The following is a 230,686-nucleotide window of genomic DNA, read 5'->3' on the forward strand; positions in this document are numbered from 1 at the left end:
AAGAGCGCGGGCTTCGTCGCTGACCATGGTTGAAGCATCGGAAACGGCTGATACATTCCGGGACACATCCTGCGTTCCCGAAGCGGCGCGTTGCACACTATCCGCAATTTCCTGCGTTGCAGCTCCCTGTTGCTCGACAGCGGCTGCTATCGCATTGCAGAACTCGTTAATCCGTTCGATTGTTGTGGTGATATCGCTGATTTCCGTTACGGAGCGGGTAGACGAAGATTGAATGCCATCAACCTGTGTCTGAATGTCGCCGGTTGCCTTGTCTGTCTGATTGGCAAGGGATTTCACTTCGCCTGCTACCACGGCAAATCCTTTGCCGGCATCTCCGGCACGCGCAGCTTCGATGGTGGCGTTCAGAGCCAAGAGGTTTGTCTGCCCAGCAATATCCTGAATTAAGCCGACAACCTTTCCAATCCGTTCTGCTGCATCGGCAAGCTCCGTGACGGTCTGGCTGGTGTTATTCACGCCTTCAACCGCCATGCTTGCAACCTGGATGGACTGCGTAACTTGCGCACCTATTTCTCTGATCGCGGCTGATAGCTCTTCGGTCGCGGCTGCAACTGTTTGAACGCTTTCGGTCGTCTGGGCTGCGGCCTCGGAAACAGCGGATGCCCGCGCATTGGATTCTTCTGCGCTCGCCGTCAGCTGTTTGGCAACGTGCTGGGTTTGCTCAGACGCATGTGCGACAGTTTCAACAATAGAAAGGACATTTTTTTCAAAGCTGTCCGCCATTTGACTGAGTGCCCGCCTGCGTTCCTCGGCCAACCTCTTTGTCAATTCCTCATTCTCTTTGGCGAGGCGCTCCATCTCGATTGCATTATCCTTGAACACAACGACGGCAGCAGCCATTGAACCGATTTCATCCTTAAGTTCAGTTCCGGGGACTTCAACACTTCGATCCCCATTTGCAAGACGCGTCATGGCATCTGTCATGCTCAGAACTGGCCTGGATACCCATTGGCGTACCAGAACGCCCATAAGTCCCATTATCGCAAGAACCGCAACAATAGCGGTGATAATCGCTGTCTGTCGGAAATTTGTAAGTGATGCATAAGCAAGGTCGCGATCGATGGCAAAACCAAGATACCAGCTTACAGCGGGCAGGCCTTCGACCTTGAAGAAAGTGAAAATTTGATCACCAGTGCCATTCAGGACGTCATCCATACCTTCTCGAACAGTCGGGGTGCTCTGCGGAAAGGCTTCCGCCATCGGCTTAAGCGTGAAATTGGCATCCGGATGGATCAGGATGGTTCCCTGATCATTGACCAGAAACCCATATCCAATCCCGCCCAGATCAACGCTGCGCACCAGCTCTCCCAGGGTGGTGATGTCAAGATCACCACCTACGACACCAAGAATTTTCCCATCAGAAGAAACCGGTGTGGTTACTGTAACAATCAGTTTTCCGGTTGATGCATCGGTGTATGGCTCTGTTAGCGTGCTGCCACCAGCGGCAACCGCGTCCGCATACCATGGTCGTTTGCGCGGATCGTAATCGGCAGGCAATTCATCCGGGGGAAACATCAGCATCTCGCCCGATGCGCTACCAAAATACGAGAACATGAATGTATCAGCGAGGGCAGGGCGACTGACCAGATCCTTCACACTGTCACTGTCATTTTTCTGCGCAATATTTTGACCTAGGCTTTCTACAAGCAACTTCCGGCCATCAATCCAATTTGCGATCCCGGTTGTTGCCAGAGAACCCGTTTCAACCAGTTTGGACTGAAGTGACGCCTGAATCGCAGATTTTTGTTGAAGGTCGAAATACAGAATGAATGCCACAAATGTGGTCACAACAATCAATGCCGCAGCCAAAAGAATACGGCTGCCAATGTTCAGTGACATCAGGTTTTCTCCGGTGATACGCTCGCCCTGTTTGTATCAGGTTGGCATCATGTAATCCGGTTACAAGAGCACTCAAGTGCCCGAAATATTGATAAAAGGCGTGTAAATTTATCTGGCTGAATTGTGTGATTGAGTTGAACCGGTTTAGACGTGCAAGTAAGCGCCATGACAAACACTTGTCTTGGCGTGGTTCAACATTCGACAACTGATCAGGGAGGTGGCGGAGAGACAGGGATTCGAACCCTGGGTACCCGTAAAGGCACGCCGGTTTTCAAGACCGGTGCATTCAACCACTCTGCCATCTCTCCGCATTGTGGTGGCGTTTATCGCCCTGCGCGCCCTCAATAAATTGCCGGGCTGCACCTGTCAATATGTCAGTTTCTGCTTTGCAAAGTTTCTTGCGTACCCAAATTACGCGAAGGTTCGTGCCAGACATTTAACAAGTCTTAACGTGTGGGGCGGTATCAGCAATATGCAGAACTCAAAACAAGTATATCAGCCTGGTAAAGCATTAACCGGGAACGTCAAACCAAACCGGCACGAGGCGAGCAAAATGAATTATCGGACCATCTGTACTGTGGCTTCAATTATCGGCATGCTCGTGACGGTTTCACCAGCTTTCGCCCAGACCAATACGGACGAGTTGCCAGCCTTTACGACCGAAGGCTTTGATGCCTGGCTGGCTGATTTCAAAAAAGATGCGGCATCAAAGGGCATTTCCCAGTCGACACTGGATGTTGCCTTTGCCAATACGCAACCAATTCCGAAAGTGATTGAGTATGATCGCAGCCAGCCAGAGTTCAAACTGACATTCGAGCAGTATCTGCAACGGGTTGTGCCGCAGTCACGTATAAATGAAGGTCGGCGTAAATATGCCGAAAACCGTGCAATTATTGATGCCGCTGCCAAAAAATACGGTGTTCCGGGACATTACTTGACCGCATTTTGGGGCATTGAAACCGGTTTTGGGCGTCATACTGGCGGATATTCTGTCGTTGATTCGCTTGCAACCCTTGCCTTTGAAGGCCGTCGGGCAGAGTATTTCCGCACGGAATTGATCAATGCGCTCAAGATTATTGACGCAGGCCATATCGCGCCTGAAAAAATGGAAGGCTCTTGGGCCGGAGCCATGGGACAGGCGCAATTTATGCCTTCCACTTTCCTGAACTATGCCCGTGACGGAAACGAAGACGGAAAGATTGACCTTTGGGGGGCCAAAGAAGATGTTTTCGCATCTGCAGCGAACTATCTATCAACGGTTGGCTGGAAAGCCGACGAACGGTGGGGCCGCAAAGTCAGTATTCCTTCTGACCTTGATAAATCAGTTACTGGACGCGAAATTCGCAAACCGATCAGTGAATGGCAGAAACTTGGTGTTCGTATGCCGGATGGGTCCAGTCTTCCTGCTGCTGACATGGAGGCGTCAATTGTCATCGTAAATGACGGTGCCGGACCTGCTTATATGGTTTATAACAATTTCCACACCATAATGCATTGGAACCGGTCGACCTATTTTGCAATTGCAGTTGGTACACTTGCTGATGCGATCGCCGGTCGTTAATTGCTTTAGCCGATCATACGCGGTTCACTATCTGGACGGGAACAACTGAATGCCGAAAAACGTGCGCAAGGCGTTTATGCAGGGCTGGAATAAAGGGCGTTGGGCTGCTGGTGCACTTGCCATTACCGTTTTATTGGCCGGTTGCGCCGAAACGCAGCTTGCTGTCCATGGAGTTAAACGTATTGGCGGTGCACAACAGCAGCAGCCGGTACAGGTTGGTACCTATAAGGTTGGTAATCCTTACGAGATTGCCGGGCAGTGGTATTATCCCGCTGCTGACTATGAATACAAGGAAACCGGTATTGCTTCCTGGTACGGCCCGAAATTCCATGGCAAGAAGACCGCGAATGGCGAAATCTTTGATCAGTACGAGGTATCTGCAGCCCACCGTACACTTCCAATGCCAAGTGTGGTACGTGTGACCAACCTTGAAAACGGACGTTCGCTTAAGGTGCGCATCAATGATCGCGGTCCGTTTGCGCACAGTCGAATCATTGATATGTCCCGTCGTGCCGCTCAGTTGCTTGGTTTCGAGCAGAAAGGCACAGCCAAAGTCCTGGTTGAAGTCATCGAAGATGAAAGCCGCCAGATCGCGGCCATAGCCCAAGGAAAGGCTGCCCCGGCTGTGACTGTTGCCGAGCAGCAAACGGTTTCCGCGGCACCGCGTGATACGGTCGAAACCGTTAGTCTGGATAATGACGGGCCGATTACCGACAGCGGAGAACCGACGAAATCGACCATCAAACTAACCCCGCCGACAGACGGTGGGGCATCACAGGCTGTTTCGCAAACGCCTCTTGATGGCACGGTGGAAGAAAGTGCGGTTGTTCGTGTGGAGCCGGTTTCGCCGTCTTCGATCTATGTGCAGGCAGGCGCATTTTCGGTTTACGATAATGCACTTAACCTTCGGAACCGGTTATATGACATGGCCCCGAGCAAGATAGAGCCGGTCGATGTCAAGGGGACAACCTTTTATCGCGTTCGACTTGGACCATTAAACACCGTTCCCGAAGCGGACATTCTGCTCGAACGGGTAATCGCGACAGGACAGAATGGCGCGAAAGTCGTTGTGGAATGTGCTGACGGCGCTTTGCAAAACAGTGTTTCCGGTTGCTAGGGTTTATCTGGTCACGATAGTTCGGATTTTGCAGAAAAGTTGAAGCGGTTGCACAATTTTGCCGGATTTGCGACATAGAGACCGATCTTATCCCGCCGAAAAACAGGGCGGTATGACAGTTAATTTAAAGAACAAGGTTAGGACGTTATGAGTTTGATGCCGCCAATTCCGTTCAAAACGAAACTGAACAGGGTAGTGGCCGGGGCCGCGATATTTGGTTCTGCCATGGCGATGTCCCTGACCAGCGTGCACGCGCTTGAGACGACCGCGCGCGAAGCTTATTTGATGGATTATGACACCGGCACTGTTCTGCTCGACAAGAACGGGGATGTTTTAACTGAACCTGCGTCGATGACCAAAATGATGACGGTTCACTTGTTGTTCGAGCGGATCAAAAGCGGCAGCGTATCGCTTGACGATACATTCCACGTCAGTGAAAAAGCATGGCGCAAAGGTGGATCGAAAATGTTCGTCGAAGTGAATTCCGACGTTTCGGTCAATGACCTGCTGCATGGTATTATTGTTCAGTCTGGGAATGATTCTGCTATCGTTGTTGCAGAAGGGCTTGCTGGTACCGAAGAGGCATTTGCCGAGGAAATGACCGCCGAAGCGCGCAAGATCGGTATGACGAAGTCTGTTTTCAAAAATGCGACTGGCTGGCCGGACGAAGGGCATCTTGTTACGGTGCATGATCTGGCAATCTTGGCCCGTGATACCATTAAGAACTTCCCCGAACTTTATAAACTCTATGCGGTGAAGGAATTCACCTATAACGGAATCCGCCAACCGAACAGAAACCCTTTGCTGGGTACCAGTGCCGGCGTTGACGGTATGAAAACCGGTCATACGGAAACAGCAGGCTATGGATTGACGGCAACCGCGGAACGCGATGGGCGTCGTCTTATTCTTGTCGTTAACGGTCTTGGTTCTGTGCGCGAACGCAGAACAGAGTCACAAAAACTGCTGGATTGGGGATTCCGCGAGTTTGACAATTATGACCTGTTTGATGCAGGCGAAGTCGTCAGCAGCGCGAATGTCTGGTTGGGGGCAGAAACCAAAGTCGATCTGGTCACCGATCAGGATATCCTTTTGACGCTGCCCCGCACGAACCGTGACGATATGAAAGTTTCGGTCGTTTATGAAGGCCCGATCCCGGCGCCGATTACCGCAGGGCAGCAAGTCGCAACGCTGAAGGTTGAACTTCCCGGTAACGAACCACATGAATTCCCGCTTTACGCCGCAACCGAGGTTGATCGTCTTGGTTTCATCGGACGCATCGGTGCGGCAATCAAATATCTGCTGTGGGGAGCGAACGGTTGAGTTCGGTACCGGGTTTGTTCATCAGCTTTGAAGGTGGTGAAGGTAGCGGCAAGACAACCCAGATACGCCGACTTGAAAGCTGGTTTCGCCAGCGCGGACGCGAGGTTGTCGTTACGCGCGAACCTGGCGGCTCCCCCGGTGCGGAAGAAATCAGAAACCTGTTATTGACCGGTGACCCCGGACGCTGGGACGCCGTGACCGAAGCCCTGTTGATGTTTGCGTCGCGCCGAGATCACGTGGAACGGACCATCCGCCCGGCTCTAGCAGAGGGTAAGGTTGTTTTGTGTGACCGCTTTGCTGATTCTTCGGTTGCATATCAGGGATTTGGGCATGGTCTTGGCGCCGAGTTCATCAGCAATCTTTGGCAAATCGCGATTGATGGTTTCAAACCTGATCTGACCCTGATTTTCGATCTCTCGGTAGAGGTTGGTTTGGAACGGGCAGGGGCGCGGTTTGCCAATATCAGTGCAGCAGAAGACCGTTTCGAGCGTATGGGAACGGAATTCCATCAACGGCTTCGAAACGGTTTCATTGAAATTGCCCGGAAAAACCCGGAACGGTGCGAAATTATCGATGCAAACGGTGACATTGATCTGGTTTGCGAACGGATGATTTCGGTTGTTTCAACCAGATTATCCGGACGGGGGATTTGATCGATGGCCGTTGAAGAACAAGAAGAAGAGGGTGCGTTTCCGGTACCTCGGCGCAATGCCCATTTTGTTGGCCATATCGACGCGGAACAAACGGTCCTGGATGCCTGGAATAGCAAACGCATGCACCATGCGTGGCTGCTGTGCGGGCCGCGCGGTGTCGGGAAGGCAACTTTGGCCTACCGCATGGCGCGTTTCGTTCTTTCCGGTGGTGGCGATCAGGGGGGCGGGCTGTTTGGCGACGTCCCGAAAGGTCTGCATACCGATCCGGAAAATCCGGTTTTTCGTCGTGTTGCAGGCGGCGGGCACGGTGATCTCAAAGTTATTGAGCGCCAATATGACGAAAAGAAAAAACGCCTTCAGGGTGAAATTACAGTCGATAGCGTCCGGACGGTCGGGAGTTTCATGTCAAAAACCGCCGCAGAAGGTGGTTGGCGTATCGTGATCGTTGATGCAGCCGACGAGCTGAACCGTAATGCTGCCAACGCAATTCTGAAGGTTCTGGAAGAACCGCCACCCAATGCAATGATGATCCTGATCGCCCATCAACCCGGCAGGCTATTGCCGACCATCCGGTCGCGGTGCCGCCGTATGAACCTTGGTGCGCTTGAGGATCATCAGGTCGTTGAATTGCTGGGCCGTTATTGTCCGGATATTGATCTGGGGGATCGTGATGCCTTGGCCGGTTTGGCCGAGGGCAGCATTGGCCGGGCTCTGCAACTGCATGATGTTGGCGGGCTTGAACTTTATAACGAAATGGTTCGTCTTTTGGCTGCACTGCCAGATGCAGACGTGCTGGCACAACATAAATTCGCCGAGCGGTTTTCCCCGGCTGATCGTGATGCTGCCTTTGCCACGGTAACCGATCTTCTGCACTGGTGGTTGGGACGTCTGATCCGATTTGCCGCAACGGGGCAGGCACCACGCGAAGTCATTGAAGGTGAATTGCCCGCCATGCAACGCATGGCTGCTGCGCAACCGCTTGATCAATGGATTGAGGTGTGGGAAAAGATCAGCGAATTGATGAGTGCCGCGCGTGGATTGCATCTTGATCGCAAACAGGCTTTGCTGAATGCATTCTTCATGCTTGAAGAAACCATGCGGAACTGAAACGAGCACCAATCAACCGAAATTATGACCATAACGGCCCATTTCGGGCCGTTTTGTTTCACGACTTGCGCGAAGGATTTGCGATCATGACCGGGCACAAACAGCCCTATTACATCACAACACCGATCTATTACGTCAATGACAAGCCGCATATAGGTCATGCCTATACCACGCTTGCATGCGACGTGCTGGCCCGCTTCAAGCGCCTGGACGGTTATGACGTGATGTTCCTGACCGGAACTGATGAACATGGTCAGAAGGTTGATAAATCGGCCGCGGCCAAGGGCATTGATCCGCAAACCTTTACCGATCAGGTTTCGCAGAATTTCCGCGATCTTGCCGTGCATATGAATTACTCGAATGATGATTTCATCCGCACGACCGAAGAACGCCACAAAAAAGCCTGTCAGGCGCTTTGGAATACATTACTTGAAAAGGGCGAGATTTATCTTGGCTCTTACGACGGCTGGTATTCCGTTCGCGATGAGGCGTTTTACGGTGAAAAAGAGCTGATTGAAAAGGACGGTGAGAAAGTTGCGCCGACCGGCGCCCCCGTCGAGTGGGTTTCCGAGCCGAGCTATTTCTTCAAGCTGTCTGCCTGGGGTGATCGTCTGCTGAAATTCTATGACGACAATCCCGATTTTATCGCCCCGCAGTCACGTCGCAATGAAGTGATCAGCTTCGTGAAAGGCGGTATGCATGATCTGTCAGTATCGCGGACCAGCTTCAAATGGGGGGTGCAGGTACCAGGTGATGTAGACCATGTCATGTATGTCTGGCTTGATGCACTGACCAACTATCTGACCGCTATCGGTTATCCGGATGCGGACCCGGCCAAGCTTGAAAAGTTCTGGCCTGCCGATCTGCACATGGTTGGCAAGGATATCCTGCGTTTCCATGCCGTTTACTGGCCTGCATTCCTTTTGGCGGCCGACATTGCACCGCCCAAACGTGTTTTTGCGCACGGCTGGTGGACCAATGAGGGGCAGAAAATCTCGAAATCACTGGGGAACGTCATTGATCCCTATGATCTGACGGATCGCTACGGGCTGGATCAGACACGTTATTTCCTGCTGCGCGAAGTCCCGTTTGGCAACGATGGTGACTTCTCTCATCGGTCGATGGTAAACCGCATGAACAGCGAACTGGCCAATGATCTCGGTAATATGTGTCAGCGCGTTCTTTCGATGATCCATAAAAACTGCGATGCTTCGGTACCGACCGCTGGTACGTTCACCGATGCCGATCAGGCCATTCTGGGCAAGGCATATGGGATGCTTGATACCGTGCGCCCGCTATTTGACGCACAGGCATTCCACAAAGGCATCGAAGCGATCTGGGAACTGGTCGGCGATGCAAACCGGTATGTTGATGAAATGGCCCCCTGGGGCCTGAAAAAAACAGATCCGGCACGAATGGAAACGGTTCTGTATGTCCTGGCCGAAGTCATTCGCCATGTCGGTATCCTGGTACAGCCGCTGATGCCGGCATCTGCTGCAAAAATCCTTGATCAGCTTGTTCTGCCGATCGATCAGCGCGGATTTGAACAGCTTGGCGCAGACCACGCCTTGGTCGCAGGGACCGATTTGCCAAAGCCGGAAGGCGTATTCCCGCGCTATGTCGAAACCGAGGACGAAGGAGAGAAGGCATGAATGTCGCGCTCGTCGACAGCCACTGCCATCTGGACTATCCCCAGTTTTCCGAAGACCTTTCGGGCACGATCGCGCGTGCCCAAAAGGCTGGCGTTGGCATGATGGTCAGTATCGGCGTAAAGCTGTCGACATTTGAAAATGTTCGCGCGGTTGCCTCCAAAGCAGACCATATTTATTGCACGATCGGCGTTCATCCGCATGAAGCCGGCGAGGAGGGGCTCTCATCGCCTGATCGCCTGATCGAAATGGCATCTGACCCGAAAATCATCGGTATCGGTGAAAGCGGTCTGGATTATTACTACGACAACGCCCCGCGGGACGCGCAGCGTGAAAGCTTTCGTGCACATATTGCAGCCTGCCGCGAAACCGGTCTGCCACTGATCGTTCATACGCGTGATGCAGATGACGACACCATGGATATCCTCGATGACGAATATGAAAAAGGGCCGTTTACCGGCGTCATTCACTGTTTCTCGAGCTCGGCAGCACTGGCGCAACGAGCGCTTAAGATCGGTTTCTATATTTCCTGCTCGGGCATTATAACCTTCAATTCGGCCCGGGAAATTCAGGCAGCGGTCGCCGACGTGCCGCTTGATCGTTTACTGGTGGAAACCGATGCACCGTATCTCGCTCCGGTTCCCAAACGCGGCAAACCAAACGAACCAAGTTATGTTGCCCATACAGCCGCAAAACTGGCCCAAATCAAGGGTGTCAGCCCGGATGAAATAGCCCGTGCGACCACGGATAATTTCTTTGCTCTGTTTACCAAGGCGGACCGGAAGCATCTTCTGTCGCCTGAGGCAGGCGTATAGTGACGAAAATCACCATTCTGGGCTGCGGATCATCAAACGGTGTCCCATCCGTTGGCTTGGGTTGGGGAAAGTGCAATCCGGAAAATCCGAGGAACCGGCGTCTGAGAAGCTCGATCCTGATTGAGCAGGCGGGCAAAAAGATACTTGTCGACGTTACGCCGGATTTTCGCGAACAGGCATTGCGCCATGATATCAACCATATCGATGCAGTGTTGTTCACCCATGCACATGCCGACCACGTGCATGGCATAGACGAACTTCGCTGGATCAATGTCGCTATGCATGGTCCACTGGATATCTATGCGGCAGCCGAAACCATTTCGGACATTGACCATCGCTTTGCCTATGTGTTTGAACCTTTGGCCGATGGCATTGACTTCTACTATAAGCCAGTCTTGGTCCCGCATGTCATATCCGGGGCATTGGAAGCCGCAGGGGTCCCAATAACCGTTTTTCGTCAGGATCACGGTTATGGCGAGACGCTGGGTTTCAAGGTTGGCAATTTTGCCTATTCAACGGATGTGGTCGATTTCCCGGAAGAATCACTAGAACATCTTTACGGGTTAGATGTCTGGGTCGTTGATTGCCTGCGTCATAAACCACATGCCACGCATGCTCATCTGGAGAAGGTGTTGGAATGGGTTGCGGAATTCAAACCCAAACAGACTTACTTCACCCACATGAGCATTCTGTTTGATTATGACGAGGCAATGCGCGATACGCCCGATCATGTCGAGCCTGCATATGATGGTCTCATTATAAATGTGGACTGAAGGCTAGAAAATCTGAAGAGGACAATAACGGGCAATCTGATATCACAGAGGGCGGTATTTCGCATACCATTAAGTTCTATAATATATATTATGACAAATTATTTGTTATTTAATTCCAGCATGTTATTCGAATTTCAGCTTCGGTCATAGTGACGCGTATCGAAACTTATATTGATCAGCGCACAACAGTATGCCCGGATTCACGGGAGCACGAAACAAGCCTTGGCTTCTCGGTTGCACTGGCGGCGACCCGCCATGATAAATCTCCGGAGGAAATGGCAGCAAGCATACCGCACGCCATTAATACACTGTTGGCATCTGGGCCCTTTGGAAACACTTTTATAATGCAGGAATTTTTCGTTATTTCATGGTCTTGTGGCATAATCATCAAGTTTTTGATCATAATTTTTAGGTTCTTGGAGGCTCGGCCACCTTCTCTACAATGACCTCGTGATCCAGCAAAGGTGCGGCATCATAATCGCTGGCATCCATCATCCCGGAAACACGCTGGAGTGCTGCGATTAAAAAGCTTTGCTCCCATTCCTCCAGCGCCTTGAATTTATCAGAAAACCGGTCATGCAGTGCCATAGGCGCGCGATCAAGGACATTGCGACCATGGTCAGTCAGTTGAACAAATACCTTGCGCTTGTCCGTGTCCCCTCGCGCGCGCCTCACCAAATTCATGGCCTGAAGCTTGTCAACCAATGCCGTAGCCGATGCTTGGGCAAGATTGACCTTGCCGGCGATTTCCCCAACGGTCATCTCTCCGAATTCTTCCAGGGATTGCAGGACAATCAGTTGCGATGTCTTGAGCCCTGTGACCTTGCCCAGCTTTTTGGCGTGAATGTCGCTGGCACGCAGAATCCGACGAATTGAAATGAGCGCTTCGTGCAACTTATCCATGCTGCAGTTCCGATATTTGTTGTTTTGATTTCACTGAAGTAATAGCCGTCAAACCGGTGGCCTGCAACGTTTTCCGCTCAATTTCCATAGATTTTCTAAGTATAATTCAATCGGATTTCGCTAAATTAAAGGCTGACCATATTTTGGTTTATGGATTAAATGCTGCACGTGAAAATAAATTTTTTACACAATAAAATCAATCTATTATAATGTTTCACGTTTTCGTCACCGTTGATATGTTGACGTTTTTCCATCGATATTCTATATATTTCTCGCGACATGTAAGATCGCATATCGAAATAATGAGGCAGATAGACCGATGAAAATTGCCACCACAAGCGGCAATCGCGGCCACAAAGCCAATCTTACGATCCGGAAACCCAAGGCCGTAGACGGTGCCGCAGTCAATGAACTGATCGCGGAATGCAAGCCACTGGATGAAAATTCAGTTTATTGCAACCTCCTGCAGTGTTCGCACTTTGCCGACACCTGCGTGATCGCCGAACTTGACGGTCAACCTGCGGGCTTCGTTTCCGGCTACATTGTACCGGAAAGTCCTGAACGTCTGTTTATTTGGCAGGTTGCCGTATCGCCCAAGGCGCGCGGTTTAAAACTGGCGAAATCCATGATCCTCGAAATTCTGGACCGCCCGATCTGTCATAATGTGACCGAGCTGCAGACGACAATCACATCGTCCAATGCGCCGTCACAGGGTGTTTTCCGTTCTGTTGCACGTGAACTCGAAACCGAGGTCAAGCGCAAGGTCCTGTTCGAGCGTGAAACGCATTTCGATGGTGCTGCTGCCAGTGAAATATTGTGGCAGATCGGCCCGTTCGAGCGTGCCGATGTGGCGCGTGTCGCGGCCTGATTATCCGCTCGTACTTTTCTGAATTCTGATGCCATTTAATTGGAACAACCGGCTTGACCGGACGTTTGGCATGACAGAACCATTTTTTATTTTCCCAATCAAAAAGAGGGAATTATGACTGTATTTGATCGTCTTGAATCGGAAGTTCAGAGCTATGCGCGCTCCTTCCCCGTAACCTTTGAAAAGGCTGAAGGTGCTTGGCTGACCGATACTGACGGCAAGCGTTATCTCGATTTTCTGGCTGGTGCCGGTAGTCTGAATTATGGTCACAACCATCCTGTACTGCAGGAAAAACTGATCGACTATATCAAGTCGAACGGCATTACCCACGGATTGGATATGCACACCAAGGCCAAGGCAGCTTTCCTCGAAGCAATGGAAAGCAAAGTGCTGAAGCCGAGAAACATGGATTACAAAATCCAATTTACGGGGCCCACTGGTACGAATGCAGTTGAAGCTGCTCTTAAACTTGCCCGCCGCGTGAAAGGACGCGAAACCGTCATTTCGTTCACCAATGGTTTCCACGGCGTGACACTTGGTGCATTAGCCATTACCGGTAATGAACACCACCGTGGTGCCGCCGGCGTATCACTTGATAATGCGGTTGCCGTACCGTTCGACGGTTACATGGGCGACGGTGCCGACACGACCGAGTATCTGGACCGCGTACTTGGTGACAATTCGAGTGGCATCACCCTGCCCGCTGCCATCATCGTTGAAACTGTTCAGGGTGAAGGAGGTTTGAATGCGGCAGATTTCGGTTGGCTGCAGAAACTGGAACAGGTTTGTCGCAAACACGACATTCTGTTGATCGTTGATGACATCCAAGCTGGTTGCGGTCGCACCGGAACTTTCTTTAGCTTTGAGCCAGCTGGGATCAAGCCGGACATGGTAACGTTGTCGAAATCTCTCTCGGCTTATGGCTTGCCGCTGGCTGTCGTTCTGATCAAGCCTGAATACGATGTCTGGCATCCGGGTGAACATAACGGCACGTTCCGCGGCAATAACCATGCCTTCGTAACGGCGGCCGCGGCACTTGATCATTTTTGGTCGGACGATAAGTTCGCTAAAGATGTTCGCGACAAGGCTGATTTCCTTGGCAAGCGTCTTGAACAGATTGCCGACCGTTATGGTGATGGCAAAATCTATCGCAAAGGTCGTGGATTGATGCAGGGCATCTGCTTTGAAAGCGGTGAACTCGCATCCAAAGTTACTAAAGAATGTTTCGCGCACAATCTGGTCATTGAAACCAGTGGCCCGGAAGACGAGGTTGTCAAATGCCTTGTGCCGCTGATTATTTCGAAGGACGATCTGGCCCATGGTCTGGACATTCTTGAAATGGCGACAGCCAAAGCAATGGGCAAGGAAATTTCTTCGGCAAAAGCTGCTGCCGAATGATTTTGGCTAGGGCAACGCATTGGCGTTGCCCTGCCCCGTAACTGAAATTAAATCAAAGAGTTAAATATGATTGTTCGTACACTGAAAGAATGTGAAGCATCAGGGCGCCGGGTTGTTGCCGAAAACTGGGAGAGTACCCGCCTGTCACTTGCCGATGATGGGATGGGTTTCTCGTTCCATATCACCACGATTTATGCCGGCACAGAAACCGAGATTTGCTATGCGAATCATTTCGAGACGGTCTATTGCATTTCGGGCAATGGTGAAGTTGAAACCATAGCAGATGGCAAGAAATACAAGATTGTACCGGGCACTGTTTACATTCTTGATAAACACGACCGTCATTACTTGCGCGGCGGTACTGAGGATATGGTTGTAGCCTGCGCATTCAATCCGCCACTTAACGGGCGTGAGACGCATGATGAGAACGGCGTCTATCCACTTGATGGTGATGCACTTGCCAGCTAGGGCTTTGAACTTGGGGCGGCCATCACGGTTCGCCCCAAGCTCTGACGACGTAGATTTTCAAGGAAACGCCCCCAAAGGAGGCACCATGCTTTCAGCCCAGAAAAAGACTGCCGCAAAAACGGACGCTGGGCATAGCGTTCATAAGATCGGCGGAACGTCGATGTCGCAGGTCAGTGCCGTGATGGACAATATCCTTGTCGGCAATCGCAGCGACAGCGAACTTTATAACCGCGTTTTTGTGGTTTCGGCTTATGGCGGTTTTACCGACATGCTGCTGGAAAACAAGAAAACCGGCGAAGCTGGCGTTTATCAACTTTATGCGGGCTCGGAAACCGATTGGGCATGGGGTGATGCCCTGACCAAGGTTTCTGAGAAGATGTGTGCTATTAACGAAGAAATCTTTGGTGATGCGCCTGAACTTAAATTGGCCAACGCCTTTGTTCAGGAACGTATCGAGGGCACACGCAGTTGCCTGATGGATTTGCACCGCCTTTGCAGTTTTGGGCATTTCAAGCTTGAAAAGCACTTGCTGACGGTACGTGAGATGCTGAGCGCGATCGGTGAATCACATAGCGCGCACAATACAATGCTGCTGCTCCGTGCCAAGGGGGTGAACGCGGTCTTTGCCGACCTTTCGGGCTGGCGCGAGCCGGAAGCATCGACGCTTGATGGTCGTATCGAAAAGGTATTTTCCGATATCGATATTTCCAAGCAGCTTCCGATTGCCACAGGATATGCCCAGTGCAGCGAAGGTCTGATGAGCATTTATGGCCGCGGCTATAGTGAAGTGACATTTTCTCGTATCGCCTGCCTGACGCAGGCGCGCGAAGCAATCATTCACAAGGAGTTCCACCTGTCGAGTGCGGATCCACGTATCGTTGGCGAGGATGCCGTGCGTCCGATTGGTCGCACCAGTTATGACGTCGCCGATCAGCTGTCGAATATGGGGATGGAAGCCATTCATCCGCGTGCAGCCAAGGGGCTGCGTCAGAATGACATTCCGCTGCGGATCGCCAATACGTTTGAACCGGAACATCCGGGAACTGTAATTGACGATCATTGGGATCCGGATGACAGCCGTGTGGAAATCGTGACCGGTGTGCCGACGGCATTCGAGATCGAGGTTTTCAATCAGGACATGGTTGGTGTTGCTGGTGGTGAAGAGACCATTCTAAGCGTTCTGAAGCGTTTCAGGGTTCCCACTGTCACCAAAAACCTTAATGCAAATACGATTACGCATTATGTGTCAGCCCCGCTCAAACAAATCCGTCGCTGTGTCGACGAGATTGAGGCGAAACAACCCGAAGCCAGTGTAAAGACACGTAAGGTGGCGATTGTTTCCGTAATTGGTGCGAACATTGATCAACCCGGCCTGTTTGCCCGTGCGGTTAGCATTCTGGATGCAGACGGCATCGAACTTGTGGCAAGCCATTATCCTAGCCGCAGGGTCGATCTGCAGTTCGTGGTTGCCGAAGGCGACTTCAACAAGGCAATCAAGGCACTGCATCGCGGCCTTATCGAAGGCAAGAAAAGCAAATCTGACGATAAAAGCTCCGACAGAGCCGAAGAGCTTGCTGCTGCCTGATTACGTTTATTCTCTATCAAATAGCAAAACCCGCCAGCGTATCTGCTGGCGGGTTTTGTTTTGCTATATCGGGCGGCTTGCCAGACAGGATCAGGCACGTTAGGACAGAACACCAATCACATGCCAATGACACCGGGGCAAAAGAAATATGACCGATCATAATAGCAAGGCAATCAATGCATTACTGGATGTCATGGCAAGGTTGCGTGACCCGGATGGAGGTTGTCCCTGGGATCTGGAGCAAAACTTTGCGACCATTGCCCCCTACACTATTGAGGAAGCCTATGAAGTCGCTGATGCGATAGCCCAGAATGATATGAACGAATTACGCGAAGAACTCGGCGACCTGCTGCTGCAAGTCGTCTTTCATTCGCAAATGGCATCTGAAGAAGGCCATTTCACTTTCGAAGATGTTGCAAACAGCATTGTATCAAAGATGATTGTCCGTCATCCGCATGTGTTTGGTGATGGTGACGCCAAAACCACCGATGGCGTCAATCAGACCTGGGAAAAGATCAAGGCCGCAGAGCGCGCAGAAAAGGCCGAGACGAAAGGGCATGAACGCCATAGTGCTCTTGATGGTGTAGCAAGCGCCCTGCCCGCACTGATGCGAGCCGAGAAGCTTACAAAACGGGCCGCGCGCGTCGGATTTGACTGGCCCTCTCCAGACGAGGTTTTTGACAAGCTGCACGAAGAAATCGGCGAGCTGCAGGCGGAACTGACCGAAAACCCCAATCACGACCGGATTGAAGACGAACTTGGCGATATGCTGTTTGTCATGGCAAATCTGGCACGCAAGCTGGGCGTTGACCCGGAAGTCGCGTTGCGTCGCGCTAACCACAAATTCACACGCCGTTTTCATTTCATCGAAAACGAATTGGCCCGTGATGGGCGAAGTGCAAGCCAATCCGATCTGGAAGAAATGGATGCGCTATGGAATGAGGCCAAAAAGGCAGAGCGCAATAACGGCTGAAGGATAAAAAGGCGATGCTATCCGAACAAAGGTAGCAGAATCTCGTTCATTTCTGCCCAAAGTTCCGGCGATGATGCACATAGTAACCCAGGTGCATTGCCATTGGCGTGATATTCATCTGATCCTGCTGCGGTGATATATTTGGCAACACCACCCGCCTCACGCACCAGCAAGGTTCCGGGGGCATGATCCCATGGTTTCAGGTTGCGATAGGCACAGAAGTCAAAAAGCCCTTGGGCAATTTCCTGATATTCGGCCCCACAGCAAGAATAGTGGGCAACCTCGTCAAAGAAATCGAGATGTCCGTAATGCCTGCGGATACGGTCACGGGCAAACGAGATCAGGAAACCCTTGGCATCTTTTGCCACTTGAATGTTTGAGCGAACATGCACAGGGGTGCCGTTATGGAGCGTCCCTGCCCCTTTCTCCGCGACTGTTGCCGAACCTTCAATTGGATCAATGATCCAGGCCGCGACGGTTTCATCGCCATGATAAAGGGCAACCATGCACCGAAACGGCTGACGATGATGTGCAAAATTCTTGGTCCCGTCGACAGGGTCGATGATCCAGACCGGTGCATTATTGGAAAATACACGTTCTGGTAATTTTGGATCGGCGTGGGCCGCCTCTTCACCCAGCGCAACACTGCCAGGCAAAAGGTCGCAAAAACGTCTTGTCAGAACCCGTTCTGCCTCCGTATCGGCGATTGTCACCAGGTCCATGGCATGGCTCTTGGTATCGATATCGCTTTCTTCCAACTGGCCAAAGCGTGGTGCTATTTCCTCGGCCGATACTTCGCGGATAATTTCGGTAATCTTATCCATATCGACGCTGCGCACGCTTTGTTCCTTTCCAGTTTTAATTAGGGGTTCGATCCTGCCTATACGAGGTGAGGATCGAACCCGGATTTTGCACACCAGTCTTCAAAACGACCGACGCGACTATCATCAATGCGAACCTGCACCGAAATACCATTCTCACCATCCAGACGCTTCAGGACTTCTCCTTGCTCATACAGCCGTGCCAGTGCCTTTCCGTCCGAATAAGGAACAAGCACTTCGAAAATCGGCATATCCTCGGTTAGACGATCTTCGATCAATGCCAGCAAGGCATCGCAGTTCGTGCCTTTGATCGCGGAAATCGCGATTGTGTTGGCGTTTCGCGATGAATATTCCTGTACCGCTGTCAGGTCTTCGCCTTCAAGCTGATCGCATTTATTCAGCGCTTCTACCAGTTCTTCGCCATCAATCGCTTTTTGCAGTCCCAATGCTTTAAGAACTTCAAGAACATCAAGCTTTTGGGCCTCCGCTTCGTGCGAAGACGCGTCGCGAACATGCACGATCAGATCGGCTTCAAGAACTTCTTCAAGCGTGGCCCGGAATGCGGCCACAAGATCATGAGGCAGGTCCGAAACGAATCCCACGGTATCAGACAGGATGACCTTTCGACCGCTTGGCAGCTCCAATCCACGCATGGTCGGATCAAGCGTTGCAAACAACATGTCTTCGGCAAAAACATCAGACACCGTTAATTGATTGAACAGTGTTGATTTTCCTGCGTTGGTGTACCCGACAAGCGCCACAATCGGATAAGGGACCCGACGGCGCGCTTCGCGGTGAAGTTCACGCGTCCGTTTGACTTCTTCCAGTTCGCGGCGGAGCTTTGCGAGCTTGTCTCCAATCAATCGACGGTCGATTTCGATCTGACGTTCACCCGGACCGGCAAGGAAGCCACGACCGCCGCGCTGACGTTCAAGGTGTGTCCATGTCCGAACCAGACGAGACTTCTGATAGCTTAGCAACGCCAGTTGAACCTGCAATCGCCCCTCGCGGGTGCGCGCACGGTCGGCAAAGATTTCGAGGATAAGGCCCGTCCGGTCGATGACCTTGCATTTCCATTCACGCTCCAGATTACGCTGCTGGATCGGGGAAAGCTGACCATTGATCATAACAATGTCGGCTTCTTCGGCTTTGATCTGATTGCCCAGACGCTCGACCACACCAGTCCCGAACAGGGTTGCCGGTCGTGTTTTCGCAATGGGCACAACATCTGCGCCCACTACATCAAAATCCAGTGCGCCGGTCAGGCTGACGGCTTCTTCCAGTCGCGACGACGCGTCGCGCCAGGATCCAGCCTGATCCGCACGTTTAAGTTCCGGATGGAAAACGAGGACCCGGGGGCTGTCATCTTCGCCGTTAGCCCCCGCAGTCAGAGATTCGTCAGCTATTTTCTTCGTCCGCAGGCTGGCTCGGATCAAACAGTTTAATCGGCGTCGTCGGCATTACTGTCGAAATCGCATGTTTGTAAACGAGCTGGGTGTGAGCATCGCGCCGCAGCAAAACTGAGAAATTGTCAAACCAGGTAATGATGCCCTGCAATTTGACTCCGTTGACCAGAAACACGGTAACCGGCGTTTTGTTTTTACGGCAATAATTCAGGAATACGTCCTGAACATTTTGTGATTTTTCCGCCATTGGTTAGACCTAGCCTTCTTTTATGAGCGTTTTTATCGTTTCGGGTGGTCAAGGAAAATGCAGAACCGATGACTTTTCTGTCTGTTACGGCTCCGGCCCCATTTTTATGACCTGACTGAACTATAAGACTTTCGCAAAGCTTTTTACAAGCCTTACAAGCGCTTCGCAATCGGGGAAATGCCAATCTGGGCTAAGAGTTCGCGGAATTCGTGGCATCCCCGTGACCGGTAATTTCGTCTCCGATCAATATCGCCGTCGCACCAACATTCCGCGCACACTGAATATCGACAACACTATCACCAACAAACCACAGATTCTCATATTGCGCCGCAGCAGAGTCGCCCATGGCCAGATGTACTGGATCAGCCGCCGGTTTGTCATTTTGGGCATCTGTCGCTCCGACAACGCCACCAAAAAAATGGCCCCAGTCAAGATGGGCAACTTCGGAACGCAGGAAATTTCCGTTCTTGTTGCTAACCACCCCGAGATAAGTCCCCTGTTCACGAAGTGCCATTAACAGATCATAGGCCCCCGTCAGCGGGGTCAGGGTTTCAAGATGAATTGCCTTGAAATGGGCATAGAACCTGTCTTTGGCTTCCTCCCAGAGATCATCGCCAAACAAGGTTGGAAAGCTGTCACGCAACGAGCGTGCTACACGCGTTTTGGTCTCGGCCAAATTCCAACGTTCTTTGCCAAAATCATCAAATGTCAGATTAAGCGCTGCCTGAATGGTTTCCCAGCTATCAACAAGCGTGTTGTCCCAATCAAAAATAACCGCCTTAGGAGGAAGAAGCATTTTATCTGACATAGAAATATCCGCGCATCAAAGTCGGTTTCATTCGTGCAAGGAATGTTTTCCTCACCGCTGTTTTTTTAGAAATATTCAAGTCGAACAGCGAACATCTTCTCGACTTTCTTGATCTGTTCCGAACCAGCAAAGACGACAATCCGGTCATTGGCCTCGATTACAGTGTTTGCACGTGGCATAACCACTTCATCATCTCGGAGGATGGCCCCAAAAACCACGCCTGCGGGCATGGCGATATCCTTGATAGCCTTGCCTACAATCGGCGCTGTCTCAAGTGCTTCGGCTTCCAGAACCTCTCCAAATCCCTCGGAAAGACTGTGCACAGCACGAATTCGACCACGTCGTACATGATGCAAAATGGTCGAAACTGTTGTCATACGCGGGCTGATAACAACGTCAACGCCAAGTTCCGACACCAGCGACGTATAAGTGCTCTTGTTGATCAGGGTCAGTGCTCGCGGGCAGCCGTACCGCTTCGCCAGAAGTGACGACAGTATATTGGTTTCATCATCGTTGGTCAGTGCCACAACGGCTTCTGCGTTTCCGACATTTGCTTCTTCCAGCAGTTCTGGATCAAGCACGTCACCGCGCAGAACCACGCTTTTCTTCGGTAATTTCTGTGCAACGAAACGGGCACGTTCCGGATCAGCCTCGATCAGACGCGTGGTTACACCGGGGAAATTCTGATTGATTTCCTCGGCAAGAAACAGCGCAATGTTGCCGCCACCGAATATCACAATCCGTCGCGCTTCAGGATCTTCGTGACCAAAGGCCGACATTGCACGATCCACCTGATCGCTGGATACGGCCAGATAGACCAGATCGCCTGCCAGCATCTGATCATCACCCTTGGGATAAACCGGCTTGTCATTGCGGATCATCCCAAGGATCGAAATATTCAAATCAGGGAAAAGCTGGTGTAATTGCCGAAGTGGCGTATTGATTACCGGGCAATCTTCATTGCACCTCAGCCCAAGAATTTTGACCTTGTCATCCGCAAACGGGATCATGTCAAAGGCGCCCGGCGCGCGCAAACGACGTGCGACAGCACGGGCCACTTCCATTTCCGGCGAAATGACCACATCAATCGGCAGCTTTTCACGGCCGAACAAGCTGGCCCATTCCGGTTGCAGATAGGTCTGACTGCGAATTCGGGCAATTTTTGTCGGTACATTGAACAGGGAATGAGCAACCTGACAAGCCGTCATGTTGACTTCATCGGCAAAGGTCACGGCGATCAGCATGTCAGCTTCATCGGCACCAGCTTGCTGTAAAACGTCAGGATGCGATCCAAAGCCAATGATGCCTTTGACTTCCAACGTATCGGAAATCTTGCGAACAAGTTCTTCCGACTGGTCGATAACTGTCACATCATTGTTTTCTGCAGCAAGATATTTGGCAATGTGGAAGCCCACCTGCCCGGCGCCGCAAATGATGACCTTCATTGTTTCGTCTCCCGTTCAAAAGCTCCGGATCGCGATGGCGGATTATTCCGCACGCTCCCCATTCACGCCCAGACTTTTGAGTTTTCGATGCAAGGCAGAACGTTCCATACCGACAAAGCTTGCAGTTTTGGAAATATTCCCGCCAAAACGTTCCACCTGCGTTTGAAGATATTCCTTTTCGAACATCTCGCGGGCTTCGCGTAGAGGCAATGCCATGATTTCACTGGTTTTATCAAAATTCAAAGATACCGGAACATCTTCAAACAACTCAGATGGCAGCATTTTGCCACTGATGACATCCGTACTGTCATCTGGTGCCATCATGATCATCAGACGTTCGATTACGTTGCGCAATTGCCGAACATTCCCGGGCCAGTCGTATGAATGCAATGCGGCGAGTGCTTCTGCGGAAAGCTTGCGTTTTGGGAGCCCGGTTGCCTCTGCATAGCGTACAAGAAACCATTCTGCGAGGTCAGGGATATCGTCACGACGCTGCTGCAGGGACGGAACCTGCAACGGCACGACATTCAGGCGATAGTACAAGTCCTGACGAAACCGCTGCTCCGCAATCCTTTCTTCCAGATCTCGCGCGGTTGTTGCAATAACGCGTACATCCACGCTAACGGGCACAGAGCCACCGACGCGCTCGAATGTCTGCTCCTGCAGAACGCGAACGATTTTACCCTGCGTTTCCAATGGCATATCTGCCACTTCATCAAGCAGCAAGGTTCCACCATGTGCGAGTTCCAGCACACCTGTACGTGCTTCCCGATTGGCCGCAGCGACGGCACCAAACAGTGATTCTTCCATTGTACCGGGCGAAATATTCGCGCAATTCAAAACAACAAAAGGTGCTTCGGCACGGGCAGAATTTTTGTGGATCAGACGCGCAACGACTTCCTTTCCCGAACCCGCCGGGCCCGAAATCAAAATTCGGCTTCCAGTGCGGGCCACACGGTCAATCGCCTGGCGCAATCCATTAATGACAGAAGAACAACCAACCAGTTCGGTGTCTCCCCCTGCCCGCATGGTCAGTTCGCGGTTCTCCCGGCGCAGGCGGGCATCGTCGATTGCGCGTTCGACGACCAGCAACAGCCGATCCGTATTGAATGGCTTCTCAATGAAATCATATGCACCGTTACGTGACGCTTCCAGTGCCGTTTCGATGTTGCCATGTCCCGAAATCATGACGACAGGCACTTCACTATGTTCACGCTTGATCAGTTTCAGAGTCTCGATACCATCGTGATCGCTTTCGTCCATCCAGATATCAAGAATCACCAGACTCGGCCGCCGTGCGGCAACCTCTGACAACGCTTCCTGGCTTGAACCTGCCTGTCGGGTTTTGTGCCCTTCGTCTTCGAGGATTCCGGCGATCAGTGCCCGGATATCTTCTTCATCATCGACGATCAGAATATCGTGCGCCATGTCGTGACCAATATGCCCGTATCTAAAATTATTGCTGATGAAACAACAGGATCAGTTGTTCAAAGAGGTGCTATCTGCAGTTTCTTCTGCAGTTATATGCTTACCTGCGACTGGAAAGGCCAGTGTAACCGTTGCTCCGCTCTCAACACCGTCAGCAAGTATAAGCTCTCCGCCATGGTCTTCCATGATTTTCTTGACGATTGCAAGCCCCAGACCAGTACCTTTTGACCGCGTTGTTACGTAGGGTTCGGTTAGTCTCTCACGATTTTCAACGGGCAAACCTTTGCCATTATCGGAGACCGTAACGTAGATGCGTTGATGTTCATCAGAGCGTGTCACAGAAATTTCAATACGGCCCGGCGGCAATTCGCTTTCGTCCCCTTCACGTCCGTCAATCGCCTCAGCGGCATTTTTAAGGGTATTGGTTAGGCACTGATTGACCTGTCGAGCATCGCATGAAACTTCAATATCACGGCCTGCTTTCGGATCGAAATCATACGTTATTTTATTGTAGGCCTGCTTTTGAAGGAATACCGCACTTTTGACCAGATCAACAATCTTTTCAGATTTCATCTTCGGTGATGGCATTCTCGCAAAACTTGAGAATTCGTCGACCATACGTCCGATGTCTCCGACTTGACGAATAATCGTGTCGGTACAGGTTTTAAACACTTCGGTATCGCTTTGAATTTCCTTGAGATATCGACGCTTTAAACGCTCTGCCGATAATTGTATCGGTGTCAGTGGGTTTTTGATTTCGTGCGCGATGCGGCGCGCAACGTCGGCCCAGGCAGCCATACGCTGCGCGGTCTGAAGTTCCGTTACATCGTCAAAAGTCACAACATAACCGAAAATAGACCGGTCCTCCGCGCGCTCGACCGTTACCCTCGCCAAAAGCATCAGGGCCAAACCATCCCGTCGGATTTCAATCTGCCGCGATCTGCTTCGATCGCCTTCCTTGTGCAAGTCTTCGAAAAGTTCGGAGAATTCCGGGATTACCTCGCAAATTGACTGCCCGATAGCCCCGTCAAGATCAATCCCCATAAGGTCGGAAGCACTGCGGTTTGGCAGATTGATGTGGCATTCTGCATCAAGCCCGATCACACCGGCAGTCACACCACCCAGAATTGCCTCGGTAAACCGGCGGCGCTCGTCATTCAGTCGATTGGCCGCGACCAGCTCGGTACGCTGCGTATCAAGCTGGGATGTCATGCGGTTGAAAGCACGGGTTAGTGCTTCAAGTTCGTCTTCCTGACCTGCAAGCGGAACACGGAAGGTCAAATCGCCGTCACGGACCTTTTCTGCCCCCACAATCAATTGGGAAATCGGTTCGACCAAGCGTGTTGCAACCATAAGCCCCAAAGTCACTGCTGCCAGAAGCAAGACAACGGCAATCAGCACGAAAATCATCACGAAGGTGATGACAATCCCGGACCGTTCACCTTCAAGGTTTTCGTACGCAGTTACCGCCTTTCTGGCCTTGTCGATACGTTCAAGAACATTGGGATCAACAAACCGGCCGACCAGAAGATACCCGTCAATGAAACTGTCGAGATGCGCCATGGCGCGAATACGGTTGTCCGTATTCCCCAAAAGCAGAACAACATCGTTGTTTCGCGCCCGATCATAGACTTCCTGTGGAATTGGTGACAGGACCGGATCGTAGGAAAAACTGTAGTCGGATTGCGCAAGTACGGCGCCGCTTCCGTCAATTATCACGGCTTCCGGCAATCCGCGGGCATCGGCCTGAGCCGTCAGTATTCGGTTGATGCGCTCTCTGTCTGTCGCAAAATTGACGCCAAGACGTTGAAGATCATTGGCCGTTGCCAGAACATCGGCCCGGATAAGCTCCTGATGTTCTTTCAGATATGCCTCTGCAATGACCATGCTTTCTTCGACGGCAGTTCTGATTCGATCACTGAACCATCCCTGAATACCGAAATGCAGAAACAATGCGGAAAAAATAGCAACGATAATGGCTGGGGTCACCGCCACCAGCGAGAACAGTAGAACCATTCTTGTGTGAAGCTTGGCACCGGCCGTGCCACGCCGTCGTTCCGCCCAAATCTGAACCAGCTTGCGCGCAACCAGTGTGGCAAGCGCCAAAACAAGAATAAGATCAATGTTTAACAGCAGGATGATCAGACGTGGTTCCGGCCGCAGTGGAGCAGTACCAGTCATGGCAAGATAGGTCGCCAGAACCGATATAAGCCCGGCACAGACCAGACCAATCGCAAACTTGCGCGACTGGCTTAATCGACCCAGAAATCTGACAAATCCTGAACGCATCAGACGACTGGTGACGGGTCGTCCGGCTTCGGTCATTTTGCGCCCCTGACGACTTCCAGTCCGAGATCGCGGATTTTCTTGCGCAATGTATTCCGGTTAAGTCCCAGAACCTCGGCCGCTTTCACCTGATTACCACGGGTAGCTTCCAGTGTAACAGTCAGCAACGGACGTTCCATTTCGCGCAATATACGATCATACAGGCCGCTTGAAGGAAGGTCTTCGTCATGGGCATCGTAGTATTCGCGAACATGACGTTCGATCGATTCCGCTAGAGACTGCGGTTCCCCAACCGGTGCGGCTTCACTGATGCTGTTTTCCGAAAACTCCGTTTCGATAACATCGACGCCAATCACGTCATGCGAATAGAGCGCAGTCAAACGGCGAACCATATTTTCCAGTTCGCGTATATTTCCAGGCCATCGATGGGATTTTAAGCGCGCCATGGCCTCGGCTGAAAGTGTCTTGCGAGGCAACCCCTCTTCACTGGCCTGCATGAGGAAGTGATTGACCAACTCGGGAATGTCTTCCAGCCTTTCACGCAATGACGGTAGCCGGATTGGAACGACATTAAGACGATAGAACAAATCTTCGCGGAAGGTGCCTTCGCGGATCAGCTTGCGCAGATCCCTGTGGGTTGCAGCAACGATGCGGACATTCACACGGATCGGTGTGCGCCCGCCAACACGGGTATATTCACCTTCCTGCAAGACACGCAGTAATCGGGTCTGTGCCTCAAGCGGCATGTCACCTATTTCATCAAGAAATAGCGTTCCGCCCTCAGCCTGTTCAAACCGGCCTACCTTGCGCTCGTTAGCTCCGGTAAAGGCCCCTTTTTCATGGCCAAAAAGCTCACTTTCGATAAGCTCGCGCGGAATGGCCGCCATGTTGATGGCAACGAACGGGCCGTGGCGACGTCCGCCATATTCGTGCAGCGCACGAGCCACCAACTCTTTACCGGTGCCACTTTCTCCTGTCACCATGACGGTAAGGTCGGTGTTCATCAGACGGGCGAGAGCACGGTAAATTTCCTGCATCGCCGATGATCGACCGATCAGAGGCAGACGATCATCCCCTTCATCATCAGAGGATTTGGCATTCTCATCAGCCTGTGGCGTTTCGAGTGCCCGATCAACGATGCTTATCAACTCATTCAAATCAAACGGTTTTGGAAGATACTCAAAAGCCCCTCTCTGGGCTGCTTTTACCGCTGTCATCAGAGTGTTTTGCGCGCTCATGACGATCACACGCAAGTCCGGACGCAGTTTGCGGATACGCGGAACCATGTCGAGCCCGTTTTCGTCCGGCATCATCACGTCTGTGATTACCAGATCGCCATCCCCGTCAGCGATCCAGTCCCACAAGGTCCGTCCGTGACCGGTGCTTCGCACCTCATGACCCTGACGCGACAAAGCCTGTGTCAGAACGGTACGGATTGCACGGTCGTCATCAGCAACAAGAATTCTGGCCGGGCTCGGGCTCATACGGTTTCTTCCTTGTTCTTAATTATATTGCCCGCACCGACATCTTCAGCCAGCGTGCGGTTATAGATTGGCAGCATGATCTGGAATTCGGCACCGCCCCCCGGTGCATCTTTAACCTCAATCACACCACCGTGGTCATTGATAATCTTGGCCACCAAGGCCAACCCCAATCCTGAGCCGGTTGGTTTTGTTGTTACGAACGGGTCAAACAGGCTTTCGCGCATGTCGGGTGCAATTCCTGGTCCGTTGTCACGTACAGACACGACCAACGGCAAATGCACACGTGCATCACCGCCTGCAACAGCAAGGCGAACACCGTGCTGATAGCGGGTCGATATCACAATATGACCTCTATCATGATCAACGGCTTCGCCCGCATTCTTCAAAAGGTTCAAAAACACCTGAATAAGCTGATCCCTATTCCCGAAAACCGGTGGCAGCGATGGGTCATAGATTTCTTCGAATGCCAGATGTTTGCCAAAGCCGTTTTCGGCTAGCCTGCGGACATGTTCAAGCACGGTATGGATATTGACTGCACCGCGTTCCATCGGTTTATCAGAAAAGATTTCCATACGATCAACAAGGTCGACAATACGATCTGCCTCGTCACAGATCAGACGCGTCAGGACCCTGTCGTCCTCGTTTGAGGTCTGCTCAAGCAATTGAGCCGCACCACGGATACCCGAAAGCGGGTTTTTGATCTCGTGTGCAAGGATTGCCGCCATTGCACTTACCGAGCGGGCTGAGTTCCGGCTCAACAGCTGATTATCAATCTTTTGCGCGATAGAGCGCGGCTCGAATGTCAAAACGGCACAGTCGGGTTCATCTGGCATCGAACCCACGGTCAGGTTTACTGTATGTTTGCCAATTTTCGGGCTTTCGATCAGAAGATTATGATCAGCCACGAGGGTCGCTTCGTCAATTGCCTGAGTGATAAGAGAAAAAACCGGGCTGTCACCTGGAATGAAATCCTTGAGATTGCTGCGGCAGAGGACGGCGGCGCTGGTATTGAACAGCTGTTCCGTCGCCTGATTGACGAAGCGGATTTTGCCATCCCGATCAGAAACGATAACCGCACTGGCAATTGCATTAAGCACGCCAGTCGGATCTACCCCGTTCCCTTTGCCAAATCCAAGTCTCATTCAAAGTTTCCCCGATAAAATAGCTATTTGGTTCTTGTTATTCTCAGGCAGCAGCCTGGTTTTCGGTATTCTCAATCAGTGGCTCATAGAAAGCCCTGATTTGACTCCTGACTTCAGATGGATCACTTAACTGGTTAATAACACGGCGAAATTCCGTCGCATTGCGCAAGCTGTTGCAGTACCAAGCCAGATGCTTTCTGGCGATCCGCACGCCTTGCTGCCCGTGATGATCAATCATCGCATCATAGTGACGCAGAATGGTTTCCATCTGCACATCAAGCGACGGTGCAGCCAGTTTGGTGCCTGTTTTCAGGTAATGTGAAACCTGCGCCAAAAACCACGGTCGACCTTGTGCGCCGCGTCCTACCATGACACCGTCAGCACCAGAACGTTTCAGAAGTTCTGCTGCGTCTTCTTCTCTGTTGACATCGCCATTGCCAATGACCGGGATCGATACGGCCTGTTTGACCAGCCCAATTGCACCCCAATCAGCATCACCCTTGTAAAACTGACAACGCGTGCGCCCATGAATGGTCAACATCGCAATGCCAAGTTCCTCGGCAATTTTCGCCAGCCGCGGCGCATTACGATTATCGTCATCCCACCCCAAACGCATCTTGAGCGTCACAGGCACGGAAACAGCGTCAACGGTTGCCTTTATGATATCCGCAGCAAGCTTTTCATCGCGCATCAGGGCCGAACCGGCATAACCCTTTGTGACTTTTTTTGCCGGACAGCCCATATTAATATCGATGATCATCGCACCGCGATCTTCATTCATCTTTGCGGCCAAAGCCATTTCATCGGGTTCGGTCCCGGCAAGCTGAACGGAAAGCGGGCTCTCGGCTGCACAATCACCGTGCATCTTGCGCACTTCTTTCTGATGGCGCTGAATGCGTGTCATGGCATCAGACGCAATCATTTCCGACACAACAAGGTGGCCGCCAAACTGGCGCACCTGTTGCCGGAAAGGAAGGTCAGTCACACCTGACATCGGTGCCAGAATGACATTCTCTGGCACGGTTACAGAACCGATCTGCAAAGACATGAAGAAAATCCGATTGCCTAAAACTTGGGCAGATTAATGAAACTGGCGCCGCGTTGCAACAACTCTAAGCGAATTGTCGAATATATAGGCCCGGATCAACCGATCAGATATCCACTGACAAATCGCACCCCAGGGAATGCCAGCGTAAGCAGAAGCCACGCCCCAAGAACAAATCGCACTGCCATTCGGCCCCGCAAGGTGGATTTTTCATGAATGAAGATCAGAGCACAAATCACAGCGAAGCCAAGCAGGGTCAAAAGCATTTTGTGATCAAGATAGAAAAGCGACTGATCTTCGACCTGACGTAGTGCAAAACCGGTGAAAATGCCAACAACAAGAACCCAAGCAGACCATTTAAGAAAACCAACCAGCATATATTCACTGTCACGCAAAGGCGGCAGGCGGCGGCTCCAGCGATTGGGCCGCCTGTTCTTTAGGGCATTTTCCTGAACGATATATGCCATTGCCGCTATTGCCGCCAAAGTAACGAGTGCATAGGTCACTAGAGACGTTCCGATATGCACCCATAGCCAACCGGAATAAAGAACCGGCTCTGATACTGATGGGTCGAAAACCGGCTCGAACACATTGAAAAACCCGGCAATTCCACCAAACAGTAAAAGATATCCCCCGATATAACCGGCAAGGCGCCATATCTGTTTCGGCCCTTTGCAAATAACAAGCCCGCCAAAAATCAGGATTACCGAGAGCTCGGACCAATGCAAAGCCGCTGTAAAGCCGCGCGATTGCACTTCTTCGCCGGTTAATCCAAGAACCACAACGGTGCCCAAAGCCGCTATGCAAATCGAGGTAAACAGCCAGACATCACGTTGAGGATCACGCCGCATGATTTGCGTGGTCAACGGCAACAGGCACAAAATGTGAAGAACGGCAGCGAGCATGTTCGGATCCGGACTGAAGCTGTTTACGTCATAAGATCGGGCAAATGGCGACTTGGCAAAGTCTTCGCAGAAAGATAGCCTGCGGCGCAATTCAGACAAGTCACGGCATGAACGTTTATGACCAAAAAAATCGCAGTTGTCATCGTTGCTGCAGGCAGCGGTAGCAGATTTGGCGACCCGATACCAAAACAATATCATCTGCTTGGCGGAAAGCCATTGTTGCGGCACTGTATCGAGAGTTTCGCAAAGCTTGTGCCGCTTGAAATGATCCGGGTGATTTATAATCCGGACCATCGGGATCGCTACGATGACGCCATGAACGGGTTATCGCTGCCGGAACCGATCGCCGGAGGCCTGACAAGACAACAGTCGGTTCTGAACGGATTGCGATCACTGGCAGATGAAAACCCGGACTATGTGCTCATACATGATGCGGCAAGACCCGGGATTTCCGACGATGTTATTTTGCGCGTCGTTAATGCGTTGTCAGAACATTCTGGTGCAATTCCGACCTTGCCCGTTATGGATACCATAAAACAAGCAGGTCTTTCGGGCTTTATTGAAAAGACAATTCCGCGCGCACAACTTCATCGCGCCCAGACACCACAGGGCTTCCATTTCGCAACAATTCTTGAAGCGCACAAGCAATTTGAAGGATTGGAGTTCACCGACGATGCGGCCCTTCTCGAGCAGCTTGGCCTTGATGTAATCTGTGTCGAGGGTAATGTTGCAAACGATAAAATTACGCGCCCTGACGATATGGATCGTGCGCATGACCGGTTGTACACTGGTTCTAATTTAAAGAAAGAAAATAAGAAAATGATCCGCGAAGAGTTTCGGGTTGGCACAGGTTTTGATGTTCATCGCTTTGCGCCGGGAGATCATTGTATTTTGTGTGGGGTATCTGTGCCTCACACCGCACGTCTTGATGGTCATTCCGATGCAGATGTCGGATTGCACACCCTTACAGATGCATTGCTTGGGGCGATTGGTGCCGGTGATATCGGTCAGCATTTCCCGCCATCCGACATGAAATGGAAAGGTGCGGCATCCGACCAGTTTGTTTATCATGCGGTCAAACTTATCCGCGAACGAGGTGGCCGCATCATCAACGCGGATATCACGCTGATTTGCGAACGCCCAAAGATCGGACCTCATACCAGGGGCATGCGGGAAAAGGTTTCGGAAATACTGGGGATTGATGTTGATCGGGTCAATGTCAAAGCGACCACGACCGAGCGTCTTGGCTTCACTGGTCGCGAGGAAGGTATAGCGGCACAGGCAGTCGTAAGTATCGCCCTGCCAGTCGAATAATCACATACAAATGAAGTGAAAGGCCGGGACTTGTTTCACGGCCTTATATTTATTCGTTAAGCTTGAACTGATTATGCTGCGGGTGAGCCACCCTCTTCTTCCGGCAACTGATGTTTCATCAATATCGGCACTTGTGCCATGCCGAATACCATCGTCAAAGGCATGATTCCCCAAACTTTGAAGGCGACCCAGGTATCGGTCGAGAAATTACGCCAGACGATTTCATTGATCACGGCGAGGACAATAAAGAATATGCTCCAACGCCAGGTCAGGATGCGCCAACCTTCGTCAGTCGCCTTGAACGCGCTTTCCAGAACCAGCTTCAAAAACAATTTTCCTGCCATCAAACCGCCAAACAGAATTGCCGCAAAAAGCAAATTGACGATGGTCGGTTTGATTTTAATGAACAGATCGTTGTCCAGATAAAGAGTCAATCCGCCAAACACGATCACAAAAACCCCGCCAATCAACGGCATTACGGGAATCGTTCTGGCAGCCAGAAACGAAGTGATCAGCGACACAACAGTGGCAGCCACAAAAACTGCGGTAGCAGTCATTAGATTGGTTGTTGCATTTACAGCGAAAAAGAGAATGAGCGGCCCCATTTCAAGGGCCAATTTTGCAAGCTGGTTCATTGGTCACTTCGTAATATGTAAAATTTCGGCCATCCTAGGGGCCCAGTGTCCCCTATGCAATCACTTCGGGGCTTTTGCTTTATTAACCTGATTTCGCAACCAATTCACGTACGGGGCGTTTCCTCTGCCAAGGGGAATCTCAAGGATACAAGGAACCTCGTATGGATGGTGATCGGCGATCCAGCCGGCAAGGTCCTTCGCCACCGAAGACCTTGTTTTCAAAATGACGATCATTTCATTTTCTTCCTCAATGTCGTCGTCCCATTCATAGACCGCGACCATTCGTGGTAAAATGTTTGCACAGGCCGCAAATCGCTCTCGGACGGCACCACCTGCGATCACGCGTGCGACTTCCATATCTGGCACCGTCACGTAAAGAAACACCATATCGCTCTGCTCGAAGGGATCGTTCGTCATCATGATTGCTCCCCTGTTGATTATCCGTCACACTTAACTGCAATATATAGCTTGGTCATTACATTACGCCAACCGGGCGCGACATCCTGCCCGAAGGCGCTATGACGGGGAAAAGCAGGTGAAACCGACACAGGTACAACTCGATTGGTTGCGCCGCGGCCTAAGCCAGCCTGGCGGAAAGCTGCCGCTTTTTGATACCAACGGCAAACAGATTAGTGAAAAAACGGTCAAAAGCTGCATCGATCACGGATGGGCTGCACCATGGTTCGATAACCCGATAAAACCGGATTGGCTGATCTGCAAACTGACAGATGAAGGCCGTCGGGTCGCTACCTCCGTTACAGATAACAAGGCATAATAGATCCAAGCCCCCAGCTGCCGCTCAACTGATCTGATCAGCACGTTCTCGGGTATCAAGTTCAATAACTTTTTGCCAATGGGGGTGCCGCACCATGCGTTCATGTATCAGAAATACGATTGTCGCCCTAACTTTCGTTTGCTCGTTTGTTCTCCACAGCGTCAAGGCAGCAGATGTGCCCCATTCGTTGGATATATGGCGCCAGCCCGGAGTGCATGCGCTGATGCGACATGCCATCGCGCCGGGCACTGGCGATCCCAAAAACTTTGTGATTGGCGATTGTAATACCCAGCGAAACCTGGACGAGGCTGGTCGCAATCAAGCACGTGCAATAGGGGCGCGCGTGCGTGAAGCGGGCATAATGTTCGACGTAATTCTCAGCAGTCAGTGGTGTCGCTGTTTGGAAACAGCCAAATTACTCGGACTTGGCAACGTGACTGAGACACCTGCTCTGAATTCGTTTTTCCGCGATGGTAGCAACAAGAAAATACAGACAGATCAAATCATTTACCGACTTCGCGCACTTCCCGAAGACAGCAATACCCTGTTGATCACCCATCAGGTGAACATTACCGCATTGACCGGTGTTTATCCAAGCTCAGGCGAAATAATTCTGTTCCGATTTGGTGATAATGACGTCTTGGAAATGCTTGCGCGATTGACGCTGTAGCCTCGACAGGACAACAGGGTTCAGATCAAATTTTGAGAGAGACTAAATTGGTCGGAGCGAGAGGATTCGAACCTCCGACCCCCTGCACCCCATGCAGGTGCGCTACCAGGCTGCGCCACGCTCCGACCGTAAATGCGCCGTTTGGCGCGGCTCGATAAATAGCCGCGCAAGCCCAAAGACGCAAATGGTTTTTACGTATTTTTTCCCGCCTGCCCCAAGGCCGACTTAAGGATGCCCTGCAGGTCTTCCAATTCACCCAAAAGGTTCGTCAGAGCAATTTTATCGAGTGCGGTTACGTTGCCAGACACTGCGACAGGAGGTTGTATTTGATCCGAAGCGAGATCCGCTGTTTCCGTCAAAGAAGCAACTGCAATTTCGGAAGGCAACTTTCCTTTGTGCTGATCCAGCAGCTTTTGCACGCCCTTGATCGTATATCCCTGATTATGGAGCAAAGAACGGATATCTGCCAGTAACACCAAGTCTTCCGGGCGGTAGTAACGACGCCCGCCAGCACGTTTCATCGGCTTGATCTGGGGAAACTTGGATTCCCAAAAACGCAGGACATGCTGCTGCAGGCCCAGTTCTTTTGCTGCTTCGCTAATTGTACGAAACGCAGAGTCAGACTTCGCTGTGCGGCGGTTATCCGCCACAGCCCCCAAGTGATTTTTCATGAGTTCGGTTCTTAAGCGTTAATGCGTGCTTTCAGCACCTGCGACGGCCGGAACACAAGTACCTTGCGTGGCAGGATCGGTACTTCTTCGCCCGTTTTGGGGTTACGACCGATGCGCTGCCCTTTCTGACGGACAGAGAAACTGCCAAAGGAGGAAATCTTGACGACTTCGTCTTTGATCAGTGCAGAAGAAATTTCATCGAGTACCGTTTCCAGCAACTGGGCGGACTCGTTACGCGACAAACCGACTTCCTGATAAACGGCTTCGGCGAGATCCGCGCGGGTAATCGTAGCTTCCGACATAACTGGCCGCCTCCTTAAAACGGGACTTTATACACAAGGCTATATCTGGTAGCGAAATCAGTCAATATCAACAGGATACATTGCTTTAAGGCAGAATGTTGTGCTTTTTAAGCAAATGCTTTGTTTTTCACGGATATTGCAGGGAAATTTCTGCTTTACCATCGCACGAGTGCCGCACCCCAGGTAAAGCCGCCGCCCATTGCTTCCAGAATAACAATGTCACCGCGCTGAATACGTCCATCATGAACCGCTTCTGCCAGTGCCAGGGGAATCGACGCTGCTGATGTGTTTGCGTGACGATCAACTGTGATCACCACCTTATCTTCGGAAATACCAAACTTTTTAGCGGTGCTATCCAGAATGCGGCGGTTTGCCTGATGCGGGACCAGCCAGTCAATATCCGATGCTTCCAGCCCGGTATCAGCAAGAACTTCACGAATAACACCGGCAAGATTGGTCACAGCATGACGGAAGACTTCTTTGCCTTCCATCTGAAGATACCCCACGGTCTGCGTTGAAGATGGGCCGCCATTAACATAAAGAAGTTCGTATTTGCTGCCATCTGAATGCAGCCGACTTGCAAGAATACCCTGATCCTTGATCGTTCCCTGCCCTTCGACAGCCTGAAGAACAACTGCGCCAGCCCCATCACCGAACAAAACGCATGTACGGCGGTCTTCCCAATCAAGAATGCGAGAAAATGTCTCGGCCCCGATCACAAGAACAGTTTTTGCCTGACCGTTGCGAATATACATATCGGCGGTGGTCAGTGCATAGACAAAGCCCGAGCAGACCGCCTGAACATCAAACGCAAAACCGACAACACCAAGACGATGCTGAACCTTTGTGGCCGTGGCCGGGAAAGTATTATCGGGTGTTGCCGTCGCAACAATGATCATGTCGATATCGGCTGCAGTTACACCCGCATGCTCCATAGCGCGCGTGGCAGCCGCAACCGCCAGATCACTGGTGGTTTCACCCTCCGCAGCTACGTGGCGCTGGCGTATTCCAGTCCTGGCAACGATCCACTCATCAGACGTATCGACGCGCTTTGCCAGCTCATCATTGGTTACAACATTCGAAGGAAGATATGATCCGCAACCAATAATGCGAGAACGAACAGTCATGATTTAAGAACCGCCAGTTTTAGTGGGAATAGTTGGGACAGTATCAGTCGGCCTGGCCAGCTGCGAGGGCGATGGTTTCCTCATCGATAGGCGCTTTGGATATTGCTTCTTCGAAGGCTGCAAGTTCGCCCTTGATTGTTTCATTTAGCCGGTTGGCGATGAGGTCATGGCAAACGCCAATGGCATTCGAGAATCCCAGCGCATCGGTGCCACCGTGGCTCTTCACCGCAATCCCGTTCAGGCCAAGCAGCATCGCACCATTGTAACGGCGCGGATCCATCCGTTCACGGAAACGCTGCAATGAGCGACGAGCCAACAGATAGCCAACCTTCGCCCAGAATGAGCTTTTGAAAGTTTCGCGCAGAAAATGCACCAGCAAACGTGCAGTTCCTTCGGCGGTTTTAAGTGCAACGTTACCGGTGAAACCATCAGTAACGATCACATCCACCGTACCTTTGGCCAGATCATCACCTTCGACAAACCCTTCGAAACGGATCGGAAGATCGATTTCGCGAAGTATGGCCGCAGCTTTTTTGACAGACTCATTACCTTTGAGTTCTTCAATCCCGACATTGAGCAGACCGACAGACGGCTTTTCAATGCCAAACAGGATGCGTGCGAAAACCTCACCCATCAGCGCGAACTGCACCAGGTTGTTTTCATCGCATTCGATGTTGGCACCAAGATCGAGCATGACGGTTTCGCCACGTTGGGTTGGCATATAGGTCGCGATGGCCGGGCGATCGATGCCACGAACCGTTTTAAGGACAAATTTTGCCATTGCCATCAGTGCGCCGGTATTGCCAGCAGATACGACACCCTGTGCATCGCCCTCTTTGACGGCATTGATGGCCAGCCGCATACTGGAATCCCGCCGCTGCCGCAAGGCAACTGACGGCTTGTCATCCATTGTCACCTCTTGCGAGGCATGACGAACTTCAGTGACGGCCTCAAGACCCGGATATTTGGCGAGCAGCGGTTTGATCCGCGCTTCATCCCCAAACATCAAAAATTTAAGATGAGGCAACCGCTTCAGGGCAATTTCTGCACCCGCCACGACCATCTCGGGCGCGTGGTCTCCTCCCATCGCGTCAAGTGATATGCAGACCTGTTCAGGCAATGTATTCTCTTATGGTTGTTCTAAAACATCTGAACCGGAATCTACCGGCAGGCTTGCCAATCGGCGAAACTTGTCTTCGGCATGCCGGAACGCCCGTAATTACCGGAATTCTCAGCCAGATACAAGGTAAAGCCGATATGCAGCCCAAAGCCAGTCCCGTTCTGCTTTCGGTCCGTATTTTCGCTCAAAAGCGTGAAATGCCGGTAACGACCGGCATTTCAGCGATATCTTACATGACGAAACACGCAACCAGAATGGTAATTTAGTTTTTCTTCTCGAGCTGTTCCTTAAGGCCCGCAAGTTTGGCAAACGGGTTCGGACGCTCTTCTTCGTCATCCTCGGATTTGACCACGTCGGCGACTTTTGCACCATCCTTGCGGGGGTAAGGGTCCATAGCCACGGCAAGAAACTGCGAAACGACTTCGCCAACATCAATTTTGCCATCAACCAATGGCTCTGGCTGATCAAGAAGAGCCATAAGTTCCTCTTCGGAAAGATCATCCAGATCATCGGGATTCGACGGAAGATCATCTTCGGAAATATGCGGCGAAAACAGAACTTCCACCTCGTCTTCGACAATCTCGGGAACCGGTTCCAGGGTTGCGACACAACGCTGAATAATATCGGCATGCATTGGACCACGCAGGGTGACTTCGCCGTTGCCTGCCGTCGTGATTGTCAGGGTCGCCTTCAAACTGTTGATCGCAATCAGTTCGAAGCGTTCAGCAAGTGCAGCACACTCTTTTTCGTTCGCTTCAATCTCGATTTTGTTCTTTTTCCCGACCTGTTCGTCAGTGTTGACGATACGGGAAAACTCAGGTGCGATTTGCTCAGGCATTTGGGCCTCTTTCTATTCGGTTTGTGCAACAGCGATTTCCGGCACGGCCGGAAAATGAATGACGCCGTTGTGTAATTCTTCGGTTTTCTGACGATCAAGATTTGCAAGGGCATCATTGATATAGCCAACCATGGCCATCAATTGTGCGTCGCTTGCGTCATTATCTGCGTACAGATTGCGGTTAAGGGCGGCTGCAAGTTCTATGGCGCCAGTTTGCACGCCTTCCTCGTAGGCGACGATGCGACCGTGATAGGACTCCGACATTTTCCGGATGCGTTTAAGGATTCCGACGTCACCAATTCCCATCTCACGCATATTCTGATCAAGGTCGGAAAACATCACGTCAAAGATTTCCTGTGCCAGCTCCCGGCTTTCATTGTCTTTTTTCAGACGTCGAAACAGAACGAACGCATGCACCAGAATCAGGTCAAACCGACCTTCCATCGTGTCGGCAACGCCAAGACGTGTATAGAATGCAGGGTCTCGCGCCTGCTCGACCATTCTGATGTAAAGCGCAAAGGCTGCACTTTGTTTGCGGTCTTTTTTCTTCAACCAGCCGAACAACAGCAACACTCCTTCGTTGACATTCCAGCCATGGCACGCAGAATGCCGTAAATTTCCCGGGGCGATGCTGCCCCACCATTGCCCGGCAATATCATGCGCCCAGCGCTGAAACTCAAGGCAATTCCTTATTGATTTCAACTAGCGGATCGCTCTGGTGAGTTCCATGCATAAAAGAACAACACGCATTTCCCTTCTGATGCTGGCCGGACTGGCAATGGCAGTCGTTTCTGCCTGCAGCCCGCGTATTGCGACGCGCGGCAATGCCCCCGAACCGGAAGCACTCGAACAGATCGTGATCGGGGAATCGACCAAAGGTGATGTCACCGACCTTTTGGGATCACCATCCAGCGTTGCGGCATTCGATGAAAATGTCTGGCTTTATATTTCGCGCAGGACAGAAACAATTGCCTTTCTCGAACCGGATGTTGTCGAACAGAAAGTCGTTCTGATCAGCTTTGATGCCGCAAACCGGGTTGATATTCTTAGCGAATATGACCTTGAAGACGGAAAGCCGGTCATTCCTACCGACCGGATCACGCCAACTGCAGGCAAGGAAATCACAATCCTGCAGCAGTTGTTTGGCAACCTTGGTCGCTTCAGCGAAACGAAATAAGTCCGCTTAGTATCCAAAATGGTCGAACCCGCCCTTTGCGAGTTCGGCCATTTTTTTATCCATACCAATCAGATCAACCTGCCCGCTTCGATTTGTGACTTCACCAATAATTGCAACATCATCACCCAGTCCTTTGATTTCATTGGGATCTGCACAAATCAGAAGTTCGTAATCATCACCGCCACAAAATACCGCATTCCAAAGTGCGGGATCATTCTGCACAGCATTTCGGGCGGCCTTTGAAAGTGGAATCCGTTCTTGATCAAAGGTCATACCGACATTGGATGCGGCGCAAATTTTTCGGCAGTCCCCCGCCAGTCCGTCTGAAATATCCATAGCGGCATACCGTCGGTTGGCAGCTACGCATTTTCGACCGATTTCCAAACGTGGTTGAGGCACCCAGTATCGCGATGTCAAAAACGCGGCATCTTCGTGATCAAGGCTGTTTAAATCGCCCTGCAGAACCTTCAAGCCAAGTGCGCCATCCCCCAAGGTACCCGTGACCGCAATCAGATCACCAGGCTTGGCCGCATCACGGCGAAGCGCCCTACCTATCGGTACCGCGCCAAATGCTGTCAGGCTAAAGAATGTAGGACCAGGTGTGCCAACGGTATCACCGCCCAAGAGTGGTGCGTTGAAGGCATCGCAATCTTGTCCCAAACCGTTCGCAAATTCCGCGATCCAATCTTCGGACAAATCCCGATTATATCCTGCTGTCAATACGACGCCCAACGGGTATGCACCCATTGCGGCAATATCCGACAGGTTAACACGCATTACCTTGCGTGCAATATCGGCCGGAGCATCCTGACTTCTGAAATGTACATCGGCAACAAGGGCATCGACCGTTATCACCAGTTCCTGCCCATCGGGCACGGACAAAACAGCCGCATCGTCCATAAGAGACAATGCGGCTTTTGACTTTTGCGCGATTGGCGCAAAATGACGCGCGATCAGATCAAACTCTCCTGACCGCCCTGCCATATTATTGCTGTCCGGTTTCACCTGCACGAAGCGTTTTGCCGATCCGGTCAAGAACAGCATTCACCAGCTTCGGCTCGGTTTCGTCAAAGAACGAATGGGCCGCATCCACGTATTCGGTGATGACGACACGCATCGGAACGTCTTCACGCATCATCAACTCGTAGGTCCCCGCCCTTAGGATACTGCGCAAAACGGTTTCAAGACGCTTTGTCGTCCAACCTTTTTCCAAAGCTGAATCGATCAATCCGTCAATGTCGACGGTACGTGCGGTGACACCTTGAACCAGATCGGCAAAAAAACCGCGATCCGGGTCAATAAGGTTGTCATTCGGCTCGTCAAGGTCGCGAATACCTTCACCATCAAGGCGGAAGTCGGAGTATTCACGCACGACGTCACCGGCCGAAAGCTGTGAAAGCTCGGCCTGATAAAGCGCCTGAATGGCAGCAAAACGCGCGGCACTGCGTCGTTGGGCGGCTGATGCCTTGGGTTTATCGGTCATTACTTGTGATGTATTCCAAAGTGGTTTTGAACTTCGATCATACGAAGAACGGCGCGGGCGGCCTCGCCCCCTTTATTCTTCTGATCGGCCTTGGCACGTGCAAGTGCCTGGGCTTCATTTTCAACAGTCAGGATGCCATTGCCGATCGCCAGACGATAATCAAGGCAAAGCTGCATCAAGGCGCGGTTGGCTTCTTCGCAGATGTGATCGTAATGCGTGGTTTCACCGCGGATAACACACCCGAGAGCAAGATAGCCATCATACCGAGGGCCCGTTGCAAGGTCAGCCATCGACTGTACGGCATAGCGAATTGCTATCGGAACTTCGAAGGCACCGGAAACAGAAAGCCGGTCCCAAGTCGCACCACCAGCTTCCAGAGTCGACGCAGCCCCTTTGACCAGATCTTCGACGATATGGGTGTAATAAGGCGCATCAACGATCAGGATGTGCGGACCGTTACTCATGTTTTTATTCCTCCGAGACGACAAGCGGACGCTGATCAACCAGATTTAGACCGAACCCGTCAAGTCCTACGATGTGTCTTTTGGTGTTTGAAAGCAAAATCATGTCGTGAATGCCCAAATCCAGCAAGATTTGCGCCCCGACACCATAATCGCGCAAATCAGAGTCGCCAGCGGTTTTCGTGATTTCCTGACGAAGTGCCTCGCCATCGCCACCGTGCCGTTCGATCAGTTTTGCAATCGATGAAGAAAGCGTATTGGGTCGCGGTTCACGGATCAGAACGATCACACCACGTCCCTCCTCACCGATCTGGCGCATTGCTGCCTGCAACTCACCACCGTGGCTTCCCTGACGGTCGCCAAGTACATCTTCAAGAACATTCAGGGCATGGACGCGTGTAAGGACCGGTGCACCATCAGAAATATCGCCTTTAACAAGCGCGATATGTTCCGCATAGGTGATATTGTTTACATAAAGATTAAGCTCAAACTCACCACCATGCAGCGAATTGATTTTGGTTGTCGCCTTGCGCTGAACGACCTTTTCGTGTTTCCGGCGATAGCGGATCAAATCGGCAATCTGCGCAATTTTCAAATTATGCTTTTGGGCAAATTCAACGAGTTCTGGCAAACGCGCCATTTCGCCGCTTTCGCTCATGATCTCGCAGATGACACCAGACGGATTAAGCCCCGCCAGCCGGGAAATATCAACCGATGCCTCGGTATGTCCGGCACGGACCAGAACCCCGCCCGGACGCGCACGAAGCGGAAAGATGTGCCCCGGGGTTACGATATCATCCGCCGTTGATTTTGGATCGATCGCTACAGAAATTGTTCTGGCTCTGTCCGGGGCGGATATCCCGGTTGTGACTCCGGTTGCCGCCTCTATCGAAACGGTGAATGCCGTTTCATGTCGTGTACCGTTTCGCGCGCTCATCAAAGGCAGGCCAAGATGATCGCACCGTTCGGATTCAAGCGTCAGACAAATAAGCCCACGGCCATGAGTTGCCATGAAATTCACGGCATCGGGTGTCGCCATTTGCGCGGGAATAACCAGATCGCCCTCGTTCTCACGATCCTCGTCGTCGACAAGGATGAACATCCGGCCGTTACGGGCTTCTTCAATAACATCTTCAATCGGCGAAAGGTGGCGATGTGGCATGGCTATTCAATCCTTCCCCAGCATGCGCGCCACATAACGCGCCAGCATGTCTATCTCGAAATTGATCCGGTCACCCGGCTGCTTCGATCCCAGCGTCGTATGTGTCTGGGTATGGGGTATCAGATTGATACCAAAAGTGTTTCCGTCAACCTCATTGACCGTCAAAGAAACACCTTCAAGCGTTACAGAGCCCTTGGATGCTATGTATTTTGCAAAAACCTCGGGAACCTCGAATGTCAGACGCAGGGAATCACCTTCCGAAAGGCGTTTCGTAAGGATTGCAACGCCGTCGACATGCCCCGAAACAATGTGGCCACCCAGCTCGTCCCCAACCCGGGTTGCCTGTTCGAGATTGACCCGTGATCCGACGCCAAGGTCGCCCATCGTCGTTTTGCTCAGACTTTCGGCAGATGCTTCGATGGCAAACCAGTCCGCCCCGGTTTCAATCACGGTCATACAGGCGCCATTGCAGGAAATTGATGCACCCAGAACGATTTTGGAAGTATCGAAACCTGTCGTGAACTCAAAACGTGTATCGCCGCGCTTTTCAATTTTGCGAACGGTACCTATATCTGTGATGATGCCTGTGAACATTCAATTAATCCGTTATTTTCTCATAGTTTGTCACGATATCCTTGCCTGCTGCGCGAATAGAAACGCGCCGGAACATCGATATATCTGACAGGCGATCAAAACCAAGATTCGCGATCATTGCCTTCCCATCCGCCCCTATAATGGAGGGGGCGCTGAAGTGGATAATGCGATCAACGAGATTATCCCGCACCAGACTGGCTGCAAGAATACCGCCACTTTCGACCAGCACACGGGTCACCCCCAGTTCGCCCAAACATTTCATCACGTCATTTAGGTCGAAATGACCATTTTCGCATCTGGCAGAAAGTACTTTCACACCGGTTTCTGTAAATTTTTCAGAAACTTCGCGCAAAAGTGCATCCGTTGTCACGACCCAGGTAGGAACATTATGGGCACTTGTCACCATGTCAGCCGAAAGTGGCACCTCGCCCTTGCGATCCAGGATGATGCGAACAGGTGATTGTTCGTAGCGCCCGGCGATACGGCATGTCAGGGTCGGGTTATCCGTCAAGACGGTATTTGCACCGACAAGGATCGCGTCATGATTGGCACGCAAAAGATGCCCCTGCTCGCGCGCCGCACTACCGGTTATCCATTTGCTTTCGCCTGATTTTGTTGCCGATCGACCATCCATGGTCGATGCAAGTTTTAGCGTCACCGTCGGACGCCCGGACAGAATGCGCGACAGAAAACCAGAATTAATACGACGGGCTTCGTCACCATAAAGCCCGACATCAACAATAATGCCAGCATCACGCAACATACCGTGGCCTCGCCCGGATACACGATCATCCGGGTCTTCAAGCGCACTGACAACGCGTTTAACACCGGCCTCAATCAGGCCTGCGGCACAGGGGGGCGATACGCCGAAATGGCTGCAGGGTTCAAGGGTGACATAGGCCGTCGCATTGCGGGCCTTTTCTGCAGCCTCATCCAGAGCAACACGTTCCGCATGGGGCCTTCCACCCGGCTTGGTGAAGCCGCGCCCGACAATCGTTCCCTGGAGTGAAACCAGGACACACCCGACGGACGGGTTGGGCCAGACATTTCCCAGACCGCGTTTTGACAGGCTTAGAGCGACCCGCATGAAATGCCGGTCATCATCCGAAAACGCGGGAGTTGTCATTACTCTGCGTCCGCCCCTTCTTCCCCATCATGCATGTTTTCCACGAACTGTTCGAAGTCTCGGGCTTCACGGAAGTTTTTATACACCGAAGCATACCGGACATAAGCAACCTGATCGAGTGCGATCAACGCCCCCATCACCATTTCACCGATCGTGTCGGTTGAAATGTCGCTTTCACCACTGCTTTCTAGACGACGCTGAATACCGTTAAGCGCCTTTTCGACACGCTCGTCCTCAATCGGACGTTTACGGCAGGCAAGAAAGATTGATCGCGCAAGCTTATCACGATCAAACAATTCGCGTTGCCCGTCCTTTTTCACCACCATCAATTCACGGAGCTGAACACGTTCAAACGTCGTGAAACGCGATCCACAGGCTGGGCAAAACCGGCGCCGGCGAATGGCGTGATGTTCCTCGGTCGGACGGGAGTCCTTGACCTGGGTGTCTGTATGGCCACAGAACGGGCAACGCATTGTTTTTACTCGCTCCTGAAAGGATCAGGCATAGATCGGGAAGCGTTTGCAAAGGTCTTCGACCTTGGTGCGAACAGCATTCTCGACCTGGGCATTGCCATCAGGATTATCGACAAGGGCGTCAAGCACATCACCGATCAATTCGCCGATCTGCTTGAATTCCTCAACACCAAAACCGCGCGTGGTGCCTGCCGGCGTACCCAAACGAACGCCCGAGGTAATGGTAGGCTTTTCGGTGTCAAACGGGATGCCGTTCTTGTTGCAGGTGATCCCTGCACGCTCAAGTGCGACTTCCGCGTTATTGCCCTTAAGCCCCTTGGGACGCAGGTCGACCAGCATCAGGTGCGTATCGGTGCCGCCGGTTACGATATCGAAACCGCGCTTTACCAGAACTTCGGCCAAGGCCTTGGCATTGTCGACAACCTGCTGGGCGTATTCCTTGAATTCCGGACGCAATGCTTCGCCAAAAGCAACTGCCTTGGCCGCGATGACATGCATCAACGGGCCACCCTGCAGGCCGGGGAAGACCGCCGAATTGATCTTTTTGCCGATTTCAACATTGTTCGACAGGATCATGCCGCCGCGCGGACCGCGAAGGGTTTTATGCGTGGTGGTGGTGACAACGTCTGCATAAGGAAGCGGGCTCGGATGAACGCCACCGGCAACCAGACCAGCAAAGTGCGCCATATCAACCATCAGCAGCGCACCAACCTTGTCCGCAATTTCGCGGAAACGCTTGAAATCAATCTGGCGCGGAATAGCCGAGCCACCAGCGATGATCAGGGTCGGCTTATGTTCGACTGCAAGGGCTTCAACCTGATCATAATCAAGGGTCAGGTCGTCTTCACGTACGCCATACTGAATGGCATTGAACCATTTCCCCGAAAGCGCAGGACGTGCGCCATGGGTCAGATGGCCACCTGCATCAAGTGACATGCCGAGAATGGTATCACCGGGTTTGCAAAGCGCCAGCATGACAGCACCGTTTGCCTGTGCGCCCGAATGCGGCTGAACGTTGACGAATTCGCAACCGAACAGTTCTTTGGCACGATTGATTGCAAGTTCCTCGGCAACGTCAACAAACTCGCAGCCACCATAGTAACGGCGTGAAGGGTAACCTTCGGCATATTTGTTGGTCAGAACCGTTCCCTGTGCCTCGATCACGGCCTTGGAAACAATATTCTCGGAGGCGATCATTTCGATCTGGTTCTGCTGACGATCCAGTTCGTCAGTTACTGATTTGAACAGGGCCGGATCTGCTTCTGACAAGCTGGTAGAGAAAAAGCCTTTGAACGACATTATGGGGCCTCTCGATACAATGTGGCGGGACCGAACGCAGCAAAGTTCGAAACCCGTACCGGGTTATTGCCAGGTGGCGAAAGAAATCAATCAGGAAGTGACGACAGTTTTTCGACACGACGTCCGTGTCGACCGCCTTCAAATTCAGTCGTTACGAATGCGTTGACGCAATCGAGTGCCGTCGCATCGCCAAGCAGGCGCGCGCCAAGGCACAGAACATTGGCGTTGTTGTGTTGACGGCACAGTTCGGCTGACAGTCGGTCATGCACCAAAGCGGCACGGATTTGCGGATAACGGTTGGCAGCAATGCTCATGCCAATCCCGGAGCCGCAGACAAGGATGCCGCTCGCCGCATCGCCATTGATAATCGATTTTGCAACTGCCTGCGCATAATCCGGATAATCGACCGATGCCGATCCGTCAGCACCGAGATCAATCACTTCCCAGCCATTATCGGCAAGCGATTTGATAATTTGGGATTTGAGTTCAACACCACCGTGATCGGCAGCGATGGCAATGGTCTTGGCTGTCATATGTGAGCCCTTGGTAAATACGTCAAACAGTAATTTGGAGCGCCTTTTAGCACATAGCTTCGTAACTGCCAACGGACAGCGGCCTTTGTGCTTAAAGTTTTAGATAGACAACTTTTGAGTGTTAACCCAACAAGGCTACTACACTTAAGGAAAGACGTTCACACCAGTTACGTTAGAAACAGGTCAATTAAAGAAAAATAATGATATATATACCTTGATATATAGAGCCCTACACACTCCAGATCAAAATCGATGTAACAAAACATGCATCCTTCGTTCAAATCAAACCGAATTGTCTATTTTTTGGTCTCAGATGCGACTTCTTTGCCATCCATCCTAGTTTTATCCTGTTTAAAAAATTTAAGTAGAATTGACATATTGAATAACAGTCTTGTTTGACTATATCTTCGAAATAATGCAGAAAGCATTGTCTATTCGTAATGACGAAGGAATTATTTCAAGATGACCGATGCTGAAAACAGCGTTCTGGACCGCGACGAACTGCTACAGATGACTGTTGATATCGTTTCTGCTTATGTCAGCAACAATGCAATTGCATCTGCACAGATTCCCGAATTGATTTCGACGATTTTCAATTCGCTTGACGATTTGCGTGAAGTCGAAACCATTGAAGAAGAAGAGCCGTTGAAACCGGCGGTTCCAATCCGCAAATCGATTGGCGATGATTACATCATTTGCCTTGAAGACGGCAAAAAGCTCAAAATGCTCAAGCGCCATCTTCGGACAACCTATAACTTGACCCCGGAAGAATACCGGGCGAAATGGGGCCTGCCGTCAGATTATCCGATGGTTGCACCGAACTATGCCAAACAGCGTTCGCAGTTTGCCAAGAAAATCGGTCTGGGTCGCAAGGCGAAGTAAACGCCTGCCCTTTTGATCTTAAAGAAAAAGCGTCTTCGGGATTATCTGAAGACGCTTTTCTTCTATCCGGCAAGCAACAAAAAAGCCCGGCATAATGCCGGGCTTTCTGCCGATCAGAATATCTGATTAGTTGGCGTAATCGTAGCCACCGTCTTTCCATTCATAGAAGACGTAACCCGGTGCAGCAACATCGCCTTTGGCATCGAAGGAAATCGAACCAAGAACGGTGTCGAATGCATCGCCGCTGTGCAGAGCTTCGATAACAGCTTCAGAGTCGGTGGTACCGGCTTTTTCAACTGCCTGTGCCCAAGCCTGAACCGCACCATAGGTGTAAAGGGTGTAACCTTCCGGCTTGTAACCCTGACCTTCGAAGTATTTTACGAGTTCAGCGTTGCGCGGGTCTTTTTCAAGCGCCGGACCGGCGGTGAAAAGCGTGCCCGCACCGGCATCGCCAGTGATCGACCAATATTCGAGCGAGTTAAGAGCATCACCCGAAATCGCAACAGTTTCCAGACCCTGGCTGCGCATCTGACGAACGATCAGACCAAGTTCGGTGTGATAACCGCCGTAATAAAGGACATCAACGCCTTCGGATTTCAGCTTGGTCACCAGAGCCGAGTAATCTTTCTCGCCCGGGGTGATGGCTTCGTACATGACTTCTTCAACGCCAGCAGCGTTCAGGTTTTTCTTGGTCTCGTCAGCAAGACCTTTGGAATAAGCCTGTTTGTCATGAACGATGGCGATTTTCTTGTCGCCATAGTTTTCAGCAAGATATTTGCCTGCAACTTCGCCCTGTTGATCGTCGCGACCGCAAACACGGAAAACGTTATCCATGTCACGTTCGGTCAGCTGCGGGTTGGTCGAAGCCGGGGAAATCTGCACGATGCCTTCTTCGAAGTAAACTTCAGAAGCCGGGATCGATGAGCCCGAGCAGAAGTGACCAGCGACAAGGGCAACACCCTTGCTGACGAGCTGGTTTGCAACAGCAACAGCCTGTTTCGGATCGCAAGCATCATCACCGATTTCGAGAACGACTTTTTCGCCGTTAACGCCACCGGCAGCATTGAGGTCTGCAACCGCTTTCTGGGCACCCTGGGTCATCTGTTCGCCAAAGGCGGCGTACGGGCCGGTCATCGGACCAACGGTCGCGATAACAATGTCTGCTTTTGCTGCACCCATCGAGAGGACAAGCGCGGAAGCAGTTGCCAGAAGGCCGAGCTTGGTTTTCGACATAAGAGAAGTCTCCCTGTTCCAAAGGTTGGTCCCGTCACCATGACAGAACCATCTTTTTCGGACCCTAAACCGGCTCGTTTTTTTGTCGATTACCGGTTTCGGCTCCCTGTACTTTAACACCCCAGAATTGGTGTGCAATAGTACTAAACACTGCATTGCCAATAATTTAGCAATGCGACGGTGACGGCGAACCGTCACCGTCGAAAAGTTCAGACGTCCGCTCCTTCGCGTGCACGGAAACCGAACGGTCCCATACGCTCGTAAAGCCACGGATACTGTGACAGCATCTTGTTGACCCGTGTAACACGGAAGGCAGCTGCCATGATCACAAACAGGATAACCGTATCGAAGATATATCCTGAAAACGAAAGCAACTCGCCTTCAAATAGAGCAAAGGTCATGAAGCGGTCAGTTGCCCCCAGCAATAACGCGTAGGGGTAAAGCTGGTAAAACGGTCGCCACGTGTTGGCAATCGCCTGCCCTGTCATGAACGCGCAGAACCCCATCAGGATGACGGTCATTCCGATCGTGACACCAATGCTGGTACCTGTAATCGCTTCCATATCCGTCCTCCTAGTGACCACCCTCGAGATAAGCTGCCCGAACTTCCGGATTTGCCAGAAGTTCTGCACCAGTACCCGAGAGAGTGATGTTGCCATTGACCATCACGTAACCGCGATGGGCAAGTTTGAGTGCGTGAAACGCATTCTGCTCGACCAGGAAAACCGTTACTTTCTTCTCGCGATTGATCTTCTTGATCGTCTCGAAAATCTGTTTCACGACAAGCGGCGCAATCCCGAGAGACGGTTCGTCCAGTAAAAGCAGGCGCGGACGTCCCATAAGGGCACGACCGATTGCCAGCATCTGCTGTTCGCCGCCGGACATCGTGCCGGCACGCTGGTTGATGCGTTCCTTTAGACGCGGGAACAGATCAAACACCATTTCCAGATCCTCTTCGAAATATTTCGGATCTTGGGTGCTTGCCCCCATCTGCAGGTTTTCATAAACCGACATGCGCGGGAAAATCCGGCGCCCTTCGGGGGATTGCTGAATACCAAGACGACAAATCTCATGCGTTGGCATGCGACTGATATCCTGGCCTTCGAACAGAATACGCCCCTTGGACGCCTGCGGTGATCCGCAGCATGTCATAAGCAAGGTTGTCTTGCCGGCACCATTGGCACCGATCAATGTGACGATCTCGCCTTCGTTGACTTCCATATCAATGCCCTTGAGGGCTTCGATATTGCCATAGAAGGTGTGAACACCTTCAATCTTCAGCATGGACATATCGATCTGCTCCCTCGCTACGCATTCGGATCAAGATGAAGGTCGGCAGCGACTTCCGGCGGCAGTTCATCGTCTTCTTCCTCGCCGAGGTAAGCACGAATAACAGCCGGATCGTTTTTGACTTCGTCAGGATTGCCGTCAGCAATCTTTTTACCGTAATCAAGCACGATCACATGATCGGAAATCTTCATGACGACGCTCATGTCATGTTCGATCAGCAAAAGGCCGATCCCCTGATCGTCACGGATGCTTTGCAACAGAACGTTGAGCTCCGCAAACTCACGAGGGTTAAGACCCGCTGCCGGCTCGTCGAGACACAGCAAGGAAGGATTGACGCACATCGCACGCGCAATCTCGAGACGACGCTGGGAACCATAAGGCAGGTTACCGGCATTCCAGTCAGCCTGCTCATACAGACCAACTTTGTTCAGCCAGAACTTGGCTGTCTCAAGTGCTTCTTTCTCGGCACTGGTATAGCGACCGAAATTGAAAAGCCCCGCCAGCGAAAAGGCGGATGCCTCCATAAGCTGGTTATGCTGCGCGACAATCAGGTTTTCCAGAACGGTCATGCCCGTAAACAGACGAATATTCTGGAAAGTACGTGCAACGCCGTTGTTGCGCGGAATACGGAAACCTTCCATACGCTCCAACAAGCGCGGTCCGTCATTAGCATAAAGCGTCAGACGTCCCTCGGTCGGAACATAGAACCCGGTAAGACAGTTGAAAACCGTGGTTTTCCCTGCCCCGTTCGGGCCGATAATTGCCGTAATCTCGCGCTTTCTTGCGGTGAACGAAAGATCGTCAATGGCGACCAGACCGCCAAAGCGCATGGTGAGATGTTCGACTTCAAGCTGTACGTTGTCGGTCATTTGACTTCTCCGGCAACTTTTTCTTTCTTGCTCATATTCAGCAGAATGGTCGGGTCACGGAAAGACAGAAGACCGCGCGGACGCCACAACATGATGGCAACCATACCAGCCCCGAAAATCAGCATGCGATATTCGGCCAGTTCACGGAACATTTCCGGGAAACCAATCATCACAATCGCGGCAAGAACCACCCCGATCTGACTGCCCATACCACCCAGAACAACGATGGCAAGGATCACGGCAGATTCGAGGAAGGTAAAGCTTTCCGGGCTGATGAAGCCCTGACGGGTGGCAAAGAATGCGCCGGCAAAACCGCCAAACATTGCGCCGATGGCAAATGCTGACAGCTTGGTGTTTGTCGGGTTGATACCCAGCGAACGGCAGGCAATTTCATCCTCACGCAACGCTTCCCATGCACGACCGATCGGAAGTTTGCGCAGTCGTACGGTGACAAACGCAGTCACCAGTGCCAGCACAAGGATCAGATAATACAGGAAAATCAGGCGATGCATCGTCGAATAGTCCAGACCGAACAATTCGTTGAAGCCCATCACCCCTTCCGGCAAGCGTCGATCAAACTCGGCGAACCCAAAGAAACTCGGCCGTTCGATCGAAGAAATGCCGTCTGGCCCCCCGGTCAGATCATACCAGTTGATCAGAACAACACGGATGATCTCGCCAAATCCAAGGGTAACAATCGCAAGATAGTCCCCGCGCAGTCGTAGCACAGGGAAGCCCAGGATGATCCCGAAGCTTGCGGCGAAAATGCCAGCCAATGGCAGACAAAGCCAGAAGCTGAGATCAAAATGCTGCGACAGAAGTGCGTAGGAATAGGCACCGACCGCGTAGAACGCAACGTAGCCAAGGTCAAGCAGCCCCGCCAGACCAACCACGATGTTCAAGCCCCAACCCAGCATGATGTAGATCATGACAAGGGTTGCAAGATCGATCGCCGAACGGTTTTCACCAAACAGGAACGGGAAGATGATGAAGAATACAATCCCCAGCGCCCCGATCTTTTTGGTGTTGGTCCGGTAAGCCAACTGGATTTTGGCGGACAGCTTTGATCCGCTTTCTTCCTCTTCGGCAGTTGCCTTTTTCATGCTGAAATAGGCGATTGCAAAGACGATGGCGATAAACGCAATGGCCAGAACGATACTGGTTACACTGCTAAACGCCATATCAATGAAAACAGGGGAAGCCCAGCGGTCATCCATATCGCGGAAGCGGACAAACATTTCGAAGACTGCGACAGCTGCCACAGTAATCAGGATAGCCTGTCCGACACGCGAAATATTTTCGCGGCGAATGATCAACGCCAGTCGGCCGATGATGGTCGATATGATCGCGGTGATAACAAGATCCCAGCGAACGGCCAGTTCAAGTCCGGTTGGACGGTCAACTGTCTCAACACCCAGGATCATGACTGACATCAGCAGTGCAATGACGGCAAAGAACGCAAGTTCCTTAACAATCTCTGCACCGGAAATCCGTGAAGAAGTAATAAGAGCGGACATCAGACTTTCTCGACCTCCGGCTTACCAAGCAGACCCCACGGACGGAAAATCAGCACAAGAACCAGAATACCGAACGTTGCAACGTCCTTGTATTCGATTGTGAGATAGCCCGACCAGAACGCTTCGATCAAACCAATCAGCAAACCGCCAAGCATCGCGCCCGGAAGTGAGCCGATCCCGCCCAGAACGGCTGCAGTGAAGGCCTTAACACCGGCAAGGAAGCCGATATAGAAGTCGATCACGCCGTAATACAGGGTCACCATCATGCCAGCGACCGCTGCAAGGGCTGCACCCATGACGAAGGTCGTGGAGATCGTACGATCAACGTTGACACCAAGAAGGCCTGCCATCGTGCGATCCTGCTCACAGGCGCGCTGGGCGCGACCGAGCGAGGTTTTCGCAATCAGCGTCGAGAACACAACCATTAGCACGAAGGTCAGAACAATAATGACGATCTGCATATAGCTGAGCTGAACGTTGAAATTCGGGCTTTCCATCAGAGTGATGCCGCCCTCGATCAGTGGCTGCATCGGCTTCACGCGGGCCCCCTGAGAAATCTGAACGAAGTTCTGCAGGAAGATCGACATGCCGATGGCCGAAATCAGCGCTGCAAGACGGAATGATCCGCGCAGCGGCCTGTATGCAATCCGTTCAACGCCCCACCCGTAGATAGAGGTGAGTACCATTGACACAAACAGCATCAAAAGAAGTGTAAGCGGAAGTATACCGCTAATCCCTGCTGCCTGACAGATCAGGAACGTGATCAGGGAATGAAACGCGCCCAGCATATAGATTTCGCCGTGCGCGAAGTTGATCATACCGATGATGCCGTAAACCATCGTATAGCCGATGGCGATCAAACCGTAGATGGCTCCCAGCGTCAGACCGTTGATCAATTGTTGTAAGAAATAAGCCCAATCCATTGCACAACCTTAGATTTGGCACAGACAAACGAGGTCTTCGACCGACTGGCTGAAGGTGCAAAACAAGATACAGCTGTATTGATTGGATGAGACCAAGTCTCCCCATTGCCCCCTAGCAAACCTCCGAAGCCTCCGTCTTTTTGTTATCGGGTTTTCCCCGGTTCTAGCTTTTGGGCACGACCATTCTTATTGTGGTTCATTATCCAAAAGCGCGATTAGAGTGCAAACCTTAGACACATGAGGTCGAAGGCTGCAAGCGGCTTTGATAAATTGGTCAAAAACACCAAATCGTATTTCATTCTTAGAATAAAACACCAACGCCACCGAATGCATCGCTCTTTATATTGTATACTTTATCCCTTATTGAGGACGTATTCAAGTTTTTGTACTGCGACGCGCTTGAGTTGCTCCGGATTCCTCGAAACCGGACCGGCAACTGTCACCTCGATTCCCGTTTTTCCGTCAATTGCCGTACACCGCAGATAGTTTCCAACCTGTCTCAATTCGAAATAGATTTCACGCGGGGCATTGTTTCTTGTTGTCATTCGTCAATCCGGGAATTTCTGTATCGGTGCCTTGACCGCTAGCCAGCACAAATCTACCACTAATGCGGGCCACGGTATTCATAAAAAAACAGGCCCGGCAAATACCGGGCCTGCATACCATACCTCATAATGCCGTAACGTTACTTGTCGCCGTCCAGCATTTTAACAATCGCCGAGAAATCCATCCCGCCATTCCCGCTATTTGAATAAAGCGCATACAGGCTTTCGGCCAACGCCCCCATTGGTGTTGTCGCACCAGACGATGCCGCGGCCTGCTGTGCAAGCTTCAGGTCTTTGAGCATCATGTCCACAGCAAATCCCGGCTGATAATCGCGATTTGCCGGCGACGTCGGAACCGGCCCCGGTACGGGACAATAACTCGTCAGGGACCAGCACTGACCAGATGCTTTTGACGAAATATCAAACAGCTTCTGCGCGTCCAGCCCCAGACGCTTGGCAAGCATAAAGGCTTCGGATACCGCAATCATGCTGACGCCAAGCACCATGTTGTTGCAAATCTTTGCCGCCTGCCCGGCCCCGCTGGTGCCAGCATGAATGATATTACTGCCCATTCCTTCAAGAACCGGTTTCGCGCGATCAAAATCACCATCATCGCCGCCGACCATGAATGTCAGTGTTCCGGCGGTCGCCCCTGCAACCCCACCAGAGATCGGCGCGTCAACGGCACCAAGACCTTTGGCCTTCGCCAGCTCGGCCGCTTTGCGCGCAGCATCAACTTCGATGGTGGAGCTATCAATCAAAAGAGTGCCCGCCTTGGCATTGGCAATCACGCCATCTGGCCCGTCATAAACCGATAGCACGTGTTTGCCAGCAGGAAGAACCGTGACAACGAACTCGACATCCTTTGCCGCGTCGGCAACCGTTGATGCCTTGGTTGCACCTTCTGTAACCGCCTTGCTCACCGCGGCCTCGGACAAATCAAAAACCTTCACCGCGTGTCCGGCCTTGATCAGGTTGGCCGCCATCGGCCCACCCATATTTCCCAGACCGATGAAACCGATTTTCGCCATTTGGAGTCTCCTCTGATTTCTCGATGATCGAGATTCTATTTTGATTTCTGTCAGTTACAGAACCAGTCAGAACTGCAACTTCAACTCTTTATCTTCAGGTAAAAGGTCAAAATATGCCGCCACATCGCGTGGATCGACCTGCCCAATATCGGCGTGTTGCCATTTCGGACTGTGATCCTTGTCAACAATCACCGCACGGACACCTTCGAACAGATCGGGCATACGAACGGTGCGCTGTGACAAACGGAATTCCATCGCCAGATCCTGCTCCAGCGTCATGTCGCGTCCCTGGCGGATCTGTTCGAACGTCACGCAAACGGCAATTGGCGATTTGCTTCGCAGTATTTTGGCCGTTTCTTTGGCAAAATCAGTCGAAGACGCATCAAGTGCGGCAAAAATATCTGCCACCGTATCGGCACCAAACAGCTTGTCGATCTCGGTGCGTAGGGTATTCAGAAGCCCCTCTTCACCTTTTACATGATGATCATCCAGAACTTTCTTCACCGCTGCAAACGGATCATTCCCGCCTTCTATGGCCGACAGATCCGACTTCAGCGCGGCAATATTTTCGCTATTCACATTATGGGTTGCCAAGTCGGCATAAAGGCAATCTGCCGCCTTGATCCGGGCTCCTGTCAGACCAAGATACAGGCCGATCTGCCCCGGGCAGCGGGACAGAAAATATCCGCCCCCGACATCGGGGAAAAACCCGATCCCGGTTTCCGGCATGGCAAACAATGTGCGTTCCGTCACCACCCGGAAATGCCCATGCACCGAAACCCCGACTCCCCCGCCCATCGTAATGCCATTCATCAAGGCAATATAAGGCTTGGGATATGTGGCAATGTAATTATTCAGGTAGTATTCCCGCCGATAGAAAGCATCAAGCAGCGCATCGTCATCACGTTTTCGCGCGTCATAAAGTCCGCGAATGTCGCCACCGGCACAAAAGGCCTTTTCACCTGCCCCTTCGATCACGATTGCAACAACCGTCGCATCGTTTTCCCATTCACGAAGTTTGGCTGTGATCGCATCAACCATCGGCAGATCAAGCGCATTCAATGCCTTGGGCCGGTTTAACAGGATATGACCGATGGCCCCGTCTTTCGAGAAAACAACGGATGCCTCATTGCCATGCGATGGACTTGTCGCGTTTTCGCTACTCATAAATCAATCCTTTAACGCGGCACGTGAGATGATCAGGCGCATGATTTCGTTGGTGCCTTCCAAAATCTGGTGAACCCGAAGATCGCGCAGAAGTCTCTCAATCGGATATTCGCGGATATAGCCATATCCACCGTGAAGCTGCAGCGCTTCATTACAGACCCTGAACCCGATATCCGTTCCGAAACGTTTCGCCATTGCGCAAAACTGTGTTGCATCCGGTGCCTTGTTGTCCAGTTTCCAGGCTGCTTTGTGCAACATCAACCGTGCCGCCTCAAGCTCGGTCACCATGTCAGCATATTTGAACTGCAATGCCTGAAACTGATCGAGTGTCTTGCCAAACTGCTTGCGGACCCTCATGTGATCGCGCGCATGATCCATCGCGGCACGTGCGCCGCCAATAGAACAGGCCGAGATATTAAGCCGTCCGCCATCAAGCCCCATCATGGCGAATTTGAAGCCCTCGCCTTCGTCGCCCAACCGGTTTTCGACCGGAACTTTGCAGTTGCTGAAAATGACGGCGGATGTCGGCTGGCTGTTCCAGCCCATTTTTTCTTCCAGCTTGCCAAATGACAGGCCTTCGGCATCCTTCGGGATGATAAAGGTCGAAATGCCCTTCGGACTGTCATCACCGGTGCGCGCCATGACGATATAAACGTCACTGCGCGACCCGCCGGAAATGAATGCCTTTTCGCCATTCAGGATATAGTGATCTCCTTCGCGAACAGCACGGGTGCGAAGTGCCCCTGCATCCGATCCTGCCCCCGGCTCTGTCAGGCAATAACTGGCGAAATGTTCCATGGTGACAAGTTTCGGAAGATATTTCTGGCGCTGATCTTCATTCCCGAAACGGTCAATCATCCAGCACGCCATGTTGTGGATCGAGATATAGGCTGCCGTTGACGGACATGCGCTTGCCAGTTCTTCGAAAATCACCGCGGCATCCAGGCGGCCAAGGCCCGATCCCCCGACATCTTCGCGCGTATATATGGCGGCAAAGCCAAGTTCGGCCGCCTTGCGAAGGGTTTCTTCGGGGAAAATGTGGTTTGCATCCCACTCGCCCGCATAGGGTGCCATTTCGTTTTGCGCGAAATCGCGGGCTGCCTGTGCAAATGCCTGTTGGTCTTCAGACAGGTTGAATTCCATTGGATCGCCGCCTCTGAATGTTTTGGTATTTTCCCTTTACGTAAACGTGAATTCGGACCTTTGTCAATTCATTCGGTATAATAGTACCGAATTATGTGAATGTATTCTGATCGGGTTTTCTCATTCCATCATTTGCGGATTTTTCATCCATCTTCTTGTCGCCATGGCGCGAATATGCGTTACTTCCGCAAAATCAATACAACCTATAATCAGGGGAAACGACATGACAGGATCATCCAAACCGGAAACCATCGTTTTACATGCTGGATATCGTGCTGACCCGGCCACCGGCTCGGTTGCGGTACCGTTATATCAAACGACCAGTTATCAGTTCCGCGATACACAGCATGCGGCTGATCTCTTTGCCCTCAAGGAGCTCGGCAATATATACACCCGCCTGATGAACCCGACCAATGATGTGCTGGAACAGCGCATTACAGCCCTTGAGGGCGGTGCCGCGGCGGTTGCCGTCGGCTCCGGTCAGGCGGCATCAACTTTTTCCGTGCTTAACATCGCCCAGGCTGGCGACAATATCGTCAGTTCGACGGATTTATATGGCGGCACATGGAACCTGTTTGCCAATACGTTCAAACAGATGGGAATCGAGGTACGCTTTGCCGATCCTTCCGACCCGGAAAACTTCCGACGCCTGACGGATGATAAAACGCGCGCCTATTACGCCGAAACCCTGCCTAATCCCAAGCTTCATGTTTTCCCCATCCGCGAGGTGGCCGATATTGGCGACGAGCTGGGTGTTCCGTTGATTATGGACAATACCGCCGCGCCGGTGTTGTGCCGCCCCATCGATCATGGCGCGACCATTGTCATGTATTCGACCACCAAATTTATCGCCGGGCACGGTACATCTGTTGGCGGGATTGTTGTCGATTCCGGCAGATTTGACTGGGAAAAACATGCAAAACGCTTCCCGTTGCTGAACGAACCGGACCCCAGCTATCACGGTGCGGTCTGGACGCAGGCCGTCAAACCGATTGGTCCGGTCGCCTATGCGATCAAGCTGCGCTGCACATTGCTGCGTGATGTTGGTGCGGCCGCCTCGCCATTTAACTCGTTCCAGACCATCCAGGGTATGGAAACACTGCCGCTGCGTATGGAACGCCATTGCGAAAACAGCGCCAAGGTCGCCGATTTCCTGTCCACACATCCAAAGGTCACCAAGGTGATCTATCCCGGCAAACAGGATGGTGAAAGCCGCCGCCGTGCCGATACTTACCTTAAGGGCGGATATGGATCGCTTATGGGGTTTGAGCTTGCGGGCGGCAAGGAAGCCGGCGAGAAATTCATCAACAGTCTTGGCCTGTTTTATCATGTTGCCAATATCGGCGACACCAGATCGCTTGCCATTCATCCGGCCACGACCACGCACAGCCAGCTTTCCGAACAGGATCGTATTTCATCTGGCGTGACGGACGGTTATGTCCGCCTGTCGATTGGTATCGAACATATCGATGACATTCTTGCCGATCTGAAACAGGCACTCGATAAAGCCTGAGCCATCACATCGTTGAATCTGAAACCGGTCCTGTTTGCACGGGGCCGGTTTTTTATTGACCATTTTTCCGATCAAAGGTAAACGCGCATTATCGGCAAAACATGCAAAACAGGGAAATCGATGTCGAGTGTCAATTCGCGCCAGCGTGAAATCGAAAAACTCCTTCACAGCCAGGGCACAGTTCATATTCATGACCTGTCTGCTCTTTTTCATGCATCCTTGGACACCATTCGACGCGACCTGCGCCAGATGGAAGATGCCGGAAGTCTCAGGCGTATTCACGGGGGCGCTACGTTACCAAGTACTGCCCGCGAAGGGTTTCATGACCGGGCACAGGATTTAAAACCGGAACGCTCCGAAATCGCGCGCAAGGTCGCCCATGACCTTGTCCCGGATCATGGTGTGGTCTTTTTTGATAGTGGAACGACGATTTATGAAGTCGCCCGGCATTTGAAACCGTCATTTTCCGGCACCGTGATCACGGTCAATCCCCTGATTGCGGTTGAACTGGCCAATCATCCGAATGCGAACATCATCATGATTGGCGGGATGGTTCTGAAACGTGATCTGGCGATCTGTGGACCGACGGCCATTGATGAAATACGCAACTATAATGCCGATCTTGTGCTGCTGGGCACCTGCGCCCTTCACCCCGAACTGGGTTTGACCACCAGCACAGCCGAAGAGCGCGCCACCAAGGCGGCCATGCTGGCACAATCTGCCGAAGCGATTGCTGTCACGACTGCAGACAAACTCGAAACCAGCATGCCATTCAGGGTCTGTGACCTTGATGCGATTTCGCATCTGGTGACAGGCAGGAAGCTGTCGAGCGGATATCTGAACAACTATACCGAACGCGGGATCAATGTGATCCTCGCCTGACGGAGGCCGAGCCCCAAATGCCTATCTCCAACCAGATTGCCCACAACCGGATCCGTGTCATTTTCTTTTTGCATGGTGCCGCCTTTTCAAGCTGGGTCCCGCATATTCCGCTGGTGCAGGAACGCCTTGGCTTTGGTCATGATGACCTTGGCGCCATCTTGCTGGCTGCCGCGGTTGGTGTGCTTGCCGTCATGCCAGTTGCCGGTCGGCTTTCGGACAAATTTGGCAGCGAACGCGTCGCACGCTATTCCGGGGTGGCTTATTTCATTGCCGTGGGCATTCCCGTCTTCATGCCAAGCTTCATGTCGATTGCGATTGCCATGTTCGCACTTGGCTTTTTTGGCGCGTTCCTTGACATATCGATGAATGCCAATGGCCTGAATGTTGAACGGGCCAAGAAACGCAGCGTCATGTCCGGCCTGCACGGTTTCTGGAGCCTTGGAGGCTTTGCCGGTGCCGGAACGACTGCGGCATGGTTTGCCCTGCCCTTGCCGGTTGAATGGCACCTTCCCGTCATGCTGACCCTATTTCTGATTTTGCATCTGATCCTTCAGCGTCAATTGCTGCCTGATGCAGCCGTTCCCCATCCCGCCCCAACGCATGAAGGATCATCTGCCAAACAGCGCGCGATGTTTCTGACCCTGCTGCCATTTGGGGCCTGTGCCTTCATCGGCCAGTTTGGCGAAGGCGTGATTACCGACTGGGCGACGGTTCTGATGAATACGGAACTCAATTCCGGTCCGACGATGGCCGCCGTGGGTTTTGCCTGCTATTCGGCGACCATGGCCATCACGCGCCTTTCGGGGGACTGGCTGGTTACGAAATTTGGCCGCCCGCAAATCCTGCTGTCCAGTTCGGCATGTGCGTCTTTTGGCCTGTTTGTTCTGGCACTTGCGCCACATTACGTCGTTGCCTGGATCGGGTGTGCCATCGCCGGAATTGGGTTGGCCGTCATCCTGCCGCTTCTGATTTCTGCGGCGGCGGAGGCAAGTGGCAGAAGCGGCGGTGCCGTCGTTTCAACCATTGCGGCAACCGGTTACACCGCCCTGATGGCCGGGCCACCGGTTATTGGGGCGATTGGTCAACAGCTTGGACTGGTTACGGCTTTTGTCCTGACAGCAAGTTTTCTGGCCTTGATCATACCGGTTTATATGCTGACCATGCGTAAACGCCTTTATCGCGCCAGCAATAGTTGATCCGCCGTCAATTCTGTCCCATAAATTGTCACCTCATTTCTGAATTCAGAATGCCGCCCCACTGACAAGAGAACAGATCATGGCCAAAACAGTCACCTATGGCACTTTCCCGCGCACCCGCCTTCGCCGTACCCGCATGAGCGACTGGTCGCGTCGCATGGTGGCGGAAACCCGATTGACCGCACATGATCTGATCCTGCCGGTATTTGTGATTGACGGCAAAAATGAACGGACACCGATCCCGTCGATGCCCGGTGTCGAACGACAAAGCGTTGACGTGCTTGTTGAAACGGCAAAACATGCCGAAAAGCTTGGCATCCCTGCCCTTGCGCTTTTCCCGAATATTGATGCCAGCCTCAAAACCAAGGACGCGCGCGAAGCATATAATCCCGACAACGTGGTTTGCCGCGCGACAAAGGCGATCAAAGACGCCTGCCCCAATCTTGGTGTCATCACCGACGTTGCCCTTGATCCGTTCAATGCGGATGGTCAGGACGGGATCGTGATTAACGGTGAAATCCTTAATGACGAAACGACCGAGGCCCTTGTGCGCCAGGCACTGGTTCAGGCACAGGCCGGATGCGATGTCGTCGCCCCGTCCGACATGATGGATGGCCGTATCGGTGCCATTCGTGATGTTCTGGAATCCGAAGGGCTTAAAAAGGTCCAGATCATGGCCTATGCGGCAAAGTACGCATCGTCCTTCTACGGCCCGTTCCGCGATGCAATTGGATCGGCTTCGGCCCTAGGCAAGGCGGACAAGAAAACATACCAGCTTGACCCCGCCAATAGCAGCGAAGCGATGCGCGAAGTCGCCTATGATCTCGAAGAAGGTGCTGACTCCGTCATCGTCAAACCCGGCCTGCCATATCTTGATGTTCTGTATCGGGTGCGTGAAGAATTTGGCGTCCCTGTTTTCGCCTATCAGGTGTCAGGTGAATACGCCATGCTGCGTGCTGCGGCCCAGAACGGTTGGCTTGATTACCTTGGCTGCGCCATTGAAACGCTGTCCTGTTTCAAACGTGCCGGCGCGTCAGGAATTCTGACATACAGTGCAATTGACGTTGCCGAGGCCATTTAACAAGGGAACTTTTTTCCGCTTTTCTGCAAAAAGTTCTTGATTTGTTCTTTTTGTTGTGACATAAAGATAAAGTCAACAGGACAAATGGGCCCGGAGACAAAACCCGCAAAGCGTAATTCGCTTTTGCGGGTTTTTGCGTTTCGGGCGGCAAAACTGGAATGGGATGATGATGGAGCAGCGATGTGATCGTCTGAAAGGACGACGGCGGTATCGCCAAAGGGGCATCACTGGCGCATGGAAAAGTCATTACGGCGGTGATGCGTGCGGGCCGTAAGGCCGCCGGAAATTACGAAAACTGTGGTTTATCATGACGGGAGAGACGTGTCCTTGGGGCAAGGGTGTTTGTTCGGGGCAGCGAGAGCCGGGCTGAGGTCAGCCCATCCCGCCGCTACCCAACCGGTCGGTGAAGTCTGGCAATGCCGAGGATCAGCAGGCCCGAATTGCGTCTGCACTGGATCGGCTGGCTGAATTGATAGGCTTGGCGATGGGGCCGACGGTGCATTCGGCGATGCCGAAAGGCTAGTCATCGATGGCGGGAGGTGTGCCTGCCGTGCGACAAAGCTGTTGCCCGTGGGGTGAGGTGCGTTTTGGCGCAACCGAGAGCGACGGGCGTTTGTCCGGGGTGCGGTTCTTCCGGTCGGTGGCGTTTGCCGATGCAACGGGCAGCGGGATTGGCTGGATTGGTTTGTCGGTTGATCAAAATCGTCATTCCGGGCGCAGCGCCGACCCGGAATCCATGCCCTGTTGAAAGAGGCTGGATTCCCGCCGTTGCGGGAATGACGATCAGGTCGGGAGTATCTTGTCAGCGGCCCGAGGCCCGTTTGGCAGGCCGTTCTTACCGGGGCGTTTTATCCGTTATCAGGCACAGCAGGCTTCGCTTTTGGCACCTGACACGTCAATGCCATGACCAATCGCACGCGCGCAAAAATGCGGACGCAAACCCGACTTTTCAAACAGGCTTTCGATATCGTCCTGGCCGTCAAGGAATCCCCCCTGATGCACAAGAAGTGTCTTGATGCCTGCCGCCAGCCCACCCAGCACATCGGTATGGATCGTATCACCCACCATCAGAACACGGTCCCGACTGATATCGGGATGACGACGCAGGACTTCATCAAACACATGGCCATAGGGCTTGCCAACGCAATCCGGTATTACATTGCAACGATCCGCTGCCTTATGGGCGAAATATCCGGACTCAACGGACAGGAATGCCCCCATCGGCGCGCAGATATCGGGATTACCGACCAGAATGGGGCGCGGATTGGCCGCAAGGCTTTCTTCCAGATGATTCTGCTGGATATCGGACCAGTTTTCAGAATCAATAAGAACAAAACCGTCAACCGCATCATAAAGTGCGCGATCCGCACCAAGCGGTTCCACCCTGCCCGGCAGGATATCAAATGGCCAATGGACCGGTGCCATTGCCCCCCAATGGGACAGATCCCTGTAGGTTTCCATCATCGGGGCGACGAATTGCTGGCTGCTGATCAGGTTTGTCGTATTGAAATCAAACCCGCGCCCACGATGCCGTGCGAGGATTGCCTCGGCTGAACTCGATGCATCATTGGTGACAACGGCAAGTTTCTTTCCCGATTTCTGAAGGGCGGCCACCGTTTCGACCGCGCCGGGAATGGCTTGCGGCCCGCTATTGAGCACACCGAAAGCATCAAACACGATCAGATCAAATTGATCCGCGATTTCCAGAAGGTTTCCAACATACTGTGTTTTCGCAGGAACAGATGCCGGATCAACCTGCGGCAAACGCGGGGCATATTGCAGATAAGCTGCAATTGCCTGCTCAAAGCTGAGCTTCGGGCGGTTGATACTCATCTGTCCGTGTCTCCTGTCCGATAGAAAGCCATCCGTGAATTCGCCTGAAGGCATTAATCCGGATATGTTCATATGAAAATCGCGATTGCTGTTGTAGCGGTTCCGCCCTCAATTGGAAAGCTATTGGTAATTTAATTAGCTATGCACTGAAAACATAGCAATAAACAACGAAGCAAATCTGTATTATGACGTTATTTAAGCGTTTTCGTTGCAAAAACATGACTTTCTGCGCTTTCCAGTCGCCAGCCATGCAAAAAATGCATTGGATTTCACAATCAACCGGGCGTAGTTTGCATTCACGAAATAAAAACGATGTATCGACTGGTTGATGCGAAAAAATGCAGATGATCATTCGGTACATATTAAGCAGACCGACACGTCAAACCAGTTAACTATTCCTTGATGGAATATCTTCGGTGAGCACATGCCGGTTATCTGAATGACAGCGCCAATTTGAAATTGGCCGGTTTGAAATAGGTGATGAAATGATCGTAACCAAGATTTTTGCTTTCCTGCGCGCCCTTCGTGTTCAGTACCAGACCCAGACTGCGCTCCGTAAACTTGATGCACGTGAGCTGGCAGATATCGGCCTGAACCGTGACATGATTGATGATGTCGCACATCGCGTTGCTTTCGGTCGCTAAGCCAGACCGTAGCCGTCCAAAAGAAAAGCCCCGGCATTGATTGCCGGGGCTTTTCTTGTTTTCGGGATAATGCGCTGACAGGGCAAGCTGTCCCCTCTCCCCGTTCTAGTTGGCAAATAGCGCGCTATAATCCTCGCGCAGGATATTCTTCTGTACTTTTCCCATCGCATTGCGTGGAAGCTCGGACACGAAGAAAACGCGCTTGGGCACTTTGAAATTGGCAAGCTGTCCCTTGATCGCATTCACCACATCGTCTTCGGACAATTTATCGCTACTGCGGACGATGACGGCGACAACCGCTTCGCCGAAATCCGGATGCGCGACACCGGTCACGGCACTTTCGACAACACCATCCATCTTGTCGATGACCGTTTCGATTTCTTTGGGGTAAACGTTAAACCCGCCGGAAATCACAAGATCCTTGGCGCGACCAACGATATGGACATATCCCTTGGCATCGATTTTCGCGATGTCACCGGTAATGAAGAACCCGTCTTCGCGGAATTCCTCGGCCGTCTTTTCCGGCATTTGCCAGTATCCGGCAAAAACGTTTGGGCCTCGTGCCTCCAGCACACCGATCTCGTCGGTTCCAAGCACGTTACCCTTTTCGTCACAGACCCGGACTTCCACATCTGGTAGGGCCGGGCCGACCGTATGCACGATCCGCTCGCCATTGAGCGGATTGGACGTTGCCATTCCCATTTCAGTCATGCCGTAACGTTCCAGCAGCGCCTTGCCGGTCCGTTCCCTGAAGGCGACAAATGTTTCTGGCAACAAGGGTGCCGATCCTGAAATGAACAGCCGCATACCCGATGTCACATCGGCATTGAAATCATCACCAGATAACAGCCGGACATAGAATGTCGGTACCCCCATCATGACGGTACTGCGCGGAAGCAGCGCCATGACCTGATCGCGGTCGAACTTCGGCAGGAAGAACATTTTCGATCCCGACAGCATCACGCAATGACACGCAATGAAAAGCCCGTGCGTATGGAAAATCGGAAGCGCGTGCAAAAGAACGTCGTCCGGACCAAAGCCCCAAAGCTTTTCCAGGGTCGCGGCATTTGACCACAAATTGGTCTGGGTCATCATGGCTCCCTTTGGCTTGCCCGTCGTGCCAGAGGTATAGAGAATGGCGGCAAGTTCATCATCAGCACAGGCAACCGGGGCAAATTCGGCAGGGAAATCCGCCGCCTGACTGATCAGCGTCCCCTCGCCCGACGTGCCAAGTGTTAAAACCTTTTCAACGCGCTGTGCGTCGGCAATTGCCGTTACCTCGTCTTCGCGATGCGGCTGGCAGACAAAAATGACCGGTGCCGCGTTCCCCATGAAATAGGCAAGTTCGCCTGCCTGATATGCGGTATTCAGCGGCAGATAGACCAGACCTGCGCGGATACAGCCCAGATAAAGGAACAAAGCTTCGGGTGATTTATCGACCTGAACCGCGACGCGATCACCTTTTTTGGCGCCAAGGACCGTCAAAAGCCCGGCAATACGTGCGGATGCCGCATCGGCATCGCCGTAGCTGTATGTTGTGCCCCCTGCCGTTTCGATCAGGACCTTGGACAGGTCGGATGGAAATCGGCTTTGTATGCGCATGAAAAGGCTGTTGGTCACGGCGTATCTTCCCTGTTTTCGGATCTTGTACCGGGCATTCATGCTGCCCGTGTCATAACGGGCAGCATAGTGCACACAAGAATATCCGCAAACAAGTACTGTTTTACCGCTATGGCCGGTTGTGATCAGCCGACCTGCGGAAATTCGCCATCAATGAACGGGAATGTTTCGCCAACCGTCACCAGCAATTCCGGGTAAAAACCGTTGAAATGGGTGGCCAGTGCGTTGCTGTAAGCACCGATATGACCAAATTCGATCCAGTCCCCTTCGCGGATGTCCGCAGGCAGGGTCACCGTTGCCGGAAGCACATCCATATTATCGCAGGTCGGGCCATAGATCGTGAAATCAAGGGTATCATCTTCGTTGAAATCGCCACCAATTCGCATCGGCCGGACCGGGAAACGCAACTGCCCGGTAACAGCTTCGGAAAGGCTGCCATATACACCGTCATTGATGAAGAGCTGATCTTCCTTGCGCAGATGTACCTGCGTGATAAGTGACACGCCACTCGACACCAGCGCCCGGCCCGGTTCGCACATAAAGGTGGTATCGGGCAGGCCAAGCCAGCGGATGCAATCCTTGATTTCCTCCATGAAGACCTCAAGCCCCGGTGCGCGCTGGTTCATATATTGGCCGGGGAACCCGCCACCAACATCGATATAACGAACTTTGACCCCGGAAAAATCGACAACCTGCCGGATCAGTTCGACGGCAATGCGATACCCGTTGGGCGTCGTGCATTGCGAACCGACATGGAAACAAAGCCCGGCGGCATAGCCGTATCCATCAACTTTCTTCAAAAGTTCCGATGCCGTCATCGGACGTGCGCCGAATTTTGCCGAAAGGTTATAGGCCGCCCCGGCCGGCGGGGTTGCCAGGCGGACATGAATGACCAGATCGGTCTCGCCGTCGGTTTCGGCGCGGACTTTTTCCAGTTCATCCTCGGTATCGATCACGTAATGCTTCACGCCGAAAACGCGGTGCGCACTGCGAATGGCGTCCCGGCTTTTGACCGGATGCATGAAATAGACATTCATGCCCGGAAACTGGCGGCGGACAAGGGCAATTTCCTCGGGCGATGCGGTATCGAAATGGCGAACACCGCCTTCGTGCAGGTAGCGCATGATTTCCGGATGCGGATTACATTTGACCGCATAAAGGACATTGCCCGGGAACATCTCGACAAACCGTTTGGCCGATTCACGCAGGATGTCGGGGCGCAGGCAGTAAACCGGATAAGAAGGCTTAAGTTCACGGACAACATCAAACGTCGTGTCGAAATGGCGCGGCATGGGTATCCCCTTGTCCTTACGGAATTGTATCTGTGGCGCATTCTCAATCGGGAATGCCGCCCGCGTTTAATTAGGGTCATGACTCTAACCCTATCAATCCTGCTCCTGACTGTCATGCCTAACATGGTGAAAGGACCTTGCCTTTCCGGTATCGGATCGATAAATTGGTAAAACAATACCAAATAACCACTTATTTCGCTGCTCAGTCAGAAAACGGGCGCGCAGCTATATGACAGGGAGCCTGAAATGTCTATCGAACCCGTGCTTGATCCCCATAAACTGGTTAAGGAACTCGATCGCCGTCACCTGATCGACGGGGAACTTGTGCCTGCCAAAAATGGCAAGAATTTCGACGTCCTGAACCCGGCAACCGGCAAGGTTATTGCGCAGGCTGCCGAAGGTGATGCCGATGACGTCGATTTCGCGGTTTCGGTTGCAAAGAAGGCCCAGAAGGATTGGGCCAACCGCCCTGCCCGCGAACGCGGCAAGCTGGTGGCGGAATGCGGACGTATCCTGACCCAGCATGTTGAGGAACTCGGCCGTCTGGTCGCGCTTGAATCAGGCAAGGCCCTGCGTACCGAAAGCCGGGTCGAGGCATCGGTTCTTGCCGACATGTTCACCTTCTTTGGCGGCCTTGCCTCGGAACTGAAGGGTGAAACCATTCCGTTCAATCCGAACATGATGACCCTGACGACACGTGAACCGGTTGGCGTTGTCGGTGCGATCATTCCCTGGAACGTGCCGCTGCTTCTGATGGCGATCAAGGTTGCCCCGGCATTGGTCGCAGGCAACACCGTCGTCGTTAAATCGGCAGAAGACACCCCCTTTACCGTCCTTCGCGTCTGCCAGATCATGCAGCAGGTCCTGCCAAAGGGTGTTCTGAATATCCTTTCCGGCTTTGGTCCGGGATGCGGCGGTCCGCTGGTTGCGCACAAGGATGTCAAAAAGGTATCCTTTACCGGATCGGTCGAAACCGGTCGCACGGTTTACCGCGCGGCGGCCGAAAAACTGATCCCGGTCACGCTGGAACTGGGGGGTAAATCCCCGATGATCGTGATGGGTGATGCCGATCTGGATAAGGCCATCGCAGGGGCCATTGGCGGCATGCGCTTTACCCGTCAGGGCCAGAGCTGCACGGCGTCGTCGCGCATTCTGGTTCATGAAAGCCTGCATGACGAGTTTGTCAGCCGCCTTCTGGCCAAGGTCAACACCCTTAAAATGGGTGATCCGCTGGACGAGGAAACCGATATCGGCACCATCATCAACCGCAAACAGCGTGACAAGGTGTGCGGTTATATCGAGATCGGCGAACAGGAAGGTGCGACCAAAAATGAACTCAGCGCCCTTCCGACCGATCCGGCACTTACAGACGGCATGTTTGTCCGTCCGGTCGTCTTTACCAACGTCAAGCCCGATGCCCGGATTGCCCGCGAAGAAATCTTTGGCCCCGTCGCCTGCGTGTTCAGGTTCAAAACCTTTGACGAGGCAATCGAGCTTGCCAATGACAGCGACTTTGGCCTTGCCGCAACCGTCTGGACCAAGGACCTCAAAACCGCACTGACAGCAACCAAACGGCTTGAAGCGGGCTTTGTTCAGGTCAACCAGAACCTTGTCGTTCAGCCCAACCTGTCATATGGCGGCGTCAAGCTTTCGGGTCTTGGCAAGGAAGCATCGCTTGAAAGCATGCTTGAACATTTCACGCACAAGAAAACCATCATCATGAATATGGAATAACCCTGCCCGCGTTCCCAAACCGGCCGGGTTGCAACATTTGCAACCCGGCTTTTTTGTTTGCAAACTTGACCTTGCGCGCCTAATCCGCAAAGCTGCATCACGATTAACGATCCATAACCCGAAAGAACATGGCTATGTCTGCTTGCCTTGACATCCTCGCATCGCATCCCCGTCCGACGCTTCGTGCCGGTGCGATGGCCATGATTATCGGGATTTCCGCCCTGCGAATGTGATCCCTGTCATCCGCGGATGACAGGCTTGGTTAAACATCCGAATTTTGCCCACACATGATAAAATGCCAGCACGCCATATATAAAAAGGCGACTGGCCGCAGGAGTATGGAAATGACCGTTTCCTATCACGACATCGTACGCGCATCCGGCTTGCTCGAAGGTATCGTCAGCAAAACGCCATTGGTGAAATCGCAAACACTTTCAAGAATTTGCGAGGCGGAAGTTCATCTGAAACTTGAAAATCTGCAATATACGGCCTCCTTCAAGGAACGCGGCGCCTATGTCAAACTTGCCAGCCTGACGCCCGAGGAACGCGCGAAAGGCGTCATTGCCGTATCGGCAGGCAACCATGCCCAGGGTGTTGCCTATAACGCCAAACGCCTTGGCATTCCGGCAACCATTGTCATGCCGAAAAACACGCCCTTTACCAAGGTTCATCACACCCGTTCACATGGGGCGGAAGTTGTCCTTAAAGGCAGTGTTTTCGCCGAAAGCCTTGAAGCTGCATCGAAAATTCAGGAAGAACGCGGCCTGACCTTTGTTCATCCGTTTGATGATCCGCACATTATTGCCGGTCAGGGTACTGTCGGGCTTGAAATCCTTAATGATGGGGCGGATATCGACACCATTATCGTGCCAATCGGCGGCGGCGGTCTTGCGGCCGGTATTGTCACGGCAATCAAGGCCCGACGTCCGGATATCGAGGTGATCGGGGTCGAGACCAAGCTTTATCCTTCGATGTATGAAGGCATCAAGGGCTTGCCGCTTTCGGGTGGTGGTGTGACGATTGCCGAAGGCATTGCCGTCAAGCAGCCCGGCGGCCTGACCCTCGAAATCTGCAAGGAAAAGCTTGATGATGTTCTGCTGGTCGAGGAAAGCTCGATCGAGCGTGCCATTCAGATGCTGATCGAGATCGAGAAAACCGTTGTCGAGGGTGCTGGTGCGGCCCCTCTTGCGGCCCTGCTTGACCATCATGACCGTTTCAAAGGCAAGAAAGTCTGCATGATTGTCAGTGGTGGCAACATCGACACACGCCTTCTCGCACAGGTCCTGATGCGCGGTATGGCGCGTGAAGGCCGCCTTGTGCGCGTGCGCATCGAAATCCCGGATGTGCCGGGCGCACTTGCAACCATCAGCGCGCTGATCGGTGACGCCGAAGCCAACATCATTGAAGTGTATCATCAGCGTCACTTCTATGATGTTCCGGCAAAGCAGACGGATGTTGATATGGTTCTCGAAGTCAGAGACACCGCCCACGCGGAACAGGTGATCGAAAAACTGACGGGTGCCGGATTTGGCAGTCGCCTTCTGGGCAACACATCGCTCGACTAAGAATATCAGGGCCAGCGACTATGTCGTTGGCCCTTGGCCCTTTGATCATTCCCCGAGGGAGTGGTAGCGGCCACCATAATAAAGAAGCGGATCGCCGGTATTCCCCATCGATATATCCTGCACATGCCCGACAATGATGCTGTGGTCCCCGCCATCGTGAATTGCATGTCGCTTGCAGGAAAATGTCGCAAGATTACCGGTCAGCTTTGGCACACCATGACAATCATCTTCAAAAACAAGGTCTTCCCAACGGTCCTGAACCGGTGATGAAAACAGGTCAGACAGATCGCGCTGTTCCCGATTGAGGATATTGATGCAGAAACGGTCACATTCACCTGCAAACAATGAATGTGTGGCTGCGCGCTGATCTACCGAAAACAGGACCAGCGCCGGATCAAGCGACACCGACGCAAACGAATTGATCGTAATGCCTGCTTTTGCGCCATTGTTAGCCCGTGCCGTAACAACTGCAACACCGGTTGCAAATTGCCCCAGACAGTCCCGAAAATCGCGCGATGAAAATGACATATTGAAGAATGCTCTTGCTGATAAAACCTATTAGACATGTCCTGCGTACAGGATCAGGGAAAATGGCGGGAAAAACTTGTGCTGTCAAACCCCACGCGACAGCGTTTTAAACGCTATATTAATAAGATTAAAAGTTAATATGGATCATATAGTTGCAGGTATCGTATCCCAAAATCAGCCAATGCGAATTTCGCCGAGCCGTTTCAGGATGAGTTACTTGTGAAAATTTATGGGGTAGCGGGGAATACATAATGTTTCTGATTATTGGTTACGTTATCGTAATCGGTGCCGTTCTGGGTGGTTATCTTCCGCATGGCGAGTTTGGCGTACTTGTTCAGCCGCTTGAGGTTCTGATCATTTTCGGCGCGGCTTTCGGTACGTTTCTGATTGCCAACCCGCTAAGCATCCTTAAAAAATCCATCGCTTATACGATCCGGGCGCTAAAAGGGCCGAAGAAAAAAGCGGCTTATCTTGAATTGCTGATTTGCCTTTATGCCGTGTTCCGGCTTGCCAAGTCGAAGGGCGACCTTGCCCTTGAGAGCCATGTCGAGAATCCTGAAAGTTCAAGCCTGTTTGGCAACTTTCCGGGCGTCATGCATGACCACCATGCCGTGGAATTCCTATGCGATTATTTGCGCCTGTTAACGCTGGGTACAACCAATGCCTACGAGCTGGAAGCCGTTATTGATCAGGAACTCGAAGTTCATCATGAAGAAGAGCACATGGTTCCTGATGCCATCCAGACGGTAGGTGATGCCCTTCCCGGCCTCGGGATTGTTGCAGCCGTTCTTGGTGTGATCGTGACCATGGGCTCGGTCACCGAGCCCCCGGAAGTTCTGGGCGGCCTGATCGGTGCGGCACTTGTCGGGACCTTCCTTGGGATTCTGGCATCCTATGGTTTCGTTGGCCCGACATCTGCCATCATCAAAAAGACACTTGATCAGGATGCAAAATTCTACAGCTGCATGAAGGCTGCCCTGATTGGTCACATGCAGGGATATGCCCCGCAGGTTTCGGTCGAGTTTGCCCGAAAAACGCTTCCTCATGACATTCGTCCCAGCTTCAAAGAGCTGGACGATGCCTTGCAGAATGCGCCAACGGCCTAATAAGAAAAACAATCTTCAAGCGTTATTGATAACCGGGATCCGTGCAAAGAATGCCTGATATCGTCATAAAGAAAGTCAAAAAAGGCGGACACGGCGGCCATCATGGCGGCTCGTGGAAAGTTGCCTATGCCGATTTTGTGACGGCAATGATGGCGTTCTTTTTGTTGCTTTGGCTGCTTAGCAGCGCGACAGAGGAACAGCTTCAGGGTATTTCGAACTACTTCACCCCGGAAACCATTTCACAAAGCGAGTCCGGTTCTGGCGGGATTCTTGGCGGACAAAGCCTTGCCGAACAGGGGTCTTTGCGCTCTGAAACGGGTGCACCAACGGTAAGCATGGATATCCCGCCGGTAAAAACCCCGGAAGAAATAGCCGAACAACGTCTTGCCGAGCAGGAAGACAAGGAATTCAAGGAAGCCGAAGAACAATTGCGCAAGGCAATTGAAAGCTCGCCCGATTTGCAGGAACTGGCAAAAAATATCCGGATCGAAGAAACCGACGAAGGTCTTCGTATCCAGATTTTGGACGAAGACGGTACTGCAATGTTCCCAAGCGGCAGTGCGGTCATGGCCGAACATACCAAGCTTCTGCTTTCAAAGGTTGTCGAAGCAATCAAAGGCATGCCGCAGGATATTTCGATCGAAGGCCACACGGATGCGGTGCCCTTTACGACAATCACCGGCTATAGCAACTGGGAACTGTCTTCGGATCGTGCATTGGCCACCCGTCGGGAACTTGAAACACAGGGCCTTGCAACGGGGCGCTTCGCCAAGGTCGCGGGCCTTGCGGATACAGACCCGCTGATCCCGGAAACACCGGAAAACGAGCGCAACCGCCGTATCAGCATTACGCTTCTTCGCGGAACCGGTGAACGCCCGGCGCTTGACGATCAGACGTCTGATCCGGGCACATCAGGCGCCCCGTCCCCGGAAAGCGGATCGGATACGGAAAGCCCGACACCTCCGTCAGGGAATGGGTTGCCGACAAATCGCCGTCCGAGCTTCTCGGTGCCGACAAACCGTTAGAAACTTTCTGGCGAATTCGAACAATCGTCGGGTTCGCCCTTTAAACCGTCATGATTTATACCTAATCTCATATTATCAGAAGACCCTCTTGAACCCGGGCAAACGCGATAAATGACCGTCAATCAAAGACGACTGACCCAACATTATTTCATGACGGCTCCGATGCCCTGTCCGTATCTGGCAGGCCGGTTCGAGCGCAAGCTGGTCACAGAATTACGGGGACCGGAAGCGAACAACATTCATGATCTGCTTTCACGGTCGGGGTTCCGTCGCAGTCATTCCATCGCCTATTTGCCGGCCTGCAGCGAATGTGATGCGTGCGTTCCGGTGCGCGTACGTTCGGCCGACTTTTGCAAGACAAAGTCGTTTCGCCGGATTGTCGCAAAAAATAGCGACCTGACCCGCACGATTTTGCCGCCAGCCGCAACACAGGAACAGTTTCAGCTGTTCAGTGAATATCAGGATGCCCGCCACGGCAATGGCGACATGGCAAGAATGGATGCCCGCGACTACCGGGCAATGATCGAAGACAGCACCGTTGATACGTCAATCTTCGAATACAGACGCCCTGACCACAGCCTGATTGCCGTTGCCCTGGTCGACAATCTTTCTGATGGATTATCGGCTGTTTACAGCTTTTTTGATCCGCGCGAACAGCGCCGCGGGCTTGGAACCTTTATCATCCTTGATCTCATAAACGAGTGCCAGATTCTTGAACTGCCACATGTTTATCTGGGATACTGGATCGGCGAATGCCGCAAAATGTCCTACAAGATGCGCTTCCAGCCTCTTGAAGGTTTTCGCGGCGGGAAATGGGTGAAAATCCCTTCGTCGAACGTTTCAGATGACTGACATCTGCCGGTAAAATACCCGGCACGAAACACTTAGACTAAAGTAGTGCCTACCTACTCGATCCCCGGTTGCCACATTCTCCAGACGCATATAAGCTTTGCCCAAAGTCGCATGACGGCTTTGAGTAAAATAAATCATGAGCTTGCATCTTTGGGAGGCTGTAATCTATGAAACGTCGCCAATTTCTCTCCGGCGCCGCGGTAGCTGGTGCGACCGCAGCGGTCGCGTCTACCTTTGCCAAACCGGCTATCGCACAGGAAGTCCGTGAATGGCGTATGGTCACCACCTGGCCAAAAAACTTCCCGGGTCTGGGGACCGGGGCTAACCTTCTGGCTGAATACATCAACAAGGCATCAAACGGCCGCATGAATGTGACCGTTTTTGGCGCGGGCGAAATTGTTCCCGCTTTTGAGGCCATTGATGCCGTTGGCAACGGCACTGTCGAAATGGGCCATGGCGCGCCTTACTACTGGAAAGGTAAAGTTGACGCCACCCAGTATATCGCAGCCATGCCGTTCGGTCTGAACGCTCAGGAACAGAATGCCTGGTTCCAGTGGGGTGGCGGTCAGGAACTTGCTGATAAAGTCTATTCCGAACTGAACTGCAAATTCTTCCCGTCCGGCAATACCGGCACCCAGATGGGCGGCTGGTTCAACAAGGAAATGAATACGATTGACGACTATAAAGGTCTGAAAATGCGTATTCCGGGCCTTGGTGGCGAAGTTGTCAAAGCTGCTGGTGGCAACGTTGTGAACCTTCCGGGTGGCGAAATTCCGCCTGCCCTTCAGTCCGGTGCGATTGACGCGACCGAATGGGTCGGCCCGTATAACGACCTGGCATTTGGTCTCTATAAATCAGCCAAGTTCTACTACTATCCGGGCTGGCATGAACCGGCAACCGTGCTTGACAACTTCATCAACCTGGACGCTTGGAACAGCCTTCCGGATGACCTGAAGGCAATTGTCGAGCAGGCCAACCGTGCCGTGAACCAGATGGTTCTGTCGGAATTCACCGCACGCAACAATCAGGCGCTCCAGACCCTGCGCGACAAGCACAATGTCGATGTTCGCCCGTTCTCGGACGACATTCTGACAAACCTTGGCGCATTGTCGGGCACGGTTCTGCGTGACCTCGTTGCTTCAAACCCGCTGTCGCAGGAAGTCTTTGAAAGCCTGATCGCGTTCCGTACCCAATCGATTGGCTGGTCGAAATTCTCGGAATCGGCTTTCGCCCAAGCACGTATTCTGCCGTTCAAATACTAGGTTTTCAGCGATTGAAAGCATAAAGGGGTCGGCAAATGCCGACCCCTTTTTTCTTTTCCACTTAAAATCAGAACAAAACACCGGGTAGCCAGGTCGCAAGAAACGGAAATGCACCAACAAGGCAAAGCCCGAGAAGCTGAATCAGGACGAACGGGACAATCCCGCGATAGATGTCCCAGGTCTTGATAGCAGCCGGAGCCACCCCACGCAGATAGAACAGGGCAAAACCGAATGGCGGTGTCAGGAAGCTGGTCTGCAGGTTGATGGCAATCATCACGCCAAGCCAGACCGGATCAATATCCATCTTGAGCAGGATCGGCCCAACAATCGGAATCACAACAAACACGATTTCAATGAAATCGAGGAAGAAGCCCATGATAAACATCAGCAGCATGACAACCAGCATGGCGCTGAAAACACCACCCGGAAGGTTATGCAGCAGTTCTTCGACAAGGTGATCCCCGCCAAGGCCACGGAAGACCAGCGAGAATACTGACGCGCCCAGCAGGATTACGAACACCATCGCACTAACCTGCACAGTCTGACGAACGACATAGCGAAGAACATCCCACGACAAGCGCCGATACAAGGCAGCAAGCACCATCGCGCCAATACTGCCGAATGCAGCTGACTCGGTCGGTGTCGCGATTCCTGTCAGAATTGACCCCAGAACAGCCACAATAAGCAGCGCAGGAGGCAACAAGGCGCGCAGAACCTCTCCCCACAAGCCTTCTGGTCGCTTGTCCGTTACCAACGCCGGGGCCGCCTTCGGATCAATGAAGGCCTGAATGATAATCCAGCAGATGTAAAGCCCCACCAGAAGCAGACCCGGAATAAATGCACCGGCAAACAGATCCATCACGGAAATCGGTTCCGGCGCCCAGTTACCCAGAGCACGCTGCGCTTCCGCATAGGCCCCCTGAAGGATATCGCCGAGAAGAACGAGAACAATAGACGGTGGAATGATCTGGCCCAAGGTGCCGGATGCACAGATTATGCCTGTCGACAGCCTGGGATTATATCCGGCCTTTTGCATCGCCGGCAAACTAAGCAAACCCATCGTCACAACAGTCGCACCGACGATCCCGGTCGAGGCCGCCAGCAGCATACCGACGATTACAACCGAAATACCAAGGCCAGCACGCATCGTACCGAACAACATTCCCATGGTTGTCAGAAGCTTTTCCGCAATCCGGGCGCGTTCGAGCATAACCCCCATGAAAATAAACAGCGGGATCGCAACATAAAGTTCGTTGGTCATTACGCCGAAATAACGCGACGGCAACGATCCCAGCAAAGGCATATCAAAAACACCGAGTGCATCGCCCAGCAACGCAAAGGCAAGCCCCGTCCCCGCCAGGGAAAACGCGACCGGAAAACCGAGAAGAAGAACGCCGCAGGCTACTGCGAACATTACAAGGCTAAGAATTTCCCCCGACATCAAACGCCCTCGTGCTCTTCTTCTTTGATTTCAAATTCGCGGTGGCCGGCCAGAACCAGAATGCTTCGCGCTGCCAACGACATCCCCTGAATGAACATCAGGGTGCAGAAAATCAAAATGACTGTTTTGTACAGAAATAACCCAGGTAACCCGCCGGTTTCATGTGATCCTTCCAGTCTGTGCCAGCTGGTCATCACATAAGGATAACTGTAAATCACAACCATTGTGATCACCGGTAGCAGCAGGAAGACAGACCCGAACAAATCAACCCATGCCTTGTAGCGTGGCGACGCCGGGCGATAAAAAACATCTACCCTTACATGCCCTTCGTGAAGAAGCGTATAGCCCGCCCCAATCATGAAAATGATACCGTAAAGCCACATGTAGCTTTCCTGCATTGACACCCAGCCGACGGCAAATCCGTATCGCAACGTCGCCACCAGAAATGTGATGACAACCATCGGAATTACCAACCAGGCAACACCGCGTCCGATCCAGTCATTCAGACCATCGACAAGGCGGACAAATCTCGAAAGAAACCCCACTCTTTCTGCCTCCTGTACATTTTTTGGTATTTTTGTCTGGCAGAAGAATTCTGCCTTTGGACGCCAAGCTTGCAAGCGACCATTGACCGTTGCGACTGTATACAGACAATTCAGGCAGCGTTTCACACCATATTGTTATGCTCACAAATAATTTTATGCTGCTCAAACAGCATAGGATTCATATTTGATGTACATATTTGGTGCTTAAAAGTATGCAATCCCTTATAAAATCATACCAATCAAATCGACTGGCTTTTTCTGAAAATAAATACCTTGTCTGTATAACATTTATGGAACAAAATTTTATCCTATTGATAAATTTTAAAACAAAACGTAGCCAAGTGCCCGGACGGAAATCGATATCGACGAAAGGCATCTATAATGACACGTCTGTTGTTTATCGGCGCTGGCAGGATGGGCAGCGCAATAATCAGTCGCCTGATAACTTCGGGTGACATGAAGCTCGATATTTCAATCTGCGACCCATATTTTTCACGCGGAACGAACCCCGCTCTCGACAAGGTTTCCGCAATTTATCCAACACTGGAAGCAGCCGAAATTGACGGACCATTTGATGTTATCGTTCTGGCGATCAAGCCCCAGCTGTTCGGCAAACTGGCCCATTTGCTGAAGTTGGTAACGACACAACATAGCCTTGTCATATCGGTGATGGCGGGGATTGCCGTTGATGCCATCCGGCACACGCACGATTACAGCGTTGTCCGGACGATGCCGAACATTGGTGCCGCACACGGTCACTCCGCAACAGCATGCTTCGCCGGACCATATGTCACAGAAGCTGGAAGAACACTGGCAACCCGGATCATGGAAAAAATCGGGTCGGTATACTGGGTCAAGGATGAAGAGTTGCTTCATGCGGTCACCGCTGTTTCAGGCAGTGGTCCGGCTTATTTCTTTGCGTTCGTGGAAGCGTTGGCCAACGCCGGGAAAGACCTTGGACTATCACCTGAACTCGCAAAAAACCTTGCAATTGATACGCTTCAGAGCGCATCCGCCTCTCTGCAGCAAATGCGCGATCCATCATTGCTCCGCGATGCCGTTACCAGCCCATCAGGTACAACCGCAGCAGCATTGGCGGCCTTTTCTTCGAATAACGATCTTTCAAATCTCGTCAGTCGCGCGACACGGGCTGCCAACGCCAGATCGATCGAACTGAAATAACCCTGCTTCGCAAAAAGCCTGCCAACTCGGGGGAAACCGTTCATCAATGACGGTTTCCCTTTTTTATTCTTCATTTCATTCTTTCAAAATTCCCAGTGAATTTAACTTTCTGATACTGAAAGGCAGTTTTTTTGACTGAAACAAAGGTAGAATTTCTCAGATATTCATATCTGAAACGTCCATGAATGGATATTCATGCTGACGTCTTACTTTAATTTTGTAGTAGCAATATAATTATCTATTTCAAACACCCCAAACATCATTTTTATCTGACTGAAAAATAGTTATTTGTACTTTATTTCGCATTTGCAGCATGTCGACCTTCTCCGTAGTTTTAGTCCACTGTGTGAAAATCGGAAAAACACAGAATTTTTGGGTACTTACCTAAACAGGGAGACTGCATTTCATGAAAAGACGTCAATTTCTAAGTGGTGCCGCAGTTGCCGGTGCAACGGCGGCCCTTGCATCCGGTTTTGCGAAGCCGGCCATTGCCCAAGGCGCTCGTGAATGGCGCATGGTAACCACGTGGCCGAAAAATTACCCAGGCCTTGGTACCGGTGCTGAATTGCTTGCCGAATACATTACAAAAGCATCCGAAGGTCGCCTTACCGTCAAGGTGTTTGGCGCGGGCGAGATTGTTCCCGCATTTGAGGCCATTGAAGCCGTCGGAACCGGTGCCGTGGAAATGGGCCATGGTGCCCCTTATTACTGGAAGGGCAAACTGCCCGCGACGGAATTTATCGCCTCAATGCCTTTTGGCCTGACCGCTCAGGAACAAAATGCATGGTTTTACTACGCTGGCGGTCAGGAACTTGCCGACAAGGCTTATGCCGAGCTCAACTGCAAATTCTTTGCTTCAGGCAACACCGCAGCGACCATGGGTGGATGGTATAATAAGGAAATCAATAGCATTGAGGATTTCAACGGTCTGAAGATCCGTATTCCGGGCCTGGGTGGTGAAGTTCTCAAAGCAGCCGGAGCGAACGTTGTAAACCTTCCGGGTGGTGAACTCGCCCCTGCCCTGCAGACCGGCTCCATCGATGCCGTTGACTGGGTGGGACCATACAATGATCTCGCTTTTGGTCTTTACAAATCGGCCAAATATTACGTCAATCCCGGCTGGTACGAACCAGCAACCGTGCTTGATAACTTCATCAACCTTGATGCGTGGAATGAACTTCCAGATGATTTGAAGGCGATCGTCGAAGCCGCTAACAAGGCCGTAAACGTAATGGTCATGTCGGAATTCACCGCCCGTAACAATGACGCGCTCAAGACACTTGTCGACAAGCACAATGTGGAACTTCGTCGACTGTCTGACGACACCATTCTGGCACTTGGTAAATTGACAGGCGAAGTTCTGTCTGACGTTGCAAGTCGAGATCCGCTTGCCAAAGAGGTATTTGACAGCCTTGTCAAATTCCGCACCCAGTCCGTTGCCTGGTCGAAAATTGCCGAAGGCGGTTTCATGCAGGCACGTGCGATGGATTACCCGTTCCCGGGTTAATCCAGTCTCGTGGTTTGCCCAAACCTCTGCCGAGAATCAGAAAAGGTCGACAATCCCGTCGACCTTTTTTCTGACTATCAGCACCAGCTTCAATAAAAAAGACGCCTAAAACAGGCGTCTTTTTTCAATTACATGCGCAATTGGCTACTTGAACAACACGTCCGGTAACCAGGTTGCCAGGGCCGGGAATGCGGCCACAAGGCCAAGTCCAAGAACCTGGATCAGGACAAACGGAACAATCCCGCGATAGATGTCCCAGGTCTTGATTGCCGCCGGAGCCACCCCACGCAGATAGAACAGGGCAAACCCGAACGGTGGTGTCAGGAAGCTGGTCTGCAGGTTGATGGCAATCATCACGCCAAGCCAGACGGGATCGATATCCATCTTGAGCAGGATGGGGCCAACGATTGGCACAACCACAAACACGATTTCAATGAAATCGAGGAAGAAGCCCATGACAAACATCAGCAGCATGACAACCAGCATGGCGCTGAAAACACCGCCCGGAAGGTTATGCAGCAGTTCTTCGACAAGGTGATCCCCGCCAAGGCCACGGAAGACCAGCGAGAATACCGAAGCACCCAGCAGGATTACGAACACCATCGCGCTGATCTGGACGGTCTGGCGCGTCACGTGACGCAGAACATCCCATGACAGGCGTTTGTAGAAAGCCGCAAGAATGACGGCACCAACGCCACCAAAGGCCGCAGATTCCGTCGGGGTTGCAATACCGGTCAGGATCGAGCCAAGCACGGCGACAATCAGCAATCCCGGGGGTATCAGCGCACGAAGAACTTCGCCCCAAAGACCTTCCGGACGCTTGTCGGTGACCAGCGGAGGCGCCGATTTCGGATCAATAAACGCCTGAATGATGATCCAGCAGATATAAAGCCCAACCAGAAGCATGCCGGGAATGAATGCACCGGCAAACAGGTCGATAACCGAAACCGGCTCCGGCGCCCAATTGCCCAGCGAACGTTGTGCTTCGGCGTAAGCGCCTTGCAGGATATCACCGAGCAAAACCAGTACGATCGACGGCGGTATGATCTGCCCCAATGTACCGGATGCACAGATTACCCCGGTCGAAAGACGCGGGCTGTAACCGGCCTTTTGCATCGCCGGAAGGCTGAGAAGCCCCATCGTCACAACAGTCGCACCGACAATCCCGGTTGACGCCGCCAGCAGCATCCCCACCAGCACGACCGAAATGCCAAGCCCCGCCCGCATGGTGCCAAACAGAAGCCCCATGGTCGTCAGCAGCTTTTCGGCAATCCGGGCACGTTCAAGCATGACGCCCATGAAAACGAAAAGCGGGATCGCAACATAAAGCTCGTTGGTCATCACCCCGAAATAGCGCGACGGCAAAGAGCCCAGAAGCGGCATGTCAAACACGCCCATCGAGTTGCCGATCAGCGCAAAGGCAAGCCCCGTCCCCGCCAGGGAAAATGCGACCGGAAAACCGAGAAGAAGAACGCCGCAGGCTACTGCGAACATTACAAGGCTAAGAATTTCCCCCGACATCAAACGCCCTCGTGCTCTTCTTCTTTGATTTCAAATTCTTTATGTCCGGCCAGCACGAGAATGCTGCGCGCAGCAAGGGACAATCCCTGCAAAGCAATCAGGACGCAGAAAACGAGAATAACCGATTTATAAAGGAACAGCCCCGGCAGGCCGCCGGTTTCGTGCGATCCTTCAAGGCGATGCCAGCTGGTCATCACATAGGGGTAACTATAGATATACACCATGATGATCACCGGCAGCAGCAGCAGCAGGGAACCGAAAAGGTCAACCCAGGCCTTATAGCGTGCCGAAGCCGGCCGATAGAACACATCAACCCGGACATGGCCACCATGCAGCAATGTATAACCGGCTCCCACCATGAAGACGATGCCGTGCAGCCACATATAGCTTTCCTGCATCGAAACCCAGCCAATGGAAAACCCGTAACGCAATGTCGCGACCAGAAATGTGATCACCACCATCGGGATTATCAGCCAGGCCACGCCACGTCCGATCCAGTCATTCAGACCGTCGATAAAACGGACGAAACTCCCTAGAAAATTCACGTTTTCACTCCCACGCCCTTTTGGAAATCACAGGGATTTTGCAGGCTCCCTGCCAATCAGGTTGCGAAGTTACATATTTACGCCCCAAAACGCTATATATTTTGCCTGTTTGAGCGCCATTCCGGAATATGGAATAAAAACAAGCCACTTTTTCTGAGAACATGGCCAAACATGTGCCCGAAAACGAAAAAGGGATAAGGCCATCCCTGCCCTTATCCCTTTATTCTCTCGCTATCAGATCAAGCGAATGTGTTACTCGAACTTGTTTGATCGCGGGAAACCGGTCGGCGGCATACGACCGGCACCGGCACGCTTGCCAATCCATTCGTCAAGCTCGGTAACCGTACGTGTGCGGCCTTCACTGCCACCCATTGTCCAGCTCAGACCTTCTTCAAGATTGAACAGAATAAGGTCTGCCAAGCCACCCTGACGATATTTCTGCAGGATGACCCCGCGCCCGCGGGTCATTTCTGGCACCTCGGCCACCGGATAGATCAGAAGCTTACGGTTTTCGCCCAATACAGCGACATGATCCTGATCGACTGGCAGGCAGATTTTGGCCTCTTCATCCTTGCCAAGGTTCAAAATCTGCTTACCGTTCTTGGTCTGGGCGACAACATCAGCCTCTGCCACCTGGAAGCCGCGGCCGGCCGAGCTTGCAACAAGCAGGTTCCGGCCCGGCTTATGGATAACCATTGCAACAATGTCATGTTCCTGTGGCAGATCAATTGTCAGCCGGATCGGTTCACCATGGCCACGGCCGCCCGGAAGCTTGTCACATGACATCGTGTAACAACGGCCTTCGGTGCTCATAATCAGAAGCTTGTCAGTGGTGAAGGCTTTAAGGGCAAAGCGGCCCTCGTCACCATCCTTGAACTTCAGATCACTGGTATCGGCGGTATGCCCTTTAAGGGCTCTGATCCATCCCATTTTCGAACAGATCACCATGATCGGCTCACGTTCGATCAAGGCTTCAAGGGGGACTTCGATTTCTTCCGGCGCATCACCGATTTCGGTACGGCGCTTGCCAAGGGTCGTCTTCTTGCCGAATTTCTCGCGCATTTCCTCGACTTCGTCGCGGATTTTTTCCCAACGCAGCGTTTCGCTGGCAAGAAGCGCTTCGAGGCCTTCTTTCTCTTCGGTCAGTTTGGCATGCTCGTTTTTGATTTCCATCTCTTCGAGCTTGCGCAACGACCGCAGACGCATATTAAGAATTGCATCCGCCTGAACTTCGGTGAGATTGAAGGTCGTCATCAAGGAAACCTTCGGCTCATCCTCGAACCGAATGATCCGGATCACCTCGTCCAGGTTCAGATAGGCAACAAGATAACCATCAAGAACTTCAAGACGATGATTGATCTTGGCCAGTCGATGGTTGGAACGACGGATAAGAACATCCTGCCGATGCGCCAGAAACGCACGCAGCACTTCGCGCAGGTTCATCACGCGCGGCGTATTGTCCCCGTCCAGCACGTTCATGTTCAGACCAAACCGGATTTCCAGTTCGGTATTCTTGAACAGCATTTCCATCAGATGTTCCGGCTCGACAGCACGGGTGCGCGGTTCGAACACCAGACGGATCAGGTCGGTCAATTCATCGCGGACATCGGCCAGAAGCGGAAGCTTTTTCAGAACCATAAGGTCTGCAATACGCTCGACCAGTTTGGCTTTCTGAACCTGATAGGGAATTTCGGTCACAACGACCTGGAACAGCCCGTGACTGAGTTTCTCGACTTCCCATTTGGCGCGCAGACGGAATGAACCGCGCCCGGTAGCATAGGCCTCAAGAATATTTTCGCGCGGCTCGACCAGAACACCACCCGTCGGGAAATCCGGCCCCGGCACACATCGCACCAGTTCCGCAATCGACGTATCGGGATTATCGATCAGCTTGATCAGGCCGGCACACAGTTCGCCAACATTGTGCGGCGGAATGTTGGTTGCCATACCAACCGCGATACCAGCGGCGCCATTGGCAAGCAGGTTTGGAAACGCTGCCGGCATGACAATCGGCTCGTGATCTTCGCCGTCATATGTCGGCCGGAAGTCAACCGCATCTTCATCAAGGCCGTTCATCAAGGCCGCGGCAACCGCGGTCATGCGGGCCTCGGTATAACGCATTGCCGCTGCATTATCGCCGTCGATGTTGCCAAAGTTCCCCTGCCCGTCGACCAGCGGATAGCGAACGGCAAAATCCTGCGCCAAACGGACAAGCGCGTCATAGACCGACTGATCACCATGCGGGTGATATTTACCGATCACGTCACCGACAACACGGGCGCATTTCTTGAAGCCCTGCGCCGGATCAAGCTTTAGCTGGCGCATGGCATACAGCAGACGCCGATGCACAGGTTTCAGACCATCGCGCACATCGGGAAGAGAGCGCGACATGATCGTCGACATGGCATAAGCGAGATAACGTTCGCTCAACGCGTCCGCAAGGCGCGTTTCCCTGATTTGGCCGGCATTGGCCGGATCGGAAGTCTTGGTGCTCATGAACGATTTTTCTTGTTGTTTGGCAGGTTGCAATCAATTCGGCAATTCAGTCCGTTATCCGGCGCTCAATCACCATTTTGGCAACATACTACGGTGGGTATGGTTCTGGTCAACACAAGTCCGCATCAAAGTACGGTATTTATTTTTAATCCGTGTCTGCTGATCGCCAGATATGGCTTACCAATCTGTCGCGGGCTGCAACGGGCTTTACACCTTTTGCCTCGAAAATATCGCGATGAATGAAAAATCCGGTCAGTTTGATCCCCTGTCGGAATTGTTCGTTCAACCCTTGTTCCCGACTGCTTTGAGACGCCCGCCCACCAGCCAGAAACGCCGGCAACGGCAACAGACGGTCACGATAGGCCGTGCCTGCGGCCTCGGAAACGGCGCGGCCACTTTTGGGGGAAACAAAACACAGATCATCCGTGACATCGGTTGCCGCACAACGATCAAGGCTTAACCCATATCCAAGTTCGTCAAGCAAACCGACTTCCCATCGGATATAGGATGCCAGCCATTGTTCTGTCTTAAGGGCCGCAAGCAATGCGACGGTACCGTGATATAATGCGGCATGTGCTTCGCGTTCCGGCAAAGTGACTTCAAGCATGGCACAGGCCGAACTCAACGCCATCAACGGCCCGGGAGACAGCAAAAGATCGGCAACATGCGCGCCCGTCAATTCACAGCGAAACTGCCCCAGATGTTCAGCCAGTCTGGCCGACCATCCCACCCGAACCTCGTTTCCGGGCTCAAGCGTGCCGCGCATGGATTTGCTGGTCGCCCCGCGTACCATACCGGCATATCGGCCGTAGTCGCGTGTCAGAACCGAGAGACGTACCGAATTTTCGCCGAGCTTGCGTGTGGACAGGACGATTGCATCATCACGCCAATCCATCCTGCACCTCTAGAAAAAGCCGCGTGGCAGGATCAGACGGGTAACAAGAAAGAAAAGACCGGCAAGACTGGATGCAAGGCAGATCAACGCAACAATAAAAACAATACGTTTCAATGTGTTGCTGTTTTCAACTTCATCAATTGCATCATCAATCGGATCATTGTGGTGCCTGGTCATTACGACGGTCCATTTCCATTCAAACGCCAAAGCAATCCAAGAACGAATGTCGCAACAGCCGCCAGCAAAGCCAGAAGATTAACCGGGCGCGAAAGGAATGATTTCTCGCGCTCGATATGTTTGCCGTCGTGCCGATAACGGAATGGCCGGCGGGCAACACGCGCAACGATCATCGCGGCAACGGCGCCAACGACAATCAACACTATTCCCCAGATAGATCCGTTTTCCATATCCAAACCCGTTGGCTGGCTACAATCGCGTCTCGCTTGCCGGACATGCCTCAAGCGTTGGGATCAAGTCCCCACATTGCAAAGCGGTTGGGGTCATCGCCCCAGTTTTCCCGGACCTTGACGAACAGGAACAGATGAACGCGACGTTCAAAAATGGCTTCCAGCTCCTTGCGGGCATCACTGCCAAGTGCCTTGATGCGCTTGCCACCTTTGCCGAGGATGATGGCTTTCTGGCCCTCGCGTTCCACGAAAATCGTCTGCTCCAGCTTGACCGATCCGTCCTTGCGCTCTTCCCACAGCTCGGTTTCGACAGTTGCCGAATACGGCAATTCCTGCTGTAGCTGATAATAAAGCTTTTCGCGCGTGATCTCGGCCGCCAGCAAACGCAACGGCATATCCGAAACGTCGTCTTCCGGGAACATCCAGGGCCCATCAGGCATTTTCGCAGCCAGGAAATTCACCAGATCCTGTGTGCCGGAACCTTTCTTTGCCGAAATCATGAAGACATCGGTGAAAACTTCCTCGGCGAAGAATTCCTGCGACAGGCGCAGAAGCTTTTCCTTGTCGGCAACCTTGTCGACCTTGTTCATCGCAAGAATGGCCTTGCGGTTCTGTGTCTTTAGCTGGTCGATGATCGCACGGACTTCTTCGGTGATCCCTGCCCCGGCATCAATCACAAGCACAACCAGATCGGCATCGTCCGCGCCGTTCCACGCGGCTTTGACCATCGCACGGTCAAGACGGCGTTTCGGTGCGAAGATACCCGGCGTATCGATGAACACAAGCTGTGCGTCCTCGGTCATGACGATTCCGCGCACGCGCGTCCGTGTCGTCTGCACCTTGGGAGAGACAATCGATACCTTCGTACCGACAAGCTGGTTCAGAAGGGTTGATTTACCGGCATTTGGCGCACCGACCAGTGCGACAAACCCGCACCGCTGCTGATAAGGTAATCTGTCTTCGTTCACAGGCGTGGGAACCTCATTCATGGTTCAGTGTATCCAACATCAATTGAGCGGCCAGTTGTTCCGCCTCGCGTTTCGATTTGCCTTCGGCCTTTACGCTTTCACCGTCTCCGGTGCTTAGTTCGATGGTAAAGACAGGTGCATGTGCTGGGCCCTGACGACCGACCATTTCATATTTCGGCAATGGTTTGCCGCGTCCCTGCAACAGTTCCTGCAAACGGGTTTTCGCATCCTGCGGCGGCTTGGGCGCTTCATCGAGAAGCGGCAGCCAAAGCCGTTCAATAAACACTCTCGCGGGCTCCAGCCCACCGTCAAGATAGAGTGCGGCAATCACTGCTTCCATGCAATCAGATAAAATGGCGGGATTGGTGTCTGCACCAGCGGCACGTTCGCCTTTTGCCATTTGAATGTGATTGCCAAGACCAATCTGCTGCGCCAGCCTCGCAAGCGTTTCACGGCGGACAAGGGCGACAAAACGTTTGGCCATCGCGCCTTCGCGCTCCCGACCAAACCGCGTGTAAAGCATTTCGGCAACAACAAGCCCAAGGACACGGTCGCCAAGAAATTCCAGCCGTTCATTGCCACCACTTAACGCATCCTTGCCTTTGGCGGCACTGCGATGCGTCAACGCAACCCGAAGCAGATCGGGTTGCGCAAATTCGTGATCAATTTCAGCAATCAATGGCGCAGTTTCGGCCATTAGTTAACTCCCTGGAACAACCGGTCAAACCGGATGCTGCCCAAGTCATAAATCGGCTGCGAGCTGTCTTTGGAATAGAACAGGAATTCCGCACGTCCCACGAGGTTTTCGATCGGAACGAACCGGAACCGCGACGGGAAGGCACGGCTGTCTGCCGAATTGTCGCGGTTGTCACCCATCATGAAGAAATGCCCTTCGGGAACGGTAAAGGGTTCGGTGTTATCACTCGGCCCCTGATCGCCAAAGATTTCAAGGATACGATGAACCTTACCGTTCGGAAGTGTTTCGATATATTGTGGAACGGCAATTGCCTGCCCGCTGCCATCGGTCAGGATGTAATCCTCGATCCGGTCACGTTCGACGGTTTTGCCGTTAATCAGCAAACGACCATTGGTGACCTGAACCGTATCGCCCGGCAGGCCGATAACACGTTTGATGTAATCCTGCGACGGATCGGCAGGCAGTTTGAAAACCACCACATCGCCGCGTTCCGGTTCGGACGACATAATACGCCCGGGAATCAGCGGCACGCTGAATGGGAGGCTGTGCTTTGAATATCCATAGGAAAATTTCGACACGAACAAATAGTCGCCAACCAGCAAGGTCGGGATCATCGAACCAGATGGAATATTAAACGGTTCGAAGGCGAATGTCCGAACCAGAAGCGCGATCACAATGGCCCAGAAAACGGTTTTCAAGGTGTCCAGAAGTCCACCCGTTTTCTTCTTTTGCACTAGCTTTTCCATTCAGTATCTAAACCAATCATTTTTTACCAATCAATCGGCCGAAATTACCACGACCGCATTCGCCAACGGGTATTCGTCTGTCAGTGTTACATAAACTGATGCAACTTTTCCTGTTGGCGTCAATTCTTCAAGTCTTTTCAGCGCGCCGTCAATCAACACCATGTCAGGCTTGCCACTGGGCTGATGCACAACCCCCATGGTGCTGTGATACACACCACGACGAAAACCTGTTCCCAATGCCTTGGAACATGCTTCCTTTGCCGCAAATGCCATCGCCAGTGATGATGCCGTCCTGTGCGGGCGGCGCACGGCACGTGCGATCTCGATCTCGGTGAAAACGCGCTTCATGAAACGCTCGCCATGACGATCCAGCGCTGTTTCAATCCGCCGGATATCACACAGATCGGTGCCAATGCCAATAATCATTGTGCGTTGTCACTTTCCTGGCGTGCCAGATCCATCAATCGACGCATTTCTGCAATGCTGTGTTCAAGGCCGGTAAACACCGCCTCGCCAATCAGGAAATGGCCGATATTAAGCTCGGCAATTTCCGGCATCGCCGCGACAGGTGAAACCGTATCAAAGCTAAGACCATGTCCGGCATGAACTTCAAGCCCGATACTGGCACCATAACGAACGGCATCCCGAATACGTTCCAGCTCGTGCGCCCGTGCCTCGCCCGTTTTATCGCAATAGGCACCGGTGTGGATTTCAACAACGGGCGCGCCAAGATGTTTGGCCGCATCAAGCTGCGCCTTTGATGCCTCGATAAACAGCGAAACACGAATCCCCGCTGCCCCAAGTTCCGAAACATATTTATGCAGGTGATTATGCCCGCCTGCGGCATCCAGACCGCCTTCGGTCGTGCGTTCTTCGCGCTTTTCCGGAACGATGCAGGCGGCATGCGGCTTTGCAGCGACCGCAATCGCCAACATTTCATCCGTCGCGGCCATTTCGAAATTCAGTGGAAGATCAATTTCGGCGCGCAAGCGTTTGATATCATTATCTGAAATATGGCGACGATCTTCACGCAGATGGGCGGTAATACCATCAGCACCGGCTTTTGCGGCCAGGATTGCCGCCCTTACCGGGTCGGGATGCACACCGCCACGCGCATTGCGGATCGTGGCAACATGGTCGATATTCACACCCAGCCTTAATTTCGCGCTCATTGCTTTTCGTCCTGCTTTTTGGTGGCGTGGGCCGCAGCCGTCCCGATCTTCTTTTTCGCACCTTCAAGCATCGGGCCAAGCCCATGACGTTCGGATGTTTTCATCCGGCGCAGGATGCGGTTGTGACGATAGATGACGACGGCCCGGCGTACAGGGAAGTAAAACAGCATCCAGACGACAAGTGAAGTGGGAACGCAACCGACCATCATCGGCCAGATGATGTCGACGATACTTTCCCAAAGCCGCGCCAAGGCAGCCTGATCGGCCGTATCCCAGTGACCGAAAATCAGTCCCCCGCCAATATAGTTCAGCCCCATGACCACAAAGTCCCAGAGCACCGCCATATTGAAATGCACAGTATCGGTCGCAAGGTTCGTTCCAAGAATCCAGTTGCCGCACGTATAAAGCCACAACCAGATGAACGGAAATGTCCAGGGATTGCCAACGATCGTTCCGAGTAAAGACGCAACCAGATTGCTTCGTGTCAGTATGCTGAACAGCGCCGACAGAACAAAATGAAAGCCGATGAACGGGGTAAAGGATACCGCGGCCCCGATGGCAAACCCCGAAGCGATGCTGTAGGGCGTTCCCGGCAGTCGAGCCACCCGATGGGCGAAATATCGCGACGATCTGCGCCAGCCTCCGCGCGGCCAGAGCACATTTCTTATGCGTTCAAAGGATGTCGGTTTGATGCGGCGCCGGAACATGCAGGATCAATTCATAGGCCGAACGGGACAGGCGTAAAACAGGTGTGGCATATGCGTAAGTGTTAGGCGCCCGCTTGGCAAGGATTTTGCGCCCGATTTGCCCAAAAGGCGAACTCCTTCACAATCCTGTTTCATCCGCGTGCGCGCTCAACGGTGTTGACCACAGGTGTCGCGCGTAATGCCGCGATGATGTTGGTCAGATGTTTGACGTCAACCACATCAATATCGATCAGCATTTCAAAGAAATCCTGCGTGCGGTTGGTAAAGCGAAGGTTGGTGATGTTGCCGTGGTTCTTGGCAATCACGCTGGTAATTGAACTCAGCGCCCCCTGCTCATGCCCGACAGTCAGGCCAAGGCGCCCGATGAAATGTTCCGGCTCGCCATCATTGTCCCAGCCAACGTCAAGCCAGCGTTCCGGCTGCTCGGTAAAGGTTTCAAGCGTATCGCAATCAATTGTATGGATCGTGACACCCTTGCCGGTCGTAACGATGCCGACAATCCGGTCCCCCGGAAGCGGATGGCAGCACCCGGCATAGTGAACAGCCATGCCCGGGATCAGCCCCTTAAGCGGTATGGCGTGGTCATGTTTGCGATTGCGCGCACGTTCCAGCGGCACGACCTTGCGCGCGGTTTCGACATCTTTCGTGCCCGGGAATACCGCATGAACAATCTCGCGGCCGGTATGGTGCCCTGCCCCGACCGACGCCAGAAGCGTATCGACACTTGGCAGTTTGAAGATCTTCAGGACACCATCGATTGCCTTGTCGGAATAATCGTAGCCTTCCTGCCGGAATGCCTTTTGCAGAATGGCCTTGCCCAGATCCTTGTACTGGTCTTCCTGCTGCTGGCGGATGAAACGGCGGATACGCGCACGCGCCTTGCCGGTCGCGACAAACCGTTCCCATGTGGGATTCGGTGTCTGCGCCTTCGAGGTTACGATTTCGACCTGATCACCATTATTCAGGGTCGTGCGCAACGGTACCATCGCGCCGTTCACTTTCGCCCCGACACAGGTGTCGCCGATATGGGTATGGATCATATAGGCAAAGTCGACAGGCGTGGCACCAGCCGGCAATGCAATCACATCGCCTTTCGGGCTGAAACAGAACACCTGATCCTGGAACATCGCAAGCTTGGTATGCTCAAGGAATTCTTCGGGTTCTGAGGCATGTTCAAGGATATCAAGCAGATCGCGCAGCCAGCGATACTGAACGCCTTCCTTGTTTTCATCCCCGTTGCCCTGTTTATAGGCCCAGTGTGCAGCCACACCGTTTTCGTTGACCTCGTGCATCTGCCGGGTGCGTATCTGCACCTCGATACGATGATTTTCCGGGCCAAGTACGGTGGTATGAATGGATCGGTAGCCGTTCGGCTTGGGGGTCGATATGTAATCCTTGAACCGGCCCGGCACGACCTTGTAGTTGGCATGCAGATAACCAAGAACCTCGTAGCATTGCGGCATGTCCTCGACCAGAACACGGAACGCCATGATATCGGACAGTTCACCAAAGGTGATGTTCTTGCGCTGCATCTTCTGCCAGATCGAATAAGGACGCTTTTCACGCCCGTAAATATCGACCGACAGCCCCTGACGGCTGATGACTTCTTTCAGCTCGCTGACAATCCGGTTGACGACATTGTCGTCCTTCTCGCGCAGGAACTCCAGACGCGCACGGATCGAATCACGTGCTTCCTGATTGATATGCTGGAAGGCAAGGTCTTCAAGTTCTTCCTTGATGTCGTGCATACCGATGCGTTCAGCAAGCGGCGCATAAATCTCGAGCGTTTCGGCGGCAATCCGCACCCGTTTTTCCGGCTTCGGGATGTAATGCAGGGTGCGCATGTTGTGCAAACGGTCGGCAAGCTTCACCAGCAGAACCCGGATGTCCTCGGACATTGCCAGCAACAGTTTGCGGAAATTCTCTGCCTGTTTTGAGTCGGCAGATTTAAGCTCGATCTGGGTCAGCTTGGTCACACCATCGACCAGCTTCATGATGTTGCTGCCAAACAGCTTGGTAATTTCCTGCGGTGTTGCGTCGGTGTCTTCGATGGTGTCGTGCAACAGTGCCGTGATGATCGTGTCGCAATCAAGTTTGTAGTTCGTCAGAATACCGGCGACTTCGATCGGATGGGAAAAATACGGGTCCCCATTGGCGCGCTTCTGCGAACCGTGTTTTTGGGTAGCATAGACATATGCCCGGTTCAGCGACGTTTCGCATGCATCCGGATCATAGGCCTTAACCCGTTCCACAAGTTCGTATTGGCGCATCATTCAGTGGCTTCTCCGTATTCGTCTGACGGGGCTAAATCCATACCCCTTCATAAGATAGTACGATTTGGATAAAAAAAAGCCACGGAAGATAATCACCGTGGCTTTTCTTTTGAAAGCTGTCTCAGAACAAGGTTACTTGACCTTATTCGTCTTCGTCAGCGGACGGGATGGTCACGCCAACCGAAGCATCTTCAATTGCTTCTGCCATCAGCTTCGGACCAAAATCGTCTTCGGCTTCTTCAGGCTCATCGGATTCCACATGCCGCTGCAAGCCGGAAACCATACCATTGCGCAGATCGTCATAATCAACGGTCTGTTCTGCAATTTCGCGCAGGGCAACAACCGGGTTCTTGTCGTTGTCACGATCAATGGTCAGTTCGGCACCGGCCGAGATGTTGCGTGCACGCTGAGCTGCCAGCATCACGAGCTCGAAGCGGTTCGGAATCTTTTCAACGCAATCTTCGACGGTAACGCGCGCCATAAATGTCTCCAGAAATACTTTTGGGGTGTCCAGACCGGACTTTATAGCGTCGCATTTGGATTGTTGCAACAGCGAAGCCGTCCGGATGGGAAGGTTTTTAGCGGTTCTTTACGCATATCAGGATTGTTTGCGGATTTCCTGATCCGCCGGAAGCGCCCCGATCAAATCATCAATCGACTGACAAAGCTGCGGATGCTGCCAGTTTGGAACGATATCGCGAAGCGGCAGCAGAACGAACGCCCGTTGGTGCATGCGTGGATGGGGCACCTGAATACCACCCTGCTCGATCACCAGATCATCCCCATAGGCAATCAGATCAAGATCGATGGCACGCGCCTCGTTTCTTTCGCGCCGAACGCGGCCAAACTCGGCCTCAACCTTGTGTAAACGCGCCAGAAGATCATGCGCGCTCAAACCGGTTTCAAGCCGGGCGACACCATTGACATACCAGGGCTGATCCGACACGGGAACCGGGGCGGTCTCGTAGAACGGGGATACATTTGCCACAGAAATGTCGCCATCCTCCGCCAATCGTTTAAGGGCCGCTTTCAATGTATCGGCAGGCGCCCCATATTCCTCGGTAGGAAGATTGGCGCCAAAGGCGATCAGGATCACCCTGTCATTACGGGCAGTGTCGTTGTTCATGGTCGGCTTGCTCACGAAACGGGCTGTTGCACATCATTTGCGGGGATGCTGGCGCATAACTACGGAAGCGATCCCGTTGTGTCCACGATATTTTCGCCCTTTCTTTGTGTGCAGTTGCACGGTAAAAAAGTCGGCGTTTCCCGAATTTTGGAAACGGCATTATTAAAAAGCTATGTTTGAGGAATTTTCAGATGATTTTTTACCCGCAGGAACGCATCGGGCTGTTCATTGACGGCTCGAACCTCTATGCCGCGGCCAGAGCACTTGGTTTCGACATAGATTACAAACGCTTGCTGGATCTTTTTGCACAAAAGGGTCAACTGATCCGTGCCTTCTACTACACCGCGCTGATCGAAGATCAGGAATACTCCCCCATCCGTCCGCTGGTCGACTGGCTTGACTATAATGGCTACACCATGGTCACCAAACCGACCAAGGAATTCACCGATGCCGCCGGTCGCCGGAAAATCAAGGGCAACATGGATATCGAGCTTGCGATCGATGTCATGGAAATGGCCCAGCATCTTGATCATGTTGTCATTTTCTCGGGCGATGGCGATTTCCGACGTCTTGTCGACGCGGTTCAGCGCAAAGGTGTTCGTGTTACCGTTGTATCGACCGTCAAATCGAATCCCCCGATGGTTGCCGACGAACTGCGTCGTCAGGCCGACAACTTTATCGAGTTGACGGAACTGGAAGGCACAATCGCCCGCAAGGTTCAGCAACGTCGCGAAGATGACCATCCGGATTTTGACGATCACCCGCAACATCCCGATCTTGAAGAAATTGATTTCGATTAATCTCCTCTTTTGTTGATCAAATGACCGGGCGCAGAACAAATTGCGCCCGGCAAACTGTCGGACACGCCATGACCACCTACCTTCAACCCGACAGGGACTGCCAACTTTGCCCGCGCCTTGTTGATTTTCGTCGTGCCAATCAGGCAAAATTTCCCGATTTCTATAACGGTCCGGTCCGCCCTTTTGGGCCCATTGATGCCCGCCTGCTTGTCGTTGGACTTGCACCGGGCTTAAAGGGGGCGAATGCAACCGGTCGCCCGTTTACCGGCGATTACGCCGGTGATCTTCTTTATGACACGCTCAGGAAATTCGGTTTTGCCAAGGGCACCTATGCAAAACGTCCGGATGACGGACTTGAACTGATTGATTGCCGGATCACCAATGCCGTCAAATGCGTGCCGCCGGAAAACAAGCCGACAGGCCCCGAAGCCAATACCTGCCGTCCCTTCCTGATCAGCGAATTTGGCGCGATGAAAAACCTTTCGGCCATTCTGTGCCTTGGACAGGTTGCCCATCAGGCCATGCTGCGCACCTTTGGCCTGAAGCTTTCATCCCTGAAATTCGGTCATGGTGCATCCCATCAAATGGAAAATGGCATCACACTGTTTGATAGCTATCACTGTTCGCGCTACAACACCCAGACCTATCGCCTGACGCCGGAGATGTTTGAAAACGTCTTTGCCGATATCCGCGCACATCTGGACCGTTAAATTGCCTGATACAGCACCACTACCCGACCTGCTCGACCGACCCATGCAACGTCTGCCGATTGACGTTCTGCGCGAAGTATTCGGCTATGACAGTTTCCGTGGCCAGCAGGCCGAAATCATCGACCATGTGATTGCCGGCAACGATGCACTGGTTCTGATGCCAACGGGTGGCGGCAAATCCCTGTGTTATCAGATTCCCGCCTTGTGTCGCCCCGGAACCGCCGTTGTTGTGTCACCACTGATTGCGCTGATGAAGGATCAGGTCGACGCACTAAGCCAGCTTGGCGTCAAGGCGGCCTTTATAAATTCAACACTTACGCCCGAAGCTGCACGCGAAATAGAAACCCGTGCGGTTGATGGCGATATTGATCTGCTTTACGTGGCGCCTGAACGGTTTGCGACGGATCGTTTTCTCAACCTGCTTGACCGGATCAGCATATCGTTGTTCGCGATTGACGAAGCCCATTGCGTTTCGCAGTGGGGGCATGATTTCCGGCCGGAATATCGCAGGCTTGATCTGCTGCCAACGCGCTTCCCGCATGTGCCGCGTGTTGCCCTGACCGCAACGGCAGATACCCCGACCCGCAAGGACATTGCCGAAAACCTGCATCTGACGAATGCGCAATGTTTTCTGACCGGTTTTGACCGACCCAATATCACCTACCGGATCGAAACAAAGGGCAATTCAAAACAGCGCCTTCTGTCGTTCCTGAACCGGGAACATCCCGAAGATGCCGGCATCGTCTATTGCCTGTCTCGCCGCAAGACAGAAGACGTTGCCCAATGGCTGACCGATAACGGGCGCCCCGCCTTGCCCTATCACGCCGGACTGACACAGGAAACAAGGCAGCTTCATCAGGACAGGTTCCTGCGCGAAGACGGTCTGATCATTTGCGCAACGGTTGCCTTTGGCATGGGGATCGACAAGCCGAATGTCCGCTTTGTCGCCCATCTGAACCTGCCCAAAAGCATGGAAGCCTATTATCAGGAAACCGGCCGTGCGGGCCGCGACGGCCTTCCGGCCAATGCATGGATGAATTACGATCTGTCCGATATCGTTTCCATCCGCTCCATGCTGGCATCATCTGACGCACCTGACAGTCAGAAGCGCATTGAAAGCCGCAAGCTTGATGCCTTGGTCGGCCTTGCCGAAACCACAAAATGCCGTCGCCAGGTCATTTTGTCCTATTTCGGTGAAGAAGACGCAAAACCCTGCGGCAATTGCGATACCTGTCTTGAGCCGGTTGATACCTGGGACGCAACAGATGCATCCCGCAAGGCACTCTCAGCGGTCTACCGCACCGGACAGCGGTTCGGTCCGGCCCACATCATCGAAGTCCTGATGGGACGTAAAACCGAAAAAATCCGCCAAAACAATCATGACGATCTTTCCGTCTATGGTATCGGCAAGGATGTTTCCCAACCGCAATGGCGATCTGTTTTCCGCCAGTTGCTTGCCATGGGCTATCTTCAGGTTGATGTCGAAGGCCATGGTGGTGTTTACCTGACCGAGGAATCCCGTCCTGTGCTGCGCGGCGAGAAAGTCGTTGAAATGCGCAAGGATCCGGGCGAAAGCAAACGTGCCATGACCAAGCGGCTGCGTGATTTCGATACCGAGTTCGAGAGCGAGGAAGACCGCGATCTGTGGGAACGCCTGCGCAACCTGCGCCGCGAGCTTGCCAGCAGCCAGAATGTCCCGCCCTATGTCATTTTCAGTGACAGAACGCTTTGGGAAATGGTCCGGTTCAAACCGCGGACATTGCAGGATATGGCATCGATCAATGGTGTCGGCGTCAAGAAACTGGACCAGTATGGTCTTGTTTTCCTTGATGTCATGGATGGACGGCGCTGATCCGGACCGGCATCAAGCCCCGGCCAGAGCTTCCTTGATTGCGCTCACAACCGCATCATCTTCCGGCTTGATCCGGGTGGCAAAACTGGCAACCAGATTGCCGTTCGGATCGACCAGATATTTGTGGAAGTTCCATTTCGGGGCCTGATCGCTGCCAAGTTCCGCCTCCGCCCATTTAAAGAACGGATGCGCATCGTCTCCACGAACAGACTGTTTGGTGGTCACCGGGAAATCGACATCAAAATTGACGGTGCAGAAATCCTTGATTTCACTGTCATCGGCATATTCCTGCCCACCAAAATCACCCGATGGAACTCCCAGAACAACCAATCCATCCGCCTGGTATTCCGACCAGAGTGCCTGAAGCCCGGTATATTGCGGTGTATAGCCACACATCGACGCGGTATTGACGACCAGAACCGCCTTGCCGCGATAATCCGCAAGATTGATTTCTCCCCCGTCAATTGATGGGAATGAAAAATCGTGAGCATTCATCGCTTTATCGCCAGCCATGGCAGAATTTCCAATCATCAGGCAAATCAGTCCACATAAACCGGACTTCAACAGATTCCGCATTCCGTTTTCGAAAGTTCTGATTTTCCTAGCCATATCGCTCTTCCGTCCATGGATCGGCATTATTGTGATAGCCACGTACTTCCCAAAATCCGGGTTTGTCGGTTTTGGAAAATGTTATCTGCTTCACCCATTTGGCACTTTTCCAGAAATACAGCTTGGGGATGATCACGCGAACCGGGCCGCCATGTTCCTCGGTCAGTGGCGCATCTTCCCAATGATGGGCAAGTAAAACATCATCATCGAGAAACTGATCAATCCGCACATTGGTCGTATAACCGTCGTGGGCGGTGAAAAGTACATGACGGGCATCTGATGTCGGCTTTACCAGATCGGCAAGCGACAAGGCAGACACACCCTGCCAGTGATTGTCGTAACGCGACCAACTGGTAACACAATGAATATCGTTCTTTGCCATAAAGGGCGGTAGATCAAGCAACTGGCTGAAATCAAGCGTGACCGGGTTTTCAACCTCGCCGTCAATCGTCAGGCGAAACTCATCCGTTCCGACATGTGGCGTGATGCCAAGATCAAGCACCGGCCAGTCCTTGACCTCGCGCTGGCCGGGTGGCAGGCGGTTTTCATGGGCATGATCGGCCTGCCCCGTCAAAAGACGGCCGTTTTCCGCCCATTTCTGTTTCGCTTCGATCAGCTTTTGTTTGATCTTGCCACTGAAACCATCAGCCATTCATCATCCTCCCTGACCACATCATACGAAAAATGGCGCAGTCATGTTCACCATGTCTGCGCCATTTATGCATTCTATCGCCATTGGCAAGCAATACACATGCTTGCGAGGCAGGAAAGTTATCCGAAATCCCGCATGATCCGGGCCTTGTCACGCTGCCAGTCACGTTCCTTGACCGCTTCACGCTTGTCAGCCTTTTTCTTGCCTTCCGCGATCGCCAGTTCAAGTTTGGCGATGCCGCGGTCATTGAAATAAAGCTTTACCGGAACAAGGGTGAACCCCTTTTTGTTCAGGGCGTCGCTCATTTTCGTGATTTCACGTTTATGCAAAAGCAGTTTGCGCGGACGGCGTTCTTCATGGCCGAACGGCATCTTGCTTTGATATTCCGGGATATAGGCATTAATCAGCCAGATCTCGCCGTTCTTTTCTTCGGCATAGGATTCCTGAATGTTCCCCTTGCCGTCACGAAGCGATTTGACCTCGGTCCCGCGCAGGGCGACCCCGGCTTCAAAAGTTTCCGTCAGGAAAAAATCGAAACGGGCCCGCCTGTTTTGCGCGACGACCTTGTTATTGCTGTCTTCTTTTTTCGGTGCCATTACAACAACTTGTAGGCCGAAATTAATCCTTTAGGACAAAATTCCGGCAGTGCGCAGCGCGGTTTCGACACGCTGCTTGGATTCTTCGGTAATCTCGACCATCGGCAAACGCATGTGGCTGCCGCAAAGGCCAAGAAGCTCGGCTGCGTATTTGACCGGCCCCGGGCTGGTTTCGCAGAACATCGCCTTGTGAACCGGCAGAAGCCGATAATTCAACTCCTGAACCTTGGCGATGTTCCCGGCTGCCCATGCGGTATGCAATTCCGCGCAAAGCTTCGGTGCGATGTTGGACGTGACCGAAATGCAGCCATGACCACCCTGTGCCAGGAACGGAACGATGGTGCCATCTTCGCCCGATAGCTGGCAGAAATCCGCCCCTGCTGCCAAACGCGTCAATGCCGGACGTTCCAGATCGCTGGTCGCGTCTTTTACCCCGACGATGCGCGGCAGCTTCGAAAGCTGCGCCATCGTATCAACAGACATGTCCACGACCGAGCGGCCCGGAATGTTGTAGATCACGATCGGAATGTCGGTCGCGTCATGGATCGCCTTGTAATGCGCATAAAGACCGCGCTGACCGGGCTTGTTATAATAAGGCGTTACCACAAGTGCCGCATCCGCCCCGGCATTCTGGGCATGACGGGTCAACGAAATCGCCTCTGCGGTCGAATTTGAACCGGTTCCGGCAATAACCGGGCCACGGCCCTTGGCAACTTCAAGTGCCAGTTCAACAACGCGGTGGTGTTCCGCATGGCTCAAAGTCGGCGATTCACCTGTGGTTCCGACCGGCACAACACCGGTCGTGCCCTGTTTAAGCTGCCAATCCACAAACGACTGGAACGCTTTCTCATCGATTGCACCATCCTGTGTGAACGGTGTAATCAAAGCGGTAATCGAACCCTTAAACATCGATATCTCCAAATCTTATCGTGGATTGAAAGCGACGCGAAAATAGCGGCTGTTAAGGCATCCCGCAAGCGTCTGTATACATTAAAGCGCGCCTGGTTTGATCAAGGTTACTCTTTCCTCTCACGACCGATTGGCAATTGGCTGTTTCACTGCCATAATAAGGGTGTCTGGAGCGCATTACCTGCCGCAAGGCAAAAGGGGAAATTTAAATGGCGCATGCGTCTTTCCGTGGTGTTTCGATCTGCGCATTGGCACTCGGTGTAATCACTTTTCTGGCGCCGATTGGCGATAAGGCATATGCAGCAGGTCAGGATGAAAACATTCTGACAGAACTGCCGCCGTCACCGGCATTCTCATCTGTCAGCCGTGCGCGGCTTAATGTGTTTCTTGATGCGCTGGAAGACGGCCGCACAAAAACATTCGAAAAACTTCTTCCGAACTTTGATGACCCGCTGCTGCAAAAAGCCAGTGAATGGATGTGGCTGATCAGCCCGAATTCCGGTCGCAGCTTCGAAGAAATCACAAATTTCATTGATGCCAATCCGAAATGGCCCAGTCAGTCCCTGCTGCGACAGCGCGCCGAAGAAGCCATGACAGATGCCGTACCCAACGATGTGGTGCTGGCATGGTTCAAGCGGTCTGCGCCGGTTACCGCAGACGGTGCCACCCGGCAGATAAAGGCCCTCCTCGCGTCAGGCGAAACCGACGCTGCGACCACTTTGATCCGCAACAGTTGGGTACACGAGAATTTCGGAACCGGTCAGGAGAAACGTTTTCTGGATCGTTACGGCAAATATATCGATCAGGAAACCCATCAGCAGCGTCTTGACCGCCTTCTATGGGAAGGTCGCCTTGGCCCGGCGAGCCGCACTGAAAAATATGTCAGCAAAGATTATCTTTTGCTGGCCAAGGCACGTGCAGCCCTGCGGTCGCTCGACCCCGGTGTTGACGGCGCAATCAACCGTGTCCCAAAGAAATACCAGAACGATCCGGGCCTTATCTATGAACGCGTTCGCTGGCGCCGGATCAAGGACCGCGATCAGGAAGCACGTGATTTGCTGCTCTCGCAGGCCAATGACCTCGCCTATATATCGATCCGCCCGCAATACTGGTGGATCGAAAAGGCCATTCTGGCCCGTCGTGCCCTTCAGAAAGGCCACATTACCGATGCCTATCGTCTGGTTGCCAACCATGGCCAAAGCGATGCCGGTGATATTGCCGAAGCCGAATGGTTTGCCGGCTGGATCGCGCTGGAATTCCTGGGCGATGCGCGCATTGCCCTGACCCATTTCCAGAACCTGTATGACGTGGTGCAATACCCGATCAGCCAGGCGCGCGGCGCCTATTGGGCGGGTCGCGCCAATGATGCGATTGGTGACAAGGACAAGGCGCGTGAATGGTACAAACTTGCCGCCGACCATGCCCATACTTTCTATGGTCAGCTGGCAATTGACGCATTGGGCGTCAAACCAAGCTACTCTGTCGAACAACCGATCCCGACAGAACAGCAACGTGCCGATTTCGAATCACAGGAACTGACACAGGTAACCCGCAAGCTCGGCGAGATGGGCCTTGGCAATATCATTCGCCCGTTTGTCATGGCACTTGTCTATGCGCATGACGAACCCGAATATCTTGCAATGGCAACCGATCTTGCGCGCGAATACGGGCGTGCCGACCTTGCGATTATTGCCGCCAAGCGCAGCATCCGTACCGGCAGCGGCTATCTTGACGCAGCCTACCCCGTTCATGAACAGGTGCCCCTTGGTCATAATCCCGACCCGGCACTGGTTCATGCAATCATGCGTCAGGAAAGCCTGTTTAATCCCGAAGCCGTATCGTCTGCCGGGGCACGTGGTCTGATGCAGTTGATGCCAGCAACCGCAGAACGCATGGCCAAGGATCTTAAACTGGATTACGAAACATCACGCCTGACAAGTGACCCGGGATTTAACATCTCGCTCGGGCGGGAATATCTGACGCGCCTGCTGGACCGTTGGGATGGCGAGGAAATCCTGACCATCGCCAGCTATAACGCTGGTCCAAGCCGCGTTCGTCAGTGGATTGCCGAATATGGTGATCCGCGGGATGCAGATGTTGATCCCGTCGACTGGATTGAAATGATTCCCTATAGCGAAACACGCAATTACGTTCAGCGGGTTATGGAAGGCACCTATGTCTATCGCCGCCGCTTCGCACGTGATGAAATCGCCATGGGTCAACAGGAAGAAGCACCATCAGATTCCCAATGATCTTGTGGAACCGACCGCATAGAACGGCGTTAACTTGACGTTTGCGGTTTGGTAAAGATAACACCATATTTGATCGAACCCTGTCCGACAGATGAGGCCAGAGAAAATGTCAGAAAATGCACTTACGTCCTGCCGCGCATTCGTTTTCGATGCCTATGGTACCCTTTTCGATGTTGGATCGGCAGTGAACCGGTTCAAGGGAACGATTGGCGATGAAGCAGACCGGCTATCAAGCATCTGGCGCCAAAAGCAGCTTGAATATACGTGGTTGCGCAGTCTGATGGGTGACTTCACCGATTTCTGGAGCGTCACGGGCGACGCCCTTGATTACGCCATGGCAGCAATCGGCAAAAAAGACCCTGCCCTTCGGGCAAAGCTGATGGAAACCTATCTGTCGCTTGATACATTCCCCGAAGTCGTCGAAACACTGAAGACGCTTAAATCGCAGGGACATAAACTTGCGATCCTGTCAAATGGTGCCAAACATATGCTGATATCGGCGGCCAAATCGTCCGGTATTCTGGCACTGTTTGATCAGATCATCTGTGTCGACGACCTTAAAACCTACAAACCGCACCCCGATGTTTATCAGCTTGCCGTCGATCAGCTGGAACTTTCCCCGGCTGAAATATCGTTCCAGTCATCGAACGGCTGGGATATTGCCGGTGCCGGGCATTTCGGCTTCCGCACGGCATGGATCAACCGCACACAGCAACCGATGGAACGCCTGTCGCATAGCGCAGACGTGGTTCTAAAAGGGTTGGACGAATTGTTGCCCCTGGTCGCACAACCGGAAAAAGCATAAGCACCCGGACATAATCAGGTCGGATAAAGAAAACCCGGAAAAGCGATATACTGCTTTTCCGGTTTTTTCTTTTTGCTGGCATCGGTGAAAGATCACCAGCAGCGATGTTTATTGTTTGTGTTCTTTTTTCACGTTCGCCGCAACGATCTGGCCTGCCTGAATGACGGTAAGACCGCCCTCTTCAACGGCACCTTCGATACGACGGCAATGGCCTTCGATATGGGCGCCCGGCTCAATCGACAGACTTTCATGAAGAATATCACCCAGCATACGGGCTGTTTCTGCCAGTGAAACATCACGGGCGCGAACCTGGCCGGTGACGGAACCGCAGATACGGACTTTTTCGGCAACGATCTCGCCGCGCACTTCGCCATGCTGGCCTATAGTTAGATTGCGCGTGCGAATGTCGCCATTCACAAACCCGTCGACCTGAACGTCAGATTCAGAAATCAGGTCGCCAGTAACCCGAAGGTCGGAATTGATAATCGACAGGCCGCCTTTTTTCTCGGAAGCCGAATTATGGGAACTATTCGTTCCCTGCTGTGTCTTGCTCGTTTTTGAAAACATAATGTCCCGCCTCAATGAACTTGATGGGGTCTACCGGCTTGTCGTGAACCAGAACTTCATAGTGCACGTGGCTTCCGGTACTGCGGCCAGTACTTCCCATCAATGCGATTTTGCCCTTTAAATTCACTTCGTCGCCCTTCTTGACGAGGACCTTGTATAGATGTCCGAAACGGGTTCGAAGGCCGTCACCATGGTCAATTTCAACCATCTTCCCGTATTTTCCGCTCCATCCGGCGAACACCACCTTTCCGGGGGCCGTCGCGTGGATTGGTGTCTTCATGGGCCCGGCAAGATCAACACCGGAATGAAAAGCCCATTTGCCGTTGATCGGGTCCTTGCGCTTCCCAAAAGGACTGGAAAGGTAATAGGAATCCGCAGGTTCCCCCAACGGGGTTCTTTTAATTCGGTCATGCAGACTTACCAGCTGATCCATACGATCCCCGACGGCAAGTGCGGCATTCACAAACTGTTCGTCCTCGGGATGCTCGGGCTCGAACGCCACGAACGGTCCGCCAACACCACCGGCAACCTCGGCACTTCCCGGCGCCTGCGGCTTCATCGGCGGTGTTATGATCTCGTCAACCGTAAGACCGGTCATCTCAAGAACCGATTCCAGTTCCAGAATGGTGCTGTCTGCGGTTTCCGCCACGCGCTGCATCGCCTGCTTCTGGATGGTGTGCAGATCGGCAATACGCTGACGTGCTTCACCAAGTTCCGATTGCAGTTTTTTCGACCGCTGCATGGCCTGGTCACGTTCACGCATCACACGTGACATAACCGTTTCAACCGTTTCCAGTTCATCGCGCAGGGCAAGATTGCGGTTGGTAATACCGTCAATCTGGGTCTGCAGCGCGTTCATCTGGTTGTCCATTGATGTCCGCAACGCGGAAATCCGGACTTTTTCCTTTTCACTGACAGCCAGCTTCGAGGTGTAATCCTGAACCCGCGCCTGTAGCATCAAATTCTTTTCAGCCATCGACAGAAGATTGCGATGGGTATCTTCCATCTGTGACGTGATCTCGCCAAAGCGGCGCTGACTCTCCGTCACCCGGGCGATCAGTTGGTTGTAGGAAAGCTCACTACGAAACAGCTGTTCTTCGCGCGCGGCAAGCCGCTGGTCTAGATACCAGGAATAACCCGATACCCCGACCGACCATGTGATCGCAACCACCCCGATTGATGCCAGCATTAGCTGAGCGTATTTACCGAGACGTAGCTGGGAAACGGAATCATTGGATCGGATAAGTATCTGCCGATCCGGAAACCATTTTTCCAACAGGCGACGCGCGCGTTCCAACGCCGACATATTCAGTGTCTAACCCCTATTTGCCCAAAATTGCCCGTTCGATATGAAATCGACGCACAACCAGTTTTTTTTCAGACCCCGGCTGAATATCTATTTTCTTTACGCTACCTGTTAGCGCGAAGACAGGCAAGCACGTTAACACATCCTTAAAGGCAAAAAATTCATCTGCTTTGCACATCAATATGTTACTCAATGGTCTTCCGATACAATCACCAGCGTTCAAAACATGCGTTTATCCCAATTCATGCTGACCTGTGCCGCGACATGGTTTTACAGCGGACGAACCACCAAGGCCCCCGGCACGATGGGATCACTCGCCGCTGTTCCCGTTGGCTGGGCCATTGCCGTCTTTTTGGGATATCCGGCCCTTTTGGCCGGGATTGTCATTGTCTTTGTCGCCGGGATTCCGATTGCGCATAAATACAGCGAAATGATCGGTGTTCACGATCCGGGTGAAATTGTTATCGACGAGGTTGCGGGGCAATGGCTTTGCATTCTTGTTGTACCCCTGGGTAACGGGTTTGCCGATCTTGCCTGGCTTGCCACGGCTTTTGTCATGTTCAGGATTTTCGACATTCTGAAACCCTGGCCGATCCGCTGGATTGACCGCCGGATCAGTGGCGGTTTTGGCATCATGCTTGATGACATCCTTGCCGGTGTTTTTGGCATGATCATACTGATCGGCATTCGCTACTTCGCGGGAGTTTGACCCTCATGCAAATCGAACCGGACATACTTTCTGAGGCGGCAAAGCTGATTACCCTTTGCAAGGCAAAAGGCGAAATGATCGCAACCGCAGAATCCTGCACCGGTGGTTTGATTGCCGGTGGTTTAACCGCGGTTGATGGAAGTTCGTCGGTGGTTGATTGCGGCTTTGTGACCTATTCGAACGAAGCCAAGCACGGTCTGATTGGCGTTGCGCAGGAACTTCTGGACAAGCATGGCGCGGTATCGGAACCGGTCGCCATCGCAATGGCCAAAGGTGCTCTGGCCCGCGCACCATTGGCGACCATGGCGATTGCTGTTACCGGTATTGCCGGGCCGGGCGGTGGATCGGAAGAAAAACCGGTCGGACTTGTCCATCTTGCCTGTGCGGGGAACGATCGCCCTGCCCTGCATCGTCGCCGGGTTTATGATGGTGACCGGCATGCGGTGCGCAAGGCAACGATCCTCGAAGCCTATGACATGCTTTCCGAAATGGCCGGCAAATCGAAATAGGTCCGTACCGGAAAGTCAATTCCCGACACGAGCGCCATGAAATTACGAACCGGACGGTGTCGAGCTGTTCGGCTCGCCATAAACCTGATGGGCGCGGGTTTCAAATGCACCGACCATCAGTTTGACGGCCTCGTTGAACACAACCCCGATCATCTTCTGCAACAGGGCAGAACGGAATTCGAAATCGACAAAGAAGTCGAGCCACGTGCCACCATCCTCTGCCGGTTCAAACACCCAGTGATTGTTAAGGTACTTGAACGGTCCCTGGAGATACTCGACGTCGACCCGATCCGGGCGCTGCAGGGTGACTTTTGATGTGTATTTCTCGCGAAACATTTTGAAACCGATCACCAGATCGGCATGCAAGACATCCCCGTTACGCTTGCGCACACGCGATGCCACACACCATGGCAGGAATTCCGAATAGGAATCGATATCCGCGACGAGGTCAAACAGCTGTTCCGGCGTATAGGGCAGTTTCCTGCGCTCCGCATGCGTCGGCACCCTGATCTCCTTTGTCGTCGCGTGTATCGTCTGAAATGTGGCGGACTTATTGTGCCGCAGCGTTTGCCTGCATTCTGGCTTTGGCTTCATCCGCCGCAGCAAGCTTTCTTTCGCGTGCCTTACGCAGCTCTTCAAAGTCGCGGTCCGCGTGATAGCTGGAACGTGTCAACGGGGTTGCCGAAACCATCAGGAAGCCCTTGCCGCGTGCCATAGATGCATAATCCTTGAACTCGTCCGGGGTCACAAAGCGGTTGACCGGCTCGTGCTTAAGGGTTGGCTGCAAATACTGGCCAATCGTTAGAAAATCGACATCGGCAACGCGCAGATCATCCATGACCTGTGCCAGTTCATGGCGTTCCTCACCAAAACCAACCATCAGGCCGGATTTCGTAAAGATCGTCGGATCAATCTGTTTGACGCGATCGAGAATGCGCAGCGACTGGTAATAACGCGCGCCCGGACGGATCGAGGTATAAAGCCTGGGAACGGTTTCAAGGTTATGGTTGAAAACGTCCGGCCGTGCACGGGCCACAATTTCAACCGCACCGGGTTTATCGCGGAAGTCCGGCGTCAGAATTTCAATGGTCGTTTCCGGCGATTTATGACGGATCGCTTCGATCACGCGGGCAAAATGCGCTGCCCCGCCATCGGCAAGATCGTCACGGTCAACCGAGGTGATCACGACATGCTTAAGCGCCATGTCGGCAACCGCCATCGCAAGGTTTTCCGGCTCGAACGGGTCAAGAGCACCGGGCATCCCGGTCTTGACGTTGCAGAACGAACAGGCACGCGTGCAGGTATCCCCCATGATCATGAAGGATGCATGTTTCTTCTGCCAGCATTCGCCGATATTCGGGCAGGCTGCTTCTTCGCAGACGGTATGCAGATTAAGGCCACGCGCAAGTTCGCGCGTTTCCTGATACCCCTTCGAGGTTGGCGCCTTGACGCGAATCCATTCCGGCTTGCGTCCGGATGGACGATCCGGGCGTTTCTGCTTTTCCGGGTGACGAAGTGCTTGGGCTTCGTTGCGCGCCGTCGACATAGAGTTACCTCCGAAGGATTGGACGGGCGGCAATGTGCCGCCACGTCACGCATTTGTCAAACCGACAATCGTCCAAAACGGTCATACCGGGCATGTTCACCCGGTACGACGCAATATTCTAGAAGTGGATCGCACGCCCATAGGCGTCAAGGACCAACTCATGCATCATTTCCGACAGGGTCGGATGCGGGAACACCGTATGCATCAGATCTTCTTCCGTCGTTTCAAGACCCATGGCCACGACAAAGCCCTGAATAAGCTCGGTCACTTCCGCACCAACCATGTGCGCGCCAAGCAATTCACCGGTCTTGGCATCAAAAACGGTTTTGACCAGACCTTCGGCCTCGCCCAGTGCAACCGCCTTGCCATTTCCGATGAACGGGAATTTACCGACCTTGACGTCGTAACCGGCTTCCTTGGCCTTGGCTTCGGTCAGGCCGACACTTGCCACCTGCGGATGGCAATAGGTGCAACCCGGGATCTTGCGCGGATCAAGCGGATGAACGCCTTTGACACCGGCAATCTTTTCAACGCAGATCACACCTTCATGTTCTGCCTTGTGTGCCAGCATCGGCGGGCCAGCAACGTCACCAATGGCATAGATGCCCGGCTCTGCGGTTGCGGAATATTCATCCGTACCGATCACATTGCGATCAACCTTCACCTTGGTGGTTTCAAGGCCAAGATTTTCGGTATTACCGATCACACCAACCGCGGAAATCACCCGATCAACGGTCAATTCCTGTTTCTTGCCGTCTTTGGTTTCAATCGTAACGACAACATTGTCCGCATTGCGTTTAAGGTTTGCGACCTTGGCTTCGGTCAGGATTTTCATCCCGTCCTTGGTCATCATCTTCTGCGCAAGGGCGGCAACTTCCTTATCTTCTACAGGCATGATCTGCGACATGATCTCGACCACCGTCACATCCGCACCCATGGTGTGATAGAAGCTGGCAAATTCGATACCGATCGCGCCTGAACCAACAACCACAAGGCTTTTGGGCATCTTGTCAGGCGTCATCGCCTTTTTATAGTCCCATACCACCTTGCCATCGGCCTCAAGGCCCGGCAGGGACCGCGCCCGCGCACCGGTCGCAATGATATAATTCTTTGCGGTATAGGTACCGGCATCCTTGCCTTCGACATTGATCTTTTTCGGACCGTCGAATTTGGCTTCGCCATTGATCACGGTGACCTTGTTCTTCTTCAGAAGATGGCCGACACCGCCCGAAAGCTGCTTTGAAACACCACGCGAACGCTGAATGACCGCATCAATATCAAAAGACGGCTTTTCGCATGACAGACCGAATGACTTGGCATGCTGCATGTTGCGATAGACTTCTGCCGAACGCAGCAGGGCCTTGGTCGGGATGCAACCCCAGTTCAGACAGATACCGCCGAGATGTTCGCGTTCGACAACTGCGGTTTTCAGGCCGAGCTGTGCGGCACGAATGGCCGTGACATAGCCACCGGGACCCGCGCCAATAACGATTACGTCGAAATTGTTATCCGCCATCGTAAGATCTCCTTCGCCTGCCCGTTACCGGTTACAGGTCTTGAAATTCAAATGCTTGCGGGGACTGTTTAAAGTCCCCGCGCAATTTCCGAACCTCAGAGCAACATGCTCAGCGGATCTTCGATCAGCTTTTTGAATTCAGCCATGAATTCAGCACCGACCGCTCCATCGACCACACGATGGTCGACCGAAAGCGTGCAGCTCATGACGGTGGCGATTGCCAGTGCGCCGTCCTTGACGACCGCGCGCTGTTCACCGGCACCAACGGCCAGAATGCAGCCCTGCGGCGGGTTGATGATGGCGGAGAATTCCTTGATACCGAACATGCCAAGGTTGGAGACAGAGAATGTCCCGCCCTGGAATTCTTCCGGTTTCAGCTTGCCTTCGCGTGCCTTGCCAGCCAGCGCCTTCATCTCGGTCGAGATTTCGGCAAGCCCCTTGCCACCCGCATTGCGGATAACCGGGGTGATCAGGCCGCCATCAATGGCAACAGCAACCGAAATGTCCTGCTGCTTGCACTGCAGGATGGCTGCGTCGGTCCAGACCGCATTGGCTGCCGGTACGCGTTTCAGCGCAATGGATGCGGCACGAATGACGAAATCATTGACCGATACCTTAACGCCCTCGCCGGCTTTCTCGTTAAGCTGCTTGCGGGTCGCAAGCAGATTGTCGAGTTCGCAATCGACCGTCAGGTAGAAATGCGGAACCTGCTGTTTGGACTGCGTCAGGCGACGGGCAATAACCTTGCGCATCGAGCTGTTCGGGATTTCTTCGTATTCCGGAAGGCCGGTCAGATCCGGGTTCCAGCCAGACGCCGCCGGTGCCTGCGGGGTTGCCGCCGGTTTGTCGGCAGCGGGCGCCGAAGCAGCAGCTTTATCTGCCGGTTTGGACGACATCGCAGCCTCGACATCGCGTTTGACAACACGACCACGCGGCCCAGAGCCTTCTACCTTGCCAAGATCAACGCCTTCGTTCGCCGCAATACGCCGTGCAAGTGGGCTTGCCTTGACACGATCACCACCGGAAACCGGTGCGGCAGGTGCCTGACCTTTGGCCGGGGCGGCATCAGATTTCGACTCTTCTTCCTGTTTCGGCGCTTCCGCGGCCGGTGCAGCACCGCCAGTAGAGGCCGCAGACGTATCCGCACCGTCAAGCGCACTTGCATCTTCGCCTTCTTCAAGAAGAAGGGCGATAACCTCGTTCACGGCAACGCCTTCGCTGCCTTCGGAAACAAGGATTTTGCCGATTTTGCCTTCATCGACGGCTTCAACTTCCATCGTGGCTTTATCGGTTTCGATTTCGGCAATGACGTCACCCGATTCAACGGTGTCGCCTTCCTTGACAAGCCATTTCGCCAAGGTGCCTTCGGTCATGGTCGGCGACAGCGCCGGCATCAATATTTTAACAGGCATGAACGCAATCTCCCGGTAACGGGGCGGCGCGGGTTTGCCGCGCCCTGCCCCTGTCCGTTTTACTTAGCGATAGCAAACGGCCTTGGCCGCATCGACGATGTGTTGCTCCTGCGGAAGTGCAAGCACTTCGAGGTTGGCAGCATATGGCATCGGAACATCTTCACCGGTAACGCGCGCAACCGGCGCATCCAGATAATCGAACGCATGTTCCATGATGACCGATGCGATCTCGGCACCGATACCGGCAAAGTGCCAGCCTTCTTCACAGGTGACGATACGATTGGTTTTCATGACCGAACGAACGATGGTGTTCACATCCAGCGGACGAATGGTTCGCAGGTTGATCACCTCGGCCGAAATGCCCTGTTCTGCCAGTTGCTCGGCCGCTTTCAGTGCCTTGCCGACCATGATCGAGAAGGCAACGATGGTCACATCGGTACCTTCGCGTTCGATCTTTGCCTGGCCAATCGGCAGAACGAAATCATCATCATCAGGCACTTCGAAGCTCTGCCCGTAAAGAATTTCGTTTTCAAGGAAGACAACCGGGTTCGGGTCGCGGATGGCGGCCTTAAGCAGGCCTTTCGCATCGGCAGCCGACCACGGAGCGATCACCTTAAGACCCGGGCAATGTGCATACCAGGATGCATAGCACTGCGAGTGCTGTGCACCAACGCGTGCTGCCGCACCATTCGGACCACGGAAGACGATCGGGCAACCAAGCTGGCCGCCAGACATGTAAAGCGTCTTGGCCGCCGAGTTGATGATGTGGTCAATCGCCTGCATGGCGAAGTTGAAAGTCATGAATTCGACAACCGGCTTCAGCCCCATGAAGGCCGCACCCGTTGCCATCCCCGTGAAACCGTATTCGGTGATCGGGGTATCGACGACGCGTCTGTCACCGAATTCGTCAAGCAGTCCCTGGGTGACTTTATAAGCCCCCTGATACTGCGCGACTTCTTCGCCCATGACATAGACGTTTTCATCCGTGCGCATTTCTTCGGCCATCGCATCACGCAGGGCTTCACGAACGGTCTGCGTCTTGAACGAGGTATAAGTTTTCTCGTCCTGCGTGGCGTTCATAACGCTCATGGCGCGCGGGTCCTGTTCGGCCCGCTCAATTGCGCCGCTTGCAGCAACCGGTGCCGCATTTGCGCTGCTGGCCGGTGCCTTTTCTTCTTCCTTGGCTTCGGCCGGTGCGGCTTCGGCTTTCGGCGCAGAAGATGCCGAAACATTATCAAGGGCAGAAGCATCCTCGTCTTCTTCGAGGATATAGGCGATGACAGCATTCACCGCGACGTTCTCGGTTCCTTCGGCGATCACGATCTTGCCAATGGTTCCCTCGTCAACGGCCTCGACTTCCATCGTAGCCTTGTCGGTTTCAATTTCTGCAATCACGTCACCGGACGCGACAGTATCGCCTTCCTTGACGGTCCATTTGGCAAGAGTGCCTTCTGTCATGGTCGGCGACAGGGCCGGCATCAAAACTTCAATCGGCATTGTTCCCTCTCTCCCGGGAAATATCGGTCAAAAGCGGTTCGCGGATTTCGCGATCACGCGTCGATCAGAATATCTGTGAACAGTTCGGAAACATCCGGTTCCGGGCTGTTTTGCGCGAACTCCGCCGCTTTGGCGACTTCCGCTTTCACGTCTTTATCGATGTCCTTAAGACCTGCCTCGTCGATGATATTGCCATCGATCAGCAGCTTTTTGACCATATCGATCGGATCGTGCTCTTTGCGCATTTTGTCGAGCTCGTCCTTGGTACGATATTTCGCCGGGTCAGACATGGAATGACCGCGATAGCGATATGTCTTGAGCTCAAGGATGTACGGACCCTTGCCTTCGCGGCAATGCGCCACGGCGCGTTCCCCGGCTTCCTTGACCGCAAGAACATCCATACCGTCAACCTGTTCACCCGGAATGCCATAAGCCGCACCGCGCTGGTACAGATCGGGGCTGGCCGAGTGACGCTGTGCCGAGGTGCCCATGGCGTACTGGTTGTTCTCGATGCAATAGACCACCGGAAGCTTCCAGAGTGCCGCCATGTTGAATGACTCATAGACCTGCCCCTGGTTGACGGCACCGTCACCAAGATAGGTCAGGCAAACGCGATCCTGGCCGCGATATTTGTAGTTAAAGGCAATACCGGTACCAAGCGGCACCTGACCACCAACGATGCCGTGGCCGCCATAGAAATTCTTTTCCTTGGAGAACATGTGCATCGAGCCGCCCTTGCCGCGGGAATAACCGCCTTCACGGCCGGTCAGCTCTGCCATAACACCCGCCGGGTCCATGCCACATGCCAGCATGTGGCCGTGGTCACGGTAACTGGTGATAACACCATCATCACCCGTTACAGCAGCCTGCATGCCGACAACGACAGCTTCCTGCCCGATATAAAGATGGCAGAAGCCACCGATAAGACCCATGCCATAAAGCTGACCGGCTTTTTCTTCAAAGCGACGGATCAGCAGCATTTCACGGTAATATTTGAGGAGATCGTCACTGCTCGCCTGATTGTCGGCGCGCGTCGTGCCGCGTTTGCGTTTTGGTGTGGTCGCCATGTTTCCTCCCGGTGGATGGCTATCGCTTAAGCATCATGTATGAGTGCTTAATTCGGTACTGGACCACCGAAATGACTACCTAAAACCACGTGCAGAGGCAAGCAATCTAACCACCATTAAACTGTTGTTTTGCAACGCACAATCACAAATAAACCTGATATTGGTTAATTGATGATTTTTGGCAGATATACATAATTTCAGCATTTCCAGTGACTTGAGGAACCGGCTTCATCCCCGTTCATTCCAGCAGGTCACAAATGCTATGCTTTCCTGAAAAGAATATCACAGATCCGACACGTTTATTTCGCAACCGCCAGAAGACACAGGGGGTTGCATCTGTTTTATCTCAAGCTACCAAAAGGCAATACTGAACCAAAAGGCAGTTGAAACAACGTCATAACGGGAACAGAAAATTTTGCCAGAAACAATTTCGACGCGAATACGGGCAATGACAAAGCCAAAAGCCGACGCCATGACATTTAGCGCCGACTGCTTTGTCTGCAAAAATGAAACCGGATTCTAAACCGCCTGCCCTGTTGCCGCTTACTGGCTGGCAGCGATGGTATCGTCCACAGGATAACCATTGTGATGGAAGATAATCAGGTCATCCGGATGGGCCGCATTCAGCATCGCACGTGCCCGTTCATCCAGAAGATCCGGATCAAGATGCTTGGGGCGCATCGCGATAACGCGCTGTTCCAGATGCTTTCGTTTTTCCGTGATTTCATCGCGTACTTTGGCAATCTCGGCAACGCGGTCCTGCATCGACCAGTAAGCCAGCAATCCACGGTTCCCTTCCACACTATGGAAGATGAAATAGACCATGATGGTAAATGCAATAACCGGTGCAATTGCCTGACCAAGTCGGCGAATAACCGGCGATGTTGACGACATTTACCCCTGCCCCGTGCGTGCGAGAAAAGAATCAACAGGAAACCTACCATTCCGAACCCGGAATGGAAAAACTGCGTGCGTTATTTTCCTTTGATCACAAAGGCATAAATATCGCCGCAATAAAAATCCCCGCAAAATTACGCTTAAAGCTAATCACAACAGAGTAAAAATAAGCTTAAAACAGCGGCGCTATTATGCTGCCACTACGTTCAATTAGCTGATCCTGAACAACAAAAAGCCGCCCTGCAATGGCAGGACGGCTTTCAGTATCAACCCGGTTTTCAACCCTTATTTCAGGATCGAACGGCCCGGATAATAGGCGCCGGTTCCCAGCATCTCTTCGATGCGGATCAACTGGTTGTATTTCGCCAGACGATCAGAACGCGACAGCGAACCGGTTTTGATCTGGCCGCAATTGGTTGCAACCGCCAGATCGGCAATGGTCGAATCTTCGGTTTCGCCCGAACGGTGCGACATGACGGCAGTATAACCGGCACGGTGCGCCATTTCGACGGCTTCAAGCGTTTCGGTCAGCGAACCGATCTGGTTGACCTTCACAAGGATGGAGTTGCCAACGCCCTTCTTGATGCCATCGGCAAGACGTTTCGGATTGGTCACGAACAGATCGTCGCCAACCAGCTGGACCTTGTTGCCGATTTCCGACGTCAAGGCTGCCCAGCCATCCCAGTCATCTTCAGACATGCCGTCTTCGATCGAGAAGATCGGATACTTGCTGACCAGATCGGCCCAGTATTTAACCATGCCGTCGGCATCAAGGGTCTTGTTTTCGCCAGCCAGAACGTATTTGCCGCCTTTGTAGAATTCGGTCGATGCCGCATCAAGGGCAAGAACAACGTCTTCTTCCGGGCGATAACCGGCAGCTTCGATCGATTTCATGATGTAGCTGATGGCTTCTTCGCTCGACCCGATATTCGGGGCAAAACCACCTTCATCACCAACAGACGTACTCAGACCATCGGCCGAAAGCGCCTTTTTCAGGTTATGGAAGATTTCCGCCCCCATGCGGATCGCATCCGAACCAGTTTCTGCCGAAACCGGCATCACCATGAATTCCTGAACATCAATTGCGTTGTCGGCATGCTCGCCGCCATTGATGATGTTCATCATCGGCACCGGCAGGGTGCGGGCAAAAGCACCGCCAACATAACGATAAAGCGGAAGGCCCGCTTCTTCTGCAGCCGCCTTTGCAACCGCCAGCGACACACCAAGAATAGCGTTCGCGCCAAGGCGGCCCTTGTTCGGCGTACCATCAAGATCAATCATGACACTGTCGACTTCGACCTGGTCTTCGGCATCCATACCGGCCAGGGCTTCGAAAATCTCGCCATTGACGGCGGCAACCGCTTTGGTCACGCCCTTGCCAAGATAACGGTCTTCCTTGTCACGCAGCTCGACGGCTTCATGCGCACCGGTAGATGCACCCGACGGAACGGCTGCACGACCAAAGGCGCCACTTTCCAGGGTTACATCAACTTCGACAGTCGGGTTGCCACGGCTATCGAGGATTTCGCGGCCGCGGATATCGATAATAGCGGTCATGACGGAAACATTCTCCTCACTGAGATTATCTGCACCCCTGCGGGGTACTTTGGTTACAGCATAAAAGAAATGCCGCCATCATCTCTGATGGCGGCATTTGCATATCAATCGTTAAACATGTCCAGACGAACCGGATTGGCTTTTGCCACTTTGTCCAGTTCCATCAAAACCGACAGAACTTCGGGAAGCTTGTTTAACGGAATCTGGTTCGGGCCATCGCTGATGGCCGCATCCGGGTTATCGTGGGTTTCGATAAACAGGGCTGCAACACCGACAGATACAGCCGCACGCGCCAATACCGGCGCAAATTCGCGCTGACCGCCCGATGTTGTCCCCTGCCCACCCGGTTGCTGAACAGAATGGGTCGCATCAAATACGACCGGATAGCCCTGACGGGCCATGGTGGGAAGTCCACGGAAATCGGTTACCAGCGTGTTATAGCCAAAGCTGGTTCCACGATCACAAAGCATGATGTTTTCATTGCCGGTCGATGCAATGTTGTTGGCAACATTGGCCATGTCCCAGGGTGCCAGGAACTGGCCCTTTTTGACATTGACGGCACGTCCGGTTTTACCCGCTGCCTGCAAAAGATCGGCCTGACGGCACAGGAATGCCGGAATCTGAAGGATGTCGGCAACTTCCGCAACCGCGGCACACTGATCAGGCAGGTGAACGTCGGTAACAATCGGAAGGCCGGTCTTTTCCTTGACCTCGGCCAGAATGTCGAGCCCTTCGACCAGACCAACCCCACGCCTGGATGTGCTGCTGGTGCGGTTCGCCTTGTCAAACGAGCTTTTGTAAACAAGCCCGATCCCCATCCCTTCGGACAATTCCTTCAGGGCTGCGGACATTTCCAGTGCATGCTGACGGCTTTCGATCGCGCATGGCCCTGCCAGCAAGGCAAAAGGCTTGTCATTGGCGAATTCGATCTTGCCGACTTTGACAGTTTTGATTTCCGTCATTTTGCAGTCTTTCATTCAGGCTGTTTGATCAAACCAGACGGCTGCGCTCTTTGGCGGCCTTGATATAGGACACAAACAGCGGATGCGGATCAAGCGGACGCGAACGCAGTTCCGGGTGGAACTGAACCCCGATGAACCACGGGTGATTCGGGTATTCGACGATTTCCGGCAAACGTCCATCCGGCGACAGGCCCGAGAATTTAAGACCTTTTTCCTCAAGCTGCCCCATGAAGTTTACGTTAACTTCATAACGATGGCGATGGCGCTCAAGAACGGTCTCACTGCCATAGATGTCGCGTGCACGCGAACCGTCAACCAGTTTGCACTCGTAATTGCCAAGGCGCATGGTGCCGCCAAGATCATCCTCATCCGAACGACGCTCGACAGAACCGCCGTCTTTAGCCCATTCGGTCATCAGACCGACAAGCGGGGTTTTCGTCGGACCGAATTCCGATGACGATGCATCCTTGAGACCCGCAAGATTGCGTGCAGCCTCAAGAACCGCCATCTGCATGCCAAAGCAGATGCCGAAATACGGTACCTTGTTTTCCCGTGCATAGCGCGCAGCGGCAATCTTGCCTTCCGTGCCACGCTCGCCAAATCCGCCCGGCACCAGGATCGCATCCAGTTTGGACAGGATTTCGCTAACATCGCCTTCTTTTTCAAGCGCGTCAGACGCAATCCATTCCAGTTTGACACGGACCTTGTTGGCGATACCGCCATGGGTCAGTGCTTCGGTAAGCGACTTATAGGCATCGGGCAGCTGAATGTATTTGCCAACGATCCCGATGGTGACCTCACCTTCCGGGTTACGGATGATGTTGCAGATTTCTTCCCACGGACGCAGATCCGGGTCCTGTGCCTGCAGGCCAAAGTGATGAAGCACTTCGTTATCAAGACCATACTGGTGGTAGCTGATCGGCACCTGATAAATGTTATCAACGTCATAGGCCGGAATAACGGCCGCTTCGCGGACGTTACAGAAACGCGCAATCTTGCGGCGCTCATTGACCGGGATTTCACGGTCACAACGGCACAACAGGATATCAGGCTGGATACCGACACTTTGCAGTTCCTTGACGGAATGCTGGGTCGGTTTGGTCTTGAGCTCGCCCGCCGATGAAATATACGGCACGAGTGTCAGATGCATGAACAGCGTGCGGCCATCGCCAAGCTCGTTACCCATCTGGCGGATTGCTTCAAGGAACGGCAGGCTTTCGATATCGCCAACCGTACCGCCGATCTCGACAAGGACAAAATCCTCGGTAGCATCGGACTGGACGAATTCCTTGATAGCATCCGTGATGTGCGGGATCACCTGAACGGTCCCGCCCAAATAATCCCCGCGACGTTCACGCGCAATCACGCTGGAATAGATACGACCGGTGGTCACGTTGTCGGAACGACGCGATGAAACGCCGGTAAAACGTTCATAGTGACCAAGATCAAGGTCGGTCTCGGCCCCGTCTTCGGTCACATAGCATTCGCCGTGCTGATACGGGCTCATGGTGCCCGGATCGACGTTGATATACGGATCAAGCTTGCGCAGGCGAACAGTGAAACCACGTGCCTGAAGCGAGGCACCCAAAGCAGCAGACGCCAGGCCCTTGCCCAGCGAGGAAACAACGCCACCGGTGATAAAGATATAACGGGTCATGTCTTTGCCTCATCTCAAAGCAAAACGCCGCAGTTCGATGCCGCTCAGTGCATCACGAACCGGGGAATACAACAATCAAAAATTGAGGCGGCAAGTTTGCCGCCTCTGGTCGTCGGTTAATTTTTTAGCGGGTCGGAGCCGCCGGTCCGGTGTCCTCGGCTGGCTGTTGTTCAGCTGCCGGGGCCGGTGCCTGGTCCAGTATGGATGTCGGCCGGGTATGAGTGTTGGACAACAATGCCAGGGCGAGGCTTGTGATCATGAATGCCCCGGCAAGAATCGCGGTGGTACGTGTAAGAAGGTTTGCTGCGCTGCGCGAGCTCATGACGCCGAAGTTACCGCCGCCGCCACCGCCGCTTCCGCCGATACCAAGCCCACCGCCCTCGCTGCGCTGTACGAGAATGACGGCAATCATGCCAAGCGCAAGAAGAAGGTGAATTACCAGAATGACAGTTTGCATGGTCTCGAAACTCTTGTCCTAACTTCCGATCCGAACATGATTATGGCCGGATCGGGCAAAAATTTGATGCGTATTTAACGTGTTTTATGACGGTTGGCTAGGCGCAACTTTCAATAATTTGCCAAAAATCGTCAACCTTGAGGCTCGCCCCGCCAACCAGTGCACCATCAACATCAGGTACAGCCAACAATTCAGCCGCATTGGACGGCTTTACCGACCCACCATACAGAATTCTGAACTTGTCGCCATCGTCAAATCGTGCCGTCAGCTCTGCACGAATTGCAGCATGGACTTCGGCAACTTCATCAACGCTTGCCGTGCGACCAGTGCCAATCGCCCAGACAGGCTCATAGGCAATCACGGTATTTTCCGGCGTCGCATCATCGGGAACCGAAACCGCAATCTGACCATTGACCACCGCAAGCGTCGCGCCAAGGTCGCGCTCCTGCTCGGTTTCGCCGACACAGACAACCGCAATCAGGCCGGCATCATGGGCCGCCATTGTTTTCTGACGGATCACGGTCGAACTTTCGCCGTGATCCGCACGACGTTCCGAATGCCCGACAAGAACATAACTTGCGCCGATATCGGCCAGCATAGGCGCGGCGATATCGCCGGTATGCGCGCCCGAAACGGCAACATGGCAATCCTGTCCACCAACCTTGACCGCGCTGCCATTCGTCACACCGGCAACATCAGAAATCAGGGTTGCCGGCGGACAGACCAGAATATCACATGCCAGATCACCCTTGGCTTTCGCGCGATCAGACAGCCCCCGCGCAAGTGCAAGCCCGTCGGTACGCAGGCAGTTCATTTTCCAGTTTCCGGCGATCAGGGGACGGCGTTGTGACATATGGTTATCTACCTCTTGCTGCGACGGGTTGTGGATCGGTATGGCTTTGCCATGTGGGAACCGATCCGACACGTATTGTTACAAACACGGCTCGACGCGGGTTTTAACACGCGACTTTGCCCCGGCCAAGCCCCGGAAAACACTGTCAACCGAACTTCGGGCACGGTCAATGCAATCGGATGTTGCCGCCCTTACCTCTCGCCATTAAGATGCGCGGCAATTGCGACGGGATTTTATAATATTCCGGCACACAAAAGAAACGCTGCCGATGCAATGTCACCTGCATTGCCATTGGCACCAAACCACGAATTGTTAGGCTTATCATATGCTTGCTGGCATTCGCTCTTTTTCGAAATCAATCTTCGCCAAGATCATTCTTGGTGTGATCGCAATCAGCTTCGTCGGATGGGGCCTGAATGCGTCGATGCTCAACCTTGGCACCTCACGCCAGGTTGCTGAAATCGGCAGCCAAAACATCAGTCCCGCCGAACTGGATCGAGCCTTCCAGCGCAGCATCCAGAATATGCGCAGCGTTTTCGGTCCCAATTTCGACCGTCAGCAAGCCATCCAGATGGGCCTTTTGAACAATACGGTTCAAAATCTGGTCTCCCAGAAAATCCTGCGTGAAAACGCCAAGGAAATGGGAATTGGCATCAGCAACGAAAAAGTCCGCGATACGATTTTTGCGTCTCCCGGCTTCCAGAACGAAACCACCGGCCAGTTTGACCGCGAACGTTTCCTTCAGGCGCTGTATTCCAGCGGATATACCGAACCGGAATTCATCGAAGGCGTGCGTGGTGACATGATGGGCCAGCAGGTTGTCGGAAGCCTTGCCGGTGCCGTCAATGCACCAGACATCATGGCGCAGCAGATTGCCGCCTACCGCAACGAACAGCGTAGCGGCAGCTTCTTTGCCCTGAACGCATCGCAGTTCGACAATATCGAAACGCCCGATGACGCGGCCCTTCGTAAATATCACGAAGAAAATGCCCCGCAATTCACCGCACCCGAAAGCCGCAATGTGACTCTGGTCACCCTTTCGGCTGCCGATCTCGCGGCGAACATGGATGTCACCGACGACGAAATAAACGAGGCATACAACCATCGCCTGCCGGAATTCCAGACACCGGAAAAACGCGTGGTCGAACAGATCCTGTTTGCTCCCAATGAAAAGGAAAGCGCACAGGAGGCCTACAAGGCCCTTCAGAACGGTGCCGATTTCATGACGGTCGCGACCGAGGATGCCGGCATGGACCCGTCGATTGTGAAGCTTGGTGAATTCACCGCCGACAACATCCTGCCCGATCTGCGCGATGCGACCTTTGGTCTTGAAGAAGGCGCGTTTTCCGAACCGGTCGAAACCGCCCTTGGCTGGCACATCATTCGCGTAACCGCCATTACGCCGGAACGGACCGAAACCCTTGATCAGGTTCGCGACGATGTCGAAGAAGGCGTCAAGCAGTTCAAGGCAGAAGACGCAATCTATGACCTTGCCGCCAGACTTGACGATGAACTGGGGGCTGGTACCCCGCTTGAAGAAGCCGCAAACGCAGTTGGCGCAAAGACCTATAAGCTGAACGATGTTGTTCGTGGCGAAGGCCTTGATGCCGATATCGCCGACAGCGCTGAAATCAACGCCATGATTTTCGAACTCGACAAGGGCGAGGACAGCTTCCTTGAAGAAACCTCGACCGGCGTTCGTTACGTCGCGCGCGTTGATGAAGTAACCCCTGCCGCGCTGCGTCCGTTCGAAGAAGTTCGTGACGACGTTGTCACCGCATGGAAAACCGATGAACGCAATCGCCTGATGCTTGAAAAAGCTGATCAGCTTGCCGCATCGATCAATGACCAGAATGCCGATATCGCATCACTCGCAACCAGCGAGAATGCCGAAATCACAGAAAGCGGTCTGACCAAACGTACCGGTCAGGGCCTTGCAGACGGTGTCAGCCCGGCTGTTGCCGCCGCCCTCTTCACCCTTGACGAAGGCAAGGCAAAGGCAATTCAGTCCGGTGAAAATGTTCTGGTTCTGAAACTTGACGAGATCAAGGCCGCCACCATTGCCGAAGGCGATGCAGACCCGGTCGTGACCGAACTGAAACAGGCCCTGAACGAAGACATTCTTGCGCAGTATCTCGATTATCTGCAGGACGAGATTTCGGTCAGCGTCAATAACAGCGTGATCAACGGTCTTTATCCGCAAACCGCGGCAAACTGATCCCGATCCGGAATGGGGCGGCCTTTCATCGGGCCGCCCTTTTTCGTTAAACTCCGCCCTATCCGACATCGCCCACCCAAATCGACCAAAATTGGACAGACCATGGAAATCAAACCGGATTTCAACAGTTTCAAGCAGAACTACAACAATGGTATTTCACAGGTTCTCTGGACCTCGCTTACGGCGGATCTGGATACACCGGTCTCGGCGTTTCTCAAGATCGCCGAAGGCATGCCCAATACCTATCTGCTTGAATCTGTCGAAGGTGGTGCCGTTCGTGGACGCTATTCATTCCTTGGCCTGCGCCCCGACCTGATCTGGCGGTGCTTTGGCCAGAAGGCCGAACTGAACCGTCGCGCCCTTGCCGATGCCGACGCGTTCGAAGCCGAACCCGATGCTCCGCTTGAAAGCCTGAAAAAGCTGATCGCCGAAAGCCACATCGCCCTGCCCGACAACCTTCCCCCCATGAGTGCCGGTCTTGTCGGCTATATGGGCTATGACACGGTCCGTCTGATGGAAAAGCTGCCCGACAGCAATCCAGATGAACTGGGCGTCCCCGACGGCATCTTTATCCGCCCGACGGTGACGGCAAGCTTCGATACCATCGCTGATACCGTCACCGTGGTAACACCGGTCCGCCCCGAAAACGGGATTGATGCCGATGCGGCCTATGATCTTGCCTGCGCGCGCCTGAACGATGTCGTACAGCAGTTTCAGCGCAACCTGTTTCTGGATCGCCGGTCCAAATCGGTTCCCGCTACCCTGCCCGATCCAAAGGTCAGCGTCGATGAGGCCGGCTTCCATAAAATGGTCGATGAGGCCAAGGAATATATCCGTGCGGGCGATATCTTTCAGGTCGTCCTGTCACAGCGTTACACGCTGCCCTATCATCTGCCGCCTTTCGCGTTTTACCGTGCCCTTCGCCGGATCAATCCGTCGCCCTTCATGTTCTATCTGGATATCGGCGGGTTTCAGGTTGTCGGTGCCAGCCCGGAAATCCTTGTGCGTCTGCGCGACGGCGAAGTCACCATTCGCCCGATTGCCGGAACGCGTCGGCGCGGTCACACGCCCGAAGACGACAAGGTCATGGCCCAGGACCTGCTTGATGATCCAAAGGAACGTTCGGAACATCTGATGCTGCTTGACCTTGGCCGTAACGATGTCGGCCGTGTTGCCAAACCGGGCACCGTGCGCGTCACCGACCGCGAAACCATCGAATACTATTCCCATGTCATGCATATCGTCTCCAACGTCATTGGTCAGATCGACGAAAAATATGACGCAATGGATGCACTCAAGGCCGGTTTCCCCGCCGGGACGGTATCGGGCGCGCCAAAGGTCCGCGCCATGGAAATCATCGATGAACTGGAATCGGTCCGGCGCGGCATTTATGCCGGTTGTATCGGCTATATCTCGGCCGATGGATCGATGGATACCTGCATCGCGCTTCGTACTGCCGTTATCAAGGACGAACAGATCCACATTCAGGCAGGCGCCGGGATCGTCGTCGACAGCAAACCGGAACTTGAACACAAGGAATGCCAGAACAAGGCAGGCGCTCTGATGGCCGCCGCCCGCGAAGCCCATCGCTTCGCCTGATGTCGCGCATGTCCGACGCAATAGAAAGGGCCCGCATCATCTGCGGGCCTTTTCTTTGATCAATCGATGATCAGGCAGGCGGTGATCAACCTGTCGCACTCGGGCTTGTTCGCCGCAGGATGTCAGTCACCGGCACCAAAACAAATCCCTTCGCCTGAATCGCCGGAATCCATTTATGCAGGGCTTCAAGCGTCAAATCGCGCGGATGGCCAATCGCAATCGCAAATCCCTGATTGGCAGCAACCTTTTCGATCCGTGCCAGCATTTCAGCGATCTTTGTGGCATCATCGGCGTCATCAATGAACACGTCCCGTTCAAGCGCCGGAACATCATACTGGCGCGCCATCGAAAATCCGACCGACTTCGCACTGGTTTTGGAATCCAGGAACAAAAGCCCGCGTGCTTTCATCACCTCCATCACCACCTGCATGCGTTCCGGGTCGGATGTGAACTTGCTGCCCATATGGTTGTTCACCCCGACATAACCGTCAAACTGGTCAAGCATCCATGTCATCTCGTGAAGGATCTTTTCCCGGTCGAAGCTTGCCAGCAAGGCATGTGGCCCCGGATCAACAGACGCAGAAGACGGCTCCATCGGCATATGAAGCATGACTTCATGACCACGTGCCCGCGCATCCCGCACCTGACGCTGAAGGTCACGCGCATACGGCAAATAGGAAATCGTCACCGGCCCCGGCAATTCGGTGGTGCGTGCAGTACGCGGCTGATCAAGACCCGCATCATCGATTACAATCGCAATAACCGGGGCGGTTCCCGTTTCGGGGCTAAGGGCTGCAAATTTCTGCCATGGCGGCGGCCCGTCTTTATATTCACCGCCCCCGATGTTACCTGTATTCGGCGGCACGACAGGATCAGGTGACCGCGTTTCCGGTGTCTTTTGCGGTTCGGTCATCGGTGCGGGGGTTTCGCCCGGTGTCCGTTCACCGACCATATATCCGGTCCGGTCGCGATTACCGTTGCTTTCGCTGAAATCATAATTGCGGCTTTCCGGCACGGGGGCCGGTTCGGGCGTATATTCGGGTTCGGCTTTCGTCACGCGTTCTCCAAGATCACGCGACGCGCGATCAAGCTCAAGCATGCTGCCTGCGGCAATAAACGCAGAAATGGTCCCCGCAACAATCGCGCCGCCCAGCATCAGACGGCCAATGCCGCCCGATTTCTTCTTCGGTGCAGCCTTGCCACGGCCTCTTTTTCGCGGTGCCACTTTTTTCTTTTTGGCGGGTTGTGCCCGGCGTGCCACGCTCTGGTCTCCAGTCTCGTTTGCTGGGTCGTGTTACCCATATGGTGATTATATACCGATTATGTCGGCTTGTGTTCGGAAGCTTTTATACCCGATCCGGTTAGCACCCTGTTAAAGCCACAACCAAAGGCCCCAACAAAGGCTGGAAAAATGGTTTTTGCAATCGCTTGACGTAGCGGTAATGCCGTTTATTCTCTGCGCGATCTGATATTCACAGCCCGGCGCCACGATGTATCTCCTCATCGATAATTACGACAGCTTCACATTCAATTTGTGGCACTATCTGCGCGAACTCGGCCCCGAGGTCGAAGTACGCCGCAATGACGAAATTTCCGTCGATGATGCGCTGGCTTTAAAGCCCGAAGGCATCGTGATCTCGCCCGGTCCATGTGATCCGGATCGTGCGGGTATCTGTCTTGACCTGATCACGGCATCGGCAGGCAAGGTCAAACTGCTTGGCGTTTGTCTTGGTCATCAGGCCATCGGTCAGGCCTTCGGCGGCAATGTCGTTCGTGCGCCGGAATGCATGCATGGCAAGACCGATGCAATGGCACACGAAGGCAAAAGCGTTTTCAACGGCCTGCCAAGTCCGTTTGAAGCCACACGTTACCATTCATTGGTTGTGGATCGCGATACGTTGCCTGATTGCCTTGAAATCACGGCGGAAAACAGGGATGGTCTGATCATGGGGCTGCGTCACAAACAGCATCAGATCCACGGGGTCCAGTTCCACCCCGAAAGCATCGCATCCGAACACGGCCATGCCCTTTTGAAGAATTTTATAGACTTCCCCGGCGCATGAAACCGCACCGGACCGCTAACCGAGGAAACCCGTATGTCGACTGAATATGACCTGAAGCCGATCCTGGCCAAAGTCGCAAATGGCGAAAAACTGAACGAGGAACAGGCCGAACAGGCCTTCGACGTTCTGATGTCCGGTCAGGCAACGCCGTCTCAGATGGGGGCTTTCCTTATGGCGCTGCGGCTGCGCGGGGAAACGGTCGATGAAATCACCGGGGCGGCCCGCGTCATGCGTTCCAAGGCGACCGGCATTATCGCCCCGCCCAATGCGGTTGATACCTGCGGCACCGGTGGCGATGGCAGCGGCACCTTCAATATCTCGACCGGGGCGGCAATCGTTGCGGCGGCCTGCGGTGCCATCGTTGCCAAGCACGGCAACCGCGCGGCATCGTCAAAATCCGGATCGGCCGATGTCCTGCTGGCGCTTGGCGTCAATCTTGATGCCGATATGGCGCTTCTCGAAAAGGCGCTAAAGGAAATCAATCTGTGCTTCATGATGGCAACGCGCCATCACTCGGCGGTGCGTCACGTGATGCCGACCCGCGTTGAAATGGGCACGCGCACGATCTTTAACCTGCTCGGTCCGCTGGCCAACCCGGCCAAAACCAAACGCCAGGTCATGGGCGTTTTCGCCCGTGAATGGGTCGAACCGATTGCCAATGTGCTGAACCGCCTGGGTTCGGAACATGCGTGGGTTGTCTATGGTCATAGCGGCCTTGACGAAATTTCGACGACCGGCCCGACCTTTGTCGCCGAAGTCAAAAACGGCAAGGTCACGACCTTCGAAATCAATCCCGAAGATTACGGTCTTGAAATCGTCACCCTTGATGCGCTTAAAGGGGGCGATGCCCAGACCAACGCGCAGGCCATTCTTGATCTTCTTGCCGGTAAAAAAAGTGCCTATCGCGATATCGTTCTGCTGAATGCCGCGGCCGCACTTGTCGTTACCGACATCGCAACTGATCTTGCCGATGGCATCGCAAAGGCACGGGTTGCCATCGATTCCGGCAAAGCCGCAGAAACCCTGCAGGCACTTGTCAGCATTTCCAATCAGGGGACCGCAGCGTGAGCGACGTACTTGAACGCATCTGTAACGACAAACGCGATCATATCGCTGCCTGCAAGGCGCGCAAATCGCTTGCCGACCTCGAAGCAACCGCCAAATCGCAATCCGCCCCACGTGGCTTTATCAAGGCGCTTGAAACATCGGTTGCGGACGGTCGTTACGGCCTGATTGCCGAAATTAAAAAAGCCTCCCCGTCCAAGGGCCTGATCCGACCGGATTTCAATCCGCCTGTTCTGGCACAGGCATATAAAGCTGGCGGTGCAAGCTGCCTGTCGGTTCTGACCGACATCCCCTATTTCCAGGGCGATGACAGCTATCTGATCGCGGCACGTAGCGCGGTTGACCTGCCGGTCCTGCGCAAGGATTTCATGCTTGATCCCTATCAGGTGACCGAAGCCCGGGCGTTGGGTGCCGATTGCATCCTTCTTATCATGGCCGCCCTTGAAGATGCCCAGGCAGCAGAGCTTGAAGACGCCGCACACAACCTTGGCATGGATGTCCTGATCGAGGTGCACAACGCACCGGAACTCGAACGCGCACTGAAACTGAAATCAAAGCTGCTTGGCGTGAACAACCGCAACCTGAAAACGCTCGAAGTCTCCCTGACCACGACCGAAGAACTCGCTGGCATGGTTGATGACAGCCGGATGCTGGTCGCCGAAAGCGGCCTGTTCACACATGATGACCTCGACCGGATGGCAAAGGTCGGGGCGCAATGCTTCCTGATCGGCGAAAGCCTGATGCGTCAGGACGACGTCACCGCCGCCACCCGTAATATCCTTGGCCTCGCGGCCTGATACCGGAACAAGATACAGGCATGGCAGACAAACTTTCGCATATCGACGCCGCTGGTAATGCCGTCATGGTCGATATTTCGGCCAAGAGCGATACCGCGCGCATCGCCGTCGCAAAGGGCCGTGTCCTGATGTCGGCGGAAACGGCCCGGCTGATTGCCGAACACGGCCATAAAAAGGGCGACGTTCTTGGCATCGCCCAGCTTGCAGGAGTCATGGGGGCCAAGAAAACCCCCGACCTGATACCGCTATGCCATCCCCTGCCTCTGACCTCGGTCGAAGTCACCTTGGAACTGGCAACCGATACCGACGCAGTCGATATCGTCGCGACCTGCAAGACCACAGGCAAAACCGGCGTCGAAATGGAAGCCCTGACCGCCGTTTCCATTACCGCACTGACAGTATTTGACATGTGCAAGGCGGTAGATAAATCCATGCGGATTACAGATATCCGCGTCGTCCATAAGGAAGGCGGAAAATCGGGTCTTTTCACCGCCGACTGACCCCCGAAAGTACCGGAATTTCGTTTCTTGACCGAAAGAATGCCCTTAAACAGCGATTTTTCGGGTTCTGGTGCTTGACGAACGGCAAGAACCAAAGTAGAACATTCATGTATTCGGTTTGTTCTTATTACTGGTTCGGGAAAAATCATGCTGACGCGCAAGCAATACGAATTGCTGGTCTATATCGATAATTACCTTCGCGATCATGGCATCTCGCCCTCCTTTGACGAGATGAAAGAAGCCCTGAACCTGAAATCCAAATCCGGCATTCATCGCCTGATTACCGGGCTTGAGGAACGCGGCTTTATCCGACGCCTCGCCCATCGGGCCCGCGCGCTCGAAGTTCTGCGTCTTCCCGATAATAACGATGATGACGCGGCTGAAACACCCGCCAATGTGACATCCATCGCAACCGCGCGAAAGGCCGCCCACCGGCCGGCAACCGTGCCATCGGCCTTCTCGGACTCTGGTGAATCCGTCTCCCTGCCGCTGTTTGGCCGGATCGCGGCCGGTACCCCGATCGAAGCCCTTCGCGATCAGACCACAATGGTGCAGGTTCCTGCCGCCCTTTTGGGGACCGGCGACCACTATGCGCTTGAGGTTTCCGGTGATTCGATGATTGATGCTGGCATTCTTGATGGCGATACGGTTCTGATCCAGCGGTGTGAGCAGGCCAATGACGGCACCATTGTTGTCGCATTGGTTGACGACGCCGAAGCCACCCTGAAACGTCTAAAACGCGGTCGCGGCGAAGTTCTGCTGGAACCGGCCAATGCACGTTATGAAACGCGTGCCCTGTCGCCGGACCGTGTCCGCATTCAGGGACGCCTGATAGGTCTGCTGCGCCAATACTGATCAGACAAATACCGGAATATCGAAAACGCCGTCAGCCCGTCTGGCGGCGTTTTTATTTGACCACTCTGCCCCCGATAATAATCCACGGCCAGGTGTCGGACGTTTCACGCACGGTTTCAATCACCGGAGCACTCCCCGGTCGCAGGGAAACCGATACACCGCCCTGCCACCACAGCATGTCATCATCAATGACCGTCACATCACGCGCGCAGATATCACGCGGCATATCGCGTTTCAGGCTGATGATCATATCGGCATGGCGGCACGCATAGAACGGATTGGCAAAATCATTGGCAACAATCACCCGCTGTCCTCCGACACTCACAGAACAAACCGCGGCATCGCATTTCTCGATAATCTGATCGACATCATGATCAGCAATGCCAAACCGCGCCATCCAGACCGATTGCTGAAAATCCGATATGCCTTCGGGCAGGATAAGCCTGTTTTGCTCCCGGTCCCGGATGGCCCAGCTTTCCTGATCCCCGGAAACCAGAATATCCGCCGGGCGATACAGGATTTGCGCCATCATCGCCACGCATAGCGGAATGACAGCCAACCGGGCAATCGCGTTCCCCCGCCAGACCAGCCACCAGGCAATCGCCATCATGATACCGATGGCAAATACGGCACTGAACTGCTCGACATGCCAAAGCCCCCACGCCTGATCGGCAGCAAGAGAGGCCGTTTCAATCAGCAGGGTCAAACCCGGCTTCATCAACCACAAGGGCAATGCCCCGGCCCCGAACGGCATCAGAACAAGCGTCGCCACAATCAAAGGCATCACCCAAAACGCCATAACCGGAATGGCAATCAGGTTGGACACGATCCCGATCATCGAAATCCGCCCGAAATGAAACCCGATGATCGGGGCGGTCACTGCGGTTACCAGCAATCCGGTCACCACCAGCCCGGCAAAAAACAGCCAAAGCCGGAAGGCCCATGACCGGTCCCCAGACGCCTCAAACCATCGCCTGCCCGGCCCATCGTAAAATGCCACCAGCACCGATACCGCGGCAAAGGAAAGCTGAAAGCTTGGCCCCAGCACCGCATCGGGTCGCAATATCAAAACAACAAGCGCCGCAATCGCCACCAGCCGAAGCGATATCGCCCGCCGGTCCAGCAACAACGCCGCCCAGACAATCGTCAGGGTGATAAAGGCCCGCTGTGTTGGCACACTGGCCCCCGACAGGCCAAGATAAATCACGGCGGACACCATCGCCCCGATGGCCGCCCATTTCTTGATCGGAAACCGCAATGCAATGGCCGGAATGGCCGCCAGGCCAAACCGCAGGAAAAAGAACACCGTCCCGCTTAAAAGCCCCATATGCAGACCGGAAATCGCCAACAGATGCGCAAGCCCCGATTTGCGCAGATCATCCGCCGTCTCTTCGCCGACATCACCTCGTTCGCCAACGATCAGCGCCTTGGCAATGCCTGATTCAGGCCACGCAAGAACACGATCAATTTCCTCCATGATCGCAAGACGCAAATACTCGATCCGTTCCGATAACGGTTGCAGAAAACCCGCATCCGCCGCCGTCACCACACGGTATTGATGGCCAAAAACAAAACCGGTTGCCCCGATCCCGTCCAGATACAAACCGCGTGAAAAATCCGGATCCCCCGGAACGGACGCCGCACGCAATGGAAACAAACGCGCCTTGGCAGCAATCCGGTCCCCGACTGCAAGCCCGTCCCCACCCGGCAGGCTCAATCGCACCTTCCAGTCAAATGCCCTGTCCTCAAGCCCCGCGATCCGGATCGGCACCACGGTCATGCGCATCCGCCCGCCGCGCGGCTCCAGCAGCGTGATGTCGCCCTCGATCTCTGTCATGTAAAGCGTCTTGGTCAGAAGCCCGGATGGCGCCATTTCAAGATGGATGGATGCGATCAGCAACCCGCTGCAAAAGCCGGTCATTAGCAAAATGCCGAAGAATGGCAAAATCCAGCGCCGCGAAATCCACAATCCCGACAGCAAAAGAATCACTGCAAGCCCGGTTTGCTCGACTGTCAAACGCGCTGGAAGTGAAAAATACGTCCCGCATCCCAACCCGAAGAATATAACCGCACACAGGATCCAGGAATTTCTGCGCGCGGCCAACAACAATCCAGTTTGCGAAATTAATTCCGCAACATATTGATTTTTATTAATTCCATTGCGACTTATTCGACGAATGTACAATAGCCTGCCCGGCACACAGTTTCTATCTATCATCGGCTGTGGTGCAACACCGCCGCATATGTGTTATAGCGTGCACGCCAAAAGTCATTACGACAAGCAACAACATCCAGCCAACGGATAGAGTGAATGACGGTTGTTACCCGTTTTGCCCCGTCTCCGACCGGGTTTCTGCATATCGGCGGCGCACGCACCGCCCTTTATAACTGGCTTTACGCCAAACACACCGGCGGCAAATTCCTGCTGCGTATCGAAGACACTGACCGGGAACGTTCAACCCCCGAAGCCGTCGAAGCCATTTTTGACGGACTGAACTGGCTTGGCCTGACCGCAGACGAAGAACCGACCTTCCAGTTCGCCCGTCGCGACCGCCACGCCGAAGTCGCCCATGAACTGATCAAGGCCGGCAAAGCCTATTATTGCTATTGCTCGCAGGAAGAACTTCAGGAAATGCGCGAAAAGGCGCGCGCCGAAGGCCGCCCGATGAAATATGACGGTACCTGGCGCGACCGCGATGCCTCCGAAGCCCCGGCTGGCGTCAAGCCCGTCGTGCGCCTCAAGGCGCCGCAGGAAGGCGATGCCGTAATTTCCGATCAGGTGCAGGGTGATGTTCGCGTTGCCAATGATCAGCTTGACGATTACGTCATTCTGCGGGGCGATGGCACACCGACCTATATGCTGTCGGTCGTGGTGGATGACCACGACATGGGTATTACCCATGTGATCCGTGGTGATGACCACCTGACGAACGCATTCCGCCAGAAAGCACTTTATGACGCCATGGGTTGGGATGTCCCGACATTCGCCCATATTCCGCTGATCCACGGGCCGGATGGCGCCAAGCTGTCCAAACGCCATGGTGCGCTCGGTGTTGACGCCTATCGCGATGAAATGGGCTTCCTGCCCGAAGCCGTAAACAACTACCTGCTGCGTCTTGGCTGGGGTCACGGTGACGAGGAAATCATTTCCCAGGATCAGGCCATCGAATGGTTTGACATCAAAGATGTTGGCAAGGGTGCGGCCCGTTTCGACTTCGCCAAGCTTACCAACCTGAATGGCGTTTATCTGCGTCAGGCAGATGATACCCGCCTTGCAAACGACATTGCACCGCTGATCGCAAAACAGATTGGCGTCGATGCAATTGACGCAGCGCAAAAAGAAATCTTGATCAAAGGCATGTCAGGGCTTAAAGAAAGAGCCAAGACACTCATCGAGCTCGCCAACTCTTCGGCCTTCTATGTTACAGACGGCGTCACGTCGTTTAACGAGAAAGCTCAGTCCCTGATTGATAGCGCCCCCGAAGGCCTGTTTGCCGAACTGGCAAAGGAACTCGACGCGCTTGAAAACTGGACCGAAGAGAACGTTGACGCAAGCGTTCGCAACATTGCCGAAAAACTCGATCAGAAGCTCGGCAAAGTCGCGCAGCCCTTGCGGGCCGTGCTCACCGGTTCCAACTCATCGCCTGGCATCTTCGAAGTAATGATTGTGCTTGGCAAATCCCAAACGCTGAAACGCATCCGCAAATTCGATGCTAAATAACGGCGTAGAATAAAAAACTTAAACACTGAATTTGCGCTTTGTGCGCCGCAGCACTATGCTGCACACAACTTGAAAACCGTGTTCGTTCAAACAGGGAAGGAAAAATAGTCATGGCTCAGAATTCCAAGACTTCCCACACCGTGACACTGACCGACAATGCCACTGGCAAGTCGATCGAATTGCCGGTGATCGAGGGTAGCGTTGGTCCGTCTGTAATCGACATTCGGAAACTCTACGCCGATACCGGATATTTCACCTATGACCCGGGTTTCACCTCGACCGGCTCCTGCCAGTCCGAGCTGACCTATATTGACGGCGACGTCGGCATTCTGCGTCACCGCGGCTATGCCATTGACGAACTTGCCGAACAATCCGATTTCCTCGAAGTTTGCTATTTGCTGATTTACGGCGATCTGCCGAACGCAAAAGACAAGGCGCAATTTGAAAATGACATCACCATGCACACCATGGTGCATGAACAGATGCGCAACTTCTATAACGGTTTCCGCCGCGACGCCCACCCGATGGCCATCATGTGCGGTGTGGTTGGCGCGATGTCTGCTTTCTATCATGACAGCACCGACATCAACGATCCGAACCAGCGTCTGATCTCGGCCTATCGCCTGATCGCGAAAATGCCGACCATCGCAGCGATGGCGTACAAATACTCGATCGGTCAGCCGTTCCGTTACCCGAACAACAAACTCGGCTATGCAGAAAACTTCCTGCAGATGATGTTCGGCAATCCGTGCGAAGAATATGAAGTCAATCCGGTTCTTGCACGCGCAATGGATCGTATCCTGATCCTTCATGCCGACCACGAACAGAACGCATCGACCTCGACCGTTCGTCTGGCCGGTTCTTCGGGTGCAAATCCGTTTGCATGTATCGCTGCCGGTATTGCATCCCTCTGGGGTCCGGCACATGGCGGTGCGAACGAAGCCGTTCTTAAAATGCTGAACGAAATCGGCGATGTGAAAAACATTCCGGAATTCGTCAACAAGGCAAAAGACAAGAACGATCCGTTCCGTCTGATGGGCTTTGGTCACCGCGTTTACAAAAACTACGATCCGCGCGCCAAGGTCATGCAGGAAACCTGCCACGAAGTTCTCAAAGAACTCAACGTACAGGACCCGCTACTTGACGTTGCACAGGAACTCGAACGCATCGCACGTGAAGACGAGTACTTCATCGAGAAGAAACTCTATCCGAACGTCGATTTCTATTCGGGCATCATCTTCAAGGCGATGGGCATTCCAGTCAGCATGTTCACCGTGCTGTTCGCAGTCGCCCGTACCGTCGGCTGGATCGCCCAGTGGAAAGAAATGATCGAAGATCCGTCGCAGAAAATCGGCCGTCCGCGCCAGCTGTTCACCGGTGTTTCCGAACGTCCGTTCGTTCCGGTCAACAAGCGCTAATCTGCGCCAATACCGACATAGAAAAGGCCCGGAATTTTCCGGGCCTTTTTGCTTTTTGATCAACCGGTTACGGCATTACCAGGAACCGGTATTTTCCATGCTGGCCCAAGGCTCCGCCGGGGCAAGGCTTTCGCCCTTTTGCAGGAATTCGATCGAAATCCCGTCCGGCGAACGGACAAACGCCATATGACCATCGCGCGGCGGGCGGTTGATGGTGACACCGGCATCCATCAGCTTCTGGCAAAGCGCATAAATGTCATCGACCTCATAGGCAAGATGGCCGAAATTGCGCCCGCCGGAATAGCTTTCCGGGTCCCAGTTATAGGTCAGTTCAAGTTCCGGGGCCTTGTTGGCCTTCGCACTGGCTTCGTCGGCAGGCGGCGCAAGATAAATCAGGGTGAAACGCCCCTTCTCGCTTTCAATGCGCCGGGTTTCCTTCATGCCAAGCAGATCGCAATAAAAACGCATGGATGCATCAACATCCTCGACACGCACCATGGTGTGCAAATAACGCATTGGAAATGGCTCCGTCATTCATTGGGTCAATGAAGCCAAACTATGCGTTATTGCCCGCTAATGCCAGCCTTGGCCGATGAATTTTTCTCTATGATTTCAATGATGACATCCGCGGCCTTCTCGCTTGGTGGACGATCACCAAAGCCAAGCATGGTTGTGGCCGCATCAAACCCATCCAGTTGCGTGGTCCGGCCTGCACCGTCTGCCATCAGCGATTTCAGAACCGGGATAATTCGGTCCGGTGTGCAATCCTGTTGCAGGAATTCCGGCACAAGCTTCCTTCCCAGCACCAGATTGACAATGGTCACCGTATCAATCCGCAACAGTCGCCGCGCGATCCATGCCGTAATCGGACTTAACTTATAGCCGATCACATGCGGCACACCGGTGATCGCCAGTTCAAGCGACACCGTCCCTGATGCCGCCAGCGCCGCATGGGACGCGGCAAACGCATCCCGCCTGTCCTGATCCCCGGTAACAACAATCGGCTGCAACGGCCAGTCAGAAACGGCATCACTCACAACCTGCGCGACCTTACTCACCGTTGGCACAACGATACGGGTATCGGGAAAATCCCCGGCCAGCCGTTCGCATACTTCACGGAAAACCGGCAACAGGCGGGTGACTTCCGAATTGCGACTGCCCGGAAGAACCGTCAGTATCTTGCAGTCCGGCGCGATGCCGTGCTGATCCCGGAACCGCGCGGCATCGCCGCCATGGCGTTCCTCGACCGCGGAATGGCCGATAAAGGTGGTCGGGAGCCCGACCCGCTCGAAATAGGGTGGTTCAAACGGCAGCAACGCCAACAGGTGATCAAGGAAACCCGCAATTTTCTTCGCCCGTCCCGGTCGCCATGCCCAGACCGATGGCGCCACATAATGCACCAGCGGAATGCCATTTCCTTTCAGCTTCTTGCCAACGCGAAAACTGAAATCCGGGGCATCAATGGTGATGACCACATCAGGCTGCTGCTCAAGGGCATATTCCGCCGTCTGGCGGATACGTTTCAGCAAATGCGGGATATGCGGCAGGACCTCGGCAAGGCCCATGACCGACATCTCGTCCATCGGAAACAGGCTATTCAACCCCTCGCCCGTCATGCGCGGTCCGCCTACACCAATGAAACGGGCCTCGGGAAGGCGCGCCCTGATCGCGGCCATCAACCGGCCACCAAGCTGATCCCCGGATGCCTCGCCCGCAACCAGCATGATTTTCGGGCTCTGTAGGATTTCCGACCTAGTCATTCTGTGCCGGTTCCTGCACTGAAAGCCCGATAATGAATAATCCAAGTTCGTCGGCACGTTTCACGGTTTTTTCGCGGTCAATAATCATCGTACCACCGGCAAGCAACGCAATGCCGCGTAATCCGGCATTGTGCGCGTTTTCCACGGTCGAAACACCAATCGCTGGCAGGTCAAGGCGCCTGTCCTGCTGCGGCTTTGCCGACTTCACCAGAACGCCGCCAACACCCTCTCGACGGTAATCGGCAGACCGGCGGATCATTTCATCCGTGCCTTCGATGGCTTCAAGTGCCAGAACAAGCCCCTGTTGCACCACACAGCCCTGCCCGACATCAGCCGCCCCCAGAATCCGGGCGACATTCAAGCCGTGCTGCGCATCCGAAACGGCCTGATCATCGGGCTTCACCTTGCCAAGAATGCCGTCCTCGACGGCCAGATCACCCAAAATCTCGTGCGCGCCGACCAGACGGAACCCGTCCCGTTCAAGTTCCCCGGCAACCAGACGCAGCAAACCGTCATCACCAAGAGACTTCATGCCGACTTTCATCAGCAATTTCGCTGCCCGCCAATCGGGCCGGATCGATGCAAATGACGGGCGCGCCACCTTTCCGGCAAGCACGACATCACGGCATTCTTCGGATTTCAGACGATCTAGGATTTTGGCCGCTGCCCCGATGCGAAGCGACGTATGGGGATAGTCGTCAAGTGCAGGATCATCGGCATGGGCATCAAGCTTCACGATAAAAACATCCCGCCCGGCTGCTGTCGCGGCAGCAGCCAAACGGGCGGGAAGCGCACCACCACCTGCAATGATACCAAGCTTTGCTGCGGGGTTATCCTGCGGAGCTGTCATATTTCGGCGTACATACGGAACGCATGCTTTCCGCTTTCAGGAAGCTGATGATTTCCATGACCGGGCCGACATTCTCGAAATCCTTGGCAACTTCTTCGACCCGCTCGGCAAGCGTGCCTTCCTGTGCGAACAAAAGACGATACGCCTTGCGAAGTGCATGGATGGTTTCGCGATCAAACCCGCGGCGCTTCAACCCGACAAGGTTAAGCCCCGAAAGATAGGCACGGTTGCCGATCACGGAACCATAAGGAATGATGTCGCTTTCAACCCCGGTCATGCCGCCAATCATGGCATGTCTGCCAATACGGACAAACTGGTGCACTGCCGAAAGGCCGCCGACAATCGCAAAATCCTCGACCACAACATGGCCAGCAAGCGTCCCGTTATTGACCAGAATGCAATGATTGCCGATATGGCAATCATGGCCGACATGCGCGCCCGCCATAAACAGGCAATCATCGCCAATCGTCGTTTCCATCCCGCCGCCTTCGGTGCCGGGATTAAGGGTCGCCCCTTCGCGGATCTTGTTGCGTTTGCCGATGATCAAACGCGACGGTTCGTTTTTGAATTTCAAATCCTGCGGCGCATGACCAACCGACGCAAACGGAAAGACCATACTGTCTTCACCGATTGACGTAATTCCGGCGATCACGACATGGCTATGCAGCTTGACGCGATCACCCAGAACCGCCTGCGGACCGACAACACAGTATGGCCCGATTTCTACATCCTGGCCAATCTGGGCGCCGTCTTCGACAATGGCGGTTGGATGCACTTTTGACATTATCAGTTGCCCCGGATCATCGCGGCGATGGTAGCCTCTGCAACGACCTGATCGTTGACGCGAACTTCACTTTCGAATTTCCAGACCGGACCACGGCTCTGTTTTTTCTTCACATGGATATGCATGACGTCACCCGGTACGACCGGCTTGCGGAACCGTGCATTGTCGATGCTCATGAAATAAACCAGTTTGCCTTCGGCATCTTCGCCAAGGGTCTGGACAACAAGGATGGCCGCCGTCTGTGCCATGCTTTCGATGATCAAAACACCGGGCATGATCGGCTGTTCCGGGAAATGGCCGGTAAATTGCGGCTCGTTCATCGTTACATTCTTGATGCCAACGGCTGAATCGTCGACGGCAATATCAACAACCTTGTCAATAAGCAGGAATGGATAACGATGCGGAATCATTTCCAGAATGCGCTGAATATCAACACTTACCAGTTCGGTCATAGGTATTGCCCTTATTTCTTTTTCCGTATTAACCGTGACAGGGCCACGGTCTGTTTATGATATTCCATTACCGGCACAGCGGGGCTTCCGCCAACGGTCTCGCCCGCACCGATATTTTTCATGACACCGGATTGCGCGGCTATTTTTGCGCCATCACCAATCTCAAGATGGCCTGTAATCCCGGCCTGACCCGCGGCAACAACAAAGTTGCCAAGCTTGGTCGATCCCGAAATCCCGACCTGGGACACGATGACACATCCCATGCCAAGTTCGACGTTATGGCCGATCTGGACAAGGTTGTCGATACGGCAACCATTGCCAATCACCGTGTCTGGCCCGGCCCCACGGTCGATTGTCGAATTGGCCCCGATCTCGACATCATTGCCAATCACGACGCGGCCAAGCTGCGGCACTTTAAGATGTCCCTGCGGCCCCATGGCAAAGCCGAAACCGTCCTGTCCAATGCGAACACCAGGATAAATCAGACACAGATTGCCGATCAGACAATGGCTGATCGTCGCCCCGGCACTGATCTTGCTTCCGGCCCCAATCACGACACCTTCACCGATCACCGCATTGCTGGCGATGATACAGCCATCACCGATCTCGCAATTCTCGCCGATCACAGCACCTGCGTCGATCTGGACACCTTTTCCAATCCTGGCGGTATCGGCAACAACGGCATGCGGTGAAACAACGCCATTCGCCTCGTCAAACGGATAATAGGCCGTTGCGGCCTTGGCATATGCCCGGTACGGATCGCTCGTCGTAAACAGCACCATATCAGCCGGTGCACGATCAACAAATTCCGGCCGGACAAAACACCCACCTGCTGAACTGCTGACAAAGGCATCAAGATATTTGCGATTGTCGAAAAAGCTCAGGATCGACGCATCGGCATTCTGAAGCGGCGATACATCGTCAAAACGGCGCGACGGATCTGGTGCGTTTACCAGTTCCGCGCCGGTCAGATCGGCAATTTCCTGAACGCTGAAAGGTCCCTTGCGTTTAAAAAACCGGGGATCCGCCATCAGGACGCTTCCTTGAACTCGACGCTAAGGGTCGGCATTGCCTTGTTCACGCGGTCAAACACCTCCTTGGAAGCATCCATGGCATTGGCATGCAGAATGACCTGGCTTTTATGCAGAACCAGTGTTGCCTTGCGCTGCTCGGCAACATCGGCAATCACTTCGATCAGCGTTTTCTGGAACTTCACCCGCGATGAATTAAGCGCCTCGTCAAGGATGCGGTTGCGTCCCTGGGCAAACTTCTGAAAATCAGCCACTTTCTGCTGAAATTCTTTCTGTTTCTGCTGAATGACATCGGCAGACAGAAGGGTTCTCTGTTGGGCGATTTCCTGTTCTTCCTTGCGCAGGGCCTGCTGACGCTTTTCGATTTCCTGCTGATAAGCTTCCTGACGCGTTTTGATCTGCTTGGTCATGTCCTGCATGGCAGATGCTTCACGCATGATGCCTTCAAAATCGACGATCATCACAACAGCAGTCGTGTCCTCCGCCCCGGTATTTTCCTGGGCCGAGGCGACAGTCATGGCACCGACCGCAAATGTCATGGCAATTGCGGCAATGGCAGTCTGGATAGATTTCATCATTTTCATCAGAATCTGGTCCCGAAGTTCAATCGGAACACTTCCTCTTTGTCGTAATCTTCTTTGAGAATAGCCTGCGAAAGGTCAACACCAATCGGGCCAAACGGCGATTCCCAGCCTACCCCAATACCAACAGACGCCCTAAGCGACCCCTCGTCATAAATCTCGCCGGGCCTTGCCCCATCAACCCCTTCAGAAGAACCGAAATCACTGAAAACACGACCAGTCAGGGCAAATTCGGATGGCAATCCTAACGGGAAGTCCATCTGCACCGTACCAGTATAGAAGAATTTGCCACCGACCGCATCGGTTGTCTCAATATCGCGCGGGCCAACACCGGCAGATTCAAAACCGCGAAGGTTCGAACCACCGGTAAAGAAGCGCTGCGAAATGCGCGTGTCGTCGCCAATACCAAAGATATAACCAGTAGATCCCTTGGTCGACAGCACCCATTCTTTTTCACGATCCAGCGGATAGTAATACCCGCCATTCACACGCGTACGAAGATAGGTTTCCGATCCACCAAGACCGGCGAAATCGTTGGAAAGCTGCATGAAGTAGCCTTCCTTCGGCGAAATCGTGCTATCACGCTGATCGTATGTCAGCGTCTGGCCAATCGTTGAACTCGGAAAATTCCGGATCTTCTTCACGCAGCAGTCGCGATGCATCGCTATCAATGTCCGAATATTCGTTAACTTCGAACCCGTAACGCACCGACTGGGACAATGCTTCGGAATAGCGGAAACCGGAACGCAGACCGATACCGGTTTGCTTCTCGTCATAAGAACTTTCGTCCTGGTTGTCTTCTTCACGGCGATAGATGTCGAAACCGGCACTCACATCGCGATCAAGGAAGTAAGGCTCGGTAAAGGACAGATCGATCTGCTGGCTCGAGGAGCCAAGCGTAAAGCCAAGACGCAAGTCCTGCCCTTTACCCAGCAGGTTGCGTTCACGGATACCGGCCTGACCAAACGCACCGTCATCCGTACCGTAACCGGCACCGATGGAAAACTCGCCGGTCGACTTTTCTTCAACATCGACCTCAAGAACCGTCTGATCCGGTGCACTGCCCGGAAGCGTTTTCACATCAACCGTCTTGAAGAAGTTCAGGTTTTCAACACGCTGGCGCGAACGTTTCAGTTTCGAACTGCTGAATGCGTCGCCTTCGACAAGGCGGAATTCGCGACGTACAACCTCATCAAGGGTACGGACGTTGCCGACCACATCGATGCGCTCGACATAAACCTTCGGCCCTTCGGCAATCGTAAAGGTGATGTTGATGACACCGGTCTCGCGATCGCGTTCGACATTCGGGCGAATATCGATAAACGCATAACCCTGATCACCGATGCTGGTGGTCAGCGCATCAATGGCGTCATCGACAAGGTCGGCATTATACCAGTCGCCTTTTTCAATCTCGATCAGCGGCATCAATGTCGCCGGATCGATCTTGTCGATCTGCGATACAACATTGATATCGCCAAACCGGTAACGCTGGCCTTCACTGACGGTATAGGTGATGAAGAAGTCCGAACGATCCGGGGTCAGTTCGGCAACCGACGACAGAACCTGGAAATCGGCATAACCGGCTGAAAGATAGAAACGGCGGAGCAATTCACGGTCAAACGTGACGCGATCCGGATCGTAATTGTCATCCGCCGTCAGGATTTTCCACCAGGCACTCTCGGTTGTCCGGACAACTTCGGACAATTCGCCATCATCAAACGCCTTGTTGCCGACAAAGTTGATCTTGCGAACACCGGTCGCTTCACCCTCGTCAATTTCAAAGACAAGATCGACACGGTTCTGTTCAAGCTGGATGACTTTGGGTTCGACCGTTGCGGCAAACCGGCCGGAACGGCGATACAGATCAAGAATACGCTGAACATCAGCCTGCACCTTGGTGCGGGTGTAAACAACGCGCGGACGCAACTGAAGCTCCGCCCCCAACGCATCATCCTTCAGGCGCTCGTTACCTTCAAAGGCGATCCGGTTGATGATCGGGTTTTCAACGACATTGACCTTCAGCACACCCTGCTCGAAACCGATGGAAACATCGGCAAAAAGTCCGGTCGAAAACAACGACTTCAGCGATTCGTTGATTCTTTGCGGATCATAGGGATCGCCTTCTTTTACCGACAGATACGCGTTAACCGTCGCGGCTTCGATACGGTTGTTGCCGTCTACCCGGATTTCGCGGATAACGCTGCTTCCCTGGGCATAGGCCACCATCGGAATTATGGTTGGCGCGGTTCCACCAAGCAAGACTGCCGCCAAAGCAGCCGCTTTCACATTACGCAGCAAATTCAACCCCCTGATGCCGTCTATCATCAGCCTGCCAGGCCTTTGAAGAAATTCCAGACGCCCAATTGCGTCAGGTCGTTCCAAGTTGCAAAGATGATTAAGCTGAATACCAAACCTGCCCCGAGACGGAAACCATATTCTTGTGCTTTTGCGCCCAAGGGCTTACCGCGAACCGCCTCGATGGCATAAAACACCAGATGACCACCATCAAGAACCGGAACAGGCATCAGGTTAATCAACCCAAGGCTGATCGAAAGATACGCCATAAAGAACAGAAGCGGGCCAATGCCACCCTCGGCAACCTCGCCCGACATCTGTGCGATACGGATCGGGCCGCCAAGCTCGGAACTGTCACGTTCGCCCGAAATCATTTCACCCAATGCCGACATCGTCTGCGCGATCAGGTTCCATGTCGATGAAAACGCCTTGCCGGTCGCATCGATAATCCCGTCGCGCTGGGTTTCAAAAGCACCGGCGGTCACGCCAAGGCGGCCGAAACTCTCAACATCATCACCCTCGCCCGATGTCACGGCCTCTGGTGTTACCTGAACCTCGATTTCCTGCCCGTCACGCAGGACCGAAAGCGAAACCGGCGTACCGGCATTGGCCCGGATCACATCCGAAAGTTCGCTGAACCAGTCAATCGGCTGCCCGTTGATCGCGCTGATCCGGTCCTGGGATTGCAATTCCGCAATCGCCGCCGGGCTGCCGTCAACAACCTCCCCCACCACCGGCAGGGCGCGCTGCTGGCCGACTGCCGCAAAAAGAACGGTAAAAACAATGATGGCGAACAGGAAATTGGCCAACGGACCGGCAAAAACAATCGCCGCGCGCGCCGCCAGCCCCTTGTGATGAAACGCATGCTTGCGTTCTTCTTCGTCAAGGTCGTCACGCTGCCCGGCACTTGCCGGGTTCATGTCGCCAAACATTTTGACGTACCCACCAAGCGGCAGCAGGCTGACTTTCCAGCGCGTACCCTTTTTATCGTACCAGCCAAAAAGCTCTGGCCCGAATCCGATTGAAAACGCTTCAACCTTCACGCCATTCCGGATCGCGACCCAGTAATGCCCGTATTCATGGACAAACACCAAAACCGAAAGAACAAATAGAAAGGCAAGAAGGGTTTCCATAGAAGACGTTCCTTTTTCGGGGCGAACCCCGCATTTTTGGCACTCAAAGACCGGTTTTGATCATGCCCAGCGTTTCACGACGAATCATATCATCAAGATCAAACATCTGGTCGAGATCGCGTAACGGCGATGCGGCAATCCTGTTCATCATGCGCTCGACCGTTTCGGCAATTTGCAGGAAGGTAAGCTTTCCGCCCAGAAATGCACCAACGGCAATCTCGTTTGCAGCATTCAGAACAGTCGGCACCGTGCCCCCCGCCCGTAACGCTTCACGCGCCAGACGCAGGGCCGGAAACCGTTTCAGATCCGGCGAGGTAAAGTTCAACTGCCCGATCGTGGCAAAATCAAGACGCGCTACATCAACCCGTATTCTTTCCGGCCATGAAAGCGCATAGGCAATCGGGGTTCGCATATCGGGCGAGCCAAGCTGGGCAAGCACAGATCCGTCAGAATATTCCACCATGCTGTGCACGACGGATTGCGGATGCACCACCACCTCGATACGTTCTTCGGGCACGGGGAACAGACGGCATGCCTCGATCAGTTCAAGGCCCTTATTCATCATGGTTGCCGAATCAATCGAAATCTTCGCCCCCATGTCCCAGTTGGGATGGGCCAGCGCCTGCTTGGGCGAAACCGATTTCATTTCCTCAAGCGACCATTCCCGGAACGGCCCACCCGATGCCGTCAGAAGAATACGGTCAACCTTGTCGACCGACTTTTGCTCCAGCACCTGGAAAATAGCACTGTGTTCGGAATCGACAGGGATCAGCGTCGCATTGTATTTCGCGACTTCCGCCATCATCAGATCACCGGCACAAACCAGCGTTTCCTTGTTGGCAAGTCCAACCCTTGCCCCGCGGCGAATGGCCGCCAGCGTCGCCCTGAGCCCCGCCGCACCGATAATCGCGGCAATAACGATATCGGAGGGGCGCGATGCGGCCTCGACCAGTGCGTCATCACCGGCCGCCACCAGAATATTGGTGCCCGACAACGCTGATTTCAGGTCTTCATAAAGGCTTTCATCGGCAATAACCGCCATGGCTGCCCCAAGCTCGATGGCGGCCTTTGCCAGCGCCGGCACATTTCGATGGGCGGTAATGGCGTCCACGGCATATTTGTCTGCATGTGCTTTCAGGATATCTACCGTGCTGCTGCCAACCGATCCGGTCACGCCAAGCACGCAGACTGATTTCTTAATTGTCATCAAACACCAGCTTCGCGGATTTCTGCCTCCAGGGTCCAGGCCCTAGCGCAACGACAATCCAATGAAATACACAATAACAAACGCGACAGGAAAAACCGACAACATCCCGTCGGCACGGTCAAGCAACCCGCCATGCCCCGGAATAAGGTGGCTGCTGTCCTTGACCTTGAAATGGCGTTTAAGCGCAGATTCTCCAAGGTCGCCCACCTGCGCTACAATCGCCAGAACCGCACTTGCCAGAACAATGGACACCGGGATTTGATTGCTGCTGAAATAGGTGATCAGCCCCCCGATCACCATCGCACACAGCATGCCACCAATCAGGCCAGCCCAGGTTTTCTTGGGGCTGAAACGCGGGGCCAGTTTCGGACCGCCAATCGCCTTGCCAAAGGCATAGGCCCCGGTATCCGTCGCCCACACCAGAAAGAACAGCCACATGATCAGCAACAGGCCATCACCATGCATGCTGCGCAGCCACTGTGCCGCCAGTGCCGCACACGATATATAAACGATGCCAAACGCCGCCAGAAACCGGTCTTTGCCCGGACGCAGTGCCGCTGTTGCCGCACTGACGAATACCGACAGCAGAACAAACGGATATTCCCCGGTTGTCAGCAAAAGCATGGCAACCGCAAGCGCCACCCCCGCAACAATCGAAATCGAATTGACATGACCGGGAACGCACATCCGCGTCCATTCCCACATCATGCCAACTGAAAACAGCAATACGAGAAACTCGAAATACGGGGAACCGAACCACACTGCCGCAACGGCGATCGGGGTCATGACCAATGCGGAAATAACCCGTGGCTTCAATCCTGAATTTGTATCTTCCTGGCGTCGGGCTTCAGATGACTGCACCAAAACGCCGCTCCCGTCCGGCAAAGTTTTCTATCGCTTTTTCAAGATGTTCACGTCCGAAATCGGGCCAAAGAACCTGATCGAACACGAACTCCGTATAGGCCGACTGCCAAAGCAGGAAATTGCTGATGCGCTGTTCGCCGCTGGTCCGGATCAGCAGATCCGGATCGGGCATTCCAACCGTCGCCAGATGCGCCTCGACCATGTTTTCGTCGATGGCATCAGGCCGAATTTCCCCGGCCGCAACCTTCTGCGCAATCAGCCGTACCGCATCGGTGATTTCCGCCCGTGCACCATAACTGAGCGCAATGGTCAGGTTCAAACGGGTATTGCCCTGCGTGCGTTCCTCGGCATTGGCCAAAAGAACACGAATATCGTCATCAAAACGTGTGCGGTCCCCGATGATCCGGATACGGACACCGTTTTTGTGCAGGGTTGCCAGTTCGCGTTTGATGAACAGCCGCAACAAGCCCATCAGGTCGCTGACTTCACTTTCCGGGCGCTTCCAGTTTTCGGTCGAAAACCCGTAAAGGGTCAGATACTTGATGCCGATTTCCGCCGCGGCTTCGACCGTGCGACGCACGGCCTCAACCCCCGAACGATGTCCCATCGTGCGGGGCTTGCCACGCAGCTTCGCCCAGCGCCCGTTGCCATCCATGATGATGGCAACATGACGCGGCACGACCCGCAAATCTGAAGGGTTGGGTTGAGATGCCAGCACCGTCATGATCAGACTTGCATGATTTCCTGTTCTTTATGGGCGAGCGCTTCGTCGATCTCGCCAATGACCTTGTCGGTCAGCTTCTGGATCTCTTTTTCCTCGTTATGGAGGTCATCTTTCGAGATCACGCTGTCCTTTTCCCATTTCTTGATCTGGTCGATGCCGTCACGGCGGACGTTACGAACAGAAATACGGGCCTGCTCGGCATATTTGCCGGCAACCTTGGACAGTTCCGCACGGCGTTCCTCGTTCAATGCCGGGATCGGCACGCGAACAAGCGTACCATCAGCCGCCGGGTTCAGGCCAAGACCTGAATCACGGATCGCTTTTTCGACCGATTTAACCATTGATTTGTCCCAGACCTGAACCGAAAGCATACGCGATTCCGGAACACTGACGGACGCAACCTGGTTAAGCGGGGTCGGTACGCCGTAGGCTTCAACCATGACCGGTTCAAGAAGGTTTGCACTGGCCCGCCCGGTCCGGAGCCCGGTGAATTCCTTGTGCAAAACTTCGACAGCCCCTTCCATACGGCGGGCAAGGTCTTTTTTCAGGCCAGCAACGTCAGACACCTTCAGTCTCCATTCGAAATAATCGTAAACGTACCATTTGCACAAACCACGTCGGCAAATGCGCCCGGATTATGCAGAGAAAATACAATAACCGGAATATCATTTTCGCGTGCCAATGAAATAGCCGATGCATCCATAACACGCAAATCTTTGGCAAGAACTTCCATATAGGTCAGCGAATCATAACGTTCCGCCGTCGGGTCAACTTTCGGATCGGCGGTGTAAACCCCGTCAACCTGCGTCCCCTTAAGCAATGCGTCGCAGCCCATTTCAACTGCGCGAAGTGCCGCGGCCGTATCGGTGGTAAAGAACGGGTTGCCCGTACCGGCGGCGAAAATCACCACCCGGCCCTTTTCCATATGGCGTACCGCGCGACGGCGGATATAGGGCTCACAAACCGATGACATCGGAATGGCGGACTGCACGCGGGTCTGGACCCCGTGGCGCTCAAGCGCGTTCTGAACCGCAAGGGCATTCATGATGGTAGCCAGCATGCCCATATAATCGGCCGTGGCACGCTCCATGCCCTGGGATGCACCCTTGACCCCGCGGAAGATGTTCCCCCCGCCAATCACCATGCAAACCTCGGCACCCATGTCATGAACGGCTTTGATTTCGCTTGCGATCCGGTCAACCGTCTCGGGATCAATCCCGTATTGCTGTTTTCCCAGAAGCCCCTCGCCCGAAAGTTTCAGAAGGACGCGACGAAATTTCAGTTGGCCGTTTTCTGCCATGTTGGATTGCCTCTTACTGCCGATATTTCAAACTGTCCCGAAACCCGGTTCAGCAAAATTCAGATATAAAAAGACCGGCGAGTAACAGGGCGATTATGCGCTGCCGACCTCGCCGGTCTGGGATCATACACGAAATGACACACGACGCACCATTTCGATCAGATGTTTATTTCTTCAGCTGCTCAGCAACTTCTGCAGCAAAGTCTTTTTCTTCTTTCTCGATGCCTTCACCGAGTTCGAAGCGGACAAATCCTTTAAGGGTGATCGGTTTGCCAGCGTCTTTTGCGGCATTTGCGATCACGTCTTTGACTTTGCTTTCGCCGTCAATCACGAAGGTCTGCTCGACCAGAACGACCTGCTCGTAATATTTACGGATACGGCCATCAATCATCTTTTCGATGATTTCAGCCGGACGGCCCAATTCTTTGGCCTGTTCGGTCAGAACGGCTTTCTCGCGCTCGACCAGTTCCGGATCCAGATCGTCAACCGTGGCCGAAGCCGGGTTGGTTGCTGCAATGTGCATTGCGATCTGTTTGCCAAGGCCTTCAAGAACGCTCGCATCAGCTTCGGATTCGAGTGCAACCAGAACGCCGATCTTGCCTAGGTTCGGCGCAATCGCGGAATGGATGTAGGACGCAACAGCACCCTTCTCGACCGAGATACCAGCCGAACGACGCAGGTTCATGTTTTCGCCGATGGTGGCGATCATGTGGGTAACCTGTTCTTCGACGTTACGCGAAGTACCCGGGAACGGGGTTGCTTTCAGCGCATCGATATCGCCATTGGCCGAAACGGCCTGGTTTGCGATTTCTGCGACGAATTTCTGGAAGTCTTCGTTACGCGAAACGAAGTCGGTTTCGGAGTTGAGTTCGACAACGGCACCGGAAGTACCGTTAACAGCAACACCCACCAGACCTTCGGCGGCAACACGACCGGCTTTCTTGGCAGCAGCAGCAAGACCTTTGGTACGAAGCCAGTCAACGGCAGCTTCAAGATTACCTTCGGTTTCGGACAGCGCCTTTTTGCAATCCATCATGCCAGCGCCGGTGGTTTCGCGAAGCTCTTTAACCAGAGCAGCGGTAATAGCCATTTTTAAAGCCCCTATTACGCGATCAGTGAACACCTAAAGAAACGGCGGCATGCTAGCCGCCGTTTCATCAGGTACAAAATGAAACTTATGCGGAAGCTGCTTCCTGAGCGGCTTCTTCAACAGCAGCGGCTTCAGCCGGAACTTCTTCGGATTCACCGAGATCCGCGCCAGAAGCAGTCATTTCCTGCTGGATACCGTCCAGAACCGCGCCAACGAACAGGTCGCAATAAAGCTGGATCGCACGGATCGCATCGTCGTTGCCCGGGATCGGGTAAGCAACGTTTGCCGGATCCGAGTTGGAGTCCAGAATTGCAACAACCGGAATGTTCAGGTTCTTGGCTTCGTGAACAGCAAGTGCTTCCTTGTTGGTGTCGACCACGACGATGATGTCGGGAAGACCACCCATGTCCTTGATACCACCAAGCGCGCGCTCAAGCTTGTCGCGCGAACGGGTCAGGTTCAGGATTTCTTTTTTGGTCAGACCTTCTGCACCGGCAGACAGGATCTCGTCCTGTTCTTTCAGGCGTTTGATCGAGTTGGAAACGGTGTTCCAGTTGGTCAGCATACCGCCGAGCCAGCGATGGTTCACATAGTACTGACCGCAACGCTTTGCAGCTTCCGCGATGACCGGGGATGCCTGACGCTTGGTACCGACGAACAGAACACGACCACCACCTGCGGTGACGTCACGAACGGCCTGCATCGCACGATGCAGCATCGGAACGGTTTCCTGAAGGTTCAGGATGTGAATGTCATTGCGTGCACCAAAGATGAACTGCTTCATCTTCGGGTTCCAGCGGCGGGTGTGGTGACCAAAGTGGACGCCAGCTTCCATCAGCTGACGCATGGTAAAGGTTGGCAAAGCCATGATAAATTCCTACCTTTTTCCGGTTAATACCTCCGCGGAAGGGAATTTCACGCCAGCTTGCGTGAAACACCGGATGGACGAATTTCTGCATAAAGCATTATTCGCCACGCTCCCGCGTGCGATGTTCGGGGCGGGTTTTAGCCCCCTCCTGCAAAGAATGCAAGCCTTAAAGTACGCTCAAACCGCCGGAAAGTGAACCCGAAGCCCGATCACAATTTCCACCTGCCCGCACCAATCAGATTTCCTCGGCCAGTTCGACACCCGGAATGGCCCCGACCGCCCCGATAAGGGACGGCCCGACCTTATAGGTATCTTCAAGCTCGACCTCGGCAATACGGCCGTCGGCACACACCGTCGAAAGACTGACCAGACCACGCCCTTTCCCCGCTTTTTCAAGCAGTTCGCGGATTTCCGCCACCGGATCGGGCCGGTTCAGACGAATGCGGATACCCTCGGCAGCCCCTGAAACCGCATGCTCAAGGTCTTCGACCTTCTGCCCCTGGATGCGAAGCTGCCCCTCGCGCATTTCGGCTGCCACCACCAGCAATACCGGTCGTCCGGCATTGATGATTTCCTTGTAAGCCGCCCATGCCTCTGCCCAGAACGCGACCTCGAAACTGCCGGTCGGATCGGAAAACATCACAAACGCGAATTTTGATCCGTTTTTCTTGGAAATCATTTCACGCGCATTGATCAGCGTCCCGGCAAGCTTGATCGATCCCTTGTTCTGGGCGCGCATGCGGGCCGGAAGTTCCTTGATCGGCGCAATACCGATCCGCTGAAGACTTTTGCCAAAGGTATCCAGCGGATGAGCCGAAAGATAAAAACCGATGGCCGAAAATTCCTCGGTCAGTTTTTCCATCGGCACCCAGTCGCGTTCATCGGGCAACCGGATGGCATCCTTGCCAAAACCGGTATCCTCGCCAAACATCGAAATCTGGTCATTGTTGCGCGCCTGCATTTCACGCTGGGAAACCGCCATCACGCGGTCGACATGCTCAAACATCACCTTGCGGTTCGTCGTCAGACAATCAAGTGCCCCTGCCCGCACAAGGTTTTCAAGCAACCGCTTGTTGACCGCCCGGCTATCGATGCGCGATGCGAAATCGGTCAGGTCCTTGAACGGACCATTGGCCTCGCGCTCCGCAACAAGGCTTTCCATCGCGGCATCACCAACGTTACGCACCGCTGCCAGTGCATAACGGATTTTGCGAACCCCATCATAATTTTCCACCGAAAACGCCACTTGCGAATTATTGATGCAGGGCGGCAGGATTTCGATGCCAAGCCGTTCGACTTCCTGTTTGAAAATCGCCAGCTTTTCGGTGTTGTGCATATCAAGCGTCATCAGCGCGGCCATGAACTCGACCGGATAATTCGCCTTAAGATACGCCGTCTGATACGCCACCAGCGCATAGGCCGCTGCGTGCGATTTGTTAAAGCCATAGGATGCGAACTTGGCGACCTGATCAAAGATGTCGGATGCCTGCCCGCGCGGCACCCCGTTCTTTTCCGCCCCGTCAACAAACAGCGACCGCTGCTTTTCCATTTCCTCGGCGATCTTTTTACCCATCGCACGCCGCAACAGGTCCGCACCACCAAGCGAATAGCCCGACATCGTCTGGGCTAGCTGCATGACCTGTTCCTGATAGATCATGATGCCATAGGTTTCTTCGAGGATCGGCTGCAACATCGGGTGCATGTAATCAGGTTCTTCCTGACCATGCTTACGCGCGATGTAATGCGGGATATTATCCATCGGGCCCGGACGATACAGCGCCACCACAGCGATAATATCTTCGATCGTATCGGGCTTCAGGCCGCGCAGAACGTCCTGCATGCCCTGCGATTCAAGCTGGAATACACCGACCGTCTCGGCCGCCGAAAGCAGCTTGAACGCCACCCGGTCATCAAGGGGAATGGCACTGATATCAAAGTCTTGCGGGACGTCTTTGCGAAGCCGCATCAGATTTACGGCCTCGATAATCACCGTCAGGGTTTTCAAACCGAGGAAGTCGAACTTCACCAGACCGGCATTTTCAACATATTTCATGTTGAACTGGGTCACCGGCATATCGGATCGCGGATCACGATAAAGCGGCACAAGCTCATCAAGATCACGGTCGCCGATCACCACCCCGGCGGCATGGGTCGACGAGTTACGATAAAGTCCTTCGATCTGCATTGCGATGGACAGCAGCCGGTCAATATCCGGGTCTTCGCGCGCAATCCGGCGCAGATCCGGCTCCATGTCGATGGCTTCCTTAAGCGGGATCGGCTTGGCTGGGTCCCCCGGAATCATCTTGCAGATTTTGTCGACATAGCCATACGGGATGCTCAGAACACGGCCAACGTCACGCACTGCAGCCTTGGCCTGTAATTTACCGAATGTGATGATCTGCGCCACACGGTCATGGCCGTATTTCTGCTGCACATATTCAATCACCTCGCCGCGCCGGTCCTGACAGAAATCGACATCGAAGTCAGGCATGGATACGCGTTCCGGGTTCAGGAAGCGTTCAAACAGCAACGAAAAATGCAGCGGATCAAGATCGGTAATCAGCAGGGCATAGGCAACAAGCGACCCCGCACCCGAACCACGGCCCGGTCCAACCGGGATTTCATGATCCTTGGCCCACTGGATAAAGTCCGCAACGATCAGGAAGTAACCCGGGAACCCCATCTGATTGATGATGCCAAGCTCGTATTCAAGGCGCTCCCAATAGGGTTTGGCGATTTCTTCCTTCTGCGCATCCGTCATATCTTCGGTAAAGACATATTTCGCAAGGCGGCCCTTAAGGCCCTCCTCGGACATATGACGCAGTTCGTCGACCTCGGTGCGGCCTTCGCCGCAATCAAACGGCGGCAGGATCGGATCAATTTTCTCGACATGCCATGAACACCGCTTGGCAATCGTCAACGTGTTGTCACAGGCCTCGGGAATGTCGGCAAAAAGCTCGCGCATCTCGTCGGCAGTCTTGAACCGGTGCTCCGGTGTCAGGCGCCAACGGTCTTCCTGCCCGACAACCGCACCCTGCCCGATGCAGATAAACACATCGTGGGCTTCATACATTTCCGCCTTGGGGAAAAAGCAGTCATTGGTCGCGACCAGCGGGATATTGTGATCATAGGCCAGCTTGATCAGACCTGGCTCGACTTTTTCCTCGATCGGCTCGCCGTGGCGCTGCAATTCGATATAAAGCCGGTTGCCAAATATCCCCGAAAGCTTGTTCAGGCATTCGGTTGCCGCCTCAAGCTGCCCCTCGGCAATCAACCGTGCCAGCGGCCCGGTCGGCCCGCCAGTCAGGCAGATGATGTCGGAACTGTATTGTTCGATATGATCATAAAGCGCCTTGGGCTCGCTGCCTGCTTCGCTGGTCATGTGTGCCCGCGAAACGATTTTCAGAAGGTTGAAATACCCCCGCTCATTCTTTGCGATCAGAACCAGCTTGTCCGGGTTGGGTTCACGCGAAATCCTGCCAACAACCGGCTGGTCGCCAAACCGCTCAACACCGATCTGTACGCCAAGGATCGGCTGCACGCCCGCCCCGCTCATCACACCGGAAAAATCAAGCGCGCCGAACATATTATCGCTATCGGTCATCGCAACCGCGGGCTGACCATCCGCCTCGCACATCTTTGCCAGTTCCTTCGTCGTGATGGCACCTTCGGCAAGCGAATAGTTGGTGTGAACACGAAGATGGACGAAACCGTTTTCCATTTCAGAAAACCCCGGAACAAGAATGGCAAAGGCAGGAAAACCGCCACCCCGGATCACTCCGGGGCGCGGTGCTCTGCTAACTTAAAGAATTTCGACGGATTACGAAAGGGTATCGGGATCAAGTTCGACCAGATGCCCGTCACGCAGGGTCACAACCCGGTCCATCTGGCGCGCCAGTTCCGGGTTATGGGTCGCAATCAGCGACGCCAGACCGGTTTCGCGCACCAGCGTCATCAACATCCCGAACACGGTTTCGGCAGTATGCGGGTCAAGGTTGCCGGTCGGCTCGTCGGCAAACAGCACATCGGGCACATTGGCAAGCGCACGCGCAATTGCCACCCGCTGCTGTTCCCCGCCCGAAAGCCGCGCCGGGCGATGTTCGGCCCGTTTTTCAAGTCCAAGACAGCGCAGCAGTTCAAGCCCGCGTTCGGTCGCATCCGGCCGTTTCAGGCCATTGATCATCTGCGGGATCACGACGTTTTCAATCGCTGAAAATTCCGGCAGCAGATGATGGTACTGATAGACGAACCCGATATGCTTGCGGCGCATTTCGGTGCGCGCCAGATCGGAAAGGTCCGTGCTGCGTTTCCCGCCAATCGAAACCATGCCACGATCAGGCTTTTCAAGCAGGCCCGCAATCTGAAGCAGGGTCGATTTACCCGCCCCCGATGGCCCGACAAGGGCGACGATCTCGCCCTGATGGATTTCAAGATCGACGGATTTCAGGATTTCAAGCTGATCGGGGCCCTGATTGAAGACGCGATCAATCTTTTCAAGCCGCAGGACGACTTTCTGCGCACGTTCCTGCGCGGTTTTCTTGACCATATCACTCATAGCGCAGCGCCTCCACCGGATCGAGGCGCGATGCACGCCATGCCGGATAAACCGTCGCCAGGAACGACAGGGTCAGGGACATCACACAGACCAGAACCACCTCGCTGACATCCATGTCAGCCGGAAGCTGCGACAGGAAATAGATTTCCGCATTAAACAGGTCCGCCCCGGTCAGGCTCTGGATGAACTGGCGGATATTTTCGATATTCAGGCAGAACAGAACGCCAAGGATCAGCCCGCTTAACGTACCGACAACCCCGATGGATGCCCCGGCCAGGAAGAAGATGCGCATCACCGATGACCGTGTGGCCCCCATCGTGCGCAGGATCGCGATATCGCGGCCCTTGTCCTTCACCAGCATCACCATGCCCGAAATGATATTGAATGCCGCCACCAGAATAATCAGCGTCAGGATCAGGAACATCACATTACGTTCAACCTGTAACGCATTGAAAAAGCTGGAATTTGATTGCTGCCAATTCACCAGCCGCAGATGTTCCCCCGACAGGTTCGACAGCAGATCATTCATGCTCGACGACAGACGCGACGGGTCTTCAAGCATCACTTCAAAATGGCTAATCTTTTCCGGCAGGCGGAAATAAATCTGGGCGGCATCCAGCGGCATGAAGATAAAGCCGCTGTCATATTCATACATGCCGATATCAAACAGCCCAACAACCTTATAGGCCCGCACACGCGGTACGGAGCCGAACGCCGTCACATTGCCCTTGGGCGAGATCAGATTGACATTGTCACCCACCCCGACGCCAAGCTTCATGGCAAGGCGTGCGCCCATGATCACGGTATCCTCGCCCTTGAAATCGTCCAGCGATCCAAAAACGATATTGTCCGCAATCGTCGGACGTTTGGCGAGGTCGGCCGCCCGCACACCGCGCACGATGGCACCGGATGCGCGACCATTGTTCGATGCCATCACCTGCCCCTCGACCACCGGGGTCACAAGCGTGACATTGCCGGTTTCCGCGATCTTCTTCTCAATCGCATCATAATTGGGCAGACCATCCGGACTTTGCGCATAAACCGATATATGCCCGTTCAGTCCCAGAATACGTCCAAGCAATTCGGCCCTAAACCCGTTCATGACCGACATGACGATAATCAGGGTCGCAACGCCCAGCATGATGCCAAGCAGCGAAAAGATGGCGATGACGGAAACAAAGCCTTCTTGCCGACGGGGACGCAGGTAGCGGAAAGCCACCAGACGTTCGAACGGACTGAACATGCGCAAATGATCCTCGTGGAAGCGTATGGAAGCGTATCGGAAAGAATTCCGGAAATCAGGACGGGGCAGCCAAGGCTGCCCCGTTTGCAAAATCGTTATCAGGCGCCGATCTGGTTAAGTGCGGCTTCAAGCGTTACTTCTGTCCGCTCGCCGGATTTGCGGTTTTTAAGCTCGACCACACCGGCTTTAAGGCCTTTCGGGCCAATCACGATCTGCCAAGGCAGACCGATCAAGTCCATATCGGCAAATTTGCCGCCCGCGCGGATGTCGCGGTCATCATAAAGCACCTCAATCCCGGCGTTATGCAGCTTGGCATAAACGTCTTCGCAGGCCGCGTCACATTCATCATCACCCGTGCGCAGGTTGATCAGGCCAACCTTGTAGGGTGCAACCGATTCCGGCCAGATGATGCCGTTCTCGTCGTGCGATGCCTCGATCAGTGCGCCGACAAGGCGCGAAACGCCAATACCGTATGATCCCATCTGGACCGGCACTTCCTTGCCGTCCGGGCCAAGGATGGTAGCCCCCATCGGTTCGGAATATTTCGCACCGAAATGGAAGATATGGCCGACTTCGATCCCGCGCGTCGCGATCATGTCGTCACCGGAAATCGGGCTGTTGGCCGGATCATGCTTGTCTTCGGTCGCAGCGTAATCTTCAAGCGTTGTCTGGACCCAGTTTTCAAGCCCGGTGCGATCATTCAGATCAACACCCTTGCCCGTCAGATCCTTGTCCAGCCATTTCTTGTCGCAGAACACTTCGCTTTCGCCGGTTTCGGCCAGAATGATGAATTCATGGCTAAGATCGCCGCCAATCGGGCCGGTATCGGCCACCATCGGAATCGCCTTCACGCCAAGGCGCGTAAAGGTCCGGCAATAGGCAAGAAACATCTTGTTATAGGCGTGCCGTGAACTTTCGTAATCGACATCGAACGAATACGCATCCTTCATCAGGAATTCGCGACCACGCATCACGCCAAAGCGCGGGCGGATCTCGTCGCGGAATTTCCACTGAATGTGATACAGCATCTGCGGAAGCTGCTTATAGGACCGCACATCCTTGCGGAAGATATCGGTGATCACTTCCTCGTTGGTCGGACCAAAAAGCATTTTGCGGTCATGACGGTCGGTGATGCGCAGCATTTCAAGGCCGTAATCCTCGTACCGTCCGCTTTCCTGCCAAAGTTCGGCTGGCTGGATGGTCGGCATCAGCAATTCGTTGCAGCCAATCGCGTCCTGCTCTTCGCGCACGATCTGCTCGATCTTTTTAAGCACGCGATAGCCAAGCGGCAGCCAGGAATAAATCCCCGCCGAAAGCTGGCGCACCATACCGGCACGCAGCATCAGTCGATGGGAAGCGATCTGTGCTTCTGCCGGTGTTTCCTTGAGGGTCGGCAGAAAGAACTGGGAAAGACGCATCAATGCCTCGTGATGATCAAAGCTGAAAATATCAGGTATACAAAAGACCTTGCCCGGAAAATGCGACAGCACAGCCCGAAACGCAAGCCGGAACTTGCTTTATATCGGCAAGACGTGATCTAGCGCCCAATCGTGGCAGGTTTGCGAAAACACACAGGCTTTTTCAGGTACAACCTTACCGGAAGCCCGCCGCCCGGCACGCAGCCGCCAGTTCATCCTGCCCCGCCTCGTTACCAAGCGGCGTGTCATTGAAATAAACCCGCCCGTTGCGATAGGTGATCTTGCCGATATTGGACTCGCCACTGATCCCGTCCGGCACGGAAATCCCCGCATATTCAAAGAAATCAATCGTCACCGGAAATTCGATTTCCTTGGGCAGCGAATTCAGTATCTGGTTGCCGCCATCCAGATCGGCCGGGGCGACCTTGCGGCCATAAACATCGACACCGGGTTTATACGCCACATCGTCATCCGGCACATGGCTGACCAGTTCCCGGCAGGCCGACCGCGTGACCGTGATGGTTGGCTTCGCCTTCTCGGCACTCGCAGCACCTGCTGCGTCCGGAACGGCATTTTCACCTGCCGCCGGTCCCGGCAAGGGGGAGTCGCTTTGCGCCAGAACGCCACCCGCACCGGTCATGATCGCGCCAGCAACAAACATCGAAACCATGAAATTCACAGGATAAATCCCGATTTTCATAGAGCGGGTCGTTACAAAATTCTTCATATCGCCGGTCCATCCTATTTATGTGCGGTGCAGCATCGAATCATCTGTGAATATTGGTCAAAACATCTTGCACAAAAGTGAAATATGTGGCTTTTTGATCCTCCGCTAACGGCGCAAGATCGTTGCGGAAGACGTATCGCAGCCGCTCATAAAATTGCGGGAGGCTTTGTTGCCAATAAGCATACAAGAAGCAGGCGCGACGTCGAAATAAAACCTGTGCCAAGTGCCCAGGTCTTAGGAGGAAGCAAAAAAAGATTACGGGAAAACAGCTATAAAAATAGCATCTTGGCAAGATCCTTGTGATCTTGCTTTTTTTTGTCCGCATCCCGGCCCGCCTTCCCTTTCCCGTGATTTTTGTGCAGTCCTGCAAACAAAAACCCCGCAGCAAATGTGCGGGGTGTGTTTTTACACGGCCTGCGCCAAAACTCATTGCGGCGGACGAACTTCGATCATGCCACTGGTGATCACGAAATACGCCACCACCCACAAAATTGCCGAAATCAGGCTGGTCGCCAGAACCTTCTTCCACATATGCGGCTTTTGCGGTGCGCCGCTATCGTGGCCGGGCTGGACATTTTCCTCACGCTTCACGCCGACCGGCAACACCATGAACAACACCAGCCACCAGATCACGATGTAAACAAGGATCGCGGAAAACCAGTTCATGCTGCACTCTTTTCGTGGTTGCGGGAATAAGGGCCGATACGGCGGGAAAGAAACTTAAACCTGTTCAAGCTCAACAAGCGTCCCGTTGAAATCCTTGGGATGCAGGAACAGAACCGGCTTGCCATGCGCACCGGTTTTGGGCTCCCCGGTGCCCAGCACGCGCGCACCATTTTTCAAAAGCTGATCGCGCGCCGCCAGAATATCCTCGACCTCATAGCAGACATGATGAATGCCGCCCGATGTGTTTTTATCAAGGAACCCCTGAATGGGCGATCCCTCGCCCAGCGGATAAAGCAATTCGATCTTGGTGTTGGGCAGTTCGACAAAAACCACAGTCACCCCATGATCAGGCTCGTCCTGCGGGTCGGAAACCTTCGCGCCCAGGACATCGCGGTAAAGCCGGATACCTTCCTCAAGGTCCGGCACCGCAATCGCCACATGGTTCAGCCGTCCAATCATGTTCTACTCCTGAAATGTGATCTGCCCGATCACCGCCAATCTAGGACGCGCATAACCTTAAAGACAACTGCCCTTTTGGTCGTATGCCGCGCCCCGGACTGCCTAGTTCTTCTCTTTGACGCGAACCAGATGCACCTCGATCAATGGCCGCTTGCCCAGCCGCTGGCGCACCGGGCGGCGCAATGCCTGCCGGATCGCAAGGATCACCGCCGCATCGTCAAGCACCTCGTCATCGTCAAGCTGATCGACCCGATTGCCAATCTCGGCGGCAAAATGATCAAGGCGGACATCATCGCCGTCCTCGTCAAACAGGCTGGGTGCCGTGATCATCGGTTCACCGACCATCTCGCCAAACTGGTTCAGCACCACGGTCACAAACATCACACCGTTCCAGACGATGCGATTGCGGTTGCGGATGGTATCGGAATCCCGTTTCAGCAACCGCCCGCCATCAAGGCAAAGCACCCCGCTTTCGGCAACGCCAATCACATGCGCACTGCCCGGCGACAGACGAATGACCGTCCCGTCATGCGGGATAACCTGTTCAGGGATCTGACATTCCGCGCCAAGGGCTGCCTGTTCGCACAGATGGCGGGTTTCGCCATGCACCGGCACAAGGATTTTGGGGCGGGTCAACTGATACATCCGCGCCAGATCCTGCCTGCCTGGATGGCCCGATACATGGATCGGTTCATCGCGCGCGGTAATCACGCGGATACCCCGCCTAATCAAAAGGTTCTGGATATAACCGATGGATTTTTCATTGCCCGGAATTTCACGTGCGGAAAACACAACCGTATCACCCGGATCAAGCTGCACGGTCGGATGATCCCCCTTGGCAATGCGCGACATCGCCGCACGCGGTTCGCCCTGCGACCCGGTACAGATCAGCAAGACCTGATCCTTCGGGACCTCCATCGCGTCTTCATCGGTCAAAAGGTTCGGATACGACGTCAGATAGCCAACCGCGCGTGCGGCCTCGGTAACACGGTTCAATGACCGTCCGGCAAGCCCGACACAGCGGTTGTTTTCATGTGCTGCTTCAACAATCGACTGTAACCGCGCGACATTGGTGGCAAAACACGCAACCGCAATCCGGCCCTGTGGCGTTTCCGCAAACAGTTTCGACAGATTCTTGGCAACCTCGCCTTCCGATCCGGTCTGGCCTTCGGAAAAGACGTTGGTGGAATCACAAATCAGCGCCATGACCCCTTCATCGCCAAGCGCCTCAAGCTTCTTGACGTCGGATGCCTCGCCAATCTGGGGATCGGGGTCAAATTTCCAGTCGCCGGTATGCACCACAAGCCCCTTGGGGGTGCGGATCGCAAGCGCGTTGGGTTCCAGGATCGAATGGGTCATGGTGACGAATTCGATGTCAAACGGCCCCTTTTTGAACCGCCCGCCAAGCTCGATCACATGGATCGGCACCTGATCGGCAAAATCGGTTTCCGCCAGTTTGGCCTTCAGGAATTCGGCGGCAAACGGGGTAGCATAGATCGGGCATTTCAGCCGCGGCCAAAGATACGGCACCGCGCCAAGGTGATCCTCATGCGCATGCGTCAGAACAAGGCCAAGAAGTTTGTCTTTGCGTTCCTCGATAAAAGACGGATCGGGCATGACAACATCGACACCGGGCAATCCTTCCTCGCCAAAGGAAACGCCCATATCGACCATCAGCCACTGATCGTCATATCCGTACAAATTGAGGTTCATGCCAATTTCGCCAGATCCCCCCAGCGGCACAAACAGCAATTCGTCTTTCGGCAAATACAAATCCACGGATGATCACCCTTGTCTTTCAGCGGTGAGAAATACGATCACGGGGCGTACCCGCGTCACTTCACAATCAATGTCGGTTAACAGTCTAGTTCGATTTTGCGCTGTTGCGGCGATAAATCATCAAAAGCCCCAGCATCGTCAGATCGCCATGCAGATGTTCGATCTCGTCAACCGCCTTGGTAAACAGCGGTGCCAGCCCGCCGGTCGCGACAACTTTCATGTGATCGATGCCCTGCTGCTTGCGAATGCGCGCCAGAAGCCCCTCGATCATCGCGACATAGCCCCAGTAAACCCCGGACTGCATCGCCTCGACCGTATTCTTGCCAATCACGTTGCGCGGTGCCTCGATCGCCACCATCGGCAACTGGGCCGCCGCCATATGCAGCGCCTTGATCGAAAGGTTCACCCCCGGTGCAATCACACCGCCAAGGTAATTGCCTTCTTCATCAATCACGTCAAACGTGGTTGCCGTCCCGAAATCAAGCACCACAAGCGGCCCGCCAAAAAGCTTGTGGGCTGCAACCGCATTGACCAGCCGGTCGGCACCGACCTCGCTCGGGCGGTCCATGATGATCTTCATATCCAGATCAACCGCCGGATCGCCGACCACCATCGGCTCGACATTGAAATAACGCCGGCACAGGGTTTTAAGGCTGAATTCGGCCGCCGGAACCACGGTCGCGATGATCGCGCCCGTAATCGCGTCTTTTGGCACATCCGACAGGGTAAACAGATGATGCAGCCATACGCCAAGTTCATCCGCCGTGCGCTCAACCGTCGTTGAACAGCGCCACTGCCCCTTGATCGTATCGCCGTCAAACACCGCGAAAACGATGTTGGTATTCCCGGCATCAATCGCCAGCAACATGATGTTTCGTCTCCCCGTTATCGTCCCGTGTTTATTTATGCTTTAAAGAACACTTCGCCAGCCCCGACGCGATGCTCGGTTCCGCCCGCTTCTCTTAGAACAAGCGATCCATCATCATCAAGCCCGACAAACGTGCCCTCAAGCGTTCTTTCGGTCAGGCGCGCAATCACCGGCTCGCCAATACCGTATGCGCGTGTCAGCCACGCCTCGCGCACCGGGGCAAACCCCTGCGCTTCCCAAACCGGCAGCCAGCTTGCCACCCGCGCGACATAGGCCGAAAGAAGTTCCCCCACCGATACCGGCGCGCCAAGGGCTGAAAGCGACGTCGCCGGACGTTCGGCATCATCGGGATAAAATGCAACATTCACACCGGCACCGATCACCAGATAATCGGTTTCCGAACCGTTATTCGATGCACTTTCCAGAAGAATACCCGAAATCTTGCGGCCATTGACCATCAGGTCATTGGGCCATTTGCAATCCGGTCTGATCCGGTTGCCACTGACCAGCTCAATCGCCTCGGCCATTGCGACCGCAATCAGGAATGTCAGTTTGGCCGCTTCAAAAAGCGGACAATCAGGACGCAGCAAAAGGGAAGAATAAAGATTGCCAACCGGGGATGACCATGCGCGGCCGCGCCGTCCCCTGCCCGATGTCTGTTGGCGGGCCCAAATAAGGGCGCCACTATGGGCGCCCTTATCAGCAAGGCGTTTCGCCTCTTCATTGGTGCTGTCGATCACTTCCAGTTCATGAAGGTAAAAACCTTCCGGAAGCCGGATCGTCGGCTTGGTCATCCTTACTGCCCGAGCAAGGCCGTCGCGGCAACGCCGGCACTATCCATCAACGGGTTCGGGAAGAAAACGAAAGCCAGAAGAATGACCGTCGCAACCGCCATGATCACATTCATCTCGGTGCCGTTCTTGTCGAACGCTTCGACCGGCTCGTCGAAATACATCACCTTGATGATCCGCAGATAGTAATAGGCACTGACGACCGAGGTCACCAAACCGATCACCGCCAGCGTCACAAGACCGGCGTCAACCGCTGCCTTGAACACGTAAAACTTGCCAAAGAACCCTGCAAGCGGCGGAATACCCGCCATCGAGAACATCAGGATCGCGGTAACGGCAGCCATCAGCGGCTTGGTCTTGGCCAGACCGGCAAGATCGGTGATTTCCTCGACCATGCGGTCATTGCGACGCATCGAAAGGATCACGGCAAAGGTGCCAAGGTTCATGACAAGGTAAATACCCAGATAAACCAGAATACCCGCAACGCCTTCGGACGTCCCGGCCGCAAGACCGACAAGTGCGAAACCGACGTGACCGATGGATGAATAGGCCATCAGACGTTTGATATTGTCCTGACGGAGCGCCGCAAACGACCCCCATGCCATCGACAGGATCGACACCAGAACGATGATCTGCTGCCAGTCTTCGACAACACCGGCAAACGGGCCAACCGCAACGCGAACGAACAGTGCCAGACCGGCAATCTTCGGCGCGACGGCAAAGAACGCCGTCACCGGGGTCGGTGCGCCCTCATAGACGTCCGGGGTCCACATATGGAACGGAACCGCGGAAACCTTGAAGCACAGACCGGCAAACATGAAGGCCAGACCAACCAGTGTCCCGACCGAAAGGCCGCCTGCACTGATCACATCGCCAAGAACGGCAAAGTTGGTCGAACCGGTAAAGCCATACACCATCGACATGCCATACAGCAGCATGCCCGATGCAATCGAGCCCAGAACAAAGTATTTCAGACCCGATTCCGTGGCGCGAACCGTGTCGCGGCGGATCGCCGCAATCACGTAAAGCGCCAGCGACTGAAGCTCAAGGCCAAGATACAGCGACAGCATGTCGGTTGCCGATACCATCGCCATCATGCCAAGCGTGGCAAGCAGGATCAGGATCGGGAATTCGAACCGGGCCATGTTTTCGCGTTCGGCATAATTCATCGCCATCACGATACCAATCGACGAACCGATCAGGATCATCACCTTGGTGAATTTGGCAAAGGCATCGGCCGTGAACTGGCCATAGAACGCCACCCCGCCGTCACCCAGAACCACCAGCACAAGGGCGACGATCTGGGCTGCAACCGCAAGCCACGAAACAGTGCGGAATGCCTTGTCCTTGCCGGCGAAAACGCCAAGCATCAGAAGGGCCAGGGCCGAAACGGCCATAAAGATTTCGGGCAATGCCGCCCCGAGGTTGAGCATAGAAACTCCCATGTTCATTCCCCTCAATTCGCCGCCAGCTGCGCAGCCTGAGCTGCGGCAGCCTGCGCCGTTTCGACCTGGTTGACGAGGTTTTCAACCGAAACATGCATGATGTCGAGGAAGGAGACCGGATAGACCCCCATCCACAGAACGATGATCACCAGCGGTGCGAAGATCAGCCATTCACGCGGGCTCATATCAAGGATCGATTTAAGGTTTTCCTTGGTAAGGGCCCCGAACACGATGCGGCGATAAAGATACAGCGCATAAGCCGCACCAAGGATCAGACCGGTCGCGGCAAAGAATGCCACCCAGGTATTGGCTTCGAACGCGCCCAGCAATGCCAGGATTTCGCCAACGAAACCACCCGTCCCCGGAAGACCGACAGACGCCATCGTAAAGAACATGAAGATAACGGCATAACCCGGCATACGGTGCACAAGGCCACCATAGGCATCGATCTCGCGGGTATGCATGCGGTCATAAACCACACCAACACACAGGAACAATGCACCGGAAACCACACCGTGGCTCAGCATCTGGAAGATCGAACCTTCGATGCCGTGCTGGTTAAAGGTGAAGGCACCGATGGTGACGATACCCATATGGGCAACCGACGAATAGGCAATCAGCTTTTTCATGTCCTGCTGTGCAAGCGCGACCAGCGACGTATAGATGATCGCCACAATCGACAGCGTGAACACCAGCGGGGCAAAGGTTTCAGACGCCAGCGGCATCATCGGCAACGAGAACCGAAGGAAACCGTAACCACCCATTTTCAGAAGAACACCCGCCAGGATCACCGAACCAGCAGTCGGTGCCTCAACGTGGGCATCGGGCAACCAGGTGTGAACCGGCCACATCGGTACCTTGACGGCAAAGGATGCAAAGAACGCCAGCCACAGCCAAAGCTGCATGTTATAGCTGAACCCGTGCGCCATCAGGGTCGGGATGTCGGTCGTGCCTGCATCGAAATACATCGCAAGCAGCGCAACCAGCATCAGAACGGAACCCAGCAGCGTGTAAAGGAACAGCTTGAAGGCTGCATAAACACGACGCTGACCGCCCCAGACACCGATGATGATGAACATCGGGATCAGAACGCCTTCGAAGAACAGATAGAACAGCAGACCGTCAAGCGCGCTGAACATACCGACCATCATCGTTTCCAGGATCAGGAACGCGATCATGTATTCCTTCACGCGTTTCTGGATTGCTTCCCATGCCGACAGTATGCAGATCGGCGTCAGGAAGGTCGCCAGAAGCACGAACAGCATCGAAATGCCATCCACGCCCATGTGATAGGAAATATTCAGGCCCGGCATCCAGTCGGCTTTTTCAACGAACTGGAAATCGGCCGTGGTGCTATCGAAATTCACCCACAGCATCAACGATGCGGCAAAGGTAAAGCCCGACGTCCAAAGGGCAACCCAACGGGAGTTGCGGGCGACATTCGCCTCTTCCCCGCGGATCAGCAGCACAAACAGTGCGCCGATCAGCGGCAAAAAGGTGACGATCGAAAGAATTGGATAATCGCTCATCGCCCGTTAACCCATCTTCCAAATTGTGTAAGACACCAAGGCGGCAATACCGATCAGCATCGCAAACGCATAGTGATAGACGAAACCGCTCTGAAGGGCGCTGACACGACGTGCAATGTTACGGCATGCTGCGGCGACACCATCCGGACCGACACCATCGATCAGCGCGCCATCGCCCGATTTCCAGAAGCCATAGCCAAGATAGAAGGCAGGCTTGACGAAAATCTTGTCGTAAAGCTCGTCGAAGTACCATTTGTTCAGCGCGAAACGATACAGACCGTTGAAGGTATTGGCCAACTGACGCGGCAGCGACGGAACCAGCTTGTACATCACAAGGGCGATGACAAAGCCCGATACCATGGCAACAAACGGTGCCAGCTTGACCCAGCCCGGAACATGGTGTGCATGTTCAAGGGCCTGATGACCTTCGGCCATGAAGATCGCGCCATTCCAGAACGCAAGCATTTCTTCATAGTCACCACCACCGAACCAGTCCTTGGCGAACCAGCCGGCAAAGATCGCGCCGACGGTCAGGAACAGAAGCGGCAGCGTCATGACAGCCGGGCTTTCATGGACATGGGCCATGGTCCGCTCGTCCGCACGCGGGGTGCCAAAGAAGGTCATGAAGATCAGGCGCCAGCTATAGAACGACGTCATCAGTGCCGCCAGGATACCGGCCCAGAAGGCATAGGTCCCGACTGCGGTATGTGCCGCAAACGCGCTTTCGATGACAAGGTCCTTGGAATAGAAGCCCGCAAGCCCCGGGAAACCGGTAATCGCAAGCGTACCAACCATCATCACCGCAAAGGTCAGCGGAACCATTTTATAGATGCCGCCCATCTTGCGCATGTCCTGCTCGTCCGACATCGCATGGATCACCGAACCGGCACCAAGGAACAGAAGCGCCTTGAAGAAACCGTGCGTCATCAGGTGGAACACGCCCGCCGAATAGGCCGACACGCCGCAGGCAAAGAACATATAGCCAAGCTGCGAACAGGTCGAATAGGCGATCACGCGCTTGATGTCGTTCTGAACGCAACCAATCGTCGCGGCAAAGAACGCGGTCGATGCGCCGACAACCGTGACGATGGCAAGGGTGGTTTCGGCATATTCAAAGATCGGCGACAGGCGCGCGACCATGAACACACCGGCCGTCACCATGGTTGCCGCGTGGATAAGTGCGGAAACCGGCGTCGGGCCTTCCATCGCATCAGGCAGCCACGTATGCAGGCCAAGCTGTGCCGATTTGCCCATCGCACCGATGAACAGCAGGAAACAGGTGATCTCAAGCGCCGAAAACTCATGACCAAGGAACAGAAGGGTCGTTCCGGCAACTTCTTCGGCATTGCCAAAGATCACGTCGAACTGAACGCTATCGAACAGGACGTAAACCGCAAAGATACCAAGCGCAAAGCCAAAGTCACCAACACGGTTGACGATGAACGCCTTGATCGCAGCCGCCGATGCCGACGGCTTGGAATACCAGAAACCGATCAGAAGATAGGACGCAAGCCCCACCCCTTCCCAGCCAAAGAACAGCTGGATCAGGTTGTCTGCGGTCACCAGCATCAGCATGGCAAAGGTAAACAGCGACAGATACGCCATGAAACGCGGCTTGTCGGGATCGTGCGACATGTAACCGATGGAATAGATATGAACCATCGACGACACACCGGTCACAACGATCAGCATGACACAGGTCAGCGTATCAAAACGAAGCGCCCATTCAGCCGTGAAGCTCCCCGAAGAAATCCAGGTAAACAGCTGAACCGTGATCGGGTTGCCGCCAAGGGCAACATCGACAAAGGCGAAAATCGAAATGATGAAGGCCGTCACCACACCACCAACCGTAATCAGCTGGGAGATGCGGTCAGACGTCGAAACACCGTGATGATGATGGCCGTGGCTGTCATGACCGTGACCGGCATCGGACGTGGACGACATGGCGCCGGCCAGCGTGATGATGCCTGCGATCGTGGCAGCGATCAGGGGCAGGAATACAATCAGAGGATACATATCTGCCTTACCCCTTCATCATGTTGATGTCTTCAACCGCAATCGTGCCGCGGTTACGGAAATAGACCACCAGGATCGCAAGACCGATCGCTGCCTCGGCGGCGGCAACGGTCAGGACGAAGATGGTGAAGACCTGTCCGACGAGATCGCCAAGGAACGACGAGAACGCGACAAGGTTGATATTGACTGCCAGCAGCATCAGCTCGATCGACATCATGATGATGATGACGTTCTTGCGGTTCATGAAGATGCCAAAGATCCCGAGTGTGAAAAGGATCGCCGCGACGGTCAAATAATGTGCAAGACCGATTTCCATCAGATCCCCCTACCGACCGGAACTTTTTTGACTTCAAGCGTGTCAGCGCGATCGCGTTTGACCTGCTCGTAGATTTTCTGACGGCGGACACCTTCACGGGTACGCAGCGTCAGGACAATTGCGCCAATCATCGCAACAAGCAGCACCAGACCAGCGGCCTGGAAGATGTATGCGTAATCGGTGTAGATCAGTTGGCCAAGCGCCTCGACATTGGTCAGTCCGGCGGGCGTCGGATGCGCCAGAACCGCAACCTTGTCATCAGACAGTGCCCAGCCCGCGCCGACAAAGGCCAGTTCCACAAACAGCACCAGCGCGATCAGAACCCCGATCGGCAGATAGTTGAGGAAACCCTGACGCATCTCGACAAAGTTGATGTCGAGCATCATGACGACGAACAGGAACAGAACCGCGACCGCGCCGACATAGACGACGACGAGCAGCATGGCGAGAAACTCAGCACCCAGCAGGACGAAAAGCCCGGCTGCGTTAAAAAATGTCAAAATCAGCAGCAGTACCGAATGCACCGGGTTGCGAACGGTCACAACCGCAGTCGCGGACAGAACCGCGACAGTAGCAAACAGGTAAAAAGCCAAAGCCTGTACGACCATAAGGTACCCCCTTGGCGAGCCGCCCCGCCCCAATGGCAGACAGCGGCCCATGAACTCTCTCTTTAACGATCAGACGCGACACTTACCGATAAGGTGCGTCTGCCTCCAATCGTGCAGCAAGCTCGGCTTCCCAACGCTCGCCATTTTCAAGAAGCTTGTCCTTGTCATAGAGAAGCTCCTCGCGGTTTTCGGTTGCGAACTCGAAGTTCGGACCTTCGACGATTGCATCCACCGGGCAGGCTTCCTCGCAGAAACCACAATAGATGCATTTCGTCATATCGATATCGTAGCGCGTCGTACGACGCGAACCGTCGGTGCGCGGCTCAACCTCGATGGTGATGGCCTGCGCGGGACAGATCGCCTCGCAAAGTTTGCACGCAATGCAACGCTCTTCCCCGTTGGGATAGCGACGCAGCGCATGTTCGCCACGGAAACGCGGGCTCAGCGGACCCTTTTCATACGGATAGTTCAGCGTCACCTTCGGCTTGAACATGTATTTCAGGGTGAGCGCCATGCCGGAAACGAGTTCCACCAGCAGGAAGCTCCGGGCCGTCCGATCAATAAATGACATCGTTTACCTCTCTCTTTCCGATGCGCGGCGATCAGGCCGGGACCTTGTCAAAAGCAACCAGGAACGTGGCGACCAGCATGACCCAGGCAAATGACAGCGGCAGGAAGACTTTCCAACCCAGACGCATCAGTTGGTCATAGCGGTAACGCGGGAATGTCGCACGCACCCAGAGGAATATGAACAGAACGAAGCAAATCTTCAGGATGAACCAGATCGGCCCCGGGATGAAATCAAGAACCGGCAGCGGCGCGGTCCAGCCCCCCAGGAACAGAACGGCGCAAAGACCGCTCATCAGGATCATGTTCGCGTATTCACCCAGGAAGAACAGCGCAAAGGTCATTGCCGAATAATCGACGTTATAACCCGACACCAGCTCGGCTTCCGCTTCCGGAAGGTCAAACGGTGCGCGGTTCGTTTCGGCCAGGATCGACACGATGAAGACCACAAACATCGGCAGGTGATAGATGAAGTTCCATTCCCAGATACCGCCGCCCTGGCCGCGAACGATGTCGCTCAGGTTCAGGGACCCGGTGGTCAGCAGAACGGAAATGATGATCAGGCCAATCGAAATCTCATACGAAACCATCTGGGCGCCGGAACGCAGCGCACCAAGGAAGGCGTATTTGGAGTTCGATGCCCAACCGGCCATCACGATGCCGTAAACACCCAGCGATGAAATCGCGAACAGGTACAGAATGCCGACATTCAGATCCGCCAGAACCATGCCCTCGTCGAACGGAATAACCGCCCAGGCAATGATCGCCAGAATGAAAGTCAGCATCGGGGCGATGATAAACACGCCCTTGTTGGCACTGGTCGGAACGATTGTTTCTTTCAGAAACAGTTTCAGACCATCGGCCAGCGGCTGCAGAAGACCAAACGGCCCCACAACGTTCGGGCCCTTGCGCAACTGCATCGCACCGATGACCTTGCGCTCGGCATAGGTCAGATAGGCGACAGCAACCAGCAGCGGGACAACAATCGCCAAAATCTTGGCGACGATCCAGACCAGCGGTTCAATATATCCGTCCCAAAGAAGTTCCATCGGTCAAACCGTATCTTTTGCGTTTCGTCCCTGAATTGGGACACCCCCTTGCGGGACGGGCGACGATGTCATCGCCGCCCCCCAAACTCAGGCAACCTTCTCGGCAGCCGCATCCTTGACAAAGGCCTCTGTACATTTGGCCATCGTCACCGATGCACGGCTGATCGGGTCGGTCATATAGAAATTGCGAACCGGCGAGGTAAAGCTGTCTGGCTTCATATCGCCTTTCTTGCCGAAATCGGCCCACTCTGCCTTGGTAACAGCATTCAGCGAGGTGAAAGTCGGGCTGAGTTCAACCATGCGCGAACGCACGGCTTCAATGCTGTCATACGGAAGCGCCTGGCCAAGTGCGCCCGAAAGCGCACGAACAATCGCCCAGTCTTCCTTGGCGTCGCCAACCGGGAAAACAGCGCGCCAGCCCTGCTGGGCGCGGCCTTCGGTATTGACGTAGGTACCGTTCTTTTCGGTATAGGCAGCACCCGGAAGGATCACGTCTGCGGCCTGTGCACCGGCATCGCCCATCGCCCCCTGATAGACCACAAAGGCCTTCTCAAGTTTCGACATGTCGATTTCATCGGCACCCAGAAGGTAAACAACCTCGACATCTCCTTTTGCCGCGGCATCAAGGATGTCGTTGGTCGCAAGACCGCCCTCGCCCGGAACAAAGCCCAGATCAAGGCCACCAACGCGCGATGCGGCGGTGTGCAGGACGTTAAACCCGTTCCATTCGCCCGAAACCATGCCGTATTTGTCGGCAATCGCCCGGACGGTCGCCAGAACCGCATCGCTGTCGTCACGGTTAAGCGCGCCCATACCAACGATGATCATCGGCTTTTCGGCGGCTTTCAGAACCTTGGCGAAATCGTTCTTGCCATCGAGAACCGCGGAAAGCGTTTCCGCACCGGCACCAAGATAGTCGTGCTTATAGGTCGGGTCCCAGCTTTCGCCGATGATGCCAACCTTGAAGTCACCGGCCGTCGCACGCCAGCGCTTGCGCAGGCGGGAGTTGATGATCGGTGCTTCTGCGCGGACATTCGCCCCAACGATCAGGCAGGCATCGGCTTCGTCGATCCCGGCAATCGTGGTGTTAAAGATATAGGACGCACGCGGACCGCCGATTTTCGAACCGTCCTGACGGCAATCAAGGTTCGGCGACCCAAGGGTCCCCATCAGGTCCTTAAGGGCCGTCATCGATTCACAATCGACCGTGTCACCGGCAATCGCTGCAATCTTCCTGCCATCAAGCCCGGAAACCTTTGCCTTGATCGCGGCAAATGCCTCTTCCCAGCTTGCTGCTTTCAGCTTGCCATCGACACGCACATACGGACGATCCAGGCGCTGGCGTTTCAGGCCGTCAATCGCATAACGGGTTTTGTCCGAAATCCATTCCTCGTTCACGTCGTCATTGGTACGCGGCAGAACGCGCATGACTTCGGCACTGCGGGAATCGATACGGATGTTTGATCCGACCGCATCCATAACGTCGATGCTGTCGGTCTTTTTCAATTCCCACGGACGCGCGGTAAACGCATAGGGTTTGGACGTCAGTGCGCCAACCGGACAAAGATCGACCAGGTTCCCCGAAAGTTCGGAATTGATCGATGCTTCGATATACGGTCCGACCTCGGTATCCTCGCCACGGTAAACGGCACCCATGGTGCCGACACCTGCGACTTCCTCGGAAAAACGGACGCAACGGGTGCAGTGAATGCAACGGGTCATGATCGTTTTGACGATCGGGCCCAGTTCCTTGTCCTTCACCGCACGCTTTTTCTCGGCATAGCGCGACGCGTCAAAACCATAGGCCATCGCCTGGTCCTGAAGGTCACATTCACCGCCCTGGTCACAGATCGGGCAATCCAGCGGATGGTTGATCAGCAGGAATTCCATCACGCCATTGCGTGCTTTCTTGACCAGATCGGAATCCGTCTTGATCACCATTCCATCTGCCGCAGGCATGGCGCAGGACGCGACCGGCTTCGGTGCGCGTTCCATCTCAACCAGACACATACGGCAGTTGCCGGCGATTGACAGGCGTTCGTGATAGCAGAAACGCGGAATCTCCTTCCCGGCCTCTTCACAGGCCTGAAGGACTGTCGCCCCGGCTTCTACTTCAACTTCAATACCGTCAACTGTCAGTTTCGGCATGTCTCAATCCCTCTCAACAGGCCCCTCTCAGGCCGCGATCCGTGCGCGATATTCCTTGATCCGCCGTTCCATTTCGGGACGGAAGTGACGGATCAGACCCTGGATCGGCCATGCGGCTGCATCGCCAAGCGCACAAATGGTGTGGCCTTCGACCTGTTTGGTCACATCCCACAGCAGGTCAATTTCATCAAGCGTGGCCTGTCCCCGGACCATGCGCGCCATGATGCGCGCCATCCAGCCCGTACCTTCACGGCACGGTGTGCACTGGCCACAGCTTTCATGCTGGTAGAATTCCGACAGACGCGCGATGGCGTAAACGATGTCGGTGGACTTATCCATCACGATCACCGCCGCCGTACCAAGACCCGATCCCACTTCACGCAGGGCATCGAAATCCATCAGCACATTGTCGCAAATGTCTTTGGTCATCAGCGGAACGGACGAACCGCCCGGAATAACCGCCAGAAGATTGTCCCAGCCGCCACGAACACCGCCGCAATGCTTGTCGATCAACTCGCGCAGCGGAATGCTCATGGCTTCCTCGACCGTGCAGGGCTTCTCGACATGGCCGGAAATCGCAAACAGCTTGGTACCGTGGTTGTTTTCACGGCCAAAACCGGTGAACCATGCACCGCCACGGCGCAGGATTTCCGGCACCACGGCAATCGATTCGACGTTGTTCACCGTGGTCGGGCAGCCATACAGACCGGCATTCGCCGGGAATGGCGGCTTCAGACGCGGCTGGCCTTTCTTGCCCTCAAGGCTTTCGATCAGCGCGGTTTCCTCGCCACAGATATACGCCCCTGCACCAAGATGCAGATAAAGGTCGTAATCCCAGCCCGAACCACAGGCATTCTTGCCAAGCAGACCGGCCTCATAGGCTTCGTCAATCGCACGCTGAAGGTTCGATGCCTCGTGATAGAACTCGCCGCGGATATAGATATATCCGGCATGGGCATTCATCGCGAAGCTGGCCAGAAGGCAGCCTTCAATCAGGGTATGCGGATCATTGCGCATGATCTCGCGGTCTTTACAGGTGCCCGGCTCGCCCTCGTCGGCATTCACCACAAGATAGCTCGGACGACCATCGGATTCCTTGGGCATGAACGACCATTTCAGGCCGGTCGGGAAGCCAGCGCCCCCACGACCACGCAGACCGGATGCCTTCATCTCGTTGATGATCCAGTCGCGCCCTTTTTCAATCAGGGCCTTGGTGCCGTCCCAGTTGCCACGTGCCTGTGCCGCTTTAAGACCGAAGTCCTGAAAACCGTACAGGTTGGTAAAGATACGATCCTTATCCTGCAGCATCTCAGGCCTCCCCTTCGCTTGCATCAGCAGACTGATCGGCAGCGCCGCAGCCACAGAATGCCTTCAGAACCTTGGGACCATCGATCGGCTCGCAGCCGCGACGACCGATCTGCGGACCGGCTTTCGGCTTTTCACCCTTTTTCAGGGCATCAAGGATCGACTTGGTGCTATCGGCAGTCAGGTCTTCGTAATAATCGTCGTTAATCTGCATCATCGGTGCGTTAACGCACGCGCCAAGGCATTCAACCTCGATCAGGGTAAACTGGCCGTCTTCGGTGGTTTCACCGATTCCGATGCCCAGTTCCTTCTTGCAGGTATCAACGACATCCGCCGAACCGCGCAACCAGCAAGGCGTCGTGGTGCAGACCTGGATGAAGTTCTTGCCGACCGGGGCAAGGTTATACATCGTATAGAAGGTCGCCACCTCGTAGACGCGAATGGCCGGCATATCGAGCATGTCGGCAATGTAATCCATTGCGACAGTCGGAACCCAGTTACCTTCGGTCTGACGCTGTGCCAGATCAAGCAGTGGCATGACCGCGCTCTGCTGGCGGCCTTCCGGATACTTGGCAATAATCTTGTTTGCCCGCTCCATGTTTTCCGGGGAAAACGCAAAGCTGACAGGCTGAAGCTCTCTCGGAGCTGGTCTTCTCAAATGGCTCATCGGTCAATCTCACCGAACACGATATCAAGCGACCCGATATTGGCAACGACATCGGCCAGCATGTGGCCCTTGGACATGAAGTCGATGCCCTGAAGGTGCGGGAACCCGGGTGCGCGAATTTTGCAGCGATACGGACGGTTCGAGCCATCCGAAATGAGATACACGCCAAACTCGCCCTTCGGTGCCTCGACCGCGGCATAGCATTCGCCAGCCGGAACGTGGAACCCTTCGGTAAAGAGTTTGAAGTGATGGATCAGGGCTTCCATCGAGCGTTTCATTTCTGAACGCGACGGCGGCGCCACCTTGTTATTTTCAACGATAACAGTACCATCGGGCATTTCCTTGATGGCCTGCTTCATGATCTTGAGCGACTGGTTCATTTCTTCGAAACGCACCAGGAAGCGATCATAGCAGTCGCCGGTCTTGCCGATCGGAATGTCGAAATCGAAATCTTCGTACGAGTCATAGGGCTGCGATTTACGCAGATCCCACGCCATACCCGATGCACGGATGTTCGGCCCGGTAAAGCCCCAGTCAAGGGCCTCCTCGGGCGAAACGATCCCGATATCAACAGTACGCTGTTTGAAGATACGGTTGCCGGTCAGGATGCGGTCGAAATCGTTGACGAATTTCGGGAACTGATCACACCAGGCATCAATATCGGCCAGCAACCCGGCCGGAAGATCGGCTGCAACGCCGCCCGGACGGAAATAGTTGGCATGAAGACGGGCACCACAGGCGCGCTCATAGAATTCCATGAGCTTTTCACGTTCCTCGAAGCCCCACAGCAGCGGGGTCATCGCACCAACGTCAAGCGCAAAGGCGGTCAGGTTCAGAAGATGGTTCAGGATACGGCCCATTTCCGCATAAAGGACGCGGATATACTGGGCGCGTTTCGGCACCTCGACACCCATCAGCTTCTCGATGGCCAGGCAATAGGCATGTTCCTGGTTCATCGGCGCGACATAGTCGAGACGGTCGAAATACGGCGTCGCCTGAATATAGGTCTTATATTCGATCAGCTTTTCCGTACCGCGGTGCAGAAGGCCGATATGCGGATCGGCGCGTTCGATAACCTCGCCATCCATTTCAAGAACCAGACGCAGAACGCCGTGCGCCGCAGGGTGCTGCGGGCCGAAGTTCATGGTCATGTTTTTGATTTTTTGTTCCGACATCAGGCCTTGCCCTCCGCCTTTTCATCGCCGGGAAGAACATGCTGGATGCCTTCCCACGGGCTTTCGAAATCGAAGTTACGGAAATCCTGAACCAGTTTCACCGGCTCGTAGACAACGCGCTTCTGCTCGTCGTCATAGCGAACCTCGACATAACCGGTCAGCGGGAAATCCTTGCGAAGCGGATGACCCTCAAAGCCATAATCCGTCAGGATACGGCGCGGGTCCGGGTGATTGTCAAAGAAGATGCCGAACAGATCCCATGTCTCGCGCTCGAACCAGTTGGCGGCGCTGTATACGGGAACGGCACTGGGCACCGGGGTATCTTCGTCGGTACGGACCTTCACACGCACACGCAGGTTATGCTTGAGCGACAGCAGGTGATACACGACGTCGAAACGCTCGGCGCGTTCGGGATAATCAACCCCGCAAATGTCGACAAGCTGCTTGAACAGGCAGCCCGCATCATCGCGAAGGAATGTCAGAACTTTAAGAATAGCATCGCGTTTGACCACGATGGACAGTTCGCCATAACGGTACTGGGTTTCCAGAACCTTGTCGGCAAACTGGGACACCACTAGATCTTTAAGATCTTTCAGCGCGGCGCTGTTATCGCTGAGCACTTCGCTCATGCAAGCCCCCTATTAAGGATCAGCGTGTCAGGACACCGGTACGGCGGATTTTCTTTTGCAACTGCATCACGCCGTAAATCAGCGCTTCGGCTGTCGGCGGGCACCCGGGAACATATACGTCCACCGGAACAACGCGATCACAACCGCGCACCACCGAATAGGAATAGTGATAATATCCGCCACCATTCGCACATGATCCCATCGAGATCACCCAGCGCGGTTCGGCCATCTGGTCGTAAACCTTGCGCAGTGCCGGTGCCATCTTGTTGGTAAGCGTGCCGGCAACGATCATCACGTCGGACTGACGCGGGCTCGGACGGAACACAAGACCGTAACGGTCAAGGTCGTAACGCGACGCGGCGGCATGCATCATTTCCACGGCACAGCAGGCCAGACCGAATGTCATCGGCCACAGCGAACCGGTGCTTGCCCAGCTTGCCAGCTTGTCGAGATTGGCAAGGACAAAGCCCTTGTCATTCATCTCGTCGAACACGCCTTTAAGCAGGGTATCCTGATCCTGACCGGGTGCCAGGGGGGCGCCTGTATTGGTGCTCACTCCCATTCCAATGCTCCCTTCTTCCATTCATAGACAAATCCGACCGTCAGCACAGCCAGGAAGATCACCATAGAAAAGAAACCGAAGGTGCCGATGTCGCCAAGGGTCACAGCCCACGGGAACAGGAACGCAACTTCGAGATCGAAAATGATGAACAAGATGGCGACCAGATAGAACCGGACATCAAACTTGATGCGCGCGTCTTCAAACGGCGCAAACCCGCACTCATATGCGGACAGTTTTTCAACATCAGGAGCCTGCTTGGCCAGAACCAGCGACGCGATGACGATAACCGCCGAGAGACCGACGGCGATCCCGATGAAAATCAGGATCGGAAGATATTCCGAAAGAAGCTCTTGCATCTCTCTGACCTCTCAAGAACAGGCCTCTTTTGACCCGACCAGGTCCCCACCTGGCCTATACCGGCGCACCATAACGTATGCACCGCACAAGTTCCAGCCCCGTAAGCGGTTTTAACACCACCTAAGGCCGGAAACTTCCTAATCTTTTTGCCATTCTCTGCTCTCCGATATCGGGTCGCGTAACGTCATGATCAAGTCCGTTTCTTGCGAAGCAACATGCGCTGCACGTGAAAAGGCGATCGCGGAAAGGACGAAACGTCCGAACAAAGACAACAGATGCGTGATCATGGCGGGAGCGACGGGACTTGAACCCGCGGCCTCCGGCGTGACAGGCCGGCGCTCTAACCAACTGAGCTACGCCCCCAAATGACCAGCTATTGGCGCGCCTTTGTTAGACCAGCACCTATGCCAAGTCAAGCTGATACCAGCGTTTTCAACCATCTCGTCAATTGCGCCGGAGATCATCACCCTGTGAAACACATCACAGGCCCCGGCTTTTGGACAAATAACGCTTTTCCAATCACTTCCACGGACGGTTTCGTCAGTTACCTTTGCATCCTGCGCTTAGCTTTTATAGAATTGTTGATAAATAGATTATATTCTTTGCCGCTAGAAACAGGCATGTTCGCCCGGGTGAACAAACCCGGCGAATGAACGCAGTGACGGAGAAGACCACCAGTGGGGCGCGTAAAAGAAGAATACAGGTCGCTTGCAGGCCCGGAAAAAGCCGCGATTCTGATGCTGGCACTTGGTGAAGAACACGCCACCAAAATGTTCAGCATGATGGATGACGAGGAAATCAAAGAGATTTCCCAGACCATGTCGGGCCTTGGCACCATCAGCTCCAATATCGTCGAACGTCTGTTTGTGGAATTTGCAGATCAGCTTTCCTCGACCGGCTCGCTGGTCGGTTCGTTCGATACGACCGAACGCCTGCTGTCCAAGGTCCTTCCCGAAGACCGCGTCAACGGCATCATGGAAGAGATTCGCGGCCCCGCCGGCCGCACCATGTGGGACAAGCTGAACAACGTCAACGAGGCGGTTCTCGCCAACTACCTCAAAAACGAATACCCGCAGACCGTTGGCGTGGTGCTCTCGAAACTGAAATCATCCCACTCGGCCGCTGTATTGTCGCTATTGCCGGAAAACTTCTCGATGGAGGTCATCATGCGTATGCTGCGCATGGAGGCCGTACAGAAAGAGGTCCTCGACAATATCGAGAAAACACTCCGCACCGAATTCATGTCGAACCTTGCGCGTGGCTCGCGCGGCGACAACCACGAACTGATGGCCGATATCTTCAACAGCCTGGATCGCCAGAGCCAGGACCGCTTCCTCACCGCACTCGAGGAACGCAACCGCGACTCTGCGGAAAAGATCAAGGCCCTCATGTTCACCTTCGAAGACCTTGCCCGGCTGGACAACAACGGCGTTCAGACCCTGCTGCGCCAGGTCGAAAAGGACAAACTCGCACTGGCCCTCAAAGGCTCGACCGATGCGATGCGCGATCTGTTCTTCAAGAACATGTCCGAACGTGCCGGCAAGATGATGCGCGAAGACATGGATGCTCTGGGCCCTGTCCGCCTCTCGGATGTCGAGGAATCCCAGATGATGATCGTCCAGCTCGCCAAGGAACTCGCCGCCCAAGGCCAGATTGTCATCTCCGAAGGCGGCGGCGAAGACGAAATGGTCTACTGACCCCGCATCCGCTTCGAACCTCGAACGAAAAACGGGACGGCACATCGCCGTCCCTTTCTTTTTGCGCACACAGCACCCCCAGCCCCCCACTCCGGCAACGCCCTTTAGCCCCCCAGACTGACTGCCCCTTCCCGCGATGCCTCAAACCGGAACGGCAGCTTGTCGTCCCCCTCTTTTTCCGAGATGGACACACCACTTCCGTGATGACTTTTGGTCGTCTCGGGTTGGCGGTCCTCGTTTGATGCCTCGCGGTCTCGCCATCCGGTCCGGGTCCCGGCCAATCGCACCACAAATCGGGACGGCGGATTATCGCCCCCCTTTTTTTGTGCGATTGACGCACCTCTCCCGTAATGACTTTTGGCCGTTTCAGGCGGATCGCCCTTGTTATGGATGCCCGACAAGACGGCTGGCACCGTGCCGTGAATTGATCGTCCTCCGCTTACATGACAGTCCGGATACCCCGCCGCATGAAACCTTCGTGCCACCGGGGTCGTTATGCGGGATCTGACAGGCATTCCCGCCTGCCCCGCTCTTGCGGCGCCTCAACCTGCGCCCGCACGGCCTCACGGCCCCTCATCATCGAAATCATCGACATTCACAATCATGGCCCTCTTTCCTTTGCCAACAACACATGCGCCATCCGTCCCGTTTGCATGGCAAACACCCTGTGACGACATTGCTCCGGGGTTTTGCGAAACGCAAAAAGGGCCGGAAATCCAAAGATCCCGGCCCTTTTTGCCCGCGATGCGGGCGCAATTATCAAGTTGACGAGATATCCTTACCACCAAACAAAGAACAAATCAAGAACAAAATTGAATACCATCGACAAAGACAGGATACAAAGCCCCTGTAGTGTGCATATGCGTTCATCAAAATTATCTAGGATAACAGCGCCATCGGGAAATGTAGCCCGCCGCATCCTGATCAATGAAAATTCCCGATCTTTTAAGCCAGATCAGCCTGTCCGCTTTCCCGGCCCGGTTCCCTATCCGATGATCACATTCGGCACCGGATCGGTGATCGATTTGATTTCCCAGCGTAGCCTGTTCTGACCGGCGGTTTTGACAAATTCGGCGGCGTTATGGCTGCGGATGCCTGCCGTGGTGCGCAACTCGATCTTGCCGCTCATCTGATAGCCAAGTGCGGTCAGGCGTTCTTCATACTGGTCAGGCACGAAGCCGCCGCGTATTTCAACGGTGTTCGATTCCGCACGGAAAAACATTTCAAGGATTCGCGAATTGCGCCGGACAAACACAAAGCTTTTGTCGCGCATGATGTTGCTGCGTCGCTCATAAACAATATTGAATATGCCCTTGCCCTGATAGGTCAGCTGCTTGACACCGGAATCGCGCTTCAGATCGGCAAGCACCTTGTCGACGCGCACTTTTTCTTCATCGGCATCAATTTCTTCGTTCAGAAGGGCTTCGGTAATGGTCGGCTGCACCAGCAACCCGCGATAGCTGAACCGGTAATCGCCATTCTGCTCGACATTAAGATCAATGGTGAAGTCGTCGGGCAGATAACAGCCAACCAGCATCAGGGGCGCTATAATCGCCACCAGAGCCCCCCGCACGATCGATTGCCCCCGATGGACAGCAACCCTTCGCAACGACGCCACAAGCGCGGAAAACGGGATTTCGAAGATCATGGTCATCGCGGCGTCATCCTGACTGGTGTTGCTTGATCAAGCTTGCCTGTCGGGCGCTATGGCGTCAACCGTTGCATGGCGTTTCGATTCTGATCGACGATTCGCGGTGCACTGCGATAATGCGCTGATTCGCAAAAAGAAAATGGCATGGCCCGGAAATGCAAAAAGCCGGCGCGAGGCCGACTTTTGCAAGAATGGTGGGTGATGAGAGATTCGAACTCCCGACCCTCTCGGTGTAAACGAGATGCTCTAACCAGCTGAGCTAATCACCCGTATTTTGATGCCCCGTTTTGCGGAAGCGGGCGGAACATAACATGCTTTTTTGAAAAAGCAATGCCGGTGACGCTCGTCACCGGCATTTTTTTTCAGAACTTCGTCAAACTTAGTTGACGGCGTCCTTAAGACCTTTGCCAGCCTTGAATTTCGGCTGTTTCGATGCCGGAATGTCGATTTCTTCACCGGTGCGCGGGTTGCGACCTTTTGAAGCAGCGCGAGCAGCGACAGCGAAGGTACCGAAACCGACGAGACGAACTTCGTCACCGCCTTTGAGAGATTCGGTAATGGAATCGAAAACAGCGTCAACGGCTTTAGCAGCGTCCGCTTTGGACAGATCGGCTTTAGCAGCTACACTTCCAACGAGATCGTTTTTATTCACTTCCTGGCCCCCTTATTGGACGTTCGGAGTTATGAGGAAATTTGGTTTGCCCCAAACCTGTTGCATGGGCAGTGTAAGCAGGTCGCCAAGTTCCCGTCAATGCGAGAGACGCAGTTTTCTGCGGTTTCGAACGTTTTTTTGATTTTTTTCGTCTTTACAGCCCTGCCGCTGTGGATCAATGCCGATTCTTGGCCAAAGTTATCCACAGAAAAGGGGGGATGGCACTGCCATCCCCCCGGTTTTTGAACGTTTTTTCCGCTTATTAGTGAGTGGTAACACCACCGACTTCCGATTCTTCGCCGTCCTTGGATTTGACAGCGACGTCTTCCACCTCTTCTTCCCACTCGATGGGAACCAGTGGATTGACCAGCGCGTGGCTGAGAACCTCGTCAACATGGGAAACCGGAATGATTTCCATGCCGCGTTTGACGTTGTCCGGAATGTCTTCCAGATCCTTTTCATTTTCCTGCGGGATCAGGACGGTTTTGACACCGCCGCGCAATGCCGCAAGAAGCTTTTCTTTCAAACCACCAATCGCAAGCACACGGCCGCGAAGCGTGATTTCGCCTGTCATCGCAACATCCTTGCGAACCGGATTGCCGGTCAGAACCGAAACCACCGACGTCACCATGCCGACACCGGCCGACGGACCGTCTTTTGGCGTCGCCCCTTCCGGAACGTGAACGTGAATGTCACGTTTCTGGAACAGGGTCGGCTTGATGCCGAACTGGGTGGCGCGCGAACGGACAAACGACGTTGCCGCCTGGATCAATTCTGTCATGACTTCACCGAGTTTACCGGTGGTTTTCATGTTGCCCTTGCCCGGTACGGTAACCAATTCAATCTGCAACAGATCGCCGCCGAATTCGGTATAGGCCAGCCCGGTGACAACACCGACCTGATCTTCACCTTCGGTTTCGCCATAACGGAACTTGCGAATGCCGGCATATTTGCCAAGCGTGCGCGGGGTCACGCGAACCGTTTTCAGGTTCTCAAGCATGATGCGCTTGGTCGCCTTCCGCGCAAGCTTCGCCAGCTCACGCTCAAGGCTACGCACACCGGCTTCACGGGTGTAGTAACGGATCAGATCGCGAAGCGCGTCGTCCGAAATGCTCCACTCGCCCTTACGCAGGCCGCTTTCCTTGACCTGTTTCGGGATCAGGTGGCGCTTGGCGATTTCAACCTTTTCATCCTCGGTGTAACCCGAAATCCGGATGATCTCCATACGGTCGAGCAACGGCTGCTGCATGCGCAGGCTGTTGGCGGTCGTAACGAACATCACATCCGAAAGATCGTAATCGACTTCTAGATAGTGGTCGTTAAAGGTCGAATTCTGTTCCGGATCAAGAACTTCAAGCAATGCCGAAGCCGGATCGCCGCGGAAATCCGAACCCATTTTCTCAATCTCGTCGAGAAGGAAAAGCGGGTTGGAATATTTCGCCTTTTTCATGCCCTGGATGATTTTACCAGGCATGGAACCGATATAGGTCCGGCGATGACCGCGAATTTCGGACTCGTCACGCACCCCGCCAAGCGACATGCGCACGAATGTGCGACCGGTCGCATTGGCCATCGATTTCCCAAGCGAGGTTTTACCAACACCCGGAGGACCGACAAGGCACAGAATCGGGCCTTTGACTTTTTTGATACGCGCCTGAACCGCAAGATATTCAAGGATGCGTTCCTTGACCTGCTCAAGACCGTAATGCTCCTTGTCGAGCACCTTCTTGGCCTTTTTCAGATCAAGCGAAACACGCGAACGCTTGTTCCACGGAATCGACACCATCCAGTCAAGATAGTTGCGCACCACGGTGGCCTCGGCGGACATCGGGCTCATATTGCGCAGCTTCTTAAGCTCGGCCTGGGCCTTTTCCTTGGCTTCCTTCGGCATCTTGGCCTTGTTCAGCTTCTCTTCGATTTCAGAAGCTTCATCCTTGCCGTCTTCGCCCTCGCCCAGTTCCTTCTGAATGGCTTTAAGCTGCTCGTTCAGATAGTACTCGCGCTGGGTTTTCTCCATCTGGCGCTTGACGCGGTTGCGGATCTTTTTCTCGACCTGCAGGACGCCGATTTCCAATTCCATGAAACCGAAAATGCGTTCCAGACGATCCCCGACAAGGGTGGTTTCCAGAAGTTCCTGTTTCTCGGAAATCTTGAGCGACAGATGCGACGCCACCGTATCGGCAAGCTTCGCGGGCTCTTCGATCTGATTAACCGATACCAGAACTTCCGGCGGTATCTTCTTGTTAAGCTTGATATACTGCTCGAACTGGGTCACGACGGAACGCGCAAGCGCTTCAAGCTCGCTGTCATCCTCGTCCGCTTCCTCGCGAACAGCGGCATAAGCCTGGAAAAATTCGGGGTTATCGACGAAACCAGAAATCTCCGCACGCTTGCCACCCTCGACAAGCACCTTGACCGTCCCGTCCGGCAGTTTCAGAAGCTGCAAGACAGTCGCGACAGTCCCGATTTCATACAGATCGTCGACAGACGGGTCATCAAGACCCGCATCTTTTTGAGTAACAAGCAGAATCTGCTTGTCTTCGCGCATCACATCTTCAAGTGCGCGCACTGATTTTTCACGCCCGACAAACAGCGGAACAATCATATGCGGAAACACTACGATGTCGCGCAACGGCAGTACCGGGTAAATTTCGCCACGCGCCAATTCAACCATTATGTTCTATTCCCTATTCTGAGCCAAAACGTTGCTGGGGTCCTGCCATAGGCCCCGCCAGTAACGCGAACATTCAAAAGATAATCTGAAATTCCCGCACCGCAATAGGATGCCGGTGCGGGATCAGAAGTCAGGCACTGTGCTCGACACCTTCACGTCGTTCGGCATGGATCAGCAACGGTTTTGCCTTTCCTTCGACGACGTCACGGTTGATCACGATTTCCTCGACGCTTTCAAGGGTCGGCAGATCGAACATGGTATCAAGCAGAATGCCCTCCATGATCGAACGCAGGCCACGCGCACCGGTTTTACGCTCAATCGCTTTTTTGGCGATCGCCACCAGCGCATCAGGCTGGAAGGTCAGTTTCACGTCTTCCATGTCGAACAGACGCTGATACTGCTTGATAAGCGCATTTTTCGGCTCGGTCAAAATCTTGACCAGCGCATCCTCGTCGAGGTCTTCAAGCGTTGCCAGAACCGGCAGACGACCGATGAATTCCGGAATAAGACCGAATTTCAGAAGGTCTTCGGGTTCGACTTCACGCAGAACTTCGCCGGTACGACGGTCTTCGGGGCTACGGACATCCGCACCGAAACCGATCGCACTGCCCTTGCCACGCTGCGAAATCACCTTGTCCAAGCCAGCGAAGGCACCGCCAACGATGAACAGGATGTTGGTGGTGTCGACCTGCAGGAATTCCTGCTGCGGGTGCTTGCGGCCACCCTGCGGCGGAACCGATGCAACCGTCCCTTCCATGATCTTCAGAAGGGCCTGCTGCACACCCTCGCCCGACACGTCACGCGTGATCGACGGGTTGTCGGACTTGCGCGAAATCTTGTCGACTTCGTCGATATAGACGATGCCGCGCTGCGCACGTTCGACATTGTAATCAGCCGCCTGAAGCAGCTTAAGGATGATGTTTTCAACATCCTCACCGACATAACCTGCCTCGGTAAGGGTCGTGGCGTCTGCCATGGTGAACGGCACATCAAGGATGCGCGCAAGCGTCTGCGCCAGAAGCGTCTTACCACAGCCGGTCGGACCAACCAGCATGATGTTCGACTTGGCAAGTTCGATATCCTCGTTCTTGCTCGCGTGATGCAGGCGTTTGTAGTGGTTGTGAACCGCGACAGAGAGAACTTTCTTCGCATGGCCCTGACCGATCACATAATCGTCAAGAACCTTGCAAATCTCTTGCGGAGAAGGCACCCCGTCAGCCGATTTGACGAGATGGGTTTTGTGCTCTTCGCGGATGATGTCCATGCAAAGCTCTACGCATTCATCACAGATGAACACGGTTGGACCGGCGATGAGCTTGCGAACCTCGTGCTGGCTCTTTCCACAGAAAGAACAATACAGAGTGTTCTTGGAGTCCCCGCTATTCGATTTGCTCATACAAACCCCAATTACGTTTGACGTTATCTTTTATCGCCATGTTAGCCGGTAAACGATACCGATCTCAACGTTTAATCTGCGCTTATCGGCCATATGGCCACATGTTTGATATGGGACCGCACCCAAGGATGCGAAACCCCTGTCCATTATCACCTGAACGTTATGGAATTTCGCATGTTCCAAACAATGTCACAGAACCTACTTATACCTCCTGTCTATGACCAGAGGATGAATGTGCGCAAGCCATAAAAAATTGCTGGCGTCAAGCATTTTGTTGAAATCACGCGAAGCTTGAAACCATATACGGGGCAATAGGTTAGCTCTGTTTCATGCCGTTCGCAGAGGATGCGGCATTGTGGGCTGGGAGCCACATAAGAGCCTGGAGAAAGAGAGTTGAGTCGCGTTGCAGCGATGGAGATTGCCAATGGCTGGCAGGCTTGTTCAGTCATCTTAGCCAATTCCCTCGCAGCCTATCCAGAACGAAGAACGCGCAGCGTTGGGCTGCGCGTTCGAGGGATGGTCAGTCTGGTTCCAGTGCATCTTCAGCTTGGCTTCGGTGGCACGGCCTTGCTGCCGTTTCCTTTCCTGAATCCCCGATCCCCCGCCATGAACGCCTCCAGCATGTGCGGGATCAGCGTCGAGGCATCGACCGCCTCGCCATACGCCTGCGCATGCAGCGCGGCGTAGCGGTCGAGATCGGCTTTCAAGCTGGCCGGGCAAGCGAAGGTCAGCTTGACGCTTTCGGTCTTGGGTAGCGGCCCCAGCCGCAGTTTCTTGGTCGTGCTCATCGAGAAGTCCCCTTGTTGAAGAACAGCGGCTGATAAGGCCGTAGCACCAGATCGCGGTTGACGATGATGCGCACCGGCAAGCCGGGGCGGCTGGTCAGCGTGGGTTGGATGTTGAGATTGCGCCGGGTCACTTCCTGGCCGACCTGGTTCACGGTGTCCTGCAGGCTGTCGCGCCCGGCGATGATGACGCGATCGCCGTCCTGGCGGTTCTCAGGTGCAGCCAGTTCGGCACCGACACCCAGCAGCGTGGTCAGCACGGCACCTGCAAAGATCCGATCCCAATGCCAGTCCACGTTGTCCTCCAGACCGGCATAGCCTGCCGGGTCGGTGCCGATCAGGTTGTCGAGCGTGAGTGATGACGTGTCGGGCAGGATGATGCAATTCCACACCACCTGCACGCGGCTCTGGCCGTAGCTGACCTGGCTGTTGTACTTGCCCAGTATGCGAGATCCCTGCGGGATCAGCAGGAACTTGCCAGTGGCCGTGTCGTAGATCGGTTCCGTCACCGTGGCGATCACGTCGCCCGGCAAGTCGGACTTGATGCCCGTGACCAGTGCCCCGGCAATGACCGTTCCGGCCATCACCTGATACGGCGAGGTGGGCATTTGCAGGTTGCCGGAGTTACGGGTTTCCGTAGAACCGCCTGTCAGGAACGCCTCTTTCTGGTCTTGCCGGTTCTGCACGGCAGTCGGATCAGCAGGCTGGGCCGCCGTCGAGGCCGGGCCAGCGGCCAGTGGATCGAAAGCGGCATTGGCGGCGAAGCCCGGCGCGGCAGCGACTTGCGACTGCGCCACGGGCGCGGCCTGCGGGGAGCCGGTGCGGAAGAACACCGTTGAAGCTGCCGCCGCTTCTGCTTCCTTGTGCAGCGCATCGTTGGGGTCGTAGCCGGGCGCGGCATAGGTGGCGGCGACCGGCTGCTGCGAATTGACGATGGCCGGCCCCAGATCACCCGGTAGCGGTGGCCCCAGCTCCGGCACGTCGGGCGGCAGCGCTGGCAACTTGGAATAGTCGGCAGGAAGTTGGTCGAGGCCTTCCGAGCGCGATACACGATCCACGTTGTACAGTTCGGTGGATTCGCCCGCGCCGCGTTGCTGCGGTTGCAGTGACCAGATCAGCGCGCCCATCACGCCAACCGACAGGCCGCCAGCGAGGATGGCCAGCGTGCGTCGGTTCAGACGCGTGACCGGGCGCGGTTGGGCGCGCAGCGCCACCGCCTCGGGTGCCATCTTGTCCGCCTGCGGCGTGGCAAGGTCGGGAGTGTCGTCCTGGCTCATGCTCAGTTCCTCCCGACGATGCCATCCGCGCGCTCGATGCGCACCATATCGCCCTTGTCGGCCCCCAGGCGCAGTTCTGCTGCACCGAACAGGCGATCCACGATGTAGTACGGCGAGCGGAAGCGATAGTTCACCAGTTGCCCGTCGCCCTGTGCGCCGATGACGAACAGCGGCGGCAGCTCGCCCTGGGCGATGCCTGCCGGGAACTGGATATAGACCTTCTCGCCATCATCAAAAGCGCGCAGCGGTTTCCACGATGGATTGCTGCCGCTGATTGCATAGCGAAAGCGGATGTTATCCAGCGACAAGCCTGCATCGACCGGCGCGGCAGCGTTGGCGGCTTGGGCTTGGCGCCGCAAGGCCAGCATTCGGTCTTTCGGGTAGTCCCAGGACACCGACGCCATCCATGCCTTGTCGGTCGAAGTCAGTTCCAGCAGGTACGTCCTGCGGCTGGTGGTAATGACCAGATTGGTCTTCAAGCTGGAACGGATAGGCTTGACCAGCACATTGACGCGCAGATCGGCCCCGCTGCCGCTGGAGGTGTCACCGACGATCCAGCGCACGGTATCGCCCGCAGCGACCGTCACCAGTTCCTCGCCAGGCTGGAGCGCGATCACCGTCACGCGACCTACTGACGCATAGACCTGGTACAGCGCGCCATCGCTATACGGCCAGACCTGGATCGCATTGACATAGCCTTCGCGCGTCGGAGCCACCCGTGCCTCGGCATTGGCTTTCGAGACACGTACCGTCTCATCAGCCGGTTCAGGCGCAGGCTTCGCATCCTTTTCCTCCGGCACTGGCTTCAACTGCTCAGGCAATGGCAGTGGCTCTGCAATAGTGACCACCTCGATCGGCACAGGCATTTCCGGCAAAGGCTCCGCCTGTACCGGCTCATCCAAGGAAATCACTGGCGGGGGTTTGCCCTGCGTGGCGCAGCCGGCCAAGGCCAGCACGACAAGCGGCAAAGCGTAAAAACGGAAAGGCACATTCATGGCTTCACTCCTTCAGACGAATCCAGTTCACGGCTCCACGACAGGCCATTGACGTAGATGCCCAGCGGGTTGCGGCGCAGGCGTTCTTCGGTGCGCGGGGTCTGCTGCACGATGGACACCACCGCCGTCCATCGCTCCAGCCCGGCAGCCGCGCCATTGACGTAGCGGCGTTCCGTCCAGCGCACGTTGAACGACGCATCACTGGCGCGAACCACGCTGGTGATCTGCACCGTCACCGACTCCTTGCCGATGCGGGCGAACGGGTCATTGGTGCGGGCGTAGTCGTTGAGCACCGCCGCGCCCCGGTCGGTGGTGTAGTCGTAGGCATCCAGCCAGTTCTGGCGCACGACGATGGGGTCGATGGACAGCGAGCGCACCAGCGTCACGAAGCGCGCGATGTGGTGCGCGGTCTGCGCATCGGAGGGCCGGTACGGCGTGGCCGCTTCGCCCACGGTGCGCACCTGGCCGGACTGATCGACCTCGATGACATAGGGCGTAACGATGGACTGGGCCGAGCGCCACACCAGGCCGCCGGCCATCAGTAGCGCGAGCACCAGGCAGCCGAAGGCCATCAGCCGCCAGTTCTTGGCCTGCACGCGGGCCGAGCCGATGCGCTCGTCCCACACCTGGGCGGCGGCTTGATACGGGGTGGCAGGCTGTGGCGTATCGGCATAACGCACCTGCGGTCGTTTGAATCGCATGGAGTTCTCCTTGAAAGTCAGCTATCGGAATCCCGCAGGCTCGGGCCTTGGCCCGAACCGCCGCCGTCACCACCGCGCAGCGTGTGCGCGGCAGTGGTGGTGGCCTGGGTGAGTTGTTGGCGGCGTTGCAGGCGCTTGGCCCAGCCGGGTTGTTCCTGCTTCTGCGCGTTGGCCGTGTTGCCAGCGGCATCGCCTGCGGCGGCTGGCCCAGCAGTGCCGCCGCCTGAGCCGCCATCGGCACCAGAGCCTTGCCAGCCTGCTTTGAATGGCGCGGCCGCCTTGGCTGCCGCTGCCTTGATGCCAGCACCGGCGCGTTGGCCTGCCGTCTGTGCGCCGCCCTTGGCAACACTGCCCAGCCCTGCCACTGCACCCTTGGCCCCGCCGCCCGCAGCGGCAGAACCGGACTGGAAAGCCGACTTCGCGCTGCCAGCCGCCGAGGTCGTGGCCCGTGCGCCAGCCCCGGCGAGCTTGGCGGCAGCCGGTGCCATGCGCGCCCCGGCCATCACCGCACCGCCCACGCCGGTGGCGGCGGCACCTACGGCAACCGCCGCACCTGCGGTACCAACGGCGGCACCAGCCATCGCGCCGGCACCAAGCTGCGGTGCGCCGGATACCAGCCCGGTGGCAATACCAGGGCCGAAGATCCCCAATGCCAGCAGCGTCAATGAGGCCAGCATGATGACCACGGCATGGTCGATGGACGGCTCGGCTGGTTGCACCTGGAACTCGGCGAACAGGCCCGATCCAATGCCGACGATGACGGCCAGCACCAACACCTTGATGCCCGATGACACCACGTTGCCCAGCACCTTTTCGGCGAGAAAGCTGGTCTTGTTCCACAGCGCAAACGGCACCAACACGAAGCCCGCGAGCGTGGTCAGCTTGAACTCGGTCAGCGTGATGAAGAGCTGAATCGCCAGCACGAAGAAGCACAGGATCACCACCGTCCAAGCCAGGAACATGACCACGATGGGCATCATGTTGACGAACACTTCGGGAAAGCCCGCCATGTCGCTGATCTGCTCAAGGATCGGCGCCGCCGCGTCGATGCCGGTCTTCGCCAGTCGCCCCGGTTGTAGGAATTCGCCCATGCTCATCGTCGAGCCGCTGGCTGTCAGGCCCAGGCCCGCGAACGAGCGGAAGACGATGCTGGCCAGCCAGTTGAAGTTGTTGATGATGTACGCGAAGGCACCGACGTAGAGCACCTTGCGCAGCAACTTGGCGATCACGTCATCGCCCTGGCCGGTGGCGTGGCTCATCGCCCAGTACAGCCCGGCAATCGTCATGTCGATGACGATCAGCGTGGCGGTCAGGAATGCCACTTCGCCCTGCAGCAGCCCGAAGCCCGAGTCGATGTAGCGCGAGAAGGTAGCGAGAAATCGGTCGATCACTGTCACGTCGTTCATGGCACGTCCCCCTCGAAGGGCATGGCGTCCTGGTTACTGGAGGGCGTGTCGAAGCTCGGCTGGATCGGCGGCAGATCGGCCAGCGTGCGGAACTCGTCAGGCCCGGTTTCACCGGCGAAGAAGCGCAGCCGGAAAGCATCGGCCGCGGCCAGGCAGGCGTCCTCGTCTGCGGCCGTCCTGTCGGCGGCACACTGCGCATGCAATGCCTTGAACCGCACAGGATCGGCGGCCAGGGCAGCGGCTAGGTCTTCGGTCGGCTGCTGGCCGCAAGCGACCAGCAGCACGGGCAGCAGCAAGAAAGCGCATCGCATGGCCGTCTCCCGTCAGTTGCCGTAGAAATCCACGCGCTGCGGCGTGTAGGGCGTGCCATCACCCAGGAAACGGCGCGTTACTTCCCGGCCACGTTCGACAGCCGCTGCTTGGCGTGCCAGTTCCAGCGCGGCGGCGCGTTCCTGCGTGATCTGGAGCTGCTGCGCCTGGATCGACTGCTTGGTCTGCAGGGCCAGAAGCTGGTTGGTCGCCTGCATGGCTTGCAGCGCGCCGGTTGCTGACTGACTTCTGGCTGACCAGATCGGACAGTGCGCTTTCGTCTTGGGCCAGGTTCTGCGACACCTGGGCCTGCATCCGCATCGCGGTATGCAGACCATTCAAGGTGTTCTTCCAGCGCTCCTGCGCGTCGCGTAGCATCTGGTCGCCGCTCACGGTCGCGGCGTACTGCTCCGGGTACAGCCGGGCGAAGGTGGCATCCATGCTCTGCACGTCATAGGCCAGACCGCGCGCCTCGGCGATCAAGCGCTCGGTCGTGGCGAGCGTCGAGCGCAAGCGATTGACGATGTTGAAGTCCAAATTCGCCAGATTACGCGCCTGGTTCATCAGCATCTGGGCTTCGTTCTGAAGCTGGTTGATCTGGTTGTTGATCTGCTCCAGCGTGCGCACGGCGGTCAGCGTGTTCTGCACGAAGTTCGACGGGTCGAACACTGTCAGCGCGGATGCGGGCTGAACGGCCAGCAGCGACACCGACAGCACGGCGGCGAGCGAGGCGGACAGCAAACGGGGCTGGGTCTTCATGGTGAAACCTCCGGTCGTTGAGAAGCGAGGAAGGACGCTGCTGCCGGTGAGGACGGCAGCAGGTCGGCGGCCCAATCGAGGCCGCGATGGCGCAGCCACGCGCCGGCAAATCCCGGTGTGCCGGCGTCCAGCAGCACGCGATCCATGTCGCGTTGGTCTTGCGGGATGGAAGCCCCGGCAAAGGCCAGCGTGGCTGGCCCCAGGTCGAGGTCGAACAGGCGATTGCCCAGGCGCGATTGGTAGTAGTAGTCACGCTTGGGCTGCGCGGTCGCCACGATCTCGATCTGGCGCGCGTTCAGCCCAAAGCCTTCGTAGATCGTGCAAATCTGCGGCTCGGTGGCCTGCGGGTTAGGGAGAAAAATCCGACTGGCGCAGCTTTCGATCACTGCCGGGGCAATGCTCGAATCCTTGATGTCGGCCAGCGACTGGGTGGCAAAGATGACGCTCACGTTCTTCTTTCGCAGCGTCTTCAACCATTGCCGGATGCGGGCGGCAAACACCGGGTCATCGAGGAACAGCCAGGCTTCATCGAGTATCAGCAGCGTGGGTGCGCCGTCGAAGCGTTCATCGAAGCGGGCGAACAGGTAGCCCAGCACGGCCAGCACCGCCGCCTTGCTGTGCATCAGCTCTTCCATCTCGAAGCCCTGCACGCTGCCGGAGCCCAGTCGGTCGGCATCGGCGTCCAGCAGCTTGCCGTGGGCACCACCCAGCACATAGGGTGCGAGCGCCTGGCGCAGTGCGTTTGATTGCAGCAGTACCGACAGGCCCGTCAGCGTGCGTTGCTCCGCTGGCGCACCGGCCAAGCTGCCTAGTGCCGACCAGATCGCAGCCTTCTCGTCCGGGCCAATGACGACACCTTCATGCAACAGGCGGCCTTCCACCCATTCGGCGGCCCAGGTGCGGTAGCCCTCCTGGTCGATGCGGGCCAATGGCTGAAAAGCAATCGCCCCGTCATTGCCGAGGTCGTAATGCTCGCCGCCCAGCCCGAGGATGGTGGCGCGCATCGAGCGGCCCATGTCGAAGGCGAAGATGCGCGAGCCGGGATAGCGGCGAAACTGCATTGCCAGCGTGGCGAGCAGCACCGACTTGCCCATGCCGGTTGGCCCGGCGACCAGCGTGTGGCCCACATCGCCGATGTGCGTCACCAGCCGGAACGGCGTCGCGCCATCGGTGCGGGTGACGATCAGCGGCGGGCCATCCAGATGCGCGTTCTTCTCCGGCCCGGCCCACACGGCGGACAGCGGCATCATGTGCGTCAGGTTCAGCGTCGAGACGATGGGCTGGCGCACATTCGCGTAGGCGTTACCGGGAATGGACGACAGCCAGGCATCCACCGCGTTCAAGGTTTCGGGGATGGTGACGAAGCCGCGCCCCTGAATGACGCGCTCTACCATGCGCAGCTTCTCGTCGGCCACGGCAGGGTCGGTGTCGAGCACTGTCACGGTAGCCGTCAGGTAGCCGAAGGCCACCTGATCGCTGCCCAGTTCTTGCAAGGCGGCGTCTGCATCGGCGGCCTTGTTGTTGGCGTCGGTATCGACCAGCGGGCTTTCCTGCTGGAAGATCGTTTCACGCAACAGCGCGACGACATTCTTGCGCTTGGCGAACCACTGGCGACGCAGGCGTCCAAGCTCTTTTTCCGCTTCGGCTTTGTCGAGGCAAAGGAACCGGGTTGCCCAACGATAGCCGAAGCCCAAGCGGTTGAGGTCGTCCAAAATCCCCGGCCAAGTCGAGGTCGGAAAGCCTCGCACCGACACCACGCGCAGGTGCTGATCGCCCAGCATGGGTGCCAGACCACCGACCAGCGCGGAGTCGGCCAGCAATGCGTCGATGTGGAATGGCACCTCGGGTACGCCGACGCGGTAGCGCCGCGTGGACACCGTGGCGTGCAGGTAAGTCAGTGTCTGGCTGTCATCGAGCCAGGCAATCTCCGGCATCACGCCGTCGAGCAGGTCGAACACGCGATCCGTTTCCGCCACGAAGGCTTCCAGCCGACCCTGCCAGTCCACGCCATCGCCCGGCGCATTCTCATAGAGCATCTTGGCGGCACGGGCGCGGGATTCTTCTGGTGGCAGGTAGGCCAGCGTCAGGTGATAGGCGCTCTCGTAGTGGTGGCCGGATTCCTCGAAGGCTGCACGGCGTTCTTCCTCCACCAGCCAGGACAACGGCTCGGGGAAATCGGAACGTGGATAGCCCGCCGCTGCGCAGCGCTCGGCTTCGATGAACAAGGCCCAGCCCGACCCCAGGCGGCGCAGTGCGTTGTTCAAGCGTGCCGACGTGGCGATCAGCTCGCCTTGCGTGGCGCTGTTCAGATCCGGCCCGCGAAAATGTGCCGTGCGCTGGAACGAGCCATCCTTGTTCAAGACGACGCCCGGCCCGATCAGCCCGGCCCAGGGCAGCCAGTCGGCCAGCAGTGCGGGCCGCTGGCGGTATTCGGCAAGGTTCAGCATGTCGGCACTCCCCTATGCGTCCAGCAGCGGCTTGTGCTTGATGTGCCGGGCGAAGACCTGCATGAACTGCGGATCGACGCGCGCGCCCCAGACCGCCAGCGAATGGCCGGCGATCCAGAGCACCACGCCGGGAATCCACAGTTGCAGGCCCAGCCCGACGGCGGCGGCCAGCGTGCCGTTGGCAATCGCCACGGTGCGCGGCGCACCGCCCAGCAGGATCGGCTCGGTCAGCGAGCGATGCAGCGGCACTTCAAAGCCCGGAAGATCGGTGGCCGTGCTCATACGACGGCCCCGCCGGAGAAGCTGAAGAACGACAGGAAGAAGCTCGAAGCCGCGAAGGCGATGGACAGGCCGAAGACGATCTGGATCAGCTTGCGAAAGCCGCCACTGGTATCGCCGAAGGCCAACGCCAGGCCGGTGGCGATGATGATGATCACCGCGACGATGCGGGCTACCGGCCCCTGGATGGATTCGAGAATGGATTGCAGCGGGCCTTCCCACGGCATTGAGGAACCGGCGGCCTGCGCCGTGCCCGCCAGCAACAGCATCAACACCGCGAGCAGCAACCCTTGTCCTGCGGGTCGGGCCAGGCGATGCAAACGCGCCAGCATGGGCAGCGGGGAAAGCGGGTTTACAGAAAGACGGAAAGCATCAACGTGCGTCATGGCAGTTCTCCAGGTTGTTCAGGGATCGAGGAAGGCGTAGCGGCAGCGGCTGTAAGAGGAACCGGCGGCAGCTCGGGAAGCGTCGCTTCCAGCGCATCCGCCAGGCGGTAGCCCGCGCCGTCGAAACCGACGACGCGGGAAATGGTTTCGACGTGGCGCTTGCGGCCGCGGCCTGCGATGTGGATCACGACATTGACCGCCTCGGCGATCAGGGCGCGGGGCGGATTCACCGCCACTTCGAGGATCAGTTGCTCCAGGCGCAGCAGCGCGCCCAACGCGGAGCCGGCATGAATGGTGGCGATGCCGCCGGGGTGGCCGGTGCCCCAGACCTTCACCAGATCCAGCGCTTCGCCGCCGCGCACTTCGCCGACGATCACGCGGTCGGGCCGCAGGCGCATCGTGGCCCGCACCAGCTCGGTCATGGACACGACGCCGGCGCGGGTGCGCAGCGGCACATGGTCGCGGGCCGCGCATTGCAGTTCGATGGTGTCTTCGAGCACCAGCACGCGGTCGCCGGTGGCGGCGATCTCGGCCAGCAAGGCATTGGCCAGCGTGGTCTTGCCGGTGCTGGTGCCTCCGGCGATCAGGATGTTGTGCCGCTCGCGCACGGCATGACGCAGAAACTCGGCCTGCCCAGTGGTCAGGATGCCATCAGCCACATAGCGATCCAGACCGATGATGCTCACGGCACGCTTGCGCAGCGCAAAGGCCGGGCCGGGTGCGGCGGGCGGCAGGATGCCCTCGAAGCGTTCGCCGGTTTCAGGCAGTTCGGCGGTCAAGAGCGGTTGGCCGCGATGCACCTCCGCACCGACATGGGCGGCGACCAGGCGGATGATGCGTTCGCCATCGGCTTCGGGCAGTTCGACGCCGAGCGGCGCACGGCCAGACGACAGCCGATCCACCCACAATGTCCGGTCGGGGTTGAGCATCACTTCCACCACGTCCGGGTCTTCCAGCGCAGCGGCGATCACCGGCCCCATCGCCGTGCGCAGCATCTGGATGCGGCGATCCTGGGATGCTGCAGCGGATGAGCGCGGTTCGGGCGGGATTTGAGGAACGGCACTCATGACGCACGCTCCGCAGTGCGTTCATGGGCGGCGGCCATCGCGGCCGCGTCATCCATGCGCATCTCGAACTCACGATCCTGGGGATGCAGTTCTTCCACCACGTCCCGTACCAGGCTGCGGCCACGCAGCAGGTGGCGGCCTAACTGTTCGACGAACTGCTCGAAGCGCGCCTTGCCCTGCGCGCGAGCCGCATCCTGATGGGCCTCCGGCACCGGCGTGCTGACGGTCAGGTAGTAGCGGACGAATAGCGCCAGCGTCTCGATCTGGATGTTCTGGTCACGCTCCAGGCGCTCGGCCTGCCGCGACAGGCGATCCAGTCGTTTGGCGATGGCGGCCTCACGCTGGTCGCCGGCATCGGGTGACAGCCAGGACGCCAAGGCAGCGGCGACGATGCTGGACTTTGACACGCCTTTCTTCGCGGCCAGCTCGTCCAGACGCTTGGCGTGCTCGTGCTGGATGAACAGGTTCAATCGGTATTGGCTCATATGTCGATTCCGTCGTTGGGGTCGAGAGATGCCAGCCGCGCCGTGCGTTGCAGGGCGGGGTCGAACTGGCCGGGAAGCAGCGGGGGCATGTCGTCGTCATCGAGCAGCGCCAAGTCGCTGGGCGTGTAATCGGGTTCGGGGTCGTAGGCGACGGTTTCGGACAGCTCGGGCTGACGGCGGGGGCCGCCGTCGTCGGAGCCACCCAGGTCATCGGCAGATGCCGTGGCCTGTGCCGCAGGCACGGCCGGGATCGCCAAACCGCTCCAGTCATCGGGACGTGCAGGCGGCACATCGGCATAGCGGCCTGCCGTTAGCGCAGGCGGCGGCAGTACCCGCTGCTTGAAATTGGCATCAGCGTAGTAGCGCAACTTCTTGGCCTTGATCGGCGCGACGCTGGACACCATCACCACTGATTCGTCTGGCGCAAGCTGCATGACTTCGCCGGGCGTCAGTAGCGGCCGCGCCGTCTCTTGGCGGGACACCATCAGGTGGCCGAGCCACGGCGCAAGTCGATGGCCTGCGTAGTTCCGCTGCGCACGCAGTTCGGTAGCCGTGCCCAGCGTTTCGGAGATCCGTTTCGCCGTGCGTTCGTCATTCGTGGCGAAGGTCACGCGCACATGGCAGTTGTCCAGAATCGAATGGTTCTGCCCATACGCCTTGTCGATCTGGTTGAGCGACTGCGCGATCAGGAAACTGCGGATGCCGTAGCCGGCCATGAAGGCCAGCGCCGTCTCGAAGAAGTCCAGGCGCCCCAGAGCCGAGAACTCGTCGAGCATCAGCAACAGCTTGTGGCGGCGCTCAATGCCGTCGCTGCCATCGAGCAACTCGGTGAGCCGTCGCCCGATCTGGTTGAGGATCAACCGGATCAGCGGCTTGGTGCGGCTGATGTCCGAAGGCGGCACCACCAGATACAACGACACAGGGGATGCAGACGCGATCAGATCGGCGATGCGCCAGTCGCAGCGCGACGTGACTGCGGCCACGGTCGGATCACGGTACAGGCCGAGGAACGACATGGCGGTGCTCAACACGCCGGAACGCTCGTTGTCCGACTTGTTGAGCACTTCGCGGGCGGCGGACGCGACAACGGGATGCGGTACATCTCCAAGATGCCGCGTGGTCATCATCCGATGCAGCGTCAGCTCGAACGGGCAAGCCGGGTCACTGAGGAAGTTCGCCACGCCGCGCAGCGTCTTGTCCTCTCCCGCGTAGAGCACATGCAGGATCGCGCCGACCAGCAGCGCATGACTGGTCTTCTCCCAGTGGTTGCGCTTCTCCAGCGCCCCTTCGGGATCGACCAGGATATCGGCGATGTTCTGCACGTCGCGCACCTCGTGCGCGCCGCGCCTCACTTCCAGCAACGGGTTGTAGGCCGCCGAACTGGCATCGGTCGGGTTGAACAGCAGGCAGTGGCTAAATCGACTGCGCCAGCCAGCGGTGATCTGCCAGTTCTCGCCCTTGATGTCGTGGATGACGGCGGATGCCGGCCAGGACAGCAGCGTCGGCACCACCAGGCCCACACCCTTGCCCGAGCGCGTGGGCGCAAAGGTCAGGACGTGTTCCGGCCCTTCGTGCCGCAGGTAGTGGCCGTCATGCTGGCCGAGAAAGACGCCGGCGGGCTGCGTCAGCCCGGCCTTGCGAATGTCGGCGACATCGGCCCAGCGGGCCGAGCCATAGGTCGTCACTTTGCGCGCCTGGCGCGAGCGCCACACCGACATGGCGATGGCGACCACCACGGCCAGCAGGCCGCTGCTCGCCGCGATCATGCCGCCGGTGTCGAACACCTGCGGCGCGTAGGCGTCGAAGAAGAACCACCACTCGAACAGCTTCCACGGGTAATAGACCGGCGTGCCGTGGAAGTCGAACCAGGGCGCGCCCAGGCGTAGCTGGTAGCCCAAGGCGGCGGCGGTCCATTGCGTGGCACCCCACACACCGGCGATCACGATGCCGAAGACGGCGGCGATCTGCCCGAACAACACGCCCTGAGCTTGCATACCCTGGCCTCCGATTTCTCCTGCGCTGATTCCCCGTGGAAAACGCGGCACAAAGGCGTGCCGCAGGCGTCAGGATCGGTGCCGGTTCAGTGCCGGTCAAAGACCGTTATCGGCAGCAAGGTGATGCAAAAAGCATGGTGTCATGCAGAGGCGAAACCAGTAAAAACGCCGCAGGCGTGAGCGCGCGGCGGCGTGTCGAGAAAGAAAAATCGAGATTTCGCGGCAGAAAGCCAACAATCAGAACTTCGGCGGCGTGTAGGGCGTGTTTCCATAGCCAAAGAAGCGCTTGTTCGTCGCCTCGGCCACCCGGTTGCACAGCACGTCTCCCATCGTCGGGCGTTCGGTCTTGCACTGGCGGCGCAGCTCCCTCAGGCGCGCAGGATCTGCGACCAGCTCTTCCACGGTCGGTACATTGGTTGCCTGTTTCGGTGTTTCGGACTGGCCGCAAGCGGACAGCGCGGCGACCAACAGGAATGGGGCGATCTGCTTCATGGTCATGACTCGACTTCCTCTTGGGAATCGGGTTCAAGGGGGGGCGTGGCTCTGATGCCGTCCGGCGATTCGATGGCCTGCACACGCTCGATAAAGCGTGACAGCACGTCCGAGGATCCACCTTCCCGGTGCAGCACATAAGTGGTCAGCATGGGTGAGCGACCCGCCAGCGGCCGAGCCACAATCCCAGGCTCACGGCTGCCTGCGATATGCGGCGCTCCGGCTAGGCCCAGCGCAAAGCCCGCCGACACTAACGCCATCATCAAATCGCACGAAGCCACACGTTCGGCAATCAGCGGCTCCATATCTATCCGGCGCAGTACGCGCTCGACTTGGCGAGCATGGCCTTCGCATACGTGCGGATCGCACAACACCAGCGGATAGCGCAGCACTTCTTCCAGCGGGATGCGCTTGTGCTTCAAAAGCGGATGACGTGCAGGAACCGCCACCATCAGCGCATCGCTCCAAACGGCTTCGGCAGTGATGCCTTCTCCAACTTCATCGGACTGGGCAAAGCCCACGTCGTAAAGGTCGTCATGCAGTCCCTTGATCTGCTGCGACAAGGGTACCTCGAACAGGCAAATCTCGACTTCGGGTTCTTCCTGCCGACACAGCGCCAGCAAGGACGGCAGGCGCGAGGGCGTGATGCCGTCGGACAGTGCGATACGCAACTGACCGTGGAAGCCGTTGGTGGCTGCATTCACGCTATCGCGCGCCTGCTGCAAGGCGGTGAAGATGCGCGGCACATGCTCCAGAAACAGCTTGCCCGCCCGTGTCAGCCGCGTGCTGCGGCTGGTACGAATGAACAACTGTTCGCCCAGGCTCTCCTCCAGCTCCTTGATAGTGCGCGACAGCGGTGACTGCTCGATGTGCAGCCTCTCCGCCGCGCGGGCGAAATGTAGTTCTTCGGCGACAGCGAGAAAGCAGCGTAAGTGTCGAATCTCCATTTCGCCTCCTGTTGTCAGTACAAAGGCCGTTTGAGAGTTCGCAGCGTTGTAGCCGCTCATCTCACCGAGTTCATCCAGTTCAGGCCTGTCGCCGCTTTTGTGGCGCTGCGCGACTGCCTCGCCCTGCGGTCCGGGCAAGGCGTGTGACCAGCCGCCGGCCAGCGTCTTGTAGACCGCCACCAACGCCGTCGCCCTGCGGGTGGCGCTTTGTGCCAGCAAGTCTTCGGACTCCAAGCGTGAACGTTCGGCCTCCAGCACATCCAAAACATGGATGGCGCCGCCCTCAAATTGCAGGCGAGCCGTCTTGGCTGCCCGGCGGCTGGCCTCGGTCGCCTGTACCAGCATGGCGTTCTCGGTCTGCGCGCGCGATAGGCGTACCAGCGCGTTCTCGGTTTCTTCCATGGCGCGCAGCACCGTGCGCTCGTATACCGCCAAGTTTTCGGCAGTGGCTGAATTGGCCGCCGCGATGCGCGACCGCACCCGGCCCACGTCTAGGAAGGAACCACCCACACCGAGCGAGATCATTCGCGTTTCACTATCACGCTCGAACAACGAACCAAAGCCCAACGCCTGCGTGCCGATCAGCCCTCCCAACGTAAAGCGAGGGAACAGGTCTGCCATGGCTACGCCGATACGCGCAGTGGCCGCAGCCAGCCTACGTTCTGCCGCAGCCACATCGGGACGGCGACGCAGTAGATCGCCCGGTGCACCGGCGTTGATCTGGGCGGGCAGCTCAGGCAAGGCTGCGGGGTGATCCAGCACTTCGGCCATCGCCGCAGGCGTGCGGCCAGTGAGCACGGCAATGCGGTGGGCGGCCACAGCAGCCTCAGCTTCAAGCGGCGGAATGCGCGAGCGTGTCAGCGCCAATTGCGTGCGGGCGCGGTCGGCATCGAACGACGTGCCCCGGCCGTTCTCGAACAAGACCTCGATCAGCCGCAGCGTATCGGCTTGGTTGATTTCGTTGTCCCGCGCGACCTGTAATTGCACTTGCAAGCCGCGCAAGCGGAAATAGGCGTCGGTCAACTCGGCCACCATAGCCACTTGTACGCCCGCCAGGTCGGCTGCGCTGGCCTCGGTCTCGGCGCGCTGCGATTCCACGCTGCGCCGCACTCGGCCAAAGAAGTCCAATTCCCAGATCACGGATAGGCCAGCCGAATGCAGATCGTTATCCCGGTCGGAGCGGGACGCATCCGGTGCTTGTGCAGCACTGGCGCGCTGGGTACTGATTTCACCGGACGCGCCCAGCGTCGGATAGTAGTCTTGGCGACGTTCGCGCGACAGTGCGCTGGCTTGCTCGTAGCGCGACAGTGCTATGCGGATGTCGTGATTGGCGTGAAGAGCATTCTCCACCAAAGAGTGCAGCACCGGGTCATCCAGTTCCCGCCAGAATTGCGCATCGGCCTCCGGTACAAGCTGGGACACGGCAACGGGGTCTTGGCGGGCATACGTCACTGCCTGGGGCGCGGCAGGTGCCTTGTAATTCGGCCCTACTGCGCAAGCTGCCAGCGTCAACGCCACCAAAGGGAGCAGTACCAGATGTGGCATCCGACGTAGGCATGGTCGGATGCGGGATGGCGTTTGAAGCATGACGGAATCAGTCCTTGTGGAGTCAGTCATGGGTGGCCTCCATGGCGACATTTGCCTGGCGACGTGGCTTGCGCGTCGCGAGCCTGCGTAACGCGACGTAGAAAACAGGAGTCAGGAATAAACCGAACAAGGTCACGCCGAGCATGCCGGCGAACACAGTCACTCCCATAACCTGGCGAATCTCCGCGCCTGCGCCGGAACCGACCATCAGCGGCACCACGCCAGCGATGAAGGCGATGGAAGTCATGATGATCGGGCGCAGACGAAGGCGTGATGCCTCCAGCGCGGCATCGAGGATGCTGTGCCCCTTGCGCTCAAGTTCACGGGCGAACTCCACGATCAGAATGGCATTCTTGGAGGCCAGACCAATCAGCACTATCAAGCCAATCTGCACGAAAATGTTGCTGTCACCACCCGCGAGCCACACGCCCGTCATGGCCGACAACAGGCTCATGGGCACGATCAGGATGACGGCCAGCGGCAACGTCCAGCTTTCGTACAGTGCCGCCAGCACCAGGAAGACCAACAGTACCGCCAGCGGGAACACCACCAGCGCGGTATTGCTTTGCGTGACCTGCTGGTAGCTGAGGTCGGTCCACTCCAGTTGCATGCCTGGCGGCAGCACCTTGTCTGCAATGGATTGCACTTGCTGCAATGCCTGCGATGACGACACCAGACGCGGATCTGACTCACCAATCAGGTCGGCAGATGGATAGCCGTTGAAGCGGATGACGGGATCGGGGCCGAATGTCTTGCGCACGTCCACCATGCTGCCGATGGGCACCATGTCGCCATTGGCGTTGCGGGTGCGCAGTTTGACCACGTCCTCGACAGAACTGCGGAACGGTGCGTCCGCCTGAGCCATCACCCGGAAGGTGCGGCCAAAGCGCGTGAAGTCGTTGACATACGCCGAACCCAGGTACACTTGCAGCGTATCGAAAAGATCGGTCACGGCCACGCCCTGTGCCTTCGCCTTGGTGCGGTCCACTACGGCGTCAAGCTGCGGCACATTGGCCTGATAGGAACTGATCGGATATTGGAATCCCGGTTCTTGCGAGATGGCCGTCGCCAGCTCGGTGGTCGCCGTCTGCAATGCGGCATAGCCCTCACGGTTGCGATCCTGCACGTAAAGAGAGAACCCGGAACCCGCGCCCAGCCCCATGACAGGGGGCGGCATGATGGCAAAGGCCAGACCGTCCTGCTCCTGAGCGAAGCGCTCGTTCAACTGTTCCGCAATCTCGGTTGCAGTGTGCTTGCGCTCATTGATGGGCTTGAGTATGAAATACACTAGGCCGCTATTGGACGTGTTGGTCAACTGCAAGCCGTTCATGCCCGGGAACTGCACGGCGTTGTAGACGCCATCGGTCTTGAGCGCGATGTCGCTCACACGGCGGACCAGCGCTTCCGTGCGCTCCAGGGATGCACCCTCGGGTAGCTGGATGACACCGAGGAGATACAGCTTGTCCTGCATGGGGATGAATCCGCCAGGGACGGCCTTGAACACAGCTCCCGTCGCCACCAGTAGCGCGATGTAGACGAGAAACACCGCACCACGCCGCCCGAGGATGCGCGACACGCTGTTTCCATAGCCATCCGCGCTGCGCAGGAAGAAACGGTTGAACGGCCGGAATATCCAGCCCAGACTGCGATCCAGCACCCGCGTGGGCAGGTCTGGCGCGGCACCATGCGGGCGAAGCAGGCGCGCGGCCAGCGCAGGCGACAGCGTCAGCGAGTTGATGGCCGAAATTACCGTGGAGATCGCAATGGTGACGGCGAACTGTTTGTAGAACTGCCCTGTCACGCCGGACAGGAATGCCATAGGCACGAATACCGAGCACAGCACCAGCGAGATGGCGACGATGGGGCCACTGACTTCGCGCATGGCCTGATGGGCCGCAGCCAGCGGCGCCAGCCCTTCGGCGATGTTGCGCTCGACGTTTTCCACCACCACGATCGCATCGTCCACCACGATCCCGATGGCAAGCACGAGTCCAAAAAGCGTGAGCGTATTGATGGAAAAGCCCAGCATCAGCAGCACGGCGAAGGTGCCTACCACCGACACCGGCACGGCTAGCAGTGGGATGATGGAGGCACGCCAAGTCTGAAGGAACAAGATCACCACCAGCACCACCAGTCCGATGGCTTCCAGCAGAGTGTTGACGACCGCCTTGATCGACTGACGCACGAAGACAGTTGAGTCATACTCCACCGACCATTCCACTCCCTCGGGAAAGCGCTTGGCCAACTCGTCCATCTTCGCGCGGACTTGATCCGAGATTTCGATGGCATTGGCGCCCGGGGCTTCAAAGACAGAGATCGCGACAGCAGGCTTGTTGTTGAGCAACGACATCAGCGAGTAGCTGGATGCGTCCATTTCCACGCGCGCCACATCTCGCAGCCGGGTGACCTGACCCTGCGATCCGGTCTTGACGATGACGTCGCCGAACTCTTCTTCCGTCACCAGCCGGCCCTGCGCATTGATGGACAGGAGGAAGTCGCTTCCCGAGGGGTTGGGCGGCGCACCTAGTTGACCGGCCGAGACCTGGACGTTCTGTTCGCGCACGGCTTCGACCACATCGCCGGCGGTCATACCCAGCGCCGCAATTTTGTCGGGGTCCAGCCATAAGCGCATGGCGTAGTCGCCAGAGCCGTTGATCGTGGCATCGCCCACCCCCTGGATGCGTGCCAACTCGTCGCGTACATGGAGCACGGCATAGTTGCGCAGGTACAGCGCGTCATAGCGATCGCCCGGCGAGCGCAACTGCACGACCAGCGTTTCGTTGGGGAACTGTTTGACGGTCACCACACCTTGCTGGCGCACCGCTTCGGGAAGACGCGGCTCTGCCTGGGCGACACGGTTCTGTACCTTGACCTGGGCGTCGTCGGGATCGGTGCCAGGACGGAAGGTGACGGTCAGCACCAACACGCCATCACTACCGGCCACGGACTTCATGTAGAGCATGTTTTCCACGCCGGTGATGGATGCCTCCAGTGGTGCGGCTACCGTGTCGGCGATTTCGCGCGGATTTGCGCCAGGATACGTGGCGCGAACCTGTACGGTGGGTGGCACGACTTCCGGGTACTCGCTGACGGGCAAGAGCGGGATCGCGATCAACCCAACCACGAAAATGATGATGGACAGCACGGCCGCAAAAATCGGCCTATCCACGAAAAAGCGGGCAAAGTTCATGATGGCTGGCTCTCCGCGCTCATTCGCTCGCCTGGGCGTTTTGTCGGCCTGCAGGCGCCATTTCGATGTCCTGGGCCGTCACTGGCATGCCGACAGAAACCTTCTGGATGCCGTTGACGATCACGCGGTCGCCGGGATTTAGACCTTCCTCGACGATGCGCAGGCCTTCGGCCTTGCGTCCCAGCGTGATGTCGCGGCGCTGGGCGGTGTTGTTCTCATCGATCACATACACGTACTTGCGGCTCTGGTCGGTCAGGATGGCCTTGTCGTCGATCAGCATGGCCTCGAAACTGCCGCTACCCGGCAGGCGCACTCGGGCATAGAGGCCCGGCGTAAGCAGGCCGTCGGGATTGACCAGGGTGGCGCGTGCGCGGATGGTGCCGGTGGCCGCATCGACACGGTTGTCCACGAAGTCCACGTTTCCGGCGTGTGGATAGCCGTTCTCGCCGACCAGGCCCACCTGCACCGGGATACTTTCGCTGCGCTGGTCGGGGCGCTCTCCGTTGCGAGCCATGTGGGCGTAGCGCAGATAGGTACGCTCGTCGACATCAAAATGCACGTGCACCGGGTTCAGCGAGACTACGGTGGTCAGGATGCTGGCCTGGCCGTCAGCACTCACCAAGTTGCCTGCCGTGACCAGTGCACGTCCGGCGCGGCCTGTGATGGGCGAACGTACCTGGGTGAACGACAGATCCAACTTGGCGGTCTCGACTGCGGCTTGGGCGAACTGCACGTTGGCTTGGGCCTGATCGGCGGCGGCGTGGCGCTGCTCCAACTCCTCGGTGGAGGCTGCTTGCAACGAAGCCAGCTTTTGAGCACGGGCCGCTTCGCTACGTGCCAGTGCGGCCTGCGTGCGGGCGCGGGCCAAGTCTGCTTCCGCGCGAGCCAGAGCAGCACGGTAACTGCGAGCGTCAATCTCGAACAGCACGTCGCCACGTTTGACGATCTGGCCCTCTTCGTAATTGACCCTGTCGATGTAGCCACTCACACGTGGCCGCAGCGCAACGCTTTCCACCGCCTCGACGCGGCCATTGAACTCATCCCATTGGACGATCTTGCGCACCGACACAGGTGCCACGCTGACCGTGGGTGGAGGGGCGGCGACCGCGTCGGCGGCGTCGCTATTGCAGCCAGCTAGGGACAGCGCCAGCAAGCTCGCCGCAGCTAACGGCAAGGCGCGGCGCCAGGAAGGCAGGACCGCAAGGTAAGGCAATGTGCTCATTGTTTTCAGTCTCGAAGGGATGGCGAAACCCGGTTGATAAAATTTGACATACGTGACGTATGCCATTTATCATCCACTCATACGCAACGTATGTCAATCATTTACATACACTTCGTATGTGAAAAATCGGAGGACGACCTAATGGCACAAAAGCGTGCAGAGATGATTGAGGAAACGCGGGCCAAGCTCATCAGTGCCGCCCGCGCTGCGTTCGCAACCGTGGGGTATGCGGACAGTTCAATGGATGAGCTGACGGCCCAAGCCGGACTGACGCGCGGAGCGCTCAATCACCACTTCGGTGGAAAGAAAGGGCTGCTGGAGGCGGTCATCGCCCAGATTGATGCAGAGATATCTGGCCGACTGGCCGTCATCGTCGAGGAGGCGGAGTCCACCTGGGACGGCTTCGTTCAGGAGTGCATTGGCTACATCAAGATGGCCGTCGAGCCCGAAGTCCAGCGGATCGTCCTGCTGGACGGGCCAGCGGTTCTGGGCGATCCCTCCCAGTGGCCCAGCCAGAACGTGTGCATCGTGAATACGCGCCGCAGCCTCCAGAAGTTGATCGAGGAGGCAGTCATACGCCCCGTCGATTCCCTGGCGACGGCCCGCCTGATAAGCGGGGCGCTGCTGGGCGCATCGCTGTGGATCGCCAGCGCAGACGACCCACGCGCCGCTTCCGAAAAAGCCGTGCAGGGATTTCTTGTACTGGTGGCGGGCTTGCGGCGGGACACCTCTCCCGCGCAGTCGTAACAACCCAAAGGTGCCGACCGGCAGGCCGGACTCTTTGACCCAGAAATATAGGAGTAATATTGAATGTCATCTCAACTCCAAGACGCTCTAGGCATGTTCGCCTTTCTCGCTATCGAGCTATCGGTTTTATTCATTGGCATTAGCTTGCTGGTCGGAGTTCTTCAACGTCACATCCCACCATCCAAGGTGGAAGCGTTACTGACTTCCAGTGGGAAGCGAGGCTATTTTCTTGCTGCTGGTTTAGGAGCTATAACGCCCTTCTGTAGTTGCTCGACTATCCCCATGTTGAAAGGGTTGATTCGGGCACGGGCCGGTTTTGGGCCGATGATGGTGTTTCTTTTCTCATCTCCGTTGCTGAATCCTATCGTCGTCGGCCTGCTGGTTGCCACGTTTGGATGGACACTTACTGCTATCTATGTGCTCGCCGCTTTGGTGGTCGCGGTAGGTGCCGGATGGCTGCTTCACACGCTTGGCTTCGAGCGTTATGTGCGCCGGACGGCGACACAAGAGAGCAGTGGATGTAGTTCATCAGCAAGCCCGTGCAGTGCTACATCGACCGCATCGAGTTGCGGCACCAACAGCTGCGACACCACTCCGAAGACGGCTTCTTGCGGGGCTGATAGGAAGACAACAGTCTCTACGTCTAGCGAATGCTGTGACAGTCAACCCACTGTCACGGTTAAGAAAGAAGGGAAGTACAGTGGTGTGTGGCGGGAAGCTTGGTCGGACTTTATCGATGTGTTGCCTTACCTGCTCATCGGTATTGCGATTGGCAGCGTGATCTATGGTTTCATGCCCACTGACTTATTGGAGCAGTATGCAGGCCCAGATAATCCCTTTGCCATTCCAGTTGCCGCTGTCATCGGCGTGCCGTTGTATATTCGCGCTGAAGCCGTCATACCTCTGGCAGCGGCTCTGATGGCCAAAGGCGTGGGTGCCGGGACGGTGCTAGCGTTGATCATCGGCAGTGCCGGAGCCAGCCTGACTGAGCTCATTCTGTTGCGCTCTTTGTTCACGCTGAAGCTTTTAGCGGCGTTTTTAGCAGTCATTTTTGCTATGGCGATGATTGCCGGTTACGCCACCTACCTGTTTTTCTGATCAAGGCGGGAGATGATTAATTCGTTAAGCCTTCCTGGGTACCAGTTGGTGGATTCTGATGAGCAGAATGAAGACATACATTTTCGGCTTGAAGCACCTACACCAGTAGCCTGCGAGGGGTGCGGCGTGCAGGGTGAGTTCGTGCGGTTCGGCAAGCGTGACGTTCCCTATCGTGATCTGCCCATCCACGGCAAGCGGGTCACTCTCTGGGTGGTCCGCCGCCGATACACCTGCCGGGCCTGCAAGACAACATTCAGGCCCCAGCTACCGGAGATGGTGGACGGATTCCGTATGACACTGCGGCTGCATGAGTACGTGGAGAAGGAATCCTTCAACCACCCCTACACCTTTGTGGCGGCACAGACCGGCCTGGACGAGAAGACGGTGCGCGACATCTTCAACGCCCGCGCCGAGTTCCTGGGGCGCTGGCACCGCTTCGAGACGCCCCGCATCCTGGGCATTGACGAGCTATACCTGAACAAGCGCTACCGCTGCATTCTGACCAACATTGAGGAGCGAACCCTGCTCGACCTGCTGGCCACCCGCCGCCAGGACGTGGTGACCAACTACCTGATGAAGCTGAAAGACCGGCAGAAGGTCGAGATCGTCAGCATGGACATGTGGAACCCCTACCGGGCAGCGGTCAAGGCTGTGCTGCCCCAGGCCCGTATCGTGGTCGATAAGTTCCATGTGGTGCGCATGGCCAACGATGCCCTAGAGAGAGTGCGCAAGGGCCTCAGAAAGGAGCCGAAACCGTCCCAGAGCCGGACTCTCAAGGGAGACCGGAAAATCCTGCTGAAACGCGCTCACGAAGTCTCAGACCGGGAGCGCCTCATCATGGAGACCTGGACAGGCGCGTTCCCGCAACTGCTGGCCGCCTACGAGCACAAGGAGCGCTTCTACGGCATCTGGGACGCCACCACACGGCTCCAGGCAGAAGCCGCCCTGGACGAGTGGATAGCCACCATCCCGAAGGGCCAAAAGGAAGTCTGGAGCGATCTGGTCAGGGCAGTGGGAAACTGGCGCGAAGAGACCATGACCTACTTCGAGACGGACATGCCCGTCACCAACGCTTACACGGAGTCCATCAACCGACTGGCCAAGGACAAGAACCGTGAAGGGCGCGGTTACTCCTTCGAGGTGATGCGGGCACGAATGCTCTACACCACGAAGCACAAGAAGAAGGCACCGACTGCGAAGGTCTCTCCTTTCTACAAGAAAACCATCGGTTACGGACTGCCGGACTTCGCAGAGGAACTCAACTACGGAGTCGATCTATCAACCATCTGAGGGTGGTATCAGATTGATGGGGTGAAGGTGCCCCATCAACCATTAAATCCGTATACCCCAAAAATCATCGTGGATACTCGACCATGTATCAGGAAGGAAGCCTGACGCTGGGTCTTTTCTTCGCCATCGAGTCCTACCCTGGCGCCATTCCTGAGATGGACATGGCACAGCAGATTCGCACGGCACAATTGGCTGAAGCTCATAACTTTGCAGCCCTTTACTTCAGGGATGTATTTCTCAATGTCCCGTCTTTTGGCGACGTGGGTCACATCCATGACCTGTGGCCATTCATGGGCTACGTCACGGCACAGACGTCGCGCATCGCGCTCGCAACTGGCAGCGTCATCACCACTCTGCGTCATCCCTTGCTTGTGGCCAAAGCAGCAGCCTCGATCGACCGCTTGTCAAATCAGCGCCTGGTGCTAGGTATCGCCACGGGTGATCGGCCAACAGAGTTCCCGGCCTTCGGTCAGACAATGGATGCGCGAGCCACGTTGTTCCAAGAAGCATTGACTGTGTTGCGTCAAGCCTGGCGTGAGGACTTCCCGGAAATCTCCACGCCCCGAGTGAACTTGTCGGGTGCAGATACGCTGCCGAAACCGGCGTTGAGAGACATTCCCGTGATGGTGACTGGTCATTCACGCCAGTCGGTCGAATGGATTGCCGAGCATGGGGATGGCTGGCTTTACTATCCCCAAAATATCGCGCAGCAAGCCATGACAATCAAGAATTGGCGGTCGCTGACACCAAGATTCAAACCCTTCACGCAATCCTTCTATATTGACCTGTCGGAGAATCCCGATGAACCCCCATCGCCCATCTTCCTCGGGTTTCGGGCTGGTCACCGATTCTTTACTGACTACTTCAGCCGCTTGCGCGATATTGGGGTTAATCATATTGGCCTCAACCTGAAATACGCGACACGTCCGGCGCATGAGATTGTTCAGGAACTTGGCGAGCATGTCGTACCGCACTTTCCGGCGCACGCTACTGCCCATTTGGAGGAGGCGCAGGATGCTGCACGGTCATAAAATTTTTGCCTGGGATCTCGCTTTTACTTCTTCGGCTGGTACCTATGCCTTCGATGTCCAATGCGAAATGCTGGCTGACATCGGTTATGACGGCCTGACCTATGCCGTCTGGTCAGGGAGCCGATGGGAAACCGCAAAGCGTCTATCCACCGTGAAAGATCGTTTCGGTTTGGAGGTCTTTAGCGTGTATGTGGTGATCGACCTGGATCAGGGCCCACAGCATCCCATCAACGCAGGAACTCTTGCGGATGCTTGAGGAGATGGAAGGCGTGAAGGCTGTCAATCTTGGAATCAGGACGGCAGGCCACGGTTCAAATCATCGAAAGGCACCGGACGACAAGGTATTGCAGGACTTCCTTGGTCGGGCACTTGAGATTTGCGCACGGCGCGGAATTGACATCCTGCTGTATTTTCATCTGGGCTTCTGGATGGATCATTACTCCATTGCGGCACAGATCTGCTCGGTCGTGAACCATCCGAATCTCGGCATCGTGTTTCCAAGCTATCACTGGTATGGCTACGAAACCAATGCAGGCAGCCCGACGGAGGGCTATCAGGCCGTAGACCCGACGCCAGCGTTAATGGCGTCAACACCCTTCATGCGGGAATTGACTCTCAGCGGCGCAACCCGCAGCCCACTTGGCTGGAGTCGTATTGCCACTTTCGAGGCGCTCGATGCAGGAGAACTCGACAACTTCGCACTTCTTGGACTTGCCAAGTCGTTCGGTTATACCGGCCCCGTCGGCTATGATGGCACATTGGTCGGGGGGAATCCATACAGCACGCTCAAACGCTCCTATGACGCGATGGACGAGATGTTGGGTTTGCTGACAAAGCACCCTGGTTGGGCTAAGCGTGAAACACACCCGTAACCCATGATTGAGCACATCTACATGTCCCAACACCCTTTGATTGCTGCCCAATTGAGGCAGGCGATGCGCGGCGTGGCCTCCACGGTGACGCTAATCACGTCGATCGCTCCCGATGGCCACGGACACGTAATGATCGCCAGTTCATTCGCATCAGTCTCACTGGAGCCGCCCACGGTTCTAGTGTGCATTGGTCAGCAAACCCGTATCCATGGGCCGCTGCTGGCTTCTCGACGGTTCTGCATCAATGTACTCCGCGCAGAACAGGAGGTACTTGCGGTGCACTGCCGTAGCGCCACGGGGACCGACCGTTTCGATCATGAAGCCTGGCGATTTGATGAAGTCAATGGGTTGCCCTATCTGCAAGGGGCGCAGGCTTCGCTGTTCTGTGAGCTGATTGAACACCATGCAGTCGGCACCCACTCGGTAATGCTGGCCAGTGTCGAGCGTGTGCTCACATCTGCATATGCCGATCCACTCGTCTATCTGGATGGCCGCTTCCGGGCCATAGATCCAACCCGTTGAAGATATGCAGCGAAGAATTTCACAACTGCCTCGGCATATCTCTAGACAGCCTGCCGGGTTATGTGGCTGAGAACTCTTCGAGCATTAGCCAATGCCCATTCCCCGCTGCCGTCCGATTTCCCACGCCACGCCGCCACCGCGCACCGTCGCGGCAAGTCGCTGCCCCAGTCGCTGTTCAATCACCGGCTTCCACGGCACCAGACTGAACCCCATGCCGTCGTCTAGCATCGCGTAGCGCCCGCTGGCGAGCATGAGGCTGCGCCGGTAGATGCCAGCCACGCGCTGCCCGTCGGTGACGGGCCGATGCGCTAGGCCGATTTCGGCGGCAATATCCTTGGCGGCCTTTGCCAGTTCCCGATTCCGCAGCGTCCCCAGCAGGTTCCGGGCGAGGATCACCCGCTGCCCACGCCGCTGGGCCAGCCCCTGTTCTTCAAGGAAGTCGGCGCGCTGCTGCAAGGCTTCCTTCGTCTCGCCGCCAAAGCCCAGATCGCCCAGCCCCTTACCGCCACCGATCAACTGCTGGTCCAGCCAGGTCGCGCCGATCACGCGGGCCTGCCGCTCGATGGGCAAGTGCGATTTCAGCTCCACCGCCACGCCGCCCAGGCGCTGTGCGTCGTTCTGGCGGCCACGTTCGGCCAGGTCGTCCGGCACCTTCCATAGTCCATCAGCCACACGTTCCACGATGCCGGCCCGGCGCAGGGCTTCCAGTCGGCGGACATGGGCCGCGACGACCTCCTGCGGGTCGCGGCCGGGCTTGGCTCGGCCTTGCTCGATCGCCAGGTGATGATCGGCGCGGTACAGGCCATCGCTCGCCAGCGCGGCGATGTTCTTGTCGGCCGCCCGCACCTCGGTGGAACCGCGTACCTCCACCACGGCTCCGGTGGGATAGTTCGCCAGCTCGACGCGGGCGTTCAAAGCGACGTAGTGGGCCTTGCCGTCCACGCCGTCGATGACCAGATAGCCGCGGTCGTGCAGCTCGTCGGCCAGCCCCTTGCCGGCCACGCGGCCGACGATGGTGCGGCCGTCGTCGCCGGGCTCAAACACCGCCAGCTCGCGCGGCTGGCCGCTCATGGCGCGCTGCATGGTGCGGATGATGTCACCACGCTCGCCCAAGGCGCGCAAGGTCTTCTCCGCGTCGGCATGCACGGCCCAGGTGCCGGGCTGCGTCTCGTCAGCCAGGCCCAGGCGCTGCAAGCGTTGGAGTCGGCCGATCAGCAGCAGCCGCTGGCGTTGCAGGCGGGGCTCATTGAAGCGCTCGATCTGCACCCGGCCATCCTCGCCGGCCTCACGCTGCAATGTGCGGTCGAGGCTCGTCCACCGCTCCTGTTCCACCTCGCGCTGCAAGGTCTGCTGAATCTCCAGTTCGGTGCGCGGCCCCAGCCATTCCGTCGCCAGTTCGGCGGCGCGATGGCGGAAGCCGTGGGCGATGTAGTCGCCCGCGATGATGAGGTCTTTGCCGGTGTCGTCGCGCCCGCGCACGATCAGGTGGGTGTGCGGGTTGTCGGTGTTCCAGTGATCGACTGCCACCCAATCCAGCCGCGTCCCCAGGTCGGCTTCCATCCGGTTCACCAGATGCCGGGTGTAGGTGCGCAACTCCTCAAGCTCGGCACCGTCTTCCGGTGAGACGATGAAGCGGAAATGGTGCCGGTCGTCGTCGGCCCGCTCCTTGAAGGCATCGAGGTCGGCATCGTCAATCTGCGGCCCGTAGGCCCGGCCCGGTTCGCCATCGCGGCCGGCGCCGTCGCGCTCGATGTAGCGCAGGTGCTTGGCGAGCGACTGCGGGCTGGCGTTGCGTTGATTGACCAGTAGGGTCTTGATGGTCACGCGCCGCGACATGGACGTCAGCTTCGCCCCGGCGAAGCGCGCCGCCGTATGGCCGCGCCCCAGGCGCGAGCCGGGCCGCTGGCCGGCGCGTGCGCCGCTGCCGCCGGCTGCGGAATGGCGCATCGAGGACTTGCCGCCGCTGGCCTTGCCCGCCTGCTTGAGTACCTTGGAAACGAAGCTCTGGCCCTGGCCTTTGCCCCGGTTCTTCGGGGCGCTCGGACGCACCCGGAAATCGTCGTCGCGGCGGGCGGTCATGGCTGCGCTCCCTGCAAGCTCTGGCGTGTCCTGTCGTGCGAAGCACGGGGACATGCCTGCATTGGCGCGGGCCTCGCGCCCCAAGCGGCACGGTGGCGAAGCCGCTCCGTGCCGCGCCACCCCCATGTGCAGACAGGCTTTCTACGCGGCCTGGTGCCGCGTCCTTTTGTCTTGCCTTCCGCCTTTGCCCTTCGCTGTCGCTCCGGGCATCGTCGGCCCGGCGGCGCTGCTGCGGGAGCAGCCAGCGCGCCGGCGAACGCGCGGACTGACGCCATGAAGACAGCAGGCCGGGCGTGTTCGAAGCAAGACGCCTGCACGTTGGAAGGCTGCGTCGAAGGCAGCGCGACGTGCGGTGCGGATGCACCGGTACGGCAGGCGCGACGACACGGCAACAGCAGCGAGAACGACATGCCCGATGGCACGACAAGATGCACGGCAACGTGCAGCGAGTCGGCGGCCATCATGGGCGGGACTCCAGCCACACCGGATGCGCAACGCCGATCACGGTGGATGCGCTGACCGGGCCGAAATACCGGCTGTCGAACGATGCCGGATTGGTCACGCTCAACAGGAACAGTTCGCCCGGTTCGAGACGGCGGCAAAGCTGCAAGGATGGCAGCGGTCGGCCCAGCCGGTCGGCAGGCAGCGCGGCGGCCGCAGGCACGCCGTCGATGCGAACCTGGCCGGCGACGATGCAAACGTGTTGTGGCGCGACCGCGCCCACACGTTTGAGCAGCGGCACGCGCGTTGGCAGATAGCCGCGCTGCGCGGCCAGCATGGCGGCCCTGTTGGGCAGCGGCACCAGCACGATGCTGTCCACTGACAGCGGACGTGGCAGCGAGGCGGTGCGCGGGTCGAACGGTTCGATGCGATACCAGCCAACCGCCACACTGTCGGACGGGTTGTAGGCCAGGCGCGGCAGCGGCGATACGAAAGCCGCCCAGGCCAGCGCCGCGAGGCCGATGGCGGCCAGTGTCGCCACGACGACGCGAGCGCGCATACGTGAACGTGGGTGCAAGCGGGGACGCGGCGCAACGGCCGACGTGCTGCCCGTGTTGGTCGGGGCCGTCATGGCAGCACCTTCCCGGCCAACCAAGCGGCGTGCCGCTCGGCAGTGTATTCGGGCAGCGCAAGGCGAGCCGCCAGACGGTTGCCCAGCGTACGCCAGTACGCGGGCGACACGTCGATGGCGGCGATGCCCAGCGCTTCGATAGCGTCGATGCGTTCCAGCACGGCGCGCACGTTGGCATCGCCTTCTGCGTGCAGCAGCAGGCGCGCGCCTGGCTGCACACCTGGGATGCGCTGTACGGCATCGAGCGGCGTGGCGGCTTGCATCATCATGAGCTGCCAGCGGATCGTGCCGTAGTCGTTTGCCTCCCAGCGGATGCGGCATAGCATCGTGCCCGGCAGGAACACTGCGCAGCGCCGCCAACGGTCGAGCTGGAGTGTGCGCGCCGGTTCTCCGAAGCGCAGGTAGAGCTTAAAACGGGCCTCGATGTAGGCCAGCGAAACGCGCGTCAGCGGCACGTTGCCGGCCTGTCCGGCGAGTGTCGAAAGCGCAGGCAACGGCGTAACCGGTGCCGCGTTCGCGGCAGGCAAAGCGGATGCGGTCATGGTGTGTTCTCCCTGCGGTGTTCTGGAAACTCGCGCTCCAGCAGGCCGCGCAGCAGGTCGGCCACGGTCACGCCCCGCGTGAAGGCCGACACCTTGATGCGTGCCCGCATGGCAGGCGTGATGTCGAGGGTCAGGCGAGCGGTGTAAAGGTCGCCCTTGTTGAGCGCATCCGCGTCACCCTGGCGAATCCACGCCTCGGCGTGCGGATTGGCGGGCGGACGCGCACCGATGCCGACCCGCTTGGCTGGGCGTTTGCCGTTGGGTGGGTTGCTGTTGTCGCTCATGACGGCCACTGCAGCAGTTCGTCCACCAGGGCGGTGATTTCGCGGGCGGCGGCGCTGTCGGGCGCTGTTTCGCGGGCGAGCCGGCCAGCGGCCACGCTGTCGGCGAAGACGATGCGTTGGTGGATCTCCGAGCGCAGCGCGGGCAGCGGCTGTTCGGCCAGCGATTGCCGTGCTTCCCTGCCGATGATGGTGGTGCTGACGCGCCGATTGATGACGAAGGCCGCTGCTAGCTGCGGCCGGAACACCTGTGCCTCGCGGATCAGCGAAACCATTTCTGAGCTGGCCCACAGGTCGTAGGGGCTGGGCTGCACCGGGATTAGCACGCGCTCGGCCGCCAGCAGCGCGGAGCGCGCCAAGGCGGCGATCCTGGGTGGCCCGTCGATAATGACGTGATCGGCCCGCCTGGCGAGTTCTGGCGCTTCCTGGTGCAGTGTTTCACAGGCGAGGCCCACGGCGCTGAACAACCGTGGCAAGCCCTGCTGGCTTCTGCGCTGTGTCCAGTCCAGTGAGGAACCCTGCGGGTCGGCATCCAGCAGGATGACGTGTAGGCCGCGCATCGCCAGCTCGCCGGCGATGTGCGTGGCGAGCGTGGTCTTGCCGACACCGCCTTTCTGGTTGAGAAACGCGAAGATCATGGCGCGGCCCTCCCTGCTGGAAAGCCGGGCTTTGCCTGTCCTGCGAAACGGGGTTCGCCGTGCCGTTTGGCGGTTGTCCACCGAAACGGCGCGCTTCTACTAAAAGTTATGTATTTACTGTTAGGGAAGTTAAGGGGCGAGAAAACCCAGCAACGGCGCGGGTTTGCAGCCGATTTTTTTGCCTGATAGCACGACGATTTGTTGCCTGATAGCACGAGTCCTCTGTTGCCTGATAGCACGAGTGAATTAACAGGTTTTCCCGCAGTTATCCCCGTGCCGTGGGCGGCACGGGCCGGAATGTCAGCAGTTCGGTTTTCTCGCCAGGCATCCGCTCGATGCCCAGGACGTAGCCGGGCAGCGATTGCCGCGCCACCAGCGCGCGCAGGTCGGCGGCGAAGTCGTAGAAGCGCGCCACGCTGCCCGACTTGCGGTACAGGTGCTGGAAATCGAATTGCCAGCCATGTTCCTGCCGGCCGCCATGCTTGCGCACCAGGCGATACAGCCACCGCTCGATGCCGCCCGTGAGCCGGAAATACGTCGGGTGGATGGTTAGCACCAGGGCCGCGTCCACCACGCCCGCATAGAACCAGTCCGGCAGGATCAGCTCGATGCCCAGCGGCGTGCCGCTGGCGTCGGCCAGCTCCTTCCACTCGTTGATCCACGAGAAGCGATGCAATCGCCTTCCCGTGGTTTCTCGAATGGACGTGGCCACCGTGGTCGATTGCAGCCGGTCGAGCGCGGCCTTGAGGCGCTGGTAGTCGCGCAGCGACGTACCGCGCCCGATGAAGCGCAGGATCTCGTAGGGACGCACCTGCATCAGCCGCGAGGTCGGGATGCCCGCGTCGCGGGCTTCCACGATCTGGCTGGCGGCCCAGATCAGGATGTCGGCATCCCATATCGTGGCGATGCCATGTTCCTGTGTGCCTTCCACGCGGATGGTGATGCTCCCGCTGCGGAAATCGATCGGCGCGGTGCGCCGCGACTTCGCCAGCGAGAAGAACGGAAAGGCCATCAAGTCCTGGCTGTCGCGCGGCGCCATGTCGCCCGGCAGCGCGCGGAACAGGTCGAGCTGTTCGCGCTGCGGCAAGGCGTGCCCTGGTGGGCGGAACATGGCGATGGCCACCGACGATGCGCCGATCAGCGCGCACGGCTGTCAGCCGAGTGGTGCTCGGCATATTCGGGGTCGGAAGTGGTCTCGAAGCTGCGCGTTTCCGCCCAGGCATCAAGGTCGGCCACGGCGTACATCACACGGCGGCCGAACTTGCGGAACTTCGGGCCGCCGCCGATCACGCGCTGTTTCTCCAGCGTGCGCGGTGACAGGCGCAGGTAATCGGCAGCTTCATCGTTGGTGAGATAGCGTTGGGGGTGTGCGGGTGTGGCAGCGGGAACGGCGGCAGGCCGCAAGGGAGCGGGTCGCATGGGATGTACCTCCATCGGTAGGTAAAGCCCGGCCACACAGCGCGACCGGATGGAGGCAGTCTCAAGAAACTTGGGGTTCTTGCTCAGGGACGTTCTGCAGGGGATGCGAAACGTCCCCCCTCATGCGGCGGAACGGGGGGAAGTTGCGCCAGACGGCGATAGCCACCGCGCATCAGCCCATTGGCCCGGCGCACCAGCCGCCGCACGCGGGCGCGCAAAGCGCTGTCGGCGTGCCAGTCGGCGGCAACGGCATCCACACCAAACAGCCCTTCGGCCACCTCCCGCAAGGACGCACCCGCCAGGGTCGCGTCCAGCGCCTGAAGCGTGTGCAGTTCCAACAATGCGGACAGCGGCGGACGTGGCCGGACGGTCGCCGCAGGTACGGCACCTGCGGCTACGGCGATCTTGTTCAATTCGCTCACCAGGGCTGCATAGCGTTCGCAAGGTGCGACGCAGGCCCGGATGGCATAGGCGTAAGCCATGCCGTCGGCCAAGCCTGGCGCGAGCACGAAACGCAGGCAGCAGCCGGGCCAGCGTGCCACCAGCACCAGGCGCTTGCCGTCATGGATCAGGTGTTTGTGGCCCGGCAGCTTCCAGAACGCAAAGCACAAGGCATCGGGCGGCGGATCGGCATCCGGGTAGAGCTGCACCACGGCATCGTGATCGGGGAACCAGGCCGGGTGTGCATCCCGCGCATCCAGGGCGGGATCTTCCAGCAGGCGCAGCCCCCAATGCCCGGCGGCATCCGGTTGGCGACGACGGCGCAGCCAGTCGCGCTGGTAGTCTGGATGACGGCGCAGGTACTCCCAGGCCAGCGCCGGGCCATCCAAGTGCAGAACGTAGAGATAGGCCGCCGTGGCATACCACGGCTCGGCACTGCGATCAGCCATACGGCAACCTCCCTGTGCTGGGGATGCGTCGCCACGGCGAAACGGCGTGCTACGAGGCCATCGTCAAAACGTCATGGGTGAAGCGTAAACTGGCAGTGTCAAGACCGATGAACTCCGATACGTTGCTGAAATCGTCCGAGTGCGACGGCGGCAACGCACTCCAATGGCATGCCGCGTCGGTCAGCTTGCCGCAGCCCGCGCCAGGCATCATGACCGTTTCGATCTGGCACGCACCGCTTCGGTGCAACACTGCCAATTCAGACCGAACGGGTCACAGACCAGACCGAAATAGACACAGTGCGCCACCGCTTCGCGGTGGCCCTCAATCGGTGATCGAGCCGTTGTCTTCGGCCAGCCGCAGGTATTCCGACAGCCGCCGCACCGGCTGGAAATAGCGATCCCGCATCACGGACTGCTGCCGCGGCCCGACGATGGCGGCCAGGTCGGACAGCTTCACCGTTCCCAGTGCAGGCATGCCAATCCCCAAGCCGATCAGGCCGTGGGCAGTATCGCCATCGGCTGGGTCGAGCGAAGCCAGCAGCCAGGTGGCATGCGCATCCGGGGTGAACAGGCGCACCACGGGCTGCGGGTCGGTGTCCTGCCCGGCAGCGCGGGCCTGGCCGTTGGCCAGCAGGCGCGTGCGCTCGTCGGCGGTGATGAGCGGGGTCATGGCTGCACTCCCACGCATGCACGAAACATCAGGGACGCTTTACCGCATTCCCTCGAAAGCGCAGATGCGCAAGCCCACGCATCCGCAAAAGCGTAGAAGCACGAAGGCACATGCACGGAAGTCAGGAAAGACACGGATCAGGCTCTCCGCTTTTGCTGAAAGCCGCCAATGCGGATTTCAGTAAAGGCACAAACGGAAAAATGAACACTATAGATTGTAGCCCTATAGGGCGCAACAGGTTGTCATTCTGGATTTTGGGGAAAGTTCAGAATGACAGCATTCAAGCCATCGTTGCCCGATGCACTACGGCGGATCAGAAAGGCGCGTGGCCTGAGCCAGGAGGCGTTCTCGGATGTGTCCAGCCGAACTTACCTCAGCTCTTTGGAGCGAGGGCTGAAAAGCCCAACATTGAATAAAATTGAAGATGTTTGTGCCGTGCTGGATGTTCACCCACTCACGCTGCTGGTCCTTGCGTATGCAGGCAGTGATCCCAAAAACGCCCACGAACTGATGGATCACATTGCTCGGGAAGTTTCATCATTTTCCGAGCATCTGAATAAATAAAAGGAGGTGAGTCGTGTTCAAAATTACCGGACTGGATAAGCTTCAGAAAAACCTGAAAGATGCGCAGCGCGCCTTGAGTGAGTTAGACGGCGAACTGGGGGTCGTAAACTTTGATCCAAATGATCCCGCCAGCATTGAGGGCGCAATTCAATCGGTCAATCGAATGATCGACGACCGCTTAGGAGAATATTCTTCGAACCCTATCGTTGGCCCTCTCGCAGAACAAATGAAGGAAAAGTATCGGGAGAGTATTCTTGAAAAAGCGGCAGAAGCTAGATTGAAGTCGGATGGGGATGATTGATGGCTAAAGACTTATTCTCGGAAATAAACAATGCAGTTCTAGATTTGCAGTCCTCACAGCTTCAAACTTACGAAAGACCTCTCAAAAAATTGGCTCAACTGCTACGACATCCCGACCTTGAGCCATACAACGCCGAGCTCACGGAAGGTCTCGACGTTGAGGCGTTCATCGCTGAAAGTGAAAAGTCTGGGGGCAGCATGATTGGAAGCGCCCAGCTTGCTTGGCCAGACGACCCCAAGCAGGCGCTGGGGTTGACGTTGCTTTTAATCGAGAAGCTGGCGGCAGATCCCGGCTACGCTACCAATTTCGGACACCATTTTTTCTATTCCGGAAAAAAGGTCATTGCTGGAATTCACGCACTTACTGGCCAGCTAATCATTCCCTTTGTGCGGGATTACAAGAGTTATATCCAGACCAAGGGGAGCACGGATACCATGTTAAAAGCTCAATTTTCGCGCAAAGTCTTTATCGTTCATGGTCACGACGATGGTGCTCGTGAAACAGTGGCACGATTTCTTGAGCGAATCGGGCTTGAAGCCGTCATCTTGCACGAACAGGCTAACCAAGGACGAACAATTATCGAAAAAGTGGTTGCTCACAGTGATGTTGGTTTCGCAGTAGTTCTGCTTACTCCAGACGATGAGGGCTGCGTAAAAGGAGGAACACCTGAGCCCAGAGCCCGTCAGAATGTGCTTTTGGAGTTGGGGTACTTCATTGGTCGCCTAGGCAGAGACAAGGTATGTGCTCTCAAACGCGGGGCGGTGGAAATTCCAAGCGATTTCGCCGGTGTTGTTTGGGAGACGATGGATAGCGGCGGGGGCTGGAAACAGGCACTCGCGCGTGAGCTTGAAGCTGCCGGTCATAGCATCGACTGGAATAAGGTCATGCGTGCATAGAGTTGTGCCCCGCCGTAATGGGCGGGGCGCGGTGAGCGACTATCAGGCGGCCTTGGGCTTGCTGCGCGACCAGATCAGGTCGTGCGTGCCGTCCTCGCCTTCGATCAGGCGGGCATAGACCGTTGCAGGGAACGATGGATCGTCAAGGGTCACGGACACATAAGGGCGTCCGGCCTCGCTGGTCTTTTTCCACGCTGCGCCGATGTCGTGGCCAGCCGCTTGCAGGCGGTAGTCGGGTGCGCTTTCGTTGTCACCCTTGTCGTTGGGAACCAGCTTGACCTTGACGTTGAGCGTCAGGGTGCGAAGCGTGCCGGTGAAGCCGTCTTTCTCTGCGGTGAAGGTGCCAATGTTAGCCATGATGATTTCTCCTTTCGGGTTGAACAAGGTCGCGCCAGTGCGTCCTTGTTGTGATCCGCCCGGCGGGGGATGGGCTGGCCGCACCGCGGAGCGGTCGCAACAACGTGGAGAACCTGGAGGCGAAAAGAATTTGTCCCGCGAGGAATGCGCGCAGCGTAGGGGAAATTGTTTTCGCCGCAATGTTGCGGTCATAAAGCCCAATGCGCAGCCGCGCCACCGCCAGGATTCACGACAAGCCAAGGACGCACGGGTCGCCTCTCCCGAATGGAGACATGACCAACTCGGCATCCCCGTATGACAACCTCACCGGCTTGTTCCCTGACGCGGCCAGGTCAATGCCCCAGCAACAAGGTACGAGCGCTCCTGCCACAACTTGCGGCCACATGCTTGATGCGTGGCGTGGAAGCTCCACATCGAGGCCAGGTGGTGTGTCGGTGAACCGTCCTTCGTGACGTACAGGCAACGAACCGCCAGCGTCGAGCACGGCACGCTTTCGTGCAACCTGCCGCAGCAAGCCGGGGCGTAGCCCCACAAGCGCCGCCCATTGCGGCGAGGTGCTGTCGGAATGTCGGCGGCGCGTGCGCCGCTGCACTTGCATGGCTTCAATGGTTTTTGCGCAAAAAGCGACTTGTGCGCGGCCCCTTTGCCGCCTGACCGAAGGCGGTAAAGGGGCGTTTTGGCTTTGAGCCTTGAAACCGGGCGCGGCCACCGCCGCGCCCGGATTTTTGGCATTCCCCGCGCCCAAGACGGAACGGCTTGGGCGCGGAGCTGCTCCCTATTCTTTGGTTTCGATGATCCACCACACGGCACGCGGCAAGGCGCGGCCCGTGATGGGGTGTAGGTCGGTCAGGTCGGCACGGGCTGTCCAGCCGCGAGGCGGACGGTAGCCCCGCACGTCGCTATCGCCATGCCAGCGGCGGGCGCGTACCGTGCCGGGGGCATAGGTCGCGGCCATGCGCGGACGGTTCGTGGTGTCGTGGCTCATAGGGGAATCCTCGGCATGAAAGCGCCCCGGCCGGAACCGGGGCGCTATCTGTGGTACGGGGTCAAACGGCCAGTGCCTCGGCCTGCGTCTGCTCATCCGCCACGGCGGCGGCTTCCTCCGGCGCTTCGGCTGCCTCGTCCGTCACCACCTCCTGCGCGGCCTGCTGCGTGGCTTCGGCGGCGAAGATTGCGGGCATCCAGCCAGTTCCATCGGCCAGCCGTTCGGCTTCGCTGGCAATGTCGCCTTTTTTCAACTTCGCCAGCCGGGTGACGTGCTCCGGTGCGAATTCGCCCACGGCTTCCAGAATCGCGGCCTTCGGCACATGCTGGAAATAGCCGTCTGCGGTCGGTTGCCACCATGCCGCCATGTCCAGCGCCACGGCCTGCGCCAGTTCAGCGCCGGGCTGGTGCTGCGTGGCGCGGAGCGTCACCACATCGACCGTGGATGCCACGCATACGGCCAGCAGGCGCACCAGTTCATCCTGCGACTTAGCCAGCAGTGCGGCGAACAGTTCGGCGCTGTCCTCCGGCAAGGCTTCACCCGCTACCTGTTGCAGTTCGCGCAGTGCCACGGCGGCGGGCAATTCCGGCCAGTCCGGGGCCATGCCTTCCAGCCGATCCTGCTGGGCCAGCTTCACGCCCAGCGGCAGATCGTGGCCGTAGTGGCTGCCTTGCAAGACAGTCTGCACCATGCCATGCACCAGTGCGGCCAGCGCTACCTGCGGATGCCGGGCTACTTCGATTTGCAGCGCGGCGGTACGGTGGGCACTCAACCGCTGCGCCAGCCGGTCGGACATGGCGGCGGGCTTAGGGGCGTCGCCCGCTTCCTCGCCGGTGTCGTCGTTCCCGGCTTCGCCCTCGCTGCCGAAACCTTGCCGCAGTCGTTCAAGCGTGCGCAGTGCCTTGGCTTGCGCTTCGCGCAGCAGGCCACGATGAATCACGGCCTGCCCGTTGCTGTCGATGGTGACGATGGCACCGGCGGCAGCTTTGACGGCTTCCCCATAGTCCTGCAAGCCATCTTCCAGCGCCTGCAACTGTACGCCCAGGTGTTCGCCTTCCTCCTGCAAGGCATCGGCCTTTTCTTCATCGTCGGCGTCCAGGGCGGCATCCACGGCCTCGGCCAGCGCCTGCATCTTGGCTTGCAGGTTCTCGATGCGTTGGGCTTCGCGCTTGTTCGGGCTCCGGCGCTGCCTCGGGGCGCGCTGGAAGGCTTGCAGGTCGGCATGGGTCGTGCCGGGGGTGGCATCCACCCATGCCCAGCCTTCGGCCTTCACCTCGGCGGCAAGGCTGGCCAGCTTGTCCTGCGCCAGCCGTTCCAGCAGCGTGGCATCGGTCAGATACACGCCGCTATCGGCTTCCGCGAACAGATCGCGGCGGGTGCCACCGCCTGCGGCCTCGTAAGCATTCAGCCCAACGAAGCGCACCAGCGGATGCCGGTGGGCATCAATCTCGCGCTCGGTCAGGCGGTCGCGCAGGTTGTGCGGGCTGCGCTGCCATGTCGGCGCATCGTAGAACGCAGCTTCCTGCGCGGCGTGGTCGTCGGTGATGGCAAGGGCCATCAACTGGTCAAGGCTCACGGCTTCGGCCCGGTAGTCGGCCAGCAGGCGCGGCGACACGTTGGCGAGTTTCAGGCGGCGCTGCACCACCAGCGGCGTGACGCTGAAATCTGCGGCAATGTCCTCGATGGGGCGGCCTTCGGCCACCAGCGCGGCAAATGCCTCGAACTGGTCGGCGGGGTGCATGGCTTCGCGCTGCACGTTCTCGGTCAGGCTGGCGGTGCGGGCGGTGCCATCGGCCACCAACAGGCAAGGCACCTCCCATTCCTTGCTGATGCGGTGCTTTTTCGCCAGCAGCTTGAGGGCGGCAAGGCGACGGCCTCCGGCCACGACTTCGTAACGCTCGCCGTCAGCGGTCGCGGTGACGATCAGGTTTTGCAGCAGGCCGACACGCTGGATGCTGGCGGCGAGTTCGGGAATCGACATGCGCGGGGTCTTGCGCACGTTGCGGCCCGTGGGGCGCGATACCAGCCGCGACAGCGGCACCAGAATCAGAATTCTTGCTCGGGTCGGCGGCTTCCAGCAGCACGGCAGGCGCAGTGCTGGCTGCGGGGTGGATGGCTTGGGCTTCGGTGTGGTTAATGGCGTTCATGGTGAAAACTCCTTGCGATGATGGAATGCAGCAGCGAATAGCGCGGCAAGGGCTGCTGCCTGCCCCTGCCGCGCAGGGGAATCAGGCTTTCAACTGGCGCAGGCCATCGGCCAGCAGCCACAGGGCGCGATTGAGGCGAATATCGGAATCAATGCCCTGCACGGGGCGGGTTTGCTGGCGGCGTCCGTTGGCGCTGCGCCCATGCAAACCGCCTTTGGTCAGGTTCTCTTGGGTGCGGTTGAACACGCTCCACAAGTCCGGGCGGCGGTCGTCGAAGCGGCGCGGCATCAGGATTTGCGATTCGGTGATGGGCGCGGGCTTGTTGTCCGTGGGGTCGTACTTGAGGGCCAGCGCGGAACGGGCGAATACTTCGGCTTCGCCTTCATCCAGCGTGATCGTGCGCATAGCATCGCGGGACTCCTTCACGCGCTCGAAACCGCTCAACACCTCGAAAGCGCCTTCAATGACGGAACTGGCCACGTCGCCTTTGTGGGGTACGCGCACGTCTGCCACGGTGTCGCCGCAGACAAGGCCATTGCTGCAAACGAAGCGGAACATTCCGGCCAACATCTGATAGCTGCTGGTGCCGTCGTGCGAGTTCAGCAGCACGATTTCGTTGGCTTCCGCGCCGTTGATCTGGCTGGCGTGGCGCAGGCGAATCATGTGTTTGGTGTGTTCGCGCTTGCCTTCATCGCGCACGCGGGTTTGCGTCACCATGAAGGGTTGAAACCCCTCCTTGCGAAGCTCGGTCAACACGGCAGCGGTGGGGATGTAGGTGTACCGCTCGGAACGGCTCTCATGCGCGGCATCCGCGAAGATGGACGGGGCCACCCTGCGAATCTGGCCATCGGACAGCGGGTAGTCGCTGCGCAGTGAGGGGGAGCGGGAAGCGAAACGGGATGCGAGTTGCATGGTCTTTCTCCTGACGAAAAGGGTTTGCTGTTCAAACCGCACACCGGATTCCAAGATTCGGAGCCCAGCCTTTCGGCTGTTCGGTGCGGTTGGCACGAGGAACCCGGTTGGCCCTGTTGCCACCGTCTTTCCTGAGTTCATCGCCCGCGGCCAAAGGAGCGCGCGGACGGGGGCCGTCAAGGAAACAAGCGCAGGGTTGGTGCGGCCCGCAGGCGCAGCCGAGGACACGGCCCTGCGCGCCTTGACGGCTCACGGAAGCGGGCTACGGTCGCGGACAAGGTGATGAAGTCAGGGGAGACGGCTGGACAAGGCAACGGCCGCCCTTGTGTGCTGAGCCGCACGCAAGCGAAGCGCGCAGGCCCGAAGCTGGAAGCCGGGCCGTAGGCGTCAGCCGAGCGGAGCGAGGGAACGATGGAAGCCCGTCAGGGGCGAGAACTCGCGTAGCGAGGCTCGATGCGCAGCACGACAGCGCGGCCGGCCGTGCTCTTGGGCCGGGGACGCCCGCCATGTTTGTTCCTTCAGCCCTATGCGTCCGACACGATTAATACCGAAATATCTGTTACATTCGATACGAAGTATCGAGACAGGCACTCCAACACCATTTCGGCAAAGAGGATCACATGGCAGACAAGAAAGTTATTTTCGTTGCATTCGCTATTGAAGACGAAAGGCAAAGGGACTTTTTGAAAGGTCAATCACTCCTTACGAATTCCCCTTTCGAATACATAGATATGTCAGTCAAGGAGGCCTATGCATCGGAGTGGAAAGACAAAGTCCGTGCCCGAATTCGTCGATCGGATGGCGTGATCGCCTTGATTAGCAAGAACTCCTTGGCGTCTAGCGGACAGAAATGGGAGATTGCATGCGCACGTGAGGAAGGAAAGAAAGTGTTGGGCGTCTGGGCCTATTCCGATGATCGGACTAAAGTTGAAGGCGTAAACACTGTCGCATGGACATGGGATGCCATAAAGAACTTTATCAACGGTCTTTGACATACGCGGAGTGACGTTATGCGCATAGCTCTAATCGTTGGCATAAATCATTACGAGCATGGTGGCTCTTTATATGGATGTGTCGATGACGCTCACGCGGTGCAAGCTGTCCTAGCTCGTCATGGGGATGGCTCTGTCAACTTCGATTGCAAAATGTTCACCGGGACTGGTCCAGCAGATCGCGTCGAACGGTCTTTATTAAAAGATCGCGTTGAGGAGCTTTTCAAGGCACAAGCTGATATTGCTCTTTTTTATTTTGCTGGTCATGGACATATTGAGGCGACTGGGGGATATCTGCTGGCGACGGATTCTCGCCGTGGTGACGAAGGGCTATCGCTCTCCGAAGTCCTTGCGTTGGCCAACAAATCGCCAGCACGCAACAAGATAATCATCCTTGATAGCTGCCACTCAGGAATAGCCGGCACTCCTCCAGTCGCTGGAGAGCTAGCCAGCTTGTCTGAAGGTTTGACGATCCTTACTGCCTCAGCGGCTGATCAGTATGCAACGGAGGAAAACGGCAGAGGCGTATTCACGACCCTATTGGTAGATGCCCTTCATGGAGGGGCGGCCAACCTCACTGGCGACATCACGCCAGGTAGCATTTATGCACATGTTGACCAATCCCTGGGGGCTTGGGAACAGCGTCCGATTTTTAAAACCAACGTCCGTCAATTCGTCTCGCTTCGAAAGGTCAATCCGCCTATCTCCTTAGATGATCTCAGGCGTATAACGGAATTTTTCCCCCGACGTGGTTTTGAATACAAGCTCGACCCTACATTCGAGCCGGAGCTGAAGGGGAGAGATCCCGGCATGCCTCCGCCAGATCCTGAAAATACGCGCAAATTCGCGTTGCTGCAGCGATACAATCGCCTTAACTTGGTCGCGCCTGTGGATGCCCCTCATATGTGGCACGCTGCCATGCAGAGCAAGTCCTGCAAGTTGACAGTGCTAGGGGAGCATTATCGGCTTCTTGCTGAAAAACAACGCCTGTAAAGTGTATAAAAAGGAAAGGCATGAAGATATTTTTATCTCATCAACAAACTGATTCGGCGTTAGCCTTGAGAATTCAAGGTCATTTAAAAAGAAATCACAACATTGATTGTTATTTGGATGTCATTGATCCAAAATTTAATAACGGGGAAGATATTGCGGCACATGTCAGAAAGGAGCTTGACAAATGCACGCAACTGCTGGCTGTTGTTTCTGATGCAACTAAGGCATCATGGTGGGTGCCATGGGAAATAGGTGTTGCAACGGAAAAGGATTTTCCACTTGCCACATTCGGTGGAAACATTGAGCTTCCAGATTATTTAAAGAAATGGCCGTATCTCAAAAGCACTTCTGATCTGGATATATACGCTGAGACATCCAAAGAAGCGGCCAAGCGCGTGCTAACTGCAAGCAACGAGTCAGCTTCATCTGGAACGACTGTATTCAGGGTGGATGCAACTAGACACTTCTATAAAACATTGCGAGCAAAGCTTGGGCAATAGAAGTGCGGGGGGCAGAAATCCCTGTCACATTGGCGTGATCAAGTCTCTGCCAACAATGTTTCCTTGAGCCACCGCGCAAGCTCCATATCGGCCCGCAATGGCTCAAGATTCGAGCTAGTATGGCTCCACGAGCGGGCTACTACCTCCGCATTGAATTGAGATGTCTCCTTTGACCATATAAGAATATCGCAAAAGGGGCCGAAGCCCCTTGGGCTAGATTAGCCCGCGCTCGGCGAATGATGCCGTGGAGCTACCCGCAACGATGACGTGATCGAGCACCCGCACGTCCACCAGCCCCAGCGCCTCCCTGAGCCGCTGGGTCAGCGCCCGGTCGGCCGCGCTCGGCTCGGGGGTCCCGCTCGGATGGTTGTGCGAAACGATGACCGCCGCCGCATTCAACCGCAGCGCCTCCTTGACCACTTCGCGCGGATACACCGAAGCACCGTCGATGGTGCCGTGGAACATCTCCCGGTATTCGATCAGCCGATGGCGCGTGTCCATGAACAGCACCGCGAACACTTCATGCTCGAAGCCGGCCAGCTTGGTGCGCAGGTACTCCTTGACCGCCGCTGGCGAAGTGAACTCGGCCCCGCGCTGCATCTTCTGGTCGATGACCTGGCGCGCAGCTTCCAGAATGTCGCCGGCTGATGCCGGCAGATAGCGTCCGTGTGCGTCGCGCACCAGTAGCGAGGAATCGAAGGAAGGAAAGGACAGTTGTGACATGATCGTGCTCCGGTTGCTCGGGCGGAATTGCCCGGAACCGTGGAGAGCACGGCGCAGCGAAAGCAGTCAGGGTTCAGGGACGGCCACAGGCCGCAAGCGTGCAAGCACGCGCAGCCCTTGACGGCGAGAACGCCGTGATACGGTGAAGGGAACAGCAAGACCGCCTACCCCCGCCCACTGCATACACTTGCCATTGGGCAAGCGCAGCGCGCAGGCCCGCAAGGGCCGAAGGCATCAGCAACTGTCTTGAATGTCAAGCATGAAGGCTCGACAGCAGCCGACGTTCACGTTCTGTCTTGACATTCGACCTCAAACAGAACATCATTAGTTACATGAAACGCGACAGCCGCCTGTCTTCCGTCCTGCATGCACTGCTGCACATGGCTGAGCAGGATGGCCCCGTCACTTCTGAAACCCTGGCTCAATGCTTGGGTACCAACCCCGTTGTCGTCCGGCGCACCATGGGGTATTTGCGAGAAGCGGGCATCGTCACTTCAGATCGAGGCCACGCGGGTGGATGGCGCATCCATGCCGACCTTGGCGCCGTCACCCTGCTCCAGTTGCACGAGGCGCTGGGCGAGCCGGCCATGTTTGCCATAGGCAATCGCAACGAAACACCGGAGTGCCTGGTCGAGCAATCGGTGAATGCCGCGCTCGAAGGCGCCTTTGCCGAGGCCGAGGCGCTGCTGCTGAAACGGTTCTCGGAAATCACTCTGGCCGATCTGGCCGCCGACTTCGCGCGCCGGCATGCGGCAGCACGACGCAAGAGGAGTTGACCATGCACCACGACGTCATCGTCATCGGCGGGAGCTATGCGGGCATGGCCGCCACCCTGCAACTGGTACGAGCGCGCAGGTCCGTGCTGGTGATCGACGCTGGCGAGCGGCGCAATCGCTTTGCCAGCCATTCGCACGGGTTTCTCGGCCAGGATGGCGTCCCTCCCGGCGAGATCGCGGCGAACGCACGTCGCCAGCTCGAAACCTATCCGACGTTGACCTGGCTCGAAGGCCGGGCCGAAGCCGTTTCAGGGCAGGTGGACGAATTCACTGTCACGACGTCCGATGGCGTACCGCACCAAGGCCGCCGCATCCTGCTGGCCACCGGCGTGGCCGACCAGTTACCTCCCATCGCCGGACTCGCAGAGCGCTGGGGCAAGGCGGTCTTCCATTGCCCGTACTGCCATGGCTACGAACTCGGCCAGGGCCGCATCGGCATCATCGGCGCCGGACCGCTGTCCGTCCATCAGGCCGAACTGCTCACCGATTGGAGCGATGTGACCTTGCTCGTCAACAGTGCCGTGGAACTGAGTCAGGAGGCCAGGGCCACTTTGGAACGCCGGGGCGTGACGATCGAGGAGGCACCCATCGACAGGATTGACGGGCATGCCGACGTGGCGATGACCGACGGACGGCTGTTGCCCTTTGCGGGCCTGTTCACGGCGACGCGCACCGTTCCTTCCGGCTCTCTGGTCGAAGCGATGGGCTGCGCGCTGGAAGAAACGCCCCTCGGCATGCAGGTGCGCACCGACGCCGAGAACAAGACTTCGGTGCCGGGTGTGTTTGCCTGCGGCGATGTGGCCCGGGCACCCCATTCAGTATCGCTGGCCGTGGGCAATGGCGCCATGGCCGGCGCCCAGGTGCACCGCTCGCTGCTCTGGCCAGAGACCGTCCAACCCGTGCAACAAGAGAAGGCTGCCGCCTCATGACCCCGTTCACGTTTTCCGGCACGACCATCGTTTCCAGCTATGCCGAGAACGCCACGCGAATGGTGCCCGGCCTGCGCGACTTGCCGAAGATGGCCGGCGCGCTGCTGGCCGAGCGTGTGCCGACCGATGCGCGCATCCTGGTGCTGGGTGCCGGCGGTGGGCTTGAGTTGAAGGGCTTCGCCGAGATGCAACCGGGTTGGCGCTTCGATGGCGTGGATCCGTCGGCCGAAATGCTCCAGTTGGCCCACACGACCCTGGGACCTCTCGCATCCCGTGCGCGCTTGCACGAAGGCTATATCGACACGGCTCCCATGGGACCGTTCGACGGCGCGACCTGCCTTCTGACGCTGCACTTTCTTCCGCGGGCCAAACGCCTGGAGACCTTGAAGCAGATGCACGTGCGACTCAGGGCCGGCGCTCCTCTGGTCGTCATCCATCACAGCTTCCCCAACGAAGGTCCGGACCAGGACAAGTGGCTCCAGCGCAACGCTGCTTTCGCGGTCGCCTCCGGAATGCCTTCGGCACAGGCCGAGAACATTCGGGCGCTCAAGGAGCGATTGCCCGTACTCTCGCCGGAGCAAGATACTGATCTGCTCAGCGAGGCCGGATTCACGCACATCGAGTTGTTTTATTGCGCATTCACTTTCAAGGGCTGGGTCGCGTACAGGCGATGAACGACTGAGCCCCCCGGCCGCGTTGTGGCACGATGTGAGCCTCCGCATCGTCCTGGGCAGTTGCCGCCGTTTCTTTCCAAGGCCTGCCGGTTCTCACCATGGCATTCAGAATGATCAGCAGCTTGCGCATGCAAGCCACGATGGCGACCTCTTTGGGCTTGCCTGCCGCCACCAGCCGCTCATAGCAGGCTCGGATCAGAGGGTTGTGCCGCATGGCTACGATTGCCGCCATGTAGAGGGCGCTGCGCACCGTTGCCCGACCACCGCAGATCATTCGCTTGCCGCGTGACTGGCCCGAGTCCCGATTCATTGGCGCGACGCCGACCAGTGAGGAGATCTGCTTGGCCTTGAGCTGCCCCAATTCTGGAAGCTCGGAGATCAGCGCAGCCGTAGTCGCCGGCCCAACGCCTTTGACGCTCTGAAAGAGCTTCGTCAGACTGACTTGATATTTGGCGAGATGCGCTGCGATGCTCGCGTCGATGTCCTGAACCTGGCGCTTCAGGATGTTCATCAGTTCGATGATCCCAGGCTGCACATCCGAGTGAGAGGCGTACTTGCGCTGACGTTCACTGACTTGCAAGCGGACAAGCTGCCTCCGACGGGTCACCAACGCATGCAGGCGCTGCTGCGTCTCATCTGCCATCGGCCTGGTGAGGCGATCCCGGTCTGGGCGTTTGTCGATCACTTCGGCCAGCTCTGCCAGCATCAGCACGTCGACGCGATCCGTCTTTGCCAGCCTGCCCATCGCCTTCGCGAAATCTCGCGCCTGTCTGGGATTGACTACCGCCACCTGGAATCCTGCGGCTTGCGGGGCGCAGGCACAGGCACAGGCAAATTGGTAGCGGCCAGTGGCCTCCATGACGACGAGTGAAATTGGTTGTCTCCTCAGCACTGCCACCAGGGCCTGGTGGCCCTCTTGGTCGTTACTGAAAACGGTGGCTGCGCCATCCCTCCCGATGGCTACATCAAGTGTGTTCTTCGAGATATCGATACCGACGACTATTCCATTGGCCATGATCTCTATGCCCCATCCTTGCAAATGCGAATGTGGTTCCTGCAACTGTTCGGGCTTGCAGAGACCAGTCGCAGACATGCGCTCAGGACTGACGCACGGGCTTGGAAGCACCGAGGGATAACGAGCTACATGCTGCGGCCCATCACCGGTGCCAAACGGCACCGGGCGTGAACGGCCCTCCGATCACGTGGAATGGAAGATACAAGGGATCAAAGCCGGATGGCCGCGATTTGGCACCAAGCGCGGGGCGCAGCCCGTGAACCCGACGGCGGTAGGCCGGGACGCTATCGCACTGCGGAATTGCCACAATGAAATGCAACAGATCGTTAAAATAACGTCATATCAAGGAAAATACTGAGGCAGGGAGACGGTCATGGCTATATTGCAAGAGATATTGGTTTGGACCCAGGGAATTCCCGCGTGGCAGAGCGATGCAATTTCTCGCTTGCTGGCGAAACAAACACTGACACCGCAGGACTACGAGGATTTGTATGCCTTGCTCAAGCTGGCACACGGAATCCCTGACCCAAAGAATCGTCAACCTCAGCCACTAACCGCCGACCAGATCCCAGCGAAGGTTAAGGCGACCACGCACATCGAGCTGCGGGCCATCAAGAATCTGCTTAACGTCAACGCAATTGCCGAGAATCAGCAGTTGGCGGTGGGTTCGGCGGGCATGACTGTCATTTATGGCGACAACGGATCCGGCAAGTCAGGATATTCGCGCGTTCTTAAGCGTGCCTGCCGCGCTCGCGATCAGTCCGAGCCCATTCATCCCAATGCCAATCTGCCCGGGGCCAAGGCAGGTAATGCTCAAGCATCCTTCGATATCACGATTGACGGTGCCGTCAAGGAAGTGACTTGGCACCAAGGGAAAGAGGCTCCACCAGAGCTTTCTTCATTCGCTATCTTCGACGCGCATTGCGCCCGGGCATATTTGGATAGTGAGGATGACTTCTCCTACGTGCCGTATGGTCTTGAAGTATTCGAGACGCTCGCCAAGGTCTGTCAACAGCTTAAAAACTCCGTTGAGCAGGAACACAAGCAGTCGGCTGTAGACCTCGCCGTATTCGCCCCGCTGCACGGCGAAACAGCCGTCGGCAAGCTGATCACGGGGCTCTCCGCGAAAACGACCACGGCTCAGATTGAGGCACTTGCCACTTTGAAGCAGGAAGAGCTTGAGCAGCGGGAAACGCTGGAGAAAAGCCTCAAAGAGAACAACCCGAAGGAGAAAGCCGGTCTCTTGCGTTTGCGCGCACGCCGCATTGCGGCGATCGCCAAGAATGCAGCCGATAAAGGACTTGTCGTCGGCCCCGAAGCCATCGCCAAGTTGAAGGCGCTGGCTGATAGCTTCCGTACAGCACAGGTCGCCGCCGCCCTTGCAGCGAAGAATTTCAAGGAGGGCGAAAATCTGCTGCCGGGGACTGGCGGAGAGGCGTGGCGGGAATTGTTTGATGCCGCCCGGAAGTTCGCGCTTGAAGCTCATCCAGATAAACAGTTCCCTGACTTGGGGACGGATGCCGCATGCCCGTTGTGTCAGCAGCCTCTGGCTGCGGGCGCAGAACGGTTGCTGCGATTCGAGGCGTTCATACAAGCGGAAGCGGAAAAGACGGCGCAAGCGCGGCGCCAAGCGCTTGCCGCCGACTACCGCCCATTTGCGGCCTCCGTCATGGTGTTGAACTTTGATGAGGCGACGCAGGCGGAAGTAGCGGAAATCGACTCACCGCTAGTGGCCGACACCAAGACTTTCGAGGCCGCACTGTCGGCGCGGCACGAAGCAATCAAGGCAGCGGTCGTCTCGCATGACTGGACGGGACTGGATCAGGCCCTGGTCAGC

General features: G+C 55.6%; 222 protein-coding genes, 4 tRNA genes and 3 pseudogenes (2 of these 229 cut by a window edge). 66 read left to right on the plus strand and 163 right to left on the minus strand.

Features of this window, described 5'->3' with window-relative positions; all coding sequences use genetic code 11:
• Both R1T41_RS18315 and R1T41_RS18320 read right to left on the minus strand, forming a co-directional pair.
• Positions 1-1,857, minus strand: partial view of a methyl-accepting chemotaxis protein gene (locus tag R1T41_RS18315; protein WP_317338405.1) — the 5' portion only. Its footprint begins 87 nt before the window's first position; 1,857 of the gene's 1,944 nt are visible here — the first part of the coding sequence; it begins with the start codon at positions 1,855-1,857; its stop codon lies beyond the left edge, outside the window.
• 218 nt (positions 1,858-2,075) lie between these two features.
• A tRNA-Ser gene (locus tag R1T41_RS18320) sits at positions 2,076-2,165 on the minus strand.
• Here R1T41_RS18320 and R1T41_RS18325 point away from each other — a divergent pair.
• The 8 genes from R1T41_RS18325 (at position 2,138) to R1T41_RS18360 (ending at position 10,852) form a co-directional block, all read left to right on the plus strand.
• Entirely contained in the window at positions 2,138-3,418 is a 1,281-nt protein-coding gene (locus R1T41_RS18325) for a lytic murein transglycosylase (RefSeq protein WP_317338407.1), read from the plus strand. The genes R1T41_RS18320 and R1T41_RS18325 overlap by 28 nt on opposite strands.
• A 49-nt stretch (positions 3,419-3,467) precedes the next feature.
• Positions 3,468-4,535, plus strand: coding sequence for a septal ring lytic transglycosylase RlpA family protein (locus tag R1T41_RS18330; protein ID WP_317338409.1), 1,068 nt, complete (start codon positions 3,468-3,470; stop codon positions 4,533-4,535).
• Positions 4,536-4,682: 147 nt separating this feature from the next.
• Positions 4,683-5,855, plus strand: a complete 1,173-nt coding sequence (locus tag R1T41_RS18335) for a D-alanyl-D-alanine carboxypeptidase family protein (RefSeq protein ID WP_297014566.1) — start codon at positions 4,683-4,685, stop codon at positions 5,853-5,855.
• Positions 5,852-6,508: a dTMP kinase gene (tmk, locus tag R1T41_RS18340; protein ID WP_317338411.1), complete on the plus strand. Its 657-nt coding sequence runs from the start codon at positions 5,852-5,854 to the stop codon at positions 6,506-6,508. Before R1T41_RS18335 ends, tmk begins: the two co-directional genes overlap by 4 nt.
• 3 nt (positions 6,509-6,511) lie before the next feature.
• A complete protein-coding gene (locus R1T41_RS18345; RefSeq protein WP_317338413.1) occupies positions 6,512-7,615 on the plus strand; it encodes a DNA polymerase III subunit delta' in 1,104 nt (367 codons plus the stop codon).
• An 86-nt stretch (positions 7,616-7,701) separates the two neighbouring features.
• Positions 7,702-9,267, plus strand: coding sequence for a methionine--tRNA ligase (gene metG / locus R1T41_RS18350; RefSeq protein ID WP_317338415.1), 1,566 nt, complete (start codon positions 7,702-7,704; stop codon positions 9,265-9,267).
• Complete coding sequence (locus R1T41_RS18355) at positions 9,264-10,079, plus strand: TatD family hydrolase (protein ID WP_317338417.1); 816 nt, start codon at positions 9,264-9,266, stop codon at positions 10,077-10,079. Before metG ends, R1T41_RS18355 begins: the two co-directional genes overlap by 4 nt.
• On the plus strand, positions 10,079-10,852 hold the full coding sequence (locus R1T41_RS18360; protein WP_317338419.1) for an MBL fold metallo-hydrolase: 774 nt from the start codon (positions 10,079-10,081) through the stop codon (positions 10,850-10,852). Before R1T41_RS18355 ends, R1T41_RS18360 begins: the two co-directional genes overlap by 1 nt.
• 408 nt (positions 10,853-11,260) lie before the next feature.
• On the opposite strand, the gene R1T41_RS18365 is transcribed toward R1T41_RS18360, so the two are convergent.
• A complete protein-coding gene (locus R1T41_RS18365) occupies positions 11,261-11,755 on the minus strand; it encodes a MarR family winged helix-turn-helix transcriptional regulator (protein WP_062948840.1) in 495 nt (164 codons plus the stop codon).
• Positions 11,756-12,074: 319 nt separating this feature from the next.
• Between R1T41_RS18365 and ectA the strand changes: the two genes are divergently transcribed.
• From ectA to mazG, 5 genes are all read left to right on the plus strand, one after another.
• Positions 12,075-12,623, plus strand: a complete 549-nt coding sequence (gene ectA, locus R1T41_RS18370; protein WP_317338420.1) for a diaminobutyrate acetyltransferase — start codon at positions 12,075-12,077, stop codon at positions 12,621-12,623.
• Between the two features lie 114 nt (positions 12,624-12,737).
• Positions 12,738-14,021, plus strand: coding sequence for a diaminobutyrate--2-oxoglutarate transaminase (gene ectB / locus R1T41_RS18375; RefSeq protein WP_062958515.1), 1,284 nt, complete (start codon positions 12,738-12,740; stop codon positions 14,019-14,021).
• A gap of 66 nt (positions 14,022-14,087) precedes the next feature.
• The gene (locus R1T41_RS18380) at positions 14,088-14,489 is read left to right on the plus strand and encodes an ectoine synthase (RefSeq protein WP_062948834.1); all 402 of its coding nucleotides are present in this window, start codon (positions 14,088-14,090) and stop codon (positions 14,487-14,489) included.
• A gap of 85 nt (positions 14,490-14,574) precedes the next feature.
• On the plus strand, positions 14,575-16,074 hold the full coding sequence (locus R1T41_RS18385) for an aspartate kinase (protein WP_062958514.1): 1,500 nt from the start codon (positions 14,575-14,577) through the stop codon (positions 16,072-16,074).
• Positions 16,075-16,222: 148 nt separating this feature from the next.
• Positions 16,223-17,047: a nucleoside triphosphate pyrophosphohydrolase gene (mazG, locus tag R1T41_RS18390; protein WP_317338424.1), complete on the plus strand. Its 825-nt coding sequence runs from the start codon at positions 16,223-16,225 to the stop codon at positions 17,045-17,047.
• 17 nt (positions 17,048-17,064) lie between these two features.
• Here the strand turns inward: mazG and R1T41_RS18395 are convergent, their stop codons facing one another.
• From R1T41_RS18395 to R1T41_RS18445, 11 genes are all read right to left on the minus strand, one after another.
• Positions 17,065-17,871, minus strand: coding sequence for an inositol monophosphatase (locus R1T41_RS18395; RefSeq protein ID WP_317338426.1), 807 nt, complete (start codon positions 17,869-17,871; stop codon positions 17,065-17,067).
• A gap of 56 nt (positions 17,872-17,927) precedes the next feature.
• Positions 17,928-19,304 (minus strand): GTPase HflX, encoded by a 1,377-nt coding sequence (gene hflX / locus R1T41_RS18400; protein WP_317338428.1) that lies wholly within the window; start codon positions 19,302-19,304, stop codon positions 17,928-17,930.
• Positions 19,267-19,521, minus strand: a complete 255-nt coding sequence (gene hfq, locus R1T41_RS18405) for an RNA chaperone Hfq (protein ID WP_062948826.1) — start codon at positions 19,519-19,521, stop codon at positions 19,267-19,269. Before hfq ends, hflX begins: the two co-directional genes overlap by 38 nt.
• 190 nt (positions 19,522-19,711) lie before the next feature.
• Entirely contained in the window at positions 19,712-20,329 is a 618-nt protein-coding gene (locus tag R1T41_RS18410; RefSeq protein ID WP_317338432.1) for an HAD family hydrolase, read from the minus strand.
• A gap of 65 nt (positions 20,330-20,394) precedes the next feature.
• A complete protein-coding gene (gene trkA / locus R1T41_RS18415; RefSeq protein WP_062948822.1) occupies positions 20,395-21,774 on the minus strand; it encodes a Trk system potassium transporter TrkA in 1,380 nt (459 codons plus the stop codon).
• Positions 21,775-21,816: 42 nt separating this feature from the next.
• On the minus strand, positions 21,817-23,202 hold the full coding sequence (locus R1T41_RS18420) for a sigma-54 dependent transcriptional regulator (protein WP_317338435.1): 1,386 nt from the start codon (positions 23,200-23,202) through the stop codon (positions 21,817-21,819).
• A gap of 51 nt (positions 23,203-23,253) precedes the next feature.
• Positions 23,254-25,527: a PAS domain-containing sensor histidine kinase gene (locus R1T41_RS18425; RefSeq protein ID WP_317338437.1), complete on the minus strand. Its 2,274-nt coding sequence runs from the start codon at positions 25,525-25,527 to the stop codon at positions 23,254-23,256.
• A complete protein-coding gene (ntrC, locus tag R1T41_RS18430) occupies positions 25,524-26,972 on the minus strand; it encodes a nitrogen regulation protein NR(I) (protein ID WP_317338440.1) in 1,449 nt (482 codons plus the stop codon). The genes R1T41_RS18425 and ntrC overlap by 4 nt, the downstream gene beginning before the upstream one ends.
• Positions 26,969-28,114, minus strand: coding sequence for a two-component system sensor histidine kinase NtrB (locus tag R1T41_RS18435; RefSeq protein ID WP_317338442.1), 1,146 nt, complete (start codon positions 28,112-28,114; stop codon positions 26,969-26,971). Before R1T41_RS18435 ends, ntrC begins: the two co-directional genes overlap by 4 nt.
• Before the next feature lie 43 nt (positions 28,115-28,157).
• Positions 28,158-29,162: a tRNA dihydrouridine synthase DusB gene (gene dusB / locus R1T41_RS18440; protein ID WP_209222071.1), complete on the minus strand. Its 1,005-nt coding sequence runs from the start codon at positions 29,160-29,162 to the stop codon at positions 28,158-28,160.
• A gap of 95 nt (positions 29,163-29,257) precedes the next feature.
• Entirely contained in the window at positions 29,258-30,064 is an 807-nt protein-coding gene (locus tag R1T41_RS18445; protein WP_062948812.1) for an inner membrane protein YpjD, read from the minus strand.
• Between the two features lie 117 nt (positions 30,065-30,181).
• Here R1T41_RS18445 and R1T41_RS18450 point away from each other — a divergent pair, with 117 nt between their 5' ends.
• Positions 30,182-31,378: a bifunctional 2-C-methyl-D-erythritol 4-phosphate cytidylyltransferase/2-C-methyl-D-erythritol 2,4-cyclodiphosphate synthase gene (locus R1T41_RS18450; RefSeq protein ID WP_317338447.1), complete on the plus strand. Its 1,197-nt coding sequence runs from the start codon at positions 30,182-30,184 to the stop codon at positions 31,376-31,378.
• Between the two features lie 71 nt (positions 31,379-31,449).
• Here the strand turns inward: R1T41_RS18450 and R1T41_RS18455 are convergent, their stop codons facing one another.
• Positions 31,450-32,013, minus strand: a complete 564-nt coding sequence (locus R1T41_RS18455; protein WP_317338450.1) for a septation protein A — start codon at positions 32,011-32,013, stop codon at positions 31,450-31,452.
• Between the two features lie 60 nt (positions 32,014-32,073).
• A complete protein-coding gene (cutA, locus tag R1T41_RS18460) occupies positions 32,074-32,433 on the minus strand; it encodes a divalent-cation tolerance protein CutA (RefSeq protein ID WP_317338451.1) in 360 nt (119 codons plus the stop codon).
• A 115-nt stretch (positions 32,434-32,548) separates the two neighbouring features.
• Between cutA and R1T41_RS18465 the strand changes: the two genes are divergently transcribed.
• Positions 32,549-32,788, plus strand: a complete 240-nt coding sequence (locus tag R1T41_RS18465) for a hypothetical protein (RefSeq protein WP_062958505.1) — start codon at positions 32,549-32,551, stop codon at positions 32,786-32,788.
• 94 nt (positions 32,789-32,882) lie between these two features.
• Positions 32,883-33,458, plus strand: a complete 576-nt coding sequence (locus R1T41_RS18470; RefSeq protein ID WP_317338454.1) for a histidine phosphatase family protein — start codon at positions 32,883-32,885, stop codon at positions 33,456-33,458.
• Positions 33,459-33,506: 48 nt separating this feature from the next.
• On the opposite strand, the gene R1T41_RS18475 is transcribed toward R1T41_RS18470, so the two are convergent.
• From R1T41_RS18475 to R1T41_RS18505, 7 genes are all read right to left on the minus strand, one after another.
• Positions 33,507-33,583 (minus strand) — tRNA-Pro (locus R1T41_RS18475).
• Positions 33,584-33,649: 66 nt separating this feature from the next.
• Positions 33,650-34,129, minus strand: a complete 480-nt coding sequence (locus R1T41_RS18480) for a MerR family transcriptional regulator (protein WP_317338457.1) — start codon at positions 34,127-34,129, stop codon at positions 33,650-33,652.
• 11 nt (positions 34,130-34,140) lie between these two features.
• Positions 34,141-34,431 (minus strand): integration host factor subunit alpha, encoded by a 291-nt coding sequence (locus R1T41_RS18485; RefSeq protein WP_007089542.1) that lies wholly within the window; start codon positions 34,429-34,431, stop codon positions 34,141-34,143.
• A 155-nt stretch (positions 34,432-34,586) separates the two neighbouring features.
• The gene (locus R1T41_RS18490) at positions 34,587-35,558 is read right to left on the minus strand and encodes a beta-ketoacyl-ACP synthase III (RefSeq protein WP_114121953.1); all 972 of its coding nucleotides are present in this window, start codon (positions 35,556-35,558) and stop codon (positions 34,587-34,589) included.
• 43 nt (positions 35,559-35,601) lie between these two features.
• Positions 35,602-36,678 (minus strand): phosphate acyltransferase PlsX, encoded by a 1,077-nt coding sequence (plsX, locus tag R1T41_RS18495; protein WP_062948797.1) that lies wholly within the window; start codon positions 36,676-36,678, stop codon positions 35,602-35,604.
• A gap of 262 nt (positions 36,679-36,940) precedes the next feature.
• Entirely contained in the window at positions 36,941-37,516 is a 576-nt protein-coding gene (locus tag R1T41_RS18500) for a YceD family protein (protein ID WP_062948793.1), read from the minus strand.
• A 12-nt stretch (positions 37,517-37,528) separates the two neighbouring features.
• Positions 37,529-38,080, minus strand: coding sequence for a ubiquinol-cytochrome C chaperone family protein (locus R1T41_RS18505; protein ID WP_317338464.1), 552 nt, complete (start codon positions 38,078-38,080; stop codon positions 37,529-37,531).
• A gap of 163 nt (positions 38,081-38,243) precedes the next feature.
• Here R1T41_RS18505 and R1T41_RS18510 point away from each other — a divergent pair, with 163 nt between their 5' ends.
• Entirely contained in the window at positions 38,244-38,693 is a 450-nt protein-coding gene (locus tag R1T41_RS18510) for an outer membrane protein assembly factor BamE (protein WP_062948789.1), read from the plus strand.
• Positions 38,694-38,699: 6 nt separating this feature from the next.
• Here R1T41_RS18510 and thiL read toward each other — a convergent pair whose 3' ends face one another.
• The 9 genes from thiL to rpiB all read right to left on the minus strand — a co-directional run bounded on the left by thiL (position 38,700) and on the right by rpiB (position 45,824).
• On the minus strand, positions 38,700-39,737 hold the full coding sequence (thiL, locus tag R1T41_RS18515) for a thiamine-phosphate kinase (RefSeq protein ID WP_317338467.1): 1,038 nt from the start codon (positions 39,735-39,737) through the stop codon (positions 38,700-38,702).
• On the minus strand, positions 39,679-40,176 hold the full coding sequence (nusB, locus tag R1T41_RS18520) for a transcription antitermination factor NusB (protein ID WP_317338469.1): 498 nt from the start codon (positions 40,174-40,176) through the stop codon (positions 39,679-39,681). Before nusB ends, thiL begins: the two co-directional genes overlap by 59 nt.
• Entirely contained in the window at positions 40,176-40,640 is a 465-nt protein-coding gene (ribH, locus tag R1T41_RS18525; protein ID WP_062948783.1) for a 6,7-dimethyl-8-ribityllumazine synthase, read from the minus strand. The genes nusB and ribH overlap by 1 nt, the downstream gene beginning before the upstream one ends.
• Before the next feature lie 4 nt (positions 40,641-40,644).
• Positions 40,645-41,799 (minus strand): 3,4-dihydroxy-2-butanone-4-phosphate synthase, encoded by a 1,155-nt coding sequence (gene ribB / locus R1T41_RS18530; RefSeq protein WP_317338472.1) that lies wholly within the window; start codon positions 41,797-41,799, stop codon positions 40,645-40,647.
• 6 nt (positions 41,800-41,805) lie between these two features.
• Positions 41,806-42,393: a riboflavin synthase gene (locus tag R1T41_RS18535; protein WP_114110151.1), complete on the minus strand. Its 588-nt coding sequence runs from the start codon at positions 42,391-42,393 to the stop codon at positions 41,806-41,808.
• Positions 42,394-42,397: 4 nt separating this feature from the next.
• Complete coding sequence (gene ribD, locus R1T41_RS18540) at positions 42,398-43,519, minus strand: bifunctional diaminohydroxyphosphoribosylaminopyrimidine deaminase/5-amino-6-(5-phosphoribosylamino)uracil reductase RibD (RefSeq protein ID WP_317338475.1); 1,122 nt, start codon at positions 43,517-43,519, stop codon at positions 42,398-42,400.
• Positions 43,519-43,992, minus strand: a complete 474-nt coding sequence (nrdR, locus tag R1T41_RS18545; RefSeq protein ID WP_062948773.1) for a transcriptional regulator NrdR — start codon at positions 43,990-43,992, stop codon at positions 43,519-43,521. The genes ribD and nrdR overlap by 1 nt, the downstream gene beginning before the upstream one ends.
• Positions 43,993-44,016: 24 nt before the next feature.
• Positions 44,017-45,291: a serine hydroxymethyltransferase gene (gene glyA / locus R1T41_RS18550; RefSeq protein WP_062958496.1), complete on the minus strand. Its 1,275-nt coding sequence runs from the start codon at positions 45,289-45,291 to the stop codon at positions 44,017-44,019.
• A gap of 86 nt (positions 45,292-45,377) precedes the next feature.
• Positions 45,378-45,824: a ribose 5-phosphate isomerase B gene (gene rpiB / locus R1T41_RS18555; RefSeq protein ID WP_062958495.1), complete on the minus strand. Its 447-nt coding sequence runs from the start codon at positions 45,822-45,824 to the stop codon at positions 45,378-45,380.
• 462 nt (positions 45,825-46,286) lie between these two features.
• On the opposite strand from rpiB, the gene R1T41_RS18560 reads away from it, so the two are divergent.
• Positions 46,287-46,706 carry a MucR family transcriptional regulator gene (locus tag R1T41_RS18560; protein WP_317338479.1) on the plus strand — a complete coding sequence of 140 codons (420 nt, stop codon included), beginning with the start codon at positions 46,287-46,289 and terminating at the stop codon, positions 46,704-46,706.
• Between the two features lie 126 nt (positions 46,707-46,832).
• Here the strand turns inward: R1T41_RS18560 and R1T41_RS18565 are convergent, their stop codons facing one another.
• The 10 genes from R1T41_RS18565 to R1T41_RS18605 all read right to left on the minus strand — a co-directional run bounded on the left by R1T41_RS18565 (position 46,833) and on the right by R1T41_RS18605 (position 56,424).
• On the minus strand, positions 46,833-47,939 hold the full coding sequence (locus R1T41_RS18565; protein ID WP_062948765.1) for a branched-chain amino acid ABC transporter substrate-binding protein: 1,107 nt from the start codon (positions 47,937-47,939) through the stop codon (positions 46,833-46,835).
• Positions 47,940-48,148: 209 nt separating this feature from the next.
• A complete protein-coding gene (locus R1T41_RS18570; protein ID WP_062948763.1) occupies positions 48,149-48,502 on the minus strand; it encodes a DUF6867 family protein in 354 nt (117 codons plus the stop codon).
• A 10-nt stretch (positions 48,503-48,512) separates the two neighbouring features.
• Entirely contained in the window at positions 48,513-49,223 is a 711-nt protein-coding gene (locus R1T41_RS18575; RefSeq protein WP_007089524.1) for an ABC transporter ATP-binding protein, read from the minus strand.
• Between the two features lie 23 nt (positions 49,224-49,246).
• Positions 49,247-50,098 carry an ABC transporter ATP-binding protein gene (locus R1T41_RS18580; protein ID WP_317338480.1) on the minus strand — a complete coding sequence of 284 codons (852 nt, stop codon included), beginning with the start codon at positions 50,096-50,098 and terminating at the stop codon, positions 49,247-49,249.
• Positions 50,095-51,615: a high-affinity branched-chain amino acid ABC transporter permease LivM gene (gene livM / locus R1T41_RS18585; protein ID WP_062948759.1), complete on the minus strand. Its 1,521-nt coding sequence runs from the start codon at positions 51,613-51,615 to the stop codon at positions 50,095-50,097. The genes R1T41_RS18580 and livM overlap by 4 nt, the downstream gene beginning before the upstream one ends.
• Positions 51,615-52,538: an ABC transporter permease subunit gene (locus R1T41_RS18590; RefSeq protein WP_062948757.1), complete on the minus strand. Its 924-nt coding sequence runs from the start codon at positions 52,536-52,538 to the stop codon at positions 51,615-51,617. Before R1T41_RS18590 ends, livM begins: the two co-directional genes overlap by 1 nt.
• 353 nt (positions 52,539-52,891) lie before the next feature.
• Positions 52,892-53,083 carry a DUF6898 family protein gene (locus tag R1T41_RS21965; RefSeq protein WP_062948755.1) on the minus strand — a complete coding sequence of 64 codons (192 nt, stop codon included), beginning with the start codon at positions 53,081-53,083 and terminating at the stop codon, positions 52,892-52,894.
• Between the two features lie 140 nt (positions 53,084-53,223).
• The gene (mmsB, locus tag R1T41_RS18595) at positions 53,224-54,114 is read right to left on the minus strand and encodes a 3-hydroxyisobutyrate dehydrogenase (RefSeq protein WP_317338483.1); all 891 of its coding nucleotides are present in this window, start codon (positions 54,112-54,114) and stop codon (positions 53,224-53,226) included.
• A 66-nt stretch (positions 54,115-54,180) separates the two neighbouring features.
• Positions 54,181-55,281, minus strand: coding sequence for an enoyl-CoA hydratase/isomerase family protein (locus tag R1T41_RS18600; protein WP_317338484.1), 1,101 nt, complete (start codon positions 55,279-55,281; stop codon positions 54,181-54,183).
• Positions 55,282-55,284: 3 nt separating this feature from the next.
• On the minus strand, positions 55,285-56,424 hold the full coding sequence (locus R1T41_RS18605; protein WP_247793393.1) for an isobutyryl-CoA dehydrogenase: 1,140 nt from the start codon (positions 56,422-56,424) through the stop codon (positions 55,285-55,287).
• Positions 56,425-56,647: 223 nt separating this feature from the next.
• On the opposite strand from R1T41_RS18605, the gene R1T41_RS18610 reads away from it, so the two are divergent.
• From R1T41_RS18610 to R1T41_RS18630, 5 genes are all read left to right on the plus strand, one after another.
• Entirely contained in the window at positions 56,648-57,937 is a 1,290-nt protein-coding gene (locus tag R1T41_RS18610) for an O-acetylhomoserine aminocarboxypropyltransferase/cysteine synthase family protein (RefSeq protein WP_062958490.1), read from the plus strand.
• Positions 57,938-58,057: 120 nt separating this feature from the next.
• Positions 58,058-58,819 (plus strand): DeoR/GlpR family DNA-binding transcription regulator, encoded by a 762-nt coding sequence (locus R1T41_RS18615; protein ID WP_317338489.1) that lies wholly within the window; start codon positions 58,058-58,060, stop codon positions 58,817-58,819.
• Positions 58,820-58,836: 17 nt separating this feature from the next.
• Positions 58,837-60,015 carry an MFS transporter gene (locus tag R1T41_RS18620; protein ID WP_317338491.1) on the plus strand — a complete coding sequence of 393 codons (1,179 nt, stop codon included), beginning with the start codon at positions 58,837-58,839 and terminating at the stop codon, positions 60,013-60,015.
• Between the two features lie 79 nt (positions 60,016-60,094).
• A complete protein-coding gene (gene hemB / locus R1T41_RS18625; protein WP_317338492.1) occupies positions 60,095-61,096 on the plus strand; it encodes a porphobilinogen synthase in 1,002 nt (333 codons plus the stop codon).
• A 550-nt stretch (positions 61,097-61,646) separates the two neighbouring features.
• On the plus strand, positions 61,647-61,844 hold the full coding sequence (locus R1T41_RS18630; protein ID WP_317338494.1) for a hypothetical protein: 198 nt from the start codon (positions 61,647-61,649) through the stop codon (positions 61,842-61,844).
• Between the two features lie 110 nt (positions 61,845-61,954).
• Here the strand turns inward: R1T41_RS18630 and R1T41_RS18635 are convergent, their stop codons facing one another.
• Positions 61,955-62,929 carry an HAD-IIA family hydrolase gene (locus tag R1T41_RS18635; RefSeq protein WP_297208194.1) on the minus strand — a complete coding sequence of 325 codons (975 nt, stop codon included), beginning with the start codon at positions 62,927-62,929 and terminating at the stop codon, positions 61,955-61,957.
• A gap of 485 nt (positions 62,930-63,414) precedes the next feature.
• Here R1T41_RS18635 and R1T41_RS18640 point away from each other — a divergent pair, with 485 nt between their 5' ends.
• Entirely contained in the window at positions 63,415-63,573 is a 159-nt protein-coding gene (locus R1T41_RS18640; protein WP_082242478.1) for a DUF1127 domain-containing protein, read from the plus strand.
• Between the two features lie 105 nt (positions 63,574-63,678).
• On the opposite strand, the gene R1T41_RS18645 is transcribed toward R1T41_RS18640, so the two are convergent.
• Together R1T41_RS18645 and R1T41_RS18650 are read right to left on the minus strand one after the other, a co-directional pair.
• A complete protein-coding gene (locus R1T41_RS18645) occupies positions 63,679-65,193 on the minus strand; it encodes a malonate--CoA ligase (protein ID WP_411045475.1) in 1,515 nt (504 codons plus the stop codon).
• Positions 65,194-65,318: 125 nt separating this feature from the next.
• Positions 65,319-66,485 (minus strand): type III PLP-dependent enzyme, encoded by a 1,167-nt coding sequence (locus R1T41_RS18650; RefSeq protein WP_114110139.1) that lies wholly within the window; start codon positions 66,483-66,485, stop codon positions 65,319-65,321.
• 246 nt (positions 66,486-66,731) lie between these two features.
• On the opposite strand from R1T41_RS18650, the gene R1T41_RS18655 reads away from it, so the two are divergent.
• Both R1T41_RS18655 and R1T41_RS18660 read left to right on the plus strand, forming a co-directional pair.
• Positions 66,732-68,219 (plus strand): aldehyde dehydrogenase family protein, encoded by a 1,488-nt coding sequence (locus R1T41_RS18655; protein ID WP_317338502.1) that lies wholly within the window; start codon positions 66,732-66,734, stop codon positions 68,217-68,219.
• A 344-nt stretch (positions 68,220-68,563) separates the two neighbouring features.
• On the plus strand, positions 68,564-69,784 hold the full coding sequence (locus tag R1T41_RS18660; RefSeq protein WP_317338504.1) for a threonine ammonia-lyase: 1,221 nt from the start codon (positions 68,564-68,566) through the stop codon (positions 69,782-69,784).
• A 45-nt stretch (positions 69,785-69,829) separates the two neighbouring features.
• Here the strand turns inward: R1T41_RS18660 and R1T41_RS18665 are convergent, their stop codons facing one another.
• Entirely contained in the window at positions 69,830-70,312 is a 483-nt protein-coding gene (locus R1T41_RS18665) for a flavin reductase family protein (protein ID WP_062948729.1), read from the minus strand.
• 251 nt (positions 70,313-70,563) lie between these two features.
• Here R1T41_RS18665 and motA point away from each other — a divergent pair, with 251 nt between their 5' ends.
• The 4 genes from motA (at position 70,564) to R1T41_RS18685 (ending at position 74,557) form a co-directional block, all read left to right on the plus strand.
• Positions 70,564-71,418, plus strand: a complete 855-nt coding sequence (gene motA, locus R1T41_RS18670) for a flagellar motor stator protein MotA (protein WP_062948727.1) — start codon at positions 70,564-70,566, stop codon at positions 71,416-71,418.
• A gap of 50 nt (positions 71,419-71,468) precedes the next feature.
• Positions 71,469-72,443 carry a flagellar motor protein MotB gene (locus R1T41_RS18675; protein WP_317338508.1) on the plus strand — a complete coding sequence of 325 codons (975 nt, stop codon included), beginning with the start codon at positions 71,469-71,471 and terminating at the stop codon, positions 72,441-72,443.
• A gap of 111 nt (positions 72,444-72,554) precedes the next feature.
• Complete coding sequence (locus R1T41_RS18680) at positions 72,555-73,295, plus strand: arginyltransferase (protein WP_297208204.1); 741 nt, start codon at positions 72,555-72,557, stop codon at positions 73,293-73,295.
• Between the two features lie 167 nt (positions 73,296-73,462).
• Positions 73,463-74,557 (plus strand): TRAP transporter substrate-binding protein, encoded by a 1,095-nt coding sequence (locus tag R1T41_RS18685; protein WP_062948722.1) that lies wholly within the window; start codon positions 73,463-73,465, stop codon positions 74,555-74,557.
• A 67-nt stretch (positions 74,558-74,624) separates the two neighbouring features.
• Here the strand turns inward: R1T41_RS18685 and R1T41_RS18690 are convergent, their stop codons facing one another.
• Positions 74,625-75,998 (minus strand): TRAP transporter large permease subunit, encoded by a 1,374-nt coding sequence (locus tag R1T41_RS18690; RefSeq protein WP_317338512.1) that lies wholly within the window; start codon positions 75,996-75,998, stop codon positions 74,625-74,627.
• The gene (locus R1T41_RS18695; RefSeq protein WP_317338514.1) at positions 75,998-76,669 is read right to left on the minus strand and encodes a TRAP transporter small permease subunit; all 672 of its coding nucleotides are present in this window, start codon (positions 76,667-76,669) and stop codon (positions 75,998-76,000) included. Before R1T41_RS18695 ends, R1T41_RS18690 begins: the two co-directional genes overlap by 1 nt.
• 255 nt (positions 76,670-76,924) lie before the next feature.
• Between R1T41_RS18695 and proC the strand changes: the two genes are divergently transcribed.
• Together proC and R1T41_RS18705 are read left to right on the plus strand one after the other, a co-directional pair.
• On the plus strand, positions 76,925-77,725 hold the full coding sequence (proC, locus tag R1T41_RS18700; protein WP_317338517.1) for a pyrroline-5-carboxylate reductase: 801 nt from the start codon (positions 76,925-76,927) through the stop codon (positions 77,723-77,725).
• Positions 77,726-78,131: 406 nt separating this feature from the next.
• Entirely contained in the window at positions 78,132-79,232 is a 1,101-nt protein-coding gene (locus R1T41_RS18705; protein ID WP_317338519.1) for a TRAP transporter substrate-binding protein, read from the plus strand.
• Positions 79,233-79,376: 144 nt separating this feature from the next.
• On the opposite strand, the gene R1T41_RS18710 is transcribed toward R1T41_RS18705, so the two are convergent.
• From R1T41_RS18710 to folK, 15 genes are all read right to left on the minus strand, one after another.
• A complete protein-coding gene (locus R1T41_RS18710) occupies positions 79,377-80,753 on the minus strand; it encodes a TRAP transporter large permease subunit (protein ID WP_062961500.1) in 1,377 nt (458 codons plus the stop codon).
• A complete protein-coding gene (locus R1T41_RS18715) occupies positions 80,753-81,298 on the minus strand; it encodes a TRAP transporter small permease subunit (protein ID WP_062948718.1) in 546 nt (181 codons plus the stop codon). The genes R1T41_RS18710 and R1T41_RS18715 overlap by 1 nt, the downstream gene beginning before the upstream one ends.
• Positions 81,299-81,550: 252 nt before the next feature.
• Positions 81,551-83,794: a DNA topoisomerase IV subunit A gene (gene parC / locus R1T41_RS18720; RefSeq protein ID WP_317338521.1), complete on the minus strand. Its 2,244-nt coding sequence runs from the start codon at positions 83,792-83,794 to the stop codon at positions 81,551-81,553.
• Between the two features lie 145 nt (positions 83,795-83,939).
• Positions 83,940-84,689 carry a DNA repair protein RecO gene (recO, locus tag R1T41_RS18725; RefSeq protein WP_209222011.1) on the minus strand — a complete coding sequence of 250 codons (750 nt, stop codon included), beginning with the start codon at positions 84,687-84,689 and terminating at the stop codon, positions 83,940-83,942.
• Between the two features lie 9 nt (positions 84,690-84,698).
• On the minus strand, positions 84,699-84,866 hold the full coding sequence (locus R1T41_RS18730) for a hypothetical protein (RefSeq protein WP_156484559.1): 168 nt from the start codon (positions 84,864-84,866) through the stop codon (positions 84,699-84,701).
• Positions 84,866-85,096 carry a hypothetical protein gene (locus R1T41_RS18735; protein WP_247742192.1) on the minus strand — a complete coding sequence of 77 codons (231 nt, stop codon included), beginning with the start codon at positions 85,094-85,096 and terminating at the stop codon, positions 84,866-84,868. Before R1T41_RS18735 ends, R1T41_RS18730 begins: the two co-directional genes overlap by 1 nt.
• Before the next feature lie 50 nt (positions 85,097-85,146).
• A complete protein-coding gene (gene era / locus R1T41_RS18740; RefSeq protein WP_062961496.1) occupies positions 85,147-86,085 on the minus strand; it encodes a GTPase Era in 939 nt (312 codons plus the stop codon).
• Complete coding sequence (gene rnc / locus R1T41_RS18745; protein ID WP_062948708.1) at positions 86,078-86,761, minus strand: ribonuclease III; 684 nt, start codon at positions 86,759-86,761, stop codon at positions 86,078-86,080. The genes era and rnc overlap by 8 nt, the downstream gene beginning before the upstream one ends.
• On the minus strand, positions 86,761-87,495 hold the full coding sequence (gene lepB, locus R1T41_RS18750; RefSeq protein ID WP_404969441.1) for a signal peptidase I: 735 nt from the start codon (positions 87,493-87,495) through the stop codon (positions 86,761-86,763). The genes rnc and lepB overlap by 1 nt, the downstream gene beginning before the upstream one ends.
• Before the next feature lie 42 nt (positions 87,496-87,537).
• Positions 87,538-87,933, minus strand: a complete 396-nt coding sequence (acpS, locus tag R1T41_RS18755) for a holo-ACP synthase (RefSeq protein WP_062948704.1) — start codon at positions 87,931-87,933, stop codon at positions 87,538-87,540.
• Positions 87,930-88,679, minus strand: a complete 750-nt coding sequence (locus R1T41_RS18760) for a pyridoxine 5'-phosphate synthase (RefSeq protein WP_062961495.1) — start codon at positions 88,677-88,679, stop codon at positions 87,930-87,932. Before R1T41_RS18760 ends, acpS begins: the two co-directional genes overlap by 4 nt.
• Entirely contained in the window at positions 88,676-89,338 is a 663-nt protein-coding gene (locus R1T41_RS18765) for a DUF2062 domain-containing protein (RefSeq protein WP_317338526.1), read from the minus strand. Before R1T41_RS18765 ends, R1T41_RS18760 begins: the two co-directional genes overlap by 4 nt.
• Positions 89,339-89,517: 179 nt before the next feature.
• The gene (locus R1T41_RS18770) at positions 89,518-91,659 is read right to left on the minus strand and encodes a bifunctional (p)ppGpp synthetase/guanosine-3',5'-bis(diphosphate) 3'-pyrophosphohydrolase (protein WP_317338528.1); all 2,142 of its coding nucleotides are present in this window, start codon (positions 91,657-91,659) and stop codon (positions 89,518-89,520) included.
• A 142-nt stretch (positions 91,660-91,801) separates the two neighbouring features.
• Entirely contained in the window at positions 91,802-92,140 is a 339-nt protein-coding gene (gene rpoZ / locus R1T41_RS18775) for a DNA-directed RNA polymerase subunit omega (protein WP_062948696.1), read from the minus strand.
• Positions 92,141-92,257: 117 nt separating this feature from the next.
• Positions 92,258-92,785 carry a 2-amino-4-hydroxy-6-hydroxymethyldihydropteridine diphosphokinase gene (gene folK, locus R1T41_RS18780; protein ID WP_097050203.1) on the minus strand — a complete coding sequence of 176 codons (528 nt, stop codon included), beginning with the start codon at positions 92,783-92,785 and terminating at the stop codon, positions 92,258-92,260.
• 191 nt (positions 92,786-92,976) lie between these two features.
• Between folK and R1T41_RS18785 the strand changes: the two genes are divergently transcribed.
• The 3 genes from R1T41_RS18785 (at position 92,977) to recQ (ending at position 96,147) form a co-directional block, all read left to right on the plus strand.
• On the plus strand, positions 92,977-93,585 hold the full coding sequence (locus R1T41_RS18785) for an NYN domain-containing protein (protein ID WP_317338531.1): 609 nt from the start codon (positions 92,977-92,979) through the stop codon (positions 93,583-93,585).
• A 68-nt stretch (positions 93,586-93,653) separates the two neighbouring features.
• Positions 93,654-94,295 carry a uracil-DNA glycosylase gene (locus tag R1T41_RS18790; RefSeq protein WP_097050202.1) on the plus strand — a complete coding sequence of 214 codons (642 nt, stop codon included), beginning with the start codon at positions 93,654-93,656 and terminating at the stop codon, positions 94,293-94,295.
• 43 nt (positions 94,296-94,338) lie between these two features.
• Entirely contained in the window at positions 94,339-96,147 is a 1,809-nt protein-coding gene (gene recQ, locus R1T41_RS18795) for a DNA helicase RecQ (RefSeq protein ID WP_297014529.1), read from the plus strand.
• Between the two features lie 12 nt (positions 96,148-96,159).
• Here recQ and R1T41_RS18800 read toward each other — a convergent pair whose 3' ends face one another.
• The 4 genes from R1T41_RS18800 to dapA form a co-directional block, all read right to left on the minus strand.
• On the minus strand, positions 96,160-96,660 hold the full coding sequence (locus R1T41_RS18800; RefSeq protein ID WP_317338534.1) for a glutathione peroxidase: 501 nt from the start codon (positions 96,658-96,660) through the stop codon (positions 96,160-96,162).
• An 88-nt stretch (positions 96,661-96,748) separates the two neighbouring features.
• The gene (locus tag R1T41_RS18805; RefSeq protein WP_317338537.1) at positions 96,749-97,408 is read right to left on the minus strand and encodes a sulfite oxidase-like oxidoreductase; all 660 of its coding nucleotides are present in this window, start codon (positions 97,406-97,408) and stop codon (positions 96,749-96,751) included.
• A 119-nt stretch (positions 97,409-97,527) separates the two neighbouring features.
• Positions 97,528-98,004 carry an SsrA-binding protein SmpB gene (smpB, locus tag R1T41_RS18810; RefSeq protein ID WP_007089481.1) on the minus strand — a complete coding sequence of 159 codons (477 nt, stop codon included), beginning with the start codon at positions 98,002-98,004 and terminating at the stop codon, positions 97,528-97,530.
• Positions 98,005-98,034: 30 nt separating this feature from the next.
• Positions 98,035-98,913, minus strand: coding sequence for a 4-hydroxy-tetrahydrodipicolinate synthase (dapA, locus tag R1T41_RS18815; protein WP_317338540.1), 879 nt, complete (start codon positions 98,911-98,913; stop codon positions 98,035-98,037).
• A 209-nt stretch (positions 98,914-99,122) separates the two neighbouring features.
• Between dapA and R1T41_RS18820 the strand changes: the two genes are divergently transcribed.
• Together R1T41_RS18820 and R1T41_RS18825 are read left to right on the plus strand one after the other, a co-directional pair.
• Positions 99,123-101,165, plus strand: a complete 2,043-nt coding sequence (locus tag R1T41_RS18820) for a lytic transglycosylase domain-containing protein (RefSeq protein WP_209221997.1) — start codon at positions 99,123-99,125, stop codon at positions 101,163-101,165.
• Positions 101,166-101,271: 106 nt separating this feature from the next.
• A complete protein-coding gene (locus R1T41_RS18825; protein WP_062961490.1) occupies positions 101,272-101,970 on the plus strand; it encodes a haloacid dehalogenase type II in 699 nt (232 codons plus the stop codon).
• 108 nt (positions 101,971-102,078) lie between these two features.
• Here the strand turns inward: R1T41_RS18825 and R1T41_RS18830 are convergent, their stop codons facing one another.
• Both R1T41_RS18830 and R1T41_RS18835 read right to left on the minus strand, forming a co-directional pair.
• A complete protein-coding gene (locus tag R1T41_RS18830) occupies positions 102,079-102,537 on the minus strand; it encodes a polymer-forming cytoskeletal protein (RefSeq protein WP_062948676.1) in 459 nt (152 codons plus the stop codon).
• Entirely contained in the window at positions 102,497-103,843 is a 1,347-nt protein-coding gene (locus R1T41_RS18835) for a M23 family metallopeptidase (protein ID WP_062961488.1), read from the minus strand. The genes R1T41_RS18830 and R1T41_RS18835 overlap by 41 nt, the downstream gene beginning before the upstream one ends.
• A gap of 226 nt (positions 103,844-104,069) precedes the next feature.
• Here R1T41_RS18835 and R1T41_RS18840 point away from each other — a divergent pair, with 226 nt between their 5' ends.
• Positions 104,070-104,552: a phosphatidylglycerophosphatase A gene (locus R1T41_RS18840; RefSeq protein WP_317338543.1), complete on the plus strand. Its 483-nt coding sequence runs from the start codon at positions 104,070-104,072 to the stop codon at positions 104,550-104,552.
• Between the two features lie 5 nt (positions 104,553-104,557).
• Positions 104,558-105,061 carry a CinA family protein gene (locus tag R1T41_RS18845; protein ID WP_317338544.1) on the plus strand — a complete coding sequence of 168 codons (504 nt, stop codon included), beginning with the start codon at positions 104,558-104,560 and terminating at the stop codon, positions 105,059-105,061.
• A gap of 42 nt (positions 105,062-105,103) precedes the next feature.
• Here R1T41_RS18845 and R1T41_RS18850 read toward each other — a convergent pair whose 3' ends face one another.
• The 12 genes from R1T41_RS18850 to tpiA form a co-directional block, all read right to left on the minus strand.
• Positions 105,104-105,565 (minus strand): type II toxin-antitoxin system RatA family toxin, encoded by a 462-nt coding sequence (locus R1T41_RS18850; RefSeq protein ID WP_062948668.1) that lies wholly within the window; start codon positions 105,563-105,565, stop codon positions 105,104-105,106.
• Positions 105,566-105,611: 46 nt separating this feature from the next.
• Positions 105,612-106,607, minus strand: coding sequence for a lipoyl synthase (gene lipA, locus R1T41_RS18855; RefSeq protein ID WP_062948666.1), 996 nt, complete (start codon positions 106,605-106,607; stop codon positions 105,612-105,614).
• Positions 106,608-106,725: 118 nt separating this feature from the next.
• Positions 106,726-108,123: a dihydrolipoyl dehydrogenase gene (gene lpdA, locus R1T41_RS18860; protein ID WP_317338546.1), complete on the minus strand. Its 1,398-nt coding sequence runs from the start codon at positions 108,121-108,123 to the stop codon at positions 106,726-106,728.
• Positions 108,124-108,218: 95 nt separating this feature from the next.
• A complete protein-coding gene (locus R1T41_RS18865; RefSeq protein WP_297208228.1) occupies positions 108,219-109,535 on the minus strand; it encodes a pyruvate dehydrogenase complex dihydrolipoamide acetyltransferase in 1,317 nt (438 codons plus the stop codon).
• 63 nt (positions 109,536-109,598) lie between these two features.
• Positions 109,599-111,032, minus strand: coding sequence for a pyruvate dehydrogenase complex E1 component subunit beta (locus tag R1T41_RS18870; RefSeq protein WP_114110123.1), 1,434 nt, complete (start codon positions 111,030-111,032; stop codon positions 109,599-109,601).
• 53 nt (positions 111,033-111,085) lie between these two features.
• Positions 111,086-112,099 carry a pyruvate dehydrogenase (acetyl-transferring) E1 component subunit alpha gene (gene pdhA / locus R1T41_RS18875; RefSeq protein ID WP_062948658.1) on the minus strand — a complete coding sequence of 338 codons (1,014 nt, stop codon included), beginning with the start codon at positions 112,097-112,099 and terminating at the stop codon, positions 111,086-111,088.
• A 543-nt stretch (positions 112,100-112,642) separates the two neighbouring features.
• Positions 112,643-112,993 (minus strand): FtsB family cell division protein, encoded by a 351-nt coding sequence (locus R1T41_RS18880; RefSeq protein ID WP_317338550.1) that lies wholly within the window; start codon positions 112,991-112,993, stop codon positions 112,643-112,645.
• Positions 112,994-113,281: 288 nt separating this feature from the next.
• Positions 113,282-114,553, minus strand: coding sequence for a phosphopyruvate hydratase (eno, locus tag R1T41_RS18885; protein ID WP_062948655.1), 1,272 nt, complete (start codon positions 114,551-114,553; stop codon positions 113,282-113,284).
• A gap of 104 nt (positions 114,554-114,657) precedes the next feature.
• Complete coding sequence (kdsA, locus tag R1T41_RS18890) at positions 114,658-115,515, minus strand: 3-deoxy-8-phosphooctulonate synthase (protein WP_062949341.1); 858 nt, start codon at positions 115,513-115,515, stop codon at positions 114,658-114,660.
• A gap of 28 nt (positions 115,516-115,543) precedes the next feature.
• Positions 115,544-117,172 carry a CTP synthase gene (locus R1T41_RS18895; protein WP_062948653.1) on the minus strand — a complete coding sequence of 543 codons (1,629 nt, stop codon included), beginning with the start codon at positions 117,170-117,172 and terminating at the stop codon, positions 115,544-115,546.
• A gap of 124 nt (positions 117,173-117,296) precedes the next feature.
• Positions 117,297-117,629 (minus strand): preprotein translocase subunit SecG, encoded by a 333-nt coding sequence (secG, locus tag R1T41_RS18900; RefSeq protein WP_062948651.1) that lies wholly within the window; start codon positions 117,627-117,629, stop codon positions 117,297-117,299.
• Positions 117,630-117,726: 97 nt separating this feature from the next.
• Positions 117,727-118,482 (minus strand): triose-phosphate isomerase, encoded by a 756-nt coding sequence (gene tpiA / locus R1T41_RS18905; RefSeq protein WP_062948649.1) that lies wholly within the window; start codon positions 118,480-118,482, stop codon positions 117,727-117,729.
• A 325-nt stretch (positions 118,483-118,807) separates the two neighbouring features.
• Here tpiA and R1T41_RS18910 point away from each other — a divergent pair, with 325 nt between their 5' ends.
• Positions 118,808-120,700, plus strand: coding sequence for a SurA N-terminal domain-containing protein (locus tag R1T41_RS18910; protein ID WP_062961481.1), 1,893 nt, complete (start codon positions 118,808-118,810; stop codon positions 120,698-120,700).
• 102 nt (positions 120,701-120,802) lie between these two features.
• Positions 120,803-122,299, plus strand: a complete 1,497-nt coding sequence (gene trpE / locus R1T41_RS18915; protein ID WP_317338553.1) for an anthranilate synthase component I — start codon at positions 120,803-120,805, stop codon at positions 122,297-122,299.
• Positions 122,300-122,384: 85 nt separating this feature from the next.
• Here the strand turns inward: trpE and R1T41_RS18920 are convergent, their stop codons facing one another.
• On the minus strand, positions 122,385-123,560 hold the full coding sequence (locus R1T41_RS18920) for a divergent polysaccharide deacetylase family protein (protein ID WP_317338554.1): 1,176 nt from the start codon (positions 123,558-123,560) through the stop codon (positions 122,385-122,387).
• A 229-nt stretch (positions 123,561-123,789) separates the two neighbouring features.
• Between R1T41_RS18920 and R1T41_RS18925 the strand changes: the two genes are divergently transcribed.
• From R1T41_RS18925 to lexA, 5 genes are all read left to right on the plus strand, one after another.
• A complete protein-coding gene (locus R1T41_RS18925; RefSeq protein WP_209221983.1) occupies positions 123,790-124,362 on the plus strand; it encodes an anthranilate synthase component II in 573 nt (190 codons plus the stop codon).
• Between the two features lie 33 nt (positions 124,363-124,395).
• Entirely contained in the window at positions 124,396-125,430 is a 1,035-nt protein-coding gene (gene trpD, locus R1T41_RS18930) for an anthranilate phosphoribosyltransferase (protein ID WP_062961478.1), read from the plus strand.
• Positions 125,427-126,224 carry an indole-3-glycerol phosphate synthase TrpC gene (gene trpC, locus R1T41_RS18935; protein ID WP_317338555.1) on the plus strand — a complete coding sequence of 266 codons (798 nt, stop codon included), beginning with the start codon at positions 125,427-125,429 and terminating at the stop codon, positions 126,222-126,224. Before trpD ends, trpC begins: the two co-directional genes overlap by 4 nt.
• On the plus strand, positions 126,224-126,724 hold the full coding sequence (moaC, locus tag R1T41_RS18940; RefSeq protein ID WP_411045565.1) for a cyclic pyranopterin monophosphate synthase MoaC: 501 nt from the start codon (positions 126,224-126,226) through the stop codon (positions 126,722-126,724). The genes trpC and moaC overlap by 1 nt, the downstream gene beginning before the upstream one ends.
• A 147-nt stretch (positions 126,725-126,871) precedes the next feature.
• Positions 126,872-127,579, plus strand: a complete 708-nt coding sequence (gene lexA, locus R1T41_RS18945; protein ID WP_062948630.1) for a transcriptional repressor LexA — start codon at positions 126,872-126,874, stop codon at positions 127,577-127,579.
• Between the two features lie 52 nt (positions 127,580-127,631).
• Here lexA and R1T41_RS18950 read toward each other — a convergent pair whose 3' ends face one another.
• Positions 127,632-129,764, minus strand: coding sequence for a ComEC/Rec2 family competence protein (locus tag R1T41_RS18950; protein WP_411045476.1), 2,133 nt, complete (start codon positions 129,762-129,764; stop codon positions 127,632-127,634).
• Positions 129,765-129,890: 126 nt separating this feature from the next.
• Between R1T41_RS18950 and gltX the strand changes: the two genes are divergently transcribed.
• Positions 129,891-131,300 (plus strand): glutamate--tRNA ligase, encoded by a 1,410-nt coding sequence (gene gltX / locus R1T41_RS18955; RefSeq protein ID WP_317338559.1) that lies wholly within the window; start codon positions 129,891-129,893, stop codon positions 131,298-131,300.
• A gap of 110 nt (positions 131,301-131,410) precedes the next feature.
• Entirely contained in the window at positions 131,411-132,718 is a 1,308-nt protein-coding gene (locus tag R1T41_RS18960) for a citrate synthase (protein ID WP_062948625.1), read from the plus strand.
• Between the two features lie 75 nt (positions 132,719-132,793).
• On the opposite strand, the gene R1T41_RS18965 is transcribed toward R1T41_RS18960, so the two are convergent.
• The 42 genes from R1T41_RS18965 to R1T41_RS19170 form a co-directional block, all read right to left on the minus strand.
• Entirely contained in the window at positions 132,794-133,234 is a 441-nt protein-coding gene (locus R1T41_RS18965) for a VOC family protein (RefSeq protein WP_062948623.1), read from the minus strand.
• Between the two features lie 47 nt (positions 133,235-133,281).
• Entirely contained in the window at positions 133,282-134,478 is a 1,197-nt protein-coding gene (lpxB, locus tag R1T41_RS18970; RefSeq protein WP_317338562.1) for a lipid-A-disaccharide synthase, read from the minus strand.
• Positions 134,471-135,328 (minus strand): LpxI family protein, encoded by an 858-nt coding sequence (locus R1T41_RS18975; protein ID WP_062948619.1) that lies wholly within the window; start codon positions 135,326-135,328, stop codon positions 134,471-134,473. Before R1T41_RS18975 ends, lpxB begins: the two co-directional genes overlap by 8 nt.
• A complete protein-coding gene (gene lpxA, locus R1T41_RS18980) occupies positions 135,309-136,112 on the minus strand; it encodes an acyl-ACP--UDP-N-acetylglucosamine O-acyltransferase (RefSeq protein WP_062948617.1) in 804 nt (267 codons plus the stop codon). Before lpxA ends, R1T41_RS18975 begins: the two co-directional genes overlap by 20 nt.
• 2 nt (positions 136,113-136,114) lie before the next feature.
• The gene (fabZ, locus tag R1T41_RS18985) at positions 136,115-136,564 is read right to left on the minus strand and encodes a 3-hydroxyacyl-ACP dehydratase FabZ (RefSeq protein ID WP_007089442.1); all 450 of its coding nucleotides are present in this window, start codon (positions 136,562-136,564) and stop codon (positions 136,115-136,117) included.
• 11 nt (positions 136,565-136,575) lie between these two features.
• Positions 136,576-137,595 carry a UDP-3-O-(3-hydroxymyristoyl)glucosamine N-acyltransferase gene (gene lpxD, locus R1T41_RS18990; RefSeq protein WP_317338566.1) on the minus strand — a complete coding sequence of 340 codons (1,020 nt, stop codon included), beginning with the start codon at positions 137,593-137,595 and terminating at the stop codon, positions 136,576-136,578.
• Entirely contained in the window at positions 137,595-138,179 is a 585-nt protein-coding gene (locus R1T41_RS18995) for an OmpH family outer membrane protein (protein WP_062948613.1), read from the minus strand. Before R1T41_RS18995 ends, lpxD begins: the two co-directional genes overlap by 1 nt.
• Entirely contained in the window at positions 138,179-138,838 is a 660-nt protein-coding gene (locus R1T41_RS19000; protein WP_317338569.1) for a BamA/TamA family outer membrane protein, read from the minus strand. The genes R1T41_RS18995 and R1T41_RS19000 overlap by 1 nt, the downstream gene beginning before the upstream one ends.
• On the minus strand, positions 138,756-140,474 hold the full coding sequence (gene bamA, locus R1T41_RS19005) for an outer membrane protein assembly factor BamA (RefSeq protein ID WP_317338571.1): 1,719 nt from the start codon (positions 140,472-140,474) through the stop codon (positions 138,756-138,758). Before bamA ends, R1T41_RS19000 begins: the two co-directional genes overlap by 83 nt.
• Before the next feature lie 26 nt (positions 140,475-140,500).
• On the minus strand, positions 140,501-141,604 hold the full coding sequence (gene rseP / locus R1T41_RS19010; protein WP_317338573.1) for an RIP metalloprotease RseP: 1,104 nt from the start codon (positions 141,602-141,604) through the stop codon (positions 140,501-140,503).
• 43 nt (positions 141,605-141,647) lie between these two features.
• The gene (locus tag R1T41_RS19015; protein WP_062948607.1) at positions 141,648-142,811 is read right to left on the minus strand and encodes a 1-deoxy-D-xylulose-5-phosphate reductoisomerase; all 1,164 of its coding nucleotides are present in this window, start codon (positions 142,809-142,811) and stop codon (positions 141,648-141,650) included.
• A gap of 42 nt (positions 142,812-142,853) precedes the next feature.
• Positions 142,854-143,672: a phosphatidate cytidylyltransferase gene (locus tag R1T41_RS19020; protein WP_269451386.1), complete on the minus strand. Its 819-nt coding sequence runs from the start codon at positions 143,670-143,672 to the stop codon at positions 142,854-142,856.
• Positions 143,659-144,399 (minus strand): isoprenyl transferase, encoded by a 741-nt coding sequence (locus tag R1T41_RS19025; RefSeq protein ID WP_317338578.1) that lies wholly within the window; start codon positions 144,397-144,399, stop codon positions 143,659-143,661. The genes R1T41_RS19020 and R1T41_RS19025 overlap by 14 nt, the downstream gene beginning before the upstream one ends.
• 2 nt (positions 144,400-144,401) lie before the next feature.
• Positions 144,402-144,965: a ribosome recycling factor gene (frr, locus tag R1T41_RS19030; RefSeq protein ID WP_062948601.1), complete on the minus strand. Its 564-nt coding sequence runs from the start codon at positions 144,963-144,965 to the stop codon at positions 144,402-144,404.
• A 2-nt stretch (positions 144,966-144,967) separates the two neighbouring features.
• Positions 144,968-145,699: a UMP kinase gene (gene pyrH / locus R1T41_RS19035; RefSeq protein WP_062948600.1), complete on the minus strand. Its 732-nt coding sequence runs from the start codon at positions 145,697-145,699 to the stop codon at positions 144,968-144,970.
• A gap of 166 nt (positions 145,700-145,865) precedes the next feature.
• A complete protein-coding gene (gene tsf, locus R1T41_RS19040) occupies positions 145,866-146,789 on the minus strand; it encodes a translation elongation factor Ts (RefSeq protein ID WP_317338581.1) in 924 nt (307 codons plus the stop codon).
• Between the two features lie 85 nt (positions 146,790-146,874).
• A complete protein-coding gene (rpsB, locus tag R1T41_RS19045) occupies positions 146,875-147,657 on the minus strand; it encodes a 30S ribosomal protein S2 (protein WP_062948597.1) in 783 nt (260 codons plus the stop codon).
• 235 nt (positions 147,658-147,892) lie between these two features.
• Positions 147,893-151,378: a DNA polymerase III subunit alpha gene (gene dnaE, locus R1T41_RS19050; RefSeq protein WP_317338583.1), complete on the minus strand. Its 3,486-nt coding sequence runs from the start codon at positions 151,376-151,378 to the stop codon at positions 147,893-147,895.
• A 99-nt stretch (positions 151,379-151,477) separates the two neighbouring features.
• On the minus strand, positions 151,478-152,212 hold the full coding sequence (locus R1T41_RS19055) for an ABC transporter ATP-binding protein (RefSeq protein ID WP_062948593.1): 735 nt from the start codon (positions 152,210-152,212) through the stop codon (positions 151,478-151,480).
• Positions 152,205-153,455, minus strand: coding sequence for a lipoprotein-releasing ABC transporter permease subunit (locus tag R1T41_RS19060; protein ID WP_114120990.1), 1,251 nt, complete (start codon positions 153,453-153,455; stop codon positions 152,205-152,207). Before R1T41_RS19060 ends, R1T41_RS19055 begins: the two co-directional genes overlap by 8 nt.
• 98 nt (positions 153,456-153,553) lie before the next feature.
• Positions 153,554-154,873, minus strand: coding sequence for a proline--tRNA ligase (gene proS / locus R1T41_RS19065; protein ID WP_062949337.1), 1,320 nt, complete (start codon positions 154,871-154,873; stop codon positions 153,554-153,556).
• A gap of 175 nt (positions 154,874-155,048) precedes the next feature.
• Complete coding sequence (locus R1T41_RS19070) at positions 155,049-155,600, minus strand: hypothetical protein (protein ID WP_231858130.1); 552 nt, start codon at positions 155,598-155,600, stop codon at positions 155,049-155,051.
• Between the two features lie 426 nt (positions 155,601-156,026).
• The gene (locus R1T41_RS19075; RefSeq protein ID WP_062948587.1) at positions 156,027-156,266 is read right to left on the minus strand and encodes a DUF1467 family protein; all 240 of its coding nucleotides are present in this window, start codon (positions 156,264-156,266) and stop codon (positions 156,027-156,029) included.
• A 54-nt stretch (positions 156,267-156,320) separates the two neighbouring features.
• Positions 156,321-156,725 carry a methylmalonyl-CoA epimerase gene (gene mce / locus R1T41_RS19080; RefSeq protein WP_062961463.1) on the minus strand — a complete coding sequence of 135 codons (405 nt, stop codon included), beginning with the start codon at positions 156,723-156,725 and terminating at the stop codon, positions 156,321-156,323.
• Between the two features lie 102 nt (positions 156,726-156,827).
• Positions 156,828-158,504 carry a ribonuclease J gene (locus tag R1T41_RS19085; RefSeq protein ID WP_317338588.1) on the minus strand — a complete coding sequence of 559 codons (1,677 nt, stop codon included), beginning with the start codon at positions 158,502-158,504 and terminating at the stop codon, positions 156,828-156,830.
• A gap of 85 nt (positions 158,505-158,589) precedes the next feature.
• Positions 158,590-159,372 carry a type III pantothenate kinase gene (locus R1T41_RS19090; protein ID WP_097050174.1) on the minus strand — a complete coding sequence of 261 codons (783 nt, stop codon included), beginning with the start codon at positions 159,370-159,372 and terminating at the stop codon, positions 158,590-158,592.
• A 35-nt stretch (positions 159,373-159,407) separates the two neighbouring features.
• The gene (locus R1T41_RS19095) at positions 159,408-160,166 is read right to left on the minus strand and encodes a biotin--[acetyl-CoA-carboxylase] ligase (RefSeq protein WP_097050173.1); all 759 of its coding nucleotides are present in this window, start codon (positions 160,164-160,166) and stop codon (positions 159,408-159,410) included.
• A 2-nt stretch (positions 160,167-160,168) separates the two neighbouring features.
• Complete coding sequence (gene nuoN, locus R1T41_RS19100; protein WP_062948578.1) at positions 160,169-161,608, minus strand: NADH-quinone oxidoreductase subunit NuoN; 1,440 nt, start codon at positions 161,606-161,608, stop codon at positions 160,169-160,171.
• An 11-nt stretch (positions 161,609-161,619) separates the two neighbouring features.
• Positions 161,620-163,137 carry an NADH-quinone oxidoreductase subunit M gene (locus R1T41_RS19105; RefSeq protein ID WP_062948576.1) on the minus strand — a complete coding sequence of 506 codons (1,518 nt, stop codon included), beginning with the start codon at positions 163,135-163,137 and terminating at the stop codon, positions 161,620-161,622.
• Between the two features lie 6 nt (positions 163,138-163,143).
• A complete protein-coding gene (nuoL, locus tag R1T41_RS19110; RefSeq protein ID WP_317338593.1) occupies positions 163,144-165,153 on the minus strand; it encodes an NADH-quinone oxidoreductase subunit L in 2,010 nt (669 codons plus the stop codon).
• A gap of 7 nt (positions 165,154-165,160) precedes the next feature.
• Positions 165,161-165,469 (minus strand): NADH-quinone oxidoreductase subunit NuoK, encoded by a 309-nt coding sequence (gene nuoK / locus R1T41_RS19115; RefSeq protein WP_007089416.1) that lies wholly within the window; start codon positions 165,467-165,469, stop codon positions 165,161-165,163.
• Positions 165,469-166,077 carry an NADH-quinone oxidoreductase subunit J gene (locus R1T41_RS19120; protein ID WP_317341596.1) on the minus strand — a complete coding sequence of 203 codons (609 nt, stop codon included), beginning with the start codon at positions 166,075-166,077 and terminating at the stop codon, positions 165,469-165,471. Before R1T41_RS19120 ends, nuoK begins: the two co-directional genes overlap by 1 nt.
• An 82-nt stretch (positions 166,078-166,159) precedes the next feature.
• Positions 166,160-166,648: an NADH-quinone oxidoreductase subunit NuoI gene (gene nuoI, locus R1T41_RS19125; RefSeq protein ID WP_062948570.1), complete on the minus strand. Its 489-nt coding sequence runs from the start codon at positions 166,646-166,648 to the stop codon at positions 166,160-166,162.
• Positions 166,649-166,679: 31 nt separating this feature from the next.
• The gene (nuoH, locus tag R1T41_RS19130; protein WP_062948568.1) at positions 166,680-167,693 is read right to left on the minus strand and encodes an NADH-quinone oxidoreductase subunit NuoH; all 1,014 of its coding nucleotides are present in this window, start codon (positions 167,691-167,693) and stop codon (positions 166,680-166,682) included.
• Between the two features lie 87 nt (positions 167,694-167,780).
• Positions 167,781-169,841 (minus strand): NADH-quinone oxidoreductase subunit NuoG, encoded by a 2,061-nt coding sequence (gene nuoG / locus R1T41_RS19135; RefSeq protein WP_317338604.1) that lies wholly within the window; start codon positions 169,839-169,841, stop codon positions 167,781-167,783.
• Positions 169,842-169,868: 27 nt separating this feature from the next.
• Positions 169,869-171,149, minus strand: coding sequence for an NADH-quinone oxidoreductase subunit NuoF (gene nuoF / locus R1T41_RS19140; protein ID WP_062948564.1), 1,281 nt, complete (start codon positions 171,147-171,149; stop codon positions 169,869-169,871).
• Position 171,150: 1 nt separating this feature from the next.
• Positions 171,151-171,813, minus strand: a complete 663-nt coding sequence (gene nuoE, locus R1T41_RS19145) for an NADH-quinone oxidoreductase subunit NuoE (RefSeq protein WP_062948562.1) — start codon at positions 171,811-171,813, stop codon at positions 171,151-171,153.
• Positions 171,810-172,988 (minus strand): NADH-quinone oxidoreductase subunit D, encoded by a 1,179-nt coding sequence (locus R1T41_RS19150; RefSeq protein ID WP_317338608.1) that lies wholly within the window; start codon positions 172,986-172,988, stop codon positions 171,810-171,812. Before R1T41_RS19150 ends, nuoE begins: the two co-directional genes overlap by 4 nt.
• Positions 172,988-173,617, minus strand: a complete 630-nt coding sequence (locus R1T41_RS19155; protein ID WP_062948558.1) for an NADH-quinone oxidoreductase subunit C — start codon at positions 173,615-173,617, stop codon at positions 172,988-172,990. Before R1T41_RS19155 ends, R1T41_RS19150 begins: the two co-directional genes overlap by 1 nt.
• A gap of 19 nt (positions 173,618-173,636) precedes the next feature.
• Entirely contained in the window at positions 173,637-174,179 is a 543-nt protein-coding gene (locus R1T41_RS19160; RefSeq protein WP_007089407.1) for a NuoB/complex I 20 kDa subunit family protein, read from the minus strand.
• Complete coding sequence (locus tag R1T41_RS19165; protein WP_007089406.1) at positions 174,170-174,535, minus strand: NADH-quinone oxidoreductase subunit A; 366 nt, start codon at positions 174,533-174,535, stop codon at positions 174,170-174,172. Before R1T41_RS19165 ends, R1T41_RS19160 begins: the two co-directional genes overlap by 10 nt.
• Before the next feature lie 287 nt (positions 174,536-174,822).
• A tRNA-Asp gene (locus R1T41_RS19170) sits at positions 174,823-174,899 on the minus strand.
• A gap of 314 nt (positions 174,900-175,213) precedes the next feature.
• Here R1T41_RS19170 and fliG point away from each other — a divergent pair.
• Positions 175,214-176,233, plus strand: a complete 1,020-nt coding sequence (fliG, locus tag R1T41_RS19175; protein ID WP_062948556.1) for a flagellar motor switch protein FliG — start codon at positions 175,214-175,216, stop codon at positions 176,231-176,233.
• 985 nt (positions 176,234-177,218) lie between these two features.
• On the opposite strand, the gene R1T41_RS19180 is transcribed toward fliG, so the two are convergent.
• The 23 genes and pseudogenes from R1T41_RS19180 to R1T41_RS19290 all read right to left on the minus strand — a co-directional run bounded on the left by R1T41_RS19180 (position 177,219) and on the right by R1T41_RS19290 (position 202,934).
• Complete coding sequence (locus R1T41_RS19180) at positions 177,219-177,887, minus strand: hypothetical protein (RefSeq protein ID WP_317338613.1); 669 nt, start codon at positions 177,885-177,887, stop codon at positions 177,219-177,221.
• 189 nt (positions 177,888-178,076) lie between these two features.
• Positions 178,077-178,153, minus strand: a tRNA-Val gene (locus R1T41_RS19185).
• Between the two features lie 110 nt (positions 178,154-178,263).
• Positions 178,264-178,536 carry an HU family DNA-binding protein gene (locus R1T41_RS19190; protein ID WP_007089403.1) on the minus strand — a complete coding sequence of 91 codons (273 nt, stop codon included), beginning with the start codon at positions 178,534-178,536 and terminating at the stop codon, positions 178,264-178,266.
• A gap of 262 nt (positions 178,537-178,798) precedes the next feature.
• Positions 178,799-181,210, minus strand: coding sequence for an endopeptidase La (gene lon, locus R1T41_RS19195; RefSeq protein ID WP_317338615.1), 2,412 nt, complete (start codon positions 181,208-181,210; stop codon positions 178,799-178,801).
• 130 nt (positions 181,211-181,340) lie between these two features.
• On the minus strand, positions 181,341-182,606 hold the full coding sequence (gene clpX / locus R1T41_RS19200) for an ATP-dependent Clp protease ATP-binding subunit ClpX (protein ID WP_062948550.1): 1,266 nt from the start codon (positions 182,604-182,606) through the stop codon (positions 181,341-181,343).
• Positions 182,607-183,148: 542 nt separating this feature from the next.
• Complete coding sequence (locus tag R1T41_RS19205; RefSeq protein ID WP_009398072.1) at positions 183,149-183,394, minus strand: DUF2274 domain-containing protein; 246 nt, start codon at positions 183,392-183,394, stop codon at positions 183,149-183,151.
• Positions 183,391-184,668: a TrbI/VirB10 family protein gene (locus R1T41_RS19210; protein WP_317338616.1), complete on the minus strand. Its 1,278-nt coding sequence runs from the start codon at positions 184,666-184,668 to the stop codon at positions 183,391-183,393. Before R1T41_RS19210 ends, R1T41_RS19205 begins: the two co-directional genes overlap by 4 nt.
• 2 nt (positions 184,669-184,670) lie before the next feature.
• Positions 184,671-185,663 (minus strand): P-type conjugative transfer protein TrbG, encoded by a 993-nt coding sequence (gene trbG, locus R1T41_RS19215; RefSeq protein ID WP_009398076.1) that lies wholly within the window; start codon positions 185,661-185,663, stop codon positions 184,671-184,673.
• Positions 185,660-186,364, minus strand: coding sequence for a conjugal transfer protein TrbF (trbF, locus tag R1T41_RS19220; RefSeq protein WP_009398078.1), 705 nt, complete (start codon positions 186,362-186,364; stop codon positions 185,660-185,662). The genes trbG and trbF overlap by 4 nt, the downstream gene beginning before the upstream one ends.
• Positions 186,365-186,381: 17 nt before the next feature.
• Positions 186,382-187,770: a P-type conjugative transfer protein TrbL gene (gene trbL / locus R1T41_RS19225; RefSeq protein ID WP_028624497.1), complete on the minus strand. Its 1,389-nt coding sequence runs from the start codon at positions 187,768-187,770 to the stop codon at positions 186,382-186,384.
• The gene (locus R1T41_RS19230; RefSeq protein WP_009398080.1) at positions 187,767-188,081 is read right to left on the minus strand and encodes a hypothetical protein; all 315 of its coding nucleotides are present in this window, start codon (positions 188,079-188,081) and stop codon (positions 187,767-187,769) included. Before R1T41_RS19230 ends, trbL begins: the two co-directional genes overlap by 4 nt.
• Before the next feature lie 12 nt (positions 188,082-188,093).
• Positions 188,094-188,838, minus strand: a pseudogene (trbJ, locus tag R1T41_RS19235) (P-type conjugative transfer protein TrbJ).
• Positions 188,835-191,285 carry a conjugal transfer protein TrbE gene (gene trbE / locus R1T41_RS19240; protein WP_317338618.1) on the minus strand — a complete coding sequence of 817 codons (2,451 nt, stop codon included), beginning with the start codon at positions 191,283-191,285 and terminating at the stop codon, positions 188,835-188,837. The pseudogene trbJ and the gene trbE overlap by 4 nt, the downstream one beginning before the upstream one ends.
• Positions 191,286-191,297: 12 nt before the next feature.
• Complete coding sequence (locus tag R1T41_RS19245) at positions 191,298-191,567, minus strand: VirB3 family type IV secretion system protein (protein ID WP_003462917.1); 270 nt, start codon at positions 191,565-191,567, stop codon at positions 191,298-191,300.
• Positions 191,564-191,950 carry a TrbC/VirB2 family protein gene (locus tag R1T41_RS19250; protein WP_022960600.1) on the minus strand — a complete coding sequence of 129 codons (387 nt, stop codon included), beginning with the start codon at positions 191,948-191,950 and terminating at the stop codon, positions 191,564-191,566. The genes R1T41_RS19245 and R1T41_RS19250 overlap by 4 nt, the downstream gene beginning before the upstream one ends.
• Complete coding sequence (gene trbB, locus R1T41_RS19255; protein WP_022960601.1) at positions 191,947-193,017, minus strand: P-type conjugative transfer ATPase TrbB; 1,071 nt, start codon at positions 193,015-193,017, stop codon at positions 191,947-191,949. Before trbB ends, R1T41_RS19250 begins: the two co-directional genes overlap by 4 nt.
• Positions 193,014-193,502 (minus strand): ribbon-helix-helix protein, CopG family, encoded by a 489-nt coding sequence (locus R1T41_RS19260; RefSeq protein WP_008294937.1) that lies wholly within the window; start codon positions 193,500-193,502, stop codon positions 193,014-193,016. The genes trbB and R1T41_RS19260 overlap by 4 nt, the downstream gene beginning before the upstream one ends.
• Complete coding sequence (locus tag R1T41_RS19265; protein ID WP_317338620.1) at positions 193,499-195,496, minus strand: conjugal transfer protein TraG; 1,998 nt, start codon at positions 195,494-195,496, stop codon at positions 193,499-193,501. Before R1T41_RS19265 ends, R1T41_RS19260 begins: the two co-directional genes overlap by 4 nt.
• Positions 195,497-195,733: 237 nt before the next feature.
• A complete protein-coding gene (locus R1T41_RS19270) occupies positions 195,734-195,988 on the minus strand; it encodes an EexN family lipoprotein (RefSeq protein WP_024718240.1) in 255 nt (84 codons plus the stop codon).
• 2 nt (positions 195,989-195,990) lie between these two features.
• Positions 195,991-196,935, minus strand: a complete 945-nt coding sequence (locus tag R1T41_RS19275; RefSeq protein ID WP_317341597.1) for a LysR family transcriptional regulator — start codon at positions 196,933-196,935, stop codon at positions 195,991-195,993.
• Between the two features lie 210 nt (positions 196,936-197,145).
• Positions 197,146-198,573 (minus strand): annotated as a pseudogene (locus R1T41_RS19280) (efflux transporter outer membrane subunit); the annotation flags it as partial.
• Positions 198,545-201,712, minus strand: a complete 3,168-nt coding sequence (locus tag R1T41_RS19285) for an efflux RND transporter permease subunit (RefSeq protein ID WP_004350825.1) — start codon at positions 201,710-201,712, stop codon at positions 198,545-198,547. The gene R1T41_RS19285 and the pseudogene R1T41_RS19280, both read right to left, overlap by 29 nt.
• A gap of 19 nt (positions 201,713-201,731) precedes the next feature.
• Positions 201,732-202,934, minus strand: a complete 1,203-nt coding sequence (locus R1T41_RS19290) for an efflux RND transporter periplasmic adaptor subunit (RefSeq protein ID WP_411045567.1) — start codon at positions 202,932-202,934, stop codon at positions 201,732-201,734.
• A gap of 141 nt (positions 202,935-203,075) precedes the next feature.
• Between R1T41_RS19290 and R1T41_RS19295 the strand changes: the two genes are divergently transcribed.
• From R1T41_RS19295 to R1T41_RS19325, 7 genes are all read left to right on the plus strand, one after another.
• Entirely contained in the window at positions 203,076-203,681 is a 606-nt protein-coding gene (locus tag R1T41_RS19295) for a TetR/AcrR family transcriptional regulator (RefSeq protein WP_317338623.1), read from the plus strand.
• A 63-nt stretch (positions 203,682-203,744) separates the two neighbouring features.
• Positions 203,745-204,779 carry a permease gene (locus tag R1T41_RS19300; RefSeq protein ID WP_000098298.1) on the plus strand — a complete coding sequence of 345 codons (1,035 nt, stop codon included), beginning with the start codon at positions 203,745-203,747 and terminating at the stop codon, positions 204,777-204,779.
• A 12-nt stretch (positions 204,780-204,791) separates the two neighbouring features.
• On the plus strand, positions 204,792-206,069 hold the full coding sequence (locus R1T41_RS19305; protein ID WP_022960607.1) for an ISL3 family transposase: 1,278 nt from the start codon (positions 204,792-204,794) through the stop codon (positions 206,067-206,069).
• Positions 206,070-206,152: 83 nt separating this feature from the next.
• The gene (locus R1T41_RS19310) at positions 206,153-207,100 is read left to right on the plus strand and encodes an LLM class oxidoreductase (RefSeq protein ID WP_008294927.1); all 948 of its coding nucleotides are present in this window, start codon (positions 206,153-206,155) and stop codon (positions 207,098-207,100) included.
• Positions 207,084-207,356 (plus strand): hypothetical protein, encoded by a 273-nt coding sequence (locus R1T41_RS19315; protein ID WP_317338626.1) that lies wholly within the window; start codon positions 207,084-207,086, stop codon positions 207,354-207,356. The genes R1T41_RS19310 and R1T41_RS19315 overlap by 17 nt, the downstream gene beginning before the upstream one ends.
• Positions 207,349-207,972 (plus strand): TIM barrel protein, encoded by a 624-nt coding sequence (locus tag R1T41_RS19320; protein WP_317338628.1) that lies wholly within the window; start codon positions 207,349-207,351, stop codon positions 207,970-207,972. The genes R1T41_RS19315 and R1T41_RS19320 overlap by 8 nt, the downstream gene beginning before the upstream one ends.
• Positions 207,973-207,975: 3 nt before the next feature.
• A complete protein-coding gene (locus R1T41_RS19325; RefSeq protein ID WP_023660031.1) occupies positions 207,976-208,494 on the plus strand; it encodes a flavin reductase family protein in 519 nt (172 codons plus the stop codon).
• Positions 208,495-208,578: 84 nt separating this feature from the next.
• Here the strand turns inward: R1T41_RS19325 and R1T41_RS19330 are convergent, their stop codons facing one another.
• The 9 genes from R1T41_RS19330 to R1T41_RS19370 all read right to left on the minus strand — a co-directional run bounded on the left by R1T41_RS19330 (position 208,579) and on the right by R1T41_RS19370 (position 216,085).
• Positions 208,579-210,573: a relaxase/mobilization nuclease domain-containing protein gene (locus R1T41_RS19330; RefSeq protein WP_008294925.1), complete on the minus strand. Its 1,995-nt coding sequence runs from the start codon at positions 210,571-210,573 to the stop codon at positions 208,579-208,581.
• A gap of 460 nt (positions 210,574-211,033) precedes the next feature.
• Positions 211,034-211,645 (minus strand): S26 family signal peptidase, encoded by a 612-nt coding sequence (locus tag R1T41_RS19335; protein ID WP_009405769.1) that lies wholly within the window; start codon positions 211,643-211,645, stop codon positions 211,034-211,036.
• Positions 211,642-212,187 (minus strand): DUF2840 domain-containing protein, encoded by a 546-nt coding sequence (locus R1T41_RS19340; RefSeq protein WP_009405767.1) that lies wholly within the window; start codon positions 212,185-212,187, stop codon positions 211,642-211,644. Before R1T41_RS19340 ends, R1T41_RS19335 begins: the two co-directional genes overlap by 4 nt.
• A complete protein-coding gene (locus R1T41_RS19345; RefSeq protein WP_028624781.1) occupies positions 212,184-212,471 on the minus strand; it encodes a hypothetical protein in 288 nt (95 codons plus the stop codon). The genes R1T41_RS19340 and R1T41_RS19345 overlap by 4 nt, the downstream gene beginning before the upstream one ends.
• A complete protein-coding gene (gene parA, locus R1T41_RS19350; RefSeq protein WP_028624780.1) occupies positions 212,468-213,106 on the minus strand; it encodes a ParA family partition ATPase in 639 nt (212 codons plus the stop codon). Before parA ends, R1T41_RS19345 begins: the two co-directional genes overlap by 4 nt.
• A 265-nt stretch (positions 213,107-213,371) precedes the next feature.
• Positions 213,372-214,217: a replication initiator protein A gene (locus R1T41_RS19355; RefSeq protein WP_034000471.1), complete on the minus strand. Its 846-nt coding sequence runs from the start codon at positions 214,215-214,217 to the stop codon at positions 213,372-213,374.
• Positions 214,218-214,243: 26 nt separating this feature from the next.
• Positions 214,244-214,525 carry a helix-turn-helix domain-containing protein gene (locus tag R1T41_RS19360; RefSeq protein ID WP_028624778.1) on the minus strand — a complete coding sequence of 94 codons (282 nt, stop codon included), beginning with the start codon at positions 214,523-214,525 and terminating at the stop codon, positions 214,244-214,246.
• 83 nt (positions 214,526-214,608) lie between these two features.
• Entirely contained in the window at positions 214,609-215,415 is an 807-nt protein-coding gene (locus R1T41_RS19365) for a DUF2285 domain-containing protein (RefSeq protein WP_028624777.1), read from the minus strand.
• A gap of 322 nt (positions 215,416-215,737) precedes the next feature.
• Positions 215,738-216,085 (minus strand): DUF2958 domain-containing protein, encoded by a 348-nt coding sequence (locus R1T41_RS19370; protein ID WP_028624776.1) that lies wholly within the window; start codon positions 216,083-216,085, stop codon positions 215,738-215,740.
• Positions 216,086-216,355: 270 nt separating this feature from the next.
• On the opposite strand from R1T41_RS19370, the gene R1T41_RS19375 reads away from it, so the two are divergent.
• The 3 genes from R1T41_RS19375 to R1T41_RS19385 are packed head-to-tail and all read left to right on the plus strand — an operon-like array spanning position 216,356 to position 217,846.
• The gene (locus R1T41_RS19375) at positions 216,356-216,649 is read left to right on the plus strand and encodes a helix-turn-helix domain-containing protein (RefSeq protein WP_028624775.1); all 294 of its coding nucleotides are present in this window, start codon (positions 216,356-216,358) and stop codon (positions 216,647-216,649) included.
• A 13-nt stretch (positions 216,650-216,662) separates the two neighbouring features.
• The gene (locus R1T41_RS19380; protein WP_028624774.1) at positions 216,663-216,950 is read left to right on the plus strand and encodes a hypothetical protein; all 288 of its coding nucleotides are present in this window, start codon (positions 216,663-216,665) and stop codon (positions 216,948-216,950) included.
• Positions 216,950-217,846, plus strand: a complete 897-nt coding sequence (locus tag R1T41_RS19385; RefSeq protein WP_028624773.1) for a TIR domain-containing protein — start codon at positions 216,950-216,952, stop codon at positions 217,844-217,846. The genes R1T41_RS19380 and R1T41_RS19385 overlap by 1 nt, the downstream gene beginning before the upstream one ends.
• Before the next feature lie 42 nt (positions 217,847-217,888).
• On the opposite strand, the gene R1T41_RS19390 is transcribed toward R1T41_RS19385, so the two are convergent.
• From R1T41_RS19390 to R1T41_RS19405, 4 genes and pseudogenes are all read right to left on the minus strand, one after another.
• Positions 217,889-218,203, minus strand: a complete 315-nt coding sequence (locus R1T41_RS19390; RefSeq protein WP_028624809.1) for a DUF736 domain-containing protein — start codon at positions 218,201-218,203, stop codon at positions 217,889-217,891.
• Between the two features lie 775 nt (positions 218,204-218,978).
• A complete protein-coding gene (locus R1T41_RS19395; RefSeq protein ID WP_028624810.1) occupies positions 218,979-219,188 on the minus strand; it encodes a hypothetical protein in 210 nt (69 codons plus the stop codon).
• A 61-nt stretch (positions 219,189-219,249) separates the two neighbouring features.
• Positions 219,250-221,335: pseudogene (locus R1T41_RS19400) on the minus strand (ParB/RepB/Spo0J family partition protein).
• Positions 221,336-221,416: 81 nt separating this feature from the next.
• Complete coding sequence (locus tag R1T41_RS19405; protein WP_028624697.1) at positions 221,417-222,247, minus strand: DUF932 domain-containing protein; 831 nt, start codon at positions 222,245-222,247, stop codon at positions 221,417-221,419.
• Positions 222,248-222,867: 620 nt separating this feature from the next.
• Here R1T41_RS19405 and R1T41_RS19410 point away from each other — a divergent pair.
• Genes R1T41_RS19410 through R1T41_RS19420 form a run of 3 tightly spaced genes read left to right on the plus strand, consistent with a single transcriptional unit; the run spans position 222,868 to position 224,732 of the window.
• Positions 222,868-223,239 carry a TIR domain-containing protein gene (locus R1T41_RS19410; RefSeq protein ID WP_028624699.1) on the plus strand — a complete coding sequence of 124 codons (372 nt, stop codon included), beginning with the start codon at positions 222,868-222,870 and terminating at the stop codon, positions 223,237-223,239.
• A gap of 18 nt (positions 223,240-223,257) precedes the next feature.
• Positions 223,258-224,232: a caspase domain-containing protein gene (locus tag R1T41_RS19415; RefSeq protein WP_028624700.1), complete on the plus strand. Its 975-nt coding sequence runs from the start codon at positions 223,258-223,260 to the stop codon at positions 224,230-224,232.
• A 20-nt stretch (positions 224,233-224,252) separates the two neighbouring features.
• Positions 224,253-224,732, plus strand: coding sequence for a toll/interleukin-1 receptor domain-containing protein (locus R1T41_RS19420; RefSeq protein WP_071536442.1), 480 nt, complete (start codon positions 224,253-224,255; stop codon positions 224,730-224,732).
• A gap of 213 nt (positions 224,733-224,945) precedes the next feature.
• Here the strand turns inward: R1T41_RS19420 and radC are convergent, their stop codons facing one another.
• On the minus strand, positions 224,946-225,455 hold the full coding sequence (gene radC, locus R1T41_RS19425) for a RadC family protein (RefSeq protein ID WP_028624701.1): 510 nt from the start codon (positions 225,453-225,455) through the stop codon (positions 224,946-224,948).
• A 296-nt stretch (positions 225,456-225,751) separates the two neighbouring features.
• Between radC and R1T41_RS19430 the strand changes: the two genes are divergently transcribed.
• From R1T41_RS19430 to R1T41_RS19440, 3 genes are read left to right on the plus strand one after another with little or no spacing between them, the layout of a single operon-like run.
• The gene (locus R1T41_RS19430; protein ID WP_317338634.1) at positions 225,752-226,231 is read left to right on the plus strand and encodes an Rrf2 family transcriptional regulator; all 480 of its coding nucleotides are present in this window, start codon (positions 225,752-225,754) and stop codon (positions 226,229-226,231) included.
• A gap of 2 nt (positions 226,232-226,233) precedes the next feature.
• Complete coding sequence (locus tag R1T41_RS19435; RefSeq protein WP_033961688.1) at positions 226,234-227,160, plus strand: NAD(P)/FAD-dependent oxidoreductase; 927 nt, start codon at positions 226,234-226,236, stop codon at positions 227,158-227,160.
• Positions 227,157-227,834, plus strand: coding sequence for a class I SAM-dependent methyltransferase (locus tag R1T41_RS19440; protein ID WP_028624273.1), 678 nt, complete (start codon positions 227,157-227,159; stop codon positions 227,832-227,834). Before R1T41_RS19435 ends, R1T41_RS19440 begins: the two co-directional genes overlap by 4 nt.
• Here the strand turns inward: R1T41_RS19440 and R1T41_RS19445 are convergent.
• Complete coding sequence (locus R1T41_RS19445; protein WP_196675685.1) at positions 227,806-228,849, minus strand: transposase; 1,044 nt, start codon at positions 228,847-228,849, stop codon at positions 227,806-227,808. The two genes, R1T41_RS19440 and R1T41_RS19445, sit on opposite strands and share 29 nt — an antisense overlap.
• Positions 228,850-229,222: 373 nt before the next feature.
• On the opposite strand from R1T41_RS19445, the gene R1T41_RS19450 reads away from it, so the two are divergent.
• A protein-coding gene (locus R1T41_RS19450; RefSeq protein WP_028624272.1) for an AAA family ATPase crosses the window boundary here: on the plus strand, positions 229,223-230,686 show its 5' portion. Its footprint extends 1,185 nt past the window's final position; the window shows 1,464 of its 2,649 coding nt (coding positions 1-1,464); the start codon lies at positions 229,223-229,225; the stop codon falls past the right edge of the window.

It is taken from the genome of Thalassospira lucentensis, from assembly GCF_032921865.1.
Taxonomy (GTDB): Bacteria; Pseudomonadota; Alphaproteobacteria; order Rhodospirillales; family Thalassospiraceae; genus Thalassospira; species Thalassospira lucentensis_A.

Bases quoted from the DNA above. Each gene is read 5' to 3' on its own strand.
- R1T41_RS18330 (WP_317338409.1), top strand. From the start codon at position 3,468: ATGCCGAAAAACGTGCGCAAGGCGTTTATGCAGGGCTGGAATAAAGGG.
- R1T41_RS18335 (WP_297014566.1), top strand. From the start codon at position 4,683: ATGAGTTTGATGCCGCCAATTCCGTTCAAAACGAAACTGAACAGGGTA.
- R1T41_RS18345 (WP_317338413.1), top strand. From the start codon at position 6,512: ATGGCCGTTGAAGAACAAGAAGAAGAGGGTGCGTTTCCGGTACCTCGG.
- metG (WP_317338415.1), top strand. From the start codon at position 7,702: ATGACCGGGCACAAACAGCCCTATTACATCACAACACCGATCTATTAC.
- R1T41_RS18355 (WP_317338417.1), top strand. From the start codon at position 9,264: ATGAATGTCGCGCTCGTCGACAGCCACTGCCATCTGGACTATCCCCAG.
- R1T41_RS18365 (WP_062948840.1), bottom strand. From the start codon at position 11,755: ATGGATAAGTTGCACGAAGCGCTCATTTCAATTCGTCGGATTCTGCGT.
- ectA (WP_317338420.1), top strand. From the start codon at position 12,075: ATGAAAATTGCCACCACAAGCGGCAATCGCGGCCACAAAGCCAATCTT.
- ectB (WP_062958515.1), top strand. From the start codon at position 12,738: ATGACTGTATTTGATCGTCTTGAATCGGAAGTTCAGAGCTATGCGCGC.
- R1T41_RS18380 (WP_062948834.1), top strand. From the start codon at position 14,088: ATGATTGTTCGTACACTGAAAGAATGTGAAGCATCAGGGCGCCGGGTT.
- R1T41_RS18385 (WP_062958514.1), top strand. From the start codon at position 14,575: ATGCTTTCAGCCCAGAAAAAGACTGCCGCAAAAACGGACGCTGGGCAT.
- mazG (WP_317338424.1), top strand. From the start codon at position 16,223: ATGACCGATCATAATAGCAAGGCAATCAATGCATTACTGGATGTCATG.
- R1T41_RS18395 (WP_317338426.1), bottom strand. From the start codon at position 17,871: ATGGATAAGATTACCGAAATTATCCGCGAAGTATCGGCCGAGGAAATA.
- hfq (WP_062948826.1), bottom strand. From the start codon at position 19,521: ATGGCGGAAAAATCACAAAATGTTCAGGACGTATTCCTGAATTATTGC.
- R1T41_RS18410 (WP_317338432.1), bottom strand. From the start codon at position 20,329: ATGTCAGATAAAATGCTTCTTCCTCCTAAGGCGGTTATTTTTGATTGG.
- trkA (WP_062948822.1), bottom strand. From the start codon at position 21,774: ATGAAGGTCATCATTTGCGGCGCCGGGCAGGTGGGCTTCCACATTGCC.
- R1T41_RS18420 (WP_317338435.1), bottom strand. From the start codon at position 23,202: ATGGCGCACGATATTCTGATCGTCGATGATGAAGAAGATATCCGGGCA.
- R1T41_RS18425 (WP_317338437.1), bottom strand. From the start codon at position 25,527: ATGACCGAAGCCGGACGACCCGTCACCAGTCGTCTGATGCGTTCAGGA.
- ntrC (WP_317338440.1), bottom strand. From the start codon at position 26,972: ATGAGCCCGAGCCCGGCCAGAATTCTTGTTGCTGATGACGACCGTGCA.
- R1T41_RS18435 (WP_317338442.1), bottom strand. From the start codon at position 28,114: ATGAGACTTGGATTTGGCAAAGGGAACGGGGTAGATCCGACTGGCGTG.
- dusB (WP_209222071.1), bottom strand. From the start codon at position 29,162: ATGTCTTTGCAGATCGGTTCTGTAACCGTGCCAGAGAATGTCATTCTG.
- R1T41_RS18445 (WP_062948812.1), bottom strand. From the start codon at position 30,064: ATGCTCGCTGCCGTTCTTCACATTTTGTGCCTGTTGCCGTTGACCACG.
- R1T41_RS18450 (WP_317338447.1), top strand. From the start codon at position 30,182: ATGACCAAAAAAATCGCAGTTGTCATCGTTGCTGCAGGCAGCGGTAGC.
- R1T41_RS18455 (WP_317338450.1), bottom strand. From the start codon at position 32,013: ATGAACCAGCTTGCAAAATTGGCCCTTGAAATGGGGCCGCTCATTCTC.
- cutA (WP_317338451.1), bottom strand. From the start codon at position 32,433: ATGATGACGAACGATCCCTTCGAGCAGAGCGATATGGTGTTTCTTTAC.
- R1T41_RS18470 (WP_317338454.1), top strand. From the start codon at position 32,883: ATGCGTTCATGTATCAGAAATACGATTGTCGCCCTAACTTTCGTTTGC.
- R1T41_RS18480 (WP_317338457.1), bottom strand. From the start codon at position 34,129: ATGAAAAATCACTTGGGGGCTGTGGCGGATAACCGCCGCACAGCGAAG.
- R1T41_RS18485 (WP_007089542.1), bottom strand. From the start codon at position 34,431: ATGTCGGAAGCTACGATTACCCGCGCGGATCTCGCCGAAGCCGTTTAT.
- R1T41_RS18490 (WP_114121953.1), bottom strand. From the start codon at position 35,558: ATGACTGTTCGTTCTCGCATTATTGGTTGCGGATCATATCTTCCTTCG.
- R1T41_RS18500 (WP_062948793.1), bottom strand. From the start codon at position 37,516: ATGCCTGAGCAAATCGCACCTGAGTTTTCCCGTATCGTCAACACTGAC.
- R1T41_RS18510 (WP_062948789.1), top strand. From the start codon at position 38,244: ATGCATAAAAGAACAACACGCATTTCCCTTCTGATGCTGGCCGGACTG.
- thiL (WP_317338467.1), bottom strand. From the start codon at position 39,737: ATGCTGTTCTTGACCGGATCGGCAAAACGCTTCGTGCAGGTGAAACCG.
- nusB (WP_317338469.1), bottom strand. From the start codon at position 40,176: ATGACCGATAAACCCAAGGCATCAGCCGCCCAACGACGCAGTGCCGCG.
- ribH (WP_062948783.1), bottom strand. From the start codon at position 40,640: ATGAGTAACGGTCCGCACATCCTGATCGTTGATGCGCCTTATTACACC.
- ribB (WP_317338472.1), bottom strand. From the start codon at position 41,799: ATGCCACATCGCCACCTTTCGCCGATTGAAGATGTTATTGAAGAAGCC.
- R1T41_RS18535 (WP_114110151.1), bottom strand. From the start codon at position 42,393: ATGTTCACAGGCATCATCACAGATATAGGTACCGTTCGCAAAATTGAA.
- ribD (WP_317338475.1), bottom strand. From the start codon at position 43,519: ATGACAACTCCCGCGTTTTCGGATGATGACCGGCATTTCATGCGGGTC.
- nrdR (WP_062948773.1), bottom strand. From the start codon at position 43,992: ATGCGTTGCCCGTTCTGTGGCCATACAGACACCCAGGTCAAGGACTCC.
- glyA (WP_062958496.1), bottom strand. From the start codon at position 45,291: ATGTCGTTCAAAGGCTTTTTCTCTACCAGCTTGTCAGAAGCAGATCCG.
- rpiB (WP_062958495.1), bottom strand. From the start codon at position 45,824: ATGACAGCCAAGACCATTGCCATCGCTGCCGATCACGGTGGTGTTGAA.
- R1T41_RS18560 (WP_317338479.1), top strand. From the start codon at position 46,287: ATGACCGATGCTGAAAACAGCGTTCTGGACCGCGACGAACTGCTACAG.
- R1T41_RS18565 (WP_062948765.1), bottom strand. From the start codon at position 47,939: ATGTCGAAAACCAAGCTCGGCCTTCTGGCAACTGCTTCCGCGCTTGTC.
- R1T41_RS18570 (WP_062948763.1), bottom strand. From the start codon at position 48,502: ATGGAAGCGATTACAGGTACCAGCATTGGTGTCACGATCGGAATGACC.
- R1T41_RS18575 (WP_007089524.1), bottom strand. From the start codon at position 49,223: ATGCTGAAGATTGAAGGTGTTCACACCTTCTATGGCAATATCGAAGCC.
- R1T41_RS18580 (WP_317338480.1), bottom strand. From the start codon at position 50,098: ATGACCGACAACGTACAGCTTGAAGTCGAACATCTCACCATGCGCTTT.
- livM (WP_062948759.1), bottom strand. From the start codon at position 51,615: ATGTCCGCTCTTATTACTTCTTCACGGATTTCCGGTGCAGAGATTGTT.
- R1T41_RS18590 (WP_062948757.1), bottom strand. From the start codon at position 52,538: ATGGATTGGGCTTATTTCTTACAACAATTGATCAACGGTCTGACGCTG.
- R1T41_RS21965 (WP_062948755.1), bottom strand. From the start codon at position 53,083: ATGACAACAAGAAACAATGCCCCGCGTGAAATCTATTTCGAATTGAGA.
- mmsB (WP_317338483.1), bottom strand. From the start codon at position 54,114: ATGGCGAAAATCGGTTTCATCGGTCTGGGAAATATGGGTGGGCCGATG.
- R1T41_RS18600 (WP_317338484.1), bottom strand. From the start codon at position 55,281: ATGAGTAGCGAAAACGCGACAAGTCCATCGCATGGCAATGAGGCATCC.
- R1T41_RS18605 (WP_247793393.1), bottom strand. From the start codon at position 56,424: ATGGAATTCAACCTGTCTGAAGACCAACAGGCATTTGCACAGGCAGCC.
- R1T41_RS18610 (WP_062958490.1), top strand. From the start codon at position 56,648: ATGACAGGATCATCCAAACCGGAAACCATCGTTTTACATGCTGGATAT.
- R1T41_RS18615 (WP_317338489.1), top strand. From the start codon at position 58,058: ATGTCGAGTGTCAATTCGCGCCAGCGTGAAATCGAAAAACTCCTTCAC.
- R1T41_RS18620 (WP_317338491.1), top strand. From the start codon at position 58,837: ATGCCTATCTCCAACCAGATTGCCCACAACCGGATCCGTGTCATTTTC.
- hemB (WP_317338492.1), top strand. From the start codon at position 60,095: ATGGCCAAAACAGTCACCTATGGCACTTTCCCGCGCACCCGCCTTCGC.
- R1T41_RS18635 (WP_297208194.1), bottom strand. From the start codon at position 62,929: ATGAGTATCAACCGCCCGAAGCTCAGCTTTGAGCAGGCAATTGCAGCT.
- R1T41_RS18640 (WP_082242478.1), top strand. From the start codon at position 63,415: ATGATCGTAACCAAGATTTTTGCTTTCCTGCGCGCCCTTCGTGTTCAG.
- R1T41_RS18650 (WP_114110139.1), bottom strand. From the start codon at position 66,485: ATGCCGCGCCATTTCGACACGACGTTTGATGTTGTCCGTGAACTTAAG.
- R1T41_RS18655 (WP_317338502.1), top strand. From the start codon at position 66,732: ATGTCTATCGAACCCGTGCTTGATCCCCATAAACTGGTTAAGGAACTC.
- R1T41_RS18660 (WP_317338504.1), top strand. From the start codon at position 68,564: ATGACCGTTTCCTATCACGACATCGTACGCGCATCCGGCTTGCTCGAA.
- R1T41_RS18665 (WP_062948729.1), bottom strand. From the start codon at position 70,312: ATGTCATTTTCATCGCGCGATTTTCGGGACTGTCTGGGGCAATTTGCA.
- motA (WP_062948727.1), top strand. From the start codon at position 70,564: ATGTTTCTGATTATTGGTTACGTTATCGTAATCGGTGCCGTTCTGGGT.
- R1T41_RS18675 (WP_317338508.1), top strand. From the start codon at position 71,469: ATGCCTGATATCGTCATAAAGAAAGTCAAAAAAGGCGGACACGGCGGC.
- R1T41_RS18680 (WP_297208204.1), top strand. From the start codon at position 72,555: ATGACCGTCAATCAAAGACGACTGACCCAACATTATTTCATGACGGCT.
- R1T41_RS18685 (WP_062948722.1), top strand. From the start codon at position 73,463: ATGAAACGTCGCCAATTTCTCTCCGGCGCCGCGGTAGCTGGTGCGACC.
- R1T41_RS18690 (WP_317338512.1), bottom strand. From the start codon at position 75,998: ATGTCGGGGGAAATTCTTAGCCTTGTAATGTTCGCAGTAGCCTGCGGC.
- proC (WP_317338517.1), top strand. From the start codon at position 76,925: ATGACACGTCTGTTGTTTATCGGCGCTGGCAGGATGGGCAGCGCAATA.
- R1T41_RS18705 (WP_317338519.1), top strand. From the start codon at position 78,132: ATGAAAAGACGTCAATTTCTAAGTGGTGCCGCAGTTGCCGGTGCAACG.
- R1T41_RS18710 (WP_062961500.1), bottom strand. From the start codon at position 80,753: ATGTCGGGGGAAATTCTTAGCCTTGTAATGTTCGCAGTAGCCTGCGGC.
- parC (WP_317338521.1), bottom strand. From the start codon at position 83,794: ATGAGCACCAAGACTTCCGATCCGGCCAATGCCGGCCAAATCAGGGAA.
- recO (WP_209222011.1), bottom strand. From the start codon at position 84,689: ATGGATTGGCGTGATGATGCAATCGTCCTGTCCACACGCAAGCTCGGC.
- R1T41_RS18730 (WP_156484559.1), bottom strand. From the start codon at position 84,866: ATGACCAGGCACCACAATGATCCGATTGATGATGCAATTGATGAAGTT.
- R1T41_RS18735 (WP_247742192.1), bottom strand. From the start codon at position 85,096: ATGGAAAACGGATCTATCTGGGGAATAGTGTTGATTGTCGTTGGCGCC.
- era (WP_062961496.1), bottom strand. From the start codon at position 86,085: ATGAATGAGGTTCCCACGCCTGTGAACGAAGACAGATTACCTTATCAG.
- rnc (WP_062948708.1), bottom strand. From the start codon at position 86,761: ATGGCCGAAACTGCGCCATTGATTGCTGAAATTGATCACGAATTTGCG.
- acpS (WP_062948704.1), bottom strand. From the start codon at position 87,933: ATGATTATTGGCATTGGCACCGATCTGTGTGATATCCGGCGGATTGAA.
- R1T41_RS18760 (WP_062961495.1), bottom strand. From the start codon at position 88,679: ATGAGCGCGAAATTAAGGCTGGGTGTGAATATCGACCATGTTGCCACG.
- R1T41_RS18770 (WP_317338528.1), bottom strand. From the start codon at position 91,659: ATGATGCGCCAATACGAACTTGTGGAACGGGTTAAGGCCTATGATCCG.
- rpoZ (WP_062948696.1), bottom strand. From the start codon at position 92,140: ATGGCGCGCGTTACCGTCGAAGATTGCGTTGAAAAGATTCCGAACCGC.
- folK (WP_097050203.1), bottom strand. From the start codon at position 92,785: ATGAACAACGACACTGCCCGTAATGACAGGGTGATCCTGATCGCCTTT.
- R1T41_RS18785 (WP_317338531.1), top strand. From the start codon at position 92,977: ATGATTTTTTACCCGCAGGAACGCATCGGGCTGTTCATTGACGGCTCG.
- R1T41_RS18790 (WP_097050202.1), top strand. From the start codon at position 93,654: ATGACCACCTACCTTCAACCCGACAGGGACTGCCAACTTTGCCCGCGC.
- recQ (WP_297014529.1), top strand. From the start codon at position 94,339: ATGCAACGTCTGCCGATTGACGTTCTGCGCGAAGTATTCGGCTATGAC.
- R1T41_RS18800 (WP_317338534.1), bottom strand. From the start codon at position 96,660: ATGGCTGGCGATAAAGCGATGAATGCTCACGATTTTTCATTCCCATCA.
- R1T41_RS18805 (WP_317338537.1), bottom strand. From the start codon at position 97,408: ATGGCTGATGGTTTCAGTGGCAAGATCAAACAAAAGCTGATCGAAGCG.
- smpB (WP_007089481.1), bottom strand. From the start codon at position 98,004: ATGGCACCGAAAAAAGAAGACAGCAATAACAAGGTCGTCGCGCAAAAC.
- dapA (WP_317338540.1), bottom strand. From the start codon at position 98,913: ATGTTTAAGGGTTCGATTACCGCTTTGATTACACCGTTCACACAGGAT.
- R1T41_RS18820 (WP_209221997.1), top strand. From the start codon at position 99,123: ATGGCGCATGCGTCTTTCCGTGGTGTTTCGATCTGCGCATTGGCACTC.
- R1T41_RS18825 (WP_062961490.1), top strand. From the start codon at position 101,272: ATGTCAGAAAATGCACTTACGTCCTGCCGCGCATTCGTTTTCGATGCC.
- R1T41_RS18830 (WP_062948676.1), bottom strand. From the start codon at position 102,537: ATGTTTTCAAAAACGAGCAAGACACAGCAGGGAACGAATAGTTCCCAT.
- R1T41_RS18835 (WP_062961488.1), bottom strand. From the start codon at position 103,843: ATGTCGGCGTTGGAACGCGCGCGTCGCCTGTTGGAAAAATGGTTTCCG.
- R1T41_RS18840 (WP_317338543.1), top strand. From the start codon at position 104,070: ATGCGTTTATCCCAATTCATGCTGACCTGTGCCGCGACATGGTTTTAC.
- R1T41_RS18845 (WP_317338544.1), top strand. From the start codon at position 104,558: ATGCAAATCGAACCGGACATACTTTCTGAGGCGGCAAAGCTGATTACC.
- lipA (WP_062948666.1), bottom strand. From the start codon at position 106,607: ATGTCGACGGCGCGCAACGAAGCCCAAGCACTTCGTCACCCGGAAAAG.
- lpdA (WP_317338546.1), bottom strand. From the start codon at position 108,123: ATGGCGGATAACAATTTCGACGTAATCGTTATTGGCGCGGGTCCCGGT.
- R1T41_RS18865 (WP_297208228.1), bottom strand. From the start codon at position 109,535: ATGCCTGTTAAAATATTGATGCCGGCGCTGTCGCCGACCATGACCGAA.
- R1T41_RS18870 (WP_114110123.1), bottom strand. From the start codon at position 111,032: ATGCCGATTGAAGTTTTGATGCCGGCCCTGTCGCCGACCATGACAGAA.
- pdhA (WP_062948658.1), bottom strand. From the start codon at position 112,099: ATGGCGACCACACCAAAACGCAAACGCGGCACGACGCGCGCCGACAAT.
- R1T41_RS18880 (WP_317338550.1), bottom strand. From the start codon at position 112,993: ATGTCGTCAACATCGCCGGTTATTCGCCGACTTGGTCAGGCAATTGCA.
- eno (WP_062948655.1), bottom strand. From the start codon at position 114,553: ATGACCGCTATTATCGATATCCGCGGCCGCGAAATCCTCGATAGCCGT.
- kdsA (WP_062949341.1), bottom strand. From the start codon at position 115,515: ATGACGGAAATCAAAACTGTCAAAGTCGGCAAGATCGAATTCGCCAAT.
- R1T41_RS18895 (WP_062948653.1), bottom strand. From the start codon at position 117,172: ATGACCCGTTATATCTTTATCACCGGTGGCGTTGTTTCCTCGCTGGGC.
- secG (WP_062948651.1), bottom strand. From the start codon at position 117,629: ATGCAAACTGTCATTCTGGTAATTCACCTTCTTCTTGCGCTTGGCATG.
- tpiA (WP_062948649.1), bottom strand. From the start codon at position 118,482: ATGTCACAACGCCGTCCCCTGATCGCCGGAAACTGGAAAATGAACTGC.
- R1T41_RS18910 (WP_062961481.1), top strand. From the start codon at position 118,808: ATGCTTGCTGGCATTCGCTCTTTTTCGAAATCAATCTTCGCCAAGATC.
- trpE (WP_317338553.1), top strand. From the start codon at position 120,803: ATGGAAATCAAACCGGATTTCAACAGTTTCAAGCAGAACTACAACAAT.
- R1T41_RS18925 (WP_209221983.1), top strand. From the start codon at position 123,790: ATGTATCTCCTCATCGATAATTACGACAGCTTCACATTCAATTTGTGG.
- trpD (WP_062961478.1), top strand. From the start codon at position 124,396: ATGTCGACTGAATATGACCTGAAGCCGATCCTGGCCAAAGTCGCAAAT.
- lexA (WP_062948630.1), top strand. From the start codon at position 126,872: ATGCTGACGCGCAAGCAATACGAATTGCTGGTCTATATCGATAATTAC.
- gltX (WP_317338559.1), top strand. From the start codon at position 129,891: ATGACGGTTGTTACCCGTTTTGCCCCGTCTCCGACCGGGTTTCTGCAT.
- R1T41_RS18960 (WP_062948625.1), top strand. From the start codon at position 131,411: ATGGCTCAGAATTCCAAGACTTCCCACACCGTGACACTGACCGACAAT.
- R1T41_RS18965 (WP_062948623.1), bottom strand. From the start codon at position 133,234: ATGCGTTATTTGCACACCATGGTGCGTGTCGAGGATGTTGATGCATCC.
- lpxB (WP_317338562.1), bottom strand. From the start codon at position 134,478: ATGACTAGGTCGGAAATCCTACAGAGCCCGAAAATCATGCTGGTTGCG.
- R1T41_RS18975 (WP_062948619.1), bottom strand. From the start codon at position 135,328: ATGACAGCTCCGCAGGATAACCCCGCAGCAAAGCTTGGTATCATTGCA.
- lpxA (WP_062948617.1), bottom strand. From the start codon at position 136,112: ATGTCAAAAGTGCATCCAACCGCCATTGTCGAAGACGGCGCCCAGATT.
- fabZ (WP_007089442.1), bottom strand. From the start codon at position 136,564: ATGACCGAACTGGTAAGTGTTGATATTCAGCGCATTCTGGAAATGATT.
- lpxD (WP_317338566.1), bottom strand. From the start codon at position 137,595: ATGGCGGATCCCCGGTTTTTTAAACGCAAGGGACCTTTCAGCGTTCAG.
- R1T41_RS18995 (WP_062948613.1), bottom strand. From the start codon at position 138,179: ATGAAAATGATGAAATCTATCCAGACTGCCATTGCCGCAATTGCCATG.
- R1T41_RS19000 (WP_317338569.1), bottom strand. From the start codon at position 138,838: ATGCATCGCGACTGCTGCGTGAAGAAGATCCGGAATTTTCCGAGTTCA.
- rseP (WP_317338573.1), bottom strand. From the start codon at position 141,604: ATGGAAACCCTTCTTGCCTTTCTATTTGTTCTTTCGGTTTTGGTGTTT.
- R1T41_RS19015 (WP_062948607.1), bottom strand. From the start codon at position 142,811: ATGACAATTAAGAAATCAGTCTGCGTGCTTGGCGTGACCGGATCGGTT.
- R1T41_RS19025 (WP_317338578.1), bottom strand. From the start codon at position 144,399: ATGACGGTGCTGGCATCTCAACCCAACCCTTCAGATTTGCGGGTCGTG.
- pyrH (WP_062948600.1), bottom strand. From the start codon at position 145,699: ATGGCAGAAAACGGCCAACTGAAATTTCGTCGCGTCCTTCTGAAACTT.
- tsf (WP_317338581.1), bottom strand. From the start codon at position 146,789: ATGGCTATTACCGCTGCTCTGGTTAAAGAGCTTCGCGAAACCACCGGC.
- rpsB (WP_062948597.1), bottom strand. From the start codon at position 147,657: ATGGCTTTGCCAACCTTTACCATGCGTCAGCTGATGGAAGCTGGCGTC.
- dnaE (WP_317338583.1), bottom strand. From the start codon at position 151,378: ATGGAAAACGGTTTCGTCCATCTTCGTGTTCACACCAACTATTCGCTT.
- R1T41_RS19055 (WP_062948593.1), bottom strand. From the start codon at position 152,212: ATGAGTGATATGGTCAAGAAAACCGCGCAGGAACGTGCGCAGAAAGTC.
- R1T41_RS19060 (WP_114120990.1), bottom strand. From the start codon at position 153,455: ATGTTCAGTCCGTTCGAACGTCTGGTGGCTTTCCGCTACCTGCGTCCC.
- proS (WP_062949337.1), bottom strand. From the start codon at position 154,873: ATGCGTCTTTCCCAGTTCTTTCTGCCGACCCTCAAGGAAACACCGGCA.
- R1T41_RS19070 (WP_231858130.1), bottom strand. From the start codon at position 155,600: ATGAAGAATTTTGTAACGACCCGCTCTATGAAAATCGGGATTTATCCT.
- R1T41_RS19075 (WP_062948587.1), bottom strand. From the start codon at position 156,266: ATGAACTGGTTTTCCGCGATCCTTGTTTACATCGTGATCTGGTGGCTG.
- mce (WP_062961463.1), bottom strand. From the start codon at position 156,725: ATGATTGGACGGCTGAACCATGTGGCGATTGCGGTGCCGGACCTTGAG.
- R1T41_RS19090 (WP_097050174.1), bottom strand. From the start codon at position 159,372: ATGTTGCTGGCGATTGATGCCGGGAATACCAACATCGTTTTCGCGGTG.
- R1T41_RS19095 (WP_097050173.1), bottom strand. From the start codon at position 160,166: ATGACCAAGCCGACGATCCGGCTTCCGGAAGGTTTTTACCTTCATGAA.
- nuoN (WP_062948578.1), bottom strand. From the start codon at position 161,608: ATGGGAGTTTCTATGCTCAACCTCGGGGCGGCATTGCCCGAAATCTTT.
- R1T41_RS19105 (WP_062948576.1), bottom strand. From the start codon at position 163,137: ATGAGCGATTATCCAATTCTTTCGATCGTCACCTTTTTGCCGCTGATC.
- nuoL (WP_317338593.1), bottom strand. From the start codon at position 165,153: ATGTATCCTCTGATTGTATTCCTGCCCCTGATCGCTGCCACGATCGCA.
- nuoK (WP_007089416.1), bottom strand. From the start codon at position 165,469: ATGGAAATCGGTCTTGCACATTATTTGACCGTCGCGGCGATCCTTTTC.
- R1T41_RS19120 (WP_317341596.1), bottom strand. From the start codon at position 166,077: ATGGTCGTACAGGCTTTGGCTTTTTACCTGTTTGCTACTGTCGCGGTT.
- nuoI (WP_062948570.1), bottom strand. From the start codon at position 166,648: ATGTCATTTATTGATCGGACGGCCCGGAGCTTCCTGCTGGTGGAACTC.
- nuoH (WP_062948568.1), bottom strand. From the start codon at position 167,693: ATGGAACTTCTTTGGGACGGATATATTGAACCGCTGGTCTGGATCGTC.
- nuoG (WP_317338604.1), bottom strand. From the start codon at position 169,841: ATGCCGAAACTGACAGTTGACGGTATTGAAGTTGAAGTAGAAGCCGGG.
- nuoF (WP_062948564.1), bottom strand. From the start codon at position 171,149: ATGCTGCAGGATAAGGATCGTATCTTTACCAACCTGTACGGTTTTCAG.
- nuoE (WP_062948562.1), bottom strand. From the start codon at position 171,813: ATGAGCCATTTGAGAAGACCAGCTCCGAGAGAGCTTCAGCCTGTCAGC.
- R1T41_RS19150 (WP_317338608.1), bottom strand. From the start codon at position 172,988: ATGTCGGAACAAAAAATCAAAAACATGACCATGAACTTCGGCCCGCAG.
- R1T41_RS19155 (WP_062948558.1), bottom strand. From the start codon at position 173,617: ATGAGCGAAGTGCTCAGCGATAACAGCGCCGCGCTGAAAGATCTTAAA.
- R1T41_RS19160 (WP_007089407.1), bottom strand. From the start codon at position 174,179: ATGGGAGTGAGCACCAATACAGGCGCCCCCCTGGCACCCGGTCAGGAT.
- R1T41_RS19165 (WP_007089406.1), bottom strand. From the start codon at position 174,535: ATGCAAGAGCTTCTTTCGGAATATCTTCCGATCCTGATTTTCATCGGG.
- R1T41_RS19180 (WP_317338613.1), bottom strand. From the start codon at position 177,887: ATGACCATGATCTTCGAAATCCCGTTTTCCGCGCTTGTGGCGTCGTTG.
- lon (WP_317338615.1), bottom strand. From the start codon at position 181,210: ATGGTTGAATTGGCGCGTGGCGAAATTTACCCGGTACTGCCGTTGCGC.
- clpX (WP_062948550.1), bottom strand. From the start codon at position 182,606: ATGAGCAAATCGAATAGCGGGGACTCCAAGAACACTCTGTATTGTTCT.
- R1T41_RS19205 (WP_009398072.1), bottom strand. From the start codon at position 183,394: ATGAGCACGACCAAGAAACTGCGGCTGGGGCCGCTACCCAAGACCGAA.
- R1T41_RS19210 (WP_317338616.1), bottom strand. From the start codon at position 184,668: ATGAGCCAGGACGACACTCCCGACCTTGCCACGCCGCAGGCGGACAAG.
- trbG (WP_009398076.1), bottom strand. From the start codon at position 185,663: ATGAATGTGCCTTTCCGTTTTTACGCTTTGCCGCTTGTCGTGCTGGCC.
- trbF (WP_009398078.1), bottom strand. From the start codon at position 186,364: ATGCGATTCAAACGACCGCAGGTGCGTTATGCCGATACGCCACAGCCT.
- trbL (WP_028624497.1), bottom strand. From the start codon at position 187,770: ATGAACGACGTGACAGTGATCGACCGATTTCTCGCTACCTTCTCGCGC.
- R1T41_RS19230 (WP_009398080.1), bottom strand. From the start codon at position 188,081: ATGCGATGCGCTTTCTTGCTGCTGCCCGTGCTGCTGGTCGCTTGCGGC.
- trbE (WP_317338618.1), bottom strand. From the start codon at position 191,285: ATGCTGAACCTTGCCGAATACCGCCAGCGGCCCGCACTGCTGGCCGAC.
- R1T41_RS19245 (WP_003462917.1), bottom strand. From the start codon at position 191,567: ATGAGCACGGCCACCGATCTTCCGGGCTTTGAAGTGCCGCTGCATCGC.
- R1T41_RS19250 (WP_022960600.1), bottom strand. From the start codon at position 191,950: ATGACGCACGTTGATGCTTTCCGTCTTTCTGTAAACCCGCTTTCCCCG.
- trbB (WP_022960601.1), bottom strand. From the start codon at position 193,017: ATGAGTGCCGTTCCTCAAATCCCGCCCGAACCGCGCTCATCCGCTGCA.
- R1T41_RS19260 (WP_008294937.1), bottom strand. From the start codon at position 193,502: ATGAGCCAATACCGATTGAACCTGTTCATCCAGCACGAGCACGCCAAG.
- R1T41_RS19265 (WP_317338620.1), bottom strand. From the start codon at position 195,496: ATGCAAGCTCAGGGCGTGTTGTTCGGGCAGATCGCCGCCGTCTTCGGC.
- R1T41_RS19270 (WP_024718240.1), bottom strand. From the start codon at position 195,988: ATGAAGCAGATCGCCCCATTCCTGTTGGTCGCCGCGCTGTCCGCTTGC.
- R1T41_RS19275 (WP_317341597.1), bottom strand. From the start codon at position 196,935: ATGGAGATTCGACACTTACGCTGCTTTCTCGCTGTCGCCGAAGAACTA.
- R1T41_RS19285 (WP_004350825.1), bottom strand. From the start codon at position 201,712: ATGAACTTTGCCCGCTTTTTCGTGGATAGGCCGATTTTTGCGGCCGTG.
- R1T41_RS19290 (WP_411045567.1), bottom strand. From the start codon at position 202,934: ATGAGCACATTGCCTTACCTTGCGGTCCTGCCTTCCTGGCGCCGCGCC.
- R1T41_RS19295 (WP_317338623.1), top strand. From the start codon at position 203,076: ATGGCACAAAAGCGTGCAGAGATGATTGAGGAAACGCGGGCCAAGCTC.
- R1T41_RS19300 (WP_000098298.1), top strand. From the start codon at position 203,745: ATGTCATCTCAACTCCAAGACGCTCTAGGCATGTTCGCCTTTCTCGCT.
- R1T41_RS19305 (WP_022960607.1), top strand. From the start codon at position 204,792: ATGATTAATTCGTTAAGCCTTCCTGGGTACCAGTTGGTGGATTCTGAT.
- R1T41_RS19310 (WP_008294927.1), top strand. From the start codon at position 206,153: ATGTATCAGGAAGGAAGCCTGACGCTGGGTCTTTTCTTCGCCATCGAG.
- R1T41_RS19315 (WP_317338626.1), top strand. From the start codon at position 207,084: ATGCTGCACGGTCATAAAATTTTTGCCTGGGATCTCGCTTTTACTTCT.
- R1T41_RS19320 (WP_317338628.1), top strand. From the start codon at position 207,349: ATGCTTGAGGAGATGGAAGGCGTGAAGGCTGTCAATCTTGGAATCAGG.
- R1T41_RS19325 (WP_023660031.1), top strand. From the start codon at position 207,976: ATGATTGAGCACATCTACATGTCCCAACACCCTTTGATTGCTGCCCAA.
- R1T41_RS19330 (WP_008294925.1), bottom strand. From the start codon at position 210,573: ATGACCGCCCGCCGCGACGACGATTTCCGGGTGCGTCCGAGCGCCCCG.
- R1T41_RS19335 (WP_009405769.1), bottom strand. From the start codon at position 211,645: ATGACGGCCCCGACCAACACGGGCAGCACGTCGGCCGTTGCGCCGCGT.
- R1T41_RS19340 (WP_009405767.1), bottom strand. From the start codon at position 212,187: ATGACCGCATCCGCTTTGCCTGCCGCGAACGCGGCACCGGTTACGCCG.
- R1T41_RS19345 (WP_028624781.1), bottom strand. From the start codon at position 212,471: ATGAGCGACAACAGCAACCCACCCAACGGCAAACGCCCAGCCAAGCGG.
- parA (WP_028624780.1), bottom strand. From the start codon at position 213,106: ATGATCTTCGCGTTTCTCAACCAGAAAGGCGGTGTCGGCAAGACCACG.
- R1T41_RS19355 (WP_034000471.1), bottom strand. From the start codon at position 214,217: ATGTTCCGCCCACCAGGGCACGCCTTGCCGCAGCGCGAACAGCTCGAC.
- R1T41_RS19360 (WP_028624778.1), bottom strand. From the start codon at position 214,525: ATGCGACCCGCTCCCTTGCGGCCTGCCGCCGTTCCCGCTGCCACACCC.
- R1T41_RS19365 (WP_028624777.1), bottom strand. From the start codon at position 215,415: ATGGCTGATCGCAGTGCCGAGCCGTGGTATGCCACGGCGGCCTATCTC.
- R1T41_RS19370 (WP_028624776.1), bottom strand. From the start codon at position 216,085: ATGACCCCGCTCATCACCGCCGACGAGCGCACGCGCCTGCTGGCCAAC.
- R1T41_RS19375 (WP_028624775.1), top strand. From the start codon at position 216,356: ATGACAGCATTCAAGCCATCGTTGCCCGATGCACTACGGCGGATCAGA.
- R1T41_RS19385 (WP_028624773.1), top strand. From the start codon at position 216,950: ATGGCTAAAGACTTATTCTCGGAAATAAACAATGCAGTTCTAGATTTG.
- R1T41_RS19390 (WP_028624809.1), bottom strand. From the start codon at position 218,203: ATGGCTAACATTGGCACCTTCACCGCAGAGAAAGACGGCTTCACCGGC.
- R1T41_RS19395 (WP_028624810.1), bottom strand. From the start codon at position 219,188: ATGAGCCACGACACCACGAACCGTCCGCGCATGGCCGCGACCTATGCC.
- R1T41_RS19405 (WP_028624697.1), bottom strand. From the start codon at position 222,247: ATGCAACTCGCATCCCGTTTCGCTTCCCGCTCCCCCTCACTGCGCAGC.
- R1T41_RS19410 (WP_028624699.1), top strand. From the start codon at position 222,868: ATGGCAGACAAGAAAGTTATTTTCGTTGCATTCGCTATTGAAGACGAA.
- R1T41_RS19415 (WP_028624700.1), top strand. From the start codon at position 223,258: ATGCGCATAGCTCTAATCGTTGGCATAAATCATTACGAGCATGGTGGC.
- R1T41_RS19420 (WP_071536442.1), top strand. From the start codon at position 224,253: ATGAAGATATTTTTATCTCATCAACAAACTGATTCGGCGTTAGCCTTG.
- radC (WP_028624701.1), bottom strand. From the start codon at position 225,455: ATGTCACAACTGTCCTTTCCTTCCTTCGATTCCTCGCTACTGGTGCGC.
- R1T41_RS19435 (WP_033961688.1), top strand. From the start codon at position 226,234: ATGCACCACGACGTCATCGTCATCGGCGGGAGCTATGCGGGCATGGCC.
- R1T41_RS19440 (WP_028624273.1), top strand. From the start codon at position 227,157: ATGACCCCGTTCACGTTTTCCGGCACGACCATCGTTTCCAGCTATGCC.
- R1T41_RS19445 (WP_196675685.1), bottom strand. From the start codon at position 228,849: ATGGCCAATGGAATAGTCGTCGGTATCGATATCTCGAAGAACACACTT.